Source organism: Pseudomonas brassicacearum, assembly GCF_003732265.1.
Classification (GTDB): domain Bacteria; phylum Pseudomonadota; class Gammaproteobacteria; order Pseudomonadales; family Pseudomonadaceae; genus Aquipseudomonas; species Aquipseudomonas brassicacearum_D.
Map to the genome: position 1 here is coordinate 344284 of NZ_MOBK01000002.1, position 230686 is coordinate 574969.

The following is a 230686-nucleotide window of genomic DNA, read 5'->3' on the forward strand; positions in this document are numbered from 1 at the left end:
GAGCTTGCCCAGGTGGCGGATGATTCGCGCGTCCTGCATCAAGCGCTCGAGGTGCTCGGCGCTCATCAGCACGACTTTTTCCGGGTCGAACTTGAAGAACACCTCTTCGAAGGCCGGCCACTTGGCGTCCACCAGGCTGTGCTTGAGGCCGGCGCGAAACACCCGCAGGGCCATGGTCGAGAGGTAACGGTCGTCGCTGATTTTGCGCAATTGTGCCGGGGTTTTCGGAACGGGCAGATGGGCTTCCAGTTCAGCTGCTGACCCGAAGCGGTTCAGACAGTATTCGTGCAGCCACTTGTAATCGCGCATGCCCTCTCCTGAGGATTGAAACGAAAAACCAACTGTGGGAGCCAGCCTGCTGGCGATGGCGCCTGGTCAATCAATAATGCAGCGTCTGACCCACCGCCATCGCCAGCAGGCTGGCTCCCACAGTGATTGGGTTTAGAGGTTTACAACATTGACGAAGCGCGAAGCTGCGGTTTCGTCGATCTTGAGGCTGGTGAAATCAAACAGGTTGCGATCCGCCAGTTGTGACGGCTGCACATTTTGCAGGCTGCGGAAAATGCTTTCGGTACGGCCCGGGGTCTTGCGTTCCCAGTCTTGCAGCATGTCCTTGACCACCTGACGTTGCAGGTTTTCCTGAGAACCGCAGAGGTTGCACGGGATGATCGGGAATTGCTTGAGGTCAGAATAGGCCTGAATGTCTTTTTCGTTGCAGTACGCCAGCGGACGGATCACCACGTTGCGACCGTCGTCGGCGCGCAGCTTCGGCGGCATGGCCTTGAGCGAACCGTTGAAGAACATGTTGAGGAAGAACGTCTCGACGATGTCGTCCCGGTGATGACCGAGGGCCATTTTGGTCGCGCCGATTTCGTCGGCAAAGGTGTACAGCGTGCCGCGACGCAGGCGCGAGCACAGCGAGCAAGTGGTCTTGCCTTCCGGGATCAACTCCTTGACCACCGAGTAGGTGTCTTTCTCGACGATGTGGTACTCGATGCCCAGTTCCTTGAGGTAGGCCGGCAGCACGTGCTCCGGGAAACCTGGTTGCTTCTGGTCCATGTTCACGGCCACGATCTCGAACTTGATCGGGGCGACCTTCTGCAAGTGCATCAGCACGTCGAGCATGGTGTAACTGTCTTTGCCACCGGACAGGCAGACCATGACCTTGTCGCCGTCTTCAATCATGTTGAAATCGGCAACAGCCTCACCGGCCTGACGGCGAAGGCGCTTTTGCAGTTTGTTCTGATTAACCGTGAGAGTGCCCATGACGCGAATCCGTGAGGTGTGACGAAAGGCCGGCATTTTACGCAAAAACCCATCAGGGGCGAAGTGCCCACCGTCTCCTGTGGGAGCGAGCTTGCCTGTGGCGAGGGGCTTGCCTCCGTTGGGTTACGAAGTAACCCCCCAGCCTTCCAGATAAATCGCGGCGATTGATCGACGACTGCTGCGCAGCCGAACGGGGCGATGCGGCGTTCCGACAAGCCCCCTCGCCACAAGCAGCTCGCTCCCACAAGGGTTCGCATGTAAAGACCCGTCGGCGATTAACAGGGGTATTTACAGCGCGATTTGCTCTAAGCCCCTATCACCTGTGCGGGTAAGTCCTTTCTATACTGCGACATAAGGTCGCATTCAAATCCAGACCTTTACTTACGTGGCCACTTTGGCCTGTAGGCGCTCCACTGGGGGGCGACGGTAAAAACAAGAGGAGTGACTGGCATGATCCATCACGTAGTGGGGCTCTTCACCCACCCCGACCAGGAATGGAAAGAAATCCGTGGCGACCAAGAGGAAAGCATCAGCCACATGTACCTGACTCACACGCTGATTCTGGCGGCGATCCCCGCCGTGTCCGCGTTTATCGGCACCACGCAGGTCGGCTGGGTAATCGGCAGCCGCGCCCCGGTGATGCTGACGCAGGAAAGCGCGCTATGGATGACGATCATGTCGTACGTGGCGATGCTCGGCGGTGTTGCAGTGATGGGGGCGTTCATCCACTGGATGGCTCGCACCTATGACGCCAATCCGAGCCTGGCCCGTTGCGTTGCGTTTGCGACCTACACCGCAACCCCGCTGTTCATCGGCGGTCTGGCGGCGCTGTACCCACACATGTGGCTGGGGATGATCGTCGGGACGGCGGCCATCTGCTACACGGTGTACCTGCTGTACGTGGGGCTACCCACGTTCATGAACATTCCATCAGACGAGGGGTTCCTGTTTTCAAGTTCGGTGCTTGCGGTAGGCCTGGTGGTGCTGGTGGCCATCATGGCGTTCACAGTCATTGTCTGGGGACTCGGCGTGGGGCCGGTCTATACGAACTAATGGTTCTTTCCACCCAAAAACAAGATCTGCCAATACAGGCCGCCGCAAGGCGGCCTTCTAATGCCGGGGGCGACGACCATTCGGCGCCTCGGCGATTCGCAAGACTCCAGGGTTGCGGCATACTCGACGTCTCTGGAGATCCATCAAGCATGCCCGAGCAACTCAATACCCGCGTCGAAGACTGTTACCTACTCGCCGAATCCTTTTTCAAACGAACATTCAAACGCCCCGTGGTGAGCCTCAAGCTGCGCGGTCAAAAAGCCGGTGTCGCGCATTTGCACGAGAACCTGCTGCGCTTCAATCCGCAGTTGTACCGGGAAAACACCGAAGACTTCCTCAAGCAAACCGTGGCCCATGAGGTCGCGCACCTGATCGCTCATCAGCTGTTTGGCGAACGCATCCAGCCACACGGTGAAGAGTGGCAACTGATCATGCGCGGCGTGTACGAACTGCCGCCCAATCGCTGCCACACCTACGACGTCAAGCGCCGTAGCGTGACGCGCTATATCTACAAATGCCCGTGTGCGGACAGCGATTTTCCGTTTTCGGCGCAGCGCCATGGTTTGGTAAGACAGGGGCGGCGGTATTTGTGCCGGCGGTGCCGGAGCACGTTGGTGTTCAGTGGGGAGATGCGGGTCGAATAGCAAGATTTGCGGTGCATGTGCCGGCCCCTTCGCGAGCAGGCTCGCTCCCACAATTAAGCGCATTCCCCTGAAACAACTCGGTCGAATGTGGGAGCGGGCTTGCTCGCGAAGAGGCCCTCAACCCCACTACAAAACCACCTTGGCACACCGCAATTCTTCGATCCGCTGCGCACTAAACCCCAACTCCCCCAACACCTGATCCGTATGCTGCCCCAGCGCCGCCCCAATATGCCGAGGCTCAGGCAACCCATCCGAAAATTTCAACGGACACGCCATCTGCGCCTGCGTAGAACCATCCCCTCGCGGCACCTCAGTCACCAACTCCCGCGCCTTCAACTGCGGATGCGCAATCGCCTCACCCAGATTCAACACCGGCTCAACACACGCATCCAGTTCAGCAAACAGGCCGCACAACTCGCCAAAGTCATGTTTCTCGAATTCAGTCTTCAGCGCGTCCTTGAGCTTTTTCTGGTCCGCAGGCTTTGGTGACAAGCCCAAGGGCGACAACTCCTCCAGCCCCAGCGCCGTACACAGTTGCTTCATGAATGCCGGCTCCAGACTGCCCACCGACAACCAGCGCCCATCCCGTGAACGGTAATAGTCATAGAAGCTGCCGCCATTGAGCATCTGGTCTTCCCTGCCCGGCTCCACGCCGCAGGCCAGGTACCCGGCGCCAGCCATGGCGTTCAGGCTGAACGCGCAATCGGTCATGCTCACGTCCAGATGCTGGCCCTGCCCGGTTTGCTGCCGGGCAATCACCGCCGCGAGCAGGCCGATGACCCCGTGCAGCGAGCCACCGGCGACATCTGCCACTTGCATGCCCATCGGCAGCGGCCCGCTGTCGGCGCGGCCGGTATAGCTGGCCAGTCCCGCCAGCGCCAGGTAGTTGATGTCGTGGCCGGCGCGGTCTCTGTAGGGGCCGGTCTGGCCATAACCGGTGATCGACACATAGATCAACCTGGGATTGATCGCCTTCAAGGCGTCATACCCCAGCCCCAGGCGTTCCATCACACCGGGACGGAACTGCTCCAGCACGATGTCGTAGTCGGCCAGCAACTGCTTGATCACCTCCAACGCCTCGGGCTGCTTGAGGTCCAGCGCCAGGCTGCGCTTGTTGCGATTGAGGTAGGCATGACTGGCCGATACACCCTGATCATGCGGCGGCAGCACTCGCAGCAGATCCATGCGGGTCGGCGATTCGATGCGCAATACCTCGGCGCCCATGTCCGCCAGCAACAACGAGGCAAACGGCCCCGGTAACAGTGTCGAAAAATCCAGAACCCTGAGTGATGCCAATGGCCCGAGCATGAGCGATCTCCGTGAACGATGCCTCCAGCCTAGGCAGCGATTGGCATTGCAGCAATCACCCGAAGTGTCAGCAAAGGTGACCGTTGCGCTCAAATCACGGGCAAGAAAAAACCCGCCGAAGCGGGTTTTTCATTGCAACGCGTGTTACTTGACGTTGGTTGGGGTTGGGCCTTCGGCCACGCCCAGGTCGTCTTCTACGCGTTCGTCGGAGATGCCGCGACCGCCAGAAGCCAGTTCCGCGTGCATCACGTCAACGTCCAGCTCCTTGACCCACTTGGCCACGACCAGGGTAGCAACGGCGTTACCCACCAGGTTGGTCAGGGCGCGGGCTTCGGACATGAAGCGGTCGATACCGAGGATCAGCGCCAGGCCGGCAACCGGCAAGTGGCCAACAGCGGACAAGGTAGCGGCCAACACGATGAAGCCACTACCGGTCACGCCGGCAGCGCCTTTGGAGGACAGCAGCAACACCACCAGCAGGGTGATCTGGTGCGTGATGTCCATGTGGGTGTCGGTCGCCTGAGCGATGAACACGGCCGCCATGGTCAGGTAGATCGCGGTGCCGTCGAGGTTGAACGAGTAACCGGTCGGAATCACCAGACCCACGACGGATTTCTGCGCACCCAGGCGTTCCATCTTGATCAGCATGCGCGGCAGTACCGATTCCGAGGAGGAAGTACCCAGCACGATCAGCAGTTCTTCACGGATGTAGCGAATCACTTTCAGCACGCTGAAACCGTGAGCACGAGCGATGCCGCCCAGTACGACCAGCACGAACACGACGCAGGTGATGTAGAAGCACGCCATCAGTTGACCCAACTGCACCAGCGAGCCGACACCGTAGGCGCCGATGGTGAACGCCATGGCGCCGAAGGCACCCAGTGGCGCGAGCTTCATGATCATGTTGATGATGTTGAACATCACGTGGGCGAAACGATCGATGAAGTCCAGCAGCGGGCGGCCGTAGGCACCCAGGCGATGCAGGGCGAAACCGAAGATCACCGAGAACATCAGCACTTGCAGGATATCGCCGGTGGCGAACGCGCCGAAGATGGTGTTCGGGATCACGTTCAGCAGGAAGCCAACCACGCTTTGATCAGCGCCGGCGGCCACGTACTGAGCCACTTTGGAGGCATCCAGCGTGGTCACGTCGATGTGCATGCCGGCACCCGGCTGGACGATGTTGACCACCACCAGACCGACCAGCAATGCGATGGTCGAAACGATTTCGAAGTACAGCAGCGCGTAACCGCCGGTCTTGCCGACCGATTTCATGTCCTGCATGCCGGCGATACCGCTGACCACGGTGCAGAAGATGATCGGGGCGATGATCATTTTGATCAGCTTGATGAACCCGTCACCCAGCGGCTTGAGGGCCACACCAGTCTGCGGATAAAAGTGACCGATCAAAACGCCGATGATGATGGCAACGATCACCTGGAAATACAGGGATTTATACAGTGGCTGACGAGTCGTCATTGCAAAGTTCCTCAAGAGTGCCCGGTGACAACATCCACCTGTTGTCCCTGACACCTGAATTGCGAACCCTCCTGCTTCTGGAGGGATTTGTTTTTCGAGCTGCGCGACGGCAGACATCTGCTCGTTGTATCGCAAGGCCCGTGCCACCTTCGCCAAAATCCCTGAAAGCCTTTTGACATCAAGGGCTGCAGGTTTTTCTTCGTCACCGAGCGGTGACTCCGATGTGGCGGATTTCCGCCCATCCACCCAACCTCGTCCGGCAATTTGGCGGATATCCGCCTTGTTCCTCGACGGTCAGCGCGGCTACCATCCGTCGTTCAATGGACGGACCTGCCTTCTATGCGCGAACGCACCATCGCCAGTCATTTCGCCCGCGCCGTCCTCGGTGGCGCGCGCCGGCTGGGTTATGACTATTCAGACCTGTTGCAGCAGCTGGGCATCAGTCCCGAGCTGCTGGATGAACCGCGGGCGCGTATCGCACCGGAGCAGTTCACCCGTTTAATCCAGGGCTTGTGGCTGGCACTGGACGACGAATACCTCGGATTCGGGCCGGTCCCGAGTAAATCCGGCAGCTTCGCCATGATGTGCCACGCCGTGATCCATTGCCGCAATCTGGAAAAAGCACTGCATCGCGGCTTATTGTTTTATAGCTTATTCCCCGACGGTCCGCGTCTGACCCTGAGCCACGAAGGCGAAATGATCCGCCTGAGCCTCGACGATTCGAAGTTCCAGGACCCGGACCATTTCCTCACCGAGAGCCAATTGATGGTCTGGCACCGCCTCGGCAGCTGGCTGATCGGCCAGCGCGTGCGCCTGGAGCAGGCGACGTTCAGTTACCCAAGGCCCGAACACGGCGCTGAATACGACTTGCTGTTCCCCTGCCCGATGGTGTTTTCCGCAGCGCAGAGTAGCCTGCTGTTTCACAGCCGCTACCTGAACATGCCGCTGTTGCAGGACGAGCGCACCCTCAAGCATTTCCTCGAACACTCCCCCGCCGACCTGCTGTCGCGCCCGGATGACGGCGACAGCCTGAGCAGCCAGCTGCGCCGCTTGCTCAGCCGCGACAGCGCTCGCTGGCCGGACCTGGAAGCGGTGGCCGCGCATATGCACATCAGCCCGCAGACCTTGCGTCGGCATTTGCGCGAGGAAGGCACGAGTTTTCAGGAATTGAAGGATCAGCTAAGGCGCGATATCGCGATTTATCACTTGGGGCGCGCGGATTTGTCGTTGCAGCAGATTGCTGAACAGCTGGGGTTTTCCGAGCCTTCGGCGTTTCATCGGGCGTTCAAGAAGTGGACCGGGGTAACGCCTGGGGCTTATCGCGCGCAGGAGAATTGATTTTGCGTTGAAGCGGCTGGCCCCTTCGCGAGCAAGCCCGCTCCCACATTTAACCGGGTTGACCCAGATCTAATGTGGGAGCGGCGGTGCGACGATTCGACTTGCTCGCGAAGAACGATGACGCGGTCTACCTGACTGAATAACTGCTAAGGCGGATCAAGCCTGTCCAGCATCCGGTTCACCGCCAGCTCCCCCAGCATCACAACCTGCGCAATCCCCAGCACCGTGTTGCGCTGCGTCCCCTCCACCACTCCCGCAAACTCACTGAGCATCACACTCGCCGACGCCATGGATTCACAGGCGCTGACCAGCAGGGTTTCATCATTGGTGTCGGGCCCGACGAAGTAGATCGTGCTGGGTTTGCGCGGGGTGTCTTTGGGAATGACCGGTTTTAGGTAGTAGTCCAGGGCGCGGTCGGCGGCTTTGTTGAGTTTTTTTGAGTCTGGGGTTTCGTAGGGGGAGACGTCGTCGGTGTCGGTTTCTGGCGGGTTGGGCGTGATCTTGATCATTTGAAGCTCCTAGAGTTATGGAGCCGCTACTCATCGCTGCTAAACGAAAAACGGGTGGCGGCTATGCGCGGGTTAGCAGACCAGGACTCTAGAACCCGGCGCACCGAAGTGCCCCACGCAAAGCCGCCATTACATGAACGACGGACGTTGTGCGTCTAGAGAGAGACCCGGGCTGCTAAACCCGATCGCTGATTGGTCAGCGACGGGATAACGATAGAATCCGGACCTTAGACGCACAAGCCGGCGGATTCTGGCGTAGTCGTAGGCAACGGCGCAAGGATGTGTAGCCTGAGTGAGTGTCTGGAGGTGTATTTTAAACATATCCGTTTAATGCTCACTCAGGCGTCACGGGGTGCAATATTGGATAGATAATTAAATGCTTCCTTTTTTCCTGTGCTCTGGATCAAATCAGTTAACTTGCCGGCCTATTAATCCAATAGTGAACATATGTTGTTCCGTCCGCTTTGAATGTATTTACACCGAATCTTACTGACGCTCCTAAATTTCGCGAAATTGAAATTTGCCCCATGTTATTAGAATTTGGTGCTGGCACTCCGATTGTGACGATGAACAGATTTGAACGTCTAGATGCAATTTGCACCCGGCGATCTGCCAAGTTGTTGGCAATCATAGTGCCACGCACCTGACTTATGTACGTTCTTGCATTTGCGAGAGTTAATGCTGGGGTGTGTTCGACGTGGGTGACATTGGCCGTTTCGACATCAAAGGACTTTTGCTGACCCGCAGTATCGCGAACCACTATTGTTGTTCTGCCGTTTCCTTCGCTACGGACCACCCCTTTCGCATCGACTGACGCGATTAATGGTTTAAGTGACTCATAGGTAATTGTACCCACTCCACCTTTTGCGCTCCGATCTGCAGCCGTGCCCGGGGCATCGTTACCGGTGTAATAAAAACTATACCTGAACGTGAAGTTCTCTCCTTTCAAGCTGAGCAGCGAAGTATCCACAATAAGTTCCGGAATATCAGGTGCTGCCTTAACCGTATAAGTACGTACCGGAAAAGTCACAGCCGTCAGCACGTCGCGCACCCCGGAATAGTTGACCCTGAACGTCATCGTCACAGCAGTGCCATGCTTGAGCGTTTTAAACCAGTCCACCAACGCCTGCCCAAGCGGCCGCGTCAGCCCTTGGGTTTCGTTGTGAAGTACGCCATCAAGGACATCAAAAAATATCGACGCACCGCTGTTGTTAAACCCACTCAACTGCAGCCATACATACTGCCCCGCCACTTGAGACAACCACGGAGCAATACTCAACGTATCGCCAGCCACCAGTTTATTGACATCCAGTTCCGATCCCGTCTGACCCACAATGATCGGTGTTGGCAAGCGTGAATCACCCTCCACAATCCGATTCACCTTCAACACCAGCGGCCCGGATCTGGCAATCTCCTTGCCACCCCGAATGAGCGCCCAGCGAAACTCCAGTTGTCTCCCGTGCCGTGCCGCCAGAAATGCCTGGTTCAGGACGGTGTTCGTCCGCTTGTTCGCATTGAATGCCACCGCCGGAAACGGCGTAGTGCCGTGCAATGGGTTGATTTCAATTAACTGAGCCTTGTCCCCGGCCAGGGCGACGAGGAATTCGACGCGCACGGTGACGCCGGTCGAATAGAGCCACGGGTCGATTGGGTTTTGGGCGGGCGCAACCAGGGTCGCAGGTTTCAGTGTGATAACGCCTGTGCCGATCACTTGCGCGATGGCGGGTGTCGAGGTGGCGATGGGCGTCCCCCGGATTTGTTGATACACCACCTTCACGGTGCTATTGGCGATTATCTTGTTGTTGGGAATACTCCACAAAAACTGACTGGGTACTTGCGTGATGGGGTGTGTTTCTTCGTGAGTGGCCACAACACCGCCATTCAACTCGGCAGTGAACACCAGTTTGATCGAGTCCCCTGCTTTCCAAATCGTACCGACGAGGTGGATCAATGCCGACAATGGATTACCGTTCAACTTGGCGAGGTCGACAGTATTGGGGTCGTCATTGTTCTCGGTCGGGACTTCCCGAAGGATTGCCTTTTCCAGCGCAACTCTGTCCGTATTGACATTGGCCTTTATGACGCTCGACCAGCGTCGTTTATGGGTCGGGTTGTTTACCTGGGAAACCGCTGTGTAGGAGATCGCAAACTCCGGATGACTACCGGCCCGTTCGAACATCGCCCGGGTGATGACGATCACGTAAGGTTTGCCTACTTCACCGGGTTGCACCGTGAAGGTGAAACGCTCGCGATTAAGCTCCAGGGTGATGACGTCATAGGCGTTCATGAAAGAATAAGACAGCGTGGCCACCACACCTCGATCCACCTCGTCCTTGCCGATCTGAGGCGGGCTGCCCAGTTCGGGGGGCAGGCTGATGCGCAGATCGGGATGATCCCCTGTACCGGGAACGTCGTTCCCCCCAGGAAGATCGCGGTGGTAGAGCGCCCATGACTCGGTTGAGGGACCACTGTTGCCGCTGGTTCGCTCAACCTCGTACATAAAACGATGCACCCCGTCATTCAGCAGCGACTGAAAGACGTTGAAATACACAGGCGCGTTCTGATCGGCCGGGGCCACCGGTTTGCGCTCGATCAACTGCCACTGCGTATCCCAAGGCCCCTGCACGTACAGCGCCATGTTGAGATAATTCCCACCCAATGGCGGATCAACCACAGCCTGTACCGCCCCTTCCCTACTGCCGTCCCTTCTGACAACCTCCCTGAAACTCGATTGCGGCAAGCCCTCCACCGGTACCCCGGCGGGAGGTACTGGCTTGACAATAACGCCGGGGGTCGCACCCGCAAATTTCACCGGGGCATTAGCCAGTACGCCGGGGGTTGATTCATTGGCCGTCACGGGACACCTTCCTTCTCGATAAGCCCATGATCGTAGGGCTTTGATGGGGGATTAGAGCCCCGAAGGAAGAAGATTGACTACTGTCAGAAATAACAGGTATGCACCCTTTTACGACGAATGGTCAGTACCATAAGTCGTTCGTACCCTGATCAAACCACCGGAAAATGAATCCGGAACGCCGCCCCGCCCATCGGCGAATCCCCTAGCGTCAGCTTGGCGCCGTAGCTTTCGATAATGTCCTTCACCACCGCCAGACCAATCCCCTGCCCCGGATGCTGACGATCCAGCCGCTCGCCCCTTTGCAAAATCCGCGCGCGCTGATCCGCCGGCACCCCAGGCCCGTCATCCTCGACACACAATTCAACCCCGCTCAGGGTTTCACGCACGCTGATACGCACTTCACCCAGGCACAGCCGATAGGCGTTTTCCAGCAGGTTGCCCATCATTTCCAGCAAGGCGCCCTGTTCGATCGGCACGTAACACGGTTGCGGCAGATCGAAGGCGACGCGCACGCGTTTGTCGCGGTAGACCTTGTCCAGCGTGTCGCAGAGGCTTTTCAGCACCGGTTGCAGGCGCACCTGGTGGCGCACCAGGCCGCTTTTACGCAGGCTGGCGCGTTGCAGTTGGTAGCTGATTTGTTGGCTCATGCGTTCGATCTGGGTTTGCAGCACCCAGGCCTGCTCGCGGTTTTCCGGGCGCTGGGCCATGTCTTCGCTGACGCCTTGCAAGACGGTCAGCGGGGTTTTCAGGCTGTGGGCGAGGTCGTCGAGGGAGTCGCGGTAACGGCTGCGCTGTTCGCGTTCGCTGTGCAGCAAGCGGTTGAGGGAGCCGGTCAGGCGCAGCAGTTCGCGCGGATGTTGTTCGCTGAGGCTTTCGAGGGTGCCGCTTTCGATTTCGTCGAGTTCCTGGCTGAGCCGGCGCAAGGCCTGCAAGCCCCAGGTCAGGCCGATCCACAGCAACGACAGCAACACCAGCAAGGCCGCGCCGAAACCGAGGTAGAGGTTTTCGCGCAGGCCTTGAAGGGTGTTTTCGTACTCGCGCACCGGTTGCAACGTGACGATGCTGAACGCCGCGCTTTTGCCGCCGAGCAATTTGACCTCGACGTCATAGACGAAGAATTCCTGCCCATTGGCCTCGCGAATCCGCGCGAACTCATTGCCGCGCCCGTCATAACGCGGCTTGTAGTTGATCTGCTCTTGCCCGGTGGCCTTGGACCGCCAGACCAGGTGACCTTCACGGTCGAAGATGTAGCCGAGCAAACGGCTGTCGGTCAGGTTGAAGCGTTCATCGGGCAATTGCGCCGGCATTTGCAGGGAGTTGTTTTCCACCCGTGCGGCGGAGATCAGCGTGGTGACGTCCGAGGCCAGGCGTTGCTCGATCGAGTCCTGCAACGCCAGGCTGAACGCGCCTTGCATCGCCGGCAGCAACGCCAACATGAACAACACCGCCAACAGTGTGGCGGCGAGCATCAAGCGAACGCGAAGGGAACGAATCAAGTGCAGCGCTCATTGAACAGGTAGCCGAGACCGCGCACGGTGTCGATCGGTTTGAACCCGCCCGGGCCTTCGAGTTTGCGGCGCAGACGGCCGACCAGCACTTCAATGACGTTCGGATCGCGCTCGTCGTCATCGGGATAGAGCTGCTCCATCAAGCGGTCCTTGGCCACCACTTGCTGATGATGGCGCATGAGGTATTCGAGGATCCGGTACTCATACGCAGTCAGCGCCAGCGGTTGTTCATCAAGGCAGGCTTGCTTGCGATTGAGGTCCAGCAGCAGCGGCCCGGCGACGATGGTCGACTGGGTGAAACCGCTGGAGCGGCGCAGCAAGGCATTCAGGCGCGCATCGAGTTCTTCGAACTGGAACGGCTTGACCACGTAATCGTCGGCGCCGGCAGCCAGGCCCTCGACCTTGTCCTGCCAGTTGCCGCGTGCGGTGAGGATCAGGATCGGAAAGGTCTTGCCCTGCGCGCGCAGTTGACGGATCAAGTCGAGCCCGCCCATGCCCGGCAGGCCGAGGTCGATCACCGCCAGGTCAAAGTTGAACTGTCCGGTCTGGTACAGCGCCTCTTCGGCATTGGCCACGGATTCGACCACGTGGCCGCTTTCGGTCAGGCGGGTTTGCAGGTGATGGCGCAACAGCGCTTCATCTTCGACGACCAGCAGTTTCATAACGCTCTCCCGGGCAAAACGACATCTCCAATGGCACAACGGCGCATCCAACGGTCAGGACAGATCATAGCGGCCCAACAGGTCTTGCTGATTGAGTTTAATGCCATTGTGCGAGACCGACACGTTGGCGTAACCGGCGCGGTAATCGGCCGGGGTGGCGGGTTGGCCCAAATGCCCGCTCCAGGCACTTTCATGGCCCACGGTGCTGACCGTACTGAAGCTGTTCAGTGTGAGGGATCTTTTGACCTTCTCGTTGGTCTTCCCAAGAGCAAGGCTGGCAATGACGTCATCGGAGGCAAGCGCGGCGGTGCTGGCGCTCAGAACGGTGAAAGCCAGAATCAGGTTTTTAAAGCCAGTCATTAGGGAATTTCCTCATGCGCAGGTGCTTTGGGTACGAGCCACCTTACTCACCTGCCCCTGAACTGCCCCTGAACGCAGTCTGAACCTGAGCTGAATCAGATCGACCCGGCTATTCTGATGACTCAATTGCAGGAGATCCGACCATGCGCGTATTCCTCGCCCTTTGCTTGCTGATGCTCAGCGGACTGACTCAAGCCGCTATCAAGACTGAAGAAATCCCTTATCAAAGTGCCGACGGCACGAAAATGATCGGCTACTTCGCGTACGACGACGCCATTAAAGGCCCACGCCCCGGCGTGGTGGTGGTGCATGAGTTCTGGGGGCTGAACGACTACGCCAAGCGCCGCGCCCGGGACCTCGCCGGCCTGGGCTACAGCGCGCTGGCCATCGACATGTACGGCGACGGCAAGAACACCGAGCATCCGAAGGACGCGATGGCGTTCATGCAGGAAGTACTGAAAGACAGCTCGGCAGCGGCGGTGCGTTTTCAGGCCGGGCTTACCCTGTTGGAGCAACAACCACAAACCGACCCGCAAAAAGTCGCGGCAATTGGCTACTGTTTTGGCGGCGGGGTGGTGCTGAATGCGGCGCGCCAGGGTTTGCCGCTGCTGGGGGTGGTGAGTTTCCACGGCGCGCTGGCGACCAAGACACCGGCCGTGCCTGGCGCGGTGAAGGCGAAAATCCTGGTGGAACATGGGGCGATGGACAGCATGGTCACGCCGGATGCCGTGGCGGCGTTCAAGGCAGAAATGGACAAGGCTGGCGCCGACTATACATTCGTCAGCCTTGAGGGGGCCAAGCATGGGTTCAGTAATCCGGATGCGGACCGGTTGGGCCATGGCGATCATGGCGGGCCGGATATTGGGTATAACAAGGCGGCGGATGAGCGTTCCTGGGCGGATATGCAGGCGTTCTTCAAAAAGATCTTTGGCTGATCAGTATTCCCTGTGGCGAGGGGGCTTGCCCCCGTTGGGCGGCGAAGCCGTCCTAAAACTAGTGAACGCATTTCGTCAGACACACCGCGTTCACGAGCTCACGACTGCTTTGCAGCCGAACGGGGGCAAGCCCCCTCGCCACAAAAGCCCGGTTGCCACTACCCAGCGATTGAGCAACCCGGCAAAATGCCCGCCATGAATCCCACCCCTGCCCTGCCCATCTGCTGCACCCCGCTCGATGCCCATTGGCCGCTGCCGTTTGTGCTGCCCGATACGGTGTTGCTGAGTACCCACTTCGACAGTTCGCAACTGGCCAACGATGATTTCCAGCGCAGCGCCATCGAGCCGCCGGCAAGCATTCAGCGCTCAGTCGCCAAGCGTCAGGCCGAATTTCTCGCCGGACGGGTGTGCGCTCGGGCGGCGTTGCAACAGTTGGAAGGCCTGAGTTTTATCCCGGCCATCGGCGAAGACCGGGCGCCGGTGTGGCCGGCGCACATCGCCGGCTCCATCACCCACAGCACCGGCCGGGCGGCAGCGATTGTCGCGAGGAAAACCGATTGGCGCGGGTTGGGGATGGACCTGGAAAACCTGCTCAACCCGGAACGCGCCGAGCGCCTGGCCGGGGAAATTCTCACTCCACCGGAGTTGCAGCGTATGGCGGCCGGTCGTCGCGATGATCTGGCGCTGCGGGTGACGTTGACGTTTTCGGTGAAGGAAAGCCTGTTCAAGGCGCTGTACCCGATTGTTCAGCAGCGTTTTTATTTTGAACATGCCGAGGTGCTGGAGTGGACCGAGGCCGGTGAGGTGAGGCTGCGGTTGCTGACGGATTTGTCTGCCGAGTGGCGCAATGGCACGGAGCTGGAGGCGCAGTTTGGGGTGATGGATGGGCAGTTGTTGAGTCTGGTCAGTATCAAGGCCTGAAGATGTGTGGTGGCTTGGCCGGCCTCTTCGCGAGCAAGCCCGCTCCCACATTTGACCGAGTTCCTTCGGGAGGAATGAGATTAAATGTGGGAGCGGGCTTGCTCGCGAAGAGGCCTGGCATTCACTACAAACCTCAGCGCTTCTCCTGATTGCGCGGCCAACTCAGGCTGAAACAAGCCCCACCCAGACTCTTGCTCTTGCTGATCAACGCCCGCCCGTCATGCCAATGAATAATCCTGCGCACGATGGACAACCCCAACCCATGCCCGCCCGACGCCCGGGTACGGCTGTCATCCAGGCGCAGGAACGGCGTAAAAATCCGCTCCCAGGCCAGCTCCGGCACTCCCGGCCCGTCATCCTCGACGTCCACCCGACAACGCTGCTGCCCCACCTGATAACTCACGGTCACCCGCGACGAGGCGTGGCGCATGGCATTGCTGACGAGGTTCTGGATGGCCCGATGCAAGTAACGCGGCTCAGCCTCGACCCAGGCGTCATCGCAATCCGCCGCCGACAAACACAACCCACGCTGCACGGTAACTTCGGCACGTAACGGCGCCAGCTCCTCGATCACTTGATTGACCAATGCATCCAGATTGATCCGCTGGAAATTCAGTGCCGGCGAGCCCTGCTCAAGCCGCGCGTAGGTCAGCATCTCATCGACCAGTTTGTCGAGGTCCTCGATGTCGTGATCCATGCCTTCGCGGTATTTCTCCAACTGCTGCGGCGTGGTGGCCGAGCCGATCATCTCCAGGCCGAAACGCAGGCGCGCCACCGGTGTGCGCAATTCGTGGGACACCGCGCGCACCAGTTCACGCTGGATCGCCAGCAATTGCTGCAAGTGCTCGGCCATGCCGTTGAATGCAGCGGCCAATCGGCCCACCGAGTCGGCACCGCGAGCCGGTACGCGGGTTTCCAGGCTGCCCTTGGCGATGCGCGTGGCGGCCGCTTCCAGACCGCGCAAACGGCGCTCCAGTTGCCGCACCAGCAGGTAGACGATCAAACCGATCAGGCTCAACCCGAGCGCCGCGATCAACACCAGCCATTCCGGCGGATAAGGATTCATCTGGTACAGCGGGCCGATCTCCAGCACCCATGGCGTGCCGACCATGCCGGCAAATACGCGGATCGAGTCGCCGCCCTTGCCAAGTGCCATCACCGTGTCGCCCTCGGAGACCCGCCGGCTCTGGTCTTCGTCCATGTCCGCCTGCTCGACCTTGACCAGACGCAAGTCGAAACCAAAGCCCTTGTCTTCTTTCAGCAGCGCCAGCCGCTCGGGCTGCTCCGCCACCGGGTAACGCACCAGTTCATCGACCAGCAGATAAATAGTGGCGCGGGCCAGTTGTTCGCTGATCTGCTGCACCTCGCCGGTGAGCAGCAATTGTTCCTTGTCACTGACCAGTCGATAGACCTTGGCCGCGTGCGGGCCGGTCTGCTCCACCAGCGCCTGACCGCGCAGCACGCGGGTGCGCTGGGTGAGGTCGAGGTCAGTCTGGGCAAACGTGGTCAGCGCCAGTGGAATCCCGAGCAGGCGCTCCCAAACCAGCAAGGCGCGGTGGCGCTCGGTTTCGTTCATCGGCTTGAGGTTGTCGGCCATCAACGAAAACGTACCGTGGGCCAGGCGTTCGCGGTATTGCTCGCTGCGCACCTCGTTGAGCAGATGCAACGCCAGCACGCCGAGCACCGCGACCAACACCAGCGCCGCGCACATGCCGCCATAAATGCGCAGGAAGATCGAATTCACAGCGACGGGTCTACGCAGGCTTCGGGAACGAACAGATAGCCTTTGCTGCGGATGGTCTTGATCAGTCGCGGGTGCTCGGGGTCATCGCCGATTTTCGGGCGGATGCGTGAGATACGCACATCGATGGAACGGTCCTGGCCGTCATAACCGATGCCGCGCAACGCGGTGAAAATCTCTTCCCGGGACAGGATGCGCCCGGCGTTGGCGACCAGCAGCCAGAGCAGGTCGAACTCGGCGCTGGTCAGCTCGATGCCGTTGTCATTCAGCCAGGCTTCACGCAATGCGTTGTCCACCACCAGCGGACCAAACTGCAGACGCCGTTGTTTTTCCGGGATGGCCTCGGGGGCTTCACTGCGGCGCAACAGCGCCTGGATGCGTGCCAGCAACAGGCGCGGGCGCACCGGTTTGCACACGTAGTCATCGGCACCGAGGTCGAGGCCGAGGATCTGGTCGGTGTCGTCGGTGCGGGCGGTGAGCATGAGGATCGGGCCGTCATATTTATCGCGGACCTTGCGGCAGATGCTCAGGCCGTCTTCGCCCGGCAGCATCAGGTCGAGAATCACCAGGTCCGGCTTCTCTTTAATAATGCGCGCCGCCGCCAGCGCACCATTGCCTTCGATTGAAACGCGCAGGCCATTGGCTTCCAGGTAATCGCGGGTCAGTTCGGCCAGACGCTGGTCGTCCTCCACAATCAATACCTGCCAGGCTTCTTGCTCCACGGTGACCTCTGCTTGCCGACAACACTTATAAGGAAGGATCCGCCCGTCTTTTTGTAATGATTGGGGAGGATAAGAATGCGTAACCATGGGGCGATTGTATAAACGCCGCCCGCCGAGAACACAAGCCGGCAAATGCGTTCGGACAAGCCGGTTTTTTGTGATAGGGTTCGCGCCCTTAAAAATCCAAACGGCTGTTTTCAATCGTTGAAAATCGATGGAAAACGGTGCGCTCCAGCTAGGTCGCGGCCTACACGCCCATTCCACCTTTCACACACAATTTACGCACAGGTTTATCCACAGGTAGTACGTTGCAACACCCTCCAAAACGCATTATCTTGTACCCCGGCGCAAAAAAAACCCTACATGTAGGGTTTTGCGCAAAAAACCAAACACAAACCGGACACCGATTTCAAGCGCTTTTATTGCCTCTTTCCGGTTGAACCAAACGTATTTTCGAAAGACCAAACCGCGCGTGCGGATGGCTACTGTTTTTGAGCCGAAAACGGCGTTAACGGTACGGGTGTTGCAGTCAATTACTGTCACCCAAAAGGATCCCGGTTTCAGGTTCAAGGCCTGGGACCAAAGACTTCGGCATGGAAGCGGCGCCCCAATTGCCCCTTCCTGATCTGTCCCGAAGTTGGTATGCCCGGCCCCTCGCCGGTTGTAGTGCTTCAGGACGGAACGGTGGGCACCGTGATGGTGCCCAAACAAACATAGAGAATGTGGAGACAACCCCCCATGCAAACCGACACAACTCGCGAGAACCCGCAGGGCACCTTGCCGCAGGCCGCTGATTCGACTTCGGATCTGTCCGCCACCGCGCCTGGTCAGCTTCGCGTGATCAAGCGTAACGGCACTGTCGTTCCTTACACCGATGACAAGATCACCGTCGCCATCACCAAAGCGTTTCTCGCAGTTGAAGGCGGCACCGCTGCCGCCTCGTCGCGAATCCATGACACCGTGGCCCGCCTGACCGAACAAGTCACCGCGACCTTCAAGCGTCGTATGCCTTCGGGCGGCACCATCCACATCGAAGAAATCCAGGACCAGGTCGAACTGGCCCTGATGCGTGCCGGCGAGCAGAAAGTAGCCCGCGACTACGTGATCTACCGGGACGGCCGTTCGAAACAACGCGCCGCGCACGCCCCGGCCGAAGAAGCCGTCAACGCTCACCCATCGATCCGCATCACCCGGGCCGATGGCAGCTTTGCACCTCTGGACATGGGTCGTCTGAACACCATCGTCACCGAAGCGTGCGAAGGCCTGGAAGAAGTCGACGGCGACCTGATCCAGCGCGAAACCCTGAAAAACCTGTACGACGGCGTGGCCCTGACCGACGTCAACACCGCCCTGGTGATGACGGCCCGTACCCTGGTTGAACGTGAGCCGAACTACTCGTTCGTGACCGCTCGCCTGCTGATGGACACCCTGCGTGCCGAAGGCCTGAGCTTCCTCAACGTTGCCGAAAGCGCGACCCACCACGAGATGGTCGACCTGTACGCCAAGGCGCTGCCTGCGTACATCGCCAAGGGTATCGAATTCGAATTGCTGAACCCGGTCCTGGCCACTTTTGACCTGGAAAAACTCGGCAAGGCGATCAACCACGAGCGCGATCAGCAGTTCACCTACCTGGGCCTGCAAACCCTGTACGACCGTTACTTCATCCACAAGGACGGTATCCGCTTCGAACTGCCGCAAATCTTCTTCATGCGCGTGGCCATGGGCCTGGCGATCGAAGAGAAGCAGAAAGAAGACCGTGCCATCGAGTTCTACAACCTGTTGTCGTCCTTCGACTACATGTCCTCGACCCCGACCCTGTTCAACGCCGGCACCCTGCGTCCACAGCTGTCGAGCTGCTACTTGACCACCGTGCCGGATGACCTGTCGGGCATCTACCACGCGATCCACGACAACGCCATGTTGTCGAAATTCGCCGGCGGCCTGGGCAACGACTGGACGCCAGTGCGTGCGCTCGGTTCGTACATCAAGGGCACCAACGGCAAATCCCAGGGCGTTGTTCCGTTCCTCAAGGTAGTGAACGACACCGCCGTTGCCGTTAACCAGGGTGGCAAGCGCAAAGGCGCTGTGTGTGCCTACCTGGAAACCTGGCACATGGACATCGAAGAGTTCATCGAGCTGCGCAAGAACACCGGTGATGACCGTCGTCGTACCCACGACATGAACACCGCCAACTGGATCCCTGACCTGTTCATGAAGCGCGTCTTCGATGACGGCAAGTGGACCCTGTTCTCGCCGTCCGAAGTACCCGACCTGCACGACCTGACCGGTAAAGCCTTCGAAGAGCGTTACGAGTACTACGAAGCCCTGACCGAATACCCAGGCAAGGTCAAACTGTTCAAGACCATCCAGGCCAAAGACCTGTGGCGCAAAATGTTGTCCATGCTGTTTGAAACCGGCCACCCATGGCTGACCTTCAAAGACCCGTGCAACCTGCGCAGCCCGCAGCAACACGTCGGCGTGGTCCACAGCTCGAACCTGTGCACCGAGATCACCTTGAACACCAACAAGGACGAGATCGCCGTTTGCAACCTGGGCTCGATCAACCTGCCGAACCACATCGTCAACGGCAAGCTGGACACCGCCAAGCTGGAACGCACCGTGAACACCGCTGTTCGCATGCTCGATAACGTTATCGACATCAACTACTACTCGGTGCCACAAGCGAAGAACTCCAACTTCAAGCACCGTCCGGTCGGACTGGGCATCATGGGCTTCCAGGACGCGCTGTACCTGCAGCACATTCCTTACGGTTCCGACGCTGCCGTCGAATTCGCCGACAAGTCGATGGAAGCGGTCAGCTACTACGCGATCCAGGCTTCCTGCGACCTGGCCGATGAGCGTGGCGCCTACGAGACGTTCCAGGGTTCGCTGTGGTCCAAAGGCATCCTGCCGCTGGATTCGCAACAGATCCTGATCGAGCAACGTGGCCAGAAGTACATCGACGTTGACCTGAAAGAATCCCTGGACTGGGCACCGGTTCGCGCCCGTGTGCAGAAAGGCATTCGTAACTCCAACATCATGGCCATCGCACCGACCGCGACCATCGCCAACATCACTGGCGTCTCGCAGTCGATCGAACCGACCTACCAGAACCTCTACGTGAAATCGAACCTGTCAGGCGAATTCACCGTGATCAACCCGTACCTGGTTCGTGACCTCAAGGCTCGCGGCCTGTGGGACTCGGTCATGATCAACGACCTGAAGTACTACGACGGTTCGGTGCAGCAGATCGAGCGCATCCCGCAAGAACTCAAAGAGCTCTACGCGACTGCTTTCGAAGTGGACACCAAGTGGATCGTTGACGCGGCAAGCCGTCGTCAGAAGTGGATCGACCAGGCTCAGTCACTGAACCTGTACATCGCTGGCGCTTCGGGCAAGAAGCTGGACGTGACCTACCGCATGGCTTGGTACCGTGGTCTGAAAACCACTTACTACCTCCGTGCCCTGGCCGCGACCAGCACCGAGAAGTCGACCATCAACACCGGCAAGCTGAACGCTGTTTCCAGCGGCGGCAACCACGGTGAAGATTCGGTCCTGGCAGCACCAGCCGGCCCTGCTCCAGTGCCAAAGGCCTGCGCCATCGACGAGCCGGATTGCGAAGCTTGCCAATAAGCCGAGCCGGTAGGCGCTGAAAGGCGCTGACCTGAAACCCCCGATCAATCCTCTGGATGGGTCGGGGGTTTTCTTTTGCCTCCAGGAAAGTGGTGCCCCCACTGACCTCTTCGCGAGCAGGCTCGCTCCCACAGGGGACCGGGTTGGCCTGGAGGAATGCGGTCAAATGTGGGAGCGAGCCTGCTCGCGAAGAGGCCAGCCCAGACAACCGAAATGCCAATACCCGAGACAAACCCCGGCCATAAAAAAACCCCTCTTTCAAGGGGTTCTTTATGCAGCGCGATCAGGCATCAGGTCATCTGAATGATGGTCTGCATGATGGTGCTCTGGGTGGAGATGGTCTTGGCGTTCGCCTGGTAGTTGCTCTGCGCCTTGATCAAGTCAACCAGTTCGTTGGTCAGGTTGACGTTGGACTCTTCCAGCGAGTTGGACACTACCGAACCCAAGGTACCGGTTTTCGGTGCATCGATGCCAGGCACGCCCGAGGCGAAGGTTTCTTTCCAGCCAGAACCACCGATTGGCTGCAAGCCTTGTTCGTTGGCGAAGCTGGCAATGGCGACCTGGCCGATGGCCTTGGTTTGCTGGTTGGTGAAGTTGGCGGTCATGACACCGCTTTCGTCGATGGTCAGGCTGGAAATCTGGCCTGTCGCGTAACCGTCCTGATACTGCGCAGTACGTGCGGTTGGCGAAGCGTACGAAGTGGTTTTGGTCATGTCGAACGCGATACCGGCCGCGGCTGCGTCCGAACCGTTCAGGGCCCAGGTTGGCGGGTTGGTGTTGGCGTCAACCATCACACCCGGCTTCCAGCCAGTCATGGTCAGGGTGTTACCGGTTTGCGTCCAGCCCGCACCGCCCACCAGGGTCTTGATGCTGCCATCAGGATTGAAGGTGAGGTCAGCCTTGATCGGCACCGGCGGCTCAGTCAGCGGGTTGGTTGGGCTACGGCCGTCCATGTAGGTGTAGACAGTCCAGGAGTTGGATGCCGCATTTTTAACGTAGTACTGGTCCATCGTGTGCTGGTTACCCTGCGTGTCGTATACAGGGGTGGAAATGGTCTTGCTGTAGCTGTTCGTGTCCTTGACGTTGAACGGGGTCACTGTTGGCAGTGGGTCCGAGGAGTTCAGGTTCATCGTCTGGTCGACACGAGTGGTCGCGTGCGGCGCCAGGCTCGAGGTGTCGATTTTCAGGTCAGTCAGCACGCCATTGATGATCTTGCCGTTGGCGTCTACGCCAAAACCCTGCAAGCGGCGGCCGTTGTTGTCGACCACGTAGTTCTGGGCGTCAGTCTTGAACGCACCGGCACGGGTGTAACTCAGCGAGCCGTTGTCGCTCATGACGAAGAAACCGTTGCCCTGGATACCCATGTCCAACACGTTGCCGGTGTTGTTCACGTCGCCCTGACCGAACTGCTGGGAAACGTTGGCCAGACGCACGCCGTTGCCGACGGTCTTGCTGCCGGTACCCAGGCGAGTGGCCGAGTACACGTCTTCGAATTCTGCACGGGACGATTTGAAACCGGTGGTCGCGACGTTGGCGATGTTGTTACCGGTGACGTCCAGTTGTTTGTTGGCTGCATAGAGACCGCTAAGGCCGATATTGAAAGACATATTCCACTCCTTTGTGCCGTGTTAGTCGGCTCTATATACCAATGGTCTGTACTTTGGACAGGGCAACACTGCCCAGGCCTGCCAGGTTCAGCATCAACTCACCGCCAGTCTGGCTGATGGTCACGCTGTTGACGGTTGCCGGCAGGTAAGTCACCAGCGAGGTCGCCTTGCTGTCGTAAGTCGCGGTCGCTGCAAACTTGTAAGTGCCGGCCTTGGCCACTTCACCCGCATCGTTCTTGCCGTCCCAGATGAAACCGGCGTTGCCGGCCTGCTGGCTGCCAAGATCGATGGTGCGAACGACTTTGCCATCGGTATCGGTGATCTTGATCGTGACCGGGTTCGTCGAGGCCGGTACGACGGCCGTACCGTTGAAACTCTTGGAGGTGTCGACCACCGCGGTGTCGGTCTGGGCAACAACCGAACGACCCACCAGCGAAGAAGCCTGCAACGCTTGCGACGAGTTGTAGTTGCCGGCAATGCCGCTGACCGTATCGTTGAGCGTGGTGATGCCTTCCAGGCTGCTGAACTGCGCCAACTGCGCGACGAACGCGCCGTTGTCCTGCGGTTCCAGCGGGTTCTGGTTTTTCAGCTGAGTCACCAGCAATTGCAGGAAGGCATCTTTGCCCAATGCTTTTTTGCCGGTGGCGCTGCCGGTAGCGGCGGCCAGGCCGTCGCTGCTGGTGTTGCTGGTCTTGACCGAAGAATTGGCCAGGACATCCTTGAGGCTCATGCCGCTGGTGGTATCAGTAACACTCATCTGAGTCGCCCCTTATCACTGACCGAGGGTCAGGACCTTCTGCATCATGGTTTTGGCGGTGTTCATCATTTCGGCGTTGGTCTGGAACGAACGGCTCGCCGAAATCATGTCGGCCATTTCTTCGACGACGTTGACGTTCGGGTAGTAGACATAGCCCTTGGCGTCGGCAGCGGGATGGTTCGGCTCATAACGCGCTTCGAGGTTGCTCTGGTCTTCGACCACGCCGAGCACTTGTACGCCTTGACCGGCAGCGTCCTGGCTCTGGAACAGCGAGTCGCTGCCGCCGTTCTGGCCGCCCTGGAACATGGTGGCGAACACCGGGTGACGGGCGCGATAGGTCTGGTCGATGCTCGACGAGACGGTTTCGGCGTTGGCGATGTTCGAGGCCACGGTGTTCAAGCGCGTGGTTTGTGCACTCATGCCGCTACCGGCAATGTTGAAAACACTGGATAGAGACATGATTTACTCTCCGCGCAGGGCTGATACCAGCCCTTTGAATTTGCTGTTGAGCAGGGTGAAGCTGGCCTGGAAGCCGACGGCGTTTTCCGCGTAGTTCGACTGTTCCAGTTGGGCGTCCACGGTGTTCTGGTCGATCGACGGTTGCATCGGCGTGCGATACAGCAGCGACTCGTCGCCATTGCCCAGGCCTTCAGCTTCGATATGACGGCTGTTGGTCATGTTCAAGGCAAAAGTCCCGCCCTTGGTTTTCTCGTTCTGTGCGGCGAGCACTTTGGAGAAGTCCAGATCCCGCGCCTTGTAGTTCGGGGTGTCGGCGTTGGCGATGTTGTTGGCCAGGACTTCGGCACGCTGAGCGCGGAAGCCCAGGGCTTGTTCGTGGATACCGAGCGCTTTATCGAAGCTGATGCTCATGTCGGGAAACCTTCGGGTGACCTGATTTTTCGTAACAGAGACATAGCAAGCGGCGTGCCAAATCGAAAAACCCCGGAAACCGGGGCTTTGCAGGCAGCGGCAAGGGCGGCAATGCCAGAAAAGCGGCAACCGGTTTCCGCTGGATGCCGCTTTTCTGCCGCTTTCCCACGGGCAACGCAGATCCAAATGTGGGAGCGGGCTTGCTCGCGAAGGCGTCGTCTCAGTCGACATCTACTTTGAATGACACACCGCCTTCGCGACCGCTCCCACATTTGAATTGGGGTGCTGGCGGGAAATCATCAGGCATAAAAAAACGGGAGCCCCTGAGGACTCCCGTTTTTGTTTGCCGCCAACGAATCACTTCGCCTGGTAAATAATCCCCGGGCTGCACTGGACCATCTGGTAATGGTCCGGCAAACCGTTCAACGCTTCGGATGCGCCAAGGAACAGATAGCCACCTGGCTTGAGCGTGCTGTGAATGCGCAACAGGATGTCTTTCTTCACCTCGGCGGAGAAGTAGATCAGCACGTTGCGGCAGAACACGATGTCGAACTTGCCCAGGGCCGCGTAACTGTCCAGCAGGTTGAACGAGCGAAACTCCACGCGGCTCTTGATCGGCGCCTTGATCGCCCAGCGCCCCGGTCCTTTCGGATCGAAGTAACGCTGCAGACGCTCGGGCGACAGGCCACGGCCGATCGCCAGGCTGTCGTACTCGCCGGTCTTGCAGTTGGTCAGCATGGTGCCGGACAGGTCGGTGGCGACAATCTGCGCCCCCATCTTCAACTGGCCCATGTTGACGCGCTCGAACTCATCGATGGACATCGACAGCGAGTACGGTTCCTGACCCGACGAACACGCCGCGGACCAGATCCGCAAACGCTGGCCGGGCGCGGCCTTGATCGCTTCAGGCAAGACCTTGTTCTTCAACACTTCAAACGGATAGGTGTCACGAAACCACAGGGTTTCGTTGGTCGTCATCGCGTCCACCACCATCTCGCGCAAACCGCTGCGCGGCTGGGTCTGGATGCGCTGGACCAGCTCACCCAGGGATTTGATGCCTTGCTGTTCCATCAGTTTGTTGAGACGGCTCGAGACCAGGTACTGCTTGTTTTCACCGAGCAAAATGCCACAGGCTTTTTCCAGGAAGACCCGGAACTGTTCGAAATCCAAATTACCCGTAGACAAAGATGCCGCCTCTTAAATCGTGTTAACCACCAGGGGCAGAAGGCCCCTAGCTGATATCTGCTGCTTTGATCCGGTCGACTACCCGGGATGCCAGGTCATCAGGACGGAACTTGGCAAGGAAGTCATCGGCACCGACTTTCTTGACCATCGCCTGATTGAATACCCCCGACAACGAAGTATGCAGGATGATATGAAGCTTTTGCATGCGTGGGTCGTTGCGGATCTCGGCCGTAAGGGTGTACCCGTCCATTTCCGGCATCTCGATGTCGGAAATCATCATCAGGAACTCTTCTTCCGGCTTTTTCCCTTCGTCGACCAGCTTGCGCAGGTAATCCAGCGCTTGCTTGCCGTCGTTCAACGCCACCACTTCGACACCGACGGTTTGCAGGCAACGAGTCACCTGCTTGCGCGCCACCGACGAGTCATCGACGGTCAAGACCTTCAAGGACAGGGCCTTGTGCTGGGTTTCGACATCGACCACACCGACCGAAATCGCTTCCGGCGTCGGCGCCACTTCCGCGAGGACTTTCTCGACGTCGATGATTTCGACTAACTGATTGTCGACCCGAGTCACAGCCGTCAGGTAGTGATCGCGCCCCGTGCCCTTGGGTGGCGGATGAATCTCTTCCCAGTTCATGTTGACGATGCGCTCCACCGAGCGCACCAGGAAACCCTGGGTCTTGGTGTTGTACTCCGTGATGATCACGAACGGATTGCTTTGATCTTTCAGCGCGCCGGAGCCGGTCGCCATGGCCAGATCAAGAATCGGAATGGTCGCCCCCCGGATATTTGCCACACCGCACACGACAGGACTGGATTTTGGCATCAGCGTGAGTTTTGGGCATTGCAGCACTTCCCGAACCTTGAACACGTTGATCCCATAGAGCTGCTGGCCGTCGAGACGGAACAACAGCAGCTCCAGGCGATTCTGCCCTACCAGTTGCGTGCGCTGGTTTACCGCATCCATTACACCAGCCATGCACAGACTCCTACACCAACGCTTAAGTGTGTTGCGACGCACGTTCATTGAGAAACGGCACGGCGCTTGCTTTTTAACTCTTATGAACACAGAACCGACATTTTTCCGACGCCTGACATCAAACGCTCGCCAAGTGCTTTGCGCGATGTCGGCCGTCTGCCTGTTCAACGCTGGCAGCCCTGCCCTTGCTGACGCAGTTACCTTGCCTGACATGCTTATCGGCGTCACTCAGGGCTTTCTTGAGTTCACCGTAGAAGACTATTTGGCGACCAGTCAAACCGAAGGTCGTTATGAGATCGAGGTCAAGCAGATCGATCCGCGCCTGCGCATGCCCATGTGCGACAAGGAATTGACAGCCACTCTGGAGAGCCCGGCGATCCCGATTGGTCGGGTCACGGTCAAGGTTCGTTGCGACAGTACCGCGCCCTGGACGGTGTTCGTGCCCGCTCAAGTCCGCCTGTTTCGCGACGTCGTCACCACCACCCGACCGCTCAAGCGCTCCGGCTATATCGAGCCGGGCGACGTCATGCTGCGCGAACGAGATATCAGCCTGATCGGCCAGGGCTACTTCACCTCTGTCGATCAGACGATTGGACAGAAACTTACCCGACCAACGGTCGCCGATCAGGTGCTGACGCTGGTCCATCTCGAACAGGCCGAAGTCATTTCCAAAGGCGATCAGGTGGTGATTACCGCCCGCAGTGGGACGCTCAGCGTGCGCATGCCGGGCGAAGCCCTGTCCAATGGCGGGTTGCGTGAACAGATCCGGGTAAAAAACCTCAACTCCCAACGGGTCATCAAGGCGCAGGTCATGGCGCCGGGCCAGGTGGAAGTGGCCATGTAGAAACTCTGCCCTTGCGAAAACATGGCGCTGGCCGTGGCTGTTCCCTAAACTGTGCCTCACGCAGGAAATGCGCTGGCGCATGCAGGCTCGTTGATAAATGGGCCTAAAGTTTTTGCAGGGAGCGCCGAAAACATGGCAAGCGTCCAAATTCCCAGAGGTTTTTTATCATGGTCATCGATTTCAGCCGTTTGAACAGTTCCTCGTCACTGACCGGCAGTACGCGTACCAGCGCCAACAAGGACACTGCCGAAGCCGGCAAATCCGCGCCGCTGAATACCCCGGCCGAACAGGCCAGTACCGCCAAAAGCGGGGAATCGGTACACCTCAGCAATGAGGCTCAACAGTTGCAGAAGGTCACTGACAAGCTGCGCGATCAGCCTGCCGTCGACAATGCCCGCGTGGCCGAGTTGAAAGCAGCGATTGCCGATGGCAGCTATAAAGTCGACAGCAACCGTGTAGCCAGCAAACTGCTCAACTTCGAAGCCCAGCGCTAGGCCCCCGGCCTGCGCCAGGCTTTTGGACGCTTAAACCCCAAGGCCAGCCATGCACGACACTAATTTACTGCAACTGATCATCGACGACTTTGCTCCAGCGCAACACTTGCTGGAGTTACTGCAAACCGAGTCCCTCGCCTTGCATGGTCGCGACATGCCACTGCTCGAAGACATTCTGGCGCGCAAACAGGCAATGATCATTCTGCTCGAACAGCATGGCCGCAAGCGCAGCGAAGTCCTCGCCAGCCTCAATCTGCCCACCAATCGCAAGGGCCTGGAGCAACTCGCCAGCCAATCCAGCGTCGGTGAGCAGTTACTTGCGCAAAGCGATGCCCTGACCGACCTTCTGGCTCAGTGCCAGGCCATCAATGTCAATAATGGTCAGTCGATCCTGGTCCAGCAGGCCGCCACGGCCAATCAGCTGAAGATCCTCACCGGCGGCGAACCACCCGCGCTTTACGATGCCCGCGGATCAACCGCCAAGCTAGCGAAGCCGCGCCCGCTCAGTCAGGCGTGAACCTGTTGATGAGTTCGCACTTTCAAGACGCGCCACATGATGGCAGTATGCTGGCCATGCGCAGTCACATTTTGTCCGGAGAACGATGAACCGTGCCCAATGCCTTAACCGCGGAAGATGCTCCGCAGCCACCCAAGGTGCTCTCCACGCCCATGGAGATCGCGGGTAACCTGCGGCAACTGCAAGAAAGCCATGACCCGCTGATTATTACGTTCCACGAACGTAACCAGCGCTTCCAGAGCTATCTGGTTGAGGTTGATCGGGACAACAACGCGATTGCCCTGGACGAAATGGTGCCCCGCGACGGTGAACGCTATCTGCTGGCGGGCGAATCGTTTCGGGTCGAAGGCTTCCACGACGGCGTGCGCATCGCCTGGGAAAGCAACGGCCCGCTGAGCATCGACGAATTCAGCGACACCCGCTGCTACCGCGGCAAACTCCCTGACGAAGTCGTCTATCACCAGCGCCGCAACGCCTTCCGGGCTGCCTTGAAACTGGCGCAATTGGTCAATGTCGAACTGGGCGGTGAAAAGCTCAAGTTCCCCGTCAGGGGCAAGCTGCTGGATATTTCCGCCACTGGCTGCAAGCTGCGCTTTGATGGCGACATCACCGGCCGACTGCAACTGGGCCAGGTCTACGACCGCTTCGTCGCCGACCTGCCCTTCGGCAGCATGACCACCCCGGTGGAACTGCGTTACCTGCACTTCGAAGAAAGAATCTCCACCACCTTCGCCGGCATCCGCTTTCACAACATGAGCGGGCTGGTGCAGCGTCAGGTCGAGCGTTTCGTGTATCAGCTGCAGCGTGAAGCACGGCGCTTCGACAAAGACGATCTCTGATTACACCGCTTCAACAAAAAACGGGCAGTCCCTTGCGGTGACTGCCCGTTTTTTATGCATCAACTATCAGGGTCTGGCTTCCGTGAAACTTTGTTCGCGACCGGCGTCCGGGTCTTCCGGTGGCGTCGGCTCGGCTTCCGGCTCCACGTCCGGCTCCGGCCCCGACTCCGCTTCCGGATGCGGCGGACTGTGCATCTGCTCTTGAACGATCTGCTCGTCGACACGCGGGTCAAGGCACACCACCAACGGCGAACTCGACATGCTGTCCGGCATGGCGACGTGATGCAGCGGCGCATCGTCGACCTGATGCAGATTGGTGACCGCTTTCGGGCGGATCCGCCACACCAGCACCAGCGCGAAGAAACTGAAAAACGCATAGAGCATGTGGCTGCCGAACAGCTTCATCAGCACCCCGGCGACCAGCGGCCCGATACTCGCGCCGACACCGTAGGTCACCAGCAGCATCGCCGTCAGCGAGACCCGGCGATCGCCTTCGACGTGGTCATTGGAGAACGCCACCGCCAGCGGATACAGGCAGAACTGCACCAGCGAACAGAGGAACCCGGAGATGAACAACACCTCCAGCGGCACCTGCTGCAGAATCGCCAGCGGCAGCGCAGCCAGTGCGAGGCTGAAGGCAAAACAGCGGATCAACAGCGCCCGGTCATAACGGTCGGACAGCCAACCCAGCGGCCACTGCACCAGCAGGCCGGCAAAAATGCAGCTACCCATGAACAGACCGACCTGCTCGGTAGACAACCCCTGCTGGGACGCATACAGCGGCGCCAGACCGTAGAACGAGCCGACGATCAGCCCTGCCCCGAGCACCGTGCTCAACGATTGCGGTACACGCTTGATAAAGAAGCGCGGCTCCATCGGCGCAGGGTGTAACGGCGCCGGGTGAATCCGCCGAGTCAGGGCCACCGGCACCAGGCACAGGGCGAAGCACAAGGCGACCAGCATCAACAGTTCCAGGCCAAGGCCGGGGTGCATGACCAGAATCAGCTGACCCAGCACCAACCCGAGGTAGGAAGCGATCATGTAGCCGCTGAAGACCATGCCGCGTTGCTTGGCATCGGCCTGCTCGTTAAGCCAGCTCTCGATGACCATGTACTGGCACATCATGCCCAGGCCAACGATCACCCGCAGGAATAGCCACGCCGGCAGCCAGTCGATCAATCCATGACCGAGCACCGCCGCACCGACGATGCCGGCACACGCGGCATAGGCACGAATATGCCCGACCCGGGCAATCAGTCGGTGACCGATCTTGCCGCCCAGGACCAGGCCGAAATAGTTGGCCGCCATCAACGCACCGACCCACAAGCTGTCGACGTGATCGGCCGCCAGGCGCAAGGCCAGGTAAGTGCTCAACAGGCCCGAGCCGATCAACATCATCAGCGAGGCGAAATACAGCGCTCGAAAGGATTTCCAGATTTGGCGCATCGGCGTTCCGAGCGGCTCCTTGCAGTGAAGATCAGGCTACCGAAACGATAGCCCGTAGACGACGAAGCGTCAGGCCTGGGCAGCTAAAACACGCCGTTCCCAAGGGGTAATTTCATTAAAGAAGCTGGTCAGCTCCATGGACTTCGAAGCGACGTAGCCTTCGATGAACTCGGTGCCAAACAGTTCCTTCGCCAATTGGCTACGTTTCAGACGCTCAAGAGCCGCATGCAAGGTACACGGCAACGAAAGATTATCCGGCACTTCGAATTCGCCCTGGATCGCCTCGGTCGGCTCAAGCTGGTTTTCAATGCCATGCAACCCGGCGGCAAGGCTGGCGGCGATGGCCAGGTACGGATTGGCGTCGGCCCCCGGCAAACGGTTCTCGACCCGACGAGCAACCGGCGAACTGGCCGGAATGCGCAACCCGGCAGCACGGTTGTCGTGGGACCAGCAGGCATTATTCGGCGACGCGTACGGATGGCACAAGCGCTGATACGAGTTCACGTTCGGCGCGAACAGCGCCGTGAAGTCGGCCATGCCGGCCTGCTGGCCGCCGATGAAATGACGGAAGGTCGCGGTTGGCTGACCGGCCTCGTCACTGAACACGTTCCGCCCGGTGTTGATGTCGACGATACTTTGGTGAATGTGCATCGAACTGCCCGGCGTGTGCGCCAGCGGCTTGGCCATGCAGACCACGGTCAGGCCATGCTTGAGCGCGACTTCCTTGAGCAGGTGCTTGAACAGCAACGTCTGGTCGGCCAGCAACAGCGGATCACCGTGCAGCAGGTTGATCTCGAACTGGCTGACACCCATTTCATGCATGAAGGTGTCGCGGGGCAGGCCCAGCGCCGCCATGCATTCATAGACTTCAGTGAAGAACGGCCGCAAGCCGTTATTGGAACTGACACTGAATGCCGACTGACCGTCCTCGCGACGACCATCCAGGCCCAGCGGCGGCTGGAACGGTTGAGTCGGATCGGGGTTGGGCGCGAACACGAAGAATTCAAGCTCGGTCGCCACCACCGGCGCCAGGCCGCGAGCCGCGTAACGCGCGATCACTGACGTGAGTTGGCCGCGGGTCGACAGACTCGAGGGTTCACCGCTCAATTCATCCGCATCGCAAATGGCCAGTGCCCGCGGCTGCTGACTCCAGGGCAAGCGATAAATATGCGCCGGGTCCGGCACCAACGCGAGGTCACCGTCATCGCTGCCGTAAAAACGTGCGGGTGGATACCCGCCCATGATGCATTGCAGCAGCACACCCCGCGCCAACTGCAACCGACGTCCTTCGAGGAACCCCTCGGCCGTCATGACTTTGCCCCGGGGAACTCCATTCAAGTCCGGTGTGACACATTCAATCTCATCAATGCCCGCCAATCGCTGTGCGAGTGAACGATGGCCATCGGTAGTCATGACGCAATCCTTTGTTGTGCGGGCCGCGAACGGCGACCCGTACAAAATAGGCTTCGCCTGTTCAGAATTTCAAGCAGCGCCACACAATAAAGAAGGCTCAGGGCAGATAAAGACTGAACACGCCGCCGCCCAACGGGCCGCCATTGCTCAGCCGGGTGCTGCCGCCGACACCATTGCGTTGATGCAACGCGGCAATCCGCCCGGCAAAGTACAGGCCCAGGCCGGTGCTACTGCTGCTGTAATTGATGCCCTGCACATAGTCCGCCTGAGACTCGATCATCTCGGCCGGGTAGCCGGCACCATCGTCGTTGATGGTCAGCACCAGTTGACCGCCCTCGTCACTGACGCTGATCAGCAGCGACTCGCGCGCATAACGAATGGCGTTATTGATGATGTTGCCCAGCACCGAGGCGACCAGCTCGCGGTCGAAGAACCCCAGCGGGCTCAACGGGTCGACTTCATAGGTCGCGATAATGCCGCGGCTGGCGAACACCTCTTGATGGCTGGCCAGCTGCGCTTCGAGAAAGTCATCCAGATCGTGGTAGGCCGGCTGCAATGGCAGCTGATTGACCCCCAGTTTGTACAGGCCTAACAACTGCACCAGCATGCCGTTGAGGTGGGCGAACTCATACTCGATGACGCCCTGCTCCGGGCCGTGCAGCTGCGGGTCGGGCAAGCGCGCCAGCCAATGGCTGTGGGCCTGCATCAGCATGGCCAGCGAGTTCTTCATGTCGTGCACGGTGGAAGCAATCACCGTCGAGAAATCCAATGCCGGGTTGTCTTGGCTCATCCGCCGAACGCCTTGATTTTCAGTTTCTGATAGCGCGGATAACGCGCGTCGGTGTCGGGCATCAATCCGACCATTTTCAGGCAGACCCGACATTCGTCGATTTCCGCCGACGGCACACTGGTGTCGGTGCCGTGCAGCAGCGACTGCGCCATGTTCAGGGCAATACTGATGTTTTTCGGCTGCATCGCCAGCGCCCTGCGGAACACCGACCGGGCCTCCACCAGGTTGCCGGTCTTGTACACCCGCACGCCCTCACGGTTGAGCTCGGCGGCGGCGTTGCTGGAACTGAGAATGGTCGGGTCGTCGGTCAGTTTGGCGATGCCCTTCATCACCACCGGGTCGTCACCGTAGATCTCCGCGCAGTTCTTCAGCATCGAGGCGCCAGCGCTCGCCTGACCGAGCATTTGCAGCTGCTTGGCCACCAACAGCGCGGCCTCGGCACTCATGAATTGCTCCATGCCTTCGAGGCGCATCATCGCTTGCTCGGTGAGCTTCTCGGCCGTTTCGCTGTCGTTGAGCAACAAACTGGTGGCTTTCATCAGACGCGCACGAATCTGCAGGCCCGGGTCGCTCGGGTTCTCCTTCGCTACCAGACTGAGGGTCGTGTTGATTTCCAGGCGGGTGCGGGTATCCAGACCTTTCTCGCTGCCTTTACTGATCAAGGCGTGGGCCAGGCCGAGGTTGCTTTCCGCGTCCTTGAAACGCGACTGAGCGCCTTGGGACACCGCTTGGCGATACGCCCGGGAGGCGGTGTCGAAATCTTCATTGGTCATCGCCAGCTTGCCCAGCAACGCTTGCCGGCGTACGGCCAGCGGCGACAGGCGAATGGCTTCTTCCAATACTTTCTGCGCGCCCTTGGTGTCGCCTTCGACCACCAGCACGTCGGCCATGCCGTCATACAGCGCGGGCATCATCGGAAACACTTTCAGGGCTTTCTCATAAATGCCTTTGGCCTGGCTGACCTGGCCGCGCTTGAACAGCAGCTGGCCCAACCCGGCAAACGCCCACGGCAACGGCCGGTCAGCAATGATGCTGTCGTAGAGGCGCTCCAATGCTTCGTTCTGATTCAAGTCGCGCAAGGCATCCGCGCGGTAGCGCAGGCACAGCGGCGAATAGCGGATGTCCTTTTTGCACAGTTCGATGCAGGCATTGAGCACTTCCAGCGGCTTGCCACGGTCGAGGGCTTGCAGGATCGGCTTGAGCAGGTTCTTGCGCTGCTCCAGCCGCTCCAGACGCTGAGCCAGGCCAGAGCGGTTGAACGGTTTGGTCAGGTAGGCATCCGGTTCATGCTCCAGCGCACTGAGCACCATGGCCTGGCTGGTTTCGGCGGTGACCATGACGAACACGCTTTCATGGCTGATCAGTTTCTCGATCATCAAGTCTTCGAGGACCTGCTGACCGTTCTTCTTGCCGTCGCCGAGGTGGAAATCCTGCAGGATGAAATCGTAGGCCTTCTGCGAACACATGCGCAGCGCCTGCTCGCCAGAGTCCGCGGTATCCACGTCCTTGACGCCCAGCTCCCGCAACATGGACCTGACGGAACTGCGGAAATCCGAGAAATCATCGACGATCAGAAAACTCTTTTGGTGATACGACAGCATCGAAGATTTCCAGGCAGTTTTAAGAAGAAGAGCATGACCGTTCGGGTTATCGGCCAAGAGTGCCGTTAGCTTGAGACTGAGTGGCTCCCAAGCGATGGCTAATTATTTGAAGGCACAAAAAAGCCCTGCCGGATGGAGGTCTCCGGCAGGGCTTTTATTGTTTCTAACGCAGCAGATGCACTGCCAGACCCACGAGTGCACACCCCATCAGCACCTGGATGACGCCCCGTTTGAAGCGGAACAAGGCAATGGCTGCGGCGATCGCGATCAGTGCAGAGGGCCAATCGAGTTGGCCGCTGAAACCCTTAGGCCACAGCACGTGATAGCCGAAGAAACACGCCAGATTGAGAATCACACCCACGACGGCTGCCGTAATGGCGGTGAGTGGCGCGGTGAACTTCAGCTCGTTGTGGGTCGACTCGACCAATGGCCCGCCCGCCAGGATGAACAGGAACGAGGGCAGGAAGGTAAACCAGGTCACCAGGCACGCGGCGACTGCTCCCGCCAGAAAAACATGATCGCTGCCGAACACTTGAGCGACATACGCCCCGACAAAACTGACGAAGGCCACGACCATGATCAAGGGTCCCGGAGTGGTTTCGCCTAACGCCAGGCCATCGATCATCTGCGTCGGTGTCAGCCAGCCATAATGTCCGACCGCCCCTTGGTAGACATAGGGAAGCACGGCATACGCACCGCCAAACGTCAGCAATGCTGCCTTGGTAAAGAACCAGCCCATCTGGGTCAAGGTGCCTTCCCAGCCAAAGAGGATGGTCAAAATCCCCATTGGTAACGCCCATAAAGCGGCGCCGATCAGGGCCAGCGTTGCCAATTTCGGCCAACTGAACCGGGCATGCTCCGGGGATGGGGTGTCATCATCGATCAAGGCCGGGCCAAAGGACTTTTTAGCGGCGCCATGACCACCGGTCCTGAACTTATCCGGCGCCAGGCGCCCGCCGACATAGCCGATCACTGCGGCGCCCAGAACGATCAGCGGGAACGGCACATTGAACGCGAAGATCGCAGTGAACGAAGCGGCGGCTATCGCCCACAGCCAATTGTTCTTTAGGGCCCGAGAGCCGATCCGATGGGCCGCCTGCACGACAATGGCGGTCACGGCCGGCTTGATGCCATAGAAAAGCCCGGCCACCACCGGCACTTCGCCGAAGGCGATGTACATCCACGACAACGCGATCAGGATGAACAACGACGGCAGCACAAACAGCGCGCCGGCAATCACCCCGCCCCAAGTGCGATGCATCAGCCAGCCGATGTAAGTGGCCAACTGCTGCGCCTCTGGCCCAGGGAGCAACATGCAGTAATTGAGGGCATGCAGGAATCGGCGCTCGGATATCCAGCGCCGCCGTTCAACCAGCTCTTGGTGCATGATCGAAATCTGCCCCGCAGGCCCGCCGAAACTGATGAAGCCGAGCTTCAACCAGAACCAGAACGCCTCACGAAGACTGATTGCGTCCGGCCTGGACAGCTCTTCTTCAACCATTAGCGCCAAAGCCTCTGGAAACGAACAAGCAGGGAATGTGCGATGTGGGTACTGACAGAAACGGCGCATTACGCAAGGCGCCGTGAAATAGATGGTGTCCCAGGGCAGGTTCGAACTGCCAACCTTCCCCTTAGGAGGGGGATGCTCTATCCAATTGAGCTACTGAGACACATGTCGCCCGCACGAAATGCGGTGCGATGGACGGCGAGCATGTTAACGGGCAGGCCCGGATTTGTCATGTCGTCCGTAGGGCTTTTTAAGTGTAGGCAGGCGCCCCACCGGGCTGTGGCTTTGTTTACCGTGCAAATTGCATCCTCTCAAAATGCCAGCATTGCATTTTGCAATGCGGGCACTCCTAAAGGATAAGTTAATTCTTTGTTTTTAAAGGATTTATTAGCCGTTAAACTGTTGGCACGCGGGCTGCTTCAACTGTTCTCAAGAACAACCGAGGTGAGCCTCATGAACCGCGCCCTTTTACTCTCGAATGCAATCGCCCTGGCAGTCCTGGCGGCTTTTCATTTTGCCCCCGAGACCAGCGCGGTGCAGGTTGCTCAACGCATGCCGCATTACCTGCAACTGCAAAAAGCCCCGCAATTGGCGGTCATGAGCGATCAGCGCGGGTTTATTCGCCAGGATGTGAGCCAGGAAGGCCCATCGGTAACGCAGGCTTCCGAACGCTTTGTATTTTGAATCACCCTATCAGGAGCACAGCATGTCCAAATCAGCCGCAGGATTTTTGATCCTTGCCTTATTGAGCGGCATTCTTCATTTGGCCTTGGTTCAGGAGGCGGTTGTTACTTTGCCGCTGATTGCCTGCGGCGTTTTTGCCGGGTTGTTTGTGTTGGCGTTGATTGCCGGGCGAAAAATCAAGTTCGATCCGGTGCTGCGTTAAGTTTCAGCAAATCCAGGAGATGGGCAACGCTCACGGCGAGTTCGCCAGAATTATCGAGTCGATGAACTGGCGCATCGTCTGCACCGAACTGTTTATTGCGGCCTAGCCTGGCTTCAATTTCCGCAAGACTCTCCCGACCACGCCGCACCAGGCGTTCGCGCAACACTTGATCCTTGACGGTCAACAGTACCGGGATCAGACCGGGGTAACGCTGTTGCGCCTCGGCTAGATGACCGCGAGAACCGTTGACCAAAACATGCCGGCCATCCTTGAGCCACTGATCGATCTGAATCGGAATCCCATAATCCAGGCCATTGGCGTGCCACGACAGCGCGAACTCACCCGCGTCTTTGCGCTGTAGGAATTCCTCGCGGGAGACGCCGACAGCGTCCTCGCCTACAGACTCTGCCGAGCGCGTGATGACCCGGCGCACCACTTCGCAGTTCATCGACTGCAAAGGTTTTCGAGCCGCTTCAATGAGGCTGTCTTTGCCGGATCCGGAGGGCCCCATCAGATACATCAGCCTGCCATCCATCTTGAATCGCCCCCCACTACGCGCCCGCCCCTAGTAAATCGGCCAATTGCCACTATCCTGTAAGAGACAAGGATCAAGTATCGAATCCGCATAGCATGCACCTTCAGGCGTCGTCAGACATTACTTGTGGGAGCAAAGGATGCGGTCAGCAATGGGGCTCTGGGCAAACTTTTCCGACCAGTCCACATTTCTGACAAGGGGTGCTGGCATTAAGCCTTTACCCGGCTCAATAATTGTCACAGAATTGACGCCAATGATCTGGCTTCTTTGAGGCATGATGCGGGCCTCTTTCAATTCAGGTTGAACATTTGGCCAGCAAGCTTGTCCTACCAGACATCCTGCGGCCAATCCCGAGAACCGCTCCCCTGAACTAACCGGTTAAATATATGCGCCCATTGAAACAGGCAATTTATTCCAGCCGTACGGCTGACAAGTTCGTCGTACGTCTGCCAGACGGAATGCGTGAACGCATTGCCGAGGTGGCTCGCAATCATCATCGCAGCATGAACTCCGAAATCATTGCACGCCTTGAGCAGAGTCTTATTCAGGAAGGTGCATTGGGCGAAGAGTTGAGCATGCGCCTGGACAGCCCGGAGCTGTCATTGCATGAACGTGAATTACTGCAACGTTTCCGTCAACTGTCCCACCGCCAGCAAAACGCCCTTGTTTCGCTGATCGCCCACGACGCTGAAATGGCCGCAGACGCGTCCTGATTCACCCCGAAAGCTCAAGCCAGCATTATCGCTGGCTTTTTTTTGCCTGAAATCTGGCCATAAAAAACCCGCCGAATGGGCGGGTTTCTTGAAGCGGGCCAAGTCAGAGCAGGAATATCGTCGCCAGCCCGAGAAAGATGAAGAACCCGCCGCTGTCGGTCATGGCGGTGATCATCACACTCGCACCCATCGCAGGGTCGCGTCCAAGCCGCGCCAGGGTCATCGGAATCAAAACCCCCATCAGGGCAGCCAGTAACAGATTGAGCGTCATGGCGGCCGTCATCACGACACCAAGGGACCAACTGCCGTAAAGCAGATAAGCCACAACGCCAATCACCCCGCCCCACACCAGACCATTGATCAGACCGACCGCCAATTCCTTGCGCATCAAGCGCGAGGTATTACCGGTACTGACCTGATCCAGCGCCATGGCCCGAACGATCATGGTGATGGTCTGGTTACCGGAGTTGCCACCGATACCGGCCACGATCGGCATCAATGCCGCCAGTGCGACCAGTTTTTCGATGGAGCCTTCAAACAGGCCGATCACGCGCGATGCAATAAACGCGGTAATCAGGTTTACCGCCAGCCAGGCCCAACGGTTGCGCAGGGATTTCCAGACTGACGCGAAAATATCTTCTTCTTCGCGCAGACCCGCCATGTTGAGAACTTCGTTTTCGCTCTCTTCACGAATCAGGTCGACCATTTCATCGATGGTCAGACGGCCGATCAGCTTGCCGTTCTTGTCGACCACGGGAGCCGAGATCAAGTCGTAACGTTCGAACGCCTGAGCGGCGTCGTAGGCGTCCTCGTCCGGGTGAAAACTCACCGGGTCGCTGGCCATGACTTCCGAAACCTGTTTTTCCGGATCGTTGACCAGCAGACGCTTGATCGGCAGTACGCCTTTGAGCACGCCGTCGTAGTCGACAACAAACAACTTGTCGGTGTGGCCGGGCAGCTCCTTGAGACGACGCAGGTAACGCAGAACCACTTCGAGACTGACATCCTCACGGATGGTCACCATCTCGAAGTCCATCAGCGCACCGACTTGCTCCTCGTCGTAGGACAACGCGGAGCGAACGCGCTCACGCTGCTGACCATCGAGGGTTTCCATCAGCTCGTGGACGACGTCTCGCGGCAGCTCGGAAGCCAGGTCAGCGAGTTCGTCGGCGTCCATGTCCTTGGCCGCAGCCAGGAGCTCGTGATCGTCCATGTCGGCGATCAGGGTTTCACGGACCGAGTCGGAAACTTCGAGCAGGATGTCGCCGTCGCGATCGGCCTTGACCAACTGCCAAAGCGTCAGACGATCGTCCAGCGGCAGCGCTTCAAGGATGTAGGCAACGTCGGCGGAGTGCAGATCATCGAGCTTGCGTTGCAGCTCGACGAGGTTTTGCCGGTGAACCAGGTTCTCGACCCGGTCGTGGTGCGGACCTTCCTGGCGATGAGTCAGGTCTTCGACGACCCGCTGACGCTGCAACAGCTCAACAACTTGAGCGAGGCGGTCCTGCAGGCTTTCTTGCGTTTTCTTTACTTCAACTTCGGACATAGGCGAACTCCACTCCCAGCAGCGGGGCACGCCGGAAGGATCAATCAGTCAATTCATGATTGGTGAAACGGGGTACTGAGTAACTACTGGGTAAGTCCATGGAGGTATTCCACAAGCCCCGGCGGGGCTGACGGGCGCAATGATACACCGCCCAACGGTTTTAAACGTTAAAAAATCGTGGCTGAAACAAGCGCTTGCAAGCCAAACCTGAGCGCCACCTTATCTCTTCCAATGCGACGACTCATTCTGAAAAGAAAACACACCCCCCTCAAAAAATGTAGCAGCTACCCTTGGTATCGACCGTCATGGAGGACGTCAAATGCCGTCGATTGCATACTATTTTTTACTGACCGCCCTGCTCTGCCTGCCGCTCCGGCTCCAGGCGGGCGTAGTTCACCGCTGCGAGGCCGCTAACGGGCATGTCACCTTCACCACCTTGAGCTGCACGGACGGAGAGAGCCTTTCGATGCAGGATGTGCGCACTTTCACACCCGGCAGCACGGTGGCACTCATGCCAGAAGCCAACACCGTCGAAACATCAGGTATGAAAAACATCAGGAGAGAACCGACCATCGTGGGTCAGGCCGAAGACAAATGCGGGAATCTGATCAGCGCCAGGGAACGACGCGAAGCGATCATCAATCAACGTGTCGTCGCCGGCATGAGTCAGCAGGACGTCGAGAGCGCCCTCGGCAAGCCAGACAAGATCAGTATCAGGAATTCATCAACGAGTTACCGCTATGACGCCAAGCGAGGCCGTAGCGCACAGGTCGAGTTTGATGAGAAAGGATGCACGAAAGGAAAAGCCAAATCCCAGACAGCAAAAAGCCCGCGTTAGACGCAGGCTTTTTGGTGTTTGGTGCACTCGACAGGATTCGAACCTGTGACCGCTCGGTTCGTAGCCGAGTACTCTATCCAGCTGAGCTACGAGTGCATTTTGTGTTTTTAAACCAGACCACAACTGGCTGAAGCAAAGTCGCTCGCATTACTGCAAACAACTCTTAAATGGTGCACTCGACAGGATTCGAACCTGTGACCGCTCGGTTCGTAGCCGAGTACTCTATCCAGCTGAGCTACGAGTGCATTTGTTGCCGCGCATTATAGGCCGTCTAATCTCTATGTCAAACACTTTTTCTAGTAATTTCAACAACTTACCGAAGAAGCCAGATTACAACGTACTACGCAAATAATGGCGGAGAACGGGGGATTCGAACCCCCGACACCCTTTTGAGGTGTACTCCCTTAGCAGGGGAGCGCCTTCGGCCACTCGGCCAGCTCTCCGCAACACGGGGCGTATCTTAACCAACCTTTTCCCCGTTTGCAAACATAAAAAACGATAAAAATTAATGGCTTGGTTCTTCGTCCTTCTCTTTCTTTATACGCAGGTAAATTTCTTCACGATGCACAGCAACCTCTTTCGGGGCGTTGACACCGATACGCACTTGATTTCCTTTGACGCCGAGCACGGTCACGGTGATTTCGCCATCACCAATGATCAGGCTTTCTGCGCACCGACGGGTCAGAATCAGCATACCTTTCTCCTAACGCATTTCATTTCAGGGACAACAGTCTGCAAAAAAAAGGCATTCGACCCACAACCAGAATGATCGCAGCCCTACATGCCTGAGTATTGACCAGCGCGAGTAAAAGGAAAGTTTTAGGCCGCGCCATTCAAAAAAAGACAAAGGGCGCGGTCAGACCGCGCCCTTTGGCAAACGCATCACTCGCCCTGACGGGCCGGTGCGTCCAGTTCGAAAGCTGTGTGCAGAGCGCGCACAGCCAGTTCCAGGTACTTCTCTTCGATCACAACGGAGACTTTGATTTCCGAAGTCGAGATCATCTGGATGTTGATGCTTTCTTTCGCCAGGGATTCGAACATGCGGCTGGCCACGCCTGCGTGGGAGCGCATGCCGACACCGACGATCGATACCTTGGCAATTTTGGTGTCACCCACGACTTCACGGGCACCCAACTCGCCAGCGGTTTTTTCCAGCACGGCTTGCGCCGCCTGGTAGTCGTTGCGGTGCACAGTGAAGGTGAAGTCGGTGGTGTTATCGTGCGCGACGTTCTGCACGATCATGTCGACTTCGATGTTCGCGGCACTGATCGGGCCGAGAATCTTGAATGCAACGCCCGGGATGTCTGGCACGCCACGGATGGTCAGCTTGGCTTCATCGCGGTTGAATGCGATACCGGAAATGATCGGCTGTTCCATGGTTTCCTCTTCATCAATAGTAATGAGGGTGCCCGGACCCTCCTTGAAGCTGTGCAGTACGCGCAGCGGAACGTTGTACTTGCCGGCAAACTCGACCGCACGGATCTGCAGTACCTTGGAACCGAGGCTGGCCATTTCCAGCATCTCTTCGAAGGTAATCTTTTCCAGGCGCTGAGCCACGGACACCACACGCGGGTCGGTGGTGTAGACACCATCGACGTCAGTGTAGATCTGGCATTCATCAGCCTTCAGGGCTGCGGCCAGCGCCACGCCGGTGGTGTCGGAACCGCCACGACCGAGTGTGGTGATGTTGCCGTGCTCGTCGACGCCCTGGAAACCGGCGACAACCACTACGCGACCGGCTTTCAGATCACCACGAATCTTCTGGTCATCAATCTGCAAGATACGCGCTTTATTGTGCGCGCTATCGGTCAGAATCCGTACCTGATTACCGGTGTAGGACACCGCTGGCACGCCGCGCTTGATCAGCGCCATGGCCAACAGTGCAATCGTCACCTGCTCACCGGTGGAAACGATTACATCCAGCTCGCGGGGAACCGGTTGGTCGTCGCCACTGATTTGCTTGGCCAGATCGATCAGACGGTTGGTTTCGCCGCTCATTGCAGACAGCACAACCACCAGGTCATCGCCGGCATCGCGGAATTTCTTAACCTTGTCGGCGACCTGCTCGATTCTCTCGACAGTGCCGACCGAGGTGCCTCCAAATTTCTGTACGATCAAAGCCATTTCAAAGCCGCCTCTGCCCATGAAGGGCGCCCAAATAATCACTCAAACAGCGTTCTGGCCCGCTACTAGACCGCGGGCCAGACACACGGCCTTATAAACCCTGCTCTACAAATGGAACGGTCAGGGCCAATGCTGCATCCAGAGCGCCGGCGTCTGTACCGCCGCCCTGCGCCATGTCTGGACGACCACCGCCCTTCCCGCCCACTGCCGCAGCGGCTTGCTTCATCAAATCACCGGCTTTGAGTTGGCCAGTCAGGTCTTTGGTTACGCCTGCAACCAGAACGACCTTTTCCTCATGGACACTGCCGAGCAGGATCACTGCGCGGCCGAGTTTGTTTTTCAGTTGATCGACCAGCGCCAGCAGCGCCTTGCCATCCTGACCGTCCAGACGCACGGCCAGCACTTTCACGCCTTTGACGTCCAGGGCTGCAGCCGACAGATCGTCGCCCGCCGCGCTGGCAGCCTTGGCTTGCAACTGCTCGAGTTGCTTCTCCAGCAGACGGTTGCGCTCCAGCACAGCCGACAGCTTGTCGATCAGGTTGTCGCGGCTGCCCTTGACCAGGTTGGCCGCTTCCTTGAGTTGTTCTTCAGCCGCGTTCAAGTAGGCCAGCGCCGCAGCACCGGTGACGGCCTCGATACGACGCACACCCGATGCCACACCGCCTTCGCTGATGATTTTCAGCAGGCCGATGTCGCCGGTACGGTTGGCGTGGATACCACCGCACAGCTCGACCGAGAAATCGCCGCCCATGCTCAACACGCGCACGTTGTCGCCGTACTTCTCGCCGAACAGCGCCATGGCGCCCTTCTTCTTGGCAGTTTCGATGTCGGTTTCTTCGGTTTCAACCGCGGAGTTCTTGCGGATCTCGGCGTTGACGATGTCTTCCAGGGCCTTCAACTGTTCAGGCTTGATGGCTTCGAAGTGGCTGAAGTCGAAGCGCAGGCGCTGACTGTCGACCAACGAACCTTTCTGCTGGACGTGATCGCCCAAAACCTGACGCAATGCCGCATGCAGCAAGTGAGTCGCCGAATGGTTCAGCGAAGTGGCGTGACGCACGTCGGCTTCGACGTGAGCTTCAACCGGCGCGCCCACGATCAGGCTGCCCGATGCCAACACACCGTGGTGCAGGAAGGCGCCGCCGGTCTTGGTGGTGTCGCGCACGTCGAAGCGGCTGTTGCCGGCTTGCAGATAACCACAGTCACCAATCTGGCCACCGGATTCTGCGTAGAACGGGGTCTGGTTCAGAACCACCACGCCCTCTTCGCCTTCGCTCAGTACGTCGACCGATTGCCCTTCTTTATAGAGGGCAACGACTTTCGCCGAACCGCTGGTCGCTTTGTAACCGGTAAATTCGGTAGCCACATCAACCTTGACCAGGCTGTTGTAGTCCATGCCGAAGGAGCTGGCGGAACGGGCACGGACGCGCTGGGCTTCCATTTCGCGTTCGAAGCCTGCTTCGTCGATGGTCAGGCTGCGCTCGCGAGCGATGTCGCCAGTCAGGTCCATCGGGAAGCCGTAGGTGTCGTAGAGTTTGAACACTACGTCGCCCGGTACCACGTCGCCTTTGAGGTCGGCCAGATCCTGCTCGAGGATTTTCAGGCCCTGCTCCAGGGTCTTGGCGAACTGCTCTTCTTCAGCTTTCAGAACGCGTTCGATGTGCGCCTGCTGGGATTTCAGCTCAGGGAAGGCTTCGCCCATCTCGGCGACCAGGGCCGCAACGATCTGATAGAAGAAACTGCCCTTGGCGCCCAGCTTGTTGCCGTGACGGCAAGCGCGACGAATGATCCGGCGCAGCACATAGCCGCGACCTTCGTTGGACGGCAGCACGCCGTCAGCAATCAGGAAGCCGCAAGAACGAATGTGGTCAGCAACAACTTTCAGCGAAGCCTGAGCGTCGTTGGTGCAACCGATGGCCTTGGCCGAAGCGCTCAGCAGGCTCTGGAACAGGTCGATTTCATAGTTCGAGTGAACGTGCTGCAGCACGGCACTGATCCGCTCCAGGCCCATGCCGGTGTCGACCGACGGTGCTGGCAACGGGTGCAACACGCCATCGGCGGTGCGGTTGAACTGCATGAACACGTTGTTCCAGATCTCGATGTAACGGTCGCCGTCTTCTTCCGGCGAGCCCGGTGGGCCGCCCCAGATGTCGGCGCCGTGATCGTAGAAAATCTCGGTGCAAGGACCGCACGGGCCGGTATCGCCCATGGTCCAGAAGTTGTCGGACGCGTACGGCGCGCCTTTGTTGTCGCCGATGCGAACCATGCGCTCGGCCGGCACTCCGATTTCCTTGGTCCAGATGTCGTATGCCTCGTCATCGCTGGCATAGACGGTGACCCAGAGCTTTTCCTTTGGCAGGTTCAGCCACTGGTCGGAGGTCAGGAAGTTCCAGGCGTAGGTGATGGCGTCACGCTTGAAATAATCACCGAAGCTGAAGTTGCCCAGCATTTCGAAGAAAGTGTGGTGACGGGCGGTATAACCGACGTTTTCCAGGTCGTTGTGCTTGCCGCCGGCGCGCACGCATTTCTGGCTGCTGACCGCGCGGGTGTACGCACGTTTTTCCTGGCCCAGGAAGCAGTCCTTGAACTGGTTCATCCCCGCGTTAGTGAACAGCAGGGTTGGGTCGTTGCCCGGAATCAAAGAGCTGGAGGCTACACGGGTGTGGCCTTGCTCTTCGAAGAAGCGAAGGAAGGCTTCACGGATTTCTGCGCTTTTCATTAGGTTCTTCCACGGAGGCTGCGGCCAAAGGCCTGTTCGAAACGTCAACAGACGAAGCGACGGCAAAGGGCCGCATTATATCGGCCCTGCGCGCGGGGTACAGCGTGTTTATACGATAGAAACAGTCAATTGGAGCGCTAACGCTATCACTTGCGCGAAAAGTCGACGAATGCCGCGACGACCTGCCCGATTTGCTCACGACTGACGTCCATGTGCGTGACCATACGCAGTCGCCCTGCCGCGCTCAACTTGATCCCGCGTTCGGCGGCGAACGTCTTGATCGCTTCGGCCTTGTCGCCCATCTGCACATAAACCATGTTGGTCTGCACCGGTTCGACGTCGTAACCCGCCGCGCGCAGGCCTTCGGCCAACAGTTGCGCATTGGCGTGGTCGTCGGCCAGACGCTGGACATTGTTGTCCAGGGCATACAAGCCTGCCGCCGCCAGAATCCCGGCCTGACGCATACCGCCCCCAACCATTTTGCGCAAACGGCGCGCCTTGGCGATCAACTCGACCGAACCGCACAACACCGAACCGACCGGCGCGCCCAGACCTTTGGACAGGCACACCGACACGGAATCGAAGTGCTGCGTGATTTCCCGGGCATCAACCCCCAGTTTGACGGCTGCGTTGTAGAGCCGCGCGCCATCGAGGTGCAGTCGCAAGCCCTGTTCACGGGTAAAGCTTCGGGCCCGCGCCAGATACTCCAGCGGCAGCACTTTGCCTTGCATGGTGTTTTCCAGCGCCAGCAAACGGGTGCGGGCGAAATGGAAATCGTCCGGTTTGATCGCGGCGGCCACCTGGGCCAGGTCCAGCGAGCCATCGGCTTGCTGTTCCAGCGGCTGCGGCTGAATCGAACCAAGCACCGCCGCGCCGCCACCTTCGTACTTATAGGTGTGCGCCTGTTGGCCGACGATATATTCCTCGCCACGCTCGCAATGCGCCATCAACCCCAGCAGGTTACTCATGGTGCCTGTCGGCACAAACAGCGCTGCGGCGAAACCCAGACGTTTTGCCAGCTCGGCTTCAAGACGGTTGACCGTCGGATCCTCGCCATAAACGTCGTCACCGGTGGCCGCGCAGGCCATTGCGTCGAGCATCCCGGCAGAGGGTTGGGTGACGGTGTCGCTGCGAAGATCGATAACGCTCATGAATCTGGCCTCGGTAAGCAGGGGAAATCCCTTTCAGGGGGAATTACTGCGGTCATGACCACGAATAATCAACCCTTGAGCCGCAAAAGACACCCCAAGTCAGCGAAAAAGTCGATAACAATCATCAGATAGCAGCGATGCGCGGCTCATAAATATGTGTTAAAAACGCTGCGCTGCCAGACAATCTGACGGCAAAACGTTCTCAGGGCGGGGTGCAACTCCCCACCGGCGGTAATTGCGCGCAATGCGCATAGCCCGCGAGCGCTTGGCGACAGACACGGCAATGGCCGTGTATGACGACAAGGTCAGCAGACCCGGTGTGATCCCGGGGCCGACGGTCATAGTCCGGATGAAGAGAGAACGGGATTGACGCCAAAGGGCCGTCCGCCGCATTCATGCGAGCGTGCGCACCCTGAAATCCCATTCGATTCATATGCCCTGTTTTAACCATAAACAGGAGTCAGAACATGCAACCCACCGCAATCGATAGCAAAAGCAAAAACCATCAGGGCGAGCGCGTTGCGTTCATCCAGGCCTGCTGGCACAAGGAAATCGTCGATCAGAGCCGTAAAGGCTTCGTCAGCGAGATGATTGCCCAGGGTTATCAGGAATCGGACATCGATTTCTTCGAAGTCGGCGGCGCCTTTGAAATGCCCCTGCACGCCAAGTTGCTGGCCAAGACCGGCCGTTATTCCGGCATCGTCGCCGCAGCCCTGGTGGTTGATGGCGGGATCTACCGTCACGAGTTCGTCGCCCAGTCGGTGGTCAGTGGCCTGATGCAGGTGCAACTGGAAACCGAAGTGCCCGTGTTCTCGGTATCCCTGACCCCGCACCACTTCCATGCCGGCGAAGAGCACCAGAAGTTCTTCTTCGAGCATTTCCTGCATAAAGGCCAGGAAGCGGCGAAGACCTGCGCGGATACGCTGCACAAGATGCGTGCATTGCGTCGTAGTGAGCCGCGCGCGGTAGCCGTTTAATACAAAATCTTTGGTCCGGGTGAGGTCTCTGCCTTCACCCAAACCTAATGTGGGAGCGGGCTTGCTCGCGAAAGCGGTTTAACATTCAACGCATGTGTTGACTGTCAGTCCGCTTTCGCGAGCAAGCCCGCTCCCACATTTGTTATGTGTTGTAGTCAGGCCAGGTTTTCGTCGGTGGTTGGTACGATCAGGATGCCGGCGCGTAAACCGTTCTTCACCTTGGGGTTCGGGAAGATGATCCGGGCGCCCTCTTCTTCGATGATCCAGCGGGTATTGGCGATGTCTTCCGCCAGCAGGTAACCCACGTCCAGTTCGGAAAAGTTCTCGATGTCCGCCGGCAGGTTCAAACGGAAGCTGTCGCTGTGCTTGATGATTTCCCGCGCCACGCTGTATAGCTGCAAACCGTCCAGTGCCGCTTCGGTCGATTCCGGCTCGGTGCCTTCGATGATCTGTTTCAGGCGTGTTTCCAGCAGGGAAACGTTGACCCCGGCGTTCTGCCCGAACGGCCGTGCCTTGCCCAGTTCAAGGGTAAAGGACTCGGCGCCCAGCTTGTCGTAGGTGTAGGAACTGAAAACGATGGATGGCTTGTTCTGCAACAGCACCGCTTCCATGCCGGCAGCACGCAGGCGCGCCAGTTCCTGACGCGAATGCTGGCGGCCTTCCTTCCAGGGGTACAAAGCGAACTGCTCGATTTTCGAGCCGCGAATCGCGGTGTGCAGGTCGTAGTGCAGGCGCTGACGATCCGGCAGGCTGAAAAAACTCGCCGCCAGTCGCTCCAGCTCACAAGCGCGCAGGGCTTCGGAGCCGCTGCTTTGTTCGTGACGGCCGTTGAACAGCCGATTGACGTCCTGCTCGACGAAGCGATCGCCCTTGCGAATCGCTTCAGGGTTGCCGAACAGAAACAGAATGCGTGCTCGTGGCTTCAAGTCGCCACGAGCGATGTCATGCAACAGGCGATCGAGCAACTCGATCGGCGCTGTTTCGTTGCCGTGGATACCGGCTGACAGCAGCAGGTCCAGGCCATTGTCGCGCGCTTCAGGTGGCCGGACTTCCAGCGCACCTTCGCTCAACCAGCGCATCCGCACGCCTTCGACAGTCAGTTGAGTCTTCTCCGCCGGTTCACGGCCGGCGAGGGTCAGTTCAAGCAGTTTGCCGAGGGCGAGCATAGAGCGGTTTCCTTAGTGGTCGTGTGCGCAATCCGGGCCGTGCACGTGGTCTTCGTCGCCGACTTCGGCCGGTTCCATTTCCAGTTGCAGACTTACCAGATTAGTCGCCAATGGACGCAGCAGCAGGTTGGCGTATTCCGCGTCACCTTCTTCAACGTCCACGCCGATCAGCAGTTGGCCACGGCCATCGTGCTGGATCCACAGCTCTTTGCCTTGCCACATGACCGCGACGCGGGTGCAGGAGGTTTCCAGTTGCGTGCCGTCGGTGTCTTCAAGGATCAGCTGCAGGGTATCGCTCATGTTCTTTACGCTCTCGTTTGAGACTTTCAATTGATCTGGAATGGATAAACCGCGCCCAGTTTAAGGATTTGCGTCAGTTCATCCAGTGCCGTCCGGCATTCAAGCAGCAATTGCGGGTCCGCGAGATCGTTTTCGGTCATGCGGTCGCGGTAGTGCTTGTCGACCCATTCGGTCAACGTGCCGTACAACGGTGCCGTCATGATAACCCCTGGGTTGACGGCCGCCAGTTCGGTTTCATTCAGTGCGACGCGCAGCCGCAGGCAAGCCGGGCCACCACCGTTCTGCATGCTTTGCTTCAGATCGAAGACTTTGACTTCGCGGATCAGGCCGCCGGAGCTGGTCAGACCTTGCAGGTATTGCCAGACACGCTCGTTGCCACGGCATTCTTCCGGCACGATCAACAGCATCGAACCGTCAGGACGCGACAGCAGTTGGCTGTTGAACAGGTAGGAACGAACGGCGTCTTCCACGGTGACTGCGGAACGCGGCACGCAGACCGACTGGAATTTGCCGCCGACTTTAGCCAGTTTGCTTTGCAGTTCGGCCAGCATCTGCTCGGTGTCGAGGAACGCGTCCTCGTGATAGAACAACACCTCACCGTTACCCACCGCGATCACGTCGTTGTGGAACACGCCCTGATCGATCACCGACGGGTTCTGCTGCGCGTAGACCACGCCGTCTTCGCTCAGGCCGTGCAAGCGGGCAACGGCCTGGGACGCTTCCAGCGTCTGGCGTGCCGGGTATTTCTGCGGTGCCGGGTAGCGGGTATCGAAAGCGCTGCGACCGAACACGAAGAACTCGACGCCCGCTTCACCGTATTCACGGCAGAAACGGGTGTGGTTGGCCGCGCCTTCGTCACCGAACTGCGCCACGGCCGGCAACGCGGCATGGTGAGCAAAGTGCTTCTGGTCAGCGAACATCGCGCCCAGCACGCGGCTGGTGGTCGGGTGTTCGATGCTGCGGTGGTATTTGCAGTTAAGGTTGGCGGCGGTGAAATGCACTCGGCCATCCGCGGTGTCGGCACTCGGGCTGACCGTGGCCGCGTTGGCCACCCACATGCTCGATGCCGAGCAACTGGCAACCAGCAACGGCATGGCGTCTTTAGCGGCTTGCTCGATCACTTGGGCATCGGTGCCGCTGAAACCCAAACGGCGCAGTGCGGCCACGTCCGGGCGTTCTTGCGGCGCCAGCACACCTTGCTGAAAGCCCATTTCCATCAGTGCTTTCATTTTCGCCAGGCCTTGCAGCGCAGCTTCCTTCGGGTTCGAAGACTGCTGGCTGTTGCTCTGGGACGCGACGTTGCCGTAGGACAGGCCGCCATAGTTATGGGTCGGCCCCACTAGACCGTCAAAATTGACTTCATAGGATTTCATCAGCGAGGCTCCACGAGAATCTGTTGTTATAGGCTTCAGTAACTAGATTTGAGACCGAGGCGCGGCCTTCGCCAGCAGGCTGGCTCCCACAGTGATTGCGTCGTACACAATATGTGTGAACACCACCGAACCTGTGGGAGCCAGCCTGCTGGCGATGGGCGTTACGCCATTTTCACGCCTGGGGTCAGAGCGGCAGGCAACACCAGGCTCGGGGTTTCCAGCGAGGCCACCGGGTACGCGCAGTAATCGGCGGCGTAGTAGGCGCTGGCGCGATGGTTACCCGAGGCGCCAACACCGCCGAATGGCGCGCTGCTCGCGGCGCCGGTCAGCTGCTTGTTCCAGTTGACGATACCGGCGCGGCTTTCCAGCCAGAACTGCTGGTAACGCGCTTCGGAATCCGACAGCAAACCGGCCGCCAGGCCATAGTCGGTGTCGTTGGCTTCGGTGATCGCCGCTTCAAAATCAGCGTAGCGGATCACTTGCAGCAACGGGCCGAACAGCTCTTCGTCAGGACGATCAGCCACAGCCGTCACGTCCAGAATGCCCGGGGTCAGCAACGCGGCTTGTGCCTGCGGCTGAGTCATCTCCAGCAAAGCCACGGCGCCATTGGCCAGCAAATGTTCTTGCGCATCCATCAACGCTTTCGCAGCGCTAAGTGAGATGACCGAACCCATGAACGGTGCCGGTTGTTGGTCGAACGCGCCAACTTCAATCGTCGCGCTGACCGCTACCAGACGCGCAAGCAGTGTGTCGCCCCAGGCGCCCTGCGGCACCAGCAAGCGGCGTGCACAGGTGCAACGCTGACCGGCAGAAATGAAGGCCGACTGGATGATGGTGTAAACGGCGGCATCGAGGTCGGCCACTTCGTCGACCACCAACGGGTTGTTACCGCCCATTTCCAGCGCCAGGATCTTGTCTGGACGACCGGCGAACTGCTGATGCAGGTGATTGCCGGTGCGGCTGGAACCGGTGAAGAACAGACCGTCGATCCCCGGGTTCGCCGCCAGGGCAATACCGGTTTCGCGAGCGCCTTGCAGCAGGTTCAATACGCCCGCCGGCAGACCGGCTTCGATCCAGCATTTAACCGTCAGCTCGGCGACTTTCGGGGTCAGCTCGCTTGGTTTGAACAACACGCTGTTACCGGCCAGCAGCGCCGGCACGATGTGACCGTTCGGCAAGTGCCCAGGGAAATTGTAAGGACCGAACACCGCCACCACGCCGTGCGGCTTGTGACGCAATACAGCGGTGGCGTCGCCCAGCGGGCCGCTCTTCTCGCCGGTACGTTCGCGGTAGCTCTGCACCGAAATTGCAATCTTGTTGACCATGCTGGTCACTTCAGTTGCCGATTCCCAGAGCGGTTTGCCGGTTTCTTCACCGATGCAGCGCGCCAGTTCGTCAGCCTTGTTTTTCAGTGCAGCGGCAAACGCCTCAAGCACGGCAATGCGCTCGTCCAGGGTACGACGGGCCCAGCCCGGGAATGCCTGACGTGCGGCTTGCACGGCGGATTCAACCTGAGCCGCCGTGGCGCCTTCGCCGGACCACAGCACTTGCTGGGTCACCGGGTTCAGCGACTGGAAGGCTTCACCCTGGCCGGCCAGCCATTCACCTGCGATGTATAGCGAATTCATTATTTCGACTCCCGAGCAGCAGACAACGGAACGGCGCGCACTTGATCGCCGGCGTTGAGTTGAAGGCGTTTGGCGGTCAGCGGATCAACCACCAGCGTGCCGGCGGCGAAGCGTGCTGGCGCGGCAGTGATCCGGCAGTCTTCGCGCTTGCGGTTGTGAATCAGGAACGGCGTAGCGTCGTCGCCCGGTGTGCCGATGGCCAGCACCAGCGCCTCGCTGTCACGCACCGCGCGGATCTTGCCGGTTTCGCACTCGACGGCCGGGCCGGCGTCGAAGATGTCGACGTAGCCCTGGTAGCTGAAACCTTCGCTCTTGAGCATGGCCAACGCCGGTTCGGTGTCCGGATGGACCTTGCCGATAACGTTGCGCGCGTCGGGCGACAGGAAGCAGGTGTACAGCGGAAACTTCGGCATCAGTTCGGCGATGAACGCCTTGTTGCCCACGCCGGTCAGGTAATCAGCCTGGCTAAATTCCATCTTGAAGAAGTGACGGCCCAGGCTTTCCCAGAACGGCGAGTGCCCGGCTTCATCGGAGACACCACGCATCTCGGCGATGATCTTGTTGCCGAACAATTGCGGGAACTCGGCAATGAACAGCATCCGCGCCTTCGCCAGCATGCGGCCATTGAGGCCGGTGCGGTAATCGGCGTGCAGGAACAACGAGCACAGCTCGGAGTTGCCGGTCAGGTCATTGGCCAGGAACAGCGTCGGGATCTCGCGGTAGATGTTCAGCTCTTGCGAAGCGCTGACCGTCAGGCCGACCCGGAAGTTGTACCAGGGCTCACGCAGGCCGACCGCGCCGGCGATGGCGGAAATGCCCACCACGCGACCGGTGTCGTCTTCGAGTACGAACAGGTAGTCCGCATCAGCGCGCCCGGCTTCGCCGCGAAAGGTCTTCTCGGCCCAGCCGACCCGATGGGCCAGGCGTTCTTCGTTGGCCGGCAAGGTAGTCAGGCCGGTGCCGGTGCTGCGGGCCAGGTCGATCAGAGCGGGTAAATCGCTGCTGCGTACGGGACGAACGATCATGCTATCTCCTCAAACGGGCCGCTTGCGCCACCCGTGAAATTTCGCTGCTTTCCAGGTATTACTCGCTGGAAATCAATGCCGGCGTTAAACCGCCACCAGGCGCACGCTGGCACCTTCACCGACGCCCAGGGCTTCGGCCGCTTCCAGATCCAGGGTTACGGGTTTGCCTGGCGCGTAATCGAGCTCAAGCAACACGGCGCGGTAATCCTGCAATTGGGCATTGGCCACCAGGTACTGACGTCCGACACCTTTGACCGGCTCACCGATTTTCACCGGAACGACGCGGCTCTGGGCGATCGAGCGAATCCCCGTCACACGGGCGTGCAAGGTCGGGCCGCCGTCGAAAATGTCGATGTAGTGATCGGTCTCGAAGCCTTCGCGCATCAGGATGTCAAAGGTGATCTGCGCCCGTGGATGCACCTGGCCCATCGCCTCTTGAGCGGAGTCCGGCAGCAGCGGCACATAGATCGGGTAATGCGGCATCAGCTCGGCCAGGAACGTGCGGCTCTTCAGACCGCACAGACGCTCGGCTTCAGCGTAGTTGAGGTCGAAGAAGTTGCGGCCGATGGCGTCCCAGAATGGCGAGTCGCCATTTTCATCGCTGTAGCCGACGATCTCGGTCACCACGGAATCGGCAAAGCGCTCCGGGTGGCTGGCGACGAACAGCAGGCGACCACGGGAATTGAGCTCGGCCCACGGCGACCCCACCAGCTCGCGCTGCACGTAGAAACTGGTCAGCAAGCTGTTGCCGGTCAGGTCGTGGCACTGGGAGAGCACGTGGATCTTGTTATGAATCTTCAGCTCGCGGGAAGCGTGCACGAAGGTTTCATTACGGAAGCTGTAGAACGGCTCGGAATAACCGGCCGAGGCCACGATCGCCGAGCAACCGGCGAGCTTGCCGGTAGTCGTGTCTTCGAGGACGAAGAAATAGCTCTCTTCACCGTTGAAGCTGACTTCGGCAGCAAACGAGGCTTCGCTTGCAGCGATCTTGTCGCTCAGGCGTTCAACGTCATCCGGCAAGGAAGTGACACCAATCGGGCTGTCCGCAGCCAGACGCTGTACCTCGCCCAGATCAGCCATTTGCGCGGGGCGCATCACCAGCATGGTGTCACTCCTTTCTCTAAACTCTTTGAGGAAAATAACCGGGCAGTCATTACTAACACTCGGACCAATGTAGGAGCGGGCTTGCTCGCGAAAGCGGTGTATCAGTCGACATTACCGCTGTCTGACCCACCGCTTTCGCGAGCAAGCCCGCTCCCACATTTGATCCGGTCCGGCACATAAAATTTGGTTCGACGCCTGACTGATCAGGCGTCGAAGGGCCTATCAGGCTTGTGTCAGTTTGGCGGCAGCGCGTTCGAAGCGGTCCAGACCGGCATCGATATCAGCGTCTTCAACCACCAGGCTCGGCGCGAAACGAATCACGTCCGGGCCGGCTTGCAGAATCATAAGGCCTTCACGTTCGGCGGCGTTGAAGATGTCTTTGGCCTTGCCTTTCCAGGCATCGCTCAGCACGCAACCGATCAGCAGACCCAAGCCACGCACCTGAGTGAACAGGCCGTACTTCTCGCCGATCTGCTCAAGGCGCGCCTTGAACTTGTCGTGCTTGGCATTGACGCCGGCCAACACTTCAGGGGTGTTGATTACGTCGATCACGGCTTCAGCGACAGCGCACGCCAGCGGGTTGCCGCCGTAAGTGGTGCCGTGAGTGCCGACGACCAAGTGCTTGGCCAGGTCTTCGGTGGTCAGCATGGCTGCGATCGGGAAACCACCGCCCAGGCTCTTGGCACTGGTCAGGATGTCCGGGGTCACGCCGTAATGCTGGTAGGCGAACAGCTTGCCGCTGCGGCCCATACCGGTTTGTACTTCGTCGAACACCAACAGCGCGTTGTGCTCGGTGCACAGGTCGCGAGCGCCTTGCAGGTAGGCCAGTTCGGCCGGCAATACACCGCCCTCGCCCTGGATCGGTTCCAGCACCACGGCGCAGGTCTTGTCGGAAATGGCCGCTTTCAAAGCCGCCAGATCGTTGTACGGCACGTGGGTGATGCCGGTGATTTTCGGACCGAAACCGTCGGAGTACTTCGACTGGCCACCGACGTTCACGGTGAACAGGGTACGGCCGTGGAAGCTGTTCAGCGCGGCGATGATTTCGTACTTCTCAGTACCGAAACGATCGAAGGCGACGCGACGGGCCAGCTTGAAAGCGGCCTCGTTGGCTTCGGCGCCGGAGTTACAGAAGAACACGCGCTCGGCAAAGGTAGCGTCGATCAGCTTATGCGCCAGGCGCAGGGCCGGCTCATTGGTGAACACGTTGGACACGTGCCACAGCTTGTTCGCCTGCTCGGTCAAGGCACCGACCAGCGCAGGGTGTGCGTGGCCCAATACGTTAACGGCAATCCCGCCGGCGAAGTCGATCAGCTCGCGGCCAGACTGGTCCCAGACGCGGGAACCGGCACCACGCACAGGGATGAAAGCGGCAGGCGCGTAGTTGGGAACCATTACCTGGTCGAAATCGGCGCGTTGTACCGCAGCGTGCTCAACGGACATCGGAGTCTCCTGAAGAGGAACACTCGCCTGAAACTGGCGAGCGATGAGGGGATTGTAAGGACAGTTTTCAGCCCGGCCTTGCCGCCAAGCGACAACTTCTTATAGCGCAAACCCCGGTTTCAGCCGGGTTTACGGCAATGCGACATATAGGGTCGCAAAGGCGCAGTTTAAACCGCCGACATAGGTTATAGGCAGGCTTGTCGAGCGGTGCGGTAAATATGTACCGCACCAGACCCGTCATGGTCTGTTTTGCTGGCGACTCATCCAAACGCTAAGGGAATAGCGCATGAGTCGACACGAAAATGATCGCCCGTCCAACGCTGCCGGCAATCAATCCGCCACGCAGCCGGACGATCACTACCATCACCTGTTCAACAATCTGCCGACCTGGGTACTGGAAGCCTCGCCCGCCACACGCGACGCCCTCAAAAACGCCTCGCCTGCCACGCCGCGCTGGCACGGCACCGCGACATCCCTGCAACACCAGTCGCTGAAAAAGCTCGGCCAGGACCACTGGACCCAGCGAAATCGCCTGGACTCAACCCTGTCCACGCTGCAAAGCGCACGTGCCTTCGCCGAACCTCTTCTGTCCGCGGCGCTGAAAACCCGGTTTGATCTGGAACTGGACGTCAACACCACGTTCCTGCGCCTGTACATCCCGCAAACCGTGCCCTGGTTCGGCGTCAGGACGGGCGCCGCACGCACCTGGACGGTTTCGCTACTCGACGCCGCCCTGCATAACTTCCAGGAATCGGAGATGGCGGCTGACGCTTACGAATCGGCCTCGACGTTCATTACCGCACCGTCACCCGCAGGGCAGTTCGATACGTTGCCAGCGGTCAAACAGAAAATGACCGTCGCCGCCTTCGCGCGGTTGTGTCGGGAACTGGACATCGGCGCCCGGTACAACACTTACCTCAAAGACAATCTGGGGCTGAGCAACCCGGTGGCCGGCGCGGTGTTGAAAGCGAAGGTGATCGGCTCGCACAAAACGGCACTCAAAGCCGCGCTGCAAATGGCTCATATCCGCAAGGACATTCCAGAGGACGCCTATCACTCGATCCTGCGTCTTGCAGAAGGACGTTCGGGGGCGCGTCTGAATGGCCAACCGCTGTACGGTCATGACCTGAGCATCATGTCCTCCTCCCTGACCGGCATTGTCATTTTCGCAGCGAGCCTGGAGCGCGCACGCAAGGGAACGCGGATCATCGCCTACATTCCCGACGATCCCGAACATCCACTCAAGGAATACCCGAACACTCTGGCGTTCATGAACGAGCTGACCCGCAAGCTGCGTGCCCCGACTTACCAGACGTTCTTCAGCCGTTTCGTCGAGCACAAGGAAAGGGGGCACTTTTTCGCTGATCTCCACCACCGCCTCCAGCGCGTGACCTGGCATCAGCACACGCGTGGCGACCCGCTGCCGAGCTGGCGAGAAACGCCCATCGACAGGCCCAACCTGCGGTTTTCAATGACGCCGTTCAGCGCAGACCTGTGGAATCATCTCTATCAGCGACAACTGAACAAGATCCTCAACGACGCCAGCACGCTGGCCGTCTCCACCGCCACTGCCGACCGGAACGCGCGCTGGGCATTGTGGGATGCCTTCAGAAAAGTAGCGTTGAAGCTGCTTGAAATCGCGGCGTTCGTGGCCTTGCCGTTCGTCCCGTTTCTCGGCGAAGTAATGCTGGGTTACATGGCCTACCAGTTACTCGACGAAACCTTCGAAGGCATTGTGGACCTGGCCGAAGGACTGCAAACGGAGGCGCTCGGGCATCTGATAACGCTCGCTGAAACAGTGGTTGAGGTGGGCACATTCGCAGTGGGTGGCGCGATCGCTGCCGGCGCCTTCAGCCGTTTGCTTTCGCGCGAAGCGGTCGCGCTGGTCGACCCGCTCAAACCCGTCGCAACGCCAAAAGGAAAAATCCGCTACTGGAAGCAGGATCTGATCCCTTACGAACACGCCCAGAGCCTGCCCGACGGCGCAAAACCCGATCAACTGGGCCTCTATCGCCACGGGGGCAAGACGCTGCTGCCCCTGGAAGGAAAGCTGTACGCCGTGAAACCCGAAGGCACCCGCGGCGCGTATCAGATTGAGCATCCGACCCGCAACGATGCTTATCAGCCTTCTTTACTGCACAACCACCACGGCGCCTGGCACACCGAGCTGGAGCAGCCGCTGCATTGGGATCGGGAAACGGTGATGCGTCGCATCGGCCACGAGGTCGAGTCGTTCAGCAACGCTGAGCGCGAGCAGATCCTGCAGGTCAGCGGCTTTCACGACAACGCCGTGCGCGAGATGCATACCGAACACTACCGCCCGCCTTCGCTGCTGACCGACACGATCAAGCGCTTCAGGATCAACCGGGACATCGACACCTTTATCGAGCAGATCGGCAGTGATCAATCCGGGCACTACCGAAAGGCCGATGTGGCCCTGCAGCATCAACTGCTGAGCAGCTACGACGGCTGGCCTGTCGACACGCCGATGCCGGCAGCGCAAGACCAAACGTCAACCTTCAGACAACGGACCGCCGAACTTGCCCGGAGCTACCGCAAATCGCTGTTCGATCTGCGCTATCGAGCCCTGGAAAAAACCGATGACCTGCGAGTCCAGCGACTGCTCGATGATGTGCAGGGGCTACCCACCGATATCGCCGAGGAATTGGTGAGCAATGCATCCGGCACCGAGCTGAAACAACTGCACAACGGCCGCACGCCCCAGCGACTCAAGGATGCAGCGCTCAAAGCCATGGAAGCCGTGCGCGCGACCCGAGCCTGCGAAGGCTTTTATTCCGAAGCGCTGGACACCACCGACACCCATCGACTGGCCTTGCACAGTCTGAATTCACTGCCCGATTTACCAGCCGAATTACGCATCGAAGTGAGGGACTACTCGGCCGAGGGGACCTTGCGCGACAGCATTGGCCAGCCCGATGCGCCCATTCAAAAAATACTGATTCGCGCTGAAGACGGGACTTACCAGGTTCACCAGGACACTGGCTCGACGCCGGGGGATTTTTATCAGGCCCTGTTCCGGGCGCTGCCGGAGGCGCAGCGCAACAAGCTGAACCCTTTGATCGCAGACGCCCGGGCACTTAAACAACGCATCGCCGAACACGCACTGGACCAATCAGCCTTACGCAGGCTGTTCGCAAAAAATCCCCATCGAAAACCGTTTTATGACCCAACCACCATGCGCCTGCCCGGTGGCGCCGAGGGCTACAGTCGAATCGACCGCGAGACGCCGACGCTCAACGACCGGGTGCGCGAGGTTTACCCCAGCCTTCCTCAGGAAGAATTGCAGTCCATTGTCCAGGCATTGCAACTTCATCCCGATGGCGCTCGCGTAGAACTTTCGCGCTTGAAGAGGGAGTTGGCCCGACTGCATCAGGACCTGCGCGCCTGGGTCAGTGACTCCCCCACAGCTCATCCTGACACCGGGCGCACGCTCAGTGAGCTGGAGCAACATGCCGAGCGAAACAATCGACGCTTGCTGGCCCAGGAAATCCAGCGCAGCTGGCGGCGACAGTCCGACCGGGACTTCGACACACCGGAGGGGGTGACCCAATATGTGCTCAGGTTCGAAGAGCCGATTCTCGGCGACTTGCCGTCACTAAATGCCGACTTCAGCCATGTGTCGCTGCTGTCCCTGGAAGGGACCCGCAGTGTGCAGGGCATTCCCGCGTTTCTACAGGGCTTCAGCGGACTGCGCCGCCTGGAGTTGCGCCGATTTTCCCTGACCACCCTCCCCGACGCCATCAGCCGAATGCCCGACCTTCACGCCTTGGTCTTGAGCGATTGCGGCATCCGGGTCGACGCCGCCACCTGGTCGAAGCTGGCGTCACTGAACAAACTGGCCATGCTGGACCTGTACAAAAATCCGTTTGAAACCCTGCCGCGCATCGACACGATGAGCGAGCTGGCGCACCTGGACCTGAGCGACACCCACCTGACAGAAATTCCAGCCAGCGTTCTGCAACACCTGAAGCTCGAAACCCTCCTGCTGATGAACAACCGCATCAGCGAGTTGCCTGCCGGGTTATTCGAGAGTTCGCTGTACGACAAGCGCGGCCTGCACCTCACCCACAACCCGCTGTCGAACAAGGCACGAGAACTGATCAAGCAACACCATTTCGAGAACGCCTACGACATGGGTGTTTATGCCCCCGAGGCTGATGTTGATCGCGTCAAGGCCATGTACCCCAGTATGGAAGTCGAACAGGCCAGCGAGTTCGTCTACGAATTGCCGGGGACCCTGGAGGATGGCCGCACGTATCTGACGCGCCTTGAAGAAGAGCTCACCCAACTGAAAAATGATTTGTCCGCGTGGACGGCCGATGTTCCGGACCGGCACCCCGTGACGGGCGAACCGTTCAGCGCCGACCAGCTCACTGCCGAGCAAGCCAACCGTGACGAACTCAAGCAGGCGCTTGAGCAGTGCTGGCAGCGTGAATCTGAACTGGATGATTTCAACGACGCACTTGAGCCGACGTTCGAACTCACGGTCCGCACGGTCATCAATGGAGACCTGCCGACCTTGAGTGCAGACTTCAGCCATGTTTCCGCGCTTGAGGTCCACAGTGCCGAGGGCGCAACGCGACTCGGGCGTTTCCTCAAGTCCTTTCCCAACCTCAAAAGCCTTCGACTGCGCGAGTGCAACCTTGGAAACATTCCCGACGCGGTGTTCAAGATGGGGCGGCTGCACTCACTGTCGCTTCCCGATTGCCGGGTCAGCCTGTCCTCGGAGACGGCAAATGCATTGGCGGGAATGGAGCAGCTTGATTACATCGACCTGAGCTCAAACCCGTTGGGGCGCACGCCGGATCTAAGCCAGATGCCCGACCTGTCGACCGTGTTGCTCAATGACACCGGCATCACTGACATCCCCGATGGCCTGCTTCAGCTGACGGAGCTGGACTGGGTCGACCTGAGCATGAATGAGATTACCGAGGTGCCCAGCGACTTGCTGGAATTACCGGTAGAGGTGGCTGAAAACATCACCTTGAGAGGCAATCCGTTTTCGGAGGAAAGCCTGGTGCGACTGACCCGTTACTTCGAACTGACCCGTGCGGATTTTGGTGTGGAGGAGGTCATCAACCGAGGTGAAATGCAGGTTTCCACCTCAGAGGGTTCCGAGATCGACGAGTAAATCAGCCGCGCTCGGACGGTACCGACGATAACTCGAATGGACTGCTGCTACGCCGCTGGTTGCGATCTTCCCGCGGCGTGGCACCAAAGAAGTTGCGGTAGGCGCTGGAGAAATGCGGCCCCGAGGAGAAGCCACAGGACAGGCCGATCTGGATGATCGACTTGCTGGTTTGCATCAACATCTGCCGGGCCTTGTTCAGGCGCAGTTCCAGGTAGTACTGGCTCGGCACACGGTTGAGGTACTGCTTGAAGATCCGCTCCAACTGTCGTCGGGACACGCACACGTGCTGGGCGATTTCGTCGGTGGTCAGCGGCTCTTCGATGTTGGCTTCCATCAGCAACACCGCTTGGGTGAGCTTCGGATGGCTGGAGCCGAGGCGGTTTTGCAGCGGGATACGTTGGCGCTCCCCGCCTTCGCGGATGCGCTCGACCACCAGTTCTTCGGACACTGCACCAGCGAGTTCGGCGCCGTGATCACGGGCCAGCACCGCCAACAACAGATCGAGTACCGACAGGCCGCCGCACGCGGTCAGTCGATCGCGATCCCAATCGAACAGGTGGCTGGTGGCGATGACTTTAGGGAAACGCTCGGTGAAATCGTCCTGCCAGCGCCAATGCACAGCAGCGCGATAGCCATCAAGCAAACCCAACTGCGCCAGCGGGTACACACCCGCCGACAAACCACCAATCACGCAACCAGACCGCACCAGTTGTTTCAACGCACTGCTGAGCGCCGGCGCAAGCGTGGTCGGCGGCTCATCGGAGAGCAGAAACAGCTTCTGGAAATTTTCGAGCTTGCCGGCCCACGGCTCACCCGGCAATTGCCAGGCGCCTTCGGTCGGCGGTTCGGCCTGCAAAAAAGACAGTTCGTAAACCACGTCCGGGTGCACACGCTGGGCAACACGCAAGGCCTCCTCAGCCAGCGCAAGCGTCAGTGCTTTAGTGCTGGGCCAAATCAGGAAACCAATTCGATGGGCAGTCATGGCGGGCAATCCGAAACGAGAACAGTGTTAGAAGCCGAAAGCGGCTGCAACCAAATTAGACCATCTGGCGCGCGGTGCGCAGCATGACCTAATTTGGTGCGTAACGGGAGCGATTACTTCAGGCTGCCCGAGAGGAATTGTTGCAGACGCTCGGACTGGGGATTGACCAGTACCTCACGCGGGTTGCCACTTTCTTCAACGACACCTTTGTGCAGGAACACCAACTGGTTCGACACTTCACGGGCAAAGCCCATTTCGTGCGTGACCACCACCATGGTCCGGCCTTCCTGGGCCAGGGCCTGCATGACTTTCAGCACGTCACCGACCAGTTCCGGGTCGAGTGCCGAGGTCGGTTCGTCGAACAGCATCACCTCAGGCTCCATCGCCAGCGCACGGGCAATCGCCACACGCTGTTGTTCGCCGCCGGACATGTGGCCCGGGTAAGCGTCCTTGCGATGACCGACGCCGACCTTGTTCAGGTAGTGCTCGGCCTTTTCGCGGGCTTCGGCCTTGGACATGCCCAGCACGTGAACCGGCGCTTCCATGATGTTTTCCAGCGCGGTCATGTGCGACCACAGGTTGAAATGCTGGAACACCATCGACAGGCGCGAACGCATGCGTTGCAGCTGCTTCGGGTCGGCCGCCTTCAGCGCGCCGTCCTTGTTGGCCACCAGTTTCAGCTCTTCGTTGTTGAGCAGAATCTTGCCAGCGTGCGGCTGCTCCAGCAGGTTGATGCAGCGCAGGAAGGTACTTTTGCCGGAGCCACTGGAGCCGATGATGCTGATCACATCGCCAGCCGCCGCTTTCAGGGACACGCCCTTGAGCACTTCGTGACTGCCATAGCGTTTATGCAGGTCTTGGACTTCAAGTTTGTACATGCGGTCGGTTCTCACAAAAACAGTCAGTCAGTCGTTGAGCAAGCGCCCGTGACGCAGCGCTTCGCGCCCCGCCACCTTGGCCAGCCAGAAACCGGGTTGGGCATAACGCAGCCGTTCAATGGCAAACAGCACCCCGGACGTACCAGCACACACCGTGCTGACCCGATCCGACAACGGATCGATCACTTCAAAAATCTCGTCACCGGCTTCGATCCACTCACCGGGTTTACGCAGGAAACTCACCACACCGGGGTGCGGTGCAAACAGCAATTCAGTGCCTTCGAACGGCAGGCCTTCGCACGCTTCTTGAGCAGGTTTCGGCCATTCGCCGCTGATCAGGCCTTGCCCGGCGAGGAACGCCAGAATGCCTTCGGCGTGCGCCACGGACTCGAGACGACCGGTATCCGCCTGACCACCCAATTCAATGGTAGTCGCCAGGCACGCCAACGGAATCTGTGCATCCGGGAACAGACGCGACAGTCTCAACCACGGCAGCGAGCAGGCCTCGTCGAAGGAGCTGCCGCCGGAATCTTCCGCCAGCAGACCGACCCGCACATTCAGGTGCGCGGCCAACGAACGCCACTGCGGCCAGTGTTGCGGCAAGGCGTACATGTGCAGCGCCGCTTCGGCGTCGCAGTGCAAGTCCAGCACCACGTCAGCGGTGCAGGCGTGGCTGAGCAAGACGCGCTGCATGCCTTGCAACTGGCTCGCAGCCGGCGGCAATGCAGCAAGCGCATCGCTCATGGCCTGGCGGATCATCTGAATATTGGCGTGCGGATCATCACCGAGGCGCCCTGCCAGCTCGGCGGCAACCGGCGCGCTCAGCTCGACGAAATCACGGTTGAAATTTTTGCCGCTGCCCGCCTCGAAACGCCCCTGATGATTACCTTGCAACAGTTGACCGAGGCCCAGTGGGTTGGCCACTGGCACCAATTCGATCACACCGTTGAGCAAGCCTTGGGCTTCGAGCTCGGCCAGGCGCTTTTTCAGCTCCCAGGCCGTGCGCATCCCCGGCAGTTCGTCGGCGTGCAGGCTGGCCTGGATGTAGGCCTTGCGCTCGCCATGCCCAAAGCGGAACACCGAAATCTGGCGTTCGCTGCCCAAGTGGCTCCACGGCAATACGTGATCGATGCGTTCCATATCAGTGCTTCCGCGGGGCCAGGTAGCCCAGCCAGCGGCGCTCGGCCAGTTTGAACAGCTTCACCAGGATGAAGGTCAGGCACAGGTAGAACACGCCGGCGGTGATGTAGGCTTCGAACGGCAGGTAGAACTGGGCGTTGACCGTGCGCGCGGCACCGGTGATGTCGATCAGGGTCACGATGGACGCCAGACTGGTGGTCTGCAGCATCATGATCACTTCGTTGCTGTACTGCGGCAGCGCCCGGCGCAGGGCCGATGGCAACAGGATGCGCTTGTACATCTTGTAGCGCGACATGCCCATTGCCTTGGCGGCTTCGATCTCGCCGTTCGGCGTGGCTCGCAGGCTGCCGGCGATGATTTCAGCGGTGTAGGCGCTGGTGTTGATGGCGAAGGCCAGGCACGCACAGAACGTTGCGCTGGACAGCCACGGCCACAGGAAGCTTTCACGCACCGCTTCGAATTGCGCCAACCCGTAGTAGATCAAGAACAGCTGCACCAGCATCGGCGTGCCGCGAATCACGTAGGTGTAGAGCCACGCGCTCATGTTGACGGCGGTGTTCTTCGAGACGCGCATCAAGCCCAGCGGCAAGGCGCACAACAGGCCGAAAAACAGCGACAGCGCGAGCAATTTGAGGGTAGTCACCAAGCCGCCGAGGTACAGCGGCAAGGCCTCCCAAATGACGTTGTAGTCGAAGATCATAGATCAGCCGCCCTTACGCCTACCGAGTAGCGCTTCTCAAGGTGACGCAATGCCAGCAACGAGACACTGGTGATCACCAGGTACATCGCCGCCACTGCGAGGAAGAAGGTGAAAGGCTCGCGGGTGGCGTCTGCCGCCTGCTTGGCCTTGAACATCATGTCTTGCAGACCCACCACCGAAATCAGCGCGGTAGCCTTGGTCAAGACCAGCCAGTTGTTGGTGAAACCCGGAATCGCCAGGCGAATCATCTGCGGCACCAATACCCGGAAAAACACCTGAAAACTGCTCATACCGTACGCCATGCCGGCTTCTGCCTGCCCCTTCGGGATCGCCATGAAGGCGCCGCGGAAGGTTTCCGACAGGTACGCACCGAAGATGAAACCGAGGGTGCCGATACCGGCGGCCAACGGGTTCAGGTCGATGTAGTCGTTAAAGCCCAGCAGCGGTGCGACACGGTTGAGCAGGTCCTGGCCGCCGTAGAAAATCAGCAGGATCAGCACCAGATCGGGAATACCGCGGATCACCGTGGAATACAGATCGCCCAGCCAAGCCAGCCAGCGAATCGGCGACAGACGCAGCGCAACGCCGATCAGCCCCAGAACGATGGCCAGGACCATGGACGACAAGGCGAGCTGAAGCGTCAGCCATGCGCCATCGAGGATGACAGCCCCGTAGCCTTTCAACATGATTCAGGTCCTCGAAAGTTGGGATGAAAAAATGGCGCAAACCTCAGAGATCCTGTTGCTTGCGCCATTTCGGACTTGTCGCCGTAGCGTATTACTTGCCGTAGATATCGAAGGCGAAGTACTTGTCCTGGATTTGCTTGTACTTGCCGTTCTCACGAATGGCAGCGATGGCGGCGTTGAGCTTCTCCAGATCAGCCGTGTCACCTTTGCGAACAGCGATACCCACGCCGTCGCCGAAGTATTTGACGTCGGTGAATGCCGGGCCAACGAAGGCAAAGCCTTTGCCAGCGTCGGTTTTCAGGAAACCGTCATCCAGCAGCGTAGCGTCTGCCACGGTGCCGTCGAGGCGGCCGGCGGCCACGTCGAGGTAAATTTCGTTCTGCGAACCGTAAGGCTTGATCTCGGCGCCCAGTGGGGCCAGGACTTCGCGGGCGAAACGCTCGTGGATCGAACCACGTTGCACACCGATGTTCTTGCCCTTGAGCTCAGTCAGGCCTTCGCTGACTTGAGTGCCAGCCTTCATGACCAGGCGAGCCGGGGTGTTGTAGTACTTGTTGGTGAAGTCCACGGACTTCTTGCGGTCTTCCGTGATCGACATGGACGACAGGATCGCGTCGATCTTGCGCACTTTCAGTGCCGGGATCAGACCGTCGAACTCTTGCTCGACCCACACGCACTTGACCTTCATTTCTTCGCACAGGGCGTTGCCGATGTCGTAGTCGAAACCAACGATGCTGCCGTCCGGCGCTTTGGAAGCGAACGGAGGGTAAGCCGCTTCGATGCCGATTTTCAGAGGCTTTTCATCGGCGAAGGTTGGCAGCGACAGCACGGACAGTGCCAGGGCGCCAAGCAGCACGAGTTTCTTCATCTTGGGACTCCATCGGTAAAGGGCAAAAACGGCAGAGTGAGCGACAGCCCAATATGCGAGTGAGTAGATCCACAAAAGCGATTGCTGCGTCCTGGGAATCGCGTGTTGTTTTCAACACGGCCACCGACGAGCGAGTGATCGGCATTCTAACGACAGGCCCGAAGCCGATATTTCTTCAATGCGACAACTAATTACAGATGCACCGAGAAAGCCGCTTGAGCGCGTTGACAGCCCTGCAAAATCATGCAGGAGCAAAAGACAGTGAACCGATCTACATTGCAAATTGCGGGCCTATTATTGGCAAACCCTTCTAATCCGGCAAGCTTGGCGTTATGTCTTATTTTTCTGGGGGAATTAGAAGGCGTGGGAATGGGGTTTTGCGTTTCCCAATGCCCCGGATGGGCGCGGGCGGTTACACATTCAGTTACTTGAAGGGGGATGGGTAACAGTGGGAAAGGGCCTACAACTGAAGCCGATAATTATTGGCTGTTGTTTATGGGGTGTCTGACAGGCCGCCTTCGCGAGCAGGCCCGCTCCCACATTTGATTGGGTTACCACGCAGATCCTGCACGCACCGCAAATCCCCTGTGGGAGCGGGCTTGCTCGCGAAGGGGCCAGACCTGCCACCACAAAACCCCAGGCAATAAAAAACCCCACCAGGCTCACCACCCGGCAGGGTTTCAGGTCTCAAGACCCGCTACTTAAGCAACGTTCATGGTCTTGTGCGTATCAATCAAATGCTGCACCACACCCGGATCCGCCAGAGTCGAAATATCCCCCAACCCGTCGTACTCAGCCGTGGCAATCTTGCGCAGAATCCGGCGCATGATCTTGCCCGAACGCGTTTTCGGCAGGCCCGGTGCCCACTGGATCACATCCGGCGAGGCAATCGGACCAATCTCCTTGCGCACCCAGTTTTTCAGTTCCAAGCGCAGTTGCTCACTCGGCTCTTCGCCATTTTTCAGGGTGACGTAGACATAGATGCCCTGCCCCTTGATGTCATGCGGCACACCGACCACCGCCGCTTCGGCGACTTTCGGGTGGGCGACCATCGCGCTTTCGATCTCGGCGGTGCCCATGCGGTGGCCAGACACGTTGAGCACGTCATCCACGCGACCCGTGATCCAGTAGTAACCATCCGCATCACGACGCGCACCGTCACCGGTGAAATACATGCCGCGGAAGGTCTTGAAGTAGGTATCGACGAAACGGTCATGGTCGCCGTACAGCGTACGAGCCTGACCCGGCCACGAATCGAGAATCACCAGGTTACCCTCGGCAACGCCCTCGATGATGTTACCGAGATTGTCCACCAGCGCTGGCACCACACCGAAGAACGGACGTGCCGCCGAACCCGGCTTCAGCGCGTGAGCGCCCGGCAACGGGCTCATCATGTTGCCGCCGGTTTCGGTCTGCCACCAGGTATCAACGATCGGGCAACGGGATTTGCCGACGTTCTTGTAGTACCAATCCCAGGCTTCCGGGTTGATCGGCTCGCCGACCGAACCCAACAGACGCAGGCTGCTGCCGTCAGCACCTTCAACCGCCGCCGTGCCCGACGCCATCATCGCGCGGATCGCCGTCGGTGCGGTGTAGAGGATGTTGACCTTGTGCTTGTCGACGATCTTCGCCACCCGAGTGATGTCCGGGTAGTTCGGCACGCCTTCGAACAGCAACGTGGTCGCGCCATTGGCCAGCGGGCCGTAGACGATGTAACTGTGACCGGTGACCCAGCCGACGTCAGCGGTGCACCAATAGATTTCGCCCGGACGGTAGTCAAACACGCGCTCGTGGGTCATTGCCGCATACAGCAAGTAACCACCGGTGGTGTGCTGCACGCCCTTCGGCTTGCCGGTCGAACCGGAGGTGTAAAGGATGAACAGCGCTTCTTCGGCGCCCATCTCTTTCGGCGCGCAGACACTGCCCGCCACTTTCATCAAGTCTTCAAACCAGATGTCACGATGCTGGTTCCACTTGATGTCGCCGCCGGTGCGCTTGCACACGATGACTTTCTGGATGCTGCTGGTTTCCGGGTTGGTCAGCGCGTCGTCGACGTTGGTCTTTAGCGGGATTTTCTTGCCGGCACGAATACCTTCGTCAGCGGTGATCACCACTTTGGATTTGCAGTCGATGATGCGACCGGCCAGGGCTTCCGGCGAGAAACCACCGAACACCACCGAGTGAATCGCGCCGATCCGGGTGCAGGCCAGCATGGCGACCACGGCTTCGGGGATCATCGGCATATAGATAGTCACCACGTCGCCGCGGTGTACATCCTGGCCGCGCAAGGCGTTGGCGAACTTGCAGACTTGTTCGTGCAGCTCGCGGTAAGTGATGTTGCGGCTTTCGGAAGGGTCATCCCCTTCCCAGATGATCGCGATTTGATCGCCGCGCTCGGCCAGATGACGGTCGAGGCAGTTGTAGGAAACGTTCAGGGTGCCATCGGCGAACCATTTGATGTCGACATGGTGATCGTCGAAAGACGTCTGCTTCACCGTGGTGAAAGGCTTGATCCAGTCGAGGCGCTTGGCTTGCTCGCGCCAGAAGCCGTCCGGGTTGACGACCGACTGCTGGTACATGGCCTTGTAGGTCGCCTCGTCAGTCAGCGTGTTAGCCAGGACCTCGGGACGAACGGGATACAGGGAAGCCGCACTCATCTTTCTTACCTCGGTGGAATAGTTGTTTTTGTATGGCCCCAGTTGTAGCCGGGCCGGGCCTATAGAACCATTCGACGATGGTAGTAACAAGCCCCTACAAAATGTCCTGAAAAGCCGCAACCCCAGCCACAATGCGGTCTGTAGCAGCTGGCGAAGCCTGCGTCCGGCTGCGCAGCAGTCGTAAATCCGGCTAAACGCGGTCTGCCTGATACACCGCAATTGCTGATTTTACGACTGCTGCGCAGCCGGACGCAGGCTTCGCCAGCTGCTACACGTCGTGCGTCGTCCTGGATAGACGAGGCTGTTTCCGTGGATTGTTACGGAATCTGTCAAAGGTGTTTATCAATTCCACGGCTATATGATTGAAAACCCCACGCCTAAAATCTGCCACGCCAACAAGGCAATCTGATTAACCGAGTTGCAGCCCCCACGAAGGCAGTTAATCAAACACTCCGGTACCCAAGCTCCACACGCAACCCCACAAAGGTTGCGTGACCCCATTCGACCTCTAAAAGGTAAATCCGAAATGAAAGCTTTATTAGTTCTGGCCCTCAGCAGCCTGTGCGCAACCGCCATGGCAGACGAGGTCCCGACTGATGTCGCACAGCAACAACCGGTAGTTGAGGAATACACTTACTCCACCCACCTGGACATCGCCAAAGTTGTTTCCATGAGCGAAGTACCGAATGTGTGTGAAGTTGTCCCGATGAAAATGGAATACGAAGACTCCAAGGGTCAACGGCATATTCTGAGCTACACCATGATGGGCAACGGCTGCTCCAATGGCTGATCAAGACTGCACCGAATCGGGTCATTTCAGCTGATCGCTGAGGGTCGATTCCAGCCCGACTTCGGTCGGGCTCAGTTGTGTTTGCAAGCGACGAAAACCGCTGAGAAACACTAGATGTAGTGAAAAAGCGGCTTTTTGGTTGTTTTTTGAGCGAAAACAAAACAGCGTCAAAATTAACTAAAAAAAATCTACACCGGCCAAAGCCCTGTATTACCTCGGTTTGCCCGAAAAACCATCCCTTCCGGCCGTTCCATGAGCCGATTCGCCGCACCACGCCGGCAAAAATTTCCCTATAATGCCGCCTTAAACGGGTCTGCAATATTCCCTTACAGGGATGAAAAGCCAATCTGAAGCCCCGCACTCGCGTCTGACGCCGGTTGCGCCCATCAGTGGCTCTCGGAACCCCGTACAAAATTCTGTTTTATTGCCTGCCTTGGCTGCAAAAAACGATTCCTTAAGATCCAACGCGGTCAGACCGACCGTGTGAAAAACCATCACACGGGCATCTGGCCCTCACGCAGGAGACGACACGTCATGCTGAGCTGGGACGAATTCGACAAAGAAGACAGCGGCGAAGCCGTGGTAAAGGGCGCTAACGCCGGCCACGCGACCGAAGCCAACATGGACCGACTCGACACCGCTGGTGGTGTCGCCGCTCAAGAAGCTCGCGCCGTTACCGCGAACGACTCTGCCGCAATCGCCCGTGCCAAAGCTGCCCTGGACACCCTCGACGTCGCCGAAGGCCTCGCCGAACTCGAAGGCGCCTCCGCCCGCGTCGCTGTCGACGAAAAGCGCATGATCAACTGCCGCGCCGACCTCAACCAACTCGTACCGTTCAAGTACGACTGGGCCTGGCAGAAGTATCTGGACGGTTGCGCAAACCACTGGATGCCGCAAGAAGTCAACATGACCGCCGACATCGCCCTCTGGAAAGACCCGGAAGGCCTGACCGACGACGAGCGCCGCATCGTCATGCGCAACCTCGGCTTCTTCTCCACCGCCGACTCCCTGGTTGCCAACAACCTGGTCCTGGCCGTGTACCGCCTGATCACCAACCCGGAATGCCGCCAGTACATCCTGCGCCAGGCTTTCGAGGAAGCGATCCACACCCACGCCTACCAGTACTGCATCGAATCGTTGGCCATGGATGAAGGCGAGATCTTCAACATGTACCACGAGATCCCATCGGTCGCGAAAAAAGCCACCTGGGGCCTCAAATACACCCGTTCGATCTCCGATCCGAAGTTCGAAACCGGCACCGTCGAAACCGACAAAGAGCTGCTGCGCAACCTGATCGCCTACTACTGCGTTCTGGAAGGCATCTTCTTCTACTGCGGCTTCACCCAGATCCTCTCCATGGGCCGCCGCAACAAAATGACCGGCGTCGCCGAGCAGTTCCAGTACATCCTGCGCGACGAATCCATGCACCTGAACTTCGGCATCGACGTGATCAACCAGATCAAAATCGAAAACCCGCACTTGTGGGATGCCGAGATGAAGGAAGAAGCTTCGCAGATGATTCTGCAGGGCACTCAGCTGGAGATCGAATACGCACGTGACACCATGCCTCGCGGCGTGTTGGGCATGAACGCGGCGATGATGGAGGACTACCTGAAGTTCATCGCTAACCGTCGTCTGTCGCAGATTGGGTTGAAGGAAGAGTATCCAGGGACGACTAACCCGTTCCCTTGGATGAGCGAGATTATGGACTTGAAGAAAGAGAAGAATTTCTTTGAGACTCGGGTAATCGAATACCAAACTGGTGGTGCGCTTAGCTGGGATTGATTTCCGAGTTCACCACGATTTGACGATTGCAGTCTGAATCGACAAATCGAAAAGCAAAAGCCCCGATCTGATCGGGGCTTTTTTATGGGCGATGGGTAGTCCTTTTACGCCCCTACGTCACAGCGCTAAATCTCCTACAGCACTTACAGCCGTATCCGCATTGATGCCCGCTCAAAGCACCTCTAAGCTCCATTGCAGGTGCCTAAGAAACGCCCAACGTAGAAAGCATTGCCAATCACACAGACGCGCAATCCACCTTTGGATGATGTGTTGCTCGAATGTGATGGCTTTGTTCGTTGGGGTTTCTTAAATCCACTCTACGTTGGGCCTAGCCCTACCCCTTAAACGTAGAGGTCACGGATTATGTCTACTCAATGCATCTCCAGAGTTTTTCCTACACCAACGAACAGTGAGCGGGAGCCACTCACCTCCACGCTATTCACCCGTCACGACATTCATCTCCACGCCCTACTGTTCGAAAACCAAGTCTGGTTTTACGCACGAGATATAGGGCGATTGATGGGCAAGTATTTGGATGAACGCATGTCTCGGAAACTCGATGCGGATCAGCGACGGATGTTACTGGTACATGCCCACGGAGCAGCAGAGGAACGATTGATGCTCAGCGAATCAGGGGTGTATGCATTGTTGGTCTATCACTATTGCCCTGAGTATCGCTCACTGCGCGAATGGCTCACGCATCAGGTTGTACCAGCACTACGTGACGCCAGAACAGTTCGGGCAGTGGAGCGTCCTACCTTGAGCGTTCTGAATTGGCCACAAATGCAACTGAGTTTGCTGCACTGGCAGAATGAACCCTGGATTCGGCTACGAGACATGCCTTGCATCCTGCTACCCCAACAGCAGACATCTTGGTGGAGGAAGGCTTCGCGGCTATTTCAACTTTAGAAAACCGCTAAAACATGGGTGCGGCTCCCTGCACCCATTTGACTTTGGAACATTGAGTATCAGACCGACTGTTCTCTCAATCAGCTTTCAATTGCTTCCAACCGCTGCTTCAGCCTCTCATTTACCAGCACCCCATGCACGCCGGAATGAATTTCCCGATGGCAACTTGGGCATACAGCCCCTACATAGCGAGGGTGATCTAACCCACCATCGGAGAGCCGGTTTACATGATGTGGCTCTAGGTAAGGAGTGCCATCTTTTTTCATAAAAGGAGCAGGTTTCTCACAGCTCTCACATGAACCCTCGGCGCGCATCAGCACATAGTGCGCAACCTTACGACTGCGTTGATAGATCTTACGCGGAGCGGATTGACCTAACTCATCACTGCCAGGTTTACATGCGGCCAGTGCAGCCACCCGCGCAGCTGCTAGAGAGCCGGGAAGCTCAGCCTCATCTTCATCCTGTACTTCAGCTTCAATTATTTCTCCAGGAATACCCACAGGGACTAACCGAAAAACAATCGCCGTCCGGTCCTGGCCGCTCACATCCGGCTGGGTCCGCTCAAACATGTCGGCGCAAGAAAACTCGCCCACATAAGCGTTGCCTTTTCCTTTACCGAGAGACTTAAATAAATGCAGCGCTCGGCCATCCTCGGCATGCTCAGCAATGGCTCGGTTGCCTCGGGTCAAAGTCATCGGCCCGCGCTGCCCTTCACCGGTATAAAAGTAGGCGCCGTCTTCCCAACGGTCTGCATACCCAAATTGCTCACCACTATCCCCCGTGAACAAAAAAATCACAGGGTAGGTAGCGGACGCTGCGATACCGCTTTGCAGGCTTCCACCGAACGGTCCATTGATCTCAGTTTTTCGGTCGTATACAGCCTCCGGAGTGAACTGCAATACAGGTTCGTTCGCCCCACGCGGTAACTCCACAACAGTGAAGCCACGCTTTTCTAGATAACTGTTAGTAGGGTGCCCGCCGGAGAATTTTCCTACTGCAATGCCAGTGGCCAAAGAGATAATTTTCTTCGCTGGATACAGTTCACCGCCCTCATGGACGGCGTAACGGTGAGCTTGGTTATTTTCCCAGCCCAGCCACTCGCGCCTACTCCGATACTTACGATCAAACTCAAGCATCGCTTTCTCTATTCGTTCCTTCGAAACCGCTTTGATCGCCACGAGCGCTGCCCTTTATCGACAATTGCCGTAGGAAAATTCCTACCGCCGCCAAAGTACCAAAGGGTTTCAATACGTAACAGGGCGGAAAGCCACTATTTCTAAGCGCTATTGCTCAATAGCGCGTGCGCCATAAGTTTCTACCCGCTATTAATACTCTCTCCCCTCCCTCGGACCCGAACCCACCATGAAATTCGACCTCGCCTACTGCCTAAGCCTCGACGACAAGCTGTCGATCTATGACGTGCGCGATCTGAATTTCGACGAAACCATGGAGTTTGACTCCGCCAAAGAGCACTTCCAGTGCCCCAACGATGCCTGTCGTTTGGCGTTCGATCCGGCCAACGTGCTGACAACCTTCAACGCCAAAAACGTGAATTACATCCGCACCCCGCACTTCAAAAACACCCCCAGCACCCGGCACGTGGCGGATTGTCCTTATGTCAGTCTCAAGGCGTCGGTGTCTGGTGTAGACGCGGACGGTGCGGAAACGGATGACAGTCGTGAGGAGCATTTCCCGTCGGAGTTGTTACTGACTCAGCGTCAGTATATTCGTCAGCCGTCGAACCCAGCGGGCGCGGCGGATGAGGTTCGAGACATCCCGAAAACCGTTTCGGCAGACACTCACTCAGAGCACCCGACCCGCGAATCGGCGCCAGACAAGACCAGTGTCTTCGCCCACCCGGTGGAGTGTTTTGTCTCGAACTTCGACGACAAAGACCTGCTCAAGCGCATGCCGCTGAAGATTGGCGAGCACACGGCGCCGTACGGGTCGTTCTTCAAGAAAATCGAGTATCTGCAGGACAACAAGGGGCTGATTTACTGGGGCAAGATCAAGGAGATCAAGGATTACACCCAGAGCTTTCGCATCGATTTCGAACAGAAGGTCTGGTTCAAGCAAGCGGATGAGGCGAAGAAGAAGCCTTATTCGGTCAACGTTTACTTGAGCAAGAAGCTGATCGACAACTACCGCAAGCGCAAAGCGTTTCTGGAAGAGATCAAGCACGCCATCGAGAGCGGCAAGAACTTGTATTGCTTCTTTTATGGTGTGACGCCGGAGTTGAAGCAGGTGCCTAGCAAGAAAAACCCCGAGCAGACGTTCGGGGTGTTCAGTGCGAATATTGAGAACCTGGATCACTTCATTGTTCGGGAAGCACCAGGGCTGGCGGATAAGTAATTCAGTGTCAGGGCAACTTCAATGCTACGTGACCGGGGTGTTGTTTGATCAGGTTGTACGGCAGGACACTCCATTCCACGCTTCGACACATGGCTTCGTTGTGAGCAAAGGAAGGCAGCAACTTGATGCCTTGGTCGGTGAAGTACCAGGAGGGGAAGATCCACGACTGTTCTTCACCGTAGACGCAGCCATCATTGCGGTCAGTCGTAGTGGTGACTTCCTCGGGATAGAGCGAACGCAATTGACCTACCAGCCACGGTGCCAGTTCTTTGGTGCGGTATTCGGAATAGACGCGATAAGCATCATAGGATGCCTTGTCGTCGAGCTGGCTTAGTTCGTAATGCTGCGGTTCGCCCAGTCCTATCCAAAGCACATCTTCCAGCACCAGGGTCTTGCCGGTCTTGGTATCGAGATTGAACGGCATGTCCCTCTCATCCGAGTAAGACCCACCACAGTTGTCCTCGGCCATGATGTTCACGCTAATCACCGAGGGTGACATCCACAACGGAACGGCCGTTTGGCTGTAGACGTACGTGCCGGGCTGGGTGAGGCAATCGTGAAAGCTGACGACTTGCTGCCACAAACGCCCCATCAACTGATGATTGATGCGTTGAAGTTCTTCGGCGGTGTAACCCGAAACCACTTCAAACAGCGACATCCCGGATTGCGGCTCGCGCCACCATTGCAGTGTGTAGCCCATGAAGTTTTCGGTTTTGCCTTGTTTGAGTTTCATACCTTGCAGGCGCAAGTATTCATAAGGCGCCACGTCATGGAGCGTAGCGAGATAAGGCAAAGTACCAGCAGGAACCGGTGGTAGTTTGGCTCGCAGCAGTTCTATCTTCAGGACTTTGCCTTGGGGGCTGGTCCATTCCCCGGACAAGCCGTTGGGCGTGGGCTGAAGACGAATGTTCGGGCGCGGTTTACCCTCGCGATCGCGGTCGTTGCCCTCCTCAAACTTCAGCGCCTCACCGTCCTTTTCGCCACTGAGTATTAAGTCCTTGCGGTACTTCTGGTAGAAGTAGCGCCCGCTCACGCCCTTGCCATTATCGGAGTTCACCTCGAACACAATCGGTGAATTGCCTAACGTTCCGGTGTAAACCTGTTTGCCACTGTCGGCCCCCAGCGCAGTAGAAACCGTTGAGCACACCAGCACGACAACGCCGGTCAAACGACACAATCCTTTGAACATCAAATCATCCTTGGGTAAATGGCTGTTTGCAGCCTCAGGGCAGTTGCAGTGCTACACCGCCGGGGTGTTGTTTGACGAGGTTGTAGGGCAGAACGCTCCAGCCTATGTTTCGGCACACGGCAGCCACGTGAGGGAAGGAAGGCTCTAACCGGATGCCTTTTTCGGTTAAGTACCAATCTGGATAGTGCCAAGGGTAATCATCGTTGTAGCCGCAGTCGTTCTCCCCCTCTGGCGTTGTCGTCATTTCAGTGGGATAGAGCTTAAGCAATTGCGCTACTAGCCAAGGCGCCAACTCCTTGGAGCGGTAGTCGAAATAGGCATCGGAAGACTCGGATGAAGGTTCATCGTAGTCGTAGGATTGCTCGAAATGCATTGGCTTGCCCTGCCCCACCCACAGCACGTCATCAAGCGTCAGGGCGTTGCCGGTGCTGGTATCAAGATTGAGCGCCTGATTGTACTGATCCGGGTAAGCACCACCGCAGTAGTACTCGAATGAGAGCGTTGCGCTCATTACGGAGGCCGTCATCCACGACGGCTGCATCGTCTGATTGTAGTAACTCTCTTGGCCATCGACGTAGCACCCGAAATGACTCACCACGCCCTGCCACAACCGCGCCATCAACTGCTGATTGATGCGCTGTCGCGCCTCAGCGGTGTACCCCGACACCACTTCAAACCCTTCTGTTTTTGTCTGCGGCTCGCTCCACCATTGCAGCGTGTAACCCATGAAGGTTTCGGTCCGTCCTTGTTTGAGCTTCAGGCCTTGCAGACGTAGGAATTCGTACGGCGCTTTGTCATGGAGTCTGACGAGATAGGGCAACGAATCGGCGGACACCGGCGGAAGTATGGCTTGCAGCAACTCGACCTTGAGGACTTTGCCTTGTGAGCTGATCCACTCGCCAGACCAACCATCGGACTTGGGCTGTAAGCGAAATTGCGGGAGAGGCTTACCCTCATCGTCAGGCGGGTTGCCCTCGTCGAGTATCAGGGTTTCGCCTTCTTTTTTGCCGTTGAGCACCAGATCGCCGCGGTACTTTTGGTAGAAGTAGCGGCCCTCACTGCCGTTGGCGCTCACCTCCAGCACAATCGGGGTTTTGCCCACGGTGCCGGTGTAGACCCGAGCACCGCTTTCAGCCCACAGCGCGGTAGAAAACGTTGTGCACGCCAGCATGACAACGCCGGTCAGACGAAACAGTCCTTGGAACATCACATCATCCTTGAATGAAACGAGCGCCTGCTCGCGGTAAAGAGCCGCGGATTATGGCGAAGCATCGTCCGAGAATCGATGAAAAGCTACGTCGCCAGCAATCAACTCAGGCACAGGCTCATCATCACCAGCACCAGCAAACCGATATAGACCCGCACATGTGTTCGGTCCGGTATTCGCCCGATCCAAGGCGTAGCGAGCCAAATCCCCAGCAACGATCCCATCGTCAAAACCGCAAACGCCAGCAGATCCACATAGCCGATAAACCACGACCCCAAGTCAAACTCGCTGAATCCCGCCATGGCCATGTAAGTCACCGTGCCAGCCACCGCGACCGGCAGGCTCAACGGATTGGCCATGGACGTCGCCTGACTCATGCTCAACCCACAGCGTCGCAACAATGGCACGGTCATGACGCTGCCGCCCACGCCGAGAAACGTCGCGATAACGCCAATGCCTACGCCGCCGCCAGACACTTCTGCCCTCCTCAATCGTCGTGGGATGGCGTTATCGGTGCGTGTAAGAAATCCGCGTCTAACCAAGCAATCCACAATGGTCACGCCCAAGTACGCGATGAACGCATAACGAATCACCTCGCCACTGACCCACATCGCGGCGACCGCGCCAACCACCGCGCCCAAACCAATAAACCCGCCCAATGGCCACAGGTAATGGCGAATGAGGTTACCGGCGCGCTGATGTTTGCCAGTGGCGACGAGTGCGTTGACGATCATCACGCAGGTCGAAGTCGCCACGGCAATGTGCATCGCCGATTGCCCTACGGGGTCGTCGGCGCCATGGCTGGCGGTGAGCATGCGGTAGAGCAATGGCACGACGACGAAGCCGCCGCCGAAGCCGAACAGCACTGCCGTGATGCCGGTCATGCAGCCGAAGAGTGTCAGCAGGAGATAGAACATGGCGAGGCGTCCGTTGATGGGGAGCGGTCGACGATAGAGCGATGCGCCTTGGCCTGCTTCAGCAAGTTAGCCAATAATGTTTGCGTTTACGCCAACTGCTGGAAGCCGCTCGATGCGCAATGTTTCTATTGATCTGCTGGATGACACGCCTCGCCCGGTGGTGGCGATCGGCACGGATTATTCCTACGGCTATTTGTTGCCTCGTCATACACACCGGCGGGCGCAGTTGTTGTATGGCGCCACCGGGGTGATGCAGGTCAGCACGCATGACGGCAATTGGGTGGTGCCGCCACAGCGGGCGGTGTGGATTCCGCCGGGGATGGCGCATGAGGTGCTGATGCTTGGGGTGAGTACGCGAAGTTTGTATATCGAACCGGCGGCGGTTGATCTGGGGGATCGTTGCCAGGTGATCAGTGTGTCGCCGTTGATGCGGCATTTGTTGATGGAGGCGGTGGCGATCCCGCTGGTGTATGACGAGGCCGGGCGTGACGGTGCATTGATCGACTTGCTGGTACACGAACTGGCGCGCAGCACTCACCTGCCGTTGCACATTCCGCTGCCTGTCGATGCGCGGTTGCTGGGGTTGTGTCAGGCGTTTCTGCGGCAACCGAATGTTCACCAGTCGCCGCAGCAATGGGCCGATCAATTGCATATCAGCCTGCGGACGTTTAATCGATTGTTCCGACAACAGACCGACCTGAGTTTCAGCCAATGGCGACAGCGAGCCTGCGTGGTGCTGGCCCTGGCGCGGTTGGCGTCGGGAACCTCGGTCACGCGCATCGCGCTGGATTTCGGTTATGACAGCCCGGCGGCGTTCTCGACCATGTTTCGTCGCGTACTGGGGCAGCCACCGTCCGTCTGGATGGAAGCCTCGAAATAGCACAAATCAAAAAATGAGTTTGATCCGGGCGCAAAACAACTGTACAAAAACACAGTACATTTTAAATCAGCACTCTCGAGCCCGGAGAACACCATGGCCTCTCATGCGATGAAAATCACCCTGGAACGTATCGCCCTCTTCCAATTCACCCCGGCCCACTGCGCCCAGGCCCGAGCGATGCTGGGTTGGAGTGTTGATGAGCTGGCTCGGGAATCCGCGGTTTCGGTAGAGGCCATCGAGCGGTTTGAGGCCCGGCGCGATGTGCTGGATGTCACCCGACTGGCGTTGGCGTATTGCTTTGAGGCGCAAGGGTTGGTGTTTTTCCCCGGGTTTGCGCCGGGGCGGGGGATGAATGTGAAAGGGTCTACGCCGAACCCGGTCGGGCGGGCGGATTATGCGATGGTTGAGTGAGGGGTCAGCGGATGATGGATGTCGACGGAAGTGACAACGGCGTTTATGAAGCGCTCGGTTATCCTGATGCAGGGGAAATGCGAGCCAAGTCTGAGTACGTAATGAAGATCGGGATACTGCTCGAAACCGGTCGATTGAACAGGACTGAGGCGGCGCAAAAGCTCGGACTGTCCGAGGAGGAGTTGAATGACATGCTCCGTGGGAAATTTCGCGATTTGACCGTGGCGAAGATCTCGGAATATCTGAACCCGCTACTCGATGCGCGGAGCTAGTCTGGATGTGGAACCCGGGCCGCTTCCTTCGGCCCGGCAGTCAATCATCAAGCGTTCTGCACTGTGACCTGATCGCATTCACTTTCCATCCCGAGCCACCACGCACTCCCGCGTTGCGGATACTTCACGTTAAACGCCTCGCCCATCTGCGGCGTGGTGATCGACACATTGCGCTCCCAGGCCAACGCCAGGATGCGGTCGAAGGGCTCGAACCAGGCGTGCATCGACAAGTCGAAGGTGCCGTTGTGAATCGGCAGTAACCAACGTCCTTTGAGGTCGATGTGCGCTTGCAGGGTTTCTTCCGGCTGCATGTGAATGTGCGGCCATTCAACGTTGTAGGCGCCGGTTTCCATCAGCGTCAGGTCAAACGGACCGTACTGTTCACCGATGCGTTTGAAGCCATCGAAGTAGCCACTGTCGCCGCTGAAGAAGACCCGCGTGTCGCCGTCGATCATCACCCATGAGGCCCAGAGCGTGCTGTTGCCGTCGAACAACCCGCGCCCGGAAAAGTGTTGCGATGGGGTAGCGATGAACTGGATGCCGTCCACCTCGGTGCCCTGCCACCAATCGAGTTGGCGCACTTTGCTGGCATCGACGCCCCACTTGATCAGCGTGTCGCCGACGCCCAGCGGGGTGAGGAAGTAGTTGGCCTTGTCCGCCAGTTTGAGCACCGCGTGATAATCGAGGTGGTCGTAGTGGTCATGGGACAGGATCACCGCTTCAATCGGTGGCAATTCTTCCAGGCTGATCGGTGGTTGGTGGAAGCGCTTGGGGCCGGCCCATTGCACGGGTGAAGCGCGCTCGGCGAAGACCGGGTCGGTGATCCAGAATTTGTCCCGCAGTTTCAGCAGCACGGTGGAGTGGCCGAGGCGGTAGACGCTGTGGTTGGGCGCTGCGATCAACGCCGCCTGGGTCAGGGTTTGTACCGGCACTGAGGCTGCCGGGCGGGTGTTGCGCGGTTTGTGGAAGATCATGTTCCACATGATGCGCAGCATTTTGTGAACACCTTCGCGTTGCACGGGCACATGGTTTTGAAAGCGCCCTTCTGTCTGATGGGAAGCTTCAGGCGTAGGGGCGTTATCCGCAGCGGAAGTAGAAGTGGCCATGACTGAGTGACTCCAGAAAAACCGCAAGATTGCAGTTCTTCACGGTGGGACGATAAATGGCCAAAGCACGCACGCATCAGCCGGAGATCTATTTTTCGCTGGGCAGGATTAACAAAACGTTACACTGCACAGTGTAGTTTCTAGGTTGCATCAAAGCTGATGACAAGTAAACTACCGAGTGTAACTTTCCTTTGCCTCCTGCCGAAGCGTACTTATGACAGCTCCACAGCGCCTGACCGACCGAAAACGCGCAGCCATTATCCAGGCGGCGATTGTCGAGTTCCGTGCCAACGGTTTCGACATCACCAGCATGGACAAGATTGCTGCCACTGCCGGCGTGTCGAAGCGCACGGTGTACAACCACTTCCCGAGCAAGGAAGAGTTGTTTGCCGAAATCCTCAATCAATTGTGGGCTCGGGTACTGTCAGATCAGGAAACGGCCTACCGCCCTGACCTGCCCTTGCGCGACCAGATGCGCGTGATGTTGCAGGCAAAAATGCACATGCTCGGCGATGACAATTTTCTCGACCTGGCGCGGGTGGCCATCGCCGCCACGATCCATTCGCCGGAACGCGCGCAAAACATGGTCGCCAGAATGGGCGAGCGTGAAGAAGACCTGACCGTGTGGATTCGCACAGCGCAGGCCGATGGTCGATTAAAACCGGTCGATCCTGCGTTTGCCGCCCAACAGATTCAGGGCATGCTCAAATCCTTTGCGTTCTGGCCACAGATTTCCATGGGATTGCCGGGGCTGTCAGCGGAGATGCAGACCACCGTGGTGGAGTCGGCGCTGGACATGTTCCTGGCCTGTTATCAGGTCTGCGAAAAATGACACGGTCCCGCCCTTCCCCTGCACGGGTCGATGCTCAATATATCTGCGCAATGTGTTTCAGATTGAAACTGGCACGGGGGCTATAGTGAGCGTCAGTCCCAGCGCCATGCAGAGAGCATCATGACCACCCCAACCGCTAATAAAAAACCAGTCGTCGATCATTTACGCTTCCATCGCGCTCACGCCCACCTCGCGCCTACTTTCGGCAATGACAAATTTGCCCTGCGCGCCGAAGCCTTCGCGCGGTTCTTTGGCACGCCGACCTTTCTCGGGGCGCAGACGCTGATCGTGGCGGTGTGGATATGCCTCAATATCTTTGGCGTGACCCATTTCGACGTCTACCCGTTCATCCTGCTCAACCTGGCGTTCAGCCTGCAAGCGGCTTACGCCGCCCCACTGATTCTGTTGGCCCAGACCCGTCAGGCGGCGCGCGACAAGGCGCAGTCCGACGCCGATGCGCAACACCGTGAGGCCATCGCTGTGGCCAACAGCGAACGCCAGGCCCAGGCCGCGCAGAACACCGCGCAACTGATGGAGTTGCTTGAGCAAAATACCCGGCTCACCGAGATGACCAAGACCCTCACCGAACGCATCGAAAACCTGACCTCGGAAATGCATCAGCACTTCGTGCGCAAAGAGCCGCCCAAGGTTTAACCCGCGCTCAAGGCAATCGAAGCGCCCGCCCCAACTCATCAAACAGCGTCACCACCGAGCGCAATGCGCGGCAGTCCGGGCGGGTCAGCAACCAGAGCGCGGTGTCATAACCGTGCAGGGGACCGGTCAGCGACTGCAAGGTGTCGCCGATCAAAAAGTCCGGCAATGCCGCCACCCCTAACCCGGCCCGCACCAGCTCAGTCACCGACAACATGCTGTTGCAACGATACGCCGGCGTGACGCCCGGCAAGTGCTGTCGCCGCCAGGCAACGGTGGGATGGTCAGGCAGGAAATCGTCGGGCGCGATCCAGGTCAGCGAAGCCAGGTCTTCAGGGTCGACAGACTTCAGGTACCGCTGACTGGCACACACCCGGTAGGAAATATCCGCCAGACGTCGACCAACCAAATGCTCGGGTGGTGTACGCGTCAGGCGCAAAGCGATGTCAGCATCGCGTCGACTGAGGTTGGCGAAGTCGTTGGAGGTGCTCAACTCAATGGTTAACGCCGGGTAGGACGGCATGAACTGCGCCAGCGCCGGCAACAGCAAACCTTGCAGAACCGAATCGGTGCACGTCAGGCGCACGGTGCCGCTGATGACTTCCCCGCCCTGTTCCACACCAATTCGCGCCGCGTCCAGTGCTTGTTCTGCGCGCTCGGCCTGCTCGGCCAGGGTTTGTGCGAGCGTGGTTGGCAAATACCCGGCGCGGCTCTTTTCGAACAGTTGTTGACCCAGTGCCGCTTCCAGTCGGCGGACGGCGCGAAACACCGTTGAAACGTCGACTTTCAGCAGGTTCGAGGCCCGAGCCAGAGAGCCGCCGCGCACCAGGGCGAGGATCAGGGCCAGGTCGGGATAGTCCAGTCGATAGTGCGTCGCTGCATTGATCACTTGGGATAACGCCAATATTGAGTGCGTGAACGCCAATCTATAGTGGGTCTCAGGAATCAACAAGCCGAGAGAGCACTCATGGAAACCCCCTTAATCCGCATCGCCCTGATCGGTGACCACGATCCTCAAATCACCGCCCACCAAGCCATTCCCGTCGCCCTTGGCATGGCCGCCGAACAGCTGAAGCTGAACGTGCAATTCCAGTGGTTGGCCACTGACCAGATCAACGCCGACACAACGCTGCAAGATTTCGATGGTTTCTGGTGCGTGCCCGGTAGTCCTTACCGCGACATGGACGGGGCGTTGCGGGCGATCCGGTTTGCCCGGGAGCAGCAGCGACCGTTCCTCGGCACCTGTGGCGGGTTCCAACATGCGGTTTTGGAGTACGCCCGCCATGTGTTGGGCTGGGAAGATGCCGAACATGGTGAAACACATCCTGATGCCGCGCGGGCGCTTCTGACGCCACTGACCTGTTCGCTGGTGGAAGCGGTGGACAGCATTCATCTGGTTGAAGGTTCGTTGATCGCCAACGCGTATGAAACGGCTGAGATACGCGAAGGCTATCGCTGCCGCTTCGGTGTGAATCCTGAATTCGAGCGTGAGTTGTTGACCCAACAGCTACACGCCGTTGGCCATGATTCGCAGGGGGATTTGCGCGCCGTTGAGCTCACAGGGCATCCGTTCTTTGTCGCCACGCTGTTCCAGCCGGAACGTGCGGCGCTCAAGGGTGTTCTGCCGCCGCTGGTCCGCGCTTTCATCAAGGCTTGTGTGAGGCAGAAACCATGACCGCGACGACACCTTACTACGCGGTGATTTTCACCTCCCGGCGCACTGAAGGTGATCAGGGTTACGCTGAGGCGGCTAAACGCATGGTGGAGCTGGCCCGTGAGCAGCCGGGGTTTCTGGGTGTGGAGTCGGCTCGAGGGGAGGATGGGCTCGGGATTACGGTTTCGTATTGGGCCAGTGAAGCGGCGATTCTGGCGTGGAAACATCATCCCGAGCACAGTGAGATTCGTGAGCGCGGGCGCTCGACCTGGTATGCGGCGTGTCAGACGCGGGTGTGCAGGGTTGAGCGGGATTATCGGTTTCAGCTCTGAAATTGCGCTGTCCTTTAAGCCGCCTTCGCGAGCAAGCCCGCTCCCACATTTGATCTGCGGTGCAACATAGATCAAGTGTGGGAGCGGGCTTGCTCGCGAAGAGGCCAGCACCGTCGCCGCAAATCTCAACTCGGCACAAGACTCCGCACCGCCGCAATCTCCGGCACTTCCCGCCGCTGCATATACACCCGCAACGGCTCGGTAATGTTGATCCGGTCATCAATATTCTGATCCAGCAGCAACTGAATCAACTCACGCTTGAGCGTCATGACCTGCCCCGGCCCAGGCGCCCAGACAAACTCGCTCACCGGAATAATGCCGTCATCGGCCACGTCCATGCCGAACGCGTCTTCGCTGAATCGAACGATGTAATGGCCGGTCTTGCGATTGAGGCCGACGAAGCCGTTGAGTTGGTCGGCGGCCTGGCAGATGAGTTCGGAAGTGATGCGCATATAAACCTCACAAAAAGGTCGTTAACGACCGGTGATCGATGGTTTACACGCAAGGAAAACGACGCGGGTTTCCCTCTGCCGGGGAAACTGCCGTGGCCAAGAGTACTGCAAAGCAGCGCACACCTGCGCTGAAAAAATAGCCTTTAAACACGTTTATGTCGGTCTGGCGATAGCGCGAGCGGCGCTCAGTTGTTAAAAGAGACGTCTTTGAAAATCTCTCTGCGAAAGGATCTCGACATGCCGGTTACCTTCACCAAAAGCGCCCTGCTGCTGAGTCTGATGCTCGGCCTCGGCCAGGCACAGGCTGCCAGCGAGCCCGGCCCGACCGCTCTGGCCAGCCGTTTGGGCATTCCGCACCCGGCGGTAATCGCCCACCGCGGCGCGTCGTTCGATGCACCCGAGTCCACCGCGGCCGCCTACAAACTGGCCCGTGACCTGGGCGCCGATTACCTGGAGATGGACCTGCAACGCAGCAAGGACGGCGTGCTGTTTGCCCTGCACGACAACAACCTGCAACGCACTACCGACGTCGCCACCCGGTTCCCTGATCGCAAGGACAGCCCGGCCAACGCGTTCACCATGGCCGAACTGAAAACCCTCGACGCTGGCAGCTGGTTCAACACGGCTTACCCGGAACGCGCGCGTCCGTCCTACGCCGGGCTGAAAATCCTGACCCTGGACGAGATCATCGACATCGCCCAGGGCAACCCGCTGCACAAGCCGGGCTTGTACATCGAGACCAAGGAACCGAAGCAATTCCCCGGGATCGAGAGCGACCTCAAGGACAAGTTGCAGGACCGTGGCTGGCTGAGCCCGGCCGGTTCGAAACTGGCGAAAAGTGATCTGGCGGTTGGCCAGGGCAAAGGCAAGGTGGTGCTGCAAACCTTCGAGAAGAGCAGCCTTGAACTGCTGGAAAAAGAAATGCCGAAAGTGCCGAAAATCCTTCTGCTGTGGGTCGGCGAAGGCAGCATCGAGCCGAAATCCAAGGTGACGTTCGCCGAATCCGGCGACAAGGACAAAGCCACTTACTACGCCAAACAGGAACCGAAAGACAAAGCCGAATTCCAGCAATGGGTCGAGTACGCCAAGGCCCAGGGCGCCATCGGCACCGGCCCTTCCGCCGCGCTGACCCAGGGTGGCGATCAAAGCTATTCGGACCTGGTGCAGCCGTGGATGAACCAGTTCACCCACGATCAGGGTTTGTTGGTACACGTGTACACCATTGATGATGCGGTGGATTACCAGAAGGTGACGGATGCCGGGGTGGATGGGGTCTTTACTAACCGGGCCAGTGAGTTGTTGAAGTTCTATAAGCGGCCGGCGGCGGGGACGGTTGCGCAGTTGCTGCAGAATAACGGGTATTGATTCGGGACCGCGGTGCGGCTATCGCGGGCAAGCCACGCTCCCACAGCATTTGTGCAGCACTTGTGGGTGGTGGCTTTCTGGAATTAAGGGTGAATTAAGATGCCCTGGTTAATCTGGCGCCACTTAAACAGAACAACCCAAGGAAAGAACTTTATGAAAACGTTGACTGCCCTGTTCACCGCCGCTGCCCTGACCCTCACCGCTGGCCTGGCCCAGGCTGACGTACGCGTCGATCAGATCCCTGAACTGGTCAAGAGCGGCAAGATCAAGCCACTGGAAGAAATGAACCAGGCAGCGCTGAAACTGCATCCGGGCGCGACCATCACCGACACGGACCTGGACAACCACTTCAACGGCTACGAATACGAAGTGGAACTGCGTACCGCCGAAGGTGTGGAATGGGACGTCGATTTCGATGCCGCCACAGGCAAAGTACTGAGCAACAAACAAGACAAGTAATCCCCTCTGAAAAGCCGCACGATATACAAATCGTGCGGCTTTTTTGCATTTCGAATTCAGATCGCGCCAACACACCTGGTATTTATCAGTTCGAAAGCTACATCCCGGTACAGGCTTAAGCGCTGGTATTGACCAGCGAACCCGACGTGCTCGAATCAGTTTCCTGCAACGCCTGCAACAACGCCGCCGTCGCCGTCTGCAACGAACCCGCCGTGGTCGCAATCTGCGACTGAGCGGCAGCTACGTCGGCCGCTTTCGCATCCGCATCTTCCTGTTTCGCCTGCGCCGCTTGCAGCTGTTGCTGTTGTTCCTGCATCTGCTTTTGCAGCTCGGCGATTTGCTTGCGCAAGGTTTTCACCGCATCGGATTCTTCACTGCTGCTGGAACTGCTGTCGCTCGACGCCGGAGCGCCGCCGGCGGCCACTTTGGAGTCGTCGGAAGGCGTAGCGCTGGTGGTGGTGACGGAGGTGTCGGCGGCGGGATCGCTGATCGCGGTTTTGCTGGTGGAGGGGGTGAGGGGCTGGTTGATCGAGACCGAGGTGATGCTGACCATGGGATTTATCCACTGTGGGTGTTGGGTATCTCCCTCATCGACATGGCCCGGCCGCACTTGAGATCGACTGTGTACCGACTCGGTAAGCGAGCCGGTACACAGCCGTCGGCCTTACGCGCTCAAACGCGCCGTCACGTCATTCAACTGCGACGACAAGCCGTGCAGGTTGTGGCTTGCCGCTTCGGTGCGTTGCACGTTGTCCAGATTGGTACTGGCGATGCTGGTGATCTCGGTGAGGTTGCGCGAGATGTCCTCGGCGACCGAAGTCTGCTCTTCGGCAGCCGTGGCGATCTGGCGGTTCATGTCGCGAATCGCTTCGACGGCCTGGGTAATCCGCTCCAGCATGGCGCCGGCCTCGGTCACTTGCTGCACGCTTTCTTCACTGCGTGACTGCCCGCTTTCAATCGCCTGCGCCGCGTCCACCGCGCCGGTTTGCACGGTCTGGATGATCTGGTTGATCTCGATGATCGACGCCGCCGTGCGCTGGGCCAGGCTGCGCACTTCATCGGCCACCACCGCAAAACCGCGCCCGGCTTCACCGGCACGGGCCGCTTCGATGGCCGCGTTGAGCGCCAGCAGGTTGGTCTGTTCGGCGATCCCGCGAATCACTTCCAGCACCTTGCCGATGCGGCCGCTGTCGGTTTCCAGCTGACGAATGACCGTGGCGGTGTTGGCGATCTCTCCGCGCATCTGGGTGATGGTGTGGATGGTGCCCTGCATGACTTTTTCGCCCTGCTGCGCGGACTGATCCGCGTCGTCGGCAGCACGTGCGGCGTCTGCGGCGTGGCGCGCAACTTCTTGCGCGGTGGCGGACATTTCGTTCATCGCCGTGGCCACCTGATCGGTGCGGTTGAACTGCTCGTTGGTGCCACCCGCCATCAGCGTGGCAATGGAGTTCAGTTCGCCGCTGGCGCTGTCCAGGTCCTTGGCACTGCGCTGCAAATGGCTGAAGGTTTCGGCGAGGAAGTCGCGCAAGGTATTGGCGGCGACCGCCAGTTTGCCCAGCTCATCCTGACGGGTGCTGGCCACGCGGTCGGCGAATTTGCCCTGGCTGAGTTGCGCGACGTATTCGATCAGTTTGCGAATCGGCTCGACCAGGTTGCGGTTGACCAGCCACAGGCTCAACAGCCCGATCAACAAGCCCGAGGCGAGCATCACGATGATCCCCAGCAACACGGTGCGGTCAGCGTCGGCACTGATCAGCTTCGATTGCTCCGCGCCCTGCTTGCGCAGTTCGGCGACCAATTCGCTCATCTGATCGCTGGCCGCGCGGTCCACGCCTTTGACGGCGGTGTCGCCAGCAGTCGGGTCGGCACCCGCAGCAACGTAGGCATCGCGGCCCTTCTGGTAGGCGGCACCGAGCAAGCGGTGTTCATCACGCAGGCGTTCGATGCGGGTCTTGAGTTGCGGCTCGATGCCCTTCTGCCCGGCCAGTTCACCGAGGATGCTTTGCACATCGCGCTGACGGTCTTCGAATTGCTTCCAGTATTTGTCCAGGTCCGCCGGTTGCTTGCCGCGCAGCAGGACGTTTTTCCATTCCTGAACCTGCACCTTGAATTGCAGGTTGGCTTCATCGATCAACTGGGACGTGTGCAGCGGGCCATCGATCAGGTTCGCGTAGCTCTGAACACCGCTGGACAGAAAGTGAAAGCAAGCCAAAGCGATCAGCAACATCGCCAGCAGGCTGCCGCTCAACAAGGCGAGGATTTGTGCTCTCAGGGATTTTTGCAGCATCGAGTGATACTCATGACAGGGGTGAGACACGCCGTGACATGGCGTGAAAGGTGTCCGGACATCCCTGTCTGCGACCTTGGCTCGTGGCCAAAGGCGCGCACGTTAACGTAAGCGAGATCGGCGTGCCAGAGCGGTTCTTTAATCCAATCCGACCGTCGGTAGCGCCACTATTTAGCCTTCATCGAACCGTCACATAACTGTCAAATATCCTTGCGATGATGCGGCTCAAGTGAACCTGTAAAACCCGCGACAGGCGCCTTCCTTGCGAGCACTCATGAACCACAGCATCGACCAAAGCCATCGCGACACCGATCTGTTCGGCCTGCTCTACGGGTTCAGTTTTCGCCCCGGTGAGCGTGGTCGGGAGATCGATTCGGCCAAGGCGCTGCAATGCCTGCAACAACCCGACGACAGCGAAGAGTTCCTCTGGCTGCACCTGAACCTGGCGCACGCCGCGTGCGAGCGCTGGATGAAAAGCCATCTGGAGTTGCCGGACGAGTTTTTCGAAGCGCTGCACGAAGGTTCGCGTTCGACGCGCATCGAGCATGTGGATTCGGCCTTGTTGGCGGTGGTCAACGATGTGGTGTTCAACCTCAGCAGCATGGTTTCTTCGGATGTCTCGACGCTGTGGGTGTGCGCCCGCAGTCGGCTGATCATCAGCGCGCGCCTGCAACCGCTGCACTCGGTGGACAAGCTGCGTTCCTCGGTGAAGGCCGGTGAATGTTTTCGTTCGCCGCTGGAATTGCTCGTGCACTTGCTGCGCGATCAGGGCGAGGTGCTGACGCAAATCGTGCGCAAGACCAGCCTGAGTGTCGATCAGATCGAAGATGAATTGTTGTCGTCGCGGCTGTCGACCAACCGCGCCGAACTGGGCGCCAACCGCCGGGTGCTGGTGCGTCTGCAACGCCTGTTGGCGCTGGAACCGGGGTCGTTGCTGCGTTTGCTCAATCGGCCGCCGCAATGGCTGCAGAAGGAGGACGTCAAGGAACTGCGCAAGTCCACCGAGGAGTTTGCGCTGATCATCAACGACCTCACGGCGCTGGGTGAGCGGATCAAGCTGTTGCAGGAAGAAATCGCTGCCAACCTCAATGAACAGAGCAACCGCACGCTGTTTACGTTGACCGTGGTGACGGTGCTGGCGTTGCCGATCAACATCATTGCCGGTTTCTTTGGCATGAACGTCGGCGGCATTCCTCTGTCGGGAGACCCGGAGGGGTTCTGGATTCTGGTGGCACTGGTCGCGACGTTTACCGTGCTGGCCGGGCGCTGGGCGTTTCGCAAGCGTCAGGATTACTGAGCCTCAAAGCCCCACCAATCCTCTGTGGTGAGTGGCCTTATCTGTGGCGAGGGGGCTTGCCCCCGTTCGGCTGCGAAGCAGTCGCAAAACCTGCTGGGAAGATTTGACTGAAAGAATGCAGGGGGCCGCTTCGCGACCCAACGGGGGCAAGCCCCCTCGCCACAAGTCGTGCCTGGCCAAAGGGATTCTGATTAACGGACAAGCAAAAACCCCAAACCCTGACCTGACGCAGTCTCTCTGTAACAATTAGCAACGACTATCACTGATACACCTCCCTCATCAGGATTGTCCGTTATGGCTACTCCTTCCTACCCCGCCGATGCTCAGGCATCCGCCACCCGCAGCGCCAACCCCCAATTCGATAAAAAACCCGGTGTGTTCACGCTGGTGATTTTTTTCGGCGTGCTGGCCATCGGGTTGTTGTTCACCGCTTACAGCCTGATGCACGACATGCACGAACTCGGCACGGTGGTGACCACCTGGACCCCGTTCCTGCTGTTGGGTGTGGCGTTGCTGATCGCCCTCGGCTTTGAATTCGTCAACGGTTTCCACGACACCGCCAACGCCGTCGCGACAGTGATCTACACCAATTCGATGCCGCCGAATTTTGCGGTGGCGTGGTCCGGTTTTTTCAACTTCCTCGGCGTGCTGCTGTCCAGCGGCGCGGTAGCGTTCGGCATCATTGCCCTGCTGCCGGTGGAGCTGATTCTGCAAGTCGGCTCCTCCGCCGGTTTCGCCATGATCTTTGCCCTGCTGATCGCTGCGATCCTGTGGAACCTCGGCACCTGGTGGCTGGGCTTGCCGGCCTCGTCTTCGCACACGCTGATTGGTTCGATCATCGGCGTCGGCGTGGCCAACGCGCTGATGCACGGCCGTGACGGCACCAGCGGCGTGGACTGGGCGCAGGCGACCAAGATCGGTTATGCGTTGTTGCTCTCGCCGCTGGTCGGCTTTGGTTTCGCCGCGTTGCTGTTGCTGGCCCTGCGCGCGTTCGTCAAGAATCGCTCGCTGTACAAGGCCCCCGAAGGCAACACCCCGCCACCGTGGTGGATTCGCGGCATGTTGATCGTGACCTGCACCGGTGTCTCGTTCGCCCACGGTTCCAACGATGGCCAGAAAGGCATGGGCCTGATCATGTTGATTCTGGTCGGCACGCTGCCCATGGCCTACGCGTTGAACCGCACCATGCCGGCCGACCAGGCGTTGCAGTTCGCCGCCGTCGCGGAAGTGACCCAGCAAGCACTGGTCAAGGCTGCGCCACAACCGGCACCGGCCGACCCGCGCCTGATCTTGTCCGACTACGTGCGCAGCAAGGAAGCCACGCCGCAACTGGTGCCGGCGCTCGCCGCCCTCACCGGCAGCATCGGCGCCGAGGTCAAGGGTTACGGTTCGCTGTCCAAAGTGCCAGCCGAAGCCGTGGGCAACGTGCGAAACGACATGTACCTGACCAGCGAAACCATTCGCCTGATGGACAAGAACAAGGTCGGTCATTTCGACGCCGACACCAGCGGCAAGCTGCAACTGTTCAAGCAGCAGATCGACAACTCGACGCGCTTCATTCCGCTGTGGGTGAAGATCGCGGTGGCGATTGCGCTTGGCCTGGGCACCATGGTCGGCTGGAAGCGCATCGTGGTAACGGTCGGCGAGAAGATCGGCAAGACTCACCTGACCTACGCCCAGGGCGCCTCGGCGGAAACCGTGGCGATGCTGACGATTGGCGCGGCGGATATGTTCGGTTTGCCGGTGTCGACCACCCACGTGTTGTCGTCGGGTGTCGCCGGGACCATGGTCGCCAACGGTGGCGGTTTGCAGATGAAGACCATCCGCAACCTGCTGATGGCGTGGGTGCTGACCTTGCCCGCCGCGATCCTGTTGTCGGGCAGCCTGTACTGGTTGTTCACCCAAATCTTCTAAGTCAACACAAAACCCTGTAGCAGCTGGCGCAGCCTGCGTCCGGCTGCGCAGCAGTCGTAAACCCATAACACGCGGTGCATCAGACAAACCGCGTACACAGGTTTTACGACTGCTGCGCAATCGGACGCAGGCTTCGCCAGCTGCTACAGGGATTTTTTTGCCGGGTAAAAAGCATTTCGTCGCAAATACAGGCGATTACGCATTTATTGATCCACTACCCGCCAGTTGGCACTTCAGTTTGCTAACGTGTTGCCGATTCTTAAGAGACTCGATGTATTCAGGAGTGGGATCGTGAATCTGTATATCAATCAGCTTCAGCAAAAAGCTGACTTCAAAGAAGCCATCTACGCCGGCGACATCTTCCTGAACACTCAGCTGCGCGCGGCCAAAGAGCTGTGTGCGTTCGCTCAGGAAAGCATCACCGCCGCTTTCAACGGCGAGACCAACCACCAGGCCCTGCACACGCTGATGCCGGTGGAAGAATTCGTGGTGTTGGTAACGCGCCTCAAGGGCCAGTTCACCAACAGCCAGCGCGCCAAGGACTTGATCCTGTCATTTATCGACGAGATCGGCGTCGACCCGCGCGAGTACATTTTCGACGTGCCGCGCATTCGCGTGGTGCCGAACTATGACTACCTGCACGCCGGCGTCAGCTACGCCTACAAGCCGCACCGCGACACGTGGTACGGCAGCGTCGATTGCCAGATCAACACCTGGATGCCGGTGCACACCATTCGCCCCGACCAGACCATGATGATCAACGCCGGTTACTTCGACGTGCCGGTGAAGAACACCTCCAGCGAATGGAGCCTCAACGACTGGATCAGCAACCAGCGGCACAAGGCCAAGGACAACCTCAAGGAGGAAGTCCGCGTGCACCCGGTGCCACTGGAGGCGATCAATACCGCGTCTGAAGTGCGCATCGCCGGCAACACCGGTGAGATGCTGATTTTCTCCGGCTCGCACCTGCACGGTACGGTTGCCAATCACACCGAACAAACCCGCTTCAGCGTGGATTTCCGCCTGATGCACCTCGATGACCTCAAACACAAGCGTGGCGCGATCAACGTCGACAGCGCCTGCCCTGACGTCGGCGCCGGTTTCAAAGACTATTTCCACGCCCACGACTTTTCGAATTTTCAAGGAATCCAGCAATGACCAAGCGTCGCATCACGCCCGCCGAGGCCCAGTACAACGAAACCCGTGCCAACGTTCTGAAACGGGTCGATGCCGAGTACGTGGCCGACGCCCCGTTCGTGTTCGCCAACCGCATCGGCGTGACCGCTGCCCTGTCGCGCATGGAACTGTTCAAGAAAGTCGCTGAAGTACCGGGCGCGATCATCGAGTGCGGCGTGTACAAGGGCAACTCGCTGATGCTGTACATGCACTTGTCGATGATCCTGGAACCGTACGCGATCAACCGTTCGATCATTGGCTTCGACACCTTCGAAGGCTTCCAGAGCATCGACAAGAAAGAAGACCCGGCCGACGTCAACGAGACCATGTTCTCCGACACCGACCAGTCGCTGATCCAGGACATGATCGACGCCAACGACCTGCTGCGCCCGGTCAACCGCATCCCGCGTTGCGAACTGGTCAAGGGTGACATCGTCAAGACTGTGCCGGAGTGGGTGAAGACCCGTCCGGACCTGGTCGTGGCCATGCTGATCCTCGACACCGACCTGTACGAATCGACCAAAGTCGCGCTGGAAACCTTCCTGCCGTACATGCCAAAAGGCGCAATCGTGGTCCTGGACGAAGTGGCTTACCGCAACTTCCCGGGCGAAACCAAGGCCCTGCGCGAAGTGCTGGACCTGAACAAGATCGAGCTGAAGCGTTTGCCGTTTGACAGCTGCGTGGGCTACTTCCACGTCTGACGCAAAAGCTCTGAACTGAAAGACACCCACTGTGGGAGCGAGCCTGCTCGCGAAGAGGCCTTCACATTCAACATCAGTGTTGACTGGACGACCGCTTTCGCGAGCAGGCTCGCTCCCACAAGGTTATGGGGTGTTCTTCAGGTTGTGCGACCGCTGCTTGCCGTCCACTTCATACAAAAAACCCTCCGACTGCGTTATTCATCCTTCGAAAACGCTGCGCATCACCATCCGCTCCCGCACCACGTCGTACACCCAGTGGTAAATGTAGGTGTACGGCAGGAAAAACAGCAGCACACCGATGTCGAGCAGGAACGCTTCCCACAGGCCGATCTTCAGCCACCAGGCAATCAGCGGCACACAGAAGGCAACCAGACCGCCTTCGAACAGCAGCGCATGGACCACCCGGACCCAGGCGTTGTGAGCCATTCTGTAGTGCTTGAGCACCCGGTCGAACAGGCCGTTGAAGACCACGTTCCAGGCCAGGGCCAGGGCCGCGATGGCCATGGTGACGACACCCATGTCGAGCATCGGTTTGTCCATGATCCAGGCCAGCAACGGGGTACAGATCAGGATGGCCAGCAGTTCGAAACCGGCGGCCTGGAAAATACGTTCAGTGATGGATTTGTTGGCGCTCATGGCCAGACTCCTCTGAGTGACTGTGGTTGCCATGATCTGTCATCACACCGATACTTCATAACCAATAACCATCGATCAAGGCGATAGTTCATGGCCTCTCATGAAGTGCTGCTGGCGTTTGTCCAGGCGGCGACCCAAGGCTCGTTTTCCGCAGCAGCGCGCAAACTGGGGCGCAGTCAGTCGACCATCAGCGCGGCGGTGGCCAGTCTGGAAATCGATTTGAACCTGATGTTGTTCGACCGCAGCAGTCGCAAACCCAGCCTGACCCCGGCCGGGCACGTGATGCTGCAACGGGCCGAGGAAATCCTGGCCGCCACCAGCCGACTGGAAATGACCGCTAGCCAGTTGTCCCAAGGCGTCGAGCCGAAACTGACCGTGGCGATTTCCGATACTTATCAATCCGACCGTTTTGAAGCGGCGCTGGGTGCGTTTGAGCAGCGTTATCCGGACCTGGAGCTTGAGTGCCTGATTGCTGAATGCGATGACTTGATTGCGCTGGTGCAACGGGGTCGGGCGCAGGTGGCGTTCGCCGAAATGCAGGACAGCTATCCGCCGGATCTGGTGAGTTCGACGGTTGAGGAGCGTACGGAAATTGCGTTGTTCGTCTCCCCGGCGCATCCGTTGGCGGCGCTTGATCATGTTGATCAGGACGTGCTGCAACAGCACCGGGAATTGCGTTTGGCGACCATCGTCAATCCGTATGAAAGCCGGGCGAAGGGGCGCGTGTGGTCGGCGCCGAGTTACTTGATGCTGCTGGAAATGGCTCAGGGGGGATTTGGCTGGGCGCCGTTGCCGCGGTGGTTGGTGGAGCGGTTTGGGCCGGGTTCGTTGCAGGAGCTTCAGGTGCGGGGCTGGCCGAAACCGGTGTTTGTCGATGCGTTGTGGTCGCGCCAGCATCCGCCTGGGCCGGCGGGGAGTTGGTTGTTGAGCAAGATGCTGGAATAGTGGCGCCCGCATTCGCGAGCAAGCCCGCTCCCACACTTGACCGAGTTGTCCGGACAGACGCGGTCTAATGTGGGAGCGGGCTTGCTCGCGAAGAGGCCCGCCAGATCACATCACTTTAAAGCCTTGATCCGCGCTTCAAGAAACCGCCGCTCCGGTACTTGCTGCGTCAACGCCAATGCTCGCTCATACGCCGCCCGCGCCTCCTCCACCCTGCCCAACTGCCGGCAAAACTCCGCCCGCGCCGAGTGCGCCAAGTGGTAATCCTGCAATTCGCCCCGCCCCAGAATCGCCTCAACCAACGTCAAACCCGCCAACGGCCCATCGCGCCTGGAGATCGCCGCCGCCCGGTTCAACTCGATCACCGGTGACGGCACCACCCGCAGCAGAAGGTCATACAGACCGACAATCTGCAGCCAGTCGGTGTCTTGCGGCGTCGCCGCCTCGGCATGCACCGCTGCAATCGCCGCTTGCAGGCAATACGGCCCGAAGCGCTGCCGGGTCAGCGCGTGCTCGACCAAGGCACAGCCCTCGGCAATCATCCCGGCGTCCCACAACGAACGGTCCTGCTCATCCAGCAGAATCAACTCGCCGGTCGCCGTCGTCCGGGCCTGGCGCCGAGACTCATGCAGCAACATCATCGCCAGCAAGCCCATGACCTCCGGCTCTGGCAGCAATTCCAGCAGCAACCGTCCCAACCGGATTGCCTCGCGCGTCAGGTCTTCGCGCGTCACCTCAGCTCCAATGGACGCCGAGTACCCCTCGTTGAACACCAGGTAAATCACCCGCAGCACGCTATCGAGACGCTCGGGCAATTCCGCCAGCGTCGGCACTTGATAAGTAATTTTTGCATCACGGATTTTCGCCTTCGCCCGCACGATGCGCTGGGCGATGGTCGCCGGCGCTGACAGGAACGCCCGGGCGATTTCCTCAGTGGTCAGGTCGCAGACTTCACGCAAGGTCAGCGGCACCTGGGCGTCGGAGGCGAGTGCCGGGTGACAGCAAGTGAAGATCAGGCGCAAGCGGTCGTCTTCCACGTCTTCGTCACTCCAGTCGGCCTGCTCCAGCGCCTCCAGTTGAGCAATCAGCATCGGTTGCGAGGCAATAAAACGCGCGCGCCGACGCAAGGCATCGATGGCCTTGAAACGCCCGGTGGACACCAGCCAGGCGCGCGGATTGTCCGGCACGCCGTCCCGTTGCCAACGTTCGACCGCGATAAAAAAGGCCTCGTGCAGGGCCTCTTCGGCGAGGTCGAAATCGCCGAGCAAGCGGATCAGCGTCGCCAGGATCCGCCGCGAGTCTTCGCGGTAAACCTGCTCGACCCGGGCCGCTACCGCCTCGCCAGGCATCAGTCCGGCATGCCTTCAGTCACCAACGTTTCCAGGCGATCAAGGCTTTGCCCCCAGCCGTCATGAAACCCCATGTCTTCGTGGGCCTTGTGATCCTCTTTTGACCAATGCATGGCACGCGCGGTGTAGAGGGTTTTGCCGTCCCGCTCTTCGAGCGTCACTTCGGCCGCCATGAACGGTTTGCCCGACGGAATCCAGCCGGGGATAAACGCGTCGGTGAACACCAGACGCTCAGGGGCGACGATCTCCAGGAACACGCCCATGGTCGGGTATTCACTGCCATCCGGGGCGCGCATCAGGGTGCGAAACTGGCCGCCGACCCACAGGTCCATTTCACACTCCGGCGTGGTCATGCCGTGCGGCCCCCACCACTGGGTGAGCAAGGCCGGTTCGGTCCAGGCGCGGAAGATCTTCTGGCGTGGCGCGTCGATCAGGCGGCTGATGGATAACTCGAACTCGGCAGACTTTTTTTCAGTTGATTGCGGGTTCATGCACAACTCCTTTTTGGTTTTTGTTATTCAAGGATTCAACTGGCGAACGGGACGCACCTCGACACAGCCGACCCGGGCCGCCGGAATGTTGCCGGCGACCTGGATTGCTTCATTGAGGTCTTTGGCATCGATCAGGTAGAAGCCGGCCAACTGCTCCTTGGTTTCGGCGAACGGACCGTCGGTGATCGACATCTTGCCGTTACGCATGCGCACGGTGGTCGCGGTCTGCACCGACTCCAGCGCCTCGGCCGCGAGCATCCGGCCGCCACTCTGGATCGACTCGGCGTAGGCCATGCACTCGGCGTCGTTCGGGCTCTCGGGCAGCGAGTGCAAGGTGTGCTCGTTGCTGTAGACCAGGCATAGGTATTTCATGTGGCTCTCCTGAATCGAACGGATCAACTATGGCTGCAGATTGACGCGTTGGCGAAATTCCCGACGATCAGGGCTCCAGATTGAACAGCGCAGCGCCACTGGCCATGTCGAACGGGGCCGACCAGTGTTCGTGGACAATCCGCCATTGCCCGGCGTCGCGACGGTAGCAAGCGGTCACGCGCATCCAGCAGGCCTGGGTTTCACCCTTGTCGTTGGTGCCGCCGCAATGGGCCAGCCAATGGGCGAAGGCGATGTGCTCGTCCGCCACGATATTCATGTGACCGAAGTCGAATTTATGCGGGCCCTGGCACATTTCCATGCACTCCAGCCAATGCGCGCGGTAGGCGGCCTTACTGCGAAATTGCAAGGCCTTGACCGCGTCGTAGGAGACGATGTCCTCGGCGTACAGGGCCATGATTTTGTCGACATCCTTGGCGATGACGGCCTGGCGATAAGTGTCGATCAGGGTCTCGATTTCGTGAGTGGCACTCATGGTGGTTCTCCTTGGTTTTTGTAGTGAAGACACCCTTAGTCGTTCGGCAAAAAGCCAAATCGACAGTCGAAATAAAAATAATCCATCGGCGCAAACTCGCTAGAATCCGAGGCTCATTCATGTGGGAAAAGGACACTCCAGTGACAGCCCGTCTCGTGCCTTACGAAAGCCTGAACGCGCGCCAGCGCCAGCAGGTCGAGGCCATCGAAGTACACAAAGAACAAATCAGGTTCAGCGGCGACATTCACGGTGCGTTGCACACCTTGCTGTCCAAACCCGGCCCCGGCGTCAAAGGATTTGCGCTGCTGGTCGAAGACGCTCCGGTGGCCTTCCTGCTGCTCAAGCGCCCGCCCGTGTTACCGGCCTGGGCCGATGAACACAGCGCCACTTTGCATGCGTTGCAAGTTGACCAGCGTGCTCAGGGCAAGGGCTATGGCAAGGTATGTTTGCAAGCGCTGCCCGAGATGGCGCGTCAGGCGTTTCCGGAGATAAAGGGGCTGGAATTGTCGGTGGATGCGGACAATGCGTCGGCTATTGCGCTGTATGCGAAGTTCGGCTGGGTGGATAGCGGCGAGGCCTACAAGGGCCGGATTGGGTATGAGCGGCGGATGGGGCTGGTTTTCTGAGGTAGCCACTGACTCACCGCCGATTCCGTGTGGGAGCGAGCCTGCTCGCGAAGGCGGTGTATCAGCCAATGATTACGTCCACTGACACATTGCCTTCGCGAGCAAGCCCGCTCCCACAAGGGATATTCGGTAGATTTATAAGTCGAGCACCATCTCATGCCACGCCATCCCGCCATGATCAGACGCTGAAGGTTTGACGTAGGCAAAACCGAAGCCGGCATACAGCGGAATGTGCCGCTCCTTGCACATCAGGTGAATCTGCGTCTTGCCCATAGCGCGCATCCGCTCAATGAACTCGCCCATCAACTGCTTCGCCAGCCCCAGCCCCTGATAGTCCGGGTGCACCACCACCGACATGATCACCACATGCGGGCCGGCCGGGTCGTGGCCGATCAGTTCCTTGAACGCTTCGTCCGACATTTCCACCTGAAACGCCGCACCGGAATTGATGAAACCGGCTACAACGCCGTCGACTTCGGCCACGATAAAGCCTTCAGGCCAAGTGGCAATGCGGGTGGCGATTTTCTCGCGGGTGGCCGCCTCGTCACCTTCGTAGGCAACGGTTTCGATGGCGTAGCAGCGGTCCAGGTCAGTGGCGGTGACGTTGCGGATGAGGGTGTTCATGGCGGCTCGAAATCAGCGAGGGAAAGGCTGCGAATCATAGAGGAATAAGGTGTTCATATCGATCACTGCCGGCGCCGTAAAGCCTGCGTATAGGCGCTTTCATTGCTCGAAGGTTCGGATTATTGATGTTCCCGGTTTCACGACATCAATAGGGGGAACACACCATGAGCAGCGTTCAGATCGGACTTCTTATGTTGTTGGGTATCAGCACGTTTGGTTTCGTCACCTTGTCGATCGACCTGATGCGGGCGCGCCGGATGAAGCAAGGTAAGTAACCCGACGAGAGGCGGACATGCGGTCCGCCTCTCGCGGTGTTCACGGCTTGATCGGCAGCCAGATTTCCAGCACGCCGGTGTTGAGCTTCGGGTTGAAGTCTTCGCTATAGCGTTCGAATTCCGGGGCGTCCGCCGCCTCTTTGCCGGACTGCGGCAACCAGGTTTTCCAGATGTACTGAAAGGTCTGGGGCAAGGTATCCAGCGATCCCTTGTGCTCGAATACCGCGTAATGCTGGGGTTGAACCTCGACCCAACGGTACTTCTCCGGCAGGTCGTCGAGCTTGTCGATCTCGACGCCGGCGATGTATTCGAATCCACCCTTACCATCCGGATTGCAGCAGATGCCGTAGGTCACTTCGCCTTTTTGACCGGGAATCTGGCCAATCTCGGGAATGAATTTTTCCCAGAGATCGGGGATTTTCTTGGAGGTCTCCTGGGTAAATCGTCCGCCAAACCCTGCAATGAGCAGGAAGTGCCCGTGTTCGAAGCGGGGCTCGGCGGGTTGTACGCCTGTTTGCTCATCCATGGCTTACTCCTGAGGCTTAAAAATGGGTTCGGCTGGGAGTATAGAAGCCAAACCCGATTCGCCCAGTTACAGGGCGTGCAACTGTTCCACCGCCGCCGCACCGACAAACTCGTTGTACCCCGATAGGATCACGTAGACCGCGAAATAGCAGAAGATCGCCGCCGATGCCATGTACGAATAGCGCAACAGTTTGTCGCCCAGCAACTTGCCGCCGTGGCTCGCGGCAAAGCACAAACCGGCACTCCACAGCAGACCCGCGCAGAGGAATCCGCCGAGAAACAGCGCCGAGCTGAGCGCACCACCGCCACCGGAACGGGCGATGAGCGTGCCGCCCACCGCCGCGAACCACAGGATGGCGCTGGGCGAGGACATGGCGAGGAAGATCCCGCGGAAAAACTCTTTGCGATGGGAGTTCTGCCCCACCTCTTCGGCCTGCGCCAATGCCGCTTCGTGGTGAATTGCCGAATAGATCATCTTCGCCGCGAAATAGATCAGCAACGCCGAACCGCCGATCCACAGCACCCAGCGCACGGTTTCGTATTGCAGCAAAACGGTCATCCCCGCCAGCGCCAGCACCGCGTAGATCAGGTCGCCGACACAGGTCCCCAGGCCCAGCGCAAAGCCCTGAAAATAGCCGCGTTGCATGGCAAGGGTGATCATCGCGATGTTAGCCACGCCGATATCCAGGCACAACGAAAGGCTCAGCAAGAAGCCGCTGCTAAATTCCATCAACCGATTTCCTTCGGAAAAAATTGTTTACTCACTGGCTGGACAGTGTGCCACGACTGCCCTTATCTTCCGCAACAGGCCACCGCAGTGGCCAGCGTCGCTCGGACGGTTCCGGGCGCTCACGTTATCCGAGGCAACAATGGCTAACCCAGGTTCGCCGCGCCGCTTTGCGCGCATAGATCGACTCCCCCCTTACGTATTCAACATCACTGCCGAGCTGAAGATGGCCGCCCGTCGTCGTGGCGAAGACATCATCGACTTCAGCATGGGCAACCCTGATGGCCCGACCCCGCCGCACATCGTCGAAAAACTGGTGACCGTCGCCCAGCGCGAAGACACTCACGGTTACTCGACGTCCAAAGGCATTCCGCGTCTGCGCCGGGCGATTTCCAATTGGTACAAGGATCGCTACGAGGTCGACATCGATCCGGAAACCGAAGCCATTGTCACCATCGGTTCCAAGGAAGGCCTGGCGCACTTGATGCTGGCCACCCTGGATCAGGGCGATACCGTGCTGGTGCCGAACCCCAGTTATCCGATTCACATCTACGGTGCCGTGATTGCCGGCGCCCAGGTGCGTTCAGTGCCGCTGATTCCGGGCGTGGATTTCTTCGCCGAACTGGAACGGGCGATTCGCGGCTCGATCCCGAAACCGAAAATGATGATCCTCGGCTTCCCGTCCAACCCTACCGCGCAATGCGTGGAGCTGGATTTCTTCGAACGGGTGATCGCCCTCGCCAAGCAGTACGACGTACTGGTGGTGCACGACCTGGCCTACGCCGACATCGTCTACGACGGCTGGAAAGCCCCGTCAATCATGCAAGTGCCGGGTGCCAAGGACATTGCGGTGGAATTTTTCACCTTGTCCAAGAGCTACAACATGGCGGGTTGGCGGATCGGTTTCATGGTCGGCAACCCGGAACTGGTCAACGCCCTGGCGCGGATCAAGAGTTACCACGACTACGGCACCTTCACCCCGCTGCAAGTCGCGGCGATTGCAGCGCTGGAAGGCGATCAGCAATGCGTCAAGGACATTGCCGAGCAGTATCGGCAGCGGCGCAACGTGCTGGTTAAAGGCCTGCATGAACTGGGCTGGATGGTCGAGAACCCGAAAGCGTCGATGTATGTCTGGGCCAAGATTCCCGAGGCGTATGCGCACTTGGGCTCGCTGGAGTTCGCCAAGAAACTGCTGGCCGAAGCCAAGGTCTGCGTCTCGCCGGGCGTGGGGTTTGGTGAGTATGGGGATGATCATGTGCGCTTCGCGCTGATCGAAAACCAGGACCGGATTCGTCAGGCTGTGCGCGGGATTCGCGCGATGTTCAGGGCGGATGGGCTAGTCGCCAAATCTAACGCCTGACACATAACACTGTGGGAGCGGGCTTGCTCGCGAAGGGGGCCTGACATTCAACGATGATGTTGACTGTCAGACCGCTTTCGCGAGCAAGCCCGCTCCCACATTTGTTTGATGGTGATCACAAGAACCGTGTCAGCACCTGCTTTTTTGCTTAAACGAACATCGACAGCAGCAGGATAAAGCCCAGCGCAACCACGGACAGGATGGTTTCCATCGCGGTCCAGGTCTTGAAGGTTTCTGCCACGGTCATGTTGAAGTACTGCTTCACCAGCCAGAAACCCGCGTCGTTGACGTGAGACAGGACCAACGAACCGGCACCGGTGGCCAACACCAGCAGCTCACGGTTCACACCCGGAATCATCCCCACCACCGGCACCACAATGCCCGCGCCAGTAATGGTTGCCACAGTGGCCGAACCCGTTGCCACGCGAATCACCGCCGCCACCAGCCACGCCAGCAGGATCGGCGAGATCTGTGCATTCACCGCCATGTGGCCGATCACGTCACCCACGCCACTGGTCACCAGCATCTGCTTGAAGCCACCACCGGCACCGATGATCAGAATGATCGCGGCAGTCGGCGCGAGGCTCGAATCGAGCCATTTCAGAATGCGTTTCGAGTCGATGCCCTGACGGTGACCGAAGGTGTACAGCGACAGCAGCAGCGCCAACAGCAACGCCGAGATCGGGTGACCGATCAGGTCCATGAAGGAGCGGGCGAAATTGCCGTCCGGCAGCACCACGTCGGCAAAGGTCTTGAGCAACATCAGGAACACCGGCAGCAGCACGGTGACCAGCGTGATGCCGAAGCTTGGCAGGTCAGCCGATTCCGGCTCGCGCGCCAGTTGATCCACCAGTTCCTGGTTAGGATGGCCGGGGATGTACTTGGCAATGAACGTACCGAAGATCGGGCCGGCAATGATGGCCGTTGGCAGCGCCACAATCAGCCCGTAGAGAATGGTTTTACCGATGTCGGCACCGAACACGCCGATGGCCAGCAGCGGCCCCGGGTGCGGCGGAACCAGACCGTGCACGGCGGACAGACCGGCCAGCAGCGGGATACCAATCTTGATGATCGACACGCCGGTGCGGCGCGCCACGATGAACACCAGCGGAATCAGCAGCACAAAACCGATTTCGAAGAACAGCGGAATGCCGACCAGGAAGGCTGCGAACATCATCGCCCACTGCACTTTGTCTTTGCCGAACGCGCGAATCAGCGTCTGGGCAATCTGATCCGCCCCGCCCGACTCGGCCATCATTTTGCCGAGCATGGTGCCCAGCGCGAGGATGATCCCGACAAAACCGAGCACCCCACCGAAGCCGTCCTGGAACGCTTTGATAACGGTACCGATCGGCATGCCGGAGGTCAGCCCGAGAAAGGCTGCGGCGATGATCAGGGCAATGAACGGGTGAAATTTGAACTTGGTAATCAGGAATATAAGCCCGATCACCGTGACCACTGCATCGAGCAGCAGGAACGTCTCGTGGGACATGCCAAACATTAGGGGTGTCTCCTGGTTGTTGTTGTTATTAAAGCGGGTAATTCGCGAGCCATCAGGACAGCGCTATCTTTTTTGGCAACACTCATACGGCCTGTTTCAGGCCGTGTGCCTGCCACCAGACATGCGCTTGCGACGCCAGTTGCTCAACGCTGTGGGTCGATGCATCCAGTGCCAAGGTCAACGGCTCGCCCACGGGGGATTCGAGGGTGGCGAACTGGCTGTCGATCAGGGTCGATGGCATGAAGTGCCCCGGCCGGTGCGACACACGCTCCGCGGCGACTTCAGGGGTCAATTCAAGGAACACGAAGCCCAGGCCCGGCAAGGCGCTGCGCAACACTTCGCGGTAACTGTGTTTGAGGGCCGAGCAGGTCAGCACCGGGCGTTCGCCCTTGGCGTCGACGCGGCGCAGTTCATCGCACAGGCTGTCGAGCCAGCCGGCACGGTCCTGATCGTTCAGGGGGATACCCGCGCTCATCTTTTCGATATTGGCGGCAGGGTGGAAAGTATCGCCTTCAATGGCAGTGGCGCCGCTGAGTTGGCACAAGGCCTCGCTGACGCATGTCTTGCCGCAACCGGCAACGCCCATGATGACCAGGGCGGTGATGGGATGATTCATGTAACACCTCAGCGCGCAGACAGCGCTACCTTTGCCAGTTATGACACTCGATCAAAAGTAGAAGTTGCCGACGCCTTCTTGTCATTTTTGTGGGTTGCAGCATTTTCGTCCCAGCGCCAAAAAGCGAGGTTCAGGCAAAACTCGCTTACGCATTTGCAGCTGCTTCGGGACAGCGCTACCTTAGTGCCTTGAATTTTGTTTGGCAAGCCGCCCGATGACCTCCCCTAAAAACGATAAAAATACCCGCACCACTGGCCGCCCTACCCTCAATGAAGTGGCCCGACTGGCCGGGGTCAGCCCGATTACCGCCTCCCGTGCGTTGCGCGGCGTCAGTACCGTGGCCACCGAACTGGTGGAAAAAGTCCAGAAAGCCGCGCTTGAACTCAACTACGTGGTCAACCCCGCCGCCCGCGCCCTGGCGTCGGCGCAGAGCCATTCGGTGGTGGTGTTGGTGCCGTCACTCTCCAACCTGTTGTTCATCGACACCCTGGAAGCCATTCATCAGGTACTTCGCCCCAAGGGCTTCGAAGTGCTGATCGGCAACTTCCACTACTCACGCGATGAAGAAGAAAACCTGCTGCGCAACTACATGGCCTATCAGCCTCGCGGCTTGCTGCTGACCGGTTTTGACCGCACGGAAAGTTCACGACGGATGATCGAAGCCAGCAATATTCCCTGCGTGTACATGATGGAACTGGACAGCGCGGCGGGGGTGAATTGCGTGGGCTTCTCGCAATTGGCCGCCGGCGAAACAGCAGCTCAACATTTGCTGTCCCGTGGTCGCAAGCGCTTGGCCTACATCGGCGCCCAACTGGACCAACGGACGTTGCTGCGCGGCGAAGGTTTTCGCAAAGCCCTGCAAAAGGCCGGTTTGTACGACCCCGATCTCGAAGTACTGACCCCGCGTGCCTCGTCCGTCGGCTTGGGCGGCGAGCTGTTTCTGCAACTGCTGGCCAGTCATCCCGATGTCGATGCGATCTTCTTTGGCAACGACGACCTGGCCCAAGGCGCACTGCTTGAAGCCATGCGCCATGGCATCAAGATCCCGGAACGAGTCGCCATCCTCGGCTTCAACGACCTGCCCGCCTCGGCGCACATGGTGCCGCGCCTGAGCAGCATCAATACGCCGCGCGAGGCCATTGGCCGGCGTTCGGCGGAGTTGATGTTGACGTTGCTGGCGGGGAATTCAGTGGCCAAACCGGTGCAGGACATGGGGTTTGAACTGAAAATCCGGGAAAGCACATAACCCCCCTGTAGGAGTGAGCCTGCTCGCGATGGCGGTCTCACCGTCAAATCTCCGTTGACTGACATTCCGCTATCGCGAGCAGGCTCACTCCTACAAGGGATCGATGTTGGTTCAGCGGCCCATCAGTTCGACAAACGCCAACGCGCCTTTCTGCAACGGTTGGCTTTTGAGCCACACGGCATGCACCGGCAACTCCAGTCCATTCTCGATGTTGCGAAAGTTCAGGCGCTTGAGCCGTCCGGCATCGAGTAGCGGCTGGACCACAGACACCGGAAAGTTGCCCCAACCCAATCCCGCTTCGACCATCTCCAGCGCCATCGCCAAGGTGTCGGTGCGCCAGTAAGACTCGCCGACCAAGGGCCGGGTTTCGCTGATCGGCAAGTCGCGGCTGGCGACGATGATTTGCCGGACGTTGACCAGATCCTCGAGGAACAAATCCCGCCCCTCAAGCAACGGATTGTCCGCCGCGAGCGTGGCGATCATCCGCTCCGTGCCGACAAACTGAAACCGCTCCAGCACATTCATGCTGAGCCCGGCGAAGGCCAGGCACACGCTGACCCGGCCGCTGTGCAGCATGGCCAACACATCATCCTGCGGCGCACTGAGCACTTCGATCTCCAGCAGTGGATGACGTTCGGCAATCACCTTGATCGCCGCCATCAAACGCCCCTTGTCGATGTCCGCCACGACGCCTATCGACAACTTGCTTTCCAGTCCCAGCGACAACTCGATGGCATGCACTTGCAGTTGCTTGAGTTGCTCGGCGATCAGTCGAGCGTGCGGCACCAGCGCACAGGCCATGGCGGTTGGCACCGGTTCGCGGTGGCTGCGATCAAACAGCGTATAACCCAGTTCAGCCTCCAGGTTGGCGATGCTCATGCTCACCGCTGAAGGCACTTTACCCAGCGCCCGCGCAGCCGCTGAAAAAGAGCCGCGTTCGATCACCGCAAGAAACAACTCGATGCTGTCGCTGTTGAAATTCATCCACCGTCCTATCAATAAAACTGAAAGCTACTGACTTTTTCTGTCACGTCCATTGAAGCTATCTTTCGCCGCCTTCGCCAGTGCTGCTGGTTTCAGGTTCGCAAGAAAGAGGCAAATTTCCATGCAAGGCGTCAAACGCAAACTGGTCTACGTGTCGTTGTATGAAGTCATCGGCATGACGTTTTCGGCACTCGGCCTGGCGCTGTTGTCCGGTACTTCCCCAGGCAGTACCGGCCCCTTGGCGGTGATCATCACCACCATTGCCGTGACCTGGAATTTCATCTACACCTCGCTGTTCGAGCACTGGGAAAGTCGCCAGTTATCACGCACCCGCACCGTTAAACGGCGTATCGCCCATGCGGTGGGTTTTCAACTAACCTTGATAGTGTTTCTCATCCCGTTGATTGCCTGGTGGATGAACATCAGTCTGGTGCAAGCCTTCCTGCTGGACTTGGCACTGATCCTCTTCATTCCGTGCTACACCTTCGCGTTCAACTGGCTGTTTGATCGCACGTTTGGTTTGCCAACGTCGGCGCTGCCGGATCCGGTTTGATAACGGAGTAGTTCAATGGAACATGCACTGAAGATTCTGGGTAAGGCGTCGTCCATCAACGTCAGAAAAGTCCTGTGGACCTGTGAGGAACTGGGCGTCACCTACGAGCGTGAGGACTGGGGCAGCGGTTATGCGTCGACCCACACGCCGGAGTTTCTGCGGCTGAACCCCAATGCTCAGGTGCCGGTGATCATCGACGACGCGGGCGTGCTGTGGGAGTCGAATACCATCTGCCGCTACCTGGCCGGCAAACACCAAAACACCGATCTGTTGCCGCATGACCCGGCGGCGCGTGCGCGGGTGGAACAGTGGATGGATTGGCAAGCCACCGAGCTCAACCCGTCCTGGAGCTACGCATTTACCGCGTTGGTGCGCAAGGACCCAGAGTTCCAGGACCTGCACCGGATTGCCGTCGGCGTGCGCGGCTGGAACCAGAAAATGGCCATCCTCGAACATCAACTCGCGACCACCAAAGCCTATGTCGCCGGGCCTCGATTTACCCTGGCCGACATTGTCGTCGGGCTGTCGGTCAACCGTTGGCTGATGACCCCGATCGAGCGCCCGGACTTCCCCGCCATCGACGAATACTTCCAGCGCCTGGCACAACGCCAGGGCTTCCTGAAACACGGCTGTAACGGCTTGCCATGACAGCGCGGCGGTCGAACCCTGCCGCCTGACGGCAACTCCTGACCGCTATTCACCCCTCGAGCCCCGTAAACCCGTCGCGCAAGAGATTGCCGATCGCATGCAGGACAAGATGAAACTGGCGCAGGCCGAGAAAGAAACCAGCAGAAGTGAAAAAAGCGGCACTCAAGTAGTCGACAAGTTTCTGGCATCGCTTTAACCCGCGAGCAAAAAAATGGGTCCCTCTACCGGGACCCTTTTTCATTGGTACCGTGGTCAGTTCAATTGCAATGTCGAGTTGAACTGACTGATCGCATCGACGACGTGCCGCGAGCCTTGCTGAATTTCCAGGATAGCCTCCCCTGCTTCATTGGCCAACTCCACGCCAAGGCCGGTTCGACTCAAACTCGATTGCATGCTCGATACCGCGCTCAACGACAAATCGTGGTTCTTGCGCACCACTTCGACAATCTCCAGGGTCGCCTGGCTGGTGCGTGCCGCCAGGCTGCGCACTTCATCGGCAACTACCGCAAACCCGCGCCCATGCTCCCCGGCCCGAGCGGCTTCGATGGCCGCGTTGAGTGCCAGCAAGTTAGTCTGGTCGGCAATGCCGCGAATGGTTTGAACAATCGTGCCGATGATGTCGGACTGTTTGTTGACGGCATCAATGCTCAGCGCCGCTTCATTCAAGTCGCGGGAAATGTCCTGGATGATCTGCACGGTTTGCTGCACCACCTGAGACCCCTTCTGCGCGCAGGCGTCGTTCTGTACAGAAGTGCTGTGTGCGGATTCGGCAGCGGTTCTCAGGGTGGAGACTTGATGGGTGATGTCACTGGCGAACTTGACCACTTTGAACAGGCGACCCTTGGCGTCGAACAGCGGGTTATAGGACGCTTCCAGGAACACGGTATGCCCGTACTTATCTTTGCGCTCGAAACGGTGCGAGTGATATTCGCCGCGATTGAGTGAAGCCCAGAACGCTTTGTAGTTCTGTGAATCGGCTTCGGCGCGGTGGCAAAACAGGCTGTGGTGCTGGCCGACTACTTCGTGAAGCGAGTAGTGCATGGTCTTCAGAAAGTTGTCGTTGGCGGTGATGACTTTGCCGTCGGGGGTAAACTCGATGACGGCCATGGAACGCCCGATTGCGGCGAGCTGACTTTGGTTTTCATGATCTTTGTTGACGCGTTCGGTGATGTCGGAGGCAACTTTTATCACGCTTTTAACCTGGCGATCAGCTCCGTACACCGGCATGTAACTGGCTTCGAGCCACACTTCTTTACCACTCTTGGTCAATCGCAGAAATGACCCGCTGACCGGTTCGCCACGGGCCAGGTCTCGCCACAACTTTGCGTACTCTTCACTGCGATAAAACGCTTCTTCACAAAAGACCCGGTGATGTTTGCCGCGAACTTCGGTGGCGCTGTAACCCATGACTGCGCAAAAGTTCTCGTTGGCATCGAGCACAATGCCTTCAGGGGTGAACTCAATCATTGCCATCGAACGACTGATCGCCGCCAACCTGGCGTTGGCCTCATTCAATGCACAACTGTATCGCTCGATTTCCAGCAGGTCAGACTTGTGATGTAGGTTAAACATGTTCTTATCACCTTGGGCGCGGACTTCTGGTTGATGACAAAACTTCGGTCTTTCAACGTATCCACCACGACGTTCCATGGAACGGGCACACGCGTTTCTCCACGGGATGAGGTAGTCAGGTGATAAATGATGTTCAATCGGAGGGTCCTTAACGCGACACTCTTATCAAGACATCCTTCTCTTGATAGCCCGGACTCGGGCCAAACCTGATGTAGTCAAAAAGTAAATCCATTTACCCGTTCGGCTCCTGGTCACTCAGTGTTGGTGCCTTGGGTTACGTACTCTGACGGCGTTGATGGCGGCCTTTGATGTCGACTGACATATTCCGTCATGGGTGAGCATAGTCAGCGGCTTCGAGGACGCAAAGCCACTAGTCGGCCAGGATTGAGGACAAAATCGGTTCAGCGCACAGATTCAGCAATGCCTGAACGGCTGCTGACGTTTTTTTGCCCGGTGCAGCCACCAAGGCAAATTCGCGGTCAATACGTGGCGTCACAGGGAGCACGCGCAGTCCCTGTCGATTGGCTGGCAGCGTCATCTCCGGCACCAGGCTGACACCGATGTTTTCCCGTACCAAGGTGAAAGCGCTGCTCCACTCGCGGACCTCGACCCGCACTTCCATCAAGTTCAACCCGGCATCGGCGGCGAGGCTGCGCGCGTTGGTCGAACACCCGCCCGTGGCCAGCACAAAGGGTTGTTCAACCAACTCTGCGAAGTTGACCCCCTCTTCATTTGATCGACGCGCCAATGGGTGGCCGCCGGGCAGAACGGCCATCCAGGCGTCGCGCCCCAATGGGCTGGCATTGCGCCCGGGCGTCGGGTTCAGCACTACGCCAACGTCCACCAGCCCGGCGCCGAGCAAGGCTTCCACTTCATCGTCGCTGACTTCCAGCGCGGACACCTGGATACCGGGATAGAGTCGATTGAACTGTCGCAGCAGTGGTGGCAAGAAGGTCGCCAGTACCATGGGGAAACTGGCAAGACGAATCGTCCCGCGCTGGATGTCCTTGGTGGCATCGACGGTGTCACGGATGTTTTCCAGCGCACCGAGCATGAGGCGCGCTTGCTCGATGACGGGCAGGCCGATAGCGGTCGGCAAGGTCTGGCGATTCTCCCGACTGAAGAGCTGTACGCCAAGGGTGTCCTCGATCTGCGCCAATGCCTGGCTTGCTCCGGACTGCGTCATGCCGACGCGCTCTGCCGCCCGGGTGATATTGCCGGTATCTGCAACCGCCACCACCATTCGCCAATGCATCAGATTCATCATGGCAGTAGCTATCCTTATGGCTGCGTTCTGAAAGATTAATTTTACCGGGGGCGCCACGCACTATGACACTGGCGCAAATCCCCAACCAGAGCCCTGACGATGAAGTTGTATTACGCCCCGAACGCCTGCTCTCTGGCGCCGCACATCGTGTTGCGCGAACTGGATCTGCCGTTCGAGTTGATCCGTGTCGATAACCGCACCAAGAAGACCTTGGTTGGCGATGACTTCCTGGCGATCAACCCCAAGGGGTACGTCGCGGCCCTGCAATTAAATAACGGCGAGGTGCTGACCGAAGGCCCGGCACTCCTGCAATTCATCGCCGACCTGCGACCCGAATCGGGTCTGGTACCGGCCAATGGCACGTTCGAGCGAGTGCGCTTGCAGGAGTGGCTGAATTTTATTTCAACCGAGATTCATGGCGGGTTGGGATGGCTGTTCACTTCGCAATTTCCAGAAGAGGTGAAAGCACTGATCAAGGAGAGGCTGTTCAAGCGGTTTGCGGTGTTGTGCCAGACACTGGAACGCCAGGAGTATTTGATGGTGGGCGGGTTCAGTGTGGCGGATGGCTACCTGTTTACCGTGTTGCGCTGGGCGCCGTTGTTTGCGATTGAGTTGGGTCAGTGGCCGGCGTTGGCGCGGTTTCAGGCCAGAATTGAACAACGTCCGGCGGTGAAGGCCGCATTGGCCGCTGAGCAGGTGTAAGCCTCAAGACCATCGCGAGCAAGCTCGCTCCCACAGGTTTCGTGAACGACGCACATCCAGTGTGGGAGCGAGCCTGCTCGCGATGGCTTTTAACCAGGCACTACAACATTACAAACTTGCACTCACTTTCGTAGCCACCTCCCCCGGCACCCAAGCCTTCCACACCTGCGGCTGCTCCCGCAGAAACGCCTGGGCCACTTCGCGCGGTGGCAGGCGTTTTTCGCTCATCTGCCCCAGCGTCTGGTTCAACAGATCGATCGGCAAATCGACCTTTTCAAAGAACGACACAAGGTCCGGGTACTGCGCCTTGAACGGCGCCGACACGCCAATGGCCAGGTTGGCCGGCATCGAGCGCGTGCCCTTGGGATTGGGGTTGTTGGCATCGGCGAGGGTCTTCCAGGCTTCGGCATCGAACGGTGGTTCGTCGAGTTTCACCAGTTTGAAACGACCCAGCAGCGGCGTCGGCGACCAGTAGTAGAACAACACCGGTTTGCCACGGCGGATCGATGAAGCGACCTCGGCATCCAGCGCCGCGCCGGAGCCGGTGCGGAAGTTGACGTAGCTGGCGGTCAGGTCATACGCCTTGAGCTTCTGGCTGTTGACGATCTCCGAGGTCCAGCCGGTGGGGCTGTTGAGGAAGCGGCCGCGGCTGGGGTCTTCCGGGTCGCGGAACACGTCCTTGTACTTGGCCAGGTCAGCCACGGATTTCAACTCCGGCGCCAGCGGCTTGATGCCACGTTCCGGGTCGCCCTTGATCACGTATTCCGGCACCCACCAACCTTCGGTAGCGCCTTTGACCGTGTCACCCAAACCAAACACCTTGCCCTCGGCAGACGCCTTGACCCACGCCGGACTGCGCCCCGCCCACTCTTCGCCGATTACCTGAATGTCATTTTTGGCCAACGCTGCTTCGAGGCTGACGGTACTGCCCGGCAAGGTGTCGGTCGGGTAGCCGTAACCTTTTTCGACGATCAGGCGCAGGATTTCGGTGATCAGGCTGCCGCTCTCCCAGGTGATGTCGCCGAAATGGATGGGCGCGGCTTTTTCCGCCGCCGGAACCTGGCTGGCCACCAGGCTCAGCGCCAGCAGCGAACTGCCGAGCAGGGTTTTGATCGATCTCATGCGGACCTCCGGGTCAAGGATTGGTTGGCGCTGTGCTGGGCGCACAGTGCCTGGGAGCGGGTCATGTAAACGCTGACCGAACGCTGGGAAATGCCCAGTTCGGCAGCGATTTGTGGATAAGTGAGGCCGTCGACGCGCGACAGCAGGAAGGTCGCCCTGACCTTGCCCGGCAGTCGCTCGAGGGTGCGGTCCAGGCTGTTCAGGGTTTGCGATAGCTGCAGCAAATCTTCAGGCGATGGCCCGTGAGCCAGGTCCGCCTGCGGTAACTGTTGGAGGTGCTGACGCTCCAGATCGCGGCGCCGCCAGAGCTCATAAACCCGTCGGCGGGCGATGGTGGTGAGCAAGGCGCGCGGCTCACGAATAGGCGTCAGGCTGGGGGATTCGAGCAATTGCATGAAGGTGTCGGCGGCAATGTCTTCGACACTCGCGCCGGTTCCCAAATACTGGCGCAAGCGTGCGCACAGCCAGGGATAGTGTGCGCGGAACAATCCGCCCACGTGGTTACGATGGGGGTCGTCGGTGCCGGACATAGAGGCTCCAAGGGTTAGGGGTCGCTGAATGTCCGGTGATCCGGTGGCGCGATCCTAACAAGGAGCCTTATTCTTTAATAATACTTAAAAAGCATTTTTATATTCGATTTAGAAATTTCATAGCAAACGGCTATAGCCGAGAACTTCCGCTTCCTGCTGATAGTCGAGAATGACCTGATAGTCGCTTTCGCTGGCAGGCAACACTTCTTTCAGCCCGAGGATTTCGGCCACGTCGGGCAGTTCGTTCAAGGTCTGATTCATCACGTTCAGCAGGTGCTCAGCCTGTTCATCGCTTGTCCCGGCGGCCGAGATGTACGGCAAGGTCGGACTGAACGCGCTGCGGGTCACGACGCGCAGGCCGGCGACTTCTTCGCGGGCGTGTTGCGCCAGATAGGCAAAGGTCACGCTGTCGATGGCGGCCAAGTCCGCGTGATCTTCACGCAGCCAGCGCAGGCTTTCGCGATGGCTGCCGCTGATGGCGACACGGGCAAAGAACTGTCCGTCGCGATGCAGTGGCGCCAGTCGATGGCGCAGCAGGTTCATGCCGCTGTTGGAGTCTTCGCCATTGATCACGCCACGGCTGTCGCGAAAGTCGGGCAAGGTCCGCCGAGGATCATCGGCGCGACTCAGCAGCAGGCTGCAATGATTGCCAGCGGAGCTGTCCGGCAGCTCATAGCGTGGCCGCCCGATCACCCGGACCTGACCGCGCAATGCCGTCATCAACGGGTAGCCGCAGGTTTGGGTCAGCAGCAGATGAGGGTTGAGCCAGAGGTCTGTCAGTGACAGGTTACTGGCATCGAGGCGATTGCTGGGGAACCGTTCGAGAATGCGCGTCAGCCAGCGCTCGTTGGCCTGGCGGATGGGCTCGGGGGCGACGTACATCAGCAGTTCGGCAAGGTGGTATGTCATCAAAATATCCCAAACAACAAATTTCTAATTGTGGGAGCGGGCTTGCTCGCGAAGACGGTCTGTCAGTTAACATCGATGTCGACTGACATGGCCCCCTTCGCGAGCAAGCCCGCTCCCACATTTGATTTGGGTTAGTCCAAAAATCAGTGGAACGGATGCTGTGGGCTGTCGATGGCTTTCACGCCATTCTCGCGCCACAACTGGCCATAACCCCGCACCAGAAACCCGCCACTGCGCGCGATCCATTGCTCGCGGCGTGCGTGATAAGCACGCGGCAAGTCGTACCACGCCAGCCCCGGCAAGTCGTGATGCACCAGGTGAAAATTGAGGTTCAGAAACAGCCAGCGCCAAGGCCACGCCGCTTCGTTGAGCACAGTCCGCTGTTCGAATCGCGCGTGCGGGCGATGTTCATAGTAGGAGCGAATCATCGCAATCGACAGCGCCGGCACGCTGATCAGCAGCAGGTAATGCCACACCGGCAATACGCTGTAGCGGGCAATGAACGCCAGCATCAGCAACGTCAGTGCACCGTGGGTCAGCCACATCAGCCAGGCCTGTCGCTCACCATTGATCAACCGCTGCAGTTGTTCTTTCGCCAGCGCCAGCAAGGCGAGCGGCGCACCGATCATGAATCGCCCGATCACGGTTTTGTTCAGCCAGTGCAGGCCTTGTTCGAACAGTGAACTGCCCTGCCACTGCTCGACGCTCAGGTAACGGCTTTCCGGATCGCGACCGGGAACGGTCAGGTCTTCGTCGTGGTGATGCAGCAGATGGCTGTCGCGGTACAGGGTGTAGGGATACCAGACTGCGAATGGCGCATAGCCGAGGATTTTGTTCAGGGTTGTCCAGCGGGTCGGGTGACCGTGGAGCAATTCGTGCTGCACCGACAACCACAGCACCAGCAATGGAATCAACAGCGCCGTGCTCCACCACAACCCCAATCGATCACTCGTCAGCACCAGGCTGAACCAGCCGCCGTACACGCCGATCAACAACAGCCAGGTCGGCCATTCGGTGCGGGCCGTCAGGCGTTGACGCAGGGTGTCGATTTCTTCTCGGTGGGCGCTATCGAAGTAATGGGGCATGGCGTTGCTCAGATCGGGGACCAGTCCCCTTCTGTGCATTGGCCTTGGGAAATCTTGCAGATTATTTGGTTATTTCGTTAGACATGCAGCAGGAGCCCGATTGCCGGGCTCCCTTGTCGCGGGATCAATGACCGAACACATCCACCTTCTTGGCCTTCTTGTCCGCGCGCTTTTCATCGGCGGTTTTCGCCGGCTTTTTCTTCGCTGCTTTCTTTGAATCCATGCCTTTGGCCATGATACGTACTCCACTCATACGGGATGTGAGATCAGGTATACACCTATCCCTGCGCGCACGTTCTTTTATAATCGCCCGCTTTGCATACCGACAGTCCAGACCCATGCCCGACACCCAGTACACCCTGCTCGACGAGCCGTTATGGCCCTTGATGAACAAATTTTATCGCGCGCACCAATCGCCGATGAAAGCCGTGCGCGACGCCCGGTTATGGGTGGCCAGACGCAATGAGATCGTGGCGGCGCTGTGCTTGCGACCGGTGGCGGGCGGGCATTGGTTGACGGGGCTGTTTGTCGACCCGGCCTGTCGCGAACAAGGGGTTGCCGGCGAGTTGATTGCGGCGGCGGTCGAGGACCTCGACCTTCCGGTGTGGCTGTTTTGTCATCCGGATCTGCGTGGCTTTTATGAACGTCGCGGCTTTACGTTCGATCCGCAGATGCCGTACGCCATGGTGGAACGGTTGAGCCGTTATGCACGCAGCAAGCCGATGATTGCGATGGGGTTGGAGCCGACCCGATAAAGCACGACAGACCGATGGAGACCTAATGTGGGAGCGGGCTTGCTCGCGAATGCGGTCTGACATTCAACATTGATGCTGGCTGATCCACCGCCTTCGCGAGCAAGCCCGCTCCCACATTGGTCCTGCGGCGTGTTCAGTCGTCAGCGTTCGGATCAAGGTCCGGGAACATGACTTCGGTAAACCCGAACTTGCTGAAGTCGGTAATGCGCGACGGGTACAAACGGCCGATCAGGTGATCGCATTCATGCTGCACCACCCGCGCATGGAAGCCTGAGGCGATGCGCACGATGGGCTGGCCCTTCGGGTCGACGCCTTCGTAGCGAATCTGCTGGTAGCGATCCACGGCGCCGCGCAGGCCCGGCACGGACAGGCACCCTTCAAACCCCTCTTCCAGCGTCGGGCTCAACGGTGTGATCAGCGGATTGATCAGGATGGTTTGCGGCACTGCCTCGGCGTCCGGATACCGTTCACTGTGCTCGAAACCAAAGATCACCAGTTGCAGGTCGACACCGATCTGCGGCGCAGCCAGGCCAACGCCGCCGACGCTTTCCATGGTCTGGAACATGTCATCAATCAACTGCCACAACTCGGGGCTGTCGAACATCTCGGCCGGAACCGGCGGGGCAACGCGCAGCAGGCGCTCATCGCCCATTTTCAGAATTTCACGGATCATTTGATGACTTCGTCAGTGGAGGGATCGAGCGAGTGATCGCGCCCCAATCCCGAAACATGGTGTTTTTCATAGTCATGGCCGTGTTCGCCAGGGACCTTCTCGCCAGGATCCTTGCCTTCGCCCGACATGTGCTCGATCACCGCATTCATCTCCGCGCCGAGCAACAGCACCGCGGCGGAAATGTAAAAGTACAGCAACAGCACGATGATCGCGCCGATACTGCCATACATGGCGTTGTAGTTGGCGAACTCCTTGACGTACAGACCGAAGCCCACAGAAGCACAGATCCACACCACCACCGCCAGCACCGATCCCGGCGTGATGAAGCGAAACTCCTGTTTGACGTCAGGCATGACGTAGTAAATCAGCGCCACCGCGACCATCAGCAAAATCACCACCACCGGCCAGCGCACGATGGTCCAGAGGGTCACGATGAAGTCTTCGAGACCGACTTGCGCGGCGATCCAGCCCATCAACTGCGGACCGAGCACCATCAGCGCGGCGGCGACCAGCAGCATCCCGGCGATGCCGACGGTGTAGATGATCGACAGCGGGAAGCGCTTCCACGCCGGCCGGCCTTCGACCACATCGTAGGCCGCGTTCATCGCGCTCATCATCAGCCGCACGCCGGCGGACGCGGTGTACAGCGCAATCACGATACCCACCGAGAGCAAGCCACCCTTGGATTGCTGGAGCTGGTCAATCACCGGGTTGACCTGTTCCAGCGCCTGGGGCGGCAAGACCAGTTCCGATTGCAGGCGCAACCAGGAGAAAAAGTCCGGCAGGTGCAGGAAACCGATCAGGGCAATCAGGAACAGAATGAAGGGGAACAGCGAGAACAACATCTGATAGGCCAGCGCCGAGGCATAGGTCGACATTTCATCGTCGATGAACTCGGTGACCGTGCGCACCATCACACGGTGCAGGGGCAGGCCTTTCATGTCCGGGAAAATCATTAGCGTCTCCTTTCGCCGCAAGATTGGGGTTGAAGTCGTGGCGACTCAGGGGCCGTTTGCTACAACAAAGTAGCCTACTTGGCGACTTTGAAACAATTTCCGCGCTCAAGTTCAGGCTGACACAAAAACGGCCATCCGTGGATGGCCGTTCCTGATCATCGTCAAAGGCCGAATCAAGCCTTGTCGACGCCCTTCTTGATGGCGTCTTTGGCTTTGCCCACCGCTTGCTGAGCTTCGCCTTTCCTTTCCTGCACTTTGCCTTCGGCTTGCAGTTTGGTGTTGTCAGTCGCCTTGCCAACGCCTTGCTTGACGTTGCCGACCGCTTCGTTGGCCATGCCTTTTACTTTATCGCCAGTGCTGCTCATGGTGTTTCTCCTGTGAACAAATCAATGAGAAAAGTCGTTACACAAGGATTGACCGGGGGCGTTTGCAGGGAGTTTCATTTATTTTGTACGGCACATTTCGTCGATCTTGGCAGGTTGGGCTTTATGTTTGCCGACCAACCCCCGAGAATGCGCAACGTATTCAGGCCATGGCGCTGAAGATCCAATCCCGTAGGAATGTTATGAAACTCGATAAAAAGCAGGCCATTGCCCGCAGAAACCAGGAACTTGGCGGTGCCGTGCTTGGCGTCAACAACTGCCATTTCACCGAATTGAACCGCAACCGCAACATCTGGTGGTTCGATATCCCGGTCGCGCGCCTGGCCATTGGTCAGTACGAATGGGTTCACTTGCTGATGCACACGCCGGACACCGACGAGCTGCTGCACCTGAAAGTGCCGACCGTGTTCCTGCGCGAAAAGCTTGAAGGCCTGGTGGTGCGCAATGAAGGCAAGCGCAAAGCGGCCTTGAGCCTGGAGCTGAGTGCCGACAAGGACTCGTTCCTGCAGGACATGCGCCCGGCGGGTACCAACGTCAATTTCGCGCCGTTCCGCCTCTAAAACAAAAGCTAAAAGCTTCGCGAGCAAGCCCGCTCCCACATTAAACCGCGTTCTTCCAGAAGGAATGCGATCAAATGTGGGAGCGGCGGTGCGACGATTCGACTTGCTCGCGAAAGCGGTCTGACAGGCAATGAAGTTCTGTCAGAAGAGCAAAAAAAGCCCCGCATCCGCGGGGCTTTTTGTTGTTACGCGCCGACCTTTTTCGCGGCGATTTTCTTCAGTTCCTCGTCGCGCAACTCGCGGCGCAGAATCTTGCCGACGTTGGTGGTCGGCAGCGCATCGCGGAACTCGACGGCACGCGGCACCTTGTAGCCGGTGACGTTCGCACGCATGTGCTCCATCACTTGCTCTTTGGTCAGCGTCACGCCCGGTTTGGCGACGATGAAGATCTTGATCGCCTCGCCCGACTTCTCGTCCGGCACGCCAATGGCCGCGCATTGCAGCACGCCCGGGAGGGTCGCGAGCACGTCTTCCAGTTCGTTCGGGTACACGTTGAAACCGGAAACCAGGATCATGTCTTTCTTGCGATCTACAATGCGCATGTAGCCGTCCGGCTGGATCAGCGCGATGTCACCGGTCTTCAACCAGCCTTCGCTGTCGAGGATTTCATCGGTGGCTTCCTGGCGCTGCCAGTAACCTTTCATCACCTGCGGACCTTTGACGCACAGCTCGCCGATTTCACCGAGCGGTTGCTCCACGCCAGCATCGTCGATGACTTTGCAGCGGGTCGAAGGAACCGGGATGCCGATGGTGCCGATCTGGATGTGCTGGATCGGGTTGACGGTGGCCACCGGGCTGGTTTCAGTCATGCCGTAACCTTCGCAGATGGCGCAGCCGGTGACCGCTTTCCAGCGTTCGGCGGCAGCCAGTTGCAGGGCCATGCCACCGGACAGGGTGACTTTCAGCGCCGAGAAGTCGAGCTTGCGGAAACCTTCGTTATTGCACAGCGCCACGAACAAGGTGTTGAGGCCGACGAAACCGCTGAACTTCCACTTCGACAGTTCCTTGACCATCGCCGGCAGGTCGCGCGGGTTGCTGATCAGGATGTTGTGGTTGCCGATCAGCATCATCGCCATGCAATGAAAGGTGAACGCGTAGATGTGATAAAGCGGCAGCGGCGTGATCAGGATCTCGCAACCTTCATTGAGGTTGGAGCCCATCAGCGCCTTGCATTGCAGCATGTTCGCCACGAGGTTGCGGTGGGTCAGCATCGCCCCTTTCGCCACGCCGGTGGTGCCGCCGGTGTATTGCAGCACCGCGACATCGCTGCTGGCCGGGTTGGCTTCAGCCACTGGCTGGCCATGGCCCTTGCTCAGCACGTCGTTGAACTTGATGGCCTTGGGCAAGTGATACGCCGGGACCATCTTCTTCACGTATTTGATGACGCTGTTGATCAACAGGCGCTTGAGCGGCGGCAACAGGTCGGCCACTTCCGTGACGATCACGTGCTTGACGCCGGTTTTCGGCACCACGGTTTGCGCCAGATGCGCCATGTTGGCCAGGCAGACCAGGGCTTTGGCACCGGAGTCGTTGAACTGGTGTTCCATTTCCCGCGCGGTGTACAGCGGGTTGGTGTTGACCACGATCAGCCCGGCGCGGATGGCACCGAAGACGGCGACCGGGTACTGCAACACGTTGGGCAATTGCACGGCGATTCGATCGCCCGGCTGCAAGTCGGTATGCTGTTGCAGGTAAGCGGCAAACGCACCGGACAATTCGTACAGTTCACCGTAGGTGAGTGTCTTGCCCAGGTTGCTGAACGCCGGCTTGTTGGCGAAGCGTTGGCAGGATTGCTTCAACACTGCCTGAATATTCGGGTACTCGTCTGGATTGATCTCGGCAGCGATCCCAGCTGGGTACTTATCCTTCCAAAAGTCTTCGATCATGGAAGCCCACTCCTCAGCAACGCGAATTCAGCACCGCATTTGATGCGATTATTATTGGTGTGTGTTTTATCGGTGAGTCTGGCTTTTTACTAGGCCGAGAAGTCACAAAGCGCGCCGAGAGTAGCAGCTTTGCCAAGGGTCGACCAGAGCCAAAAGCGGCCTCTACGGTCACAATTGTGACTCAAGAATTGCCAGCGGTCATTTTAGAGCAAAAAACCTATAAAGCCTTGAGAGCCCCGAAATCCGGGGGGCTTATCCAAAAAAAATCGCGAGCAGGCTCGCTCCCACAGGATCACCGAGAACCCTTGTGGGAGCGAGCCTGCTCGCGATTGCGCGAAGCGCGGCCATTCAACGATCAAGCGATATCGCGCAACTCTCGCCGCAGAATCTTCCCGACCGGCGTCATCGGCAACGACTCACGCAACACAATGTGCTTGGGTACTTTGTACGCCGTGAAGTTTTCCTTGCAGTACGCCTTCAGCTCTTCAAGGCTGACCCCCGCTTCACGGGCCACCACAAACAACTTCACCGCCTCCCCCGAACGCTCGTCCGGCACACCGATGACCGCGCAGTTGGCGACTCTTGGGTGAGCCATCACCACGTCTTCGATCTCGTTCGGGTACACGTTGAAGCCCGAGACGATGATCATGTCTTTCTTGCGATCGACGATGCGCACGAAACCGTCCGGGTCGATCACCGCGATGTCGCCGGACTTGAACCAGCCCTCGGCATCCAGCACTTCGGCGGTGGCTTCCGGCTTCTGCCAGTAACCCTTCATGATCTGCGGGCCTTTGATGCACAGCTCGCCGCGCTCGCCCAATGGCTGCTCGACGCCGTCATCGTTGATCACTTTCAGCGTGGTGCCCGGCACCGGCAGGCCGACCGTGCCGATCCGCGACTGGTCGCCGTACGGGTTGGTGCAGGCCACCGGCGACGTTTCAGTCAGGCCGTAACCTTCGGTGATGCGGCAACCGGTTATCTGCTCCCAGCGCTCGGCGGTGGCCTTGACCAGCGCCGTGCCGCCGGAGTTGGTCAGCTTGAGGCTGGAGAAATCCAGGGTCTTGAAGTCCGGGTGGTCCATCAAGGCGACGAACAGCGTGTTGAGCCCCAGCAACGCCGAGAAGCGCCAGTTTTTCAGCTCCTTGATGAAGCCGCCGATGTCACGCGGATTGGTGATCAGCACGTTGTGGTTGCCGGTCACCATCATGCACATGCAATTCGCGGTGAAGGCATAGATGTGGTACAGCGGCAGCGGCGCGATCATCACTTCCTGTCCTTCGCGCAGCAGCGGCTGACCGTCAGCGCCGAACTGCCCGAGGCACGCCCGTGCCTGTTGCATGTTCGCCACCAGGTTGCCGTGGGTCAGCATCGCGCCCTTGGCCAAACCAGTGGTGCCGCCGGTGTATTGCAGCACGGCGATGTCGTCGAGGCTGACTTTCAGCGGCTTGATCCCCAGGCCACGTCCCATGTGCAGCGCGCTCTTGAAGGAAATGGCCTGCGGCAACGAATACGCCGGGACCATTTTCTTGACCTTGCTGACCATGGTATTGACCAGCCAGCCCTTGGCGGCAGGCATCAGGTCGCCCATTCGCGCTTCGATCAGGTACTGGATGTCGGTGTCGGGCAGCACTTCCTGGACCTTCTGCCCGAACATGTTCAGGTACACCAGCGCCCGGGCGCCGGAGTCCTTGAACTGATGACGCATCTCCCGCGCGGTGTACAGCGGGTTGGTGTTGACCACGATCAGCCCGGCGCGCAAGGCACCGAACACGGCAATCGGGTAATGCAGGACGTTGGGCATCTGCACCGCGATGCGATCCCCCGGCACCAGGTCGGTGTGGGCTTGCAGGTACGCGGCGAAGGCCAGGCTCTGGCGTTCCAGTTCGGCGTAGGTCAGGGTCACGCCCATGTTGCTGAAGGCCGGGCGGTCAGCAAATTTCTTGCAGGAACGCTCGAACACCTCAATCACCGACTTATAGGCCCCAAGATCGATGTCCAGGGGCACGCCGGCCGGGCGTTTGTCATTCCAGAAATCAGGTTGCATTGTTCTTGTCCTCTTTACCTGAGCCTATCCGGGCCGCTTTTCTGTCACTTCTGGAAAAGCGGGGCTTCACGGACACTAGCAGTTATGGCGATTCAGGCAAATACAGCCAACGCCGTCATTGACCGCGTGAATCTTCCTGCCGTGGCGCGGCCTGATCAGACGGCAAGCGCGGGATGCGCTATACAATGCAACCACGCCCATGCCACATGCAGCCCCATGCAAAGGAATCGCCATGATCCACGACACGTTCTGGCTGACCGCGAGTGACCACAGCCGCCTCTTCGTCAACCAGTGGCTGCCCTCCTCGCCTTTAAAAGCCGTGATTCTGCTGGCCCATGGCATGGCCGAGCACAGCGCTCGCTACGCCAGGCTGGCGGAAAAATTCTGTGAACAGGGCTACGGCGTGTATGCACCGGATCTGCGTGGACATGGCAAAACTGCCGAAAACGGGACGCTGGGCCATTTCGCCGATGACGATGGCTGGTGCAAGGTTGTCGGCGACCTGGCCAGCCTCAACCAGCACATCGGTCAGCATCATCCTGGCGTGCCCATCGTGTTGCTCGGCCACAGCATGGGCAGCTACATCGCCCAGGCCTATTTGCTGCATCACAGCGCCAGCCTGCACGGCGCGGTGCTTAGCGGTTCAAACTTCCAGCCCGTGGCGCTCTACCGCGCGGCGCGGCAGATCGCCCGTCTGGAAAAGTTGCGCCAGGGGCCCAAGGGTCGTAGCGCGCTGATCGAATGGCTGTCCTTCGGTTCGTTCAACAAACAATTCAAACCGGCGCGTACCCGTTTCGACTGGCTCAGTCGCGACCCGGCAGAAGTGGATGTGTACGCCAACGACCCGCTCTGCGGCTTTCGTTGCACCAACCAACTGTGGATCGATTTGCTCGGTGGGTTGCAGCAAATCAGCAAAGCGTCCAATCTCGCCCAGATCGATCCGGGCCTGCCGCTGTTGGTGATTGGCGGCGAATGTGATCCGGTGAGCGAAGGCAAACGTCTGAAAGATCTGGCTGACGCCTTGCGTGCGGCAGGCAGCCAGAACCTGCACCTGACGATTTACCCGCAGGCGCGGCATGAACTGTTCAATGAGAGCAACCGCGAGGAAGTGATCAACGACGTGTTGCAGTGGATCGCCCAGGCGCTCAGCCACCGCCGGCCACCCCGGTCGGAATAGTTTTTTTGTGGATTTAATGATTCGTCACAGGAACCAAGACAGATGACCCAGGTTACCAATACCCCATACGAAGCGCTCGAAGTCGGCCAGACCGCCAGCTACAGCAAAAAGGTCGAAGAGCGCGACATTCAGTTGTTCGCCGCGATGTCCGGTGACCACAACCCGGTGCATCTGGATGCCGAATTCGCGGCAGGCACCATGTTCAAGGAGCGCATCGCACACGGCATGTTCAGTGGCGCGCTGATCAGCGCCGCCGTTGCCTGCGAGCTGCCTGGGCCGGGGACTATCTATATTGGCCAGCAGATGAGCTTTCAGAAGCCGGTGAAAATTGGCGACACCCTGACCGTACGCCTGGAAATCCTCGAGAAACTGCCGAAGTTTCGTGTGCGCATTGCCACCCGTGTGTTCAACCAGAACGATGAGTTGGTGGTGGACGGCGAAGCCGAAATCCTGGCGCCGCGCAAGCAGCAGACCGTGACGCTGCCAACCTTGCCGGCGATCAGCATCGGTTAATCGACCGGGCACAAAAAAACGCCAGGCTGGCTGGCGTTTTTTGTCAGGCAACGAACGCTAACGAACGCTTACGAGCGTGCGCGAGCCTGGTTACGCAGGGCTTTCACCTGGTCATGATTGCGTTGTACGCCGTGGTACTGACGTTCAACCAGATCACGAATACCCACCAGGTTGTGCTTGTTGATTTTCTCCATGGCTTCGCGGTAAGCCTTCAGCGCATGGTCTTCACCGCGTTCGGCTTCGTTCAGAACGGCTTCTTCGTCCTTGCCGGTGAACATCGACTTCACGTCGACCCAACGACGGTGCAAGTCGCCGCTGACACTGGTAGAGGTTTCCGGATCACCGCCCATCGAACGCACGGCAGACTGCAGTTCAGCAGCGGCCGTGGCGCAATCGGCAGAACGCTGAACGAACAGCGTTTTGAGTTCTGGGTGCTTGATGTCTTCAGCGCAAGTCTTGAACCCTTCCTGACCGTCCTTGCTGGTTTCAATCAGGTCGTTGAGTACGGAGATGGCTTCTTTATTCATGTCGGTCATTTTTCAATTCCTTGCGGGTTGATGAAAGATGTAATGACTATTGCATCCTGCATGCCAGCTTCCGACCGATAATTAATCCGTTTAAATTCAAATAGTTATCTAAAACATCAAAATCTGTATCCGTTTTTTTTGCATGATCTGTCAATTGGCCTGCATGCAGAATGCCTGTATTTTCCAGACGCACAGAATCAAGACGACCGACTGATGAACCCTGAAAAACTCGAACTGCTGATCACTCGCGAAATGCCCTTCGGCAAATACAAGGGCCGGATCATTGCCGACCTGCCCGGCCAGTACCTGAACTGGTTCGCCCGTGAAGGATTTCCCCATGGCGAACTGGGTGGCTTGCTGGCCCTGATGCAGGAGATCGACCACAACGGCTTGTCGGAACTGCTAGAACCCCTGCGCGCCAAACATGGCAAACCTGCGCCCCGCCATTGATCCTGACCCGAGTAGCCCATGCCTGATAACACCCGCCGCGCCCGTGATGAATTCTTCTGGCAGACCTTTGCCGACCGCTACGCTGTCGAACCCGGCCCGATCAACCTGGAAAACGGTTACTTCGGGCGCATGTCGCGCACGGTGGTCGAGGAATACCAGCGCAACATCGAGCTCATCAATCGCAGCAACTCGGTGTATGTGCGCCAGCGCTTCGAACAGGGCGAAATTCAGCAGGTCCGCGCGCAGTTGGCCGAACTGGTGGGCGTGCCTGCCGAAGCCGTCGCTCTGACCCGCAACGCCTCGGACGGCTTGCAATCGTTGATCCGCAACTACAACCGCCTGCAACCGGGCGATCAGGTGCTGTTCTGCGATCTGGAATACGACACCGTCAAAGGCGCGATGCGTTGGCTGGCGCGCCATCGCGGGGTCGAGGTGATCGAAATCAATCACCCCCACCCCGCCAGTTTCGACAGTTTGCTGGCCAGCTACCGCGACGCGTTTGCGCGTTATCCCAAACTCAAACTGATGGCCCTGACGCACGTCACCCACCGCACCGGCCTGGTGATGCCGGTGCAGGCGATTGCCGCCGCCGCCAAGGAGCACGGGGTCGATGTGATCCTCGATGGCGCCCACGCACTGGGGCAGATCGACTTCAAGCTCGACGAACTCGGTGTCGCCTTCGCCGGCTTCAACCTGCACAAGTGGATCGGTGCACCGCTGACCCTGGGCTTCATCTACATCGCGCCCGAGCGTCTGGCCGATATCGACCCGGACATGGGCGAAATGCATTTCCCGATCACCGACATTCGAGCACGCACGCCCTATAGCACGCCCAATATTCCGGCGCTGCTGACCTTGCCGCTGGTGTTCGAGGAACATCAGGCCATGGGTGGGTCCGCCGCCAAGAGTGCCCGGCTCAACTACTTGCGCAATCTGTGGGTGCGCGCAGTGCGCGAGCTTCCGGGGATCGAAGTGATGACGCCGGATGATCCACGCCTGTATTGCGGCATCACGTCGATGCGCTTCACCCGACAGGCCGATCAGCAGCCGATGGTCGAGCGGCTGCTCAACGACTACAACCTGTTTACCGTGATGCGCAGCGGTGCCGCGAGTGGTCCGTGCATTCGCATCACACCGGGCCTGACCACCACCGCCGCACATATGCAGTTGCTGGCCCGGGCGCTGACCGAGCTGCGCTGAGGTCACACGGTGTACTTGTCGAAGTCCTCGGGCTTGATGTGCGATGACACCGCGAAGGTGTCGATGCCAATGGTCGTGGAGCCGAAGAAGCCATCTTCATTCGACTCCCTACTGAGGGTGTGCACGTTCAAGGTCGACGCTTCGCCGCTGTGGTGTTTGTAGTAAACGTCTTCATCGTTGGTCAGCGCCAAGGCCTTGCGACCACTGTACTCACGGGAGTTGAGGACCGAGCGCGACGCCACCTCGGGCAAGTACAACTGACCGACCCAGGCGACATGCCGTTCTTCCAGGTAATTGTTGCCGGCGGTAATGCGCACGGCGACATGAATGTGCAGCGCACGGCCGGCGTAGAACCCCGGATAGACCGTGGTGAACCGCACGACGCCTTGCTTGTCGGTGAACTGCCCGCCTCGCAGGTAGGTGTCGTCGTCGGTGCGCGGGACTGAGCCGATGTCACCGTTGTCGACTTCCTTGTCTGGATCAATCCTGCTCCAGCCCGAATAGGACCCGCGCGCATTGCAATGCCAGATATCGACCAGCGCGCCGGTGACAGGTTGCCCGGTCATGGCATCGACGATTTGCAGGCGCAGCACCAGGGGAACGCCATCGGCGCCTTCGCTGATGTTGCGCCTGATCAGTTTCGGATTGCGGAAATACGGGCCGGGGATCTGCTCGGGAGACAGCAGGTAAACCGGTGATGTGGGTGTAACTGGGGTGTTGTCGTCCATGACGTTCTCTCTTCCATAAGATGAACGCAGGCTAGCATTGGCCGACCGTCGTTATGCGGTAACTATGTATCGCACGATGACCCTGTGGGAGCGGCGGTGCGACGATTCGACTTGCTCGCGAAAGCGGTCTGACAGTCAACATCTGCATTGAATGTGACGGCCCCTTCGCGAGCAAGCCCGCTCCCACAGGTTTTTTTTGCGGGCAAAAAAAAACGGTGCACCGACCAAGCGCACCGTAAAGCCGTAGAACACACAACGAAGTGTCAGGTAAAGCGGATCAGTCCAGCAGCGCCAGGGCCTCGGCGGTGCATTCCTGAATACGGGCCCAGTCGCCGTTCTTGATCCACTCCGGATCAAGCATCCAGCTACCGCCCACGCACATCACGTTTTTCAACGCCATGTAGCTCTTGATGTTGGCCGGGCCGACGCCGCCAGTCGGGCAGAATTTCACTTCGCCGAACGGACCGCCGAGGGCCTTGATGGCCGCGACGCCACCGCTGACTTCCGCCGGGAACAGCTTGAAGCGGCGATAGCCCAGGCCATAGCCTTCCATGATGCCGGAGGCGTTGCTGATGCCGGGCAACAGCGGGATCGGGCTGTTGACGCTGGCTTCGAGCAAATCACGGGTGATGCCCGGCGTGACGATGAACTGCGAACCAGCCGCTTCGGCAGCGGCGAGCATGTGGCGATCGAGCACGGTGCCGGCACCGGTCATCAGTTCCGGGCGCTGTTCGCGCAGGATCTGGATGGCCTTGAGGCCGAACTGCGAACGCAAGGTCACTTCCAGGGCGGTCAGGCCTCCGGCGGCCAGGGCGTCGGCCAGTGGCAGCACGTCCTGCTCGCGAGCGATGGTGATCACCGGCAGAATCCGCGCCTTGGCGCAGAGGCTGTCGATCAGGGCAACTTTGTCCGCCATGGATACGGTCGGGGATGGGGTTGTCATAGCGGCTGTTCCTTGGCTCATGGGCACCAGTAAATCTCTAACGTAGGTTGCAAAAACGCGCGAATCGGCATGGCGGCGACATCGTCGACGGCCAATGCGGCACTCAGGGTGGTCAGCTTGGACTGACCGGAAATCGATAGAACTTTATGCTTGGCCGACGCCAGCAGCGCACGGCTCATGGTCAGGCGCTGATGCGGCACGGTCGGTGCCAGCATCGGGTAGCAACGGCGTGTGCCGTCGACCTTCAAGGCGTCGGCGAGGTTCGGGCTGTTCGGGAACAACGAGGCAGTGTGGCCGTCGTCGCCCATGCCCAGCACCAGCACGTCGATCCCCGGCAGCTCGGACAACAAACGGTCGGCCTGCTCGGCTGCCTGTTCAAGGTTGGCGCTGGCGCTGTACAGACTCAGGAACTGAGCCTTGGCTGCCGGGCCTTGCAACAGATAACGCTTGAGCAGACCGGCATTGCTGTCGGCATGTTCTACCGGCACCCAACGCTCGTCGGCCAGGCTGACTACCACGTTCGACCAGTCCAGCGTCTGCTTGGCCAGGTGCTGGAAAAACGCCACCGGACTGCGACCGCCAGACACCACCAGCGTGGCGGTGCCCTGGGCCTCGATCGAGTCGCTCAGTTGCTTGGCCACCGACAGTGCCAACGCTTGCGCCAACAGCACCGGGCTCTTGAACTCATGAGCGCTGACGCCCTGAGGCAGTTTCAATTCAGATATCGCCATACCACGACCTCCCGTCCCGCGTGATCAGAGCAATGGAGCTCATCGGTCCCCATGACCCGGCCGCGTACGGCTTGGGCGCATCACCGGATTTTTTCCACCCGGCGATCAACTGGTCACACCACTTCCACGCGGCTTCGATTTCATCTTTACGGACAAACAGGTTCTGATTGCCGCGCATCACTTCCAGCAACAACCGCTCGTAGGCATCGGGAATCCGCGCGCTGCGATAGGTGTCGGAAAAATTCAGCTGCAATGGACCGCTGCGCAGCTGCATGCCCTTATCCAGGCCTTGTTCTTTGGTCATCACGCGCAAGGAAATGCCTTCGTCCGGTTGCAGGCGGATAATCAGCTTGTTGCTGATTTGCAGGCGCTGCTCAGGGGCGAAGATGTAGTGCGACGGTTCCTTGAAGTGGATGACGATCTGCGACAGTTTCTGCGGCATGCGTTTGCCGGTGCGCAGGTAAAAGGGTACGCCGGCCCAACGCCAGTTGCGGATATCGGCACGCAAGGCGACGAAAGTTTCGGTGTCGCTCTGGGTGTTCGAATTCGGCTCTTCCAGGTAACCCGGCACCGGCTTGCCTTCGCTGTAGCCGGCGATGTACTGACCGCGCACCACCTGAGTGGTCAGGCCTTCCGGGCTGATCGGCGCGAGTGCCTTGAGGACTTTGACTTTCTCGTCGCGGATGCTGTCGGCGGACAGGTCGGCCGGCGGGTCCATGGCGATCAGGCAGAGCAGTTGCAGCAGGTGATTCTGGATCATGTCCCGCAGCTGGCCGGCCTTGTCGAAGTAACCCCAGCGGCCTTCGATCCCGACCTTCTCGGCCACGGTTATTTCCACGTGGGAGATGTAGTTCTGGTTCCACTGGGTTTCGAACAGGCTGTTGGCAAAACGCAGGGCGATGAGGTTTTGAACCGTCTCTTTGCCCAGGTAATGGTCGATGCGGTAGGTGCGGTTTTCCGGGAAGAACTGCGCCACCGCGTCGTTGACCTTGCGCGAGGATTCCAGGTCCGAGCCAATGGGTTTTTCCAGCACCACGCGGGTGTTTTCCGCGAGACCGACCTTGGCCAGGTTCTCGCAAATCGCGCCGTACACCGCGGCCGGCGTGGCGAAGTAGGCAATCACGCGCTGGGCGCTGCCGGCCATTTCGGCCAGGGCGATGTAATCGTCAGCGTTGAGGAAGTCGACGTGCAGGTAGGTCAACCGCGCCAGAAAGCGCTCGACCACCACTTCGTCCAGCTCTTTGGCGCCCACATAACGACGCAGTTCGGCGCCGATGAATGCCAGGTGCTGCTGCTCGGTGCCGGGCTCGCGGGCCAGCGCGATAATGCGCGTATCCTCGTGCAGAAGGCCTGCGCCATCGAGTTGATAGAGGGCAGGAAACAGCTTGCGCAAGGCCAGATCGCCGAGGGCGCCGAACAAGGCAAAGGTGCACGGTTCAACCGTAATCGAAGGCATGATGTTTGTTCTTTTATCAAGTTAAGCTACAAATACCTTTTTTCAAGGCATCGCTCAAGAGAAAATGTAGTAATAACCACAACATTTTCGCAAAATACAGATTCCGAGTGGTAGCCGGTCGGAGCCATCAGTAGGATAGGCCACCGTTTGGGGCCGCATCAAAGGCCCTTTTGGCATAGCCGAACTCTAATTTGCGCAGCTGACCCAAGGAACATATATGGACCGCGTGCGAAATTTACTGGAACAGATCCAGAATCGCCTTGAAGACCTGAACAAGGCTGAACGTAAAGTCGCCGAGGTGATCCTGCTCAACCCACAGCAGGCCACCCGGTTCAGCATCGCCGCGCTCGCCCAGGCCTCCAAGGTCAGCGAGCCGACCGTCAATCGCTTCTGCCGCTCGTTCGGCGTCAGCGGTTACCCGGAACTCAAACTCCAGTTGGCCCAGAGCCTGGCCAGTGGCGCGGCGTATGTCAGCCGCGCGGTCGAGGCCGATGACAACCCTGAAGCCTATACCAAGAAGATTTTCGGCAGCGCTATCGCCTCGCTGGACAGTGCCTTGCAGGCGTTGGACCCGAACCTGATTAGCCGCGCCGTCGACCTGTTGATCCAGGCCCGGCAGATCCACTTCTTCGGCCTCGGCGCCTCGGCCCCGGTGGCGCTGGATGCGCAGCACAAATTTTTCCGCTTCAACCTGGCCGTCACCGCCCACGCTGACGTGCTGATGCAACGCATGATTGCGTCGGTCGCGCACACCGGCGAGTTGTTCGTGATCATTTCCTACACCGGCCGCACCCGCGAACTGGTGGAAGTGGCGCGCATCGCCCGTGAAAACGGTGCTTCGGTGCTGGGCCTGACCGCCGAGGGTTCGCCGTTGGCCAAGGCCAGTACGCTGAGCCTGAATATTCCGCTGCCGGAAGACACCGACATCTACATGCCGATGACTTCGCGCATCATCCAGCTGACCGTGCTGGACGTGCTGGCGACCGGCATGACGCTGCGCCGCGGGGTGGATTTCCAGCCGCATTTGCGCAAGATCAAAGAGAGCCTGAATGCGAGCCGGTATCCGGTTGGGGATGAGTTCAACTAACCCGACATCTCGGCTGACTGACCCGGCCTCTTCGCGAGCAAGCCCGCTCCCACATTGGATCTGCGGTGTACACAAATCCCCTGTGGGAGCGGGCTTGCTCGCGAAGGGGCCGGCCGCAACACCGCAAATCTTGAGCTAAACCCCCACCCGCGCCTGCAAACTCAAATGCGCCCTCTCCCCCGGCGCCAGGCTCAGGCTGTGCGCACCGCCGCTCGCCGCTTCCACACACACGAACTCTGAAATCTCATTCCAGCTCACCCCCAGCAACGGCCGCGACCCCGGATGCCAGACCACCGTGTCCGAATGATCGCCGGTGTCGATGCACAATTCACGTTGCCAGGCGTGGTCCTTGAGCTGTAATTCGCCGTCATGCTGGAACACACGCTGGCACCCGCCATCGACCCGCAACTCCCCTTCCTGCTGGCAAACCTGGCGGTTCAACTGGTCATAACCCTGCGCGCCCTCTAGCCCAGACAGCGCTATCTCACCCACGTCACCAATACGCCAGTAAGCGTGCAACGCCTGGCTCAATTGGCAGGGCAAGGTGTCTTGATGCTCGGTGCTCAGGCGCAAATCCATGCGCTCACCCAGGTGGGCATGCAGGTCCACTTGCCAGTCGCACAGCTGAAGTTGCCAGTGCAATCGCACGCCATCGTCATCGTGACGACTGTCGAGCAGCTTCCAGTCGATCAGTCGTGCCCAACCATGGGAAGGCCAGGCGTTTTCGCTCGGATGACGGCCGTACCACGGCCAGCACACGGGCACACCACCACGAATCGCCCCCACCTGCGGCCACTTCGCCGCGCACCACAGCCATGGCTTCTGACCCGTGGGCTGGAAATGCAGCAACTGCGCGCCCTGGCGACTGAACACCGCCTGACACAGCGGATGGTCGATCACCAACACGTCGCGCTTCTGATAGCGCTCCCACGCAAACACCGGACGTTCGCGCAAGGATTTGAAGAAGCGTTGTAGCGGATGCTCATGCATGTGCCACGGTCCTGAAAATCATCTGTTGCCGGGGTGCGCCACCCCAAAAAAAAGCGGACAGCCTGGGCTGTCCGCAAATATGCGCACATAGAGAGGAGCTTATCGCAACAGCGTTAGAACACCGACTGAATTTTCAGGCCGGCCACCAGCGCGTTATCGACTTCATCCACACCGCCTGGGTGAGTGATGTATTGCAGGTTAGGACGCACGGTCAGCCAGTTGGTAACGTGGAAGCCGTAGTTGAGTTCGTAGTTGTATTCAGTGGTCCGCAGTGGCGAGAACAGTGGATCTTCGTACTCGGTCACATTGTTGGCAGCGTTGGTGGCCTCGGCGTTTTTCTTCACGTCATCGTTGACATGGATACGGGCGAAACCGATGCCCATGTCATCTTTAGGACGCGCATCGAACGGGCCCTTGTACACAAACATCAGCGACTGGTAGTTGTCGACGACGTTGGTGTCCTTGTCGTGGAACGTGGCGTTGGCCGCGATGTTCAGACCGCGAGTCTTGTCACCGTTGTGGCTGGTGAGTTGCTGCTGTGCAACGAACCAGTAACCGTGTTTGCTGCTGTGGCTGCGGTAGGCGTTGCCGCTGGTGGCCGCATCATTGCCGTTGTCGTCCTTGAGAACGTCATTGGCTTCGGCGGTGCTTTTGTAGTAACCGACACGGTATTCGCCCGGCAGGCTGTTAGGGTTTGGCAGCCAGACCAGTTCGACCGGCAACACGGTACCGGCGGTGCCGCTGCCGCTGAGTTTGAAGCCGTTACCGTGCTCCAGTTGCGACGGGTTCTGATTGTACGCGCCGATCTGCGCATAGAACTCAGGCGAGATGTTGTACTTCACGCGGACCGCTGCCTGCATGACCGGCCAGTTGTACCAGATGTTGGTCGCCCAGTTACCCACCTGGGAACCGCAGAACGCCAGGTTCTGGAATTCGCACGGGAAGGTGTTGAAGTCTTCGCCTTCACCGAAGTAACCGGCCTTGACGTCCAGTTTGCCGTCGAGGAACTGGTGCTTGATCCACAACTGGGTCAGACGGACCATGTGGCCACGGCCGTAGACTTCCTGCGAGGAACTCAAGGTGCCGGCACGCGGATCGCCGACGCGGTCATTGGAGATGTTTTCGCCATTACGGTTGGTGAGCTGGATCTTGGCCTGGGTGTTATCCCAACCAAACAGCTTTTCCAGGTCCAGCGCCGCCCCCAGGCCGAACTGGTCCGCGTAACGCGCGGTTTTGTCGTTGTTGTAGCCACCGTGGAGATTGCCACCGACTTCACCGACGTAATCCATCTTGATGTCGATGCCTTGCTCGATCAGCTTGGTCCGCTCGCCACCCCAATCACCGGTCATCCATTCGGAGTCAGCGCTGAACGCGTCAGCCGCGTGCACACTACCGGCCAGCATCATGGCTGCAACTGCTGACAACTGGCAGATAAGCTGAGCGTTGTTGTTCTTCTTCATCCCTACATCCTCGTTTTATTGTTATTAACTGTGTTCTAACGCGGTTACATCAGGCGCGGAGAGCGACAGGCCGCTCACCGCATATCCCCCGGTGGGAGCGGGCTTGCTCGCGAAGAGGCCGGCACATTCAGCATCCACGCTGACTGACACACCGCTTTCGCGAGCAAGCCCGCTCCCACATTTGATCTTTACCGGCCTTTGAATTGTGCGATGTTGCCTACCGATGCTTCGGTCTTGGGCGCGCCGGCCACACCCAAGCGCTCCCCGGTCTTGGCATCGAACAACAACACTTTCGACGGATCGAATTGCAGGGTCAGGGTTTCGCCCGGAGCCGGTGCAACGTCCGGTGCCAGACGGCAGCAGACTTTGGTTTCATTCAGGTTGACGAACACCAGGGTGTCGGGACCGGTCGGCTCGGTAACCTGGACTTCCGCGCGGATCGTCGGCAAACCGTTCGGCTCGCCGTTCGCCAGCACGATCTGTTCAGGGCGCATGCCAAGGATCACTTCGCGGTCTTCGAGACCGGCGTCCTGCATGCCCAGCGGCAACTCGCAACGGGCCTGGCCGCTGTCGAGCAGCGCGTAGAGACGACCGTCCTTGCGTTGCAAACGCAGGGGGATGAAGTTCATCGGCGGTGAACCGATGAAGCTCGCCACGAACAGATTGGCCGGGTTGTTGTAGATGTCTTTCGGCGTGCCGAACTGCTGGATGATCCCGTCCTTCATCACCGCCACTTTGTCGCCCAGGGTCATCGCTTCGATCTGGTCGTGGGTCACGTAGACCGTGGTGGTTTTCAGGCGCTGGTGCATCAGTTTCATTTCGGTGCGCATCTCGACCCGCAGCTTGGCGTCGAGGTTGGACAGCGGTTCGTCGAACAGGTAGATCTTCGGTCGACGCGCCAGGGCACGGCCCATGGCCACGCGCTGTTGCTGGCCACCGGAGAGCTGGCCGGGCTTGCGGTTAAGCAGGTGTTCGATCTGCAACAGCTTGGACACGCGCGCCACTTCCGTTTCGATGTCGGCGGCGGGCATTTTGCGAATCTTCAAGCCGAAGGCGATGTTCTCGCGCACGCTCATGGTCGGGTACAGCGCGTAGGACTGGAACACCATGGCGATGTCGCGGTCTTTGGGGCTCATGCCGCTGACGTCCTGGTCATCGATCATGATCGCGCCGCCGGTGATGGTTTCCAGGCCGGCGATGCAATTCATCAGGGTCGATTTGCCGCAACCCGAAGGTCCGACCAGGATCAGGAACTCACCGTCCTTGATCGACAGATGGATGTCCTTGAGGGTGTCCGGCAGGCCGGGGCCATAAGTCTTGTTTACATTGCGAAGTTCGAGCGTAGCCATGATTACCCCTTGACTGCGCCGGCCGTCAGCCCGCGCACGAAATACTTGCCTGCGACCACATAGACCAGCAGGGTCGGCAGCCCGGCGATCATCGCCGCCGCCATATCAACGTTATATTCCTTGGCCCCGGTACTGGTGTTGACCAGGTTGTTCAACGCCACCGTGATGGGTTGCGAGTCACCGCTGGAGAACACCACGCCGAACAGGAAGTCGTTCCAGATCTGGGTGAACTGCCAAATCAGGCAGACCATGATGATCGGGGTGGACATCGGCAGGATGATCAGGCGGAAGATCGTGAAGAAACCCGCGCCATCGAGCCGCGCCGCCTTCACCAGCGCATCGGGAACGCTGACGTAGTAGTTACGGAAGAACAGCGTGGTGAACGCCAGGCCGTAGACCACGTGCACAAACACCAGGCCCGTGGTGGTACTCGCCAGGCCCATCTTGCCGAGGGTGAACGAGGCGGGCAGCAGGACGGTCTGGAACGGCAGGAAGCAACCGAACAGCAGCAGACCGAAGAACAACTGCGAGCCGCGAAAGCGCCACATCGACAGCACATAGCCGTTCAGTGCTCCGATGGCGGTGGAGATCAATACCGCCGGGACGGTGATCTTGATCGAGTTCCAGAAATACCCGTCGACGGTGCCCCAGGCCTTGACCCAGCCAATGCCGCTGACCACGGTCGGCCAGCTCAGCAGGTTGCCGGTGTTGATGTCTTCCGGCGTCTTGAAGCTGGTCAACAGCATGACCACCAGCGGTATCAGGTACAGAAATACGGCGAGGATCAGCACGCCGTAAATCGCGATGCGACTCAGGCTGATGGAAGGTTTGGCAGCGAAACTAGTCATGACGCTTGGTCCTCAGCTCGGAGTACAGGTAAGGCACGATGATTGCGAGAATCGCACCGAGCATCAGAATCGCACTGGCCGAGCCCATGCCCATCTGGCCGCGACTGAAGGTGAAGGAATACATGAACATCGCCGGCAAATCGGAGGAGTAACCCGGGCCGCCGGCCGTCATGGCCGCCACCAGGTCGAAACTCTTGATCGCGATGTGAGCGAGGATCATCACGGCGCTGAAGAACACCGGACGCAGGCTTGGCAACACCACTTTCAGGTAAATGCGCGGCATGCTCGCACCATCGATCTGGGCGGCACGGATGATCGATTGATCAACGCCACGCAGGCCGGCGAGGAACATCGCCATGATGAAGCCCGAGGCTTGCCAGACCGCAGCGATGACCAGGCAATACACCACGCGATCCGGGTCGATCAGCCAGTCCAGGCGAAAGCCTTCCCAGCCCCAGTCACGCAGCAATTTGTCCAGGCCCATGCCCGGGTTGAGCAGCCATTTCCAGGCGGTACCGGTGACGATCATCGAGAGCGCCATCGGGTACAGGTAAATGGTGCGGATGAAACCTTCGCGACGAATGCGCTGGTCAAGAAACACCGCCAGCAACACACCGATCACCAGGGTGATACCGATGAACATGCCGCCGAAAACGGCCAGGTTCTTACTCGCCACCCACCAACGGTCGTTGTCGAACAGCCGCTGGTATTGAGCCAGGCCTGCCCATTTGTAAGTCGGTAGAAAGGTCGAACTGGTGAACGACAGAACGAACGTCCACAGGATGTAGCCATAGAAGCCCACCAGAACGATGAACATGCTCGGCGCCAGCACCAGTTTAGGGAGCCAGCGTTGCAATGCATCGAACGGCGAGGCCTTGCTGAACACAGCAACAGAACTCATGGGGAAATCCAGTACGAGAGAAATTTACTTTGGAAATGCTGCCCTTGTAGGAGTGAGCCTGCTCGCGATCGCTGAGTGTCAGTCTCTGGATGTATCAACTGATACACCGCGATCGCGAGCAGGCTCGCTCCTACAGGGGCCAGGCATTACTTGGCAGACTTGACCGCTGCGCCGAGTTTCTTGGCGGCATCGGCCGGGTCGGCTTTCGGGTCGTTGATGTAGTTGGTCACGACATCAAAGAACGCACCCTGTACGGCCAGCGTGGTCGCCATGTTGTGCGCCATGCTCGGCTGCAGGCCGCCGGACTTGGCGTCCGCCAGGAAGTCCTTGGCAGCGGTCTGGGCGCAGGAGTCGAAACCGTACTTGTCCATGTCGGCCAGCATGTCGTTGCGAACCGGGATCGAGCCCTTGTTGATGCTGAAGACTTTCTGGAAATTCTCACCCAGGACGATCTTGGCGATGTCCTGCTGACCGGCTGCAGTGCCCGCGTCTTTCTGCTTGAACACGGCCAGGGAGTCGATGTTGTAGGTGAACGCCTTGTCGGTGCCCGGGAACGCTACGCACTCGTAGTCCTTGCCGGCGACTTTCTTGGCGGCGGTCCATTCGGACTTGGCCCAGTCACCCATGATCTGCATGCCGGCCTTGCCGTTGATGACCTTGGCCGCTTCCAGGTTCCAGTCCTGGCCTTTGCCGTCGACGTCCATGTAGGTCGCGACTTTCTTCAGCTCGGTGAGCGCCTTGACCATTTCAGGACCGGTCAACGCAGCGTTGTCGAGATCGACCAGGGCTTTCTTGTAGCCATCGACACCCATGACCGAAAGCACCACGGCTTCGAACACGGTGCTGTCCTGCCAAGGCTGGCCGCCGTGGGCGAGCGGAATGAAGCCCGCAGCCTTGAGCTTGTCGCCGGCGGCGTAGAATTCTTCGAGGGTGGTCGGGTTTTTGGTGATGCCGGCTTTCTTGAAGACTTCCGGGTTGATCCACAGCCAGTTGACGCGGTGAATGTTCACCGGCACGGCCACGTAGTTACCCTCGTACTTCACGGTATCGGAGACTTTCTTGTCGAGCAGGCTGTCCCACTTCTCCGATTTGGCAACGTCTTTCAGGACGTCGGTGTCGAGCAGGCCGGTAGACGCCCATTCCTGGATGTCCGGACCTTTGATCTGCGCCACACCTGGCGGGTTACCGGCAACGGCACGGCTCTTGAGCACGGTCATGGCGGTAGCACCGCCACCCCCGGCAACAGCGCCGTCCTTCCAGGTGAAGCCGTCTTTTTCGACTTGGGCCTTGAGCACATCGACCGCTGCTTTTTCACCACCCGACGTCCACCAGTGAACCACTTCCACGGAACCTTTGGATTCGGCGGCAAGCACACTGAGAGGGATCGCAGACAGGGAGACGAGAGAAATGACAGTAGCGAGGCGAGAAATCGCATTCATCTAGAAGTACCTTTCTTGTTGTTATGCATGCAAGTCTGGTGCTTGCGCTGCATAGGATTTTAAACAGGAGTTATCCCCTCGCAGGTAACGAAGGGACGCTTGAATGTCACCACATGGTTACACAGGAACGCTCTGAGACAACCTTGCCAGAGCCGTGGCCATGCTGGGTGCCAGGGGCAGTCGTGGAATCAATACGGCTTGCCAGGCGTGATACAGATCGGGTTTACCCGCCCAGATGTCGGCGCTTGGGCGATTCTGCGGATCGAGTTCGTGATGCCAGCTGCCGTCACAACGGTCGATGAAATGAGTGTCACAAAATTCCCAGAACAGCCGGTACCAGCGTTCGTATTGCTCATCGCCCGTGCGTTTGAGCAACGCGCTGGCGGCAGCGCTGGCTTCGCAATGAGTCCAGTGCAGGCGATGGCGAACCACCGCGCGATTGTCCCAGTCGAGGGTGTAGACAATCCCGGGCAGCCCGTCGATGTTCCAGCCGTGACGGCAGTTGTGGTCGAAAAGTTTTTGCGCGTCGGTGGCCAGCCAGCCCGGCGTGAGCATGCCAGCCTGAACCCGCGCCGCTTCGAGGTGCAGCAGCAGGCGCGCCCATTCAAAACCGTGGCCCGGGGTGGTGCCGTAGGGGCGGAAACCGTCGGCCGGGTTGTCGTGGTTGTATTCCCGTAACGGCTGCCACTGGCGGTCGAAATGCTCGACCACCAGGTAATCGTTGGCGGCGGCATGACCGTGGATCACTCGCTCGACAATGCGCTGCGCACGGCATAGCCAACGGCTTTCTTCGGTGACATCGGCCAGCGCGAGGAAGGCTTCGGTGGCGTGCATGTTGCTGTTGGCGCCGCGGTAAGCTTCTTCTTCGCTCCAGTCGCGGTTGAAGGATTCGCGCATGGCGCCCTCCTCCTCGCTCCAGAAATGCGTGTCGATGATGTTGATCGCATCATCGAGCAAGGCGTGTGCGCCGGGACGTTGCGCGACCACCGCAGAACTGGCGGCCAGGGCCACGAAGGCATGCAGATAAGCGGCCTTGCCGGTGTTGCCATCGAGCGCGTGAGCGACGGCAAACCAGCCGCCATGTTCGGCATCGCGCAACGGGCCGCTGAGGGCCTGGACACCGTGATCCACCCACTCGGCAAACCCCGGCAAGCCCTGAATATGCGCCATGGCGAAGCTGTGCGTCATGCGCGCGGTGTTCATGGTTTCAGCGCGGGCGTTGGCCGGGAGGTGGCCTTTTTCGTCGAGATTGCCGAAGCCTTCAGGGAGCTTTGAAGCCTTGGCGAATGCCAGCAGGCGCAGGCCTTCGGCGGCGAGCCATTGCTGATGGGCAGGCGCGTTCAGCCAACTGCTGAAGACCGGTTGGAAGGTGTCCATGGGGTGCCTTTTTTGTTGTTTTGACTGAGGGCAGTCTAAACAACGGGCGGGGGCGGGCTTGTAACGAAGGGGGCGAGTTATGTCACTGGTTTGTGACATTTGGCCGGAGATATTTGTTTAATGGTCTGACGCCTTCGCGAGCAGGCTCGCTCCCACATTGGTTTGCGGTGTGCACAAATCCCCTGTGGGAGCGAGCCTGCTCGCGAAGAACGATAACGCGGTCTATCTAGTCAACACTGCGCGGCAACTGCAACGTCACCCGCAACCCACCCTCACGCAGGTTTTGCAGGCTGACCTCCCCGCCATGGCTATGCGCAATGTTGCGCGCAATCCCCAACCCCAGCCCATAACCCTGCTGCTGCCCGGCCAGACGGAAGTGCGGTTCGAACACCTGCTCCAGCCGTTGCTCCGGCACGCCCGGCCCTTCGTCATCGACATGCAGGATGAACGCGCTCTCATCGTCATCGATGTGCAAATGCGCGTTTTGTCCGTATTTCAGGGCGTTGTCGATCAGGTTGCCAATGCAGCGTTTAAGCGCCAGCGGTTTCCCCGGATACGCCGCCAGCGCCCGACCCTGTTGGGTCACGCGACCATTGCCGTTAGGCGCCAGGTACGGTTCCACCAGGCAATCGAGCACGTGATTGAGGTCCACCGGTTCGATGTTTTCGTGGATGTCGGTGTCTTTCACGCATTGCAGCGCGCCTTTGACCAGCAACTCCAACTCATCCAGGTCACGCCCGAACTTGGCTTGCAGCTTCTCGTCTTCCAGCAATTCCACGCGCAGGCGCAAACGGGTGATGGGCGTGCGCAGGTCGTGGGAAATCGCGCTGAACAACTGGCTACGCTCCGTCAGGTAACGGCTGATGCGTTCGCGCATGGCGTTAAACGCGCGCCCCACTTCGACCACTTCGCTGCCACCGCCCTCGGCCACCGGTTGCACATCAGCCCCCAGCGACATGTCGCGCGCGGCCCGCGCCAGGCGCTTGAGCGGGCGACTTTGCCAGTGCACCAGCAAGCCGATGAACAACAGCAAAAAGCTGCTGGTGAGGACGATGAACCAGACCTGTTGCGCCGGCAGGCCTTGCTCTTCAAGACTGGTGTAGGGCTCGGGCAGCAATGACGCGATGTACAGCCATTCCCCCGGCGCCATCTGGATTTGCGTGACCAGCACGGGTGGGTTGACCGGCTCCAGCGTCAACGCGTAATGGGCCCATGAGCGCGGCAACTCATCGAGTTTCAACCCGCTGTTGAAGATCCGCAGGTCTTCAGGACTGACGAAAGTCACCGAGATATCCGTGTCATGGCCGAGGGATTCGCGCAGCACCTGGTCCACGGCTTTGAGCACGGCTTCCTTGCGTGGGGTGATCGGCAGCACTTCCATGCCCAAGGGTTTGTCGTTGAGTGTCACCACGAAACGGGTGCCACCCATGCTGCGCAACTGATCCAGTACCAACGGCCGGAAAGCGACGGGCAACGAGCGGAAGTAACTGACGCTGGCCGTCATCGAATGCGCCAGGCTGCGGGCGGCAGTGACCAGCCCTTCAAGCTGCGTGGCACGCAATTGCGAGACCCAGATCACGCTCGACAACGTCTGCGCAAACAGCACCGCCAGCAACGTCAGCAGCAACATCCGCCCGAGCAGCGAACGGGGCACCGGCACGCGGGCGGCAAGTTTGTTGAGAAACTCAGTGGCCATTGCTGGCAACCACATTGGCTGCCAATTGGTAGCCGCTGCCGCGCACGGTGCGGATCAGTCGTGGCGGTTTTTCCGTGTCACGCAGACGTTGACGCAAGCGGCTGACCGCCATGTCGACGATGCGGTCCAGCGGCATCAGGTCGCGCCCCCGGGTGGCGTTGCCGATGGTATCGCGGTCGAGGATTTCCTGCGGGTGATCGAGGAACAGTTTCAGCAGCGCGAAGTCGGCACCGGACAGAATCACTTCTTCGCCATCGGTGTGGAACAGCCGATGGCTGACCATGTCCAGGCGCCACTCGTCGAACGCCAGCACTTCACCGCCATTACGCTCCTGGCCAAATTGCGCGCGGCGCAACAGGGCTTTGATGCGCGCCTGCAATTCTCGTGGGCTGAAGGGTTTGCCGAGGTAATCATCGGCGCCGAGCTCCAGGCCGATAACGCGGTCGGCCTCGTCGGAACTGGCGGTGAGCATGATGATGGGCACTTGCGCCTGACGGGGATGCTGGCGAACCCAGCGGCAGAGGCTGAAGCCGTCTTCGTCGGGGAGCATCACGTCGAGGATCACCAGATCGCTCGGCGCCTCGTTCAAAGCCTGGCGAAAACCGGCGCCATCGGGCGTGGTACGAACCTGGAAACCGGCGCGAGTCAGGTAGGTATCCAGCAACTCGCGTATCTCTTGATCGTCATCGACCAACAAAATCGACTTGTTGACTGAGCTCACGGGGCGGCGTCCTTGTTGTTTGAATTGGGCGGATTATGCCTGATGCACCATTTTTACAAACACTACAACACTACTGTGGGAGCGGGCTTGCTCGCGAAAGCGGAGTGTCAGTCAACGAATGTGTTGAATGTAAAACCGCTTTCGCGAGCAAGCCCGCTCCCACATTTTGATTGCATTTCAAGTCGGGTTGGATTGCTCCAGCGCCACGCCCGCGCCCATCAGGCCGGAATACGGCGCGGTCACCAGCCACACCGGGATGCCCTTGAAGTAATCGCTCATGCAGCCCTTGTCGGCGAAGCACCGGGCAAAACCACTTTCGAGGAAGAAATCGGCAAAGCGCGGGATCACCCCACCGACGATGTACACGCCGCCGCGCCCACCGGTGGTCAGCACGTTGTTGCCGGCCACGCGGCCGAGCCAGCAGCAGAACTGTTCCAGCACTTCCAGGGCAATCGGGTCGCCCGCGAGCCCGGCAGCGGTGATCGCTTCCGGTGTTTCGAGCACCGGCGTGTGACCGTCCACCGCACAAATCGCCCGGTAAACCCGTGGCAAGCCGCCGCCGCTCAACGCGGTTTCAGCGCTGACATGCCCGATCTCATTGAAGATGTGCTGCCACAGCTGCGTTTCCCGCGGGCTGCTCAGCGGCAAATCGACGTGACCGCCCTCCCCCGGCAACGCGGCAAAACGCCCTTCGCCAAGGTCCAGCAAGGTGCCGACGCCCAAGCCCGTGCCTGGACCAATCACCACCGCCGGCCGCAACGGTTCCGGGGTGCCTTCGCAGACCACCCGAAATTCGCCCGGCTGCAAACGGGTCATGCCCAGCGCCATCGCCGAGAAGTCGTTGACCAGCAACAGTTGCTCGACCTGCAAGGTCTTGCAGAAACCCTTGCGGCTCAGGCGCCAGTGATTGTTGGTGAACTTGAATTCATCGCCACTCACCGGGCCGGCCACCGACAGGCACACCGAGCCGATCGAACCCGACGCCAGACCGAGCCCGCTCAGGTAGAGGGCAATCGCCTCTTCCGGGCTGGCGTGGTCGGCCGTCGCCAGCACCTGAACGCTTTCCAATTGCTGGTTTTTCCACAACGCGAAACGAGCGTTGGTCCCACCGATGTCACCGACCAAAGCCAGTTTCAATTAAGCGTCTCCAGGGCAGAAGTAAAGGCGCTGGCGCCCTGCTCTGCGGAGCTGAAGGCCATGCGCATGAAACCAAACAGCTCGCGTCCGCTGCCAATGTTATTGCCCAACAGGCCCTTGGCAGGTTCGCGCGCCGCGAATTCGTCGGCGTCCACCTTAAGCTCCAGGGTGCCTTTGACGCCATCGACGCGGATGATATCGCCCTCTTGCACCCGCGCCAAAGCGCCACCGACATACGCTTCGGGGCTGACGTGAATCGCCGCCGGGATTTTCCCCGAGGCGCCGGACATGCGTCCGTCCGTGACCAACGCCACTTTGAAGCCGCGATCCTGCAGCACACCGAGGAACGGCGTCATCTTGTGCAGTTCCGGCATGCCGTTGGAACGGGGGCCCTGGAAGCGCATCACCGCGACAAAATCCTTCTCCAGCAGACCGGCCTTGAAGGCGTCTGCCAGATCCTGCTGATCCTGGAACACCATGGCCGGTGCTTCGACGATCTGGTTTTCCAGCGCCACGGCCGAGACTTTCATCACACCGCGACCGAGGTTGCCTTCCATCACGCGCAAACCGCCCTCTGGCGAGAACGCACGAGCAACCGGGCGCAGGATGCTTTCGTCAAGGCTGTCGGTCACGCCTTCGCGCCAGACCAGTTCGCCGTTATCGAGGAACGGTTCCATGGTGTAACGGCGCAGGCCGTGGCCGAGCACGGTGTTGACGTTTTCGTGGAGCAGCCCGGCGTCCAGCAGTTCGCGGATCAGGAACGACATGCCGCCCGCTGCCTGGAAGTGGTTGATGTCGGCTTTGCCGTTCGGGTAGACGTGGCTCAGGGTCGGCACGACTTCGGAGAGGTCGGCCATGTCCTGCCAGGTCAACTGGATGCCTGCCGCCATGGCGATGGCCGGCATGTGCAGCGTGTGGTTGGTCGAGCCGCCGGTGGCGTGCAGGGCCACGATGGAGTTGACCAGCGAACGCTCGTCGACGATTTCGCCAATCGGCATGAAGTCGCCGTTCTGTTTGGTCAAGCGGGTGACCTGATGCGCCGCTTCGCGGGTCAGGGCATCGCGCAACGGCGTGTTCGGATTGACGAAGGACGCGCCCGGCAAGTGCAGGCCCATGACTTCCATCAGCAACTGATTGGTGTTGGCGGTGCCGTAGAACGTGCAGGTGCCAGGGCTGTGGTAGGAATTCATTTCCGACTCCAGCAGCTCTTCGCGACTGGCCTTGCCTTCGGCGTAGCGCTGGCGCACATCGGCTTTCTGCTTGTTGGAAATGCCCGAGACCATCGGCCCGCCCGGCACAAAAATCGTCGGCAGATGACCGAAACGCAACGCGCCCATCATCAAGCCCGGCACGATCTTGTCGCAGATGCCAAGCATCAGGGCGCCGTCAAACATATTGTGGGACAACGCCACGGCGGTGGACATCGCGATCACTTCGCGGCTCGGCAGGCTCAGCTCCATGCCTGGCTCACCCTGGGTCACGCCATCGCACATGGCCGGGGTGCCGCCGGCGAACTGGCCGACCGAACCGATCTCGCGCAGCGCTCGTTTGATCTGTTCCGGAAAGACTTCGTACGGCTGGTGCGCCGAGAGCATGTCGTTATATGACGAAACTATGGCGATGTTGGCGGAGTTCATCATCCGCAGGCTGTTCTTGTCTTCGGTGCCGCAACCCGCCACGCCGTGGGCGAAGTTGGCGCATTGCAGCTTGCCGCGCATCGGACCGTCGCTGGCCGCACCGCGAATCAGTGCAAGGTAGGCCTCACGCGTGGCGCGGCTACGGGCGATAAGCCGTTCAGTGACCTCAAGGACGCGGGGATGCATGTGTAGAACTCCAGGCTAACGGATGTGGCGACCTGATTGTCTATGCTGAACAAGGACCGTTGTGATTGGGATGACAAACGGCTTTTCTTGATCGGTCGGACCAGTTGATTCAGGTCACTCGTTGTAGATTGAACAAAATATTGCCATTAAAAAGGCTTGTTTTCTATTTTTATGCGAATAATCTTGTAATTCCAACAACAAAACGACGGCGGCGCTGTAAATGACTCTTCGAATCGCAATCAATGGTTTTGGCCGGATTGGCCGCAACGTCCTGCGAGCACTGTATACCCAAGGCTATCGCCAGGATCTGCAGATCGTGGCCATCAACGATTTGGGAGACAGCGCAATCAACGCTCATCTGCTCAAGTACGACACTGTTCACGGCACGTTCGACGCCGATGTCCAGCACGATCAGGAGAGCCTGACGGTCAACGGCGACCGGATTGCGGTCAGCGCCATTCGCAACCCGGCCGAGCTGCCCTGGGCTGCGGAAAAAATTGATGTGGTATTCGAATGCACCGGTCTGTTCACCGACCGCGCCAAAGCCGCCGCGCATATTACGGCCGGCGCACGCAAAGTCATCATCTCGGCACCGGCCAAAGGCGCCGACGCCACCGTGGTGTACGGGGTTAACCACGACATTTTGCGCCAGCACCACCAGATCATTTCCAACGCGTCGTGCACCACCAACTGCCTGGCGCCGGTCGCCCAAGTGCTGCACCGAGAACTGGGGATCGAAAGCGGTCTGATGACCACGATCCACGCCTACACCAACGACCAGAACCTGACCGACGTCTACCATACCGACCCGTACCGCGCCCGTTCCGCCACGCAGAACATGATCCCGAGCAAGACTGGTGCCGCTGAAGCCGTTGGCCTGGTGCTGCCGGAACTGGCAGGCAAACTGACCGGCATGGCCGTGCGCGTACCGGTGATCAACGTGTCACTGGTGGACCTGACCGTTCAGCTGAAACGCGAAGCGTCGGCCGAGGAGGTGAACGCGCTGCTGAAAGAAGCCAGCCAGCATTCGAAAATTCTCGGGTACAACACCCTGCCGCTGGTTTCCAGCGACTTCAACCACAACCCGCTGTCGTCGATTTTCGACGCCAACCACACCAAATCCAGCGGCAAACTGCTGAAGGTGCTGGCCTGGTACGACAACGAATGGGGCTTCTCCAACCGCATGCTCGATAACTGCCTGGCGCTCTGCAACGCCGAGTAATCGAAATCCCTGTGGAGATCCCCTGTGTAGGAGTGAGCCTGCTCGCGATGAGGCCGTGTCAGTCGACATTGAAGTTTGCTGATACACCGCTATCGCGAGCAGGCTCACTCCTACAAGGGTCCGCGTGTGCCTGGACCATCCCGATCAAGCCTGGTCCCCCAAACTGAATCCGGCCGGAATCTCTGCCGAGAATGTCCTGAATTCCCGGCCATTTCAGGGCTTTTTCCTGCGCAAACGTTCACCTGCTACCGTTCGTCGGCGTAGGTTCATGCAACCGTCACATGGCGCCGATGTGCATTGCATGGCGCTGAATGGATTTGGCGTAGCGAGTCGACCTCGACTCCTTGCCAACACCTCATCCATTTGTGAGTTCGCCCTATGTTCGACTCTCTCTCTATCCGTCTGAAAATCGTTTTGCTGTCCGGCCTGTGTCTGCTCGGCGTGGTCGCCCTGATCGTCGGCATGAACATTTACCAGACCAATCAGAACGATGATCTGGTCAGCGCCTCCAGCAGCAAGATGCTCACCGACAGTGTGCAGGATCTGCTGCAAGCCAAGGCGGCTGAACAGGCCGTGCGGGTGCAGAAGACCTTCGGCGAAACCCTGACGGTGGTGACCGCGCTGGCGGACCAGATCAAGGACATGCGCACCATGGCCGCCAAGCGTTCACTGGAGGCCGGCGCCCTGCGTGAAGAGTTGAACCAGAGCATCAAGACCGCGTTCGAGCGCAATGGGAAAGTGTTGGGCGTCTGGCTGGCGTTCGAGCCCAACGGGCTGGATGGCAAGGACAGCGAGTTCGTCAATGATGCGGTGCGCCAGTCCAACGAAGCCGGGCGTTTCGCCACGTATTGGAGCCGCGCAGGGGGCGAGACGCTCAACACCGTCATGGTCGAAGAGGACATGACCAAAACCACCCTGAACCTCAGCGGCACGCCCTACAACGTCTGGTACACCTGCCCGCGCGACAGCAAGCGTACCTGCCTGCTCGACCCCTACGCCGATACCGTCGGCGCTAATAAAACAGAAGTGTTGATGACCACCATTTCCGTGCCGCTGCTGGTGGATGGCAAATCCATCGGCGTGGTCGGTATCGACATTGCCCTCGATGCGCTGCAAGCGGCGGCGGTCGATTCCCAGCGTGAACTGTTCAACAGCGCCGGGCACATGCTGATCGTCTCCGGCACCGGCGTGCTGGCAGCCTACAGTGTCGACGCCGGTAAAGTCGGCAAGCCTATCGGCGAAACCCTCGGCGCGGACGGCAAAGACATCCTGCAATTGCTCAGTAGTGGTGCGCCGAAGGTTTTGCAGCAAGGCGACCTGATTCGCGCGGTGTACCCAGTCAGTCCGATTACCGATTCGAAGGCCTGGGCCGTGGTGATCGACCTGCCTAAACAAGTATTGCTGGCCGATTCGGTGAAACTGCAAGCGGTGCTCGATGACGCCCAGCAAAGCGGCACGATCAAAGCGGTGCTGGTGGCTGTTGTCGCCGGCCTGGTAGGTTTGCTGCTGACCTGGCTCACCGCCTCGGGCGTGACCCGGCCGATCAACAGCGTGGCCGAGATGCTCAAGGCGATTGCCAGCGGCGACGGCGACCTGACCCAGCGTTTGCACTACAACAAGAAAGACGAATTGGGCGAACTGGTCAGCTGGTTCAACCGCTTCCTCGACAAGCTGCAACCGACCATCGCGCAGATCAAGCAAAGCATCACCGACGCCCGCGGCACCGCCGACCAGTCTTCGGAAATCGCCCGTCAGACCAGCGAAGGCATGCAGGTGCAGTTCCGCGAAATCGACCAGGTCGCCACCGCGTCCAACGAAATGAGCGCCACCGCCCACGACGTGGCCAATAGCGCCTCGAACGCGGCCAACGCCGCCAAAGGGGCTGACCAGTCGGCCCGCGATGGCATGCAGATCATCGAGCGCAGCACCCGCGACATCAATCAACTGGCCGACGAAGTCAGCAAAGCCGTGACCGAAGTCGAAGCGCTGGCGGTCAACAGCGAGCAGATCGGTTCGGTACTGGAAGTGATCCGCAGCATCGCCGAGCAGACCAACCTGCTGGCGCTTAACGCCGCGATTGAAGCGGCGCGTGCCGGCGAGAGCGGACGCGGTTTTGCGGTGGTCGCCGATGAAGTACGCAACCTGGCCAAACGCACCCAGGACTCGGTGGAAGAAATTCGCCAGGTAATCGAACGCATCCAGAGCGGCACGCGCGGCGTGGTCGCCACCATGCATTCGAGCCAGACCCAAGCCCACAACAACGCCGGGCAGATCCAGCAAGCGGTGCAGGCCTTGGGCAAAATCAGTGACGCAGTGACGGTGATCAGCGACATGAACCTGCAAATCGCCAGCGCCGCCGAACAGCAAAGCGCGGTGGCCGAAGAGGTCAACCGCAACGTCTCGGCGATCCGCACCGTCACCGAAACCCTGACTGGCCAGGCCACCGAATCCGCGCAGATCAGCAGCCAGCTCAACTCGCTGACCACCCACCAGATGAAATTGATGGACCAGTTCCGGGTCTAGAAATCACCGCCTATCCCCTGTGGGAGCGAGCCTGCTCGCGATGACGGAGTGTCAGTCGACCTAGTTGTTGAATGTTAGACCGCTATCGCGAGCAGGCTCACTCCTACAAGGGGGCAGTGTCGAGGCAGACATCATCGTTTCATCCGGCCAGCCAGTTTTTTGAACTATGATCGGGCTCTCGTTCCGGAGGGCCTTCGATGACTGATCTACTCACGTCCATTCAAACCGCACTCGGCTTGCCCCACACCCCAATCCTCTTCACGTCGAGCGGTGCCCTGCCCTCGGCGTTTGCCGTGACCGACCTCGCCTGCGCCAGCATCGCCGCGGCCGGGCAGGCGGTCAGCGAGTTATTGCTGCAACACACCGACCGCTTGCCCGGTGTCGAAGTCGACCGCCGCCTCGCGTCTTTCTGGTTCGCCACCTCGATCCGCCCCATCGGCTGGAGCGTTCCGCCACTGTGGGACCCGATTGCCGGTGACTACGCGACGAAGGACGGCTGGATCCGCCTGCACACCAACGCGCCCCATCACCGCGCTGCGGTTGAAAGCGTGCTTGGCACTTGTACCGACCGCGCGGCGATGGCGAGCAACGTGGCGCAATGGGTCAACAGTGATCTGGAACAGGCCGTCGTCGACGCCGGAGGGTGCGCCGCCGAGATGCGCACCTGGGCGCAATGGCAGCAACATCCGCAAGGTCTGGCCGTGAACGCCGAGCCGTTGATTCAGTTCAGCGGCGACACAGATCAACCGATGAAACCGTGGCAAGGCTCCATCGCTCAGCCACTGGCCGGGCTCAAGGTGCTGGACTTGACCCGCGTCCTGGCCGGCCCCGTCGCCAGCCGTTTTCTCGCCGGTCTCGGAGCGGATGTACTGCGTATCGACCCACCGACCTGGAACGAACCCGGCGTCGTGCCCGAAGTCACCCTGGGCAAACGCTGCGCCCGCCTGGACCTGCACAACAGCGATGATCGCGCGGTGTTCGAAACGCTGCTCAAGGACGCCGACATCCTCCTGCACGGCTACCGCGCCGATGCTCTGGAACGCATGGGTTACGGAGCTGCCGAACGCCGCAGACTCGCGCCGGGCCTGATCGATGTCAGCCTCAATGCGTACGGCTGGAGCGGACCGTGGCAGAACCGCCGCGGTTTCGACAGCCTGGTGCAGATGAGCAGCGGGATTGCCGAGGCCGGGATGCAGTGGAAGAACGCCGACAAACCGACGCCGTTGCCGGTGCAGGCACTCGATCACGCGACCGGATATTTGATGGCGGCTGCGGCGATCAGGTTGTTGGGGCGTGGGGGTTCGGCGCGGCTTTCGTTGGCACGTACGGCAAAGTTGCTGATTGAAAATGGCCCGGGAACAGCTGAGGCGTTGCAGGCAGAGGATGAAAAGGATCAGGGGCTGGTGGTTGAGCAGACACCTTGGGGCCCGGCGCATCGGCTGCATGTGCCGCTGAAAATCAGCGGTACTCCCTTGCAGTGGGCACTGCCGGCCACTGAATTGGGTTCCCATCGCGCGCAGTGGTGGTGACTGTCAGATCGCCTTCGCGAGCAAGCCCGCTCCCACATTAGAACTGTGTTGCTCACAAAATCTGCGAACGACATCAATTTAATGTGGGAGCGGGCTTGCTCGCGAAGGGGTCCGAGTATTCACCACAAAGCCCGGATCAGCTCAGTCCATCCGGCTCAACGATGTCCAAAGCAACTGCGCCGCATACCCTCGACAAGGTCGCCACGCCTCGGCGCGCAACAGCAATTCCCGCGCCGTCACCGGCCCGCCCTCAAGCGCCGCCAACGCCTTGATCAACCCCACATCCCCGGACGGAAACGCATCCGGCTCGCGCAACTGGCGCAAGGCAATGTACTGCGCCGTCCAGTCACCAATCCCGTGCAACGCCAACAACCGCGCCACACCGCCCTCTCGCCCCGGCGCAAACAACAGCGAATCATCCAGCAGCGCCTGAGCCACACCCGACAACGTCCGCCCCCGACTTTTCGGCATGCCCAACGTCGCCAGATCCGCCTGCGCCAACACCGTCGGCTCAGGAAACACATGGCTCAAACCCGCCCGCGGCGACAGCAACGGCGCCCCATACTGCGCCACCAACTTACCCGCCAACCGGATCGCCACACCCACGGTAATCTGCTGCCCCAGCACGGCGCGAATCGCCAGTTCCAGCCCATTCCAGGCCCCCGGCACGCGTAAGCCCGGACGCTCGGCAATCAAGCGTTCCATCAATGGGTCCCGCTTCAACTGCCGGTGAATCGACGGCAAATCCGCATCCAGATCAAACATCCGCCGCACCCGCGCCACGATCTCCGGCACTGCTGACGCGTCCGGAAAATCCAGCGTCAGCTCAAGCGCATCACCGCCCACCGGCCCGATCGAAAACGTGCCGTGAACACCGTTCAACCCGATGCTGCGCGAGTAAACCCCGTCGGCCACGACTTCCATACCGGCCACCGCCCGCGCCGACAAGAACTGCAACATCGCCGACCAGTCATACGGCGGTCGATACGCCAGCAACACCCTCACAACGACAGCAAGCCGCTGTACAACCCATAAGCGGCCAACCCGGCACCGATCAGGACACCGGTAAAAATGCCCTTCTCTATATGAGTGAACAGCGGCTCGCCCTGCTCATGCTTGGCCTTGGCAAACAGAATCACCCCCGGTGCATACAACAGCGCCGAAAGCAGCAGGTATTTGACCCCGCCGGCATACAGCAACCACACCGCATACCCCAGCGCGATCCCGCCGATCATCAGATCCTTGGTGCGCTCGGCGCTGGCGTGCTCGTAGGTTTCGCCGCGCCCGCTCAACAACACCGCATACGCTGCCGACCACAGGTAAGGCACCAGAATCATTGAGGATGCGAGGTAGATCAGGCTGGTGTACGTGCCGGCGGAAAACAGGGTGATCAGCAGGAAGAGCTGGATCATCACGTTGGTCAGCCACAGCGCGTTGACCGGCACATGGTTGGCGTTTTCCTTTTTCAGGAAGGCCGGCATGGTCTTGTCCTTGGCCGTGGCGAACAGGATCTCGGCACACAGCAGCGCCCAGGACAGCAACGCCCCCAGCAGCGAAATCGCCAGGCCGACACTGATCAGCAACGCGCCCCAGGGCCCGACGATGTGTTCCAGCACCGCTGCCAGTGACGGGTTCTGCAAGTTGGCCAGTTCCGGCTGACTCATGATGCCCAGCGACAACACGTTCACCAGCACCAACAACGCCAGCACCCCGAGAAAACCGATGACCGTCGCCCGGCCCACGTCCGAGCGTTTCTCCGCACGCGCCGAATACACACTGGCACCCTCAATGCCGATAAACACGAACACCGTCACCAGCATCATATTGCGCACCTGGTCCACCACCCCGCCGAAACTCGGGTTGCTACGGCCCCAGATGTCCCGGGTAAAAATGTCGGCCTTGAAGGCGACGGCGGCGATGACGATGAACATGATCAGCGGCACGATCTTGGCCACGGTGGTCACCTGGTTGATGAACGCCGCCTCCTTGATCCCGCGCATCACCAGAAAATGCACGGCCCACAGCAGCACCGAAGCGCAGCCGATGGCAATCGGCGTGTTGCCCTGGCCAAAGACCGGAAAGAAATAACCGAGGGTGCTGAACAGCAACACGAAATAACCGACGTTGCCGAGCCAGGCACTGATCCAGTATCCCCAGGCCGACGAGAATCCCATGTAGTCACCGAATCCCGCCTTGGCGTAGGCGTACACCCCGGAGTCCAGTTCGGGTTTGCGATTGGCCAGGGTCTGGAAGACGAACGCCAGGGTCAGCATGCCGACAGCCGTGATGGCCCAGCCGATCAGCACCGCTCCCGCATCGGCCCGCGCCGCCATGTTCTGCGGCAGCGAGAAAATCCCGCCGCCAATCATCGACCCCACCACCAAGGCGATCAGTGCGCTCAAGCGTAGCTTTTGCGTGGGTTGTGACATTCCTGCATCTCCATTCTTTTCCACAGTCGGCCGGGGGCTGTCATGTTTTTGCAACCTTCACAGGGTTGGCTTAACTAAATAGGTACAGCGTAATAACGTTTATTAGAAAACGCCATTTCGGGACCATTTATTTATAACCGATCATTCTATGTGCATCAGGGCAAAGAGCGAATTGTTGGATTAATCCTAATAAATGAATTCTGCACTGGAAACGCGTACCAAATATTTGCGGAAACGCCAAAACGAACTAATTTAAAGATCGCCAGCCAAGCTCTCTTATTTCGGATAGCTCTGAGCGAGCGGTCTGGACTAGGCTTCTGCGGCAGTCCGTGTGTGGCCGAAGTAGCATCCAAAAGTCTTTAATTAACAATGGAATGTGCCAATGCACTGATCTAAGTCAGATGTTCGAACAGCTAACAGAACTACTCTGTTGTCTCTCTTCTCCTGCACTGGAGTCATGCGATGTCTGAATCCCCCGGAAAACTGAAACTCGGCGCATTGGTTGCACTGGTAGTCGGCTCAATGATTGGTGGCGGGATCTTCTCTTTGCCACAAAACATGGCCGCCAGTGCCGACGTTGGCGCGGTCCTGATTGGTTGGGCCATTACCGCCGTCGGCATGCTCACGCTGGCCTTCGTCTTTCAAACCCTGGCCAACCGCAAGCCTGATCTGGATGGCGGGGTGTACGCCTACGCCAAAGCCGGTTTCGGCGACTACATGGGTTTCTCTTCCGCCTGGGGGTACTGGATCAGTGCCTGGCTGGGCAACGTCGGCTACTTCGTGCTGTTGTTCAGCACCCTCGGTTACTTTTTCCCGATTTTTGGTGAGGGTAATACGGTCGCAGCCATCATCGGTGCATCGGTGTTGCTCTGGGGTGTGCATTTCCTCGTGTTGCGCGGGATCAAGGAAGCGGCATTCATCAACCTGGTGACCACGGTCGCCAAGATCGTGCCGCTGGTGCTGTTTGTGTTGATCGCGATTTTCGCCTTCAAACTGGACATCTTCACCGCCGACATCTGGGGCCTGAAAAACCCGGACCTGGGCAGCGTGATGAATCAGGTGCGCAAAATGATGCTGGTCACCGTCTGGGTGTTCATCGGCATCGAGGGCGCGAGCATTTTCTCGGCCCGCGCGGAAAAACGCAGCGACGTGGGTAAAGCCACCGTCATCGGTTTCATCACCGTACTGCTGTTCCTGGTGTTGGTGAACGTGTTGTCCCTGGGGATCATGACCCAACCGGAACTGGCCAAGCTGCAGAACCCGTCGATGGCGGCAGTGCTCAAGCATGTGGTCGGTGACTGGGGCGCGGTGCTGATCAGCGTCGGTCTGATCATCTCGCTGCTGGGGGCCTTGCTGTCGTGGGTGCTGCTGTGTGCGGAGATCATGTTCGCCGCCGCCAAGGACCACACCATGCCGGAGTTCCTGCGCAAGGAAAACGCCAACCACGTGCCGGTCAACGCCCTGTGGCTGACCAACGCGATGGTCCAGCTGTTCCTGATCATCACCCTGTTTTCGGCCAGTACCTACCTGTCGCTGATCTACCTCGCCACCTCGATGATCCTGGTGCCTTACCTGTGGTCGGCGGCCTACGCGCTGCTGCTGGCGGTGCGCGGCGAGACTTACGAAAACAATTCGGGCGAACGCACCAAGGACCTGCTGATCGGCGCCATCGCGGTGATCTACGCGGTCTGGCTGGTCTACGCCGGCGGCACCAAATACCTGCTGCTGTCCGCCCTGCTCTATGCGCCCGGCGTGATCCTGTTCGCCAAGGCCAAGCGGGAACTGGGCAAACCTGTTTTCACCAACGTCGAGAAGCTGATTTTTGCAGCCGTGATCATAGGTGCCGTGGTGGCGGCCTATGGACTGTATTCCGGCTTCCTGACCCTGTAACACCTGAATAATTTGTCATCTGGAGGATCACTGTAATGACCACGGAAAAAGTTAAGTACGGCGTGCATTCCGAAGCCGGCAAACTGCGCAAAGTCATGGTTTGTTCCCCCGGCCTGGCCCACCAGCGGCTCACCCCGAATAACTGTGACGAACTGCTGTTTGATGATGTGCTGTGGGTCGCCCAAGCCAAGCGTGACCACTTCGACTTCGTCACCAAGATGCGCGAACGCGGGATCGACGTTGTAGAAATGCACAACCTGCTGACCGACATCGTCGCCATCCCCGAAGCGCTGGACTGGATTCTGGAACGCAAGGTCACCGCCGATTCGGTGGGTTTGGGCCTGATCAACGAAGTGAAATCCTGGCTGAAAAGCCTGGAGCCGCGTCATATCGCCGAGTTCCTGATTGGCGGTGTCTCCGCCGATGACCTGCCGGACACCTTCGGTGGCAAGACCATCCAGATGTTCCGCGACTTCCTCGGCCACTCCAGCTTCATTCTGCCGCCACTGCCAAACACCCAGTTCACGCGCGACACCACGTGCTGGATCTACGGTGGCGTGACCCTGAACCCGATGTACTGGCCGGCGCGCCGTCAGGAAACACTGCTGACCACCGCCATCTATAAATTCCACCCGCAGTTCACCAACGCCGAATTCGAGATCTGGTACGGCGACCCGGACGTGGATCACGGCAGCTCCACCCTTGAAGGCGGCGACGTGATGCCAATCGGTAACGGTGTGGTGCTGATCGGCATGGGCGAACGTTCGTCCCGTCAGGCCATAGGCCAACTGGCGCTCAACCTGTTCAAGAACAAAGCCGTGGAAAAAGTCATCGTCGCCGGCCTGCCGAAATCCCGCGCCGCGATGCACCTGGACACCGTGTTCAGCTTCTGCGACCGCGACCTGGTGACCATTTTCCCTGAAGTCGTGAACCAGATCGTCGCCTTCACCCTGCGTCCGGACGAGAAAAAACCGGGCGGCATCGACATCCGACGCGAAGACGGCACGTTCCTCGACACCGTAGCCAAGGCCCTCAACCTGAAAGCGTTGCGGGTCGTCGAAACCGGCGGCAACAGCTTCGCTGCCGAACGCGAACAGTGGGACGACGGCAACAACGTGGTGGCCGTGGAGCCGGGCGTAGTCATCGGCTACGACCGCAACACCTACACCAATACCTTGCTGCGCAAGGCGGGCATTGAGGTCATCACCATCAGCGCCGGCGAACTGGGCCGTGGACGCGGGGGCGGCCACTGCATGACCTGCCCGATCATTCGCGACCCTATCGACTATTAATCATTGAGCCCTGGCCGCGGCTGCCTTCTACCCGAAGGCAAGCAGGGCCAGGGGGATTACCGACACCTAAGGAGATCCATCATGGCTTTCAACATTCACAACCGTAATTTGCTGAGCCTGGAACACCACACCCCTCGCGAATTGCGTTATCTGCTCGACCTGTCCCGCGACCTCAAGCGCGCCAAGTACACCGGCACCGAGCAGCAGCACCTCAAAGGCAACAACATCGCGCTGATCTTCGAAAAAACCTCGACCCGTACCCGTTGCGCCTTCGAAGTCGCCGCTTATGACCAGGGCGCCAACGTCACCTATATCGACCCGAACTCTTCGCAGATCGGCCACAAGGAAAGCATGAAGGACACCGCCCGCGTGCTGGGCCGCATGTACGACGCCATCGAGTACCGTGGCTTCAAGCAGGAAATCGTCGAGGAACTGGCCAAGTTTGCCGGCGTGCCCGTGTTCAACGGCCTGACCGATGAATACCACCCGACGCAAATGATCGCCGACGTGCTGACCATGCGTGAGCACGCCGACAAGCCGATCCACGAGATCAGCTACGTCTACCTGGGCGACGCCCGCAACAACATGGGCAACTCGCTGCTGCTGATCGGCGCCAAGCTGGGCATGGACGTGCGTATCTGCGCGCCGAAAGCACTGTGGCCGCTGGATGATCTGGTTGAGCGCTGCCACAAATATGCGGAAGAAAGTGGCGCGCGCATCACCCTGACCGAAGACACCAAAGCCGCGGTCAAAGGCGTGGACTTCATCCACACCGACGTCTGGGTTTCGATGGGCGAACCGGTCGAAGCCTGGGCTGAACGTATCCAGCAACTGCTGCCGTATCAGGTCAACGCCGAACTGATGAAAGCCACCGGCAACCCACGCACCAAGTTCATGCACTGCCTGCCGGCCTTCCACAACAGTGACACCAAGATCGGCAAGCAGATTGCCGAGCAGTACCCGAACCTGAAGAACGGCATCGAAGTGACCGATGACGTGTTCGAGTCGCCGGCCTGCATCGCCTTCGAGCAAGCGGAAAACCGCATGCACACCATCAAGGCGATCCTGGTGTCGACCCTGGCTGACCTTTAACGGCGCACCCGGCTCCCACATTGGTCCGGGTTTCACAGGGATACCGAGTTGCTCGCAACCTCTTTGATTGGAAGGATTGCCATTATGCGTATCGTCGTAGCTCTGGGCGGTAACGCCCTGCTCCGCCGTGGTGAACCCATGACCGCGGACAACCAGCGCGCCAACATCCGGATCGCCACCGAACAAATCGCCAAGATCCATGCCGGCAACCAACTGGTGATCGCCCACGGCAATGGCCCGCAGGTCGGCCTGTTGTCGCTGCAAGCCGCGGCCTACACCTCGGTGTCGCCTTATCCGCTGGACGTGCTCGGTGCCGAAACCGAAGGCATGATCGGCTACATCATCGAACAGGAACTGGGCAACCTGCTGGACTTCGAAGTGCCCTTCGCCACTCTGCTCACCCAGGTCGAAGTCGACGCAAACGACCCGGCGTTCCAGAACCCCACCAAACCGATCGGCCCGGTGTACGCCAAGGCCGAAGCAGAAAAACTCGCAGCCGAAAAAGGCTGGGCAATTGCCCCGGACGGCGACAAATATCGTCGTGTGGTGGCCAGCCCGAAACCGAAACGCATTTTCGAAATCCGTCCGATCAAATGGCTGCTGGAAAAAGGCAGCATCGTGATCTGCGCCGGCGGTGGCGGCATCCCGACCATGTACACCGCCCCCGGCAAGCTGGAAGGCGTTGAAGCGGTGATCGATAAAGACCTGTGCTCGGCGCTGCTGGCCGAACAACTGGAAGCCGATATCCTGGTGATCGCTACCGACGTCAGTGCCGCGTTCATCGATTACGGCAAGCCAACCCAGAAAGCCATCGGCCAGGCTCACCCGGACGAAATGGAAAAACTCGGCTTCGCCGCAGGCTCCATGGGACCGAAGGTTCAGGCCGCCTGCGAGTTCGCCCGCCACACTGGAAAAACCGCGGTAATCGGTTCACTCTCGGACATTGAAGCGATCGTCCAGGGCAAGGCAGGTACGCGCATCAGCACGGCGAAACCTGGCATTACTTACTTGTAGGGAGAGACGTCTATGGCACAGTTTGAACCGGGTCACTTGCACATCGAGCGTCACGCGCTGACCGACGATGATGTCAGCTACAACATTCACCTGGACTATGAAGTCAGCAAGAATCCCAAAGGGGAAAAAGGCATTCAATTCACCATGCATGGCAGCATTCAGGGCAAGGACATGAAAGAGACCTTCTTCCTGCCCAAGGTCGAGGCCTATAACTTTGCCAGCAACGTGACGAAAATTGCCGAGCAGTACGGCATTCCAAAGACACACAGCCAGATTGGTTCGGTTCACAAGCATTACGATCTGATGTTTGAAGACATTCGCGTGCAGCTCGACATGAAATCCGGCGACCCGGTAGACCTCGAGAAATTCGAATAACCCACGCCCCCCCTGTAGGAGTGAGCCTGCTCGCGATAGCGGACTGATATTCACCATGGATGTCGACTGATGCACCGCTATCGCCGGCAAGCCGGTCTCACTCCTACAAGGGATAGGTGTAGGCCCTGAAATCCTGAGCCGGATTTCACCTTCCCCGCCCGCCAAGGCATACTTGCGCCCCTCCGCACTCCAGAACCAAAAACCGCCCCATGCGTATCCACGTCAGCTTCATCGACCGCGTCGGCATTACCCAGGAAGTCCTGGCCCTGCTCGGTGGGCGCAATCTCAATCTGGATGCGGTGGAAATGGTCCCGCCCAACGTTTACATCGATGCCCCGACCTTGAGCCCCGAAGTCCTCGAAGAGCTGCGCGATGCGCTGTTCAGCGTGCGTGGCGTGCAAGCGGTGACGGTGGTCGACATCCTTCCCGGCCAGCGCCGACACCTGCAACTCGACGCCTTGCTCGCCGCCATGACCGACCCGGTACTGGCCCTGGACAGTGCCGGCAAAGTGCTGCTGGCCAACCCGGCATTGATTGCGTTGTACGGGCGCGAACCGGCGGGTGAAAGCATCGCTGATCTGTTTGCCGACCCGGCGCTGCTCGACACCCTTCTTGAACAGGGCTTTCGCTTGCCGCTGCGGGAAATCACGGTCAACGGCCAGACCTTGCTGCTGGACGCGACGCCAATCACCGACGCGGGTGCCCTGCTGACCCTGTATCAACCCAACCGCATCGGCGAACGCCTTTCGGCGCTGCACCATGACCACGCCGAGGGGTTCGATGCACTGCTCGGCGAGTCGCCGGTGATCCGCACCCTCAAGGCGCGCGCCCAACGGGTCGCGGCTCTTGATGCGCCATTGCTGATTCAGGGTGAAACCGGCACCGGCAAGGAGTTGGTCGCCCGGGCTTGCCACGCCATCAGCGCCCGGCACAGTTCGCCATTTCTGGCGTTGAACTGCGCGGCATTGCCGGAGAACCTCGCCGAAAGTGAACTGTTCGGCTATGCCCCCGGTGCCTTTACCGGCGCGCAACGGGGCGGCAAACCGGGGCTGATGGAACTGGCCAACCAGGGCACGGTGTTTCTCGATGAAATCGGTGAGATGTCGCCGTACTTGCAGGCGAAACTGCTGCGTTTTCTCAATGACGGCAGCTTCCGCCGGGTCGGCGGTGATCGTGAGGTCAAGGTCAATGTGCGGATCCTCAGCGCGACCCACCGCGACCTGGAAAAAATGGTCAGCGAAGGCAGCTTCCGCGAAGACCTGTTTTACCGCCTCAACGTCCTCAACGTTGAAGTCCCGCCGCTGCGCGAACGTGGCCAAGACATCCTGTTGCTCGCCCGCTATTTCATGCAGCAAGCCTGCGCGCAAATCCAGCGCCCGGTTTGTCGCCTGGCGCCGGGTACCTACCCGGCATTGCTGGGCAATCGCTGGCCGGGCAACGTGCGGCAATTGCAGAACGTGATTTTCCGCGCCGCGGCGATTTGCGAAAGCACGCTGGTCGACATCGGCGACCTCGACATCGCCGGCACCTCGGTGGCACGCCAGAGCGACAGCGATGTCGACAGCCTGGAGCAGGCGATGGAAGCGTTCGAGAAAACCCTGCTGGAAAAACTCTACGTCAGCTACCCCTCCACCCGCCAACTGGCCACCCGCCTGCAAACGTCCCACACGGCGATTGCCCATCGGCTGCGCAAGTACGGCATTCCCAACAAGCCCTGAGCTTAGGGTTGAACCACAACCCACAAACACCACAAAACCAATGTGGGAGCGGGCTTGCTCGCGAAGGCGTAGTGTCAGGCAGCAATGAGGGTGACTGACCCACCGCTTTCGCGAGCAAGCCCGCTCCCACATAGGGTGTGGTGTGCTGAAGACCCCACTCAAAAACGACCTCCATCTGTACTGAAAGCGCTACAGCGGAACGATATCGCTACACCCCTCCCCGATCACGGCTGTGCAAGGCTTTGATCCACCTCGGCTTTCTTCCCCGACTTTGTCCGTATCGATTTCGCTACAGCTGGCGAATTCCGCCGCCCCGAAAAACACACCAAGCTACTGATAAATAAAGATAAAACCAACATTGGCCGTGTTCTTGCTATGTAGTCCGTCATAACAGGGCTCTTTTGCCCAAGCATTCAATAGCGTCCACCAGACGAGTCTGGCCCCCTTAGGAGTTCTCATGAGCGATTTGCGTTTTACTGAAGATCACGAATGGCTGCGCACCGAAGCTGACGGCAGCGTTACTGTCGGCATCACCGCTTTCGCACAGAACGCCTTGGGCGACGTGGTTTTCGTACAACTGCCTGAGCTGCAGTCCTACGACAAAGGCGCTGAAGCCGCCACCGTGGAATCGGTAAAAGCCGCCAGCGGCGTGTACATGCCACTCGACGGCGAAGTGCTGGAAGTCAACCCGGCACTCGACAGCAGCCCTGAACTGGTCAACGAAGATCCGCTGGGCGAAGGCTGGTTCTTCCGCTTCCAGCCAAGCGACGCCTCTGCCGTCGCCAAACTGCTGGACCAGGACGCCTACGACCGCCTGATCAAAGCCCAAGCCGACGCCTGAGGAGCAACCGACATGACTATCAATCTGACCACCGCCAACGAATTCATCGCCCGTCACATCGGCCCGCGTGCCGGCGACGAGCAAGCCATGCTCAACAGCCTCGGCTTCGACTCGCTGGAAGCCCTGAGCGCCAGCGTTATCCCGGACAGCATCAAAGGCACCAGCGTGCTGGGTCTGGAAGACGGTTTGAGCGAAGCTGAAGCCCTCGCCTCGATCAAAGCCATCGCTGGCAAGAACCAACTGTTCAAGACCTACATTGGCCAGGGCTACTACGGCACCCACACGCCGTCACCGATCCTGCGCAACCTGCTGGAAAACCCGGCCTGGTACACCGCCTACACCCCGTACCAGCCAGAAATTTCCCAGGGCCGTCTCGAAGCGCTGCTGAACTTCCAGACCCTGATCAGCGACCTGACCGGCCTGCCGATTGCCAACGCGTCCCTGCTCGACGAAGCCACCGCCGCTGCCGAAGCCATGACCTTCTGCAAACGCCTGAGCAAGAACAAGGGCAGCCACGCCTTCTTCGCTTCCGTGCATTGCCACCCGCAAACACTCGACGTACTGCGCACCCGTGCCGAGCCGTTGGGTATCGACGTAGTGGTCGGTGACGAGCTCGAACTGACTGACGTGACGCCGTTCTTCGGCGCGCTGCTGCAATATCCGGCCAGCAACGGTGACGTATTCGATTACCGCGAACTGACCGAGCGTTTCCACGCCGCCAACGCACTGGTGGCTGTGGCCGCTGACCTGTTGGCCCTGACCGTGCTGACCCCGCCGGGCGAATTCGGTGCCGACGTGGCCATCGGCAGCGCCCAGCGTTTCGGCGTTCCGCTGGGCTTCGGTGGCCCGCACGCGGCGTACTTCTCTACCAAAGACGCGTTCAAGCGCGACATGCCGGGCCGTCTGGTCGGTGTCTCGGTGGACCGTTTCGGCAAGCCGGCCCTGCGCCTGGCCATGCAAACCCGCGAGCAACACATCCGTCGCGAGAAAGCCACGAGCAACATCTGCACCGCCCAAGTGCTGTTGGCCAACATCGCCAGCATGTACGCCGTGTACCACGGTCCGAAAGGCCTGACCCAGATCGCCAACCGCGTGCATCACCTGACCGCCATTCTGGCCAAAGGCTTGAACGCACTGGGCCTGACCGTCGAACAAGCCAGCTTCTTCGACACCCTGACCCTGGCCACCGGCGTGCAAACCGCCGCGCTGCACGACAAGGCTCACGCCCGGCAGATCAACCTGCGCGTCATCGATGCTCAGCGTCTGGGCCTCTCGGTGGACGAAACCACCACTCAGGCTGACATCGAAACCCTGTGGGCGCTGTTCGCCGACGGCAAGACCCTGCCGGACTTCGCTGCGCTGGCTGCCTCGGTACAGAGCACCATCCCGGATTCGCTGGTGCGTCAATCGCCGATCCTCAGCCACCCGGTGTTCAACCGCTATCACTCGGAAACCGAGCTGATGCGCTACCTGCGCAAGCTGGCCGACAAGGACCTGGCGCTGGACCGCACCATGATCCCGCTGGGTTCGTGCACCATGAAACTCAACGCTGCCAGCGAAATGATCCCGGTGACCTGGGCTGAATTCGGTGCCCTGCACCCGTTCGCCCCGGCCGAGCAAAGCGCCGGCTACCAGCAACTGACCGACGAACTGGAAGCGATGCTGTGCGCCGCGACCGGTTACGACTCGATCTCGCTGCAACCGAACGCCGGTTCGCAAGGTGAATACGCTGGCCTGCTGGCCATCCGCGCCTATCACCAGAGCCGTGGCGAAGACCGTCGCGACATCTGCCTGATCCCGTCGTCCGCCCACGGCACCAACCCGGCCACCGCCAACATGGCTGGCATGCGTGTGGTTGTGACCGCTTGCGACGCACGCGGCAACGTCGACATCGAAGACCTGCGCGCCAAGGCCATCGAGCACCGCGAACACCTCGCAGCGCTGATGATCACCTACCCGTCGACTCACGGCGTGTTCGAAGAAGGCATCCGCGAAATCTGCGGCATCATTCATGACAACGGCGGCCAGGTGTACATCGACGGCGCCAACATGAACGCGATGGTCGGCCTCTGCGCACCGGGCAAGTTCGGCGGCGACGTGTCGCACCTGAACCTGCACAAAACCTTCTGCATTCCACACGGCGGTGGCGGCCCGGGCGTCGGCCCGATCGGCGTGAAATCGCACCTGACCCCGTTCCTGCCGGGCCACGCCCAGATGGAACGCAAGGAAGGCGCGGTCTGCGCAGCACCGTTCGGCAGCGCGAGCATTCTGCCGATCACCTGGATGTACATTCGGATGATGGGCGGCGCCGGCCTGAAACGCGCTTCGCAGCTGGCGATCCTCAATGCCAACTACATCTCCCGTCGTCTCGAAGAGCACTACCCGGTTCTGTACACCGGTAGCAACGGCCTGGTCGCGCACGAATGCATCCTCGACCTGCGTCCGTTGAAAGACAGCAGCGGCATCAGCGTTGATGACGTCGCCAAGCGCCTGATCGACTTCGGCTTCCACGCCCCGACCATGTCGTTCCCGGTCGCCGGCACGTTGATGATCGAGCCGACCGAAAGCGAATCCAAGGAAGAACTGGACCGTTTCTGCGACGCGATGATCCGCATCCGCGAGGAAATCCGCGCGGTGGAAAACGGCACGCTGGACAAGGAAGACAACCCGCTGAAGAACGCTCCGCACACCGCGGCAGAGATCGTTGGCGAGTGGACGCATCCGTACAGCCGTGAGCAAGCGGTGTATCCGGTTGCATCGTTGATCGAAGGCAAATACTGGCCACCGGTCGGTCGCGTCGACAACGTGTTTGGTGATCGCAACCTGGTGTGCGCCTGCCCGTCGATCGAAAGCTACGCTTAAACCAGTGTGGGGCGGGTTCGCCTGCCCCCACCGTCAAGAACACCGTATATCCCCTTGTGGGAGCGGGCTTGCTCGCGAATGCGGTGGATCAGTCACCCTCAATGTTGCCTGACTCACCGCATTCGCGAGCAAGCCCGCTCCCACAGGGGTCCGTGCAACACCCAGATTCCGTGAATTCCTATAACAAGAAACCGGAGAACAACCATGTCGTTAAGCGTGTTCGACCTGTTCAAGATTGGCATCGGCCCCTCCAGCTCCCACACCGTCGGCCCGATGCGCGCAGCCGCGCGTTTCGCCGAAGGGTTGCGCCGCGAAGGGCTGCTGGCCGCCACCACCTGCGTCAAAGTCGAGCTCTACGGCTCGCTCGGCGCCACCGGCAAGGGGCACGGCAGCGACAAGGCTGTGTTGCTCGGCCTGGAAGGTGAACACCCGGACACCGTGAATACCGAAACCGTCGCCGCCCGCCTGCAAGAGATTCGCGGCAACGGTCGCTTGAACCTGCTCGGTGAACACAGCATTGCGTTCAACGAGAAAGAACACCTGGCAATGATCCGCAAGCCGTTGCCCTATCACCCCAACGGCATGATCTTTCGCGCATTCGACGCCGCCGGCCTGCAGATCCGCAGCCGCGAGTACTACTCGGTCGGCGGTGGTTTTGTGGTCGATGAAGACGCCGCCGGTGCCGACCGCATCGTCGAAGACGCCACGCCGCTGACCTTCCCGTTCAAAAGTGCCAAGGACTTGCTCAGTCATTGCACCACCTATGGCCTGTCCATCAGCCAGGTGATGCTGACCAACGAAAGCGCTTGGCGCCCGGAAGCGGAAACCCGCGCCGGCCTGCTGAAAATCTGGCAAGTGATGCAGGACTGCGTCGATGCCGGTTGCCGCAACGAAGGCATTCTGCCCGGCGGATTGAAGGTCAAACGTCGCGCGGCGGCATTGCATCGGCAATTGTGCAAGAACCCGGAATCGTCGTTGCGCGACCCGCTGTCGGTGCTGGACTGGGTCAACCTGTACGCCCTGGCGGTCAACGAAGAAAACGCCAATGGCGGACGCGTCGTGACTGCACCCACAAACGGTGCAGCCGGGATCGTTCCGGCGGTTTTGCATTACTACATGCGCTTCATTCCCGGTGCGACCGAAGACGGCGTCGTGCGCTTCCTGCTGACGGCAGCAGCCATCGGCATTCTCTACAAGGAAAACGCCTCGATCTCCGGCGCCGAAGTCGGCTGTCAGGGCGAAGTCGGCGTGGCCTGCTCCATGGCGGCCGGCGCGTTGTGCGAGGTCCTTGGCGGGACCGTGCAGCAAGTGGAAAACGCCGCTGAAATCGGCATGGAACACAACCTCGGCCTGACCTGCGACCCGATTGGCGGGCTGGTGCAAGTGCCTTGCATCGAGCGCAACGCCATGGGTTCGGTGAAGGCGATCAATGCGGTCCGCATGGCCCTGCGCGGCGACGGTCAGCACTTCGTCTCCCTCGACAAGGTCATCCGCACCATGCGCCAGACCGGCGCCGACATGAAAAGCAAATACAAGGAAACCGCCCGCGGCGGTTTGGCGGTCAACATTATCGAGTGCTGATGCTCACGCGCATTGCACACTTTTTCAGGAGCTGAATATGTCCACCGAACAATTGCTGAAAACCCCGCTGCACGCACTGCACATCGAACTCGGCGCACGCATGGTGCCGTTCGCCGGCTATGACATGCCGGTCCAATACCCGCTCGGCGTGATGAAAGAACACCAGCACACCCGTGATCAGGCCGGGCTGTTCGATGTGTCGCACATGGGCCAGATCCGCCTGACCGGCGCCAACGCCGCCAAGGCCCTGGAAACACTGGTGCCGGTAGACATCATCGACCTGCCGGTGGGCATGCAGCGCTACGCAATGTTCACCAACGAAACCGGTGGCATCCTCGACGACCTGATGGTTGCCAACCTCGGTAACGACGAACTGTTCCTGGTGGTCAACGCCGCCTGCAAGGATCAAGACCTGGCGCACCTGCGCAAGCACATCGGCGAGCAGTGCACCATCGAGCCGCTTTTCGAAGAACGCGCGTTGCTGGCGCTGCAAGGCCCGGCCGCCGTCACCGTGCTCGCCCGCCTGGCGCCGGAAGTGTCGAAGATGACCTTCATGCAGTTTGCCCGCGTGAAACTGCTGGGCGTGGACTGCTTTGTCAGCCGTTCGGGCTACACCGGTGAAGACGGTTTCGAAATCTCGGTACCGGCCGCCAACGCCGAAGCCCTGGCTCGCGCCCTGCTGGCTGAACCCGAAGTAGAGGCCATCGGCCTTGGCGCTCGCGATTCGCTGCGCCTGGAAGCCGGCCTGTGCCTCTATGGCCACGACATGAACACCGAGACCACCCCGATCGAAGCAAGCCTGCTGTGGGCCATCTCCAAGCCTCGTCGTGCCGATGGCGCGCGGGCCGGCGGTTTCCCTGGCGCTGAAACCGTATTCGCACAACAACAAGGTGGCGTCAGCCGCAAGCGCGTCGGTTTGCTGCCTCAGGAACGCACGCCCGTGCGTGAAGGCGCAGAAATCGTCAACGAAGCCGGCGACATCATCGGCGCCGTTTGCAGTGGCGGCTTCGGTCCGACCCTGGGCGCGCCTTTGGCCATGGGTTACCTCGACAGCGCTTATATCGCTATCGATACACCCGTATGGGCGATTGTCCGTGGGAAAAAGGTGCCTTTGCTTGTAAGCAAAATGCCATTTGTTGCACAACGCTACTATCGCGGCTGATTGACTGTTTCTATAAGTAACGCGGTTGCGTTAACAGTGCACTAATGTGTAACGCAACCGCCATAAAATAGTGCATATCTTTATAGCCAGTCTTCGTTTATGAACGTTGCTTATAACGATCGAAAACAACTGAACAGCGGCAAAGAATAAGACGGCACTAGTGGATCGACTAGTACGCTCAACCTGAGCAAAACCGGGCCTCTGACGGGGCTTGTTTTTTCTCCCGTAGTTGGCGTAGAGTTTGTTCACTGTGTTTGCATGGGTCGCTTGGAATCGTGACCTGGGCAGTAGCCTACAAGTTAGCTACATCCCGTTCGACGTCTTCTTACTCTCCTGCAACCAGCCCCAGTACTCTTTCACGAGAAGGAGACTGTCATTAATTTTTGCGTCAAAGGAAATAAGAAATGTCCCAACGTCAGAGCGGTACCGTCAAGTGGTTTAACGACGAGAAAGGTTTTGGTTTTATCACTCCTGAAAGCGGTCCGGATCTGTTCGTGCATTTCCGCGCCATCCAGGGCAACGGCTTCAAGAGCCTGAAAGAAGGCCAGAAAGTGACTTTCGTTGCGGTGCAAGGCCAAAAAGGCATGCAGGCTGACGAAGTACAAGCAGAAGCCTAATCTTCTGTTACGAAAAAGCCCCTGATGCTGACATCAGGGGCTTTTTTGTGCGCGTAAATCCGTAAAATGGCTTTTTTTCCGCCCAGAGGCTGCCATGTCGAAACACCTGCTCAACCCCCAGGGCGACTTTCCCGCCGCCACGCTGGGTCGTCGCCTGGCAGCGATGTTCTATGACTTCCTGTTGTGTACCGCCCTGCTGATCGTCACCAGCGGCATTTACAAGATGATCCAGATGGCGCTCCTCGGCGAAGAGAAAATGCGCACCCTGACTGAAGCAGGCGCACTGGACGGTGATCCATTGCTCTCGACGGTGCTGCTGTTTGTGCTGTTCGGCTTCTTCGCCAAGTTCTGGACCTGGTCGGGCCAGACCCTCGGCATGCAGGTGTGGTGCATTCGTGTGCAGAATGCCGATGGCTCGTCCATCAGCCTGTGGCAGGCGTTGCTGCGGTTTGTGGTGTCGATTGCTTCTTGGTTGTGCGTGGGCCTGGGGTTTATCTGGCCATTATTTGATAAGCAGAAACGCAGCTGGCATGACATGTACTCCAACACTCAGCTTGTGCGCATCCCGAAGAAGACCCAGTAATTCAGCCATACAGAAACCACTGTGGGAGCAAGCTTGCTCCCACAGTTTTTTGTGACGGGCTGAAAGACCTCAGGCGTTGCCGGCCAGCTTCATCCGTGCAGCTTGAGTAAAGTCCAGCATGCGCTTCAACGGCCGAATCGCCTGGGGAATCAGCGCCGGGTCCACGAAGATCTCGTTCGCCCCCTCTTTCAAGCTCTTCAGCGTGCGCTCAAGGGTGTTCATCGCCATCCACGGGCAGTGCGCGCAACTGCGGCAGGCTGCGCCGTTACCGGCCGTTGGCGCCTCGATGAAGACCTTGTCCGGGCACAACTGCTGCATCTTGTAGAAGATGCCGCGATCGGTGGCGACGATCAGGGTCTTGTTCGGCAGGCGCTGGGCCGCTGCGATCAACTGACTGGTGGAACCGACGGCATCCGCCAGCTCGATCACCGACGTCGGCGATTCCGGGTGCACCAGAATGGCGGCGTCCGGGTACAACGCTTTCATGTCTTCGAGCTGCTTGGACTTGAACTCTTCGTGAACGATGCAGGCACCGTCCCACAGCAGCATGTCCGCACCGGTCTGGCGCTGAATGTAAGTGCCCAGGTGTTTGTCCGGGCCCCAGATGATGGTCTCGCCGTTATCCATCAGGCTTTCGACGATTTCCAGCGCGCAGCTGGATGTCACCACCCAGTCCGCCCGCGCCTTGACCGCCGCCGAGGTGTTGGCATACACCACCACCGTGCGTTCGGGGTGCTGATCGCAAAACGCCGAAAACTCGTCCACCGGGCAACCCAGGTCCAGCGAGCACGTCGCTTCGAGGGTTGGCATCAGCACGCGTTTTTCAGGGGTGAGGATTTTCGCGGTTTCGCCCATGAACTTCACACCGGCGACCACAACGGTCGTGGCCGAGTGATCTCTGCCGAAACGAGCCATCTCCAGCGAGTCTGAGACGCAACCACCGGTTTCTTCGGCCAAAGCCTGAATCACCGGATCACAATAGAAGTGGGCAACCAGCACCGCGTCCTGAGCCTTGAGCTCGGCGGCGATGGCGGCACGGTAATAAGCCTCTTCTTCGGCGGTCAGCGGCTTGGGCTGCTTGGCGTCGAGGTGAGCTTGAACCAGAAGGCGTTCGGAAATCTGCGTCATGTTCGCAAGACCTGCAGGCGCTTTCGCGCGAAAGTCGAGTATACACCCGGCTCCGGACCCTTCAGGGTACCGCCGGGAGAGTGAGTATCATCAGGCACGGACAGCGTTGAAGATGCGCAAGGCTACAGAATATCCCGTGGATGCAAAAGATGATTCTGAGCAGTATTGCCCCCCACTGCTCTACACCGATGCTCATAGGCAATAGATTTGTAGTGGGAATGTACAAATCAGTAAACACGGCCACTACAATGCCACCTATCAAAGGGACGTGACAGTGGGTAGAAAATGCAATTCCATAAAAATATCAATGCATTACGAGCAGTCGCCGTCATATCGGTAGTGCTTTTCCACTTCAAGATCGAGGGGTTCGGTGGGGGTTTTGCGGGGGTTGACGTCTTTTTCGTTATATCCGGCTTCCTGATGACTGGTATCATCTTTACCGGCCTCCAAAAACAAAGCTTCTCCCTCCTCGGATTCTACGCATCAAGAGCACGCAGAATTGTTCCGGCACTGCTGGCCCTGTGCGTTGCGCTATTGGTGTTCGGCTTCGTGTTCCTGCCCCTGGATGACTATCGGGACGCAATCAGGACGATTAAAAGCAGCCTGCTCTTCAGCTCAAATTTCACGTTTGCCAAAGGCGGAAGCTATTTTGATTCCCCGCTACACGAAAATTGGCTGCTGCATACCTGGTCGCTGTCAGTTGAGTGGCAGTTCTACATGCTCTACCCCATGCTGCTCATGGCGCTGTACAAATGCCTTGGCGACCGCAAGACCACCCATGCACTGGCGGTGCTGGCCTTGATGTCCTTCGGCGCCTCCGTCCTTGTGACGAAGGCCAACCCAGTCTTTGCGTTCTACATGCTGCCTACCCGTGCCTGGGAGCTGATCGCGGGGGGCTTGGTGTTTCTGATGCCCCTTCAACTCGGCAAGCGCAACAGCACGATCTGCGAGGGACTCGGGCTACTCGCAATTCTGGCCAGTGTGTTTTGCTTTTCCGAGCAGGATCTCTGGCCTGGATATCGGGCTGCGTTACCTGTCTTAGGCACAGTGCTGGTGATCTACGGGAACACTCAGTCAGTGTTCAGCAGCAACAAGGCTCTGCAATTCACCGGAAAAATCTCTTACTCCGTTTACCTGTGGCATTGGCCACTGGTGGTGTTTCTCTATAGCTGTGGTTTGCTCACGAGCATGCCGCACATTGTCGGTGCAATCGTTCTTTCGTTCGTGTTGGGCTCACTGTCGTTCTACCTGATTGAGTCGAAGGTGAAGCACATTACATCTGCTCCAGGAACGATCCTAAAATTCGCGTCATACGCAGTGGGGATTATTGCCATGTCAGCTATAACGTCCTCGGTTGTGAAGGACCACCCAGCCGTGCGATTTGCGTTTGTCGACTTGGGGCAGCCCGAGTACACCAGCAAGCTGTACCCGCAGGAGTGCTACCCCAACAACTATGCCGCCGCGGACTGCAAACTCGGGACAGGAGAAGTGTCGGTCATTCTATTTGGCGACAGTCATGCTCAATCCACGGCTGCGGCTGTACAGATGGAGAACAAGCAGGCCGCATTGTCCTGGGCTCGCGGCGGTTGCCCAACCCTGCAAAACTTCGAAATGCGTGACAAAGCGCTGGAAAGCCAATGCCAAGCGTTCAATCACGAAAAACTGGAAGTGTTGAAAAAGTCGTACCAGGGCATCCCCGTGGTTCTTTTCAGCAGGGCGGCGCTGTACTCAGACCCAAGCAGAAACAACAGTTACCATATTTTTTTCCCCGAGCAGAAGCGCCTGGATGATTCATCATTTGTCGAAGCCTATACGGCGCAATACTCCGACGTCGTCTGCTCGATCGCGAAAAATCACCCGGTTTATATCGTGAAGCCGATTCCGGAAATGCCCTTCAGCGTCTACAAAGGCCTGAATCTGCATCGGCGGATATTCCAGCAGGCATCAGACATTTCCATCCCGCTTGATGAATACGAGAAGCGCAACAGGAACGCTATCGCTGCAATTGAAGCAGTGGCGAAGCGTTGCAATGTGACGGTGGTCGATCCCACTCCATACCTTTGTCCTGACGGAAACTGCATGGGATCAAAGGACGGCGTTCCTCTGTATTTCGATGACAACCATCTCGTGGACGCGGGCAATGAACAGCTGAAGGGGTTGTTCAAAGGAGTGGCAAAAGAAATATAGGACCGAGAAGGCGCTCGAGCGCCCGCCCTAAAAATAAAAACGCCCGATGCAATGCATCGGGCGTTACGGTGAAACGGGTGTAAACCTGTGTCAGGGTTAGACGTTGCTTTATCACGGACAAAAAAAAATCCGGAAATCCTCACTTGCGTGGGCCTTCCAGACTTTTAAAACTGCTACAAAAATGGTGGGTCGTGTGGGATTCGAACCTACGACCAATTGGTTAAAAGCCAACTGCTCTACCAACTGAGCTAACGACCCGCTGTGTGGTGGCGCGTATAATACTGATTTTTAAGGACTATTCAACACCTAATTTGAAATAAATCAAAAATAAGGTGTTGGGTCGCTGATTCCGGCCGCTGCAAAGCCTTCTGCACGCAGTCGGCAGCTGTCGCATTTGCCGCATGCACGGCCGTTATCGTCAGCCTGATAGCAGGAAACCGTCAGCCCGTAATCGACGCCCAGCTTCACGCCCGCCTCGACGATCTGCGCCTTGCTCAGGTTCTGCAGGGGTGCCTGGATGCGGAAACCATTGCCCTCTACGCCGGCCTTGGTCGCCAGATTGGCCATGCGCTCGAAAGACTCGATGAACTCGGGACGGCAGTCCGGGTAACCGGAGTAATCCACCGCATTCACGCCAATGAAGATGTCACGCGCACCGAGCACTTCAGCCCAGCCCAACGCCAGCGACAGGAATACCGTGTTGCGCGCCGGCACGTAAGTCACCGGGATGCCCTCCCCCAGCTCCTCCGGAATGTCGATGCTGCTGTCGGTCAGCGCCGAGCCGCCCATACCGTTCAGGTTGAGGCCGATCACCTTGTGCTCGACCACACCCAGGTCACGGGCAACGCGTGCAGCGGCGTGCAACTCTGCCTGGGAGCGCTGACCGTAATCGAAGCTCATGGTGTAGCAGCTGTAACCTTCGGCGCGAGCCATGGCCACGACAGTAGCCGAGTCCAGACCGCCGGACAGCAGGATGACCGCTCGTTTTTCAGCAGTGTTCAGTTGTTCCGTCATATCAGCGCCCCGGCTCATCATTCCAAAGATATTTATGCAGCTGCAATTGCAGACGCACTGGCAGGTTGTCCGCCACCACCCAATCCGCCAGGTCCCGAGCATTCAGGTCGTGGTGGCTTGGCGAGAACAAAACTTCGCCGGCGCGCCGGTCAAGACCGTACTGAATCAGCTTGGACACTGCCCAGTCGTAGTCTTCCCGCGAGCAGATGACAAACTTCACCTGATCGTTAGGCGTGAGCAGCTCGATATTTTCGTAGCGGTTGCGGTGTGCTTCCTTCGAACCCGGGGTTTTCAGGTCGACAACGCGACTGACCCGGGAATCTACCGCCGAGATGTCGATCGCACCACTGGTTTCCAGTGACACTTCGTAACCGGCGTCGCACAACTGCTTGAGCAATGGGATGGCGTTAGGTTGTGCCAGTGGCTCGCCACCGGTAACACACACATATCGCGGGCGGAAACCGGCCACTTGCTCGAGGATGTCGTCGAGCGGGCGAATGGTGCCTCCAGTGAACGCGTAGGCGCTGTCGCAGTATTGGCAACGCAAAGGGCAACCGGTCAGGCGCACAAATACTGTGGGCAGCCCGGCAGTTCGCGTTTCACCCTGCAACGAGTAAAAAACTTCGGTAATTCTCAATGTGTCTTGCATAGTCGCCACGGGCATAACAGCTAAACAGGCTGTCCGCCTCCGTCAGGCACTTCAAGGAACCCCGCCACCGCGCAGATTCCAAAAAGCGTGTTTCATAAAAAGGGCGTGAATTCTAACGAAAAAACCCGCGACAAGCGCGGGTTTCTTCGAAACGGGTCAAGCAGCCCTTACATTTTTTGCAGATCACGCTGGGCCAGCTGAGCGGCGGAAGTGCCCGGATACTGCGACACAACCTGCTGCAGAATGCCTTTGACCTTGTCGGTGTGACCGAGGCGGCGCTCTACATCAGCCAGCTTGTACAACGAATCAGGCACTTTGGCGTGCTTTGGGTACAGTTGTGAAACCTTGGCAAACGCCTGACCTGCACCTTGCAGATCGCCTTTGGCCAAATTCACTTCGCCCAACCAGTACTGGGCATTGCCCGCGTATTGGCTGTTCGGGTATTTGCGCAGGAAAGCGGCAAAAGCCTGGCTGGCCTTGTCGAAATCCTTGGCTTTGATCAGGTCGAAGGCTGCGTCGTAATACAGCTTTTCCTTCGCCGGATCCGCCGGTTCGCTACCCGCGGCAGGTGCTTGAGCGGCGGCCGCTCCTGCACTTGCGCCAGCAGCTGCTGCACTAGGGGCATTCAAATCGCCACCAGTGGAAGAATTTTCAGGAGTCGCGGCAGGTGCAACGCCGGTTCCTATGCGCCGATCAAGATCCTGATATCGCTCCAGGTTCTCTTGCTTCATGCGCGCTACATCATTTTGCAGTTCTTCGATCACACCCTGTTGGCGCGAGATCTGCTCCTGCATTTGTTGCAGTTGGTTGAACAGCTGGCCCTGTGCCGAGACAGGGGTCGAAACCCCTCCCCCGGCATAGGCGCCGTTCGTACCGTAACCCGCAGGCGGATAACTACTCCCGCTGTTAGAACCGGAGTTGTTATCGACCACAGGAACCGCAGCCCACACCGCAAGCGGTGCGAGACTGAGAGCCAAGACAGTTACAGCACGACGGCACGTTCGCATGACGAATTACTTACGCAGTTCGACGCGACGGTTTTGAGCCCAGGACTGCTCGTCGTTGCCGGTAGCAACTGGACGCTCTTCGCCGTAGGAAACCAGTTCCAGCTGAGCTGGGGAAACACCTTGCAGTACCAGGTAGCGTTGAACGGCTTTCGCACGACGCTCGCCCAGTGCCATGTTGTACTCACGAGTACCACGTTCGTCGGTGTTGCCTTCCAGAACAACGCGAGCGCCGTTTGCTTTCAGGTCTTTGGCGTGAACGTCCAGAGCGCGCATGGCTTCTGGCTTCAGGTCCGAGCTGTCGTATTCGAAGTAGAAGGTGGTGATTGCGCGCAGAGCAGCTTCTTCGCTCAGGGAACCGTCAACGGCACCAGTGTTTGCGCCGTAACCAGCGTTTGGATCAACAGCGCCTTCACCGGCGTTGTCGCCGCCTTTGGACGAGCAACCTACAGCTACAGCCATGGCCAGAGCCAGCGCAGCAAATTTACCAAACTTCAGCATTTCCATCGTGAAACTCCTAATGAACCCCAGTGTGTTAAGTAAAACGTGTAGCGCCGCGTCAGTTCAGGTAAGGGGACCAGGAAGGTTCTCGAACTTCGCCTTGAGCGGTAGGAAGCGGGAGCCTTACGCGTCCATTAATGGACACGAGCATCAAGACTCCCCGGCCCTGCTGGCGGGTGGCGTAGATTACCATGGTGCCGTTGGGCGCGACAGTAGGCGACTCGTCCAGAGTGCTATCAGTGAGGATCTTTACACTACCTCGCTGCAAATCCTGGGCTGCCACCTTGAAATTGGTGAAGCCGTCCTGGCGGTGAATCATCACCAGGGTCTTCTCATCAGCCGACAATTTAGGGTTGGCGTTGTAGTTACCAACGAAGGTCACACGTTCCGCACCGCCACCACTGACGCTGGTTTTGTAGATCTGCGGCTTGCCGCCACGGTCGGAGGTGAAGTAGATGGTGGAACCATCCTTACCCCAGAACGGTTCGGTGTTGATGCCGGGACCGTTGGTGACACGAGAGATCTGACGCGAACCCAGGTTCATCACGTAGATGTCCGGGTTGCCGTCCTTGGACAGGACGAATGCCAGGCGATTGCCATCCGGTGACCAGGCTGGCGCACCATTCAGGCCTTCGAAGTTGGTGATCTGCTCGCGGCGACCGGTGTCGATGTTCTGCATGAAGATGCGCGGGCGCTTCTGCTCGAACGACACATACGCGATGCGCTTGCCATCCGGTGCAAAACGCGGCGACAGGATCGGCTCGCGTGATTGCAGCAGGGTCACGGCACGGGCACCGTCATAGTCCGAACGTTGCAGCGTGTAGCGCGTGTTCTTCTCGGAGAAACGCTCGGCTGTCACGTACAACAGACGCGTCGAGAAAGCACCTTTGATACCGGTGAGCTTTTCAAACGACTGGTCGGAGATGAAGTGCGCCATGTCGCGCAGTTGATCAGTGCTGCCCGACACGCTGCCGGTCAGCACTTGCTGCTCGGTGGCGACGTTGAACAGAGCGTACTGAACCTGCAGGCGACCGCCGGCAGGAACGATGCTGCCGACCATGATGTACTGGGCGCCAACTGCCTTCCAGTCACGGAAAATGATTTCGCTGGCCTGGCTCGGCAGGCTGATCATGTTCTGCTTTGGAATCGGCGAGTAGTAACCCGAGTTGCGCAGGTCGTTACCGATGATTTCGGACATGTCGTCCGGCAGCACCGCACCGCCCTGGAACGCGAACGGAACGACCGCGATCGGGGTGGCCCGATCACTGCCGCTGGTGACCAGAATGTTTTTCTCATCCGCCATCGCCATCCCTGCCAGGCAGCAGATAGCGACAAGCATTCCTCGTAGAAGGTTTCTCACGGGGCTAAATCCTCAGGCGTGAATGTCATCTTGAATGAACGATACGGAGCAAAATCGCTCGGCTTCATTCCCTGCATTTCTGTCAAACGTCCAATATTCTTGACCGCCGCTACAGCAGACGCATCAAACGGACCGTCACCACTGGACTTGGCCACGCTGGCCGAAGTCACCGTACCGTCCGGCAACATGCCGATTTGCAGCACCACTGTCATACCTTTGCGTGCCGAAGGTGGACGAGCCCAGCCTTCCGCCGCACGAAGACGAATCAAATCATCGAAACTGCCAGCGACTTCGTCGCCCTGCTCATCCGCCAAGGCCTGCTGGCGCTGCGGCGTGTCGGAAAGCAAATCTGCCAAGGCCTGGGCCTTTTTGTCTTCGGTCGATTTTTTTGCTGCATCCTGCGATTTCTTCTTCGCAGCATCGGCAGCAGCTTTCTTCTTCGCGTCTTCGGCGACTTTCTTCTTCGCCTCTTCAGCTTCAGCTTTCTTCTTGGCGTCTTCGGCGGCTTTCTTCTTCGCGTCTTCGACGATCTTCTTCTTCGCTTCTTCAGCGGCCGCTTTCTTGGCCTCTTCTTCAGCGGCTTTCTTGGCTTCTTCTTCAGATTTCTTCTTGGCTATATCAGCCAATTGTTTCTCTTCAGCCTTTTTGGCTTCGGCGGTCTTCTTCGCTTCATCGGCTTTCTTGGCTTCATCAGCCTTTTTCGCCTCGTCCGCTTTCTTCGACTCGTCGGCCTTCTTGGCTTCCTCGGCCTTTTGAGCCGCTTCTTCTTTCTTTTGTTCCGCAGCCTTCACCGCTTCCTGCTCGACCTTTTTCTGTTCCAACTGTTCGACTTCGGTCTGACGCGCAGCAGTTTTCTGCGCTTCACCCGCAATCTTCTGATTGGTCTGGGTGGTCGCCCGACTTTTCGATTTCAGCTGGTACAGGGTCGCCTGGACAATCGGCTTGGCCGGCGGCAACTCAGGCGTCATGGCAAAACTGACAAACAGCATGCCGAACACCAGCACGTGCAAGCCAATCGCCCAGACACTAGGCCAGAAGTAGCTTTCCGAGGCTGTTGGCTCTCGTTGTTGCTGCATCAGGGCGCCTCGGTAATCAAGCCAACGTTACCGACGCCGGCTTTCTGCAAACCGCCCATGGCACCCATGACCGAACCATAATCGACGGTCTTGTCGCCGCGGATGAACACCTGAGTACGCTTGCCGCCCTCAGTGCCGGCACGAATGATCTTGGTCACCGCGTCAGTCATCTGCGGCAAGGTCATGGCCTTGTCCTGCTGCTTTTCGGTGTCGACTTCGCTGCCAAGGTTCCAGTAGTAGGTCTTGTCAGCCTTGATCGAAATGGTCAGGACCTGGGTGTTGTTGTCCTGCGGCAAGGCTTCGCTGGAAACCTTGGGCAGATCAACTTTCACGCCCTGATTGAGCATCGGCGCGGTCACCATGAAGATGACCAGCAGCACCAGCATCACGTCGATGTAAGGCACTACGTTCATCTCGGCAACCGGCTTGCGCTTTTTGCGAGCTCGAGCGATTAAAGCCATTGGAAATTACCTGCTTATTCTTCGCTGGTGTGCACTTTGCGGTGCAGGATCGCCTGGAATTCATCGGCGAAGGTGTAGTAACGGCTCAGCAGGGTTTCGCTGCGAGCAGAGAAGCGGTTGTAAGCGATAACGGCCGGGATGGCGGCGAACAGACCGATCGCGGTGGCGATCAGTGCTTCGGCGATGCCGGGAGCCACAGTGGCCAGGGTCGCTTGCTGGGCAGTGGCCAGGCCACGGAAGGAGTTCATGATGCCCCAGACCGTACCGAACAGACCGATGTACGGGCTTACGGAACCGACGGTGGCGAGGAATGGCAGACTCTGCTCGAGCTTCTCTTCTTCGCGGGAAATGGCAACGCGCATGGCACGGGCCACACCTTCCATGACTGCTTCCGGGTCAACGCCTGGCTGCTGGCGCAGACGGGAGAATTCCTTGAAACCGGCACGGAAAATCTGCTCGACGCCCGAATCCGGATCAGGGTTGCTGCCGGCCTGACGGTAGAGTTTGGACAGGTCGATACCGGACCAGAAGCGCTCTTCAAAGCTCTCCAGGGCACGTCGACCGGCACGAATCAAATTGCTGCGCTGAAAAATCATGATCCATGAGGTCACCGATGCGGCTACCAGGATCAGCATTACCACTTGCACCACGATACTGGCATTGCTGACCAGGCTCCACATGGAGGAATGGTCGACGACGTTAGCTTCCACGCTTTATCTCCTGCTTTGAGTGTGTACCCGCGCCGCTCACGTCGGCAAAGGCCGCACGTAGAGCTTCGGGAATGGCCCGGGGTTTTAAACTTTCAGTGCGCACACAGGCCACCAGAAACTGCCCTTCACAGAGCAGCGCATTATCCGTTGCCCGCCTGACCTGCTGCTTGAAACGCAGGCTGACACGGTTCAATTCGATTACTTCAGCGCTTACCAGAAGCTCGTCGTCCAGTCGCGCCGGCGCGTGATAACGCGCTTCGCTGGAATGCACGACAAACAACAGGTCCTCCCCTGCCAGCGCCGACTGGGCAAAGCCCAGATCCCGGAGCCGCTCGGTTCGAGCCCGTTCCATAAACTTGAGGTAATTGACGTAATACACGATGCCGCCCGCATCGGTGTCCTCGTAATAAACGCGACAACGATGTGTGAACGGCTCAAGCCCGTTTTGCGCGCGCATACTCTAGTGCTTACTCCTCAGGTTGCCAATCCGGCCAGGCAACTGTTTTTCATTGATCTGCGGGCTTTTTCGCAAAAGCACGGTTCTCGGACCGCACAAAAGCCGAATATATCAGCGCGCAAAAATTATTAATCATCCACGGCGTCAAGGAACTCGTCTACCACGGGCATTTCGCCCAATCGTGACGGGATATTTAAACCGAAGTGCAAATACGCATGCCGGGTCACCACTCGCCCTCGCGGGGTGCGCATGATGTAGCCCTGCTGGATCAAGTACGGCTCCAGCACGTCTTCAATAGTGTGGCGTTCCTCGCTGATGGCCGCGGCCAGGCTATCCACCCCAACAGGACCACCGTCGAACTTCTCGATCATGGTCAACAACAGACGCCGGTCCTGATGATCGAAACCGCGCTCGTCGACATCCAGCAGGTTCAACGCGAGGTCGGCAATCGGCTTGGTGATGTGGCCCTTGGCGCGTACCTCGGCGAAATCGCGCACCCGACGTAGCAACCGGTTGGCGATCCGCGGCGTACCGCGGGCACGCCGGGCGATTTCGAAGGCGCCTTCCGGGTCCAGCGGCAAACCAAGGATGCTCGCCGAACGGCTGACAATCGTTGCCAGGTCTGCGGTGCTGTAGAACTCAAGGCGCTGGACGATGCCGAAGCGGTCGCGCAAGGGGTTGGTCAACATGCCGGCACGGGTCGTTGCACCGACGAGGGTGAAAGGTGGCAAATCAAGCTTGATCGATCGCGCGGCCGGTCCCTCGCCGATCATGATGTCGAGCTGGAAATCCTCCATGGCCGGGTACAGCACTTCTTCGACAATCGGCGACAGGCGATGGATTTCGTCGATGAACAGCACGTCGTGGGGTTCAAGGTTGGTCAACAGCGCCGCCAGGTCACCCGGGCGTTCCAGCACCGGACCCGAGGTGCTCTTGATCGACACGCCCATTTCCTGGGCGATGATGTTCGCCAGGGTGGTTTTACCCAGACCCGGCGGACCGAAGATCAGCGTGTGATCCAGCGACTCGTTGCGCCCACGGGCAGCCTGGATGAACAACTCCATTTGCTCGCGAACGGTCGGCTGGCCGATGTATTCGGCCAGGCTGACGGGACGAATCGCCCGGTCCTGGACTTCCTCGCGGTCACGGGGACCCGGGGTGGCGGCAATCAGACGATCAGCTTCAATCACTTAAATCATTCCCTTCAGGGCACGACGAATCAGGTCTTCACTGCTCAAGCCTTTCTCCTTGATCGCGGAAATCGCCTTGCTGGCCTCCTGCGGCTTGTAGCCCAGGGAAATCAGCGCGCTGACCGCGTCGTTTTCGGCGGTGGCGACCGGCGCCGGCGCATCCGGCCCACCCGGCTGGTTTGGCACCAGCGCGAACATCGCCGGTACGGTTTCCCAGGCCTTGAAGCGGTCCTTGAGTTCCACCAGCAAACGTTCCGCCGTCTTCTTGCCCACGCCCGGCACCTTGGTCAGCGCCGAGGTGTCCTGGGACTGTACGCAACGGACCAGCTCATCGACTTCCAGACTGGACATCAATGCCAGCGCCAATTTCGGCCCTACACCATTGAGACGGATCAGCTCGCGGAAAAAGTCTCGCTCACGCTTGCCGAAGAAACCATAGAGTAACTGCGCGTCTTCGCGTACGACCAAGTGGGTGTGCAAGGTCAGTGGTTCACCGACCGACGGCAAGCGATACAGCGTGGTCATGGGCACTTCCAGCTCATACCCCAGACCGTTTACATCCAGAATCAGGTGCGGCGGCTGTTTTTCAGCCAGTGTGCCGCGCAAGCGTCCAATCACGTTACAGATCCTTGAGCGTTGGCCAGATCAATGCCTGGCGACCGACAGAGCAAGGGTTCGCGTCGACAACACAGACACGAAAACCCTCATTCCATAAAAAATGATTGCTGATGCTATCAGAGACGCAGGCGCCCGCCACGACTGCGTGCCGTCCCCAGGCCATGGGGCAACAGACTGGAACGGGTGTGAGCATGGCAAATGGCGATGGCCAGGGCGTCAGAGGCGTCGATTTGCGGCTTGCTGGTCAATTTCAGCATGTGCATGACCATCATTTGCACCTGTTCTTTATTCGCCGCACCGGTGCCGGTCACTGCCTGCTTGACCTGGGTCGCGGTGTACTCGGCGATTTCCAGGCTTTCTTCGGCACCGGCAACGATGGCCGCACCGCGCGCCTGACCCAGTTTCAGTGCAGAGTCGGCATTGCGCGCCATGAACACTTTTTCGATGCCCATGGTGACCGGGCCGTATGTCTGGATGATTTCACGCACGCCGCGATAAACGATTTGCAGACGTTCATGCAATTCTCCCGAGCCGGTACGAATGCAGCCCGAGGCCACATACACACAGCCACGCCCGGTATCGCGCACCACGCCATAACCGGTAATACGCGAACCGGGGTCGATACCAAGAATTAATGTCATAACGCCTGCGGTCAAGGATGAGCAGTGTATTCAATGAAGCGAATATCTAATGTGGGAGCGGGCTTGCTCGCGAATACGGTTTTACATTCAGCAACTATGTTGCCTGAAAATCCGCTTTCGCGAGCAAGCCCGCTCCCACAAGGGATCCTGGTTGCCCTCAGCTTAGCTGCGCGGCTACCGACTCAGGAATGTCAGCATTGGAATAGACGTTCTGCACATCATCCAGGTCTTCAAGCATGTCGATCAGCTTGAGTACCTTCTCGGCGCCTTCCAGGTCCAGTTCGGCGCTGGTGGTCGGCAGCATGACGATTTCAGCGTCGTCACCCTTGAAACCGGCCGCTTCCAGCGCATTGCGCACGGAATAGAACCCGGCGAACGAGGTGAACACATCAATGGAACCGTCTTCGTGAGTGACCACGTCATCGGCGTCGGCTTCCATCGCCGCTTCCATCAGCGCGTCTTCATCAACGCCTGGCGCGAAGGAAATCTGCCCTTTGCGCTCGAACAGATAAGCCACGGAACCGTCGGTACCGAGGTTGCCGCCACATTTACTGAATGCATGGCGAACAGCGGCGGCGGTGCGATTACGGTTGTCGGTCATGCACTCGACCATCACCGCCACGCCACCCGGGCCGTAGCCTTCGTAGCTCAGCTCGACCATGTCGTCGGTGTCGGCAGCGCCGGCACCGCGCGCAACGGCGCGATCAATGATGTCGCGGCTCATGTTCGCGCCAAGGGCCTTGTCCAGCGCCAGACGCAGGCGCGGGTTGGAGCCCGGATCACCGCCACCCTGACGGGCAGCAACGGTCAGCTCACGAATCCACTTGGTGAAAATCTTGCCCTTCTTGGCATCCTGACGTTCTTTGCGGTGCTTGATGTTCGCCCACTTGGAATGACCCGCCATAACTCGCTCCGAATTCTCTTTGAAACATTGCCCGCCACACTCAGTGTCGGCCAGCAACCAAAAAATCTCGACCTAAAGAAAAGGCGCACCCAAAAGGATGCGCCTTTGCGGTCAGCCTTACTCAGCCTTTGGCGTTTCGCGCAGACGAATGTGCAGTTCGCGCAATGCCTTGGCATCCACCTGGCCCGGTGCCTGAGTCATGACATCCGCCGCGCTCTGGGTTTTCGGGAAGGCGATCACTTCACGGATCGACTGGGCGCCGGTCATCAGCATGACCAGACGGTCCAGACCGAAGGCCAGGCCACCGTGTGGCGGCGCGCCGTACTTCAGGGCGTCGAGCAGGAAGCCGAATTTCTCTTCCTGTTCCGCTTCGTTGATGCCCAGCAGGCGGAATACGGTCTGCTGCATTTCCTTGCGGTGGATACGGATCGAACCGCCACCCAGTTCAGTGCCGTTCAGCACCATGTCGTAGGCACGGGACAGAGCAGTCGCCGGGTTGGCTTCCAGTTCTTCCGGGGTGCACTTCGGCGCGGTGAACGGGTGGTGCAAGGCGGTGAAGCTGCCGTCGTCGTTCTCTTCGAACATCGGGAAGTCGACGACCCACATTGGCGCCCATTTGCAGGTCAGCAGGTTCAGGTCGTTACCGACCTTGATCCGCAGTGCACCCAGCGCTTCGCTGACGATCTTGGCCTTGTCGGCGCCAAAGAACACGATGTCGCCGTCGACTGCGCCAACGCGATCGAGGATCACATTGAGGTTGGCTTCAGGGATGTTCTTGACGATCGGCGATTGCAGACCTTCAACGCCTTTGGCGCGCTCGTTGACCTTGATGTACGCCAGGCCCTTGGCACCGTAGATGCCGACGAACTTGGTGTAGTCGTCGATTTGCTTGCGCGGCATGCTCGCAGCGCCTGGAACGCGCAACGCGGCAATACGGCATTTCGGGTCGTTGGCCGGGCCGCTGAACACCTTGAAGTCGACTTCTTTCAGTTGATCTTCAACGTCAACCAGCTCCAGCGGGTTACGCAGGTCCGGCTTGTCGGAACCGTAACGACGCATGGCTTCTGTGAAGGTCATGTGCGGGAAGTCGCCGAATTCCAGGTCCAGCACTTCCTTGAACAGGTTGCGGATCATTTTTTCGGTGATGCCCATGATCTCGTTTTCATCGAGGAAGCTGGTCTCGATGTCGATCTGGGTGAATTCCGGCTGGCGATCAGCCCGCAGGTCTTCGTCACGGAAGCACTTGGCGATCTGGTAGTAACGGTCGAAGCCAGCCACCATCAGCAGTTGCTTGAACAGCTGTGGCGATTGCGGCAAGGCGAAGAACGAACCGGCGTGGGTACGGCTCGGCACCAGGTAGTCGCGAGCACCTTCCGGGGTGGCGCGGGTCAGGATCGGCGTCTCGACGTCGAGGAAGCCGTTCTCATCCAGGAAGCGACGGATGCTGGTGGTCATGCGCGAACGCAGACGCAGCTTCTCGGCCATTTCCGGGCGACGCAGGTCAAGGAAGCGATAGCGCAGACGGGTCTCTTCGCCAACATCGGAGAACTCGTTCAGCGGGAACGGCGGGGTTTCCGATTCGTTCAGCACTTCCAGTTCGTAACCGAGGACTTCGATCATGCCCGACGCCATGTTGGCGTTGGTAGCGCCGGCCGGACGCAGGCGAACCTTGCCGGTGATTTTCACGACGTATTCGCTGCGCACGCGATCGGCGGCGGCGAAGGATTCAGCGCGGTCCGGGTCGAACACCACCTGGGCCAGACCATCACGATCACGGATATCGAGGAAAATCACCCCACCGTGGTCACGGCGACGGTGTACCCAACCGCAAAGAGTAATTTCCTGGCCTTCCAGGCTTTCGTTCAGTTGGCCGCAATAATGGCTGCGCATCATGGTAGTGGTTTCGCTTCTCGTAATTCGAAATTCGGTCGGAGCCCTGCACATCCTGCCCTTTATAAAGGTGCCCGATGATGCAAGCGCTCGCACGTGTGGTTCTACTCAGGCCCTAGACCCTAGTCAGCTTTGTCGCCGCCGGCCAGGTTCTTCTTCGAGCCGGTCTTGAAATCGGTTTCGTACCAGCCGGTGCCGCTGAGGCGGAAACCTGGCATGGACAGCATCTTTTTCAGCTCTGGCGCCTGGCAGGCAGGGCAGTCGACCAGCGGTGCTGCGCTGATCTTTTGAATGGCTTCCAACTGATGACCACAGGAAGCACATTGATAGTCGTACATCGGCATGGGGGTTGTCTCGGCGATCAGATTGCTACCGCACACGCTGGGTTTTGCGGCAAAGAGCGGGATTATATCCATTAAATGCAGCCTGTGCAGCCGTAAGACTGCACAGACTGACACTCAGTCCGTTACGCCGCTGCAGCTAAGGTGTCGCAATGCAGCCACCTTCCTTCAAGCTGCGCACGACGCAGACAACCCGCACCAGCCCGGTGAAGTTCTTGACCCCGCCGTGACGCAAATGCACTTCGCGGTCCACATGGGACAGCAGTGCACTGACGGAACAGCAATTGACCTTGGCCATATCGCCCAAAATATCCCAGTAGACCTGCTCAAGCCGCAAGCAGGTCGCAAAACCATTCAGACGCACCGAACGGGATAACGGCCGGGCCAACCCCATATCAAATTCACTGACGAACGGATCAACCCTGATATCCCTCCCCTCGCCAGACCTGTCTTCGTAAACCATATCGCTGACACTCCTTTGTCATCGTTGCCTTCTATAAGAGCCACATTTGTTGTGTTGCCTTATAAAAGCGCAGGCGCAAAGGTATATCCAGATGACTTTATGACCATCGACGTAGGATAAGCCAACAGCTGAAGGGGGATCATGGAGAGCGTCCTAGGCCGGCCATTTTCCTACGTGATCAGACGCGTTTTACCGCGTGCAAATGAGATTTGAGGAAGCAAAACGGTAGAGCGCGAACAAATCGACCTCCCGGGCACCGCCGGACTGCCTGATTTGAGTAGCTGCAGGCTTTGCTGTTAAATAGACAGTGTGTCGCAACCGCCTATTTTTCGGGGGCTGCGCATAGGCTGATACCGAATACGTGCCCAACGCCTCTTATTGTTCCGAAGCGAACCGTATTCCTTCAGCTCTTCCTTGTGATCCGTCTTAACGTGAGTTAATCAAAATGTTGAAAATCGTCCACCTGCTAACGGGCGCAGCGGCCCTGCTGCTGTCCTTCATCCCCAGCCTGCGAGCTGAAGCGGTCCCTTACCTGCAACAACCCGATGCACTGTACCTGGCCTTTTTCGGCCTGCTGAACCTTACCCTTGCTCCTGTTATCCCTTACTGGAACAAAGGTCCGCGTCACCAACTGCAAAACCTGGTCAGCGTTCTGCTGGTGCTGGCCGTTCTCCTGCAAATCCTGACGTTGCTCGCGCCGATGCCCGTCATCGCCGGTCAACCTGCCGTCCTGTTCAGCCTGGTCGCAGCCCTGAGCGCCGTGTTACTGCACCTGGGCGTCAGCTTCTACAAATCGTCACCGGCCGCCGCCTCGCCAAGCTATGACATGAGCAACCGCGATACCGGCACCGTCAAGTGGTTCAACACCTCCAAGGGCTTCGGCTTTATTTCCCGCGATTCCGGCGATGATATTTTCGTGCATTTCCGGGCTATTCGTGGCGAAGGTCACCGCGTTCTGGTCGAAGGCCAGCGCGTGGAATTCTCTGTGATGAACCGTGACAAAGGCCTGCAAGCCGAAGATGTGATCGCCGCACTGCCGCGTCGCTGATTCAAAGGCTCAAAAAAACCGCGAACAGCCTGGCTGTTCGCGGTTTTTTTTAACTGTTCTTTATCAAAAAAGTCAGTAATGCGGCGGCGGTGCTTCTTCTTCGAAGGTTTCGAACTGCCCGGCCATTTCTTCCTGGCGCTTGAGCAGTGCAGCCATTTGCAGCTGCAGGCGTTCAACGGCACGCTGCTGCGTCGCCAGCACATCACTCAATGACTGGATGGTGTCATCCTGAAACGCCAACTGGCTCTCCAGATCGGTAACGCGATCTTCCAGGCTCATGACTCAACCCTCCAGAAACGTAAAGTCTTCGGTTAATACCAAACGCAGTCGTTCGCGAATCGCGGCGATCTGGTCCGCCTCATAGGGTTTGGCCGCCACCTTGCCCCAGACCGGAGCAGGCCAGGCAGCGTCCTCGCGTTTGCGCACGATCACATGCATGTGCAACTGGCTGACGACATTACCCAACGCTGCAATATTCAGTTTGTCCGCGTCGAACACATCCTTGAGCGTTTCCGCCAGCGCGGTCGTCTCCTGCCAGAGCTGTTGCTGCTCGGCGACACCCAACTGAAATATCTCGCTGATATCGTCGCGCCGAGGCACCAGGATGAACCAGGGGTAATTCGAGTCGTTGGACAACAGCAACCGGCAGAGCGGGAAATCCCCGATCGGTAGCGTGTCTTGTTGAAGCCGTGGATCTAAAGCGAACACTGTGCGCACTCCCGCCTGGTTCTCATTTTTCAGCTTAGCGCCCCTCCCGAGGGACGGCGCGCCAAGCGACAGGACGGCAGCATACCTGCGAACGGCGCTCGCTTCACGACCAGACACGCGCCCCGCCATGAGACATTTTTTGTCTGAACGCACCATTACAGGACCAACGACCTGACCCAAAGCGCCGAAATGACTGATTAGCAACGATGTGTTCGAACCAGACAAATAACAACACTGTATGAATTCGGTACAGCGATTAAGATTTTTTGCACCAAAACCGCACAGCTCGTCTACGCTGAGTCGGTCAGCATCCGCGATCTACTCACTTTCGGGGTGAACCGGTAACGTTTTTGGTTGTCACGGCACCGAGCCGCAGGCTGAGACACGATGCAAACCCTGGCGTCAAGCCCAAACAAAACGTGCTTGAAACGCCCGGTTTTATGAGGTTTTTACACGTATAGACAGGCAGGCAGAAAAAAACAGCAACAGATTTCTGTTTTGTGCACGCTTGTTGCATTCACACCCACATCGCCTTGGAGGTCTCTGCTGGAAGTGGAGGGCTCAAGGCAAATAAAAACAGCGGCAGGGTTGCCCGATGGAGATTCAAACGTTTCACCAAGGACTCTTTTTACCGATGTTCAAGCCCTGGAAAACAACGTTAAAGTTGCCGGTCCGCTTGCATTGAGGCTGTAAATTTGCGACATCTACCAAGCTGTTTGCGACAGGGTCGTAAAGAAGCTGAAAGGTTAGATACGCAAGTATCGCCAACATGGTCGGCGTGATATAAGTTTGCGCCGACACAAAAAGAAAGAGCCGCCCAGATAATAAAACAGGTGGGACGGCAGTACTCTTCTAAAACCAAAGGAGCAAATCACGATGCGCGTGATGAAGTGGAGCATGATCGCACTGGCAGTTGCAGCAGCAGCCAGTACTCAATTGGCAGTAGCCGCACCTTTCGTAAGCGACCAGGCAGAAGCCAAAGGTTTTGTTGAAGACGCGAAGGCCGACATTCTGGTTCGTAACTACTACTACAACCGTAACAAGAAAGACGGCGCTGTCGACGACAAAGACTGGACCCAGGGCATTCAGGGCAACTTCAGCTCTGGCTACACCCAAGGCCTGATCGGTGTTGGCGTTGAAGCTTGGGGCCAACTGGCCATTAAGCTTGACGGTTCCGACAAATACGCAGGTTCGGGCAACATGTCCGTGGACGACGATGGCGAAGTCAACAACAGCCAGGGCAAAGCCGGCGCTGCTGCCAAGTTCCGCATCTCCAAGACCGAGCTGAAAGTCGGCGACATGCAGCCAAGCACCTCTCCGGTGTTCGCTGTTGGCGGTTCGCGTATTCTTCACCAAACTGCCAGCGGTCTCCAACTGCAGAGCAGCGAAGTCAAAGACCTTGACCTCGAAGCCGGTCACTTCTACTCGGCGACCAGCCAGGACAAGAACGCTCGTGACGGCAGCCTGTGGGCTACCTACGCTGGCGTGCAAGCCAACTCCATTGACTACTTCGGCGGCAAATACGGCGTTTCCGACAACCTGAGCTTCTCGCTTTACGGTGCCAAGCTCGAAGACGTCTGGAACCAGTACTACGCCAACGGTAACTACACCCTCCCACTGGGTGGCGATCAGTCGTTGAACTTCGACGCCAACTACTACAACACCAAGGACACCGGTAACGCTAAAGCAGGCGAAATCAGCAACAACGCCTACTCCCTGGCTGCTGCTTTCTCGTTCCTGAAAGCGCACACCCTGACCCTGGGCTTCCAGAAAGTGAACGGCGATACCCCGTTCGACTACATCGGCGTGGGTAAAAACAACCGCGGTGGCGACTCGATCTTCCTCGCCAACTCCATCCAGTACTCTGACTTCAACGCCCCTGGCGAGAAGTCGGTACAAGCCCGTTACGACCTGAAAATGGCCGAATACGGCGTACCTGGTCTGAGCTTCATGACCCGTTACGTGAAAGGTTGGGACATCGACGGCACCAACACTCCAGCAGGCAGCCCTTACGCTGGTCTGTACGGTGCAGACGGTAAACACCACGAAGTCAACGTAGAAGCCAAGTACGTTATTCAATCGGGCCCGGCTAAAGATCTGTCGTTCCGCATCCGTCAAGCATGGCACACCGCCAACGCAGACGAAGGCGAAGGCGATATCTCTGAGTTCCGCCTGATCACCGACTACCCACTCAACATTCTGTAATTGCAGAACGTTAGTTTGCGGTAATCAAAAAAAGGCCCATCTTCGGATGGGCCTTTTTTCGTGGGTAACAAACACTGCATTAAAACGATCAAATCCGTGAGAAACATGCCTGACCAAAGAGTCAGACATGATCAAAAAACAATCACTACACCACAGATTCCTGAACCACACGAATCATTCGTTGTGGCAAAGGAACATCAACCCCGGCAGTTTTCAAACGATCACGGGACTGTTCGTTAAACATGAACATCACATCCCAGTAATCCGCCGTCTTTACCCAGACCCGAAGCGAAAGAGTGATCGAACTGTCACCCAGCGTAGAAACTACTGCCTGAGGTGCCGGATCTGTCAATACGCGCGGATCTTTGGCCAGTTCCAACAACACTTCACGGGCCTTCTGCAAGTCCGCTTCGTAATCCACACCCACATCGAACACTACTTTGCGGGTTGGCTGACGGTTGGTATTGGTGATGATGCCGTTCGACAAGTTACCGTTGGGAACGATGATGGTTTTGTTATCGCCGGTACGCAGTACGGTGTGGAAGATCTGAATGCTGTCGACAGTACCGGCAACACCCTGGGCTTCGATCCAGTCACCGATGCGAAACGGACGGAACAACAGAATCAACACGCCGCCGGCGAAGTTAGCCAGGCTGCCTTGCAAGGCCAGACCGATGGCCAGACCCGCCGCACCGATCGCCGCAACGAACGAGGTGGTTTCCACGCCGATCATCGACGCGACGCTGACAATCAGCAAAATCTTGAGAATGATGTTCGCCAGGCTGCTGATGAACCCTTGCAGCGCGAGGTCAGCATTACGCAGGGCCAGCAGGCCACCGAGTTTTTGCGTCACTTTGTTGATCAGCCACCAGCCGATGGCAAGGGTGATGACTGCCAGCAACACGCGGCTGCCGTATTCCATGATCATTGGAATCCAGGCTTGGGAAGCCTTGACCAGGTTGTCCACTTCGGTATTCAAATCCATCTAATTTCTCCTGGGTTAGGTGCAATTCGGGAGGGAGCGAGACCGGCTTGCCGGCGAAGAGGGCATATCAGTGGACATCACTATTGAATGACACACCGCTTTCGCGAGCAGGCTCGCTCCCACAGGGTTCCCGAGTTGAAGGTCAGTCGCGGAAGTTGTTGAACTGCAGCGGCATATCGAACGTCTTGGCGCGCAGGGCCGCGATGGCTTCCTGCAAATCGTCACGCTTCTTGCCGGTAATGCGCACCTGCTCGCCCTGAATGGCAGCCTGGACCTTGAGCTTGGCGTCTTTGACGTGAGCGACGATTTTCTTCGCCAGTTCCTTGTCGATGCCTTCCTTGAGGACCGCTTCCTGCTTCATCAGCTTGCCCGACGCGTAGGCATCCTTGACTTCAAGGCACTGCACGTCGATTTTGCGCTTGACCAGCGCCAGCTTGAGGATCTCGATCATCGCTTCGAGCTGGAAGTCGGCCTCGGCGGTCAGGTTGACGGTCAGGTCCTTTTCCTTGAACTCGAAGGTGCCCTTGCCCTTCAGGTCATAACGGCGATCGAGTTCCTTGACGGCGTTTTCGACCGCGTTGGTGACTTCGTGTTTGTCCAGTTCGGATACCACGTCGAACGACGGCATGTAATCTCTCCAATAAAAAGGCGCGCTCGATTGCAATGGCGCGCGCTTGGCTTGCGGTTAAAATCGGGCTCATTATAACGGGTCTTTTCCAACCGATACTGCGAGCCTCACATGCCTGCCTCAAACCGAGCAAAAAGCTGATGTCGACCACCTGGCATGTATTGGGCGCCGGCAGCCTCGGCACATTGTGGGCCACACGTCTGGCGCGGGCCGATTTGCCGGTCAGGCTGATCGTTCGGGATGCGCAGCGCTTAGAGGCGTATCAAGCCGCGGGTGGTTTGACGCTGGTCGAGCACGGCACAGCCAACACCTATGACATCCCCGGCGAAACACCGGACAGTCGCGAGCCGATCAGCCGCCTGTTGGTGGCCTGCAAGGCTTACGACGCCGAGAAAGCCGTCGCTCAACTGGCGCCACGCCTGGCACCCGACGCCGAGCTGATCCTGCTGCAGAACGGCCTCGGCAGTCAGGACGCCGTGGCGGCGCAGGTGCCCCAGGCCCGCTGCGTGAGTGCATCGAGTACCGAAGGCGCGTTTCGCGATGGCGACTGGCGCGTGGTGTTCGCCGGCCATGGTTACACCTGGCTGGGGGATGCAGGCCATCCGGTTGCGCCGATCTGGCTGGATGATCTGGTGGCTGCCGGAATCCCCCATGAATGGAGCACCGACATCCTCACGCGGCTGTGGCGGAAACTGGCGCTTAACTGTGCGATCAATCCCCTGACGGTGCTTCACCATTGCCGCAATGGCGGATTGCAGGCGCATCAGTGTGAAGTCGCGACCCTCTGCGGTGAATTGACCGAGTTGCTGGAGCGGTGTGGTCAGCCCGACGCGGCAGAAAACCTGCAACAGGAAGTCGAGCGGGTGATCCAGGCCACGGCAGCCAATTACTCCTCGATGTACCAGGACGTCGCGAATCAGCGCCGCACCGAAATCACCTACCTGCTGGGCCATGTGTGCAAAGTGGCCGAGCGTCATCAACTGAACCTGCCCCACCTGCATCAATTACAGCAGCGGCTGATCGGCCATCTGCACAGCCTTGGATTGCCCAGCGACTGAGCAGCGGCTACGCTGGCCACGTGTTCCATTTAAGCGACGAACCTGATGCCATTGCGCCAGCGCCTCGAAAACCTTCCCGTCGGCCAGAAACTGCTGGCCGCCCTGCTGGTGCTGTTGATCACCATCCTGCTGGTCGCCAACCTGACCTTCATCAGCGCGGCGTATTACATCTCCCAGGAAAGCATGGCGCCCCAAGCCTTGCAGACCATTGGCCGACTGGTATCGAACCCGAGCCTGGTGGCCGACGCCCTGAAGACACCGCAAAACGCCGAACGCCTGCTCAACGAACTCAACAGTTACTCGCCGCTGCGTGCCGCCGCCATTTATGACGGCAAGGGCGAACGGCTGGCGCAATTGCAGCATGGCGACAAGCTGAGCCTGCCGGGGCGTTATCAGCACATTGAGGCCTGGCAAGCGACCGAGTTTCGCAGCAATCAACTGATCACCCTGCCCCGCCCTGGCACCGAGCCCGGTCATTTGCTGTTGGTGGCCAGCAGCGAATTGCCGATGGCGTTTTACACCGGCACCCTGACGGCCAGCCTGGGCATTCTGATCTTCAGCGTACTGCTGTGGCTGGTGATCGCCCGGCAAATCAAACGCCTGATTACGCGCCCCATCCATGAGCTCGAAGAGCTGTCCCGGCAAGTGACTCGCGAAGAGAACTATGCGCTGCGGGCCTCCCGTGGCAACCACGACGAAATCGGCAGCCTCGCCGAGGCGTTCAACACCATGCTCTCGCGGATCGAGGCACGGGAGCAGCAACTCAAGCGAGCCCGGGACGACTCCCAGGCGGCTTACGACCAGGCCCAAGGCCTGGCCGAAGAAACCCGCCATACCAATCGCAAGCTGGAACTCGAAGTCCAGGTGCGCAGCAAGATCGAGAAGAAGCTCACCGGTTTCCAGAACTACCTCAACAGCATCATCGACTCCATGCCGTCGGCGCTGATCGCCCTCGACGAGCAGCTTTACGTGACCCAGTGGAATCAGGAGGCCAGCGCCCTGTCCGGCACCCGTCTGGATGAAGCGCTGAACCAGCCGATTTTCCTCGCTTTCGAACCGCTGAAACCGTTTCTGCCCCAGCTCAAGCAAACCGTCGAGCAGCACACCGTGGCCAAGATCGAGCGGGTCACGTGGTTCAAGGACGATGAGCCCAAGCATTACGCCCTGACCTTTTACCCACTGATGGGCGGTGCCGGGCGTGGTGTGGTCATCCGGATCGACGACATCACCCAGCGTCTGTCCCTGGAAGAAATGATGGTGCAGTCGGAAAAAATGCTTTCGGTCGGTGGCCTCGCCGCCGGCATGGCCCACGAAATCAATAACCCGCTGGGCGCGATCCTGCACAACGTGCAGAACATTCGCCGACGCCTGTCACCTGATCTGCCGAAAAACCTGGAACAGGCCGAGCACATCGGTATCGAACTGGAAACCGTCAATCAGTACCTGAAGGTGCGCGAAGTCCCGCAATTGCTCGATGGCATTCAGCAGGCCGGCGCCCGCGCAGCGAAGATTGTCACGCACATGCTCAGCTTCAGCCGCCGCAGCACCCGGCAAATGGCCCCGTGCGACCTGCCAGCGCTGATCGATCAAGCGGTGGAAATCGCCGGTAACGACTTCGACCTCGCGATCGGTTTCGACTTCAAGGGTCAGGCGATCATTCGCCAATTCGATCCGGCCCTCGGCCCGGTGCCCGGCACGGCCAACGAACTGGAACAAGTGCTGCTCAACCTGTTGAAAAACGCGGCTCAGGCCATTCACCAGCGTGAGGACGACCGCGAAACGGGGCGGATCATCCTGCGCACCAAACTGAATCCGCCCTGGGCGGAAATCCAGGTCGAGGACAATGGCATCGGCATGAGCGAAAACGTGCGCAAACGCACGTTCGAGCCGTTCTTCACCACCAAGGAAATCGGCCAGGGCACGGGTTTGGGCCTGTCGGTCTCCTATTTCATCATCACCAACAATCACAAGGGGCAGATGGAAGTGCAGTCGACGCCGGGCCAAGGCACCTGTTTCACCTTGCGCCTGCCCTTGTCGGGCGCGCCGGTCATCTCCCAAGAACTCAATCAGCTATCGAGGTAACCCATGGGCTTTCGCTTGTCGAAGATTTACACCCGCACTGGCGACAAAGGCGAAACCGGGCTCGGCGATGGTCGCCGGGTGCCCAAGGACCACCCGCGGATCGAGGCCATCGGCGAAGTCGATTCGCTGAACAGCCAGGTCGGCGTGCTGTTGGCCGGGTTGGCCGCAGAAAGCGTGACGTTTCCGGGCTTGAACGAGGTGATCGAGGTATTGGCGCCTTGTCAGCACCGCTTGTTCGACCTGGGTGGCGAGTTGGCGATGCCGGTGTATCAAGCGTTGGACACGGCAGAAATTGAACGCCTGGAAGCGGCGATTGATCGCTGGAATGAAGAATTGGGGCCGCTGGAGAATTTCATTCTGCCCGGTGGTTCAGCGCTGATCGCCCAGGCGCATGTGTGCAGAAGCCTGGCGCGCGGTGCGGAGCGGCGGTGTCAGCAGTTGAACGCGATTGAGCCGTTGGCCGGGGTTGGGTTGGCGTATATCAATCGGTTGTCGGATGTGTTGTTTGTGGTGGCGCGGGTGATTGCCAAGCGGCAGGGGGTTGCGGAGATTCTTTGGCAGGCGGCGGTGAAGCCTCAGGATTAACCGGCGTCTGTCAGGACGCCTTCGCGAGCAAGCCCGCTCCCACATTTCGACCGAGTGTACTCAGTTCAAATGTGGGAGCGGGCTTGCTCGCGAAGGGGCCAGTAGCTATGCCAAAGAATCCGGCCAGAACGCCCGAATCCCCGCCACGCCCTGCGCCCCGGCTTCCCATGCTTGTTGCCGTTCCGCCGGGCCAACACCGCCCAACAGGAACACCGGCTTGCTGAACCCCGCAATCAACGCCGAAGCCTGCTCCCAACCCAACGGCTGAGCCTCGGGGTGAGTCTGGGTCTTCTGCACCGGCGACAGGGTCACAAAGTCCACGCCCATCTGCTCGGCCAACGCCAGTTCTTCAGCGTTATGACACGACGCCGCCAACCAGCGCGATGCCGGCAGTGGTCGCCCCGCCGCCGCGTACTTACGCAACTGGGCCGACGTGATGTGCCAACCGGCGGACGGGAAATCACCGAGCCATTCGAACGGCCCCTTGATCATCAACTGCGCCTTGCCGGCACACAGCCCTGCCGCGTCCACCGCCAGGTCGCGGTACTTCGGATCGTAGCCGTTGGGCGCCCGTAGCTGGATCAGCTTGATCCCGCCGGCGATGGCTTTCTGGATGCCGCGCAGCAGGGCCGGGGTTTCCAGGTCTTCGGGGGTAATCAAGTATTCCGCTGGCAAGCGTGCAGCCGCGACGATCGGCTGGTTGGCCGCCGGGAACTCGTAGTTCAGCAGGTCGCGTGGTGACACCCACTCCAGCGGCTGACCTTCGGCACCGTGGGGTTCGCCGGTAAACGCAGACACTTCCCAGACGTCCAGCAACACGTGCTTGTCCGGGTAATCGTGATGAACCTTGATCAACGGTCGTGCGGTGCTGACCACAATGCCCAGCTCTTCCTGAAGCTCGCGGCTCAGCGCGGTTTCGACGGACTCGTCACCTTCGACCTTGCCACCGGGAAACTCCCACAAACCGCCCTGGTGCTGAGTGTCGGCACGGCGGGCGATAAGGATCTTGCCGCTGTTATCACGGATAACGGCAGCGGCTACGTGGACTCGTTTCACTGCCCGACCTCCTCCAGACCTGCCTTCTGCCAGGCCTTGAACGCCGGCCATTGGTAGATCGCTTCGACATAGGCCTCGTCCGCTGCCGGCAATTTCACCTGATAGGTGCGCAGGCGTACGGCAATCGGGGCGAAGAACGCATCGGCCAGGGTCGCGCCGCCGAACAGGAACGGCCCGATGTCGGTCGCCGTTGCACGGCATTCAGCCCACAAGGCCAGCATGCGCTGGATATCAGCCTGAACATCATCCGGGGTCGGCGACAGTGGTGCATCGCGGCTCAGATCGAACGGCATGTTGCCGCGCATGGCAAAGAACCCGGCGTGCATCTGCGCACAGGCCGAACGCGCCTGGGCACGGGCGGCGGTGTCTTTTGGCCAGAGGCCAGCCTCGGGGAATTGCTCGGCGAGGTACTCGGCAATCGCCAGGGAATCGGCGATGGTGCCGTGTTCGGTTTTCAGCAGCGGGACTTTGCCGGTCGGCGAATGCTTGAGCAGGCGTTCGCGGGTGTCGGGTTGACCCAGCTTGATCAGTTCTTCGGTGTAGGTCGCGCCGGTCAGCTCGAGGGCCAGTGCGCCGCGCAGGGACCAGGAGGAAAGCAGTTTGTCGCCGATGATCAGGTGGAGGCTCATGTTCGGGACCTTTGATGGAGTAAACAAGCCACTTTAGGGGGTGACTGGAAGTCAGCCTTCGCGAGCAAGCCCGCTCCCACACTTGACCGGGTTTCTCCAGTTGCAATGCGGTCAAATGTGGGAGCGGGCTTGCTCGCGAAGGGAGCGACTCGGTCTTAAGTACGGTACTCGGCGTTGATCTTCACGTATTCGTGGGAAAGATCGGTGGTCCAGATGGTTTCGCTGCAATCGCCGCGGCCCAGCTCGATTCGAATGGTGATCTCTTCCTGCTGCATCACCGCAGCGCCCTGGGCTTCGGTGTACGTCGCAGCACGTGCGCCACGGCTGGCAATGCACACTTCGCCGAGGAACACGTCGATCTTGCTCACGTCCAGGTTCGGTACGCCGGCACGGCCAACGGCTGCCAGGATGCGGCCCCAGTTCGGATCGGAAGCGAACAGCGCCGTCTTGATCAGCGGCGAGTGCGCCACGGTGTAGCCGACGTCCAGGCATTCCTGGTGATTGCCGCCGCCATTGACTTCAACGGTGACAAACTTGGTCGCGCCTTCGCCGTCGCGAACGATGGCCTGGGCCACGTCCATGCACACCTCGAACACCGCTTGCTTCAACTTGGCGAACAATTCGCCTTCGGCACGGGTGATTTCCGGCAGTGCAGCCTGACCGGTGGCGATCAGCATGCAGCAGTCGTTGGTCGAGGTGTCGCCGTCGATGGTGATGCGGTTGAACGACTTGTTGGCACCGTCCAGCAGCAGGTTTTGCAGCACGTCACGGGCGACTTTGGCGTCGGTGGCGATGTAGCCGAGCATGGTCGCCATGTTCGGACGGATCATGCCCGCGCCTTTGCTGATGCCGGTGACGGTGATGGTCACGCCATCATGCTGGAACTGGCGGCTCGCACCCTTGGGCAGCGTGTCGGTGGTCATGATGCCGGTGGCCGCCGCTTCCCAGTTATTGATCGACAGGTCGTCGAGGGCCGCTTGCAGTGCGCCTTCGATTTTCTCGACCGGGAGCGGCTCGCCGATCACGCCGGTGGAGTACGGAAGCACCAGGCTGGCATCGACACCCGTCAGCTCAGCCAGCTTGGCGCAGGTGCGCTCGGCGGCGGCCAGGCCAGGCTCGCCGGTACCGGCGTTGGCGTTGCCGGTGTTGGTCAACAGGTAACGCACCGGGCCTTGCACGCGTTGCTTGGCCAGGATCACCGGAGCGGCGCAAAAAGCGTTCAGCGTGAACACGCCCGCGACAGTAGAACCTTCGGCGCAGCGCATGACCACGACATCCTTGCGCCCCGGGCGTTTAATGCCGGCCGAGGCGATACCGAGTTCAAAACCGGCAACCGGGTGCAACGTTGGCAAAGGACCAAGACCAACAGCCATGAATGCGCTCCTCAAAAAATGTAGTCATCACCGTCATGCGATGAACGGCGGTATTAAATGGCAAAACGCCGCGACGGCTGATGCCGGTCGCGGCGCGGGTATTTCAGCGATTGAAACGGGTTTTACTGGATCTGCCCGTGGCAATGCTTGAATTTCTTGCCCGAACCGCAGTAGCACAGTTCGTTACGGCCCAGCTTCTGCTCGTTGCGAACCGGTGCCACGGCGAGGGCGACATCAATCTCTTCGCCCAACGGTTCCACTTGCTCAAGACCCGGTGCTTCTTCGTGGTGGAACTGCATGCGTGCGGCCAGTGCTTCGGCTTCCTGACGCAGGCGTTGCTCTTCGGCTTCCGGATCTTCGCGGCGAACCTGAACGTGGGACAGCACACGGATCGAGTCGCGCTTGATCGAATCCAGCAGCTCGGAGAACAGCGTGAACGACTCGCGCTTGTACTCTTGCTTCGGGTTCTTCTGGGCATAGCCACGCAAGTGGATGCCGTGACGCAGGTGGTCCATGGTCGACAGGTGATCTTTCCACAGGTCATCCAGCACGCGCAGCACGATTTGCTTCTCGAAGCTGCGCAGCGCTTCGGCGCCCGCCTGGTCTTCTTTCTCGTTGTACGCCGCGATCAGCTCTTGCATCAGCTTCTCGCGCAGGGTTTCTTCGTACAGGTGATCGTCTTCGTCGAGCCATTTCTGGATCGGCAGCGCCACACCGAAGTCGCTCTGCAGCGCAGCTTCCAGACCGGCCACGTCCCACTGCTCAGGCAGCGATTGCGGTGGAATGTGCGCGCTGACGGTAGAGTTGAGCACGTCCTGACGGAAATCGGCGATGGTTTCGCCAATGTTGTCAGCGGCCAGCAACGTGTTACGCATGTGATAAATCACTTTACGCTGTTCGTTGTTGACGTCGTCGAACTCGAGCAGTTGCTTACGAATGTCGAAGTTACGGCCTTCAACCTTGCGCTGAGCCTTTTCGATGGCGTTGGTCACCATGCGGTGCTCGATCGCCTCGCCTGGCTGCATGCCCAGGGCCTTCATGAAGTTCTTCACCCGGTCAGAGGCGAAGATACGCATCAGGCTGTCTTCCAGCGACAGGTAGAAGCGGCTGGAACCGGCGTCGCCCTGACGACCGGCACGACCACGCAGCTGGTTGTCGATACGGCGCGATTCGTGACGCTCGGAAGCAATCACCTGCAAGCCACCCGATTCGAGCACTTGCTGGTGACGCTTCTGCCAATCGGCCTTGATCTGGGCAATCTGCTCTGGCGTCGGATCTTCCAGGGACGCCACTTCCACTTCCCAGTTACCGCCCAACAGGATGTCGGTACCACGACCGGCCATGTTGGTGGCGATGGTCAGTGCGCCTGGGCGACCGGCCTGGGCAATGATCTCGGCTTCCTTTTCGTGAAACTTGGCGTTCAGAACCTTGTGTTCGATGCCTTGTTCCACGAGCAGGCGGGACATGTGCTCGGAGGTTTCGATGGTCGCGGTACCTACCAGTACCGGACGGCCCGCCGCCATGCTTTCCTTGATGTCTGCCACGATGGCCGTGTACTTCTCGTCGGCCGTCAGGAACACCAGGTCGTTGTAGTCCTTACGGGCCAACGGCTTGTTCGGCGGAATGACCATGACCTGCAGGCCATAGATCTGATGGAACTCGAACGCCTCGGTGTCGGCCGTACCGGTCATGCCGGACAGCTTGTTGTACAGGCGGAAGTAGTTCTGGAACGTGGTCGATGCCAGGGTCTGGCTTTCGGCCTGGATGTTCAGGTTTTCCTTGGCTTCGATAGCCTGGTGCAGGCCTTCGGACAAACGACGGCCCGGCATGGTACGACCGGTGTGTTCGTCGACCAGGACAACCTGACCGTCCTGCACGATGTACTCGACGTTGCGATGGAACAGTTTGTGCGCACGCAAACCGGCATAAACGTGGGTCAGCAGACCCAGGTTGTGTGCCGAATACAGGCTTTCGCCTTCAGCCAACAGGCCGAGAGAGGTCAGCGATTCTTCTACAAATTGATGGCCCGCTTCGTTGAGTTCGACCTGACGGGTCTTCTCATCGACGGTGTAGTGGCCGGCCTTGGTGACTTCGCCTTCAACTTCTTCGACGTGCAATTCCAGGCGCGGGATCAGTTTGTTGATCTCGATGTACAGCTTGGAGCTGTCCTCGGCCTGACCGGAAATGATCAGCGGAGTACGGGCTTCGTCGATGAGGATGGAGTCGACTTCGTCGATCACGGCAAAATTGAGTTCGCGCTGGAATTTTTCTTCCATGCTGAACGCCATGTTGTCGCGCAGGTAATCGAAACCGAATTCGTTGTTGGTGCCGTAGGTAATGTCGGCAGCGTAGGCCAGACGTTTCTCTTCCGGCGGCTGGAACGGCGTAACCACGCCGACCGTCAGGCCGAGGAATTCGTAGAGCGGACGCATCCAGTTGGCGTCACGACGGGCCAGGTAGTCGTTCACCGTCACAACGTGCACGCCCTTGCCGGACAGCGCGTTGAGGTAAACGCCCAGTGTAGCCACCAGGGTCTTGCCTTCACCGGTACGCATTTCCGCGATCATGCCTTCATGCAAGGTCATGCCGCCGATCAGCTGGACATCGAAGTGGCGCATACCCATGACACGCTTGCCGGCTTCGCGGGCGACCGCAAAGGCTTCTGGCAACAGCTTGTCGAGGGTTTCCCCTTTGGCGATGCGGGCCTTGAACTCGTCTGTCTTGGCACGCAATTGATCGTCCGAAAGGGCCACCATTTGCTCTTCGAAGGCATTGACGAATTGCACCGTCTTGAGCATGCGTTTGACTTCACGCTCGTTCTTGCTTCCAAAAAGTTTCTTTAACAAAGGCGCAAACATATCGGCAGGATCTTCCACACTAAAGGGATGGAGGGCGGCCCCGTGAGTCGCCCGTGCAGCCCTCATGGCCGCATGCGAACGAGCATTCTACCCGGAAACGATGGTGAGGAAAGTGGCGTTATTCCACGATGCATGCACTGCGCTGTAACGGGGCTCACTTAAAATAAGGGCTTTTTGCTGAACTTCAAGCCGTTCACGGCAGAAGTTACTTGTTGATTTAATGGGTAAAGCGCGCGCAAAGCAATGGGTCAGGTGCACCAGGTGCTTTCTGCTACCATAGCGGCTCTGTTACTTCAGGTGTCTGATCATGGCATTTCGCCCTCTTACGGCCAGAGCACCCGCCGTTCTGCTTCGCGAAGCCAAGCCGCTGAAAGCTATTTTTGGCCACGCTCAACGCCTGGGTCATTTACAACGTCTGCTCGAAAGCCAATTGCAGCCCGCGGCTCGCGAACACTGCCATGTGGCGTCGTGGCGCGAAGGCAGTTTGTTGCTGATCGTCACCGACGGCCATTGGGCAACGCGCCTGCGCTATCAGCAAAAGCGTCTGCAACGCCAGTTACAGATGTTTGACGAATTCGCCAGCCTGACCCGGATTCTGTTCAAGGTGCAGCCACCGACCGTGCAGCAAGGCGCGGCGGGGCACACCATCAGTTTGTCGTCGGACGCGGGCGCGACCATTCAGGCCACGGCTGAGGGGATCAGCGATCCGAATCTGCGGGCTGCGCTGGAACGCCTTGCGGCGCACGCCAAACCCAAGACCTGACACAGAACGAAATGTGGGAGCGGCGGTGCGACGATTCGACTTGCTCGCGAATGCAGTGTGTCATTCAACAGATAAGTTGACTGACACACCGCATTCGCGAGCAAGCCCGCTCCCACATTTTGACCGAGTCCGTCTGCTAGCGGCTTTTTTTGCCGCCGAGCAGCGAGCCCATCAACCCGCGTACCAATTGTCGGCCCAACTGATTAGCCGCCTGTCGCATCGCCGACTTCAACGCCTGTCCGGCCGCCGTCCCGAGAAACTCCCCGGCCTGCTCGGTAAAGCTTGGTTCCTCGGCTGCAGGTTTGGCCGGCGGCGCCTCGGGATCAGGTGCCAATCCCTTGCGCCCCATCAGCACTTCATAAGCTGATTCCCGATCAATCGGCTTGTCATAACGCCCCTGCAACGGCGAACCGGCGATCAATGCCGCACGTTCGGCCTCGCTCAACGGCCCGATCCGCGATTGTGGTGGCGCGATCAACACGCGCTGGACCATCTCCGGCGTGCCTTTATCGGCCAGCGTCCCGACCAGCGCCTCGCCGATCCCCAGTTCGGTCAACACCGACAAGGCATCGAACGCCGGGTTCGGCCGGAAGCCTTCAGCCACGGCGCGCAGGGATTTTTGTTCCTTGGCGGTGAACGCACGCAAACCGTGCTGGATGCGCAAACCCAGTTGAGCCAGCACGTCATCCGGCAGGTCACCCGGTGATTGAGTGACAAAATACACGCCCACGCCTTTCGAGCGAATCAACCGCACCACTTGTTCCAGTCGATCCTGCAACGCCTTGGGCGTCCCGGCGAACAGCAAATGGGCCTCGTCGAAAAACAACGCCAGCAGCGGTTTCTCCGCATCACCGCGTTCCGGCAATTGCTCGAACAACTCGGCGAGTAGCCACAGCAAGAACGTCGCGTAAACCTTCGGGGCTTCGTGAACCAGACGACTGGCATCCAGCAAATGAATGCGCCCGCGACCGTCAGCGGTCGGTTGCAGAATGTCTTCGAGTTGCAGCGCCGGTTCGCCGAACAGCGCTTCGGCGCCTTGTTGCTCCAGCGTCGCCAGCCGCCGCAACAGCGCCTGACTGGAACCGGTGGTCATCAACGCGGCGTCATCGCCGAGCAATTCGGGGTTATCACGCAAATGATTGAGCAGCGCCTTCAGGTCCTTGAGATCCAGCAGCAACAGCCCTTCGCGGTCCGCCACCTTGAACGCCGCGTACAGCGCCGACTGCTGGCTGTCGGTCAGTTCCAGCAGGCTGCCGAGCAACAACGGGCCCATTTCACTCAGGGTGGTGCGCAATGGATGACCGGACTGGCCATGAATGTCCCATAGCGTCACGGGATACGCCTGGGGCTTGTGGTTCAGCCACGGCATGCCGGCGATGCGCTCGGCGATCTTGCCTTGGGGGTTGCCGCCGGCGCCGAGGCCACACAGGTCGCCCTTGATGTCGGCGGCAAATACCGCCACACCCGCATCGCTGAACGCTTCGGCCATGCGCTGCAAGGTGACGGTTTTACCGGTCCCGGTAGCGCCGGCGACCAGGCCGTGACGGTTCGCCAGACGCATGGCCTGGGCGATGGGCTGGCCGGCAAGATCGGCACCGAGAACGAGTTGCAATGAGTCAGGCATTTGGTCACCTAGTGGTTAATCTTTGATCCGGCGCGGCCGATACAAAAAAAGAGATTACACAGAAATCAGCGTCGGTATTCCCTAAGGACAGGACAGAACTATCAGCTGCTTTTCACCCTGCCCGTTTTGCGTGCCCTTATAAAAGCACGCCATGAATAATAAGACCTTAGCGGAACCCCAAGCCATGAACAAAAACCTGCGCTTCAGCCATAAAATTTTGCTTGCCGCCGCCCTCATTGTTATTGCCGCCTTTGCCTCGTTCACCCTGTACAACGACTATTTACAGCGCAACGCCATCCGCGAAGACCTGGACAACTACCTCAATGAGATGGGCGACGTCACCGCCAACAACATCCAGACCTGGTTGGCCGGTCGAATCCTGCTGATCGATAGCCTCGCGCAAAACATCGCCATCAACCCTGAACAGTCCAACGTCGCCAGCCTGCTTGAGCAGAAAGCCCTGACGTCGACCTTCATGGCGTCCTACCTGGGCGATGCCACCGGCAGCTTTACCATTCGCCCCGACGCCAAGATGCCGGCCGGCTTCGATCCACGGGTTCGCCCCTGGTACAAAGGCGCCGAGAGCAGCAGCACCGCGACGCTGACCGAACCGTATATCGATGCAGCCACCGGCCAGACCATCATTTCCATCGCCACCGCCTCGAAGAAGGCCGGGCAAAGCGTCGGTGTGGTGGGCGGCGACCTGAGCCTGCAAACCCTGATCGATACCCTCAGCGCCCGCGATTTCGACGGCATGGGTTATGCCTTCCTGGTCAGCGCCGATGGCAAGATCCTGGTGCACCCGGACAAAGCCCTGGTCATGAAGTCCCTGAGCGAGGCGTTCCCGAAAAACACCCCGCGCATCAGCAGCGACTTCAGTGAGGTCGACGTCGACGGCAAGACCCGCATCGTCACCTTCACCGCGATCAAAGGCCTGCCTTCGGTCAACTGGTACATCGGTCTGTCGGTGGACAAGGACAAAGCCTTCTCGATGCTCAGTTCGTTCCGTGCGTCTGCCGTGGTCGCGACCATCATTGCCGTGGCGATCATCATCGCGCTGCTGGGCATGCTGATCCGCATCCTGATCCAGCCACTGCACGTCATGACCCGCGCCATGGAAGACATCGCCGACGGTGAAGGCGACCTGACCAAGCGCCTGACCATCCAGAACAACGATGAATTCGGCATCCTCGGCACCGCGTTCAACCGTTTTGTCGAACGTGTTCACACCTCGATTCGCGAAGTGTCCTCGGCCACCGGGCAAGTCAACGAAGTGGCGTTGCGCGTTGTGGCCGCCTCGAACTCCTCGATGTTCAACTCCGACCAGCAGGCCTCGCGCACCAGCAGCGTCGCCGCCGCGATCAATCAGCTCGGGGCCGCCGCCCAGGAAATCGCCCGTAACGCCGCGCAAGCGTCGAGTCAGGCCAGCGATGCCCGCAGCCTGGCCGAAGACGGCCAGCAAGTGGTGGACCGCAGCATCAAGGCGATGAATCAGCTGTCGAGCATGCTCAGCGCCTCGAGCACCAACATCGAATCGCTGAACAGCAAAACCGTGAACATCGGCCAGATCCTCGAAGTGATCACCAGCATTTCCCAACAAACCAACCTGCTGGCACTCAACGCGGCCATCGAAGCGGCCCGCGCCGGTGAAGCCGGCCGTGGTTTCGCAGTGGTGGCGGATGAAGTGCGCAACCTGGCGCACCGCACCCAGGAATCGGCACAACAGGTGCAGACCATGATCGAGGAGCTGCAAGTCGGCGCCCGCGAATCCGTCAGCACCATGAGCGACAGCCAGCGCCACAGTCAGGACAGCGTGGAAATCGCCAACCTGGCGGGCGAACGGTTGAACAGCGTGACGTTGCGCATCGGTGAAATCGACGGCATGAACCAGTCGGTGGCCACAGCAACTGAAGAGCAGACGGCGGTGGTGGAGTCGATCAACGTCGACATTACCGAGATCAATACGCTGAATCAGGAAGGCGTGGAAAACCTGCAATCGACGTTGCGCGCGTGCTCGGACCTCGAGCAGCAGGCTTCGCGGCTGAAGCAGTTGGTTGGCAGTTTCCGAATCTAAGCTGATTCTGAAGGCCCCTTCGCGAGCAAGTCGAATCGTCGCACCGCCGCTCCCACATTCGATCGCATTCTTTCTGGAAGAACTCGGTTAAATGTGGGAGCGGCGGTGCGACGATTCGACTTGCTCGCGAAGGCGTCCTGCAAAACACCACAGCCCCCCTGACACCCCACCACAAAACCCCAACCGAACATCTATCCTTCACAAAGGTCAACCAAAGGAGAGCAACAGACCGGAGGGCCGCTCATCGTGCATATCGCGGACATCACCATGTTCTACGCCCCGGCCAGCGGTGGCGTGCGCACGTATCTGGATGCCAAGCACCGTCGCCTGGTGATCAAGCCAGGCATTCGCCACAGTCTGTTGATTCCGGGCTCGCACCTGAGTGAAACCGATGGCGTCTACACGGTTCCCGCCCCCGCCCTGCCCTTTGGCAAAGGTTATCGTTTCCCCCTGCGCCTCGCTCCCTGGCGAAATGTCCTGCAGGATTTACAGCCCGATCTGATCGAAGTAGGCGACCCGTACCTCACCGCTTGGGCGGCACTCGACGCGCGGCGCCAACTGGATGTCCCGGTCATCGGTTTTTATCACTCGGACTTGCCGCTGCTGGTCAGCAACCGGATGGGCAATTGGGTCACCACCAACGTCGAAGCCTATGTCAGCAAGCTCTACGGCAACTTCGACCGAGTGTTGGCGCCGAGCCGGGTCATGGCCGACAAATTGACCGGGCTGGGGGTCAGGAACGTGTTCGTCCAACCCTTGGGCGTCGACTTGCAGACCTTCAATCCCGAGGCCCGGGACCCAGGCCTGCGTGCCGAACTGGGCATTGATGAAAATACGCACCTGCTGATTTTCGCCGGGCGCGGCTCCAAGGAAAAAAACCTGCCGGTGCTGCTCAAGTGCATGGCACGTCTGGGGCCGCGTTTTCACCTGCTGCTGGTGGGTTCGTCGATGCCGGCCACCGTGCCGGACAACGTCACGGTGGTCGATGGGTTCTGCCCGGCCGCACACGTGGCGCGATTGATGGCCAGCGCCGATGCCTTGGTGCATGCCGGCGATCAGGAAACGTTCGGGCTGGTGATACTCGAAGCCATGGCCAGCGGCATTCCGGTGGTCGCCGTGGCCGCCGGCGCCTTTCCGGAAATTGTCACCGAGCAATGCGGGTTGCTCTGCGCGCCGAACAACTCGACGGCCATGGCCAATGCCGTTCGCGAATTGTTCAGTCAGGGCAGCGTGGCGCTGGGCAAAACCGCGCGCCGTCACGTCGAGCGACAATACAGTTGGGACACGGTGGTCAACAGCCTGCTCGGGCACTATCACGCCGTACTCGGCAGCCAATGGCCGCAAGTGGCCAATGGGTAACCCAATGAATCGGCCCAGCATGTTACTGGTATTGCACGACGTAGCGCCGTCGACCTTGGCCGACTATCAACCTTTCGTTGAAGCCGTCGACGCCTTGGGCGAGGTGCCGATGACCTGGCTGGTGGTGCCGGATTTTCACAGACACAACAGCCTTGACGCTCATCCGCAGTTTCGACGTGTGCTCACCCATCGTGTTGCACGAGGTGACGAACTGGCATTGCACGGCTACTTTCATTGCGATGAGGGCCCACCGCCCGGCACCCCACGAGACTGGTTCATGCGTCGGATCTACACCCATGAAGGCGAGTTTTACGGCCTGTCGCAACACGCCGCGCTCGACCGGCTGCGCGCCGGCATCGAGGTCTTTGATCGTTACAACTGGCCACTGGAAGGGTTTGTCGCCCCGGCCTGGTTGATGAGCGAAGGCACGCGCGAGGCCTTGCGCCAACTGCCACTGCACTACACCAGCGATTCGCAGCATTTATATCGACTGCCGGATTTCACACCGATTGATGCACCCGGCCTGGTCTGGAGTGCGCGCAGTGCCTGGCGCCGGGGCGTTTCAAAATTGCTCAGCGATCAGCGCGAAAAAAAATGGCACGAGGCGCCGGTCATTCGACTGGGCCTGCACCCGGTGGACATGCGCCATGAGTTCTCCCGCCGTTACTGGTTGCAAACCCTCAAGCGCTTGCTCGACGGCGGGCGCGTACCGATGACCAAATCCCAATGGCTGGCGCTGCAACGCACCCCGCTCGGGCGCGCCGCATGAGCCGGGGCATTCTGTTGTTCGTCGCCCTGCTGGCGGCGGTGCTGATCCCGCTGCTGCTGGGTGGTAACCAGACCTGGTCGCGACTGCAAAGCTTTCCAGTGAGCTGGCTGCTGATCATGTTCGGCATGATTCTGCTGTGCTGGGGGGTGAACACCCTGCGCCTGCGCCTGTTGCTGGGCGATCAGCGCGACAAGGTCAGCCCGCTCAAAAGTCTGGGCGTGGTCATGGCCGCCGAGTTTGCCTATTGCGCCACACCCGGCGGCAGCGGCGGGCCGCTGGCGATCATGGCGTTGCTGGCACGCAATGGTGTGCGACCGGCCAGGGGCAGCGCGGTGTTCGCCATGGATCAACTCAGCGACCTGCTGTTTTTTCTCTGTGCGCTGAGCGGGATTTTGATTTATGCGCTGTTCCAGCACCTCAGCCAGCGCATGGAATGGTTACTGACCGTCAGCGTTATTTCGATGTTCGGCGGGTTGATCTGCTGCGTGATGGTCGCCCGCTACCATCGACTGCTGATTCGCCTGAGCGGGCGGTTACTGGCTCGCCTGAAGGTAAAAAGCACCACGCGCCTGCGCTGGGCACGAAAACTCCTGCACTTCCTCGCGGCATTCACGGACACGTTGAAGTTGCCCGTGCAGACATTGATCACGGTGTTTGCACTGACCTGCGTGCATTGGGTGTTGCGCTACAGCGTGTTGTACCTGGCATTGCGCGGGCTGGGGGCGGATTTGCAGTGGGCCTGGTGCTTCTTGATCCAGATGCTGTCGCTCAGTGCAGGGCAATTCAGCCTGCTGCCGGGCGGTGCCGGGGCGGCGGAGTTGACGTCGGCAGCTCTGCTGGCGCCCATGGTGGGAAAATCAACCGCAGCAGCGGCGATTCTGATCTGGCGGGCGGTGACTTATTACTTCTACCTGATCGCGGGTGGCCCGGTGTTTTTGTTGATGCTGGGGCGGCCGCTATTAAGGAAGTTGATGAAGTTCAAGCAGGCTTGATCTTGTCTTCGGGGTCTTGCTGTAACTGCTCCCACAACTCGGCAGCACCGGGAAATTCCGTACCGTCTTCCGGGCTCATGTCATCCGGGTCATAACGACTCAGACAACCCTCGCCCAGAGTGGCGGGCGCTTTGGAAGTGGCTTTATCCAGTGGATCGGCCATGGTCAATCTCCTCAGTGCAGAAACGGCGAAGGGCCTGAAGCGATTGAACGCCCAGGCCCTTCGAATTTCAACTGTAGTGCGCTGTAATCAGAACACTACCGTCTTGTTGCCATGTACCAACACCCGGTCTTCCAGGTGATAACGCAGACCGCGCGCCAACACCATCTTCTCGACGTCACGGCCGAAACGCACCATGTCTTCAATGCTGTCACTGTGGCTGACACGCACCACGTCCTGCTCGATGATCGGGCCGGCATCCAGCTCTTCGGTCACGTAGTGGCAGGTGGCGCCGATCAACTTCACGCCACGCAGGGAAGCCTGGTGATACGGCTTGGCGCCAACGAACGACGGCAGGAAGCTGTGGTGAATGTTGATGACCTTGTGCGCGTACTCGCTGCACAACGCCGGCGGCAGGATTTGCATGTAACGGGCAAGTACCACCACTTCAGCATCATGCTGTTTGACCAGTCGCGAGACTTCGGCGAACGCCGGCTCTTTGTCCTGTGGATTGACCGGCACATGGTAATAAGGAATGCCGTGCCACTCGACCATGCTGCGCAAGTCGTCGTGGTTGGAAATCACGCAGGAGATTTCGCAGTCCAGTTCATCGCTGTGCCAGCGGTGCAGCAAGTCAGCCAGGCAGTGGGATTCGCGGCTGGCCATCAACACCACGCGTTTTTTCTGCGCGGTATCGGTGATGCGCCAATTCATCGAGAACTCTTCAGCTATCGGCGCAAAGGCTTCGCGAAAGGCTTCGATACCGAAAGGCAGCGAGTCGGCACGAATTTCGTGACGCATGAAGAACCAGCCACTGAGGTTGTCCGAGTGATGGCTCGCTTCGGTGATCCAGCCGTTATGTGACGCCAGAAAGTTACTGACTTTAGCAACGATGCCGACGCGGTCCGGGCAAGCAATCACCAGCCGAAAAGTGCGCATGAGGGGGAAACTCCAGAACTTCGCAAAGGCCGCCATTCTAGCGATTACGCAACAAAACTGCAGTATTGATGACGCCTTGCCTGGCACACGGTCTGCGGAGCCGCTCAGGAAAGCACCCGCTCCCCGCGCGGTGGTGATCTTTTAGTCGATATCAAGAGTCGATTTGTGAAGATCTGTGATGACTGCATCACACTATTTAATCAGCTCTTCAATTTGTGCCCTATTCCTGACAACTAATTTAATTAAAACGCCGGTTAAATGTTTACTTGATGAAACACCCTGACTATTATTGCGGCACTGTCCCCCTGCCATCCAGTCTCCAACATAAGGTAGTCCTCATGTCCTTGATCAACGAATATCGTGCCACCGAAGAAGCTATCAAAGAGCTGCAAGCCCGTTTGAAGAACCTGTCCCAAGACGACAAACTGCAAACCGAGCTGGAATTCGAAGGCAAACTGCGCACCCTGATGGGCGAATACTCCAAGTCCCTGCGTGACATCATCGCGCTGCTGGATCCAGAGTCCAAATCCAAAGCGCCACGCGGCGGCGCAGTAAAAACTACTGGCACCAAGCGTGCTCGCAAAGTTAAACAATACAAAAACCCGCACAACGGCGAAGTCATCGAAACCAAAGGTGGCAACCACAAAACTCTGAAAGAGTGGAAAGCCAAGTGGGGCGGCGACGTGGTTGAAGGCTGGGCTACCCTGCTGGGCTAAGCCGTAGCGCTTGTCACAAATAGAACGTGACAAAAAATAACGCCAGCGAATGCTGGCGTTTTTTTATGCCTGCAATTCAGGCCTGTCTGTTTTCAATTTCAAAGATTCAAACGTTTGCGTAATGCTTCGACATAATTTTGCCATTCATTGAGCACCTCTCGCTGAAACGATGTAGCAGTTCCATTCAATTGGGCCGTGGCTTCGGCAAAAGTATTCAGCGTATTGGGCGCCCCGCATTCGGGCAAAGTCAGACGCTGCTGACAGAACATTCGCCAGCGCTCTTGCTCCTCGAAATTCAACGTGTCGGGGAAGTTGCGTGCGCGATATCGAAACAATAATTCCGGCAAACGTTCGTCATCGAAAGGCCATTGTTCTTGTGATAATTGGACAGGGTCCGCAATTCGGACTTGCTCACATAGACGCCGGTCCCGATCACCGATAAAACCATCGTATAACTGTTGCTCGGGATCCTGGCTCGGCGTGAAATCTTCGCCGGCATAAATCGCCGATACTTTATCTCGCCAAACTAGTTGTGCGTCGATTAGCCGCAGCGACCGTTCCTGATAAAGCGTCATGTCCAGCCCCAGACGTTGCTGATCGTCAGGTCGAAGTACCGACAACGGTGCGACCACCGGGCACTTGTTGATGTGAATAAGTTTAAGCGGCACCGGCAGTTCGCCTTCGGCCAGCTCATCGCGACGGGTGTACAGCCGCTGACGCAAGGTGTCCGCGTCCAGATCCAGCAACCCCTGGGGATCCAGATGCAGGTCGCAGACAATCAAGGCGTTCTTGTTGCGCGGATGCCAGGCCAGGGGCAGCACCACGCCGACATAACTGCGCGCCGCCGAGAACCGCCCGGAAATATGCACCATCGGCTGCAACAGGCGAATCTGGTCCATCACCTTTTGTTTACTGCGCAACTTGAATAGCCAGTCATACAACTTCGGCTGTTTTTCACGAATGAGGCGCGCCAGTGCAATGGTGGCGCGAACGTCCGACAGCGCCTCGTGGGCATTGCCATGATCAATGTGGTTGGCGGCGGTCAGACGTTCGAGCTTGAGGGTCACACGCCCCTCTTCATCCGTCGGCCACACGAGCCCGTCGGGGCGCAAGGCATACGCCGCACGTACCACATCGATCAGGTCCCAGCGGCTGTTGCCGCCCTGCCACTCGCGGGCATACGGGTCGAAGAAGTTTCGATACAGGCTGTAACGGGTCATCTCGTCATCGAAACGCAGGGTGTTGTAACCCGCACCGCAGGTGCCCGGCGCCGCCAACTGGGCATGCACCCGGGTCATGAAGTCCGCTTCGCTCAAGCCCTGTTCAGCCAGTTTACCGGGGGTGATTCCGGTGATGGCGCACGCCGCCGGATGCGGCAGGATGTCCTCACTGGGCTGGCAGTAAAGGTTGACCGGCTCGTCTATTTCATTGAGATCGAAGTCGGTGCGAATCCCCGCCACTTGCAGCGGGCGGTCGCAACGGGGGTTGATGCCAGTGGTTTCATAGTCGTACCAGAAGATCGAGGTCACGGGCTGTTCCTGAACTGAAGATCGGCAAAGTCTAGGCGTTCACATCCCGCCCCGGCCAGTAATCTGTCATTCAATCACCTCTGGCCACTCACCGTGCAATACATAGTTATGTCGTTTTCCCCCGAGAGGCTGCTAGCATCGGGTAGACATCGAATCCCGAACAGGCCACATAAGGTTGCCCATGCTCGAGACCACAGCACTGCCAAGGAAAGCGACGCTGTCCCCGCCACTGGATACGCGGCATCAAGTCGAAACGCCCGAAGGCATTGACTTGCCACTGCGCCCGGCCGGGTTGATGGTCCGTGCGCTGGCGTTCGCCATTGATTTAGGGATACGCGGGCTGATCCTCGGCCTGTTGTTTATCGTCCTGGCGTTTCTCGGAAAGCTGGGCGCCGGGCTGGGCTCGATCCTGCTGTTCGCGGTGAGCTGGTGGTACATGGTGCTGTTCGAAGTGCTCAATCAGGGCCGCTCGCCGGGCAAACAGTGGATGGGCTTGCGCGTGGTGCAGGACGACGGCACGCCCATCGGCTGGTCCGCTTCGCTGCTGCGCAACCTGTTGCGATTCGTCGACCTGCTGCCATTCGGTTACTTCCTCGGGGCCATCAGCTGCCTGCAACACCCGACCTTCAAACGCCTCGGCGACCTCGCCGCCGGCACGCTGGTGATCTACCGCGAGCAACCGCTCACCCGACCGCAACTGCCCGAAGCCACGCCCCTGCGCCCGGCCTTTGCCCTGACCCTGCCTGAACAACGCGCCATCCTCGGTTTCGCTGAACGCCAGGGTGAACTCTCCGAGGCACGGGCCCACGAACTGGCGTCGATCCTTGCTCAACCGTTGCAGGTGCCTGCGCCGCACGCGGTGGTCGCACTCAACGGCATCGCCCGCGGCTTGTTGGGGCCCGCATGAAGCAAAGCCTTTTCGAAGCCAGCCACAAGGCCGAGTGGGAACAGTTTTCCCTGACACTGGATCGACTGGAGCGTGGCAAGGACGCGTCCCGGATCGCCGGTTTCCCCAAGGACTATCGGCAGCTTTGCCAACACCTGGCGCTGGCTCGGGAACGTGGCTACAGCAGTTTCCTGATCGACTCCTTGCAGCAACTCGCGCTGCGTGGGCATCAACAACTGTATCGGCACCGCAGCCGACTGGGCGCCAACATACTGGGCTTTATCCTGGCCGACTTCCCGCGACTGGTGCGTGAACAATGGCGTTTTTTGCTGGCCGCCGGCCTGATGTTTTTTGGCAGTCTGATCAGCTTCGCGCTGCTGGTGTATCTGTTCCCGGACCTGGTCTACAACCTGATTCCGGCCGAGCAGGTCAGCGAGATGCAAAGCATGTACGACCCCGTCGCCGGCCATTTGGGACGCACGGCGGAACGCGCCGCGAGTGAAGACTGGGTGATGTTCGGTTACTACATCATGCACAACATCGGCATCGCCTTTCAGACCTTTGCCAGCGGTTTGTTCTTCGGTCTGGGCAGCGCGTTTTTCCTGCTGTTCAACGGCTTGATCATCGGTGCGGTGGCCGGGCACCTGACGCACGTCGGCTACGGACAAACCTTCTGGTCGTTCGTGATCGGCCACGGTGCTTTTGAACTGACGGCCATCGCCCTGGCCGGTGCCGCCGGCCTGAAACTGGGCTGGGCCTTGATCGCACCGGGACGCCTGCCCCGCGCCGAAGCGCTGCGACTGGCCGCGCGCAAGAGTGTGCTGCTGATCTGCGGGGTGATGTTGTTTCTGTTGATTGCGGCGTTTATCGAAGCGTACTGGTCGTCGATGACCGCACCGGAGCCCATGACCAAATACCTGGTCGGCGCCGCGCTCTGGGCGTTGGTCGCGACGTATTTGCTGTTTGCCGGACGGATTCGCCATGCGCCTGAGTGACGCCACGGTTGTGATCCGCCCGCGCACCACCTGGGAAGCCATGGACCTGGGCGTGCTGATGAGCCAGCGCCATCGACGCCTGTTGATGACCAGCTGGGCCATGGTCACCTTGCCGATCTTCGCCCTGTTCACTGCAATCTTCTGGGATTCGCCGACCCTCGCCGTGTTCATCTTCTGGTGGCTCAAACCGGCGTTCGATCGCTTGCCGTTGTACATCCTGTCCAAAAGCCTGTTCGGCGAAACACCAACGTTAAAACAAGCGCTGCGCGAATGGCCGCGCCTGCTCAAGCCGCAACTGCTGGCCAGCCTGACCTGGCGCCGCCTGAGCCTGAGCCGTAGTTTTGTGATGCCGGTGGTGCAACTCGAAGGCCTTCACGGTCACGCGCGCGAACAGCGCTTGCAGGTACTGCTGCAGCGCAATGCCGGTGCCGCGCAATGGCTGACGATTATCGGCGTGCACCTGGAGAGCGCGCTGTGGATTGGCTTGATGGTGTTGTTCTATTTGCTCCTGCCGCAGCAGATAGAACTCGACTGGAGCTGGCAGACCTTGATCACCGCCGCCGTGCAGGACTGGCGATGGCTGGAACATCTCATCAATGCTTTTTACGTGTTGGTATTAATAGTCTGGGAGCCGATCTATGTGGCCTGCGGCTTCAGTCTTTACCTGAACCGCCGCACGGTGCTGGAAGCGTGGGACATCGAACTGGTGTTCCGCCGTTTGCGCCAACGCCTCAGCACAACCGCCCTTACCCTGTTGCTGGCGGCCATCCTGTGGGTGCCGGGCACGCAACACGTCTGGGCCGCTGAGCCCGTCCTCACACCGGACAGCCCGCGCCTGCTCGATCAACCGCTGACCAGCCAGGCGTCAAAAGACAGCATCAAAGCCGTCCTCGACCAGCCACCGTTCAAGAACAAGGAAACGGTGACCCGCTATCGATTTGGCGAGGAAAAACCCGATACCAAAACCCCGGACAACAACAAGACACCCGAATGGCTGAAGGCGTTGCTAGCACTGCTCGACAACCAGCGTTTCGGCTTCCTCGCCACCCTGATTGAAGTGCTGCTGTGGGGCGCGGTGATCGGTGGCGTCGGTCTGTTGATCTGGCGCTACCGTGACTGGTTGCAGGCATTCGTCAGCCGTCGACCGGCATTGAAAAGCAAAGTCGCCCGTCCGATACCGCAGCAGGCGTTTGGCCTGGACCTCAACCGCGAAACCCTGCCCGACGACATTGCCGCCAGCGCCGAAAGCCTCTGGCAAACCGACCCACGCGCAGCCCTTGGCCTGCTTTATCGTGCCCTGCTCAGCCACTTGCTGCACGACCACCACATGGCGCTGAAAACCGCCGACACCGAAGGCGAAGTCCTCCAACGGGTCGAACAACTGCAACAACCGGCGTTGCTGGCGTTCAGCAAAACCCTGACCGGTCACTGGCAAAACATGGCCTACGGTCATCGTCTTCCACCCGCGCATTCACAACAGGAACTGTGTGACGGCTGGCGAACGTTGTTCGGCCCGGGAGCCGCCCATTGAGCCGGCGTTCAGGGTTGTTTGTCGGCATGGTCATCGCCCTGCTGGTCGGCGCACTGGGTATTTACCTGTACCTGAAAGCCACGCCCTATCAGACGGAAATCGATCACGGCCCATCGCCTGAAGCGCAGGCCAATCCCTACCTCGCCGCTGAACACTTTTTGCGCAAGCAGGGCCTGACCGTCAGCCATGCCAACGGAATTGACGCGCTACCCACCCTCGATCCCCGTCAGCACAGCCTGCTATTGCTGGGTGACCGCTACAACATGACCCCACGCCAGATTGATCAGGTGATGAACTGGACGCGGGCCGGTGGCCGCTTGTTGTTTGTCGCCCAGTCGTTGTGGGATGAAAAAACCGGCCAGAGCAACGACCTGCTGCTCGACCGTGTGCAGTTGCACCAGACCCTGAGCAAGGACCTCAAGGAGCCACCGCCCGGCATCCCGGATGATCCCTATCCCAAACTGACCAAGCTGTATCTGGAAGATGAAGAAGCACCGGCCTACGCCAGCTTCGACACGGCATTTCATCTTGAAGACCCGAAGAACCTCGCGCAATCCTGGGCCAACAGCGGCAAGGCCACGCACATGATGCAGCTCAACCACGGGCTCGGTTCGATCACCGTGGTCACCGACGCCGACCTGTGGAAAACCCCTGCCATCGACCAATACGATAACGCGTGGCTGCTCTGGTATCTGACGGCGGACACAAGCGTGACGTTGTTGTTCAACACCGATCACGACAGTTTGCTGACCTTGTTGTGGCGTTATTTCCCACAGGCATTGGTGGCCTTGATTGCGCTGATCGGATTGGCTTTCTGGCACGTTGGCGTACGCCAGGGTCCGCTGCAGGGTCCTGCCTCGCAAGACCGTCGGCAACTCCAGGAACACCTGCGCGCCAGCGCCGATTTCATCTTGCGCCGCCAGGGCCAGCAGCACCTGTTGCAAGCCTTGCAACAAGACATCCTGCGCCGTGTACGGCGGCGTCATCCCGGTTTCGAACAACTCGGCGTTGCCGAGCAATGGCTGGTGCTCGCACGCCTCACCGGCCAACCCACACGCGCTATCAGCCAGGCCATGAGCCCGCGACCGAAGCAGCGGCTGTCCAGCGCTGACTTCAGCCGTCAGGTCGCCCACCTGCAAACCTTGAGGAACACGCTATGAGTGAACAGATCGAGCCCGGCTCGCCGACTCACGTCGCCCAGCAACGCCAGCGTGCCAGTCAATTGGCCCAGGCAGTGCGCGGCGAATTGCAGAAAGCCGTGATTGGCCAGGACACCGTGATCGACGACGTGCTGACGGCGCTGATCGCCGGCGGTCATGTGCTGCTCGAAGGCGTGCCGGGGTTGGGCAAGACCTTGCTGGTGCGCGCCCTCGCCAAGTGTTTCGGCGGCGAGTTCGCCCGCATCCAGTTCACCCCCGACCTGATGCCCAGCGACGTCACCGGGCACGCGGTCTACGACTTGAACACCGAGCAGTTCAAATTGCGTAAAGGCCCGCTGTTCACCAACCTGCTGCTGGCCGACGAGATCAACCGCGCCCCGGCGAAAACCCAGGCCGCCCTGCTCGAAGCCATGCAGGAACGCCAGGTCACCCTCGAAGGCCGCGCCCTGCCCATCGTGCAACCGTTCATGGTGCTCGCCACGCAAAACCCCATCGAGCAGGAAGGCACTTACCCATTGCCTGAAGCCGAGCTCGACCGCTTCATGCTCAAAGTGCGCATGGACTACCCCGATGCCGAGCAAGAGCTGAACATGGTCCGCCAGGTCAGCCGCTCGACCCGCGCCGACATGCTCGATGTGCAACCGCTGCGCACCCTGTTGCAAGCCAAAGACGTGTCCGCCTTGCAGCGCATTGCCAGCGACTTGCCGCTGGACGATCAGGTGCTCGACTACGCCGTACGCCTGGCCCGCGCCACCCGCACCTGGCCCGGCCTGATCCTCGGCGCCGGCCCTCGGGCGTCCATCGCACTGGTGCGTTGTGCCCGCGCCCGTGCCTTGCTGCGAGGCGGCGAGTTCGTGATTCCGGATGACATCAAAGGGTGTGCCCTGGCGGTGTTGCGCCATCGCGTGCGGATCGCGCCGGAACTCGACATCGAAGGGCTGGACGTCGATCAAGTGCTCAAACAGGTGCTCGACCAAGTACCGGCGCCGCGCCTGTGAAAAAGCTCATGCGTACCACCCCTGTGGCGAGGGAGCTTGCTCCCGCTGGGCTGCGCAGCAGCCCCACGAAGAGCTTTCCAGCGCTGCGCACTGGAGCGGGAGCAAGCTCCCTCGCCACAGGAACCGTGTTCCGATGAAGCCTTCTCGGCTGCTGCTGATCTGGCTCGCGATCCTGCTGGCCATCGGCATCGTGCTGGGCGCGTTGCGAGCGCTCGAAATCGCCGTCCCGTCGACCCTTCTGTCGATCAACTGGGGACTGCTGCTGGCCCTGTTCGCGCTGGCCGTGCTCGACGCCTTCCGTCTCAAGCGTCTGCCCTCGCCGCGCCTGCGCCGACACATGCCCGGCAGCCTGGCATTGGGTCGTTGGAGTGAAGTGCGACTGGACGTTGAACATGCGTTCACCCAACCGCTGAACGTGCAACTTTTCGACCATGTGCCGTCGGGACTGAATTTTGAAAACCTGCCCCTGACCGTCGAATTGCAACCCGGTCAACAGAGCGAGACGGGCTATCGACTGCGCCCGCTCAAACGCGGCCACTTCAGCTTCGAACACTGCGAAATCAGCCTGCCGAGCCCGCTCGGATTATGGTCCGACAAACGCTTGTTAAACGCCGTCGACTCCACCCGCGTCTACCCCGACTTCGCTCGCCTCTATGGCGGCGAACTGTTGGCGGTGGACAACTGGATCAGCCAGCTCGGTGTACGCCAAAAACAACGACGGGGGCTGGGCCTCGAATTTCATCAGCTGAGAGAATTCCGTGAAGGCGACAGCCTGCGCCAGATCGACTGGAAAGCCACCGCCCGCCAGCGCACGCCCATCGCCCGTGAGTATCAGGACGAGCGCGACCAGCAGATCATCTTCATGCTCGATTGCGGCCGGCACATGCGCAGCCAGGATGGCGAACTCGCGCATTTCGATCACGCGCTCAATGCCTGCCTGTTGCTCAGCTACATCGCCCTGCGCCAGGGCGATGCGGTGGGCCTGAGCACCTTCGCCAGTGATCGAGCGCATTACCTGGCCCCGGTCAAAGGTACTGGCCAACTGAACGTCTTGCTCAACACCGTCTACGACCTCGGCAGCACCCAACGCCCCGCCGATTACCAGGCGGCCGCCACGCAACTGCTGGCACGACAGAAGCGCCGGGCGCTGGTGGTATTGGTCACCAACCTGCGCGACGAAGACGATGAAGAACTGCTCACCGCCGTCAAACGCCTGAGCAAACTGCATCGGGTGCTGGTAGCGAGTCTGCGCGAAGACGTGCTCGACGGTTTGCGGCACGCGCCGGTGCAAACCTTGCCGGAGGCGCTGGCGTATTGCGGAACGGTGGACTATCTAAATGCACGGGCAGAACTCCATGAGCGGTTGAGCGCTCATGGAGTGCCGGTGCTTGATGCCCAACCAATGGAGTTGGGGGCAGAATTGGTGACTCGCTATTTAGGTTGGAAAAAAGCCGGAACAATTTAATGGCGAGCCGCAATTGATTGGTCTGGTCTCGAGATGCAAATAAATACTGTAAACGAGCACTAATGACTTCCACTCATCCTAAAAATCGAAAAAAACCTGATTAACAGACTCATATCTCAATCACAAGGAATTGTTCATGGACGAGAAAACTATATTCGCTTCAGTGCTAACGAAAATCCATGAGAACCAACTGGCGCTGGGAGCGGCAGTAGAAGAGCTATCAAATTGGGTGGAGCAACATGGAGCTAGCGAAGTAGCGGGTAACATCCAAGGTGCGCTGGAAGCGCTCGATCGAAACCAAGAATTTATAGCTTTGGCACTTCTCTCTATCTCTACAGATTTTAATGAACCACGGAATCCAAAAAAGCCCGGATCCTAACGTCTAGCTAACCTTCAATTTCCTGCCGTCTTTCCTCAGCATCTTCCCCTAGCGCTTTATCGCCTAATAGCTAGGGGAAGATGCTCCGCCACGCGACGTCATACACTCATGACAGGCAACCCACTTTTTACACCCGCCACATGGTGGAGCATAGCCGTGCAAACGACTACAGAATGAAGCGCCACTGCCTACAGATCTCATCGACCCTGTCTGATTGTGGCAAGCCCCGTCCCAACATAAGGTTCTCCTACCGACCGCTGCCCCTTTCGTCTCGTACAGAAGTGGTGCAGCCCAACAAGGAGTGAACCAATGCCCCCCAGATCCGTGTTACCCAGAATGAATCTTCCTTCCCCCTACAGTTTCCTCGATTCGAGAAAACTCCACGAAGCTGCCAAAAAAGCTCTAGATCACTATCTCAAACGGAAAAACACTGAATCGTGCTTTGCCGACGAATACGCTAATGAGGAAAGACACATGCAAATGTTCACCGTTGTCCCAGACGCCAATCCCGAAGCCTTGACCATCGAAACCTACGAAACGTTTTCGACGGTCAGCATTCTGCTGCTCGACCTGGCTGAAAGCCTGGACAACACGCTGCGGCATCTGGCGATGGCGATTTACCGGATGAGTGAGTTGGGGTTGATGCTGGTGGAGCGGTCGCTGGATAACGAGCGGGCGATCAAGACGGCCTGACCATTAAGTATCAGGTGACTGTACTGACGCTTTCGCGAGCAGGCTCGCTCCCACATTGGCTCTGAGGTGCGCACAAATTTTGTGCTCAACTTCGATTCAACTGTGGGAGCGAGCCTGCTCGCGAAGGCGATTGCCCAAACACCTCAACCCTCAGGCCGAGGCAGGCAACGGCTGAAAACTGAAGTACTGCCTCAACGCCCCCACCAATTGCCCATATTCCGGCGGTGCCCGTTGCAGGCTGAACCCGGCGTCATAGTGGTGGGGGGTCGCGTCTTCATGGCACCACAGGCAAAACGCCCGCAAATCGATGACTTGCTGGCAACCCTCGATGGCGGGGATTTTCAGACGCAGGTCAAAGTCGACGCCCACCATCATCGGCAGCTGGCTGATGAGCATCAGCCCGTCTTCGGAGACGTTGCCGAGAAAGCCGATGGGTTTGTCGGTGATGCTGTTGAACACTCTGAGGAAATACGGCAATTGATGCCGCTCGATCCGGCGGTCGGTAAACATGCGCAAATGGCCCAGCAAGGCCCTTAAGCAGGGCCGCACTAATGCTTCGGAACGGGCCTTCCTTCTATTTTTATAGATAGAGGCAGCGGCGCGCTCTCCCCCGATGCCGGTGCGTCAGTCCCTACAACGCTGACGCTTACTCCTGCCGATCTCAGGTATGACCTCGGTTTTAAAGGCAAGGCTCTAAAACCGATCTCCTGGACTATAGCTCACCCCCGCCGAGCGGCCAGGGATAACTGCAATCAGTACGTCGCCGGGCGTGGGGTCGCAGCGTTGCGCAGTGGGTAATGGCCCGTACTCTGCAGGGTTTCCAGTCGAGCGCGGGCGCGGTAGGCGTATTCGCTTTGCGGGTAGGTCGCGATGATGTACTGGTAAGTCTGCGCCGCATCGACGAACAGCATCTGCCGTTCCAGGCACTGGCCGCGCATCATCGACACTTCCGGCCACACATACGGCCGCGCACGGCTGGAGCGCTCGACTTTCGACAGTTCGAGCATTACCTGCTCGCAATTGCCGCGGTCGTAGGCGCTGTAGGCGAGATTCAAATGGTGGTTCATCGACCAACGGGCGCAACCCGTGACGCTGAGGGCAAGGACGGCAATGAGCGCAAATCGCATGGGGGATCTCCTGTCTTGAGCGCTGTATCGGCCTGCTGGCGAAAATCTTCAGGAATGTTCGTTTAAAGATAAAAGCGAAAAAGTAGTGCATCCGAACAATGACTACACCCAAAGATGATAGTAGCCTCACTCAGCGCTTGAACTCAGGAGTCTTTGCATGTCCGTCCGTCGTACCAAAATCGTCGCTACCCTTGGCCCGGCCAGTAACTCGCCGGAAGTTCTCGAACAGCTGATTCTGGCTGGCCTGGACGTCGCCCGCCTGAACTTCTCCCACGGCACCCCCGACGAGCACAAGGCTCGCGCGAAGCTGGTGCGTGACCTCGCCGCCAAGCACGGCCGTTTCGTTGCCCTGCTGGGCGACCTGCAAGGCCCGAAAATCCGTATCGCCAAATTCGCCAACAAGAAGATCGAGCTGAAGATCGGTGATCAATTCACCTTCTCCACCAGCCATCCTCTGACCGAAGGCAACCAGCAAGTGGTCGGCATCGACTACCCGGACCTGGTCAAGGATTGCGGCGTGGGCGACGAGCTGCTGCTCGACGACGGCCGCGTGGTGATGCGCGTCGATACCGCCACCGCCACCGAACTGAACTGCACCGTGCTGATCGGCGGTCCGCTGTCCGACCATAAAGGCATCAACCGTCGCGGTGGTGGCCTGACGGCTCCGGCCCTGACCGAGAAAGACAAGGCCGACATCAAGCTCGCCGCGGAAATGGAAGTCGATTACCTCGCCGTGTCCTTCCCGCGTGACGCTGCCGACATGGAATACGCCCGTCAACTGCGCGACGAGGCCGGCGGTACTGCCTGGCTGGTGGCGAAGATCGAACGTGCTGAAGCCGTGGCCGACGATGAAACCCTCGATGCGCTGATCCAGGCGTCCGACGCGGTCATGGTGGCCCGTGGTGACCTCGGTGTGGAAATCGGCGACGCCGAGCTGGTAGGCATTCAGAAAAAAATCATTCTGCACGCACGCCGCCACAACAAGGCTGTGATCGTGGCGACCCAGATGATGGAGTCGATGATCCAGAACCCGATGCCGACTCGCGCTGAAGTGTCCGACGTGGCCAACGCCGTGCTCGACTACACCGACGCTGTCATGCTCTCTGCCGAAAGTGCTGCCGGTCTGTACCCGCTGGAAGCTGTGCAGGCGATGGCGCGCATCTGCGTCGGCGCTGAAAAGCACCCGACCAGCAAGACCTCCAGCCACCGTATCGGCAAGGTCTTCGAAAGCTGCGACCAGAGCATCGCACTGGCGGCCATGTACACCGCCAACCACTTCCCGGGCGTGAAGGCGATCATCGCCCTGACCGAAAGTGGCTACACGCCGTTGATCATGTCGCGCATCCGTTCTTCGGTGCCGATCTACGCGTTTTCCCCGCACCGCGAAACCCAGGCCCGCGCGGCCATGTTCCGTGGCGTCTACACCGTACCGTTCGACCCGGCATCGCTGCCGCCTGAGCAAGTCAGCCAGGCCGCGATCGACGAGTTGCTCAAGCGCGGCGTCGTGGAGAAAGGCGACTGGGTCATCCTGACCAAGGGCGACAGCTACCACACCATCGGCGGCACCAACGGGATGAAAATCCTGCACGTTGGCGACCCGATGGTCTGAGTGACCGGTTGCTGAAAAACAAAAGCCCCGCCATGTGAATGGCGGGGCTTTTTGGTTTCTGGTCCTGAAAGTGTGGTGTCTGGGCTGACGCCTTCGCGAGCAAGCCCGCTCCCACATTTAAACGCATTCCCATGGGAGAACTCGGTTGAATGTGGGAGCTGGCTTGCTCGCGATGAGGCCGGCCCAGTCACCGCAGATTCAATGCCGTTTGATAAACCCGGTCAACGCCGCCAATGCTTCTGGCGAGCGCAGTCGCTGGGTGAACAACGCGCCCTCTTCTTCGATCACCTTGCGCAGCAATTCCCGGTCCGGCGCTTTCATCAATTGCTTGCTGATGCGCACCGCTTCCGGCGGCAACGATTCAAAGCGCAACGCCATGTCCCGCGCCTTGGCCAACGCTGCTTCGCCACTGCCCAACGCCTCGGTCGCAATCCCCCACGTCGCTGCTTGCTCCCCGCTGAAACCTTCGCCCAGCAACAACAACTCTGCTGCTTTGGCATGCCCAATCAAACGCGGCAAGATCAGGCTGGAGCCGAACTCTGGACACAACCCGAGGTTAACGAACGGCATCCTCAGGCGAGCATCACGGCTGACATACACCAGATCACAATGCAGCAGCATCGTCGTGCCAATACCCACCGCCGCACCCGCCACCGCAGCGATCACCGGTTTGCGGCACTCCAGCAAATTGAGCATGAAATGAAACACCGGGCTGTCGAGGTTGCCCGGCGGTTGCTGGATGAAGTCGGCAATGTCATTGCCAGCGGTGAAGCACTCGGCACTGCCGGCGATCAGCACGGCATTGATTTCAGGGTCGGTGTCGGCCTGCTTCAGCGCTTCGGCCAAGTGGCTGTACATGGCGCGGGTCAGGGCGTTTTTCTTTTCGGGGCGATTCAGGCGCAGCGTCAGCACACCGCGTTCGCGTTCAATCTGGATGGCATCGGTCATCACGAGTCCTGATCTGAGAGGTCAACTGTGGCGAGGGGGCTTGCCCCCGCTTGAGTGCGCAGCGCTCACACACTTTTGGGGCCGCTGCGCAGCCCAACGGGGGCAAGCCCCCTCGCCACAGCAAGCTCCCTCGCCACAAAAAATCAGCGTTCAACCACGAGGCAGGAACACATCAGCCAGCAGTTGATTGCGCGGCAAACCCGCGAGGTACAGGCGCCGGGAAAAGGCGTCGACACTGTCGGGGGCTCCGCAGACTAAGGCCAGGGTTTGCCGGGAGACAAGCCGCAGTTGCGCCAATGCCTGCGGCAACTCGGCCGGGGTCCAGCATTCGACGCCGAGGTTTTCACGGCCCTCGGCCATGGCTTGCAGGGGTTTGGCCAGGTAATGTTCGTCGGCGTCATGGGCAAGGTGAATGACGCGGATAGCCCCTTGATGATCCTGGCGCAGTGCTTCGCGCAACACGCCAAACAGCGGTCCCAAACCGGTGCCGGCGGCCAACAGCCACAGGGGTCGGGTGTGCCAGTCCGGATCGTAATGCAAGGCCCCGCCGCGCAGTTCACCGAGGCGGATCGGGTCGCCGATTTTCAGCTGACGGGCCGCGTCGCTGAATGCCCCCGGCTGGCGGCAATCAAGGTGAAACTCCAGAACGCGGTCTTCTTCCGGCAGGCTGGCCAGGGAATAAGGTCGCGCCACATTGCCCGCCCACAACACCAGATGTTGCCCGGCGCTGTATCGCAGCGGACGCTCGGGGGTCAGGCGTAAACGCAACACGCTTGCGCTCAACCAATCCACGGCGGCCACTTCGGCCGGGCGACCGTCCTGTTGCGGGTCGAAGGTGTGCACTTGCAGGTCTTCGACCACCTGGCACTGGCATGCCAGGCGCCAGCCTTGTTGGCGCTGCTCGGCGCTCAAGGCATCCGGGCGGCTGTCGCTCGGCAAGCCTTGCACACATTGCACCAGGCAGGCATGGCAACTGCCAGCGCGGCAACTGTAGGGCACCGGCACGTCGTTTTGATTCAAGGCATCGAGCAGGTTGCTGCCGGTTGCCACCGTAAAGTGGCGCTCGCCGACGCGTAACTCAGGCATCGACGTTCTCCCAGGCCGCCGCGCAGCGGTTGCGCCCGTCACGCTTGGCGCGATAAAGCGCCTGATCCGCGCGTTGCAAGGCGTCGTCGAGATCGTCGCCCAGTTCCAGCAACGTCATGCCCGCCGACAAACTGAGATGGGCGACATTGAGGCCGATCAACTCGACATCGGTGAAGGCGATGCGCAACCGTTCACAGCACGCGGTCAGGCGCTCGGCATCGCAATCGGGCACCAGCACCACGAATTCTTCACCGCCATAACGCGCCAGCACATCACCATCGCGCAGGCACGCCGTTGCGACGCCGGCGAAGGCTTGCAAGACCTGATCGCCCGCCGCATGGCCGTGCACATCGTTGATGCGTTTGAAGTGGTCGAGGTCGATCAGCGCCAGGCCATGCATCACGCCGGCGTCCATGGCGTTGAGTTCGCGGGAGGCCAGGCGCAGGAAATGGCGGCGGTTGAACAGCCCGGTGAGTTCGTCGGTGGCGACCAGGTCTTCGAGCTGGCGCATCATCCCGCGCAGCGTGTCCTGGTGCGCTTGCAAGGCGAAGCGCCGTTGCCGCATGCGTTGACGCGACGCCTGGACATAACGGGCGTAGAGCACCAGCCAGATCAATACGATAAACAGCACAGACACTTGCAACCCGGCCAGCGCCGGGTCGGGCAGCTGAAAGTGGTAGCCCTCCCACAGCGTGATTGCACTGAAACTGAAAAACACCAGCAGCGCACATCGCACTAACGCTCGACGCGACAAATGAAACAGCCCGAACAGCAGGATCAGCACGTAGAACACCAGGAACGCGCCGCGTGCTTCATCCAGATTGGCGATCAGCCACGTTTGCCAGCCCAGCCCCATCAGCACTTGCACTTCGGTCAGGCTGGGGTCGGAAAAACGCAGGTTGCAGCCGCTGTAAAACACCACGAACAACGCCGCCTGGCTGATGACCACCAGGGCCGTACCGACGGCCACGCTGGCCACGGGTTCGTCGTAATGTCCGGTGAAAAACGCCAGCCACAGCAGCATCAAGGCCAAGGCGTACGTGCCGGCTGCAAGGGCAAAGCGTTTGAGTAAAAGCCGTTGGATGGCGTTATGGGTCAATCGTTGACTCACCATGCGAAAGGAGGCTGTTTGAGTGTCCTACTCTACAGGCCGACTGCCACTTTAGTGGCGAGCCGGACAAATGACCATTCAATTTTCGGGGCAAAAAACTGGCGTCAAAAGCATGGCCCTGAATGGTATAAAACCTGTGATGGGGGGATTGCCTGTGGCGAGGGGGCTTGCCCCCGTTCGGCTGCGAAGCAGTCGCAAAATCTATGCATACGGTTTTAATGACATTTTCAGGTGGCAGATTTTTGGGGACTGCTACGCAGTCCAACGGGGGCAAGCCCCCTCGCCACAAGATTGACTGCCGGCGCGTGTACCCGCCCGCGAGGCGCGGTATACTGCCGCGCCTTTTTAGCGTCGCGCCAGCAGCCCCGGCGTGCCTTGAAAGGTGCTTGCAACCGACCGATGCACCCAAGCTGCAAGCACCTTATTGAATGTTCCCGTCTTTTAGAGGAGCGCGACTCATGACCGTGATCAAGCAAGACGACCTGATTCAGAGCGTTGCCGACGCCCTGCAGTTCATTTCCTATTACCACCCCGTTGACTTCATCCAGGCGATGCACGAAGCCTACCTGCGTGAAGAATCGCCGGCCGCCCGCGACTCCATCGCGCAAATCCTGATCAACTCGCGCATGTGTGCCACCGGCCACCGCCCGATCTGCCAGGACACCGGCATCGTCACCGTGTTCGTTCGCGTGGGCATGGACGTACGCTGGGATGGCGCCACCATGGGCCTGGACGACATGATCAACGAAGGCGTGCGCCGGGCTTACAACCTGCCGGAAAACGTTCTGCGTGCCTCGATCCTCGCCGACCCGGCGGGCGCTCGTAAAAACACCAAGGACAACACCCCGGCCGTTATCCACTACTCCATCGTTCCGGGTAACACCGTGGAAGTGGACGTGGCAGCCAAGGGCGGCGGTTCCGAGAACAAGTCGAAAATGGCCATGCTCAACCCGTCCGACTCGATCGTCGACTGGGTATTGAAGACCGTTCCGACCATGGGCGCCGGCTGGTGCCCACCGGGCATGCTCGGCATCGGCATCGGCGGCACCGCCGAGAAAGCCGCTGTCATGGCCAAGGAAGTGTTGATGGAATCCATCGACATTCACGAGCTGAAAGCGCGTGGCCCACAGAACCGTCTCGAAGAGATGCGCCTGGAGCTGTTCGAGAAGGTCAACCAACTGGGCATCGGCGCCCAGGGCCTGGGTGGCCTGACCACCGTGCTCGACGTGAAAATCATGGATTACCCGACCCACGCAGCCTCGCTGCCGGTGTGCATGATCCCGAACTGCGCCGCCACCCGTCACGCGCACTTCGTGCTCGACGGTTCCGGCCCGGCCTCGCTGGAAGCGCCACCGCTGGACGCCTACCCGGAAATCGTCTGGGAAGCCGGCCCGTCGGCTCGTCGCGTCAATCTCGACACCCTGACCCCGGAAGACGTGCAGAGCTGGAAGCCGGGCGAAACCGTTCTGCTCAACGGCAAGATGCTCACCGGTCGCGACGCCGCGCACAAGCGCATGGTCGAGATGCTGAACAAGGGTGAAACCCTGCCAGTGGACCTGAAAGGTCGCTTCATCTACTACGTCGGCCCGGTTGATCCGGTGCGCGAAGAAGTGGTGGGCCCTGCCGGTCCGACCACCGCCACGCGGATGGACAAGTTCACCCGTCAGATCCTCGAGCAAACCGGCCTGCTGGGCATGATCGGCAAATCCGAGCGCGGCCCGACCGCGATCGAAGCGATCAAGGACCACAAGGCTGTTTACCTGATGGCAGTCGGCGGCGCGGCATACCTGGTGGCGCAAGCCATCAAGAAGTCCCGCGTTGTTGCTTTCGCCGAGCTGGGGATGGAAGCCATCTACGAGTTCGACGTGAAAGACATGCCAGTGACGGTTGCGGTTGATAGCAAAGGCGAGTCGGTACACATCACCGGTCCTGCGATCTGGCAGAAGAAGATCAGTGAAAGTCTGGCAGTAGAAGTGCAGTAAGCGCTTCAAGCTGCTGATAAGGCCGGGGCCTCTTACAGAGGACCCGGCCTTTTTTTCAGCCAAGTTTTTAATGTCATATTGTGTTTAGCAAATCGGTCGAAAAATCGGCATAGCCTCAAAATACTTGATTGAACGAAGCAGCATGAAAGGTGCTACCCAGGCGTGGCTCATGATTTCAGGCTCTCCGTGCTATCGTGCGCGCCCGTATTGCTAACTGTTTCCGACACCATGTTTGCTCGTTCGCGCACATTACGCCTGACGCTGTACACCGTGCTGATCGTTGCAGGTGCCGCACTGGCCGCCGGATTTGCCCTGCGCCACACCGAACGCCAGGCCCTGGTTGAAGACGCCGCCCGAGCCAATCAGCAACTGGCGTTGTACGCCAACTCCCTGCACACCCTAATCGACCGCTACCGCGCCCTGCCCGCCGTGCTCGCGCTGGACCCGCAATTGCGCGCCGCCCTCAACGGCACGGTATCGCCTGAGCAGCAGGACGCACTGAATCGCAAGCTGGAAAAAATCAACGGTGCCGCGCAATCCTCGACCCTCGAACTGCTCGACCGCACCGGCCTCGCCGTGGCCGCCAGCAATTGGCGGTTGCCCAGCAGTTATGTCGGTCACAACTACGGCTTTCGCCCCTACTTCAGCGAGACCCGCACCCAAGGCACCGGGCGCTTTTATGCGGTGGGCGTGACCAGTGGTATTCCGGGGTATTTCCTGTCCAGCGCGGTCACGGGCGACAACGGCGAATTTCTCGGCGCGATGGTGGTCAAGCTCGAGTTTCCGGAACTGGAACGCGAATGGCGTCAAGGCAGCGACACGCTGCTGGTCAGTGACGCACGCGGGATCATCTTCATCGCCAACCAGCCGGGCTGGCGTTATCGCTTGTTGAAACCGTTGAACGACAACGATCACGCCGAACTCAAGGTCACCCGCCAATACGACAAACAACCGCTGACGCCGCTGGAGTTTCAATCCCTGCGCCGCTTCGACGACAACAGCGATCTGGCGCGGGTGGTCGGCCCTGACGGCACGGCGGATTACCTGTGGGAATCGCTGCCGCTGGCCACCGAAGGCTGGACGCTGCACCTGTTGCGTCGCCCGCAGGTCGCGTTCGAAGACAGTCGCAATGCTGCGCTGGCCGCTGCCGGATTATGGCTGGCGCTGGTGTTTCTGTTGCTGTTCCTCAATCAGCGCTGGCGCCTGGCGAAAATGCGCCAGCGCAGCCGCGAAGAGCTTGAGCAACTGGTGGAAGAACGCACCCGCGACCTGCGCACCGCTCAGGACGGGCTGGTGCAATCGGCCAAGCTTGCGGCGCTCGGCCAGATGTCGGCGGCCCTCGCCCATGAAATCAACCAGCCATTGACCGCCCAGCGCATGCAGTTGGCCACCTTGCGCCTGCTGCTCGATCACGGTCGGGTCGACGACGCCTACAAGGCGCTGAAACCGGTGGATGACATGCTGACACGCATGGCCGCCCTCACCGGTCACCTGAAAACCTTCGCCCGCAAAAGCCCCAGCGGCCTGCGCGAACGACTGGACCTGGCGGCGGTGGTTGACCAATCGCTGCAGTTGCTCGACGCGCGCCTGCGGGATGAACAGGTCAGCACGGTGCTGCACCTGACGCGTCCGGCGTGGGTGCGCGGCGATGCGATTCGCCTGGAGCAGGTGCTGATCAACCTGCTGCGCAACGCCCTCGATGCCATGCACGACAAGCCCTGCAAACGCCTGGAAATCCGCCTCGAAGCCGACGAGCAACTGTGGCGCCTGACGGTCAGCGACAACGGTGGCGGCATCGCCGAAGAACACCTGCCGAACGTGTTCGATCCGTTCTTCACCACCAAACCGGTGGGCGATGGCCTGGGCTTGGGTCTGGCGGTATCGTTTGCCATCGCTCACGAAGCGGGCGGACGCCTGAGTGCCGACAACCACGCCAACGGCGCGGTGTTCACCCTGACCTTGCCCATCGACCTGGAGGCGCCTGCCGCATGCTGAATTCCGTGATGGTGGTCGACGACGAAAGCAGCATTCGCAGCGCCGTCGAACAATGGCTGAGCCTGTCGGGTTTCGAGGTGCAGTTATTCAGCCGCGCCGATGAGTGCCTGGCGCAATTGCCTGCGCACTTTCCCGGGGTGATCCTCAGCGATGTGCGCATGCCCGGCATGACCGGGCTGGAGTTGCTGGCCGAAGTTCAGCGTCGCGATGCGGACTTGCCGGTGATTTTGTTGACCGGCCACGGCGATGTGCCGATGGCGGTCGAAGCGATGCGCGATGGTGCGTATGACTTTCTCGAGAAACCCTTCAGTCCGGAAACCCTGCTGAGCAGTTTGCGCAGGGCGTTGGACAAGCGTCGGCTGGTCCTGGAAAACCGCGCCTTGCACGAACAGGCCGACAACCGCGCCAAACTCGACGCCACCCTGCTCGGCGTGTCCCGTGGCTTGCAGACGCTGCGTCGGCAAGTGCTGGACCTGGCGGCGTTGCCGGTCAACGTGTTGATCCGCGGTGAAACCGGCAGCGGCAAAGAGCTGGTCGCCCGTTGCCTGCACGACTTTGGGCCGCGGGCCGACAAGCCGTTTGTGGCGCTTAATTGCGCGGCGATTCCCGAGCAGTTGTTCGAGGCTGAGTTGTTTGGCCATGAAAGCGGCGCGTTCACCGGCGCGACGGGTAAACGCATCGGCAAGCTTGAATACGCCGATGGCGGCACGCTGTTTCTCGATGAGATCGAAAGCATGCCGCTGGCCCAGCAGGTGAAATTGCTGCGGGTGTTGCAGGAGCAGAAGCTTGAGCGCCTGGGGTCGAACCAGAGTATTCGCGTGGATTTGCGGATCATTGCCGCGACCAAGCCGGACCTGCTGGATGAGGCGCGGGCCGGGCGTTTTCGTGAGGATTTGGCGTATCGCTTGAACGTCGCCGAGTTGCGGCTGCCGCCGCTGCGTGATCGGCGCGAAGACATTCCGTTGTTGTTCGAATCGTTTGCACAGCAGGCCGCCGAGCGATTGGGCCGGACCTTTCCACCGTTGACCGGCTCGCAGTTGAGTCATCTGCTGAGCCACGACTGGCCGGGCAATGTGCGCGAGCTGGCGAACGTTGCCGAACGGCAAGTGCTGGGGCTGGGTGAACCGGAACCGGTGGGAATTGATCCGGGGCAGTCGCTGGCGGCGCAGCAGGAAGCGTTCGAGGCGCATTGCCTGCGCGCGGCATTGACCCGGCACAAGGGTGATGTGAAAGCGGTGCTTGAAGAACTGCAACTGCCGCGCCGGACCTTTAATGAAAAGATGCAGCGGCATGGGTTGAGTCGGGAGATGTTCCTGACTGACAGCTGATTTTTGCAGTGTCCGGACTGGCCTCTTCGCGAGCAAGCCCGCTCCCACATTTGAATTGTGTACACCGGACCACTGTGGGAGCGGGCTTGCTCGCGAAGGGGCCGGTAAAGGCAACACATCAAATGGCCCATAAGCAATTTTCCGCTCACACCCAATCCAGCATAAGCGGATTTCCGCTCACCCAGCCTTCAAAACCCCTCTAAACCGCCCCTCTCCCCCTTGGCACACCTCCTGCTATAGCCCCCACAGGCTGCGTTTCAACGCGCTCCACAAAAACAATTAAACGAAGGATCCTTCAATGGATAACTCCAACGCCCTGCCCCTTGGGTCGGCTGCCGTGCCCGCCAAAGAAAGAACCACCTCCAGCCGCATCAAGTCGATCTTCAGCGGCTCCGTCGGCAATATGGTCGAGTGGTACGACTGGTACGTCTACGCCGCCTTCTCCCTGTACTTCGCCAAGGCCTTTTTCCCCAAAGGCGACACCACCGCCCAACTGCTGAACACCGCCGCGATCTTCGCCGTGGGCTTCCTGATGCGCCCGATCGGTGGCTGGCTGATGGGCCTCTACGCCGACAAGGCCGGCCGCAAGAAAGCGCTGATGGCTTCGGTGTACCTGATGTGTTTCGGCTCGCTGCTGATCGCCCTGAGCCCGGGTTATGAAACCATTGGCATCGGCGCACCGATCCTGCTGATTTTCGCCCGTCTGCTGCAAGGCCTGTCGGTCGGTGGCGAGTACGGCACCTCGGCGACTTACCTCAGCGAGATGGCGACCAAGGATCGTCGCGGTTTCTACTCCAGCTTCCAGTACGTGACCCTGATCTCCGGCCAGCTCATCGCCCTGGCGGTACTGATCGTGCTGCAACAAACCCTGACCACCGAACAACTGTACGATTGGGGCTGGCGCATCCCGTTCGCCATCGGCGCACTGTGTGCCGTGGTCGCGCTGTACCTGCGTCGTGGCATGGAAGAAACCGAGTCGTTCACCAAGAAAGAGAAGGCCAAGGAAAGCGCGATGCGCACCTTACTGCGCCATCCCAAGGAACTGATGACCGTGGTCGGCCTGACCATGGGCGGCACCCTGGCGTTCTACACCTACACCACCTACATGCAGAAATACCTGGTGAACACGGTCGGCATGAGCATCTCCGACTCCACCACGATTTCCGCGGCGACGCTGTTCCTGTTCATGTGCCTGCAACCGCTGGTAGGCGGCTTGTCGGATAAGGTCGGTCGCCGGCCGATCCTGATTGCCTTCGGCATCCTGGGGACGCTGTTCACCGTGCCGATCCTGACCACCCTGCACACCGTTCAGACCTGGTGGGGCGCGTTCTTCCTGATCATGGCGGCGCTGATCATCGTCAGCGGCTACACCTCGATCAACGCGGTGGTGAAAGCCGAGCTGTTCCCGACTGAAATTCGGGCACTGGGGGTTGGTTTGCCATATGCCCTGACCGTGTCGATTTTCGGCGGCACCGCTGAATACATCGCGCTGTGGTTCAAGAGCATCGGCATGGAAACCGGGTATTACTGGTATGTCACGGCGTGTATTGCGGTGTCGTTGCTGGTGTATGTGACCATGAAAGACACCCGCAAGCATTCGCGGATCGAGACGGACTGACCTCTAGATTGATAGTGGCTTTACTGGCCCCATCG

Annotated in this window: 213 protein-coding genes, 5 tRNA genes, 3 pseudogenes and 1 riboswitch (1 of these 222 cut by a window edge); of the genes and pseudogenes, 90 read left to right on the plus strand and 131 right to left on the minus strand. The window is 59.2% G+C overall.

Features of this window, described 5'->3' with window-relative positions; translation table 11 throughout:
• On the minus strand, window positions 1-309 hold the beginning of the coding sequence (locus tag BK660_RS07760) for a DNA-3-methyladenine glycosylase I (RefSeq protein WP_008147984.1). It extends 366 nt beyond the left edge of the window; the window shows 309 of its 675 coding nt (coding positions 1-309); the start codon lies at window positions 307-309; its stop codon lies beyond the left edge, outside the window.
• A 132-nt stretch (window positions 310-441) separates the two neighbouring features.
• Window positions 442-1266 carry a tRNA 2-thiocytidine(32) synthetase TtcA gene (gene ttcA, locus BK660_RS07765; protein WP_123432819.1) on the minus strand — a complete coding sequence of 275 codons (825 nt, stop codon included), beginning with the start codon at window positions 1264-1266 and terminating at the stop codon, window positions 442-444.
• Window positions 1267-1716: 450 nt separating this feature from the next.
• Here ttcA and BK660_RS07770 point away from each other — a divergent pair, with 450 nt between their 5' ends.
• Window positions 1717-2319, plus strand: coding sequence for a Yip1 family protein (locus BK660_RS07770; protein WP_008029348.1), 603 nt, complete (start codon window positions 1717-1719; stop codon window positions 2317-2319).
• Window positions 2320-2468: 149 nt separating this feature from the next.
• Window positions 2469-2963 carry a SprT family zinc-dependent metalloprotease gene (locus BK660_RS07775; protein ID WP_123432820.1) on the plus strand — a complete coding sequence of 165 codons (495 nt, stop codon included), beginning with the start codon at window positions 2469-2471 and terminating at the stop codon, window positions 2961-2963.
• A 126-nt stretch (window positions 2964-3089) separates the two neighbouring features.
• Here BK660_RS07775 and BK660_RS07780 read toward each other — a convergent pair whose 3' ends face one another.
• Window positions 3090-4271, minus strand: coding sequence for a CaiB/BaiF CoA transferase family protein (locus tag BK660_RS07780; RefSeq protein WP_123432821.1), 1182 nt, complete (start codon window positions 4269-4271; stop codon window positions 3090-3092).
• Window positions 4272-4415: 144 nt separating this feature from the next.
• The gene (locus BK660_RS07785) at window positions 4416-5750 is read right to left on the minus strand and encodes a dicarboxylate/amino acid:cation symporter (protein WP_123432822.1); all 1335 of its coding nucleotides are present in this window, start codon (window positions 5748-5750) and stop codon (window positions 4416-4418) included.
• A 339-nt stretch (window positions 5751-6089) separates the two neighbouring features.
• Between BK660_RS07785 and BK660_RS07790 the strand changes: the two genes are divergently transcribed.
• Window positions 6090-7088 (plus strand): AraC family transcriptional regulator, encoded by a 999-nt coding sequence (locus tag BK660_RS07790; RefSeq protein ID WP_123432823.1) that lies wholly within the window; start codon window positions 6090-6092, stop codon window positions 7086-7088.
• Window positions 7089-7234: 146 nt separating this feature from the next.
• Here the strand turns inward: BK660_RS07790 and BK660_RS07795 are convergent, their stop codons facing one another.
• From BK660_RS07795 to BK660_RS07815, 5 genes are all read right to left on the minus strand, one after another.
• A complete protein-coding gene (locus BK660_RS07795) occupies window positions 7235-7597 on the minus strand; it encodes a DUF6124 family protein (protein WP_123432824.1) in 363 nt (120 codons plus the stop codon).
• Window positions 7598-8009: 412 nt separating this feature from the next.
• A complete protein-coding gene (locus tag BK660_RS07800; RefSeq protein WP_123432825.1) occupies window positions 8010-10454 on the minus strand; it encodes a hypothetical protein in 2445 nt (814 codons plus the stop codon).
• A gap of 149 nt (window positions 10455-10603) precedes the next feature.
• Window positions 10604-11950 (minus strand): ATP-binding protein, encoded by a 1347-nt coding sequence (locus tag BK660_RS07805; protein WP_123432826.1) that lies wholly within the window; start codon window positions 11948-11950, stop codon window positions 10604-10606.
• Window positions 11947-12624 (minus strand): response regulator, encoded by a 678-nt coding sequence (locus BK660_RS07810; protein ID WP_123432827.1) that lies wholly within the window; start codon window positions 12622-12624, stop codon window positions 11947-11949. Before BK660_RS07810 ends, BK660_RS07805 begins: the two co-directional genes overlap by 4 nt.
• Before the next feature lie 54 nt (window positions 12625-12678).
• Window positions 12679-12984 carry a hypothetical protein gene (locus tag BK660_RS07815; RefSeq protein ID WP_123432828.1) on the minus strand — a complete coding sequence of 102 codons (306 nt, stop codon included), beginning with the start codon at window positions 12982-12984 and terminating at the stop codon, window positions 12679-12681.
• 143 nt (window positions 12985-13127) lie between these two features.
• On the opposite strand from BK660_RS07815, the gene BK660_RS07820 reads away from it, so the two are divergent.
• Window positions 13128-13919, plus strand: coding sequence for a dienelactone hydrolase family protein (locus tag BK660_RS07820; RefSeq protein ID WP_123432829.1), 792 nt, complete (start codon window positions 13128-13130; stop codon window positions 13917-13919).
• A gap of 195 nt (window positions 13920-14114) precedes the next feature.
• Window positions 14115-14840 (plus strand): 4'-phosphopantetheinyl transferase family protein, encoded by a 726-nt coding sequence (locus tag BK660_RS07825; protein WP_221178644.1) that lies wholly within the window; start codon window positions 14115-14117, stop codon window positions 14838-14840.
• Between the two features lie 133 nt (window positions 14841-14973).
• On the opposite strand, the gene BK660_RS07830 is transcribed toward BK660_RS07825, so the two are convergent.
• Together BK660_RS07830 and BK660_RS07835 are read right to left on the minus strand one after the other, a co-directional pair.
• Window positions 14974-16584, minus strand: coding sequence for an ATP-binding protein (locus tag BK660_RS07830; RefSeq protein ID WP_123432831.1), 1611 nt, complete (start codon window positions 16582-16584; stop codon window positions 14974-14976).
• Window positions 16581-17303 carry a response regulator gene (locus BK660_RS07835; protein ID WP_123432832.1) on the minus strand — a complete coding sequence of 241 codons (723 nt, stop codon included), beginning with the start codon at window positions 17301-17303 and terminating at the stop codon, window positions 16581-16583. The genes BK660_RS07830 and BK660_RS07835 overlap by 4 nt, the downstream gene beginning before the upstream one ends.
• 738 nt (window positions 17304-18041) lie before the next feature.
• Between BK660_RS07835 and BK660_RS07840 the strand changes: the two genes are divergently transcribed.
• Complete coding sequence (locus tag BK660_RS07840; protein ID WP_123432833.1) at window positions 18042-20936, plus strand: ribonucleoside-diphosphate reductase subunit alpha; 2895 nt, start codon at window positions 18042-18044, stop codon at window positions 20934-20936.
• Between the two features lie 290 nt (window positions 20937-21226).
• Here the strand turns inward: BK660_RS07840 and flgE are convergent, their stop codons facing one another.
• From flgE to BK660_RS07875, 6 genes are all read right to left on the minus strand, one after another.
• On the minus strand, window positions 21227-22543 hold the full coding sequence (gene flgE / locus BK660_RS07845) for a flagellar hook protein FlgE (RefSeq protein WP_123432834.1): 1317 nt from the start codon (window positions 22541-22543) through the stop codon (window positions 21227-21229).
• Window positions 22544-22574: 31 nt separating this feature from the next.
• On the minus strand, window positions 22575-23300 hold the full coding sequence (gene flgD, locus BK660_RS07850) for a flagellar hook assembly protein FlgD (protein WP_123432835.1): 726 nt from the start codon (window positions 23298-23300) through the stop codon (window positions 22575-22577).
• 15 nt (window positions 23301-23315) lie between these two features.
• On the minus strand, window positions 23316-23759 hold the full coding sequence (gene flgC, locus BK660_RS07855; RefSeq protein WP_123432836.1) for a flagellar basal body rod protein FlgC: 444 nt from the start codon (window positions 23757-23759) through the stop codon (window positions 23316-23318).
• A 3-nt stretch (window positions 23760-23762) separates the two neighbouring features.
• The gene (gene flgB, locus BK660_RS07860) at window positions 23763-24170 is read right to left on the minus strand and encodes a flagellar basal body rod protein FlgB (protein ID WP_027923954.1); all 408 of its coding nucleotides are present in this window, start codon (window positions 24168-24170) and stop codon (window positions 23763-23765) included.
• A 357-nt stretch (window positions 24171-24527) separates the two neighbouring features.
• Window positions 24528-25355, minus strand: a complete 828-nt coding sequence (gene cheR / locus BK660_RS07870) for a protein-glutamate O-methyltransferase CheR (RefSeq protein ID WP_010457158.1) — start codon at window positions 25353-25355, stop codon at window positions 24528-24530.
• Between the two features lie 46 nt (window positions 25356-25401).
• Complete coding sequence (locus BK660_RS07875) at window positions 25402-26334, minus strand: chemotaxis protein CheV (protein ID WP_123432838.1); 933 nt, start codon at window positions 26332-26334, stop codon at window positions 25402-25404.
• Between the two features lie 82 nt (window positions 26335-26416).
• On the opposite strand from BK660_RS07875, the gene flgA reads away from it, so the two are divergent.
• From flgA to BK660_RS07895, 4 genes are all read left to right on the plus strand, one after another.
• A complete protein-coding gene (flgA, locus tag BK660_RS07880) occupies window positions 26417-27178 on the plus strand; it encodes a flagellar basal body P-ring formation chaperone FlgA (RefSeq protein WP_123432839.1) in 762 nt (253 codons plus the stop codon).
• Between the two features lie 167 nt (window positions 27179-27345).
• Window positions 27346-27672: a flagellar biosynthesis anti-sigma factor FlgM gene (gene flgM, locus BK660_RS07885; RefSeq protein WP_027923951.1), complete on the plus strand. Its 327-nt coding sequence runs from the start codon at window positions 27346-27348 to the stop codon at window positions 27670-27672.
• 49 nt (window positions 27673-27721) lie between these two features.
• Window positions 27722-28189, plus strand: coding sequence for a flagella synthesis protein FlgN (locus BK660_RS07890; protein WP_123432840.1), 468 nt, complete (start codon window positions 27722-27724; stop codon window positions 28187-28189).
• Window positions 28190-28281: 92 nt separating this feature from the next.
• Window positions 28282-29028 carry a flagellar brake protein gene (locus BK660_RS07895; RefSeq protein WP_123432841.1) on the plus strand — a complete coding sequence of 249 codons (747 nt, stop codon included), beginning with the start codon at window positions 28282-28284 and terminating at the stop codon, window positions 29026-29028.
• Window positions 29029-29094: 66 nt separating this feature from the next.
• Here the strand turns inward: BK660_RS07895 and BK660_RS07900 are convergent, their stop codons facing one another.
• The 6 genes from BK660_RS07900 to BK660_RS07925 all read right to left on the minus strand — a co-directional run bounded on the left by BK660_RS07900 (window position 29095) and on the right by BK660_RS07925 (window position 35948).
• On the minus strand, window positions 29095-30474 hold the full coding sequence (locus tag BK660_RS07900; RefSeq protein WP_123432842.1) for an MFS transporter: 1380 nt from the start codon (window positions 30472-30474) through the stop codon (window positions 29095-29097).
• Between the two features lie 69 nt (window positions 30475-30543).
• Entirely contained in the window at window positions 30544-31785 is a 1242-nt protein-coding gene (locus tag BK660_RS07905; RefSeq protein WP_185045035.1) for a glutamine synthetase family protein, read from the minus strand.
• Between the two features lie 199 nt (window positions 31786-31984).
• Window positions 31985-32677 (minus strand): sensor histidine kinase, encoded by a 693-nt coding sequence (locus BK660_RS07910; RefSeq protein ID WP_123432844.1) that lies wholly within the window; start codon window positions 32675-32677, stop codon window positions 31985-31987.
• Window positions 32674-34278 (minus strand): tetratricopeptide repeat-containing response regulator, encoded by a 1605-nt coding sequence (locus BK660_RS07915; RefSeq protein ID WP_123432845.1) that lies wholly within the window; start codon window positions 34276-34278, stop codon window positions 32674-32676. Before BK660_RS07915 ends, BK660_RS07910 begins: the two co-directional genes overlap by 4 nt.
• Window positions 34279-34441: 163 nt before the next feature.
• A complete protein-coding gene (gene chrA / locus BK660_RS07920; protein ID WP_123432846.1) occupies window positions 34442-35779 on the minus strand; it encodes a chromate efflux transporter in 1338 nt (445 codons plus the stop codon).
• Between the two features lie 92 nt (window positions 35780-35871).
• Window positions 35872-35948 (minus strand) — tRNA-Arg (locus tag BK660_RS07925).
• Window positions 35949-36238: 290 nt separating this feature from the next.
• Here BK660_RS07925 and BK660_RS07930 point away from each other — a divergent pair.
• Both BK660_RS07930 and BK660_RS07935 read left to right on the plus strand, forming a co-directional pair.
• On the plus strand, window positions 36239-36469 hold the full coding sequence (locus BK660_RS07930) for a hypothetical protein (RefSeq protein ID WP_123432847.1): 231 nt from the start codon (window positions 36239-36241) through the stop codon (window positions 36467-36469).
• Window positions 36470-36491: 22 nt separating this feature from the next.
• Window positions 36492-36671, plus strand: a complete 180-nt coding sequence (locus tag BK660_RS07935; RefSeq protein ID WP_123432848.1) for a PA3371 family protein — start codon at window positions 36492-36494, stop codon at window positions 36669-36671.
• On the opposite strand, the gene phnN is transcribed toward BK660_RS07935, so the two are convergent.
• On the minus strand, window positions 36646-37206 hold the full coding sequence (gene phnN / locus BK660_RS07940) for a phosphonate metabolism protein/1,5-bisphosphokinase (PRPP-forming) PhnN (protein WP_123432849.1): 561 nt from the start codon (window positions 37204-37206) through the stop codon (window positions 36646-36648). The genes BK660_RS07935 and phnN overlap by 26 nt on opposite strands.
• 386 nt (window positions 37207-37592) lie before the next feature.
• Here phnN and BK660_RS07945 point away from each other — a divergent pair, with 386 nt between their 5' ends.
• A complete protein-coding gene (locus tag BK660_RS07945) occupies window positions 37593-37919 on the plus strand; it encodes an Arc family DNA-binding protein (RefSeq protein ID WP_003178899.1) in 327 nt (108 codons plus the stop codon).
• A 103-nt stretch (window positions 37920-38022) separates the two neighbouring features.
• Here BK660_RS07945 and mgtE read toward each other — a convergent pair whose 3' ends face one another.
• Window positions 38023-39465: a magnesium transporter gene (mgtE, locus tag BK660_RS07950; protein ID WP_010457218.1), complete on the minus strand. Its 1443-nt coding sequence runs from the start codon at window positions 39463-39465 to the stop codon at window positions 38023-38025.
• A gap of 319 nt (window positions 39466-39784) precedes the next feature.
• Here mgtE and BK660_RS07955 point away from each other — a divergent pair, with 319 nt between their 5' ends.
• Window positions 39785-40303, plus strand: a complete 519-nt coding sequence (locus BK660_RS07955) for a cell envelope protein SmpA (protein ID WP_123432850.1) — start codon at window positions 39785-39787, stop codon at window positions 40301-40303.
• A 19-nt stretch (window positions 40304-40322) separates the two neighbouring features.
• Here BK660_RS07955 and BK660_RS07960 read toward each other — a convergent pair.
• From BK660_RS07960 to ltaE, 7 genes are all read right to left on the minus strand, one after another.
• A tRNA-Arg gene (locus BK660_RS07960) sits at window positions 40323-40399 on the minus strand.
• Window positions 40400-40471: 72 nt separating this feature from the next.
• Window positions 40472-40548: transfer RNA gene (locus BK660_RS07965), tRNA-Arg, on the minus strand.
• Between the two features lie 107 nt (window positions 40549-40655).
• A tRNA-Ser gene (locus BK660_RS07970) sits at window positions 40656-40746 on the minus strand.
• 62 nt (window positions 40747-40808) lie between these two features.
• Window positions 40809-40997, minus strand: a complete 189-nt coding sequence (gene csrA / locus BK660_RS07975) for a carbon storage regulator CsrA (RefSeq protein WP_002554426.1) — start codon at window positions 40995-40997, stop codon at window positions 40809-40811.
• A gap of 188 nt (window positions 40998-41185) precedes the next feature.
• Window positions 41186-42427 carry an aspartate kinase gene (locus BK660_RS07980; RefSeq protein WP_123432851.1) on the minus strand — a complete coding sequence of 414 codons (1242 nt, stop codon included), beginning with the start codon at window positions 42425-42427 and terminating at the stop codon, window positions 41186-41188.
• Between the two features lie 91 nt (window positions 42428-42518).
• Window positions 42519-45143 carry an alanine--tRNA ligase gene (alaS, locus tag BK660_RS07985; RefSeq protein ID WP_123432852.1) on the minus strand — a complete coding sequence of 875 codons (2625 nt, stop codon included), beginning with the start codon at window positions 45141-45143 and terminating at the stop codon, window positions 42519-42521.
• Between the two features lie 146 nt (window positions 45144-45289).
• Window positions 45290-46294, minus strand: coding sequence for a low-specificity L-threonine aldolase (gene ltaE, locus BK660_RS07990; protein WP_123432853.1), 1005 nt, complete (start codon window positions 46292-46294; stop codon window positions 45290-45292).
• Between the two features lie 194 nt (window positions 46295-46488).
• A riboswitch (FMN riboswitch) is annotated at window positions 46489-46660 on the plus strand.
• Between the two features lie 101 nt (window positions 46661-46761).
• Here ltaE and BK660_RS07995 point away from each other — a divergent pair.
• Window positions 46762-47271 carry a 6,7-dimethyl-8-ribityllumazine synthase gene (locus BK660_RS07995; RefSeq protein WP_123432854.1) on the plus strand — a complete coding sequence of 170 codons (510 nt, stop codon included), beginning with the start codon at window positions 46762-46764 and terminating at the stop codon, window positions 47269-47271.
• Between the two features lie 155 nt (window positions 47272-47426).
• Here BK660_RS07995 and astE read toward each other — a convergent pair whose 3' ends face one another.
• From astE to BK660_RS08030, 7 genes are all read right to left on the minus strand, one after another.
• A complete protein-coding gene (gene astE, locus BK660_RS08000) occupies window positions 47427-48437 on the minus strand; it encodes a succinylglutamate desuccinylase (protein WP_123432855.1) in 1011 nt (336 codons plus the stop codon).
• A 12-nt stretch (window positions 48438-48449) separates the two neighbouring features.
• Window positions 48450-48737 carry a hypothetical protein gene (locus BK660_RS08005; RefSeq protein ID WP_046031534.1) on the minus strand — a complete coding sequence of 96 codons (288 nt, stop codon included), beginning with the start codon at window positions 48735-48737 and terminating at the stop codon, window positions 48450-48452.
• A gap of 26 nt (window positions 48738-48763) precedes the next feature.
• The gene (gene astB / locus BK660_RS08010; protein ID WP_123432856.1) at window positions 48764-50110 is read right to left on the minus strand and encodes an N-succinylarginine dihydrolase; all 1347 of its coding nucleotides are present in this window, start codon (window positions 50108-50110) and stop codon (window positions 48764-48766) included.
• Between the two features lie 161 nt (window positions 50111-50271).
• Window positions 50272-51741: a succinylglutamate-semialdehyde dehydrogenase gene (gene astD / locus BK660_RS08015; protein ID WP_185045037.1), complete on the minus strand. Its 1470-nt coding sequence runs from the start codon at window positions 51739-51741 to the stop codon at window positions 50272-50274.
• Window positions 51738-52763 carry an arginine N-succinyltransferase gene (gene astA, locus BK660_RS08020; protein WP_123432858.1) on the minus strand — a complete coding sequence of 342 codons (1026 nt, stop codon included), beginning with the start codon at window positions 52761-52763 and terminating at the stop codon, window positions 51738-51740. The genes astD and astA overlap by 4 nt, the downstream gene beginning before the upstream one ends.
• Window positions 52764-52847: 84 nt before the next feature.
• The gene (gene aruF, locus BK660_RS08025) at window positions 52848-53867 is read right to left on the minus strand and encodes an arginine/ornithine succinyltransferase subunit alpha (RefSeq protein ID WP_027923928.1); all 1020 of its coding nucleotides are present in this window, start codon (window positions 53865-53867) and stop codon (window positions 52848-52850) included.
• 222 nt (window positions 53868-54089) lie between these two features.
• On the minus strand, window positions 54090-55310 hold the full coding sequence (locus tag BK660_RS08030) for an aspartate aminotransferase family protein (RefSeq protein ID WP_059182301.1): 1221 nt from the start codon (window positions 55308-55310) through the stop codon (window positions 54090-54092).
• A 286-nt stretch (window positions 55311-55596) separates the two neighbouring features.
• Here BK660_RS08030 and BK660_RS08035 point away from each other — a divergent pair, with 286 nt between their 5' ends.
• Window positions 55597-60462, plus strand: coding sequence for a dermonecrotic toxin domain-containing protein (locus BK660_RS08035; RefSeq protein ID WP_123432859.1), 4866 nt, complete (start codon window positions 55597-55599; stop codon window positions 60460-60462).
• Between the two features lies 1 nt (window position 60463).
• Here the strand turns inward: BK660_RS08035 and argR are convergent, their stop codons facing one another.
• The 7 genes from argR to acs all read right to left on the minus strand — a co-directional run bounded on the left by argR (window position 60464) and on the right by acs (window position 68373).
• A complete protein-coding gene (gene argR / locus BK660_RS08040; RefSeq protein WP_123432860.1) occupies window positions 60464-61444 on the minus strand; it encodes a transcriptional regulator ArgR in 981 nt (326 codons plus the stop codon).
• Window positions 61445-61557: 113 nt separating this feature from the next.
• The gene (locus tag BK660_RS08045) at window positions 61558-62322 is read right to left on the minus strand and encodes an ABC transporter ATP-binding protein (protein ID WP_007943885.1); all 765 of its coding nucleotides are present in this window, start codon (window positions 62320-62322) and stop codon (window positions 61558-61560) included.
• A 27-nt stretch (window positions 62323-62349) separates the two neighbouring features.
• The gene (locus BK660_RS08050) at window positions 62350-63462 is read right to left on the minus strand and encodes a M14 family metallopeptidase (RefSeq protein ID WP_123432861.1); all 1113 of its coding nucleotides are present in this window, start codon (window positions 63460-63462) and stop codon (window positions 62350-62352) included.
• 1 nt (window position 63463) lies between these two features.
• Window positions 63464-64162 carry an ABC transporter permease gene (locus BK660_RS08055; protein WP_046031524.1) on the minus strand — a complete coding sequence of 233 codons (699 nt, stop codon included), beginning with the start codon at window positions 64160-64162 and terminating at the stop codon, window positions 63464-63466.
• Window positions 64159-64848: an ABC transporter permease gene (locus tag BK660_RS08060; RefSeq protein ID WP_027923922.1), complete on the minus strand. Its 690-nt coding sequence runs from the start codon at window positions 64846-64848 to the stop codon at window positions 64159-64161. Before BK660_RS08060 ends, BK660_RS08055 begins: the two co-directional genes overlap by 4 nt.
• A gap of 91 nt (window positions 64849-64939) precedes the next feature.
• A complete protein-coding gene (locus BK660_RS08065; RefSeq protein WP_123432862.1) occupies window positions 64940-65716 on the minus strand; it encodes an ABC transporter substrate-binding protein in 777 nt (258 codons plus the stop codon).
• A gap of 701 nt (window positions 65717-66417) precedes the next feature.
• Entirely contained in the window at window positions 66418-68373 is a 1956-nt protein-coding gene (gene acs, locus BK660_RS08070; RefSeq protein ID WP_027923920.1) for an acetate--CoA ligase, read from the minus strand.
• A gap of 526 nt (window positions 68374-68899) precedes the next feature.
• Here acs and BK660_RS08075 point away from each other — a divergent pair.
• The 3 genes from BK660_RS08075 to BK660_RS08085 all read left to right on the plus strand — a co-directional run bounded on the left by BK660_RS08075 (window position 68900) and on the right by BK660_RS08085 (window position 71857).
• Window positions 68900-69163: a DUF2790 domain-containing protein gene (locus BK660_RS08075; protein ID WP_123432863.1), complete on the plus strand. Its 264-nt coding sequence runs from the start codon at window positions 68900-68902 to the stop codon at window positions 69161-69163.
• 534 nt (window positions 69164-69697) lie between these two features.
• Complete coding sequence (locus BK660_RS08080) at window positions 69698-70948, plus strand: ribonucleotide-diphosphate reductase subunit beta (RefSeq protein ID WP_007943877.1); 1251 nt, start codon at window positions 69698-69700, stop codon at window positions 70946-70948.
• A gap of 363 nt (window positions 70949-71311) precedes the next feature.
• Window positions 71312-71857, plus strand: a complete 546-nt coding sequence (locus BK660_RS08085) for a BRO-N domain-containing protein (RefSeq protein ID WP_123432864.1) — start codon at window positions 71312-71314, stop codon at window positions 71855-71857.
• A gap of 80 nt (window positions 71858-71937) precedes the next feature.
• On the opposite strand, the gene BK660_RS08090 is transcribed toward BK660_RS08085, so the two are convergent.
• Window positions 71938-73035 (minus strand): HNH endonuclease, encoded by a 1098-nt coding sequence (locus BK660_RS08090; protein ID WP_123432865.1) that lies wholly within the window; start codon window positions 73033-73035, stop codon window positions 71938-71940.
• Window positions 73036-73219: 184 nt separating this feature from the next.
• Between BK660_RS08090 and BK660_RS08095 the strand changes: the two genes are divergently transcribed.
• A complete protein-coding gene (locus BK660_RS08095) occupies window positions 73220-74209 on the plus strand; it encodes a hypothetical protein (protein WP_123432866.1) in 990 nt (329 codons plus the stop codon).
• Between the two features lie 7 nt (window positions 74210-74216).
• On the opposite strand, the gene BK660_RS08100 is transcribed toward BK660_RS08095, so the two are convergent.
• The 3 genes from BK660_RS08100 to BK660_RS08110 all read right to left on the minus strand — a co-directional run bounded on the left by BK660_RS08100 (window position 74217) and on the right by BK660_RS08110 (window position 77522).
• Window positions 74217-75398 carry a hypothetical protein gene (locus tag BK660_RS08100; RefSeq protein WP_123432867.1) on the minus strand — a complete coding sequence of 394 codons (1182 nt, stop codon included), beginning with the start codon at window positions 75396-75398 and terminating at the stop codon, window positions 74217-74219.
• A 34-nt stretch (window positions 75399-75432) separates the two neighbouring features.
• Window positions 75433-76605, minus strand: coding sequence for a hypothetical protein (locus tag BK660_RS08105; RefSeq protein ID WP_123432868.1), 1173 nt, complete (start codon window positions 76603-76605; stop codon window positions 75433-75435).
• A gap of 101 nt (window positions 76606-76706) precedes the next feature.
• Complete coding sequence (locus tag BK660_RS08110; RefSeq protein ID WP_123432869.1) at window positions 76707-77522, minus strand: sulfite exporter TauE/SafE family protein; 816 nt, start codon at window positions 77520-77522, stop codon at window positions 76707-76709.
• 112 nt (window positions 77523-77634) lie between these two features.
• Between BK660_RS08110 and BK660_RS08115 the strand changes: the two genes are divergently transcribed.
• From BK660_RS08115 to BK660_RS08125, 3 genes are all read left to right on the plus strand, one after another.
• Window positions 77635-78402, plus strand: a complete 768-nt coding sequence (locus BK660_RS08115) for an AraC family transcriptional regulator (RefSeq protein ID WP_123432870.1) — start codon at window positions 77635-77637, stop codon at window positions 78400-78402.
• Window positions 78403-78495: 93 nt separating this feature from the next.
• Window positions 78496-78813, plus strand: a complete 318-nt coding sequence (locus tag BK660_RS08120) for a helix-turn-helix domain-containing protein (RefSeq protein WP_077431414.1) — start codon at window positions 78496-78498, stop codon at window positions 78811-78813.
• A gap of 11 nt (window positions 78814-78824) precedes the next feature.
• Complete coding sequence (locus tag BK660_RS08125; RefSeq protein WP_123432871.1) at window positions 78825-79085, plus strand: XRE family transcriptional regulator; 261 nt, start codon at window positions 78825-78827, stop codon at window positions 79083-79085.
• 47 nt (window positions 79086-79132) lie between these two features.
• Here BK660_RS08125 and BK660_RS08130 read toward each other — a convergent pair whose 3' ends face one another.
• A complete protein-coding gene (locus tag BK660_RS08130; protein ID WP_123432872.1) occupies window positions 79133-80191 on the minus strand; it encodes an MBL fold metallo-hydrolase in 1059 nt (352 codons plus the stop codon).
• Window positions 80192-80405: 214 nt separating this feature from the next.
• Between BK660_RS08130 and BK660_RS08135 the strand changes: the two genes are divergently transcribed.
• Together BK660_RS08135 and BK660_RS08140 are read left to right on the plus strand one after the other, a co-directional pair.
• Window positions 80406-81023 carry a TetR/AcrR family transcriptional regulator gene (locus BK660_RS08135; RefSeq protein ID WP_123432873.1) on the plus strand — a complete coding sequence of 206 codons (618 nt, stop codon included), beginning with the start codon at window positions 80406-80408 and terminating at the stop codon, window positions 81021-81023.
• A gap of 120 nt (window positions 81024-81143) precedes the next feature.
• Window positions 81144-81677 carry a DUF1003 domain-containing protein gene (locus BK660_RS08140; protein ID WP_123432874.1) on the plus strand — a complete coding sequence of 178 codons (534 nt, stop codon included), beginning with the start codon at window positions 81144-81146 and terminating at the stop codon, window positions 81675-81677.
• Window positions 81678-81684: 7 nt separating this feature from the next.
• Here BK660_RS08140 and BK660_RS08145 read toward each other — a convergent pair whose 3' ends face one another.
• Window positions 81685-82626 (minus strand): LysR family transcriptional regulator, encoded by a 942-nt coding sequence (locus tag BK660_RS08145; RefSeq protein WP_123432875.1) that lies wholly within the window; start codon window positions 82624-82626, stop codon window positions 81685-81687.
• 15 nt (window positions 82627-82641) lie between these two features.
• On the opposite strand from BK660_RS08145, the gene BK660_RS08150 reads away from it, so the two are divergent.
• Together BK660_RS08150 and BK660_RS08155 are read left to right on the plus strand one after the other, a co-directional pair.
• Window positions 82642-83349 (plus strand): CTP synthase C-terminal region-related (seleno)protein, encoded by a 708-nt coding sequence (locus BK660_RS08150; RefSeq protein ID WP_123432876.1) that lies wholly within the window; start codon window positions 82642-82644, stop codon window positions 83347-83349.
• Complete coding sequence (locus BK660_RS08155; protein ID WP_123432877.1) at window positions 83346-83660, plus strand: antibiotic biosynthesis monooxygenase family protein; 315 nt, start codon at window positions 83346-83348, stop codon at window positions 83658-83660. Before BK660_RS08150 ends, BK660_RS08155 begins: the two co-directional genes overlap by 4 nt.
• 125 nt (window positions 83661-83785) lie before the next feature.
• Here BK660_RS08155 and BK660_RS08160 read toward each other — a convergent pair whose 3' ends face one another.
• The gene (locus tag BK660_RS08160) at window positions 83786-84112 is read right to left on the minus strand and encodes a DUF2025 family protein (protein WP_123432878.1); all 327 of its coding nucleotides are present in this window, start codon (window positions 84110-84112) and stop codon (window positions 83786-83788) included.
• A 237-nt stretch (window positions 84113-84349) separates the two neighbouring features.
• Here BK660_RS08160 and BK660_RS08165 point away from each other — a divergent pair, with 237 nt between their 5' ends.
• Both BK660_RS08165 and BK660_RS08170 read left to right on the plus strand, forming a co-directional pair.
• Window positions 84350-85477, plus strand: coding sequence for a glycerophosphodiester phosphodiesterase (locus BK660_RS08165; RefSeq protein ID WP_123432879.1), 1128 nt, complete (start codon window positions 84350-84352; stop codon window positions 85475-85477).
• Between the two features lie 153 nt (window positions 85478-85630).
• Complete coding sequence (locus tag BK660_RS08170; RefSeq protein WP_123432880.1) at window positions 85631-85936, plus strand: PepSY domain-containing protein; 306 nt, start codon at window positions 85631-85633, stop codon at window positions 85934-85936.
• Window positions 85937-86051: 115 nt separating this feature from the next.
• Here BK660_RS08170 and BK660_RS08175 read toward each other — a convergent pair whose 3' ends face one another.
• Window positions 86052-86489 carry a hypothetical protein gene (locus tag BK660_RS08175; protein ID WP_123432881.1) on the minus strand — a complete coding sequence of 146 codons (438 nt, stop codon included), beginning with the start codon at window positions 86487-86489 and terminating at the stop codon, window positions 86052-86054.
• Between the two features lie 111 nt (window positions 86490-86600).
• Window positions 86601-88223, minus strand: coding sequence for a methyl-accepting chemotaxis protein (locus tag BK660_RS08180; RefSeq protein ID WP_123432882.1), 1623 nt, complete (start codon window positions 88221-88223; stop codon window positions 86601-86603).
• A gap of 274 nt (window positions 88224-88497) precedes the next feature.
• Between BK660_RS08180 and BK660_RS08185 the strand changes: the two genes are divergently transcribed.
• From BK660_RS08185 to BK660_RS08205, 4 genes are all read left to right on the plus strand, one after another.
• Complete coding sequence (locus BK660_RS08185) at window positions 88498-89520, plus strand: transporter (RefSeq protein ID WP_123432883.1); 1023 nt, start codon at window positions 88498-88500, stop codon at window positions 89518-89520.
• A gap of 294 nt (window positions 89521-89814) precedes the next feature.
• On the plus strand, window positions 89815-91434 hold the full coding sequence (locus BK660_RS08195; protein ID WP_123432884.1) for an inorganic phosphate transporter: 1620 nt from the start codon (window positions 89815-89817) through the stop codon (window positions 91432-91434).
• A 291-nt stretch (window positions 91435-91725) separates the two neighbouring features.
• Entirely contained in the window at window positions 91726-92592 is an 867-nt protein-coding gene (locus tag BK660_RS08200) for a 2OG-Fe(II) oxygenase family protein (protein WP_123432885.1), read from the plus strand.
• Window positions 92589-93311: a TylF/MycF/NovP-related O-methyltransferase gene (locus BK660_RS08205; protein WP_007946102.1), complete on the plus strand. Its 723-nt coding sequence runs from the start codon at window positions 92589-92591 to the stop codon at window positions 93309-93311. Before BK660_RS08200 ends, BK660_RS08205 begins: the two co-directional genes overlap by 4 nt.
• A 198-nt stretch (window positions 93312-93509) precedes the next feature.
• Here BK660_RS08205 and BK660_RS08210 read toward each other — a convergent pair whose 3' ends face one another.
• Entirely contained in the window at window positions 93510-93947 is a 438-nt protein-coding gene (locus BK660_RS08210; RefSeq protein ID WP_123432886.1) for a multidrug/biocide efflux PACE transporter, read from the minus strand.
• A 90-nt stretch (window positions 93948-94037) separates the two neighbouring features.
• On the opposite strand from BK660_RS08210, the gene BK660_RS08215 reads away from it, so the two are divergent.
• On the plus strand, window positions 94038-94892 hold the full coding sequence (locus BK660_RS08215; protein WP_123432887.1) for a LysR family transcriptional regulator: 855 nt from the start codon (window positions 94038-94040) through the stop codon (window positions 94890-94892).
• Between the two features lie 110 nt (window positions 94893-95002).
• Here the strand turns inward: BK660_RS08215 and BK660_RS08220 are convergent, their stop codons facing one another.
• The 4 genes from BK660_RS08220 to BK660_RS08235 all read right to left on the minus strand — a co-directional run bounded on the left by BK660_RS08220 (window position 95003) and on the right by BK660_RS08235 (window position 97594).
• Window positions 95003-96238, minus strand: a complete 1236-nt coding sequence (locus tag BK660_RS08220) for an RNA polymerase sigma factor (protein ID WP_123432888.1) — start codon at window positions 96236-96238, stop codon at window positions 95003-95005.
• A complete protein-coding gene (locus tag BK660_RS08225; RefSeq protein ID WP_123432889.1) occupies window positions 96238-96729 on the minus strand; it encodes an SRPBCC family protein in 492 nt (163 codons plus the stop codon). The genes BK660_RS08220 and BK660_RS08225 overlap by 1 nt, the downstream gene beginning before the upstream one ends.
• A gap of 27 nt (window positions 96730-96756) precedes the next feature.
• Complete coding sequence (locus tag BK660_RS08230) at window positions 96757-97101, minus strand: YciI family protein (protein WP_123432890.1); 345 nt, start codon at window positions 97099-97101, stop codon at window positions 96757-96759.
• Between the two features lie 67 nt (window positions 97102-97168).
• A complete protein-coding gene (locus BK660_RS08235; RefSeq protein ID WP_123432891.1) occupies window positions 97169-97594 on the minus strand; it encodes a YybH family protein in 426 nt (141 codons plus the stop codon).
• A gap of 140 nt (window positions 97595-97734) precedes the next feature.
• Here BK660_RS08235 and BK660_RS08240 point away from each other — a divergent pair, with 140 nt between their 5' ends.
• Entirely contained in the window at window positions 97735-98220 is a 486-nt protein-coding gene (locus BK660_RS08240; RefSeq protein ID WP_123432892.1) for a GNAT family N-acetyltransferase, read from the plus strand.
• A gap of 135 nt (window positions 98221-98355) precedes the next feature.
• Here BK660_RS08240 and BK660_RS08245 read toward each other — a convergent pair whose 3' ends face one another.
• The 3 genes from BK660_RS08245 to BK660_RS08255 all read right to left on the minus strand — a co-directional run bounded on the left by BK660_RS08245 (window position 98356) and on the right by BK660_RS08255 (window position 100374).
• Window positions 98356-98844 carry a GNAT family N-acetyltransferase gene (locus tag BK660_RS08245; protein ID WP_123432893.1) on the minus strand — a complete coding sequence of 163 codons (489 nt, stop codon included), beginning with the start codon at window positions 98842-98844 and terminating at the stop codon, window positions 98356-98358.
• A gap of 315 nt (window positions 98845-99159) precedes the next feature.
• Window positions 99160-99645: a GyrI-like domain-containing protein gene (locus tag BK660_RS08250; RefSeq protein ID WP_123432894.1), complete on the minus strand. Its 486-nt coding sequence runs from the start codon at window positions 99643-99645 to the stop codon at window positions 99160-99162.
• A gap of 66 nt (window positions 99646-99711) precedes the next feature.
• A complete protein-coding gene (locus tag BK660_RS08255) occupies window positions 99712-100374 on the minus strand; it encodes a LysE family translocator (RefSeq protein ID WP_123432895.1) in 663 nt (220 codons plus the stop codon).
• Between the two features lie 139 nt (window positions 100375-100513).
• Between BK660_RS08255 and alaC the strand changes: the two genes are divergently transcribed.
• Window positions 100514-101731, plus strand: a complete 1218-nt coding sequence (alaC, locus tag BK660_RS08260) for an alanine transaminase (RefSeq protein ID WP_123432896.1) — start codon at window positions 100514-100516, stop codon at window positions 101729-101731.
• 148 nt (window positions 101732-101879) lie between these two features.
• Here the strand turns inward: alaC and BK660_RS08265 are convergent, their stop codons facing one another.
• Together BK660_RS08265 and BK660_RS08270 are read right to left on the minus strand one after the other, a co-directional pair.
• Window positions 101880-103232 carry a GntP family permease gene (locus tag BK660_RS08265; RefSeq protein WP_123432897.1) on the minus strand — a complete coding sequence of 451 codons (1353 nt, stop codon included), beginning with the start codon at window positions 103230-103232 and terminating at the stop codon, window positions 101880-101882.
• A gap of 82 nt (window positions 103233-103314) precedes the next feature.
• On the minus strand, window positions 103315-103848 hold the full coding sequence (locus tag BK660_RS08270; protein WP_123432898.1) for a gluconokinase: 534 nt from the start codon (window positions 103846-103848) through the stop codon (window positions 103315-103317).
• Window positions 103849-104062: 214 nt separating this feature from the next.
• Here BK660_RS08270 and gntR point away from each other — a divergent pair, with 214 nt between their 5' ends.
• A complete protein-coding gene (gene gntR / locus BK660_RS08275) occupies window positions 104063-105094 on the plus strand; it encodes an HTH-type transcriptional regulator GntR (RefSeq protein WP_123432899.1) in 1032 nt (343 codons plus the stop codon).
• A 111-nt stretch (window positions 105095-105205) separates the two neighbouring features.
• Here the strand turns inward: gntR and BK660_RS08280 are convergent, their stop codons facing one another.
• Window positions 105206-106078: a LysR family transcriptional regulator gene (locus tag BK660_RS08280; protein ID WP_123432900.1), complete on the minus strand. Its 873-nt coding sequence runs from the start codon at window positions 106076-106078 to the stop codon at window positions 105206-105208.
• Window positions 106079-106199: 121 nt separating this feature from the next.
• Between BK660_RS08280 and BK660_RS08285 the strand changes: the two genes are divergently transcribed.
• Entirely contained in the window at window positions 106200-106631 is a 432-nt protein-coding gene (locus BK660_RS08285) for a PACE efflux transporter (protein ID WP_123432901.1), read from the plus strand.
• Between the two features lie 15 nt (window positions 106632-106646).
• Complete coding sequence (locus BK660_RS08290) at window positions 106647-107279, plus strand: glutathione S-transferase family protein (RefSeq protein ID WP_123432902.1); 633 nt, start codon at window positions 106647-106649, stop codon at window positions 107277-107279.
• Window positions 107280-107531: 252 nt separating this feature from the next.
• Here BK660_RS08290 and BK660_RS33575 read toward each other — a convergent pair whose 3' ends face one another.
• The 3 genes and pseudogenes from BK660_RS33575 to BK660_RS08300 form a co-directional block, all read right to left on the minus strand.
• Window positions 107532-108104: a methyl-accepting chemotaxis protein gene (locus BK660_RS33575; RefSeq protein ID WP_259698492.1), complete on the minus strand. Its 573-nt coding sequence runs from the start codon at window positions 108102-108104 to the stop codon at window positions 107532-107534.
• Window positions 108081-108929, minus strand: a pseudogene (locus BK660_RS33580) (PAS domain-containing protein); the annotation flags it as partial. The pseudogene BK660_RS33580 and the gene BK660_RS33575, both read right to left, overlap by 24 nt.
• Window positions 108930-109221: 292 nt before the next feature.
• A complete protein-coding gene (locus BK660_RS08300; protein WP_123432904.1) occupies window positions 109222-110118 on the minus strand; it encodes a LysR family transcriptional regulator in 897 nt (298 codons plus the stop codon).
• Between the two features lie 99 nt (window positions 110119-110217).
• Here BK660_RS08300 and gstA point away from each other — a divergent pair, with 99 nt between their 5' ends.
• Window positions 110218-110820, plus strand: a complete 603-nt coding sequence (gene gstA, locus BK660_RS08305) for a glutathione transferase GstA (RefSeq protein ID WP_123432905.1) — start codon at window positions 110218-110220, stop codon at window positions 110818-110820.
• Between the two features lie 108 nt (window positions 110821-110928).
• On the opposite strand, the gene BK660_RS08310 is transcribed toward gstA, so the two are convergent.
• From BK660_RS08310 to BK660_RS08325, 4 genes are all read right to left on the minus strand, one after another.
• A complete protein-coding gene (locus BK660_RS08310) occupies window positions 110929-111942 on the minus strand; it encodes an ABC transporter substrate-binding protein (protein WP_123432906.1) in 1014 nt (337 codons plus the stop codon).
• Window positions 111939-112472, minus strand: coding sequence for a sigma-70 family RNA polymerase sigma factor (locus BK660_RS08315; RefSeq protein ID WP_123432907.1), 534 nt, complete (start codon window positions 112470-112472; stop codon window positions 111939-111941). Before BK660_RS08315 ends, BK660_RS08310 begins: the two co-directional genes overlap by 4 nt.
• Window positions 112473-112589: 117 nt before the next feature.
• Window positions 112590-113381 carry a phosphate/phosphite/phosphonate ABC transporter substrate-binding protein gene (locus BK660_RS08320; protein ID WP_123432908.1) on the minus strand — a complete coding sequence of 264 codons (792 nt, stop codon included), beginning with the start codon at window positions 113379-113381 and terminating at the stop codon, window positions 112590-112592.
• Between the two features lie 143 nt (window positions 113382-113524).
• Window positions 113525-114466, minus strand: coding sequence for a fatty acid desaturase (locus BK660_RS08325; protein ID WP_123432909.1), 942 nt, complete (start codon window positions 114464-114466; stop codon window positions 113525-113527).
• Window positions 114467-114804: 338 nt separating this feature from the next.
• Between BK660_RS08325 and BK660_RS08330 the strand changes: the two genes are divergently transcribed.
• Complete coding sequence (locus tag BK660_RS08330; RefSeq protein ID WP_123432910.1) at window positions 114805-115221, plus strand: GNAT family N-acetyltransferase; 417 nt, start codon at window positions 114805-114807, stop codon at window positions 115219-115221.
• Between the two features lie 133 nt (window positions 115222-115354).
• On the opposite strand, the gene def is transcribed toward BK660_RS08330, so the two are convergent.
• The 3 genes from def to BK660_RS08345 form a co-directional block, all read right to left on the minus strand.
• Complete coding sequence (gene def / locus BK660_RS08335; protein WP_027923869.1) at window positions 115355-115894, minus strand: peptide deformylase; 540 nt, start codon at window positions 115892-115894, stop codon at window positions 115355-115357.
• Window positions 115891-116850 (minus strand): YihY/virulence factor BrkB family protein, encoded by a 960-nt coding sequence (locus BK660_RS08340; protein ID WP_123432911.1) that lies wholly within the window; start codon window positions 116848-116850, stop codon window positions 115891-115893. The genes def and BK660_RS08340 overlap by 4 nt, the downstream gene beginning before the upstream one ends.
• A gap of 173 nt (window positions 116851-117023) precedes the next feature.
• The gene (locus BK660_RS08345; protein WP_123432912.1) at window positions 117024-117215 is read right to left on the minus strand and encodes a CsbD family protein; all 192 of its coding nucleotides are present in this window, start codon (window positions 117213-117215) and stop codon (window positions 117024-117026) included.
• Between the two features lie 200 nt (window positions 117216-117415).
• Between BK660_RS08345 and BK660_RS08350 the strand changes: the two genes are divergently transcribed.
• Window positions 117416-117793 (plus strand): hypothetical protein, encoded by a 378-nt coding sequence (locus BK660_RS08350; RefSeq protein WP_027923866.1) that lies wholly within the window; start codon window positions 117416-117418, stop codon window positions 117791-117793.
• A 185-nt stretch (window positions 117794-117978) separates the two neighbouring features.
• Here the strand turns inward: BK660_RS08350 and fadD1 are convergent, their stop codons facing one another.
• Both fadD1 and fadD2 read right to left on the minus strand, forming a co-directional pair.
• On the minus strand, window positions 117979-119679 hold the full coding sequence (gene fadD1 / locus BK660_RS08355; protein ID WP_123432913.1) for a long-chain-fatty-acid--CoA ligase FadD1: 1701 nt from the start codon (window positions 119677-119679) through the stop codon (window positions 117979-117981).
• Window positions 119680-120034: 355 nt separating this feature from the next.
• Window positions 120035-121723, minus strand: coding sequence for a long-chain-fatty-acid--CoA ligase FadD2 (gene fadD2 / locus BK660_RS08360; protein ID WP_123432914.1), 1689 nt, complete (start codon window positions 121721-121723; stop codon window positions 120035-120037).
• Window positions 121724-121955: 232 nt separating this feature from the next.
• On the opposite strand from fadD2, the gene BK660_RS08365 reads away from it, so the two are divergent.
• Both BK660_RS08365 and BK660_RS08370 read left to right on the plus strand, forming a co-directional pair.
• Window positions 121956-122900, plus strand: coding sequence for an alpha/beta hydrolase (locus BK660_RS08365; protein WP_123432915.1), 945 nt, complete (start codon window positions 121956-121958; stop codon window positions 122898-122900).
• A 42-nt stretch (window positions 122901-122942) separates the two neighbouring features.
• Window positions 122943-123413 carry a MaoC family dehydratase gene (locus tag BK660_RS08370; protein ID WP_027923862.1) on the plus strand — a complete coding sequence of 157 codons (471 nt, stop codon included), beginning with the start codon at window positions 122943-122945 and terminating at the stop codon, window positions 123411-123413.
• Between the two features lie 68 nt (window positions 123414-123481).
• Here BK660_RS08370 and BK660_RS08375 read toward each other — a convergent pair whose 3' ends face one another.
• Window positions 123482-123949, minus strand: coding sequence for a ferritin-like domain-containing protein (locus BK660_RS08375; RefSeq protein WP_027923861.1), 468 nt, complete (start codon window positions 123947-123949; stop codon window positions 123482-123484).
• A 204-nt stretch (window positions 123950-124153) separates the two neighbouring features.
• Between BK660_RS08375 and BK660_RS08380 the strand changes: the two genes are divergently transcribed.
• Together BK660_RS08380 and BK660_RS08385 are read left to right on the plus strand one after the other, a co-directional pair.
• Window positions 124154-124390, plus strand: a complete 237-nt coding sequence (locus BK660_RS08380) for a DUF3820 family protein (RefSeq protein WP_007949456.1) — start codon at window positions 124154-124156, stop codon at window positions 124388-124390.
• A gap of 18 nt (window positions 124391-124408) precedes the next feature.
• Window positions 124409-125590, plus strand: coding sequence for an aminotransferase class V-fold PLP-dependent enzyme (locus BK660_RS08385; RefSeq protein WP_123432916.1), 1182 nt, complete (start codon window positions 124409-124411; stop codon window positions 125588-125590).
• A gap of 2 nt (window positions 125591-125592) precedes the next feature.
• Here BK660_RS08385 and BK660_RS08390 read toward each other — a convergent pair whose 3' ends face one another.
• From BK660_RS08390 to zwf, 4 genes are all read right to left on the minus strand, one after another.
• Complete coding sequence (locus BK660_RS08390; RefSeq protein WP_123432917.1) at window positions 125593-126318, minus strand: intradiol ring-cleavage dioxygenase; 726 nt, start codon at window positions 126316-126318, stop codon at window positions 125593-125595.
• Between the two features lie 277 nt (window positions 126319-126595).
• Window positions 126596-127261, minus strand: coding sequence for a bifunctional 4-hydroxy-2-oxoglutarate aldolase/2-dehydro-3-deoxy-phosphogluconate aldolase (locus tag BK660_RS08395; protein ID WP_007949453.1), 666 nt, complete (start codon window positions 127259-127261; stop codon window positions 126596-126598).
• Between the two features lie 17 nt (window positions 127262-127278).
• Window positions 127279-127992 (minus strand): 6-phosphogluconolactonase, encoded by a 714-nt coding sequence (pgl, locus tag BK660_RS08400; protein ID WP_123432918.1) that lies wholly within the window; start codon window positions 127990-127992, stop codon window positions 127279-127281.
• Entirely contained in the window at window positions 127979-129448 is a 1470-nt protein-coding gene (zwf, locus tag BK660_RS08405) for a glucose-6-phosphate dehydrogenase (RefSeq protein WP_123432919.1), read from the minus strand. Before zwf ends, pgl begins: the two co-directional genes overlap by 14 nt.
• A 226-nt stretch (window positions 129449-129674) precedes the next feature.
• Here zwf and BK660_RS08410 point away from each other — a divergent pair, with 226 nt between their 5' ends.
• Complete coding sequence (locus BK660_RS08410; RefSeq protein ID WP_175649041.1) at window positions 129675-130535, plus strand: MurR/RpiR family transcriptional regulator; 861 nt, start codon at window positions 129675-129677, stop codon at window positions 130533-130535.
• A 135-nt stretch (window positions 130536-130670) separates the two neighbouring features.
• On the opposite strand, the gene BK660_RS08415 is transcribed toward BK660_RS08410, so the two are convergent.
• The 11 genes from BK660_RS08415 to edd all read right to left on the minus strand — a co-directional run bounded on the left by BK660_RS08415 (window position 130671) and on the right by edd (window position 144276).
• Entirely contained in the window at window positions 130671-131525 is an 855-nt protein-coding gene (locus tag BK660_RS08415; RefSeq protein ID WP_123432920.1) for a D-hexose-6-phosphate mutarotase, read from the minus strand.
• 113 nt (window positions 131526-131638) lie between these two features.
• A complete protein-coding gene (locus tag BK660_RS08420) occupies window positions 131639-132985 on the minus strand; it encodes a carbohydrate porin (RefSeq protein ID WP_123432921.1) in 1347 nt (448 codons plus the stop codon).
• Between the two features lie 188 nt (window positions 132986-133173).
• Entirely contained in the window at window positions 133174-134334 is a 1161-nt protein-coding gene (locus BK660_RS08425; protein ID WP_123432922.1) for an ABC transporter ATP-binding protein, read from the minus strand.
• A gap of 2 nt (window positions 134335-134336) precedes the next feature.
• Window positions 134337-135182, minus strand: a complete 846-nt coding sequence (locus BK660_RS08430; RefSeq protein WP_027922971.1) for a carbohydrate ABC transporter permease — start codon at window positions 135180-135182, stop codon at window positions 134337-134339.
• Window positions 135175-136083, minus strand: coding sequence for a carbohydrate ABC transporter permease (locus BK660_RS08435; protein WP_017340433.1), 909 nt, complete (start codon window positions 136081-136083; stop codon window positions 135175-135177). The genes BK660_RS08430 and BK660_RS08435 overlap by 8 nt, the downstream gene beginning before the upstream one ends.
• 146 nt (window positions 136084-136229) lie before the next feature.
• Entirely contained in the window at window positions 136230-137522 is a 1293-nt protein-coding gene (locus BK660_RS08445; protein ID WP_123432923.1) for an ABC transporter substrate-binding protein, read from the minus strand.
• Window positions 137523-137639: 117 nt separating this feature from the next.
• Window positions 137640-138899 (minus strand): D-mannose isomerase, encoded by a 1260-nt coding sequence (locus BK660_RS08450; RefSeq protein ID WP_123432924.1) that lies wholly within the window; start codon window positions 138897-138899, stop codon window positions 137640-137642.
• A gap of 226 nt (window positions 138900-139125) precedes the next feature.
• A complete protein-coding gene (locus BK660_RS08455; RefSeq protein ID WP_123432925.1) occupies window positions 139126-140595 on the minus strand; it encodes an ATP-binding protein in 1470 nt (489 codons plus the stop codon).
• The gene (locus BK660_RS08460) at window positions 140585-141316 is read right to left on the minus strand and encodes a response regulator (protein WP_123432926.1); all 732 of its coding nucleotides are present in this window, start codon (window positions 141314-141316) and stop codon (window positions 140585-140587) included. Before BK660_RS08460 ends, BK660_RS08455 begins: the two co-directional genes overlap by 11 nt.
• Before the next feature lie 177 nt (window positions 141317-141493).
• Entirely contained in the window at window positions 141494-142453 is a 960-nt protein-coding gene (locus tag BK660_RS08465) for a glucokinase (protein WP_123432927.1), read from the minus strand.
• Window positions 142450-144276 (minus strand): phosphogluconate dehydratase, encoded by a 1827-nt coding sequence (edd, locus tag BK660_RS08470; protein ID WP_027922964.1) that lies wholly within the window; start codon window positions 144274-144276, stop codon window positions 142450-142452. Before edd ends, BK660_RS08465 begins: the two co-directional genes overlap by 4 nt.
• 220 nt (window positions 144277-144496) lie before the next feature.
• On the opposite strand from edd, the gene gap reads away from it, so the two are divergent.
• From gap to BK660_RS08485, 4 genes and pseudogenes are all read left to right on the plus strand, one after another.
• Window positions 144497-145498: a type I glyceraldehyde-3-phosphate dehydrogenase gene (gene gap / locus BK660_RS08475; RefSeq protein ID WP_027922963.1), complete on the plus strand. Its 1002-nt coding sequence runs from the start codon at window positions 144497-144499 to the stop codon at window positions 145496-145498.
• Window positions 145499-146149: 651 nt separating this feature from the next.
• Window positions 146150-147163: pseudogene (locus tag BK660_RS33585) on the plus strand (methyl-accepting chemotaxis protein); the annotation flags it as partial.
• 102 nt (window positions 147164-147265) lie between these two features.
• The gene (locus BK660_RS33590) at window positions 147266-148021 is read left to right on the plus strand and encodes a methyl-accepting chemotaxis protein (RefSeq protein ID WP_371258943.1); all 756 of its coding nucleotides are present in this window, start codon (window positions 147266-147268) and stop codon (window positions 148019-148021) included.
• A 197-nt stretch (window positions 148022-148218) separates the two neighbouring features.
• Complete coding sequence (locus tag BK660_RS08485; RefSeq protein ID WP_123432929.1) at window positions 148219-149550, plus strand: CoA transferase; 1332 nt, start codon at window positions 148219-148221, stop codon at window positions 149548-149550.
• Window positions 149551-149691: 141 nt separating this feature from the next.
• Here BK660_RS08485 and BK660_RS08490 read toward each other — a convergent pair whose 3' ends face one another.
• Window positions 149692-150555, minus strand: coding sequence for a DNA-3-methyladenine glycosylase family protein (locus BK660_RS08490; protein ID WP_123432930.1), 864 nt, complete (start codon window positions 150553-150555; stop codon window positions 149692-149694).
• A complete protein-coding gene (gene arcD, locus BK660_RS08495) occupies window positions 150552-151979 on the minus strand; it encodes an arginine-ornithine antiporter (protein WP_123432931.1) in 1428 nt (475 codons plus the stop codon). The genes BK660_RS08490 and arcD (BK660_RS08495) overlap by 4 nt, the downstream gene beginning before the upstream one ends.
• A 462-nt stretch (window positions 151980-152441) precedes the next feature.
• Here arcD (BK660_RS08495) and arcD (BK660_RS08500) point away from each other — a divergent pair, with 462 nt between their 5' ends.
• The 12 genes from arcD (BK660_RS08500) to BK660_RS08555 all read left to right on the plus strand — a co-directional run bounded on the left by arcD (BK660_RS08500) (window position 152442) and on the right by BK660_RS08555 (window position 167006).
• Complete coding sequence (gene arcD / locus BK660_RS08500; protein WP_123432932.1) at window positions 152442-153869, plus strand: arginine-ornithine antiporter; 1428 nt, start codon at window positions 152442-152444, stop codon at window positions 153867-153869.
• Window positions 153870-153904: 35 nt separating this feature from the next.
• Window positions 153905-155161 carry an arginine deiminase gene (gene arcA / locus BK660_RS08505; RefSeq protein WP_123432933.1) on the plus strand — a complete coding sequence of 419 codons (1257 nt, stop codon included), beginning with the start codon at window positions 153905-153907 and terminating at the stop codon, window positions 155159-155161.
• 81 nt (window positions 155162-155242) lie between these two features.
• A complete protein-coding gene (locus tag BK660_RS08510; protein ID WP_123432934.1) occupies window positions 155243-156253 on the plus strand; it encodes an ornithine carbamoyltransferase in 1011 nt (336 codons plus the stop codon).
• Between the two features lie 84 nt (window positions 156254-156337).
• On the plus strand, window positions 156338-157267 hold the full coding sequence (gene arcC / locus BK660_RS08515; protein ID WP_123432935.1) for a carbamate kinase: 930 nt from the start codon (window positions 156338-156340) through the stop codon (window positions 157265-157267).
• Window positions 157268-157279: 12 nt separating this feature from the next.
• Window positions 157280-157642 (plus strand): DUF5064 family protein, encoded by a 363-nt coding sequence (locus tag BK660_RS08520; protein ID WP_123432936.1) that lies wholly within the window; start codon window positions 157280-157282, stop codon window positions 157640-157642.
• A 209-nt stretch (window positions 157643-157851) separates the two neighbouring features.
• On the plus strand, window positions 157852-159360 hold the full coding sequence (locus tag BK660_RS08525; RefSeq protein WP_123432937.1) for a sigma-54-dependent transcriptional regulator: 1509 nt from the start codon (window positions 157852-157854) through the stop codon (window positions 159358-159360).
• Between the two features lie 457 nt (window positions 159361-159817).
• A complete protein-coding gene (gcvH, locus tag BK660_RS08530; protein ID WP_123432938.1) occupies window positions 159818-160201 on the plus strand; it encodes a glycine cleavage system protein GcvH in 384 nt (127 codons plus the stop codon).
• Between the two features lie 12 nt (window positions 160202-160213).
• Complete coding sequence (gcvP, locus tag BK660_RS08535) at window positions 160214-163063, plus strand: aminomethyl-transferring glycine dehydrogenase (RefSeq protein WP_123432939.1); 2850 nt, start codon at window positions 160214-160216, stop codon at window positions 163061-163063.
• 204 nt (window positions 163064-163267) lie between these two features.
• Window positions 163268-164644 (plus strand): L-serine ammonia-lyase, encoded by a 1377-nt coding sequence (locus BK660_RS08540; RefSeq protein ID WP_123432940.1) that lies wholly within the window; start codon window positions 163268-163270, stop codon window positions 164642-164644.
• 37 nt (window positions 164645-164681) lie between these two features.
• Window positions 164682-165806, plus strand: a complete 1125-nt coding sequence (gcvT, locus tag BK660_RS08545; RefSeq protein WP_123432941.1) for a glycine cleavage system aminomethyltransferase GcvT — start codon at window positions 164682-164684, stop codon at window positions 165804-165806.
• Between the two features lie 404 nt (window positions 165807-166210).
• Window positions 166211-166423 carry a cold-shock protein gene (locus BK660_RS08550; protein ID WP_003175786.1) on the plus strand — a complete coding sequence of 71 codons (213 nt, stop codon included), beginning with the start codon at window positions 166211-166213 and terminating at the stop codon, window positions 166421-166423.
• A 94-nt stretch (window positions 166424-166517) separates the two neighbouring features.
• Window positions 166518-167006 carry an RDD family protein gene (locus BK660_RS08555; protein WP_123432942.1) on the plus strand — a complete coding sequence of 163 codons (489 nt, stop codon included), beginning with the start codon at window positions 166518-166520 and terminating at the stop codon, window positions 167004-167006.
• 69 nt (window positions 167007-167075) lie between these two features.
• Here the strand turns inward: BK660_RS08555 and nadA are convergent, their stop codons facing one another.
• Complete coding sequence (gene nadA, locus BK660_RS08560) at window positions 167076-168134, minus strand: quinolinate synthase NadA (RefSeq protein WP_123432943.1); 1059 nt, start codon at window positions 168132-168134, stop codon at window positions 167076-167078.
• 285 nt (window positions 168135-168419) lie between these two features.
• Between nadA and BK660_RS08565 the strand changes: the two genes are divergently transcribed.
• Window positions 168420-170321 (plus strand): acyltransferase family protein, encoded by a 1902-nt coding sequence (locus BK660_RS08565; protein ID WP_123432944.1) that lies wholly within the window; start codon window positions 168420-168422, stop codon window positions 170319-170321.
• A 182-nt stretch (window positions 170322-170503) separates the two neighbouring features.
• On the opposite strand, the gene BK660_RS08570 is transcribed toward BK660_RS08565, so the two are convergent.
• The 17 genes from BK660_RS08570 to BK660_RS08650 all read right to left on the minus strand — a co-directional run bounded on the left by BK660_RS08570 (window position 170504) and on the right by BK660_RS08650 (window position 183600).
• Window positions 170504-170579, minus strand: a tRNA-Lys gene (locus BK660_RS08570).
• A 63-nt stretch (window positions 170580-170642) separates the two neighbouring features.
• Complete coding sequence (queC, locus tag BK660_RS08575) at window positions 170643-171335, minus strand: 7-cyano-7-deazaguanine synthase QueC (RefSeq protein ID WP_123432945.1); 693 nt, start codon at window positions 171333-171335, stop codon at window positions 170643-170645.
• Between the two features lies 1 nt (window position 171336).
• Complete coding sequence (gene queE, locus BK660_RS08580; protein WP_123433026.1) at window positions 171337-171984, minus strand: 7-carboxy-7-deazaguanine synthase QueE; 648 nt, start codon at window positions 171982-171984, stop codon at window positions 171337-171339.
• A gap of 167 nt (window positions 171985-172151) precedes the next feature.
• Window positions 172152-172991 (minus strand): tol-pal system protein YbgF, encoded by an 840-nt coding sequence (gene ybgF, locus BK660_RS08585; RefSeq protein WP_123432946.1) that lies wholly within the window; start codon window positions 172989-172991, stop codon window positions 172152-172154.
• 6 nt (window positions 172992-172997) lie between these two features.
• Entirely contained in the window at window positions 172998-173495 is a 498-nt protein-coding gene (gene pal / locus BK660_RS08590) for a peptidoglycan-associated lipoprotein Pal (protein WP_003178634.1), read from the minus strand.
• 52 nt (window positions 173496-173547) lie between these two features.
• Window positions 173548-174828, minus strand: coding sequence for a Tol-Pal system beta propeller repeat protein TolB (gene tolB, locus BK660_RS08595; protein ID WP_404942937.1), 1281 nt, complete (start codon window positions 174826-174828; stop codon window positions 173548-173550).
• A gap of 17 nt (window positions 174829-174845) precedes the next feature.
• Window positions 174846-175925, minus strand: a complete 1080-nt coding sequence (gene tolA, locus BK660_RS08600; RefSeq protein WP_123432948.1) for a cell envelope integrity protein TolA — start codon at window positions 175923-175925, stop codon at window positions 174846-174848.
• Window positions 175925-176377 carry a protein TolR gene (gene tolR / locus BK660_RS08605; protein ID WP_161807482.1) on the minus strand — a complete coding sequence of 151 codons (453 nt, stop codon included), beginning with the start codon at window positions 176375-176377 and terminating at the stop codon, window positions 175925-175927. The genes tolA and tolR overlap by 1 nt, the downstream gene beginning before the upstream one ends.
• Before the next feature lie 23 nt (window positions 176378-176400).
• The gene (gene tolQ, locus BK660_RS08610) at window positions 176401-177096 is read right to left on the minus strand and encodes a protein TolQ (protein ID WP_123432949.1); all 696 of its coding nucleotides are present in this window, start codon (window positions 177094-177096) and stop codon (window positions 176401-176403) included.
• Entirely contained in the window at window positions 177086-177553 is a 468-nt protein-coding gene (ybgC, locus tag BK660_RS08615; protein ID WP_123432950.1) for a tol-pal system-associated acyl-CoA thioesterase, read from the minus strand. The genes tolQ and ybgC overlap by 11 nt, the downstream gene beginning before the upstream one ends.
• Before the next feature lie 128 nt (window positions 177554-177681).
• On the minus strand, window positions 177682-178743 hold the full coding sequence (gene ruvB, locus BK660_RS08620; protein WP_027922938.1) for a Holliday junction branch migration DNA helicase RuvB: 1062 nt from the start codon (window positions 178741-178743) through the stop codon (window positions 177682-177684).
• On the minus strand, window positions 178744-179361 hold the full coding sequence (gene ruvA / locus BK660_RS08625) for a Holliday junction branch migration protein RuvA (protein WP_059182263.1): 618 nt from the start codon (window positions 179359-179361) through the stop codon (window positions 178744-178746).
• Between the two features lie 116 nt (window positions 179362-179477).
• Window positions 179478-180002 carry a crossover junction endodeoxyribonuclease RuvC gene (gene ruvC / locus BK660_RS08630; protein WP_007945844.1) on the minus strand — a complete coding sequence of 175 codons (525 nt, stop codon included), beginning with the start codon at window positions 180000-180002 and terminating at the stop codon, window positions 179478-179480.
• Between the two features lie 157 nt (window positions 180003-180159).
• Window positions 180160-180906, minus strand: coding sequence for a YebC/PmpR family DNA-binding transcriptional regulator (locus BK660_RS08635; protein WP_123432951.1), 747 nt, complete (start codon window positions 180904-180906; stop codon window positions 180160-180162).
• 117 nt (window positions 180907-181023) lie between these two features.
• A complete protein-coding gene (gene aspS, locus BK660_RS08640) occupies window positions 181024-182799 on the minus strand; it encodes an aspartate--tRNA ligase (protein WP_123432952.1) in 1776 nt (591 codons plus the stop codon).
• 119 nt (window positions 182800-182918) lie between these two features.
• Window positions 182919-183140 carry an FmdB family zinc ribbon protein gene (locus tag BK660_RS08645; RefSeq protein ID WP_010457489.1) on the minus strand — a complete coding sequence of 74 codons (222 nt, stop codon included), beginning with the start codon at window positions 183138-183140 and terminating at the stop codon, window positions 182919-182921.
• Window positions 183141-183276: 136 nt separating this feature from the next.
• Entirely contained in the window at window positions 183277-183600 is a 324-nt protein-coding gene (locus tag BK660_RS08650) for a ribbon-helix-helix domain-containing protein (RefSeq protein WP_123432953.1), read from the minus strand.
• A gap of 445 nt (window positions 183601-184045) precedes the next feature.
• Here BK660_RS08650 and BK660_RS33435 point away from each other — a divergent pair, with 445 nt between their 5' ends.
• Entirely contained in the window at window positions 184046-184648 is a 603-nt protein-coding gene (locus BK660_RS33435; protein ID WP_123432954.1) for a cold-shock protein, read from the plus strand.
• 72 nt (window positions 184649-184720) lie between these two features.
• On the opposite strand, the gene BK660_RS08660 is transcribed toward BK660_RS33435, so the two are convergent.
• Both BK660_RS08660 and BK660_RS08665 read right to left on the minus strand, forming a co-directional pair.
• Window positions 184721-184927 (minus strand): SlyX family protein, encoded by a 207-nt coding sequence (locus BK660_RS08660; RefSeq protein ID WP_010457497.1) that lies wholly within the window; start codon window positions 184925-184927, stop codon window positions 184721-184723.
• Window positions 184928-184930: 3 nt separating this feature from the next.
• Window positions 184931-185356 (minus strand): HIT family protein, encoded by a 426-nt coding sequence (locus BK660_RS08665; protein ID WP_123432955.1) that lies wholly within the window; start codon window positions 185354-185356, stop codon window positions 184931-184933.
• Window positions 185357-186232: 876 nt separating this feature from the next.
• Here BK660_RS08665 and BK660_RS08670 point away from each other — a divergent pair.
• Complete coding sequence (locus BK660_RS08670) at window positions 186233-187561, plus strand: OprD family porin (RefSeq protein ID WP_123432956.1); 1329 nt, start codon at window positions 186233-186235, stop codon at window positions 187559-187561.
• A gap of 145 nt (window positions 187562-187706) precedes the next feature.
• Here the strand turns inward: BK660_RS08670 and BK660_RS08675 are convergent, their stop codons facing one another.
• Both BK660_RS08675 and BK660_RS08680 read right to left on the minus strand, forming a co-directional pair.
• The gene (locus BK660_RS08675) at window positions 187707-188546 is read right to left on the minus strand and encodes a mechanosensitive ion channel family protein (protein WP_123432957.1); all 840 of its coding nucleotides are present in this window, start codon (window positions 188544-188546) and stop codon (window positions 187707-187709) included.
• Window positions 188547-188688: 142 nt separating this feature from the next.
• Window positions 188689-189174, minus strand: coding sequence for a YajQ family cyclic di-GMP-binding protein (locus tag BK660_RS08680; RefSeq protein ID WP_007906601.1), 486 nt, complete (start codon window positions 189172-189174; stop codon window positions 188689-188691).
• Window positions 189175-189314: 140 nt separating this feature from the next.
• Here BK660_RS08680 and BK660_RS08685 point away from each other — a divergent pair, with 140 nt between their 5' ends.
• Genes BK660_RS08685 through BK660_RS08695 form a run of 3 tightly spaced genes read left to right on the plus strand, consistent with a single transcriptional unit; the run spans window position 189315 to window position 192899 of the window.
• Window positions 189315-190232 (plus strand): putative 2-dehydropantoate 2-reductase, encoded by a 918-nt coding sequence (locus BK660_RS08685; RefSeq protein ID WP_123432958.1) that lies wholly within the window; start codon window positions 189315-189317, stop codon window positions 190230-190232.
• 45 nt (window positions 190233-190277) lie between these two features.
• Window positions 190278-192314 (plus strand): ATP-binding protein, encoded by a 2037-nt coding sequence (locus BK660_RS08690; protein WP_123432959.1) that lies wholly within the window; start codon window positions 190278-190280, stop codon window positions 192312-192314.
• A gap of 3 nt (window positions 192315-192317) precedes the next feature.
• The gene (locus tag BK660_RS08695; protein ID WP_123432960.1) at window positions 192318-192899 is read left to right on the plus strand and encodes a cob(I)yrinic acid a,c-diamide adenosyltransferase; all 582 of its coding nucleotides are present in this window, start codon (window positions 192318-192320) and stop codon (window positions 192897-192899) included.
• A gap of 105 nt (window positions 192900-193004) precedes the next feature.
• Here BK660_RS08695 and BK660_RS08700 read toward each other — a convergent pair whose 3' ends face one another.
• The 3 genes from BK660_RS08700 to argJ all read right to left on the minus strand — a co-directional run bounded on the left by BK660_RS08700 (window position 193005) and on the right by argJ (window position 195957).
• Window positions 193005-193955 carry a Nudix family hydrolase gene (locus tag BK660_RS08700; protein WP_123432961.1) on the minus strand — a complete coding sequence of 317 codons (951 nt, stop codon included), beginning with the start codon at window positions 193953-193955 and terminating at the stop codon, window positions 193005-193007.
• On the minus strand, window positions 193952-194584 hold the full coding sequence (locus BK660_RS08705) for a glutathione S-transferase family protein (RefSeq protein WP_123432962.1): 633 nt from the start codon (window positions 194582-194584) through the stop codon (window positions 193952-193954). The genes BK660_RS08700 and BK660_RS08705 overlap by 4 nt, the downstream gene beginning before the upstream one ends.
• A 155-nt stretch (window positions 194585-194739) precedes the next feature.
• The gene (gene argJ / locus BK660_RS08710) at window positions 194740-195957 is read right to left on the minus strand and encodes a bifunctional glutamate N-acetyltransferase/amino-acid acetyltransferase ArgJ (protein ID WP_123432963.1); all 1218 of its coding nucleotides are present in this window, start codon (window positions 195955-195957) and stop codon (window positions 194740-194742) included.
• Between argJ and BK660_RS32575 the strand changes: the two genes are divergently transcribed.
• On the plus strand, window positions 195956-196108 hold the full coding sequence (locus tag BK660_RS32575; protein ID WP_185045018.1) for a hypothetical protein: 153 nt from the start codon (window positions 195956-195958) through the stop codon (window positions 196106-196108). The genes argJ and BK660_RS32575 overlap by 2 nt on opposite strands.
• Here the strand turns inward: BK660_RS32575 and secA are convergent.
• Complete coding sequence (secA, locus tag BK660_RS08715) at window positions 196080-198815, minus strand: preprotein translocase subunit SecA (RefSeq protein WP_123432964.1); 2736 nt, start codon at window positions 198813-198815, stop codon at window positions 196080-196082. The two genes, BK660_RS32575 and secA, sit on opposite strands and share 29 nt — an antisense overlap.
• A gap of 307 nt (window positions 198816-199122) precedes the next feature.
• Between secA and BK660_RS08720 the strand changes: the two genes are divergently transcribed.
• Window positions 199123-199578: a DUF721 domain-containing protein gene (locus BK660_RS08720; RefSeq protein WP_123432965.1), complete on the plus strand. Its 456-nt coding sequence runs from the start codon at window positions 199123-199125 to the stop codon at window positions 199576-199578.
• 136 nt (window positions 199579-199714) lie between these two features.
• On the opposite strand, the gene BK660_RS08730 is transcribed toward BK660_RS08720, so the two are convergent.
• Window positions 199715-201202: a helicase HerA-like domain-containing protein gene (locus BK660_RS08730; protein WP_123432966.1), complete on the minus strand. Its 1488-nt coding sequence runs from the start codon at window positions 201200-201202 to the stop codon at window positions 199715-199717.
• Between the two features lie 184 nt (window positions 201203-201386).
• Between BK660_RS08730 and BK660_RS33780 the strand changes: the two are divergent.
• The 5 genes and pseudogenes from BK660_RS33780 to BK660_RS08750 all read left to right on the plus strand — a co-directional run.
• Window positions 201387-202418: pseudogene (locus BK660_RS33780) on the plus strand (HAMP domain-containing protein); the annotation flags it as partial.
• Window positions 202419-202511: 93 nt separating this feature from the next.
• The gene (locus BK660_RS33785; RefSeq protein ID WP_430539927.1) at window positions 202512-203276 is read left to right on the plus strand and encodes a methyl-accepting chemotaxis protein; all 765 of its coding nucleotides are present in this window, start codon (window positions 202512-202514) and stop codon (window positions 203274-203276) included.
• 246 nt (window positions 203277-203522) lie between these two features.
• Entirely contained in the window at window positions 203523-204635 is a 1113-nt protein-coding gene (locus BK660_RS08740; protein ID WP_123432968.1) for an N-acetylglucosaminyl phosphatidylglycerol synthase, read from the plus strand.
• Window positions 204628-205404, plus strand: a complete 777-nt coding sequence (locus BK660_RS08745) for an N-acetylglucosaminyl phosphatidylglycerol deacetylase (protein WP_123432969.1) — start codon at window positions 204628-204630, stop codon at window positions 205402-205404. Before BK660_RS08740 ends, BK660_RS08745 begins: the two co-directional genes overlap by 8 nt.
• Window positions 205401-206396: a glucosaminyl phosphatidylglycerol flippase gene (locus tag BK660_RS08750; RefSeq protein WP_123432970.1), complete on the plus strand. Its 996-nt coding sequence runs from the start codon at window positions 205401-205403 to the stop codon at window positions 206394-206396. Before BK660_RS08745 ends, BK660_RS08750 begins: the two co-directional genes overlap by 4 nt.
• Here BK660_RS08750 and BK660_RS32580 read toward each other — a convergent pair.
• Both BK660_RS32580 and purU read right to left on the minus strand, forming a co-directional pair.
• Entirely contained in the window at window positions 206383-206559 is a 177-nt protein-coding gene (locus BK660_RS32580; protein ID WP_185045020.1) for a hypothetical protein, read from the minus strand. The two genes, BK660_RS08750 and BK660_RS32580, sit on opposite strands and share 14 nt — an antisense overlap.
• An 87-nt stretch (window positions 206560-206646) precedes the next feature.
• Window positions 206647-207495, minus strand: coding sequence for a formyltetrahydrofolate deformylase (gene purU / locus BK660_RS08755; protein WP_027922916.1), 849 nt, complete (start codon window positions 207493-207495; stop codon window positions 206647-206649).
• 338 nt (window positions 207496-207833) lie between these two features.
• Between purU and mvaT the strand changes: the two genes are divergently transcribed.
• Window positions 207834-208211, plus strand: coding sequence for a histone-like nucleoid-structuring protein MvaT (gene mvaT / locus BK660_RS08760; protein ID WP_007945872.1), 378 nt, complete (start codon window positions 207834-207836; stop codon window positions 208209-208211).
• 98 nt (window positions 208212-208309) lie between these two features.
• On the opposite strand, the gene sbcB is transcribed toward mvaT, so the two are convergent.
• Entirely contained in the window at window positions 208310-209740 is a 1431-nt protein-coding gene (gene sbcB / locus BK660_RS08765; RefSeq protein ID WP_123432971.1) for an exodeoxyribonuclease I, read from the minus strand.
• Window positions 209741-209921: 181 nt separating this feature from the next.
• Between sbcB and BK660_RS08770 the strand changes: the two genes are divergently transcribed.
• The 8 genes from BK660_RS08770 to BK660_RS08805 all read left to right on the plus strand — a co-directional run bounded on the left by BK660_RS08770 (window position 209922) and on the right by BK660_RS08805 (window position 217847).
• Window positions 209922-210647: an RDD family protein gene (locus tag BK660_RS08770; protein ID WP_123432972.1), complete on the plus strand. Its 726-nt coding sequence runs from the start codon at window positions 209922-209924 to the stop codon at window positions 210645-210647.
• The gene (locus tag BK660_RS08775) at window positions 210644-211621 is read left to right on the plus strand and encodes a stage II sporulation protein M (protein ID WP_123432973.1); all 978 of its coding nucleotides are present in this window, start codon (window positions 210644-210646) and stop codon (window positions 211619-211621) included. The genes BK660_RS08770 and BK660_RS08775 overlap by 4 nt, the downstream gene beginning before the upstream one ends.
• On the plus strand, window positions 211608-213152 hold the full coding sequence (locus tag BK660_RS08780) for a DUF4129 domain-containing protein (RefSeq protein ID WP_123432974.1): 1545 nt from the start codon (window positions 211608-211610) through the stop codon (window positions 213150-213152). Before BK660_RS08775 ends, BK660_RS08780 begins: the two co-directional genes overlap by 14 nt.
• Window positions 213149-214312, plus strand: a complete 1164-nt coding sequence (locus tag BK660_RS08785) for a DUF4350 domain-containing protein (protein ID WP_123432975.1) — start codon at window positions 213149-213151, stop codon at window positions 214310-214312. Before BK660_RS08780 ends, BK660_RS08785 begins: the two co-directional genes overlap by 4 nt.
• Complete coding sequence (locus BK660_RS08790) at window positions 214309-215310, plus strand: AAA family ATPase (RefSeq protein ID WP_123432976.1); 1002 nt, start codon at window positions 214309-214311, stop codon at window positions 215308-215310. Before BK660_RS08785 ends, BK660_RS08790 begins: the two co-directional genes overlap by 4 nt.
• 133 nt (window positions 215311-215443) lie before the next feature.
• Window positions 215444-216775 carry a DUF58 domain-containing protein gene (locus BK660_RS08795; RefSeq protein WP_123432977.1) on the plus strand — a complete coding sequence of 444 codons (1332 nt, stop codon included), beginning with the start codon at window positions 215444-215446 and terminating at the stop codon, window positions 216773-216775.
• A 136-nt stretch (window positions 216776-216911) separates the two neighbouring features.
• Window positions 216912-217154 (plus strand): hypothetical protein, encoded by a 243-nt coding sequence (locus tag BK660_RS08800; RefSeq protein WP_123432978.1) that lies wholly within the window; start codon window positions 216912-216914, stop codon window positions 217152-217154.
• A gap of 309 nt (window positions 217155-217463) precedes the next feature.
• The gene (locus tag BK660_RS08805; protein ID WP_123432979.1) at window positions 217464-217847 is read left to right on the plus strand and encodes a DUF6124 family protein; all 384 of its coding nucleotides are present in this window, start codon (window positions 217464-217466) and stop codon (window positions 217845-217847) included.
• 150 nt (window positions 217848-217997) lie between these two features.
• On the opposite strand, the gene BK660_RS08810 is transcribed toward BK660_RS08805, so the two are convergent.
• Together BK660_RS08810 and BK660_RS08815 are read right to left on the minus strand one after the other, a co-directional pair.
• Window positions 217998-218357 carry a PilZ domain-containing protein gene (locus BK660_RS08810; RefSeq protein ID WP_123432980.1) on the minus strand — a complete coding sequence of 120 codons (360 nt, stop codon included), beginning with the start codon at window positions 218355-218357 and terminating at the stop codon, window positions 217998-218000.
• Between the two features lie 242 nt (window positions 218358-218599).
• Entirely contained in the window at window positions 218600-218974 is a 375-nt protein-coding gene (locus BK660_RS08815) for a tetratricopeptide repeat protein (protein ID WP_123432981.1), read from the minus strand.
• A gap of 157 nt (window positions 218975-219131) precedes the next feature.
• Between BK660_RS08815 and pyk the strand changes: the two genes are divergently transcribed.
• Window positions 219132-220583 carry a pyruvate kinase gene (gene pyk / locus BK660_RS08820; RefSeq protein WP_027922904.1) on the plus strand — a complete coding sequence of 484 codons (1452 nt, stop codon included), beginning with the start codon at window positions 219132-219134 and terminating at the stop codon, window positions 220581-220583.
• Window positions 220584-220781: 198 nt separating this feature from the next.
• Here the strand turns inward: pyk and BK660_RS08830 are convergent, their stop codons facing one another.
• The 3 genes from BK660_RS08830 to BK660_RS08840 all read right to left on the minus strand — a co-directional run bounded on the left by BK660_RS08830 (window position 220782) and on the right by BK660_RS08840 (window position 223716).
• Complete coding sequence (locus BK660_RS08830) at window positions 220782-221531, minus strand: enoyl-CoA hydratase-related protein (protein WP_123432983.1); 750 nt, start codon at window positions 221529-221531, stop codon at window positions 220782-220784.
• 150 nt (window positions 221532-221681) lie between these two features.
• Complete coding sequence (locus BK660_RS08835; RefSeq protein ID WP_123432984.1) at window positions 221682-222617, minus strand: iron-sulfur-binding ferredoxin reductase; 936 nt, start codon at window positions 222615-222617, stop codon at window positions 221682-221684.
• Complete coding sequence (locus BK660_RS08840) at window positions 222610-223716, minus strand: GGDEF domain-containing protein (protein WP_123433027.1); 1107 nt, start codon at window positions 223714-223716, stop codon at window positions 222610-222612. The genes BK660_RS08835 and BK660_RS08840 overlap by 8 nt, the downstream gene beginning before the upstream one ends.
• A gap of 470 nt (window positions 223717-224186) precedes the next feature.
• On the opposite strand from BK660_RS08840, the gene BK660_RS08845 reads away from it, so the two are divergent.
• The 4 genes from BK660_RS08845 (at window position 224187) to BK660_RS08860 (ending at window position 230651) form a co-directional block, all read left to right on the plus strand.
• Window positions 224187-225710, plus strand: coding sequence for a fumarate hydratase (locus BK660_RS08845; RefSeq protein ID WP_123432985.1), 1524 nt, complete (start codon window positions 224187-224189; stop codon window positions 225708-225710).
• A 228-nt stretch (window positions 225711-225938) separates the two neighbouring features.
• The gene (locus tag BK660_RS08850; protein ID WP_123432986.1) at window positions 225939-227705 is read left to right on the plus strand and encodes a sensor histidine kinase; all 1767 of its coding nucleotides are present in this window, start codon (window positions 225939-225941) and stop codon (window positions 227703-227705) included.
• Window positions 227699-229033: a sigma-54-dependent transcriptional regulator gene (locus BK660_RS08855; protein ID WP_123432987.1), complete on the plus strand. Its 1335-nt coding sequence runs from the start codon at window positions 227699-227701 to the stop codon at window positions 229031-229033. Before BK660_RS08850 ends, BK660_RS08855 begins: the two co-directional genes overlap by 7 nt.
• A 298-nt stretch (window positions 229034-229331) precedes the next feature.
• Window positions 229332-230651 carry an MFS transporter gene (locus tag BK660_RS08860; RefSeq protein WP_123432988.1) on the plus strand — a complete coding sequence of 440 codons (1320 nt, stop codon included), beginning with the start codon at window positions 229332-229334 and terminating at the stop codon, window positions 230649-230651.
• The last annotated feature ends 35 nt before the right edge of the window (window positions 230652-230686 follow it).

Bases quoted from the DNA above. Each gene is read 5' to 3' on its own strand.
- ttcA (WP_123432819.1), bottom strand. From the start codon at position 1,266: ATGGGCACTCTCACGGTTAATCAGAACAAACTGCAAAAGCGCCTTCGC.
- BK660_RS07770 (WP_008029348.1), top strand. From the start codon at position 1,717: ATGATCCATCACGTAGTGGGGCTCTTCACCCACCCCGACCAGGAATGG.
- BK660_RS07775 (WP_123432820.1), top strand. From the start codon at position 2,469: ATGCCCGAGCAACTCAATACCCGCGTCGAAGACTGTTACCTACTCGCC.
- BK660_RS07780 (WP_123432821.1), bottom strand. From the start codon at position 4,271: ATGCTCGGGCCATTGGCATCACTCAGGGTTCTGGATTTTTCGACACTG.
- BK660_RS07785 (WP_123432822.1), bottom strand. From the start codon at position 5,750: ATGACGACTCGTCAGCCACTGTATAAATCCCTGTATTTCCAGGTGATC.
- BK660_RS07790 (WP_123432823.1), top strand. From the start codon at position 6,090: ATGCGCGAACGCACCATCGCCAGTCATTTCGCCCGCGCCGTCCTCGGT.
- BK660_RS07795 (WP_123432824.1), bottom strand. From the start codon at position 7,597: ATGATCAAGATCACGCCCAACCCGCCAGAAACCGACACCGACGACGTC.
- BK660_RS07810 (WP_123432827.1), bottom strand. From the start codon at position 12,624: ATGAAACTGCTGGTCGTCGAAGATGAAGCGCTGTTGCGCCATCACCTG.
- BK660_RS07815 (WP_123432828.1), bottom strand. From the start codon at position 12,984: ATGACTGGCTTTAAAAACCTGATTCTGGCTTTCACCGTTCTGAGCGCC.
- BK660_RS07820 (WP_123432829.1), top strand. From the start codon at position 13,128: ATGCGCGTATTCCTCGCCCTTTGCTTGCTGATGCTCAGCGGACTGACT.
- BK660_RS07825 (WP_221178644.1), top strand. From the start codon at position 14,115: ATGAATCCCACCCCTGCCCTGCCCATCTGCTGCACCCCGCTCGATGCC.
- BK660_RS07840 (WP_123432833.1), top strand. From the start codon at position 18,042: ATGCAAACCGACACAACTCGCGAGAACCCGCAGGGCACCTTGCCGCAG.
- flgE (WP_123432834.1), bottom strand. From the start codon at position 22,543: ATGTCTTTCAATATCGGCCTTAGCGGTCTCTATGCAGCCAACAAACAA.
- flgD (WP_123432835.1), bottom strand. From the start codon at position 23,300: ATGAGTGTTACTGATACCACCAGCGGCATGAGCCTCAAGGATGTCCTG.
- flgC (WP_123432836.1), bottom strand. From the start codon at position 23,759: ATGTCTCTATCCAGTGTTTTCAACATTGCCGGTAGCGGCATGAGTGCA.
- flgB (WP_027923954.1), bottom strand. From the start codon at position 24,170: ATGAGCATCAGCTTCGATAAAGCGCTCGGTATCCACGAACAAGCCCTG.
- BK660_RS07875 (WP_123432838.1), bottom strand. From the start codon at position 26,334: ATGGCTGGTGTAATGGATGCGGTAAACCAGCGCACGCAACTGGTAGGG.
- flgA (WP_123432839.1), top strand. From the start codon at position 26,417: ATGAACACAGAACCGACATTTTTCCGACGCCTGACATCAAACGCTCGC.
- flgM (WP_027923951.1), top strand. From the start codon at position 27,346: ATGGTCATCGATTTCAGCCGTTTGAACAGTTCCTCGTCACTGACCGGC.
- BK660_RS07890 (WP_123432840.1), top strand. From the start codon at position 27,722: ATGCACGACACTAATTTACTGCAACTGATCATCGACGACTTTGCTCCA.
- BK660_RS07900 (WP_123432842.1), bottom strand. From the start codon at position 30,474: ATGCGCCAAATCTGGAAATCCTTTCGAGCGCTGTATTTCGCCTCGCTG.
- BK660_RS07905 (WP_185045035.1), bottom strand. From the start codon at position 31,785: ATGACGGCCGAGGGGTTCCTCGAAGGACGTCGGTTGCAGTTGGCGCGG.
- BK660_RS07910 (WP_123432844.1), bottom strand. From the start codon at position 32,677: ATGAGCCAAGACAACCCGGCATTGGATTTCTCGACGGTGATTGCTTCC.
- BK660_RS07915 (WP_123432845.1), bottom strand. From the start codon at position 34,278: ATGCTGTCGTATCACCAAAAGAGTTTTCTGATCGTCGATGATTTCTCG.
- chrA (WP_123432846.1), bottom strand. From the start codon at position 35,779: ATGGTTGAAGAAGAGCTGTCCAGGCCGGACGCAATCAGTCTTCGTGAG.
- BK660_RS07930 (WP_123432847.1), top strand. From the start codon at position 36,239: ATGAACCGCGCCCTTTTACTCTCGAATGCAATCGCCCTGGCAGTCCTG.
- BK660_RS07935 (WP_123432848.1), top strand. From the start codon at position 36,492: ATGTCCAAATCAGCCGCAGGATTTTTGATCCTTGCCTTATTGAGCGGC.
- phnN (WP_123432849.1), bottom strand. From the start codon at position 37,206: ATGGATGGCAGGCTGATGTATCTGATGGGGCCCTCCGGATCCGGCAAA.
- BK660_RS07945 (WP_003178899.1), top strand. From the start codon at position 37,593: ATGCGCCCATTGAAACAGGCAATTTATTCCAGCCGTACGGCTGACAAG.
- mgtE (WP_010457218.1), bottom strand. From the start codon at position 39,465: ATGTCCGAAGTTGAAGTAAAGAAAACGCAAGAAAGCCTGCAGGACCGC.
- BK660_RS07955 (WP_123432850.1), top strand. From the start codon at position 39,785: ATGCCGTCGATTGCATACTATTTTTTACTGACCGCCCTGCTCTGCCTG.
- csrA (WP_002554426.1), bottom strand. From the start codon at position 40,997: ATGCTGATTCTGACCCGTCGGTGCGCAGAAAGCCTGATCATTGGTGAT.
- BK660_RS07980 (WP_123432851.1), bottom strand. From the start codon at position 42,427: ATGGCTTTGATCGTACAGAAATTTGGAGGCACCTCGGTCGGCACTGTC.
- alaS (WP_123432852.1), bottom strand. From the start codon at position 45,143: ATGAAAAGCGCAGAAATCCGTGAAGCCTTCCTTCGCTTCTTCGAAGAG.
- ltaE (WP_123432853.1), bottom strand. From the start codon at position 46,294: ATGAGCGTTATCGATCTTCGCAGCGACACCGTCACCCAACCCTCTGCC.
- BK660_RS07995 (WP_123432854.1), top strand. From the start codon at position 46,762: ATGCAACCCACCGCAATCGATAGCAAAAGCAAAAACCATCAGGGCGAG.
- astE (WP_123432855.1), bottom strand. From the start codon at position 48,437: ATGCTCGCCCTCGGCAAACTGCTTGAACTGACCCTCGCCGGCCGTGAA.
- BK660_RS08005 (WP_046031534.1), bottom strand. From the start codon at position 48,737: ATGAGCGATACCCTGCAGCTGATCCTTGAAGACACCGACGGCACGCAA.
- astB (WP_123432856.1), bottom strand. From the start codon at position 50,110: ATGAAATCCTATGAAGTCAATTTTGACGGTCTAGTGGGGCCGACCCAT.
- astA (WP_123432858.1), bottom strand. From the start codon at position 52,763: ATGATCGTTCGTCCCGTACGCAGCAGCGATTTACCCGCTCTGATCGAC.
- aruF (WP_027923928.1), bottom strand. From the start codon at position 53,867: ATGCTGGTGATGCGCCCCGCGCAAATGGCTGATCTGGGCGAGGTACAG.
- BK660_RS08030 (WP_059182301.1), bottom strand. From the start codon at position 55,310: ATGTCCGTTGAGCACGCTGCGGTACAACGCGCCGATTTCGACCAGGTA.
- BK660_RS08035 (WP_123432859.1), top strand. From the start codon at position 55,597: ATGAGTCGACACGAAAATGATCGCCCGTCCAACGCTGCCGGCAATCAA.
- argR (WP_123432860.1), bottom strand. From the start codon at position 61,444: ATGACTGCCCATCGAATTGGTTTCCTGATTTGGCCCAGCACTAAAGCA.
- BK660_RS08045 (WP_007943885.1), bottom strand. From the start codon at position 62,322: ATGTACAAACTTGAAGTCCAAGACCTGCATAAACGCTATGGCAGTCAC.
- BK660_RS08050 (WP_123432861.1), bottom strand. From the start codon at position 63,462: ATGGAACGCATCGATCACGTATTGCCGTGGAGCCACTTGGGCAGCGAA.
- BK660_RS08055 (WP_046031524.1), bottom strand. From the start codon at position 64,162: ATGATCTTCGACTACAACGTCATTTGGGAGGCCTTGCCGCTGTACCTC.
- BK660_RS08060 (WP_027923922.1), bottom strand. From the start codon at position 64,848: ATGTTGAAAGGCTACGGGGCTGTCATCCTCGATGGCGCATGGCTGACG.
- BK660_RS08065 (WP_123432862.1), bottom strand. From the start codon at position 65,716: ATGAAGAAACTCGTGCTGCTTGGCGCCCTGGCACTGTCCGTGCTGTCG.
- acs (WP_027923920.1), bottom strand. From the start codon at position 68,373: ATGAGTGCGGCTTCCCTGTATCCCGTTCGTCCCGAGGTCCTGGCTAAC.
- BK660_RS08075 (WP_123432863.1), top strand. From the start codon at position 68,900: ATGAAAGCTTTATTAGTTCTGGCCCTCAGCAGCCTGTGCGCAACCGCC.
- BK660_RS08080 (WP_007943877.1), top strand. From the start codon at position 69,698: ATGCTGAGCTGGGACGAATTCGACAAAGAAGACAGCGGCGAAGCCGTG.
- BK660_RS08085 (WP_123432864.1), top strand. From the start codon at position 71,312: ATGTCTACTCAATGCATCTCCAGAGTTTTTCCTACACCAACGAACAGT.
- BK660_RS08095 (WP_123432866.1), top strand. From the start codon at position 73,220: ATGAAATTCGACCTCGCCTACTGCCTAAGCCTCGACGACAAGCTGTCG.
- BK660_RS08100 (WP_123432867.1), bottom strand. From the start codon at position 75,398: ATGTTCAAAGGATTGTGTCGTTTGACCGGCGTTGTCGTGCTGGTGTGC.
- BK660_RS08105 (WP_123432868.1), bottom strand. From the start codon at position 76,605: ATGTTCCAAGGACTGTTTCGTCTGACCGGCGTTGTCATGCTGGCGTGC.
- BK660_RS08110 (WP_123432869.1), bottom strand. From the start codon at position 77,522: ATGTTCTATCTCCTGCTGACACTCTTCGGCTGCATGACCGGCATCACG.
- BK660_RS08115 (WP_123432870.1), top strand. From the start codon at position 77,635: ATGCGCAATGTTTCTATTGATCTGCTGGATGACACGCCTCGCCCGGTG.
- BK660_RS08120 (WP_077431414.1), top strand. From the start codon at position 78,496: ATGGCCTCTCATGCGATGAAAATCACCCTGGAACGTATCGCCCTCTTC.
- BK660_RS08125 (WP_123432871.1), top strand. From the start codon at position 78,825: ATGATGGATGTCGACGGAAGTGACAACGGCGTTTATGAAGCGCTCGGT.
- BK660_RS08130 (WP_123432872.1), bottom strand. From the start codon at position 80,191: ATGGCCACTTCTACTTCCGCTGCGGATAACGCCCCTACGCCTGAAGCT.
- BK660_RS08135 (WP_123432873.1), top strand. From the start codon at position 80,406: ATGACAGCTCCACAGCGCCTGACCGACCGAAAACGCGCAGCCATTATC.
- BK660_RS08140 (WP_123432874.1), top strand. From the start codon at position 81,144: ATGACCACCCCAACCGCTAATAAAAAACCAGTCGTCGATCATTTACGC.
- BK660_RS08150 (WP_123432876.1), top strand. From the start codon at position 82,642: ATGGAAACCCCCTTAATCCGCATCGCCCTGATCGGTGACCACGATCCT.
- BK660_RS08155 (WP_123432877.1), top strand. From the start codon at position 83,346: ATGACCGCGACGACACCTTACTACGCGGTGATTTTCACCTCCCGGCGC.
- BK660_RS08160 (WP_123432878.1), bottom strand. From the start codon at position 84,112: ATGCGCATCACTTCCGAACTCATCTGCCAGGCCGCCGACCAACTCAAC.
- BK660_RS08165 (WP_123432879.1), top strand. From the start codon at position 84,350: ATGCCGGTTACCTTCACCAAAAGCGCCCTGCTGCTGAGTCTGATGCTC.
- BK660_RS08170 (WP_123432880.1), top strand. From the start codon at position 85,631: ATGAAAACGTTGACTGCCCTGTTCACCGCCGCTGCCCTGACCCTCACC.
- BK660_RS08175 (WP_123432881.1), bottom strand. From the start codon at position 86,489: ATGGTCAGCATCACCTCGGTCTCGATCAACCAGCCCCTCACCCCCTCC.
- BK660_RS08180 (WP_123432882.1), bottom strand. From the start codon at position 88,223: ATGCTGCAAAAATCCCTGAGAGCACAAATCCTCGCCTTGTTGAGCGGC.
- BK660_RS08185 (WP_123432883.1), top strand. From the start codon at position 88,498: ATGAACCACAGCATCGACCAAAGCCATCGCGACACCGATCTGTTCGGC.
- BK660_RS08195 (WP_123432884.1), top strand. From the start codon at position 89,815: ATGGCTACTCCTTCCTACCCCGCCGATGCTCAGGCATCCGCCACCCGC.
- BK660_RS08205 (WP_007946102.1), top strand. From the start codon at position 92,589: ATGACCAAGCGTCGCATCACGCCCGCCGAGGCCCAGTACAACGAAACC.
- BK660_RS08210 (WP_123432886.1), bottom strand. From the start codon at position 93,947: ATGAGCGCCAACAAATCCATCACTGAACGTATTTTCCAGGCCGCCGGT.
- BK660_RS08215 (WP_123432887.1), top strand. From the start codon at position 94,038: ATGGCCTCTCATGAAGTGCTGCTGGCGTTTGTCCAGGCGGCGACCCAA.
- BK660_RS08220 (WP_123432888.1), bottom strand. From the start codon at position 96,238: ATGCCTGGCGAGGCGGTAGCGGCCCGGGTCGAGCAGGTTTACCGCGAA.
- BK660_RS08225 (WP_123432889.1), bottom strand. From the start codon at position 96,729: ATGAACCCGCAATCAACTGAAAAAAAGTCTGCCGAGTTCGAGTTATCC.
- BK660_RS08230 (WP_123432890.1), bottom strand. From the start codon at position 97,101: ATGAAATACCTATGCCTGGTCTACAGCAACGAGCACACCTTGCACTCG.
- BK660_RS08235 (WP_123432891.1), bottom strand. From the start codon at position 97,594: ATGAGTGCCACTCACGAAATCGAGACCCTGATCGACACTTATCGCCAG.
- BK660_RS08245 (WP_123432893.1), bottom strand. From the start codon at position 98,844: ATGAACACCCTCATCCGCAACGTCACCGCCACTGACCTGGACCGCTGC.
- BK660_RS08250 (WP_123432894.1), bottom strand. From the start codon at position 99,645: ATGGATGAGCAAACAGGCGTACAACCCGCCGAGCCCCGCTTCGAACAC.
- BK660_RS08255 (WP_123432895.1), bottom strand. From the start codon at position 100,374: ATGGAATTTAGCAGCGGCTTCTTGCTGAGCCTTTCGTTGTGCCTGGAT.
- alaC (WP_123432896.1), top strand. From the start codon at position 100,514: ATGGCTAACCCAGGTTCGCCGCGCCGCTTTGCGCGCATAGATCGACTC.
- BK660_RS08265 (WP_123432897.1), bottom strand. From the start codon at position 103,232: ATGTTTGGCATGTCCCACGAGACGTTCCTGCTGCTCGATGCAGTGGTC.
- BK660_RS08270 (WP_123432898.1), bottom strand. From the start codon at position 103,848: ATGAATCATCCCATCACCGCCCTGGTCATCATGGGCGTTGCCGGTTGC.
- gntR (WP_123432899.1), top strand. From the start codon at position 104,063: ATGACCTCCCCTAAAAACGATAAAAATACCCGCACCACTGGCCGCCCT.
- BK660_RS08280 (WP_123432900.1), bottom strand. From the start codon at position 106,078: ATGAATTTCAACAGCGACAGCATCGAGTTGTTTCTTGCGGTGATCGAA.
- BK660_RS08285 (WP_123432901.1), top strand. From the start codon at position 106,200: ATGCAAGGCGTCAAACGCAAACTGGTCTACGTGTCGTTGTATGAAGTC.
- BK660_RS08290 (WP_123432902.1), top strand. From the start codon at position 106,647: ATGGAACATGCACTGAAGATTCTGGGTAAGGCGTCGTCCATCAACGTC.
- BK660_RS08300 (WP_123432904.1), bottom strand. From the start codon at position 110,118: ATGATGAATCTGATGCATTGGCGAATGGTGGTGGCGGTTGCAGATACC.
- gstA (WP_123432905.1), top strand. From the start codon at position 110,218: ATGAAGTTGTATTACGCCCCGAACGCCTGCTCTCTGGCGCCGCACATC.
- BK660_RS08310 (WP_123432906.1), bottom strand. From the start codon at position 111,942: ATGAGATCGATCAAAACCCTGCTCGGCAGTTCGCTGCTGGCGCTGAGC.
- BK660_RS08315 (WP_123432907.1), bottom strand. From the start codon at position 112,472: ATGTCCGGCACCGACGACCCCCATCGTAACCACGTGGGCGGATTGTTC.
- BK660_RS08320 (WP_123432908.1), bottom strand. From the start codon at position 113,381: ATGACATACCACCTTGCCGAACTGCTGATGTACGTCGCCCCCGAGCCC.
- BK660_RS08325 (WP_123432909.1), bottom strand. From the start codon at position 114,466: ATGCCCCATTACTTCGATAGCGCCCACCGAGAAGAAATCGACACCCTG.
- BK660_RS08330 (WP_123432910.1), top strand. From the start codon at position 114,805: ATGCCCGACACCCAGTACACCCTGCTCGACGAGCCGTTATGGCCCTTG.
- def (WP_027923869.1), bottom strand. From the start codon at position 115,894: ATGATCCGTGAAATTCTGAAAATGGGCGATGAGCGCCTGCTGCGCGTT.
- BK660_RS08340 (WP_123432911.1), bottom strand. From the start codon at position 116,850: ATGATTTTCCCGGACATGAAAGGCCTGCCCCTGCACCGTGTGATGGTG.
- BK660_RS08345 (WP_123432912.1), bottom strand. From the start codon at position 117,215: ATGAGCAGCACTGGCGATAAAGTAAAAGGCATGGCCAACGAAGCGGTC.
- BK660_RS08350 (WP_027923866.1), top strand. From the start codon at position 117,416: ATGAAACTCGATAAAAAGCAGGCCATTGCCCGCAGAAACCAGGAACTT.
- fadD1 (WP_123432913.1), bottom strand. From the start codon at position 119,679: ATGATCGAAGACTTTTGGAAGGATAAGTACCCAGCTGGGATCGCTGCC.
- fadD2 (WP_123432914.1), bottom strand. From the start codon at position 121,723: ATGCAACCTGATTTCTGGAATGACAAACGCCCGGCCGGCGTGCCCCTG.
- BK660_RS08365 (WP_123432915.1), top strand. From the start codon at position 121,956: ATGATCCACGACACGTTCTGGCTGACCGCGAGTGACCACAGCCGCCTC.
- BK660_RS08370 (WP_027923862.1), top strand. From the start codon at position 122,943: ATGACCCAGGTTACCAATACCCCATACGAAGCGCTCGAAGTCGGCCAG.
- BK660_RS08375 (WP_027923861.1), bottom strand. From the start codon at position 123,949: ATGACCGACATGAATAAAGAAGCCATCTCCGTACTCAACGACCTGATT.
- BK660_RS08380 (WP_007949456.1), top strand. From the start codon at position 124,154: ATGAACCCTGAAAAACTCGAACTGCTGATCACTCGCGAAATGCCCTTC.
- BK660_RS08385 (WP_123432916.1), top strand. From the start codon at position 124,409: ATGCCTGATAACACCCGCCGCGCCCGTGATGAATTCTTCTGGCAGACC.
- BK660_RS08390 (WP_123432917.1), bottom strand. From the start codon at position 126,318: ATGGACGACAACACCCCAGTTACACCCACATCACCGGTTTACCTGCTG.
- BK660_RS08395 (WP_007949453.1), bottom strand. From the start codon at position 127,261: ATGACAACCCCATCCCCGACCGTATCCATGGCGGACAAAGTTGCCCTG.
- pgl (WP_123432918.1), bottom strand. From the start codon at position 127,992: ATGGCGATATCTGAATTGAAACTGCCTCAGGGCGTCAGCGCTCATGAG.
- zwf (WP_123432919.1), bottom strand. From the start codon at position 129,448: ATGCCTTCGATTACGGTTGAACCGTGCACCTTTGCCTTGTTCGGCGCC.
- BK660_RS08415 (WP_123432920.1), bottom strand. From the start codon at position 131,525: ATGCATGAGCATCCGCTACAACGCTTCTTCAAATCCTTGCGCGAACGT.
- BK660_RS08420 (WP_123432921.1), bottom strand. From the start codon at position 132,985: ATGAAGAAGAACAACAACGCTCAGCTTATCTGCCAGTTGTCAGCAGTT.
- BK660_RS08425 (WP_123432922.1), bottom strand. From the start codon at position 134,334: ATGGCTACGCTCGAACTTCGCAATGTAAACAAGACTTATGGCCCCGGC.
- BK660_RS08430 (WP_027922971.1), bottom strand. From the start codon at position 135,182: ATGACTAGTTTCGCTGCCAAACCTTCCATCAGCCTGAGTCGCATCGCG.
- BK660_RS08435 (WP_017340433.1), bottom strand. From the start codon at position 136,083: ATGAGTTCTGTTGCTGTGTTCAGCAAGGCCTCGCCGTTCGATGCATTG.
- BK660_RS08445 (WP_123432923.1), bottom strand. From the start codon at position 137,522: ATGAATGCGATTTCTCGCCTCGCTACTGTCATTTCTCTCGTCTCCCTG.
- BK660_RS08450 (WP_123432924.1), bottom strand. From the start codon at position 138,899: ATGGACACCTTCCAACCGGTCTTCAGCAGTTGGCTGAACGCGCCTGCC.
- BK660_RS08455 (WP_123432925.1), bottom strand. From the start codon at position 140,595: ATGGCCACTGAGTTTCTCAACAAACTTGCCGCCCGCGTGCCGGTGCCC.
- edd (WP_027922964.1), bottom strand. From the start codon at position 144,276: ATGCATCCCCGCGTCCTTGAGGTCACTGAACGGCTTATCGCCCGTAGC.
- gap (WP_027922963.1), top strand. From the start codon at position 144,497: ATGACTCTTCGAATCGCAATCAATGGTTTTGGCCGGATTGGCCGCAAC.
- BK660_RS33590 (WP_371258943.1), top strand. From the start codon at position 147,266: ATGCAGGTGCAGTTCCGCGAAATCGACCAGGTCGCCACCGCGTCCAAC.
- BK660_RS08485 (WP_123432929.1), top strand. From the start codon at position 148,219: ATGACTGATCTACTCACGTCCATTCAAACCGCACTCGGCTTGCCCCAC.
- arcD (WP_123432931.1), bottom strand. From the start codon at position 151,979: ATGTCACAACCCACGCAAAAGCTACGCTTGAGCGCACTGATCGCCTTG.
- arcD (WP_123432932.1), top strand. From the start codon at position 152,442: ATGTCTGAATCCCCCGGAAAACTGAAACTCGGCGCATTGGTTGCACTG.
- arcA (WP_123432933.1), top strand. From the start codon at position 153,905: ATGACCACGGAAAAAGTTAAGTACGGCGTGCATTCCGAAGCCGGCAAA.
- BK660_RS08510 (WP_123432934.1), top strand. From the start codon at position 155,243: ATGGCTTTCAACATTCACAACCGTAATTTGCTGAGCCTGGAACACCAC.
- arcC (WP_123432935.1), top strand. From the start codon at position 156,338: ATGCGTATCGTCGTAGCTCTGGGCGGTAACGCCCTGCTCCGCCGTGGT.
- BK660_RS08520 (WP_123432936.1), top strand. From the start codon at position 157,280: ATGGCACAGTTTGAACCGGGTCACTTGCACATCGAGCGTCACGCGCTG.
- BK660_RS08525 (WP_123432937.1), top strand. From the start codon at position 157,852: ATGCGTATCCACGTCAGCTTCATCGACCGCGTCGGCATTACCCAGGAA.
- gcvH (WP_123432938.1), top strand. From the start codon at position 159,818: ATGAGCGATTTGCGTTTTACTGAAGATCACGAATGGCTGCGCACCGAA.
- gcvP (WP_123432939.1), top strand. From the start codon at position 160,214: ATGACTATCAATCTGACCACCGCCAACGAATTCATCGCCCGTCACATC.
- BK660_RS08540 (WP_123432940.1), top strand. From the start codon at position 163,268: ATGTCGTTAAGCGTGTTCGACCTGTTCAAGATTGGCATCGGCCCCTCC.
- gcvT (WP_123432941.1), top strand. From the start codon at position 164,682: ATGTCCACCGAACAATTGCTGAAAACCCCGCTGCACGCACTGCACATC.
- BK660_RS08550 (WP_003175786.1), top strand. From the start codon at position 166,211: ATGTCCCAACGTCAGAGCGGTACCGTCAAGTGGTTTAACGACGAGAAA.
- BK660_RS08555 (WP_123432942.1), top strand. From the start codon at position 166,518: ATGTCGAAACACCTGCTCAACCCCCAGGGCGACTTTCCCGCCGCCACG.
- nadA (WP_123432943.1), bottom strand. From the start codon at position 168,134: ATGACGCAGATTTCCGAACGCCTTCTGGTTCAAGCTCACCTCGACGCC.
- BK660_RS08565 (WP_123432944.1), top strand. From the start codon at position 168,420: ATGCAATTCCATAAAAATATCAATGCATTACGAGCAGTCGCCGTCATA.
- queC (WP_123432945.1), bottom strand. From the start codon at position 171,335: ATGACGGAACAACTGAACACTGCTGAAAAACGAGCGGTCATCCTGCTG.
- queE (WP_123433026.1), bottom strand. From the start codon at position 171,984: ATGCAAGACACATTGAGAATTACCGAAGTTTTTTACTCGTTGCAGGGT.
- ybgF (WP_123432946.1), bottom strand. From the start codon at position 172,991: ATGCGAACGTGCCGTCGTGCTGTAACTGTCTTGGCTCTCAGTCTCGCA.
- pal (WP_003178634.1), bottom strand. From the start codon at position 173,495: ATGGAAATGCTGAAGTTTGGTAAATTTGCTGCGCTGGCTCTGGCCATG.
- tolB (WP_404942937.1), bottom strand. From the start codon at position 174,828: ATGCTTGTCGCTATCTGCTGCCTGGCAGGGATGGCGATGGCGGATGAG.
- tolA (WP_123432948.1), bottom strand. From the start codon at position 175,925: ATGCAGCAACAACGAGAGCCAACAGCCTCGGAAAGCTACTTCTGGCCT.
- ybgC (WP_123432950.1), bottom strand. From the start codon at position 177,553: ATGCGCGCGCAAAACGGGCTTGAGCCGTTCACACATCGTTGTCGCGTT.
- ruvC (WP_007945844.1), bottom strand. From the start codon at position 180,002: ATGACATTAATTCTTGGTATCGACCCCGGTTCGCGTATTACCGGTTAT.
- BK660_RS08635 (WP_123432951.1), bottom strand. From the start codon at position 180,906: ATGGCGGGTCATTCCAAGTGGGCGAACATCAAGCACCGCAAAGAACGT.
- aspS (WP_123432952.1), bottom strand. From the start codon at position 182,799: ATGATGCGCAGCCATTATTGCGGCCAACTGAACGAAAGCCTGGAAGGC.
- BK660_RS08645 (WP_010457489.1), bottom strand. From the start codon at position 183,140: ATGCCGATGTACGACTATCAATGTGCTTCCTGTGGTCATCAGTTGGAA.
- BK660_RS08650 (WP_123432953.1), bottom strand. From the start codon at position 183,600: ATGGTTTACGAAGACAGGTCTGGCGAGGGGAGGGATATCAGGGTTGAT.
- BK660_RS33435 (WP_123432954.1), top strand. From the start codon at position 184,046: ATGTTGAAAATCGTCCACCTGCTAACGGGCGCAGCGGCCCTGCTGCTG.
- BK660_RS08660 (WP_010457497.1), bottom strand. From the start codon at position 184,927: ATGAGCCTGGAAGATCGCGTTACCGATCTGGAGAGCCAGTTGGCGTTT.
- BK660_RS08670 (WP_123432956.1), top strand. From the start codon at position 186,233: ATGCGCGTGATGAAGTGGAGCATGATCGCACTGGCAGTTGCAGCAGCA.
- BK660_RS08675 (WP_123432957.1), bottom strand. From the start codon at position 188,546: ATGGATTTGAATACCGAAGTGGACAACCTGGTCAAGGCTTCCCAAGCC.
- BK660_RS08680 (WP_007906601.1), bottom strand. From the start codon at position 189,174: ATGCCGTCGTTCGACGTGGTATCCGAACTGGACAAACACGAAGTCACC.
- BK660_RS08685 (WP_123432958.1), top strand. From the start codon at position 189,315: ATGTCGACCACCTGGCATGTATTGGGCGCCGGCAGCCTCGGCACATTG.
- BK660_RS08690 (WP_123432959.1), top strand. From the start codon at position 190,278: ATGCCATTGCGCCAGCGCCTCGAAAACCTTCCCGTCGGCCAGAAACTG.
- BK660_RS08695 (WP_123432960.1), top strand. From the start codon at position 192,318: ATGGGCTTTCGCTTGTCGAAGATTTACACCCGCACTGGCGACAAAGGC.
- BK660_RS08705 (WP_123432962.1), bottom strand. From the start codon at position 194,584: ATGAGCCTCCACCTGATCATCGGCGACAAACTGCTTTCCTCCTGGTCC.
- BK660_RS32575 (WP_185045018.1), top strand. From the start codon at position 195,956: ATGAATGCGCTCCTCAAAAAATGTAGTCATCACCGTCATGCGATGAAC.
- argJ (WP_123432963.1), bottom strand. From the start codon at position 195,957: ATGGCTGTTGGTCTTGGTCCTTTGCCAACGTTGCACCCGGTTGCCGGT.
- secA (WP_123432964.1), bottom strand. From the start codon at position 198,815: ATGTTTGCGCCTTTGTTAAAGAAACTTTTTGGAAGCAAGAACGAGCGT.
- BK660_RS08720 (WP_123432965.1), top strand. From the start codon at position 199,123: ATGGCATTTCGCCCTCTTACGGCCAGAGCACCCGCCGTTCTGCTTCGC.
- BK660_RS08730 (WP_123432966.1), bottom strand. From the start codon at position 201,202: ATGCCTGACTCATTGCAACTCGTTCTCGGTGCCGATCTTGCCGGCCAG.
- BK660_RS33785 (WP_430539927.1), top strand. From the start codon at position 202,512: ATGTTCAACTCCGACCAGCAGGCCTCGCGCACCAGCAGCGTCGCCGCC.
- BK660_RS08745 (WP_123432969.1), top strand. From the start codon at position 204,628: ATGGGTAACCCAATGAATCGGCCCAGCATGTTACTGGTATTGCACGAC.
- BK660_RS08750 (WP_123432970.1), top strand. From the start codon at position 205,401: ATGAGCCGGGGCATTCTGTTGTTCGTCGCCCTGCTGGCGGCGGTGCTG.
- BK660_RS32580 (WP_185045020.1), bottom strand. From the start codon at position 206,559: ATGGCCGATCCACTGGATAAAGCCACTTCCAAAGCGCCCGCCACTCTG.
- purU (WP_027922916.1), bottom strand. From the start codon at position 207,495: ATGCGCACTTTTCGGCTGGTGATTGCTTGCCCGGACCGCGTCGGCATC.
- mvaT (WP_007945872.1), top strand. From the start codon at position 207,834: ATGTCCTTGATCAACGAATATCGTGCCACCGAAGAAGCTATCAAAGAG.
- BK660_RS08770 (WP_123432972.1), top strand. From the start codon at position 209,922: ATGCTCGAGACCACAGCACTGCCAAGGAAAGCGACGCTGTCCCCGCCA.
- BK660_RS08775 (WP_123432973.1), top strand. From the start codon at position 210,644: ATGAAGCAAAGCCTTTTCGAAGCCAGCCACAAGGCCGAGTGGGAACAG.
- BK660_RS08780 (WP_123432974.1), top strand. From the start codon at position 211,608: ATGCGCCTGAGTGACGCCACGGTTGTGATCCGCCCGCGCACCACCTGG.
- BK660_RS08790 (WP_123432976.1), top strand. From the start codon at position 214,309: ATGAGTGAACAGATCGAGCCCGGCTCGCCGACTCACGTCGCCCAGCAA.
- BK660_RS08795 (WP_123432977.1), top strand. From the start codon at position 215,444: ATGAAGCCTTCTCGGCTGCTGCTGATCTGGCTCGCGATCCTGCTGGCC.
- BK660_RS08800 (WP_123432978.1), top strand. From the start codon at position 216,912: ATGGACGAGAAAACTATATTCGCTTCAGTGCTAACGAAAATCCATGAG.
- BK660_RS08805 (WP_123432979.1), top strand. From the start codon at position 217,464: ATGCCCCCCAGATCCGTGTTACCCAGAATGAATCTTCCTTCCCCCTAC.
- BK660_RS08810 (WP_123432980.1), bottom strand. From the start codon at position 218,357: ATGTTTACCGACCGCCGGATCGAGCGGCATCAATTGCCGTATTTCCTC.
- BK660_RS08815 (WP_123432981.1), bottom strand. From the start codon at position 218,974: ATGCGATTTGCGCTCATTGCCGTCCTTGCCCTCAGCGTCACGGGTTGC.
- pyk (WP_027922904.1), top strand. From the start codon at position 219,132: ATGTCCGTCCGTCGTACCAAAATCGTCGCTACCCTTGGCCCGGCCAGT.
- BK660_RS08830 (WP_123432983.1), bottom strand. From the start codon at position 221,531: ATGACCGATGCCATCCAGATTGAACGCGAACGCGGTGTGCTGACGCTG.
- BK660_RS08835 (WP_123432984.1), bottom strand. From the start codon at position 222,617: ATGCCTGAGTTACGCGTCGGCGAGCGCCACTTTACGGTGGCAACCGGC.
- BK660_RS08845 (WP_123432985.1), top strand. From the start codon at position 224,187: ATGACCGTGATCAAGCAAGACGACCTGATTCAGAGCGTTGCCGACGCC.
- BK660_RS08850 (WP_123432986.1), top strand. From the start codon at position 225,939: ATGTTTGCTCGTTCGCGCACATTACGCCTGACGCTGTACACCGTGCTG.
- BK660_RS08855 (WP_123432987.1), top strand. From the start codon at position 227,699: ATGCTGAATTCCGTGATGGTGGTCGACGACGAAAGCAGCATTCGCAGC.
- BK660_RS08860 (WP_123432988.1), top strand. From the start codon at position 229,332: ATGGATAACTCCAACGCCCTGCCCCTTGGGTCGGCTGCCGTGCCCGCC.